The organism is Pseudomonas sp. LBUM1656 (assembly GCF_059716065.1).
Genome location: NZ_CP166800.1, coordinates 5,029,994 through 5,260,679, shown reverse-complemented (window position 1 = coordinate 5,260,679; position 230,686 = coordinate 5,029,994). Strand labels below are relative to the sequence as shown.

At 59.0% G+C, this 230,686-nt stretch carries 195 protein-coding genes, 1 tRNA gene and 3 pseudogenes (1 of these 199 only partly in view); 95 read left to right on the top strand and 104 right to left on the bottom strand.

The window, feature by feature from the left end:
- From ACA072_RS23720 to ACA072_RS23700, 5 genes are all read right to left on the bottom strand, one after another.
- Positions 1-417, bottom strand: the 5' portion of a protein-coding gene (locus ACA072_RS23720) for a P-loop NTPase family protein (RefSeq protein WP_497620968.1). 93 nt of this gene lie to the left of the window's left edge; 417 of the gene's 510 nt are visible here — the first part of the coding sequence; it begins with the start codon at positions 415-417; the stop codon falls past the left edge of the window.
- Positions 418-431: 14 nt separating this feature from the next.
- Positions 432-2,354: an alkaline phosphatase D family protein gene (locus tag ACA072_RS23715; RefSeq protein ID WP_497620967.1), complete on the bottom strand. Its 1,923-nt coding sequence runs from the start codon at positions 2,352-2,354 to the stop codon at positions 432-434.
- 124 nt (positions 2,355-2,478) lie between these two features.
- The gene (locus ACA072_RS23710) at positions 2,479-2,841 is read right to left on the bottom strand and encodes a hypothetical protein (RefSeq protein ID WP_497620965.1); all 363 of its coding nucleotides are present in this window, start codon (positions 2,839-2,841) and stop codon (positions 2,479-2,481) included.
- Between the two features lie 102 nt (positions 2,842-2,943).
- A complete protein-coding gene (locus ACA072_RS23705; protein ID WP_497620963.1) occupies positions 2,944-3,210 on the bottom strand; it encodes a hypothetical protein in 267 nt (88 codons plus the stop codon).
- Positions 3,200-3,991 carry an MlaA family lipoprotein gene (locus ACA072_RS23700; RefSeq protein ID WP_497620961.1) on the bottom strand — a complete coding sequence of 264 codons (792 nt, stop codon included), beginning with the start codon at positions 3,989-3,991 and terminating at the stop codon, positions 3,200-3,202. Before ACA072_RS23700 ends, ACA072_RS23705 begins: the two co-directional genes overlap by 11 nt.
- Positions 3,992-4,160: 169 nt before the next feature.
- Here ACA072_RS23700 and ACA072_RS23695 point away from each other — a divergent pair, with 169 nt between their 5' ends.
- From ACA072_RS23695 to ACA072_RS23685, 3 genes are read left to right on the top strand one after another with little or no spacing between them, the layout of a single operon-like run.
- The gene (locus ACA072_RS23695) at positions 4,161-4,871 is read left to right on the top strand and encodes a response regulator (protein WP_497620959.1); all 711 of its coding nucleotides are present in this window, start codon (positions 4,161-4,163) and stop codon (positions 4,869-4,871) included.
- Positions 4,868-6,208, top strand: coding sequence for an ATP-binding protein (locus tag ACA072_RS23690; RefSeq protein ID WP_497620957.1), 1,341 nt, complete (start codon positions 4,868-4,870; stop codon positions 6,206-6,208). The genes ACA072_RS23695 and ACA072_RS23690 overlap by 4 nt, the downstream gene beginning before the upstream one ends.
- A gap of 29 nt (positions 6,209-6,237) precedes the next feature.
- Positions 6,238-6,606 carry a PH domain-containing protein gene (locus ACA072_RS23685; RefSeq protein WP_131059399.1) on the top strand — a complete coding sequence of 123 codons (369 nt, stop codon included), beginning with the start codon at positions 6,238-6,240 and terminating at the stop codon, positions 6,604-6,606.
- Positions 6,607-6,738: 132 nt separating this feature from the next.
- Here ACA072_RS23685 and ACA072_RS23680 read toward each other — a convergent pair whose 3' ends face one another.
- The 5 genes from ACA072_RS23680 to ACA072_RS23660 all read right to left on the bottom strand — a co-directional run bounded on the left by ACA072_RS23680 (position 6,739) and on the right by ACA072_RS23660 (position 12,900).
- Positions 6,739-6,960, bottom strand: a complete 222-nt coding sequence (locus ACA072_RS23680) for a formate dehydrogenase subunit delta (RefSeq protein WP_497448792.1) — start codon at positions 6,958-6,960, stop codon at positions 6,739-6,741.
- Entirely contained in the window at positions 6,957-9,839 is a 2,883-nt protein-coding gene (gene fdhF / locus ACA072_RS23675) for a formate dehydrogenase subunit alpha (RefSeq protein ID WP_497620955.1), read from the bottom strand. Before fdhF ends, ACA072_RS23680 begins: the two co-directional genes overlap by 4 nt.
- Positions 9,836-11,398 carry a formate dehydrogenase beta subunit gene (locus ACA072_RS23670; protein WP_497620954.1) on the bottom strand — a complete coding sequence of 521 codons (1,563 nt, stop codon included), beginning with the start codon at positions 11,396-11,398 and terminating at the stop codon, positions 9,836-9,838. Before ACA072_RS23670 ends, fdhF begins: the two co-directional genes overlap by 4 nt.
- Positions 11,395-11,871: a formate dehydrogenase subunit gamma gene (locus ACA072_RS23665; RefSeq protein WP_497620952.1), complete on the bottom strand. Its 477-nt coding sequence runs from the start codon at positions 11,869-11,871 to the stop codon at positions 11,395-11,397. The genes ACA072_RS23670 and ACA072_RS23665 overlap by 4 nt, the downstream gene beginning before the upstream one ends.
- Positions 11,872-12,588: 717 nt before the next feature.
- Positions 12,589-12,900: a DUF3077 domain-containing protein gene (locus ACA072_RS23660; RefSeq protein ID WP_497620950.1), complete on the bottom strand. Its 312-nt coding sequence runs from the start codon at positions 12,898-12,900 to the stop codon at positions 12,589-12,591.
- Between the two features lie 1,050 nt (positions 12,901-13,950).
- Here ACA072_RS23660 and ACA072_RS23655 point away from each other — a divergent pair.
- Together ACA072_RS23655 and ACA072_RS23650 are read left to right on the top strand one after the other, a co-directional pair.
- Entirely contained in the window at positions 13,951-15,168 is a 1,218-nt protein-coding gene (locus tag ACA072_RS23655) for a DUF6932 family protein (RefSeq protein WP_497620948.1), read from the top strand.
- 481 nt (positions 15,169-15,649) lie between these two features.
- Positions 15,650-17,023 (top strand): hypothetical protein, encoded by a 1,374-nt coding sequence (locus ACA072_RS23650; protein ID WP_497620946.1) that lies wholly within the window; start codon positions 15,650-15,652, stop codon positions 17,021-17,023.
- Positions 17,024-17,150: 127 nt separating this feature from the next.
- Here ACA072_RS23650 and ACA072_RS23645 read toward each other — a convergent pair whose 3' ends face one another.
- The 4 genes from ACA072_RS23645 to ACA072_RS23630 form a co-directional block, all read right to left on the bottom strand.
- The gene (locus ACA072_RS23645) at positions 17,151-17,480 is read right to left on the bottom strand and encodes a hypothetical protein (RefSeq protein WP_497620945.1); all 330 of its coding nucleotides are present in this window, start codon (positions 17,478-17,480) and stop codon (positions 17,151-17,153) included.
- A gap of 47 nt (positions 17,481-17,527) precedes the next feature.
- Complete coding sequence (locus ACA072_RS23640) at positions 17,528-18,202, bottom strand: DUF4276 family protein (RefSeq protein WP_497620943.1); 675 nt, start codon at positions 18,200-18,202, stop codon at positions 17,528-17,530.
- Positions 18,199-19,326 carry an AAA family ATPase gene (locus ACA072_RS23635; protein WP_497620941.1) on the bottom strand — a complete coding sequence of 376 codons (1,128 nt, stop codon included), beginning with the start codon at positions 19,324-19,326 and terminating at the stop codon, positions 18,199-18,201. Before ACA072_RS23635 ends, ACA072_RS23640 begins: the two co-directional genes overlap by 4 nt.
- Positions 19,327-19,598: 272 nt before the next feature.
- A tRNA-Leu gene (locus ACA072_RS23630) sits at positions 19,599-19,683 on the bottom strand.
- 107 nt (positions 19,684-19,790) lie between these two features.
- On the opposite strand from ACA072_RS23630, the gene queA reads away from it, so the two are divergent.
- From queA to ACA072_RS23600, 6 genes are all read left to right on the top strand, one after another.
- The gene (queA, locus tag ACA072_RS23625) at positions 19,791-20,840 is read left to right on the top strand and encodes a tRNA preQ1(34) S-adenosylmethionine ribosyltransferase-isomerase QueA (protein WP_497620939.1); all 1,050 of its coding nucleotides are present in this window, start codon (positions 19,791-19,793) and stop codon (positions 20,838-20,840) included.
- Between the two features lie 14 nt (positions 20,841-20,854).
- On the top strand, positions 20,855-21,970 hold the full coding sequence (gene tgt / locus ACA072_RS23620; protein WP_162130724.1) for a tRNA guanosine(34) transglycosylase Tgt: 1,116 nt from the start codon (positions 20,855-20,857) through the stop codon (positions 21,968-21,970).
- Between the two features lie 43 nt (positions 21,971-22,013).
- Positions 22,014-22,352, top strand: a complete 339-nt coding sequence (gene yajC / locus ACA072_RS23615; RefSeq protein ID WP_003185175.1) for a preprotein translocase subunit YajC — start codon at positions 22,014-22,016, stop codon at positions 22,350-22,352.
- 63 nt (positions 22,353-22,415) lie between these two features.
- Positions 22,416-24,284 (top strand): protein translocase subunit SecD, encoded by a 1,869-nt coding sequence (secD, locus tag ACA072_RS23610; protein ID WP_497620937.1) that lies wholly within the window; start codon positions 22,416-22,418, stop codon positions 24,282-24,284.
- A 9-nt stretch (positions 24,285-24,293) separates the two neighbouring features.
- The gene (gene secF / locus ACA072_RS23605) at positions 24,294-25,208 is read left to right on the top strand and encodes a protein translocase subunit SecF (protein WP_046046025.1); all 915 of its coding nucleotides are present in this window, start codon (positions 24,294-24,296) and stop codon (positions 25,206-25,208) included.
- Positions 25,209-25,328: 120 nt separating this feature from the next.
- The gene (locus tag ACA072_RS23600; RefSeq protein WP_010457893.1) at positions 25,329-25,877 is read left to right on the top strand and encodes a glycine zipper 2TM domain-containing protein; all 549 of its coding nucleotides are present in this window, start codon (positions 25,329-25,331) and stop codon (positions 25,875-25,877) included.
- Positions 25,878-26,128: 251 nt separating this feature from the next.
- Here ACA072_RS23600 and suhB read toward each other — a convergent pair whose 3' ends face one another.
- Complete coding sequence (suhB, locus tag ACA072_RS23595; protein ID WP_497620935.1) at positions 26,129-26,947, bottom strand: type III secretion system regulator SuhB; 819 nt, start codon at positions 26,945-26,947, stop codon at positions 26,129-26,131.
- A 146-nt stretch (positions 26,948-27,093) separates the two neighbouring features.
- Here suhB and trmJ point away from each other — a divergent pair, with 146 nt between their 5' ends.
- From trmJ to ACA072_RS23490, 21 genes are all read left to right on the top strand, one after another.
- The gene (gene trmJ, locus ACA072_RS23590; RefSeq protein WP_010457884.1) at positions 27,094-27,864 is read left to right on the top strand and encodes a tRNA (cytosine(32)/uridine(32)-2'-O)-methyltransferase TrmJ; all 771 of its coding nucleotides are present in this window, start codon (positions 27,094-27,096) and stop codon (positions 27,862-27,864) included.
- Positions 27,865-27,866: 2 nt separating this feature from the next.
- Entirely contained in the window at positions 27,867-28,643 is a 777-nt protein-coding gene (cysE, locus tag ACA072_RS23585; RefSeq protein ID WP_008147732.1) for a serine O-acetyltransferase, read from the top strand.
- Positions 28,644-28,907: 264 nt separating this feature from the next.
- Positions 28,908-29,399 carry a Fe-S cluster assembly transcriptional regulator IscR gene (gene iscR, locus ACA072_RS23580; RefSeq protein WP_007903581.1) on the top strand — a complete coding sequence of 164 codons (492 nt, stop codon included), beginning with the start codon at positions 28,908-28,910 and terminating at the stop codon, positions 29,397-29,399.
- Positions 29,400-29,449: 50 nt separating this feature from the next.
- A complete protein-coding gene (locus ACA072_RS23575; RefSeq protein WP_461955568.1) occupies positions 29,450-30,664 on the top strand; it encodes an IscS subfamily cysteine desulfurase in 1,215 nt (404 codons plus the stop codon).
- A gap of 84 nt (positions 30,665-30,748) precedes the next feature.
- Positions 30,749-31,135 (top strand): Fe-S cluster assembly scaffold IscU, encoded by a 387-nt coding sequence (gene iscU / locus ACA072_RS23570; RefSeq protein ID WP_003443374.1) that lies wholly within the window; start codon positions 30,749-30,751, stop codon positions 31,133-31,135.
- A 28-nt stretch (positions 31,136-31,163) separates the two neighbouring features.
- Complete coding sequence (gene iscA / locus ACA072_RS23565) at positions 31,164-31,487, top strand: iron-sulfur cluster assembly protein IscA (protein ID WP_028620147.1); 324 nt, start codon at positions 31,164-31,166, stop codon at positions 31,485-31,487.
- 8 nt (positions 31,488-31,495) lie between these two features.
- The gene (gene hscB / locus ACA072_RS23560; RefSeq protein WP_131059383.1) at positions 31,496-32,017 is read left to right on the top strand and encodes a co-chaperone HscB; all 522 of its coding nucleotides are present in this window, start codon (positions 31,496-31,498) and stop codon (positions 32,015-32,017) included.
- Between the two features lie 51 nt (positions 32,018-32,068).
- Positions 32,069-33,931, top strand: a complete 1,863-nt coding sequence (gene hscA, locus ACA072_RS23555) for a Fe-S protein assembly chaperone HscA (RefSeq protein ID WP_497620931.1) — start codon at positions 32,069-32,071, stop codon at positions 33,929-33,931.
- Positions 33,932-33,933: 2 nt separating this feature from the next.
- Positions 33,934-34,275, top strand: a complete 342-nt coding sequence (gene fdx / locus ACA072_RS23550) for an ISC system 2Fe-2S type ferredoxin (protein WP_109634612.1) — start codon at positions 33,934-33,936, stop codon at positions 34,273-34,275.
- 14 nt (positions 34,276-34,289) lie between these two features.
- Complete coding sequence (gene iscX, locus ACA072_RS23545) at positions 34,290-34,490, top strand: Fe-S cluster assembly protein IscX (RefSeq protein WP_017340315.1); 201 nt, start codon at positions 34,290-34,292, stop codon at positions 34,488-34,490.
- 92 nt (positions 34,491-34,582) lie between these two features.
- Positions 34,583-35,008 (top strand): nucleoside-diphosphate kinase, encoded by a 426-nt coding sequence (ndk, locus tag ACA072_RS23540; protein WP_007916882.1) that lies wholly within the window; start codon positions 34,583-34,585, stop codon positions 35,006-35,008.
- A 28-nt stretch (positions 35,009-35,036) separates the two neighbouring features.
- Positions 35,037-36,179 carry a dual-specificity RNA methyltransferase RlmN gene (gene rlmN, locus ACA072_RS23535; RefSeq protein ID WP_403100082.1) on the top strand — a complete coding sequence of 381 codons (1,143 nt, stop codon included), beginning with the start codon at positions 35,037-35,039 and terminating at the stop codon, positions 36,177-36,179.
- 17 nt (positions 36,180-36,196) lie between these two features.
- Positions 36,197-36,955: a type IV pilus biogenesis/stability protein PilW gene (pilW, locus tag ACA072_RS23530; protein WP_497620928.1), complete on the top strand. Its 759-nt coding sequence runs from the start codon at positions 36,197-36,199 to the stop codon at positions 36,953-36,955.
- A complete protein-coding gene (locus tag ACA072_RS23525) occupies positions 36,955-37,986 on the top strand; it encodes a RodZ domain-containing protein (RefSeq protein WP_497620926.1) in 1,032 nt (343 codons plus the stop codon). Before pilW ends, ACA072_RS23525 begins: the two co-directional genes overlap by 1 nt.
- 3 nt (positions 37,987-37,989) lie before the next feature.
- Entirely contained in the window at positions 37,990-39,099 is a 1,110-nt protein-coding gene (ispG, locus tag ACA072_RS23520; protein WP_008147751.1) for a flavodoxin-dependent (E)-4-hydroxy-3-methylbut-2-enyl-diphosphate synthase, read from the top strand.
- A 37-nt stretch (positions 39,100-39,136) separates the two neighbouring features.
- Positions 39,137-40,426: a histidine--tRNA ligase gene (gene hisS, locus ACA072_RS23515; protein WP_497620924.1), complete on the top strand. Its 1,290-nt coding sequence runs from the start codon at positions 39,137-39,139 to the stop codon at positions 40,424-40,426.
- A 42-nt stretch (positions 40,427-40,468) separates the two neighbouring features.
- On the top strand, positions 40,469-41,110 hold the full coding sequence (locus tag ACA072_RS23510; protein ID WP_497620922.1) for a tetratricopeptide repeat protein: 642 nt from the start codon (positions 40,469-40,471) through the stop codon (positions 41,108-41,110).
- On the top strand, positions 41,103-42,254 hold the full coding sequence (gene bamB / locus ACA072_RS23505; protein WP_462028567.1) for an outer membrane protein assembly factor BamB: 1,152 nt from the start codon (positions 41,103-41,105) through the stop codon (positions 42,252-42,254). The genes ACA072_RS23510 and bamB overlap by 8 nt, the downstream gene beginning before the upstream one ends.
- Before the next feature lie 212 nt (positions 42,255-42,466).
- Positions 42,467-43,936, top strand: a complete 1,470-nt coding sequence (gene der, locus ACA072_RS23500; RefSeq protein ID WP_008147761.1) for a ribosome biogenesis GTPase Der — start codon at positions 42,467-42,469, stop codon at positions 43,934-43,936.
- Between the two features lie 248 nt (positions 43,937-44,184).
- Positions 44,185-45,333 (top strand): pyridoxal phosphate-dependent aminotransferase, encoded by a 1,149-nt coding sequence (locus tag ACA072_RS23495; RefSeq protein WP_497620919.1) that lies wholly within the window; start codon positions 44,185-44,187, stop codon positions 45,331-45,333.
- A complete protein-coding gene (locus tag ACA072_RS23490; RefSeq protein WP_497620918.1) occupies positions 45,321-46,112 on the top strand; it encodes an amidohydrolase in 792 nt (263 codons plus the stop codon). Before ACA072_RS23495 ends, ACA072_RS23490 begins: the two co-directional genes overlap by 13 nt.
- 182 nt (positions 46,113-46,294) lie before the next feature.
- Here the strand turns inward: ACA072_RS23490 and leuA are convergent, their stop codons facing one another.
- The 4 genes from leuA to ACA072_RS23470 form a co-directional block, all read right to left on the bottom strand.
- A complete protein-coding gene (gene leuA, locus ACA072_RS23485; protein WP_497620916.1) occupies positions 46,295-47,974 on the bottom strand; it encodes a 2-isopropylmalate synthase in 1,680 nt (559 codons plus the stop codon).
- Between the two features lie 502 nt (positions 47,975-48,476).
- Positions 48,477-49,298 (bottom strand): peptidoglycan DD-metalloendopeptidase family protein, encoded by an 822-nt coding sequence (locus ACA072_RS23480; RefSeq protein WP_497620914.1) that lies wholly within the window; start codon positions 49,296-49,298, stop codon positions 48,477-48,479.
- A 3-nt stretch (positions 49,299-49,301) separates the two neighbouring features.
- On the bottom strand, positions 49,302-50,681 hold the full coding sequence (gene xseA / locus ACA072_RS23475; RefSeq protein WP_497620913.1) for an exodeoxyribonuclease VII large subunit: 1,380 nt from the start codon (positions 50,679-50,681) through the stop codon (positions 49,302-49,304).
- Positions 50,682-50,783: 102 nt separating this feature from the next.
- Complete coding sequence (locus ACA072_RS23470; RefSeq protein WP_497620911.1) at positions 50,784-51,749, bottom strand: LysR family transcriptional regulator; 966 nt, start codon at positions 51,747-51,749, stop codon at positions 50,784-50,786.
- A gap of 100 nt (positions 51,750-51,849) precedes the next feature.
- Between ACA072_RS23470 and ACA072_RS23465 the strand changes: the two genes are divergently transcribed.
- The 4 genes from ACA072_RS23465 to guaA all read left to right on the top strand — a co-directional run bounded on the left by ACA072_RS23465 (position 51,850) and on the right by guaA (position 56,609).
- Positions 51,850-52,617, top strand: coding sequence for a sulfite exporter TauE/SafE family protein (locus tag ACA072_RS23465; protein WP_497620909.1), 768 nt, complete (start codon positions 51,850-51,852; stop codon positions 52,615-52,617).
- A gap of 185 nt (positions 52,618-52,802) precedes the next feature.
- A complete protein-coding gene (locus tag ACA072_RS23460) occupies positions 52,803-53,351 on the top strand; it encodes a hypothetical protein (protein WP_056743212.1) in 549 nt (182 codons plus the stop codon).
- 117 nt (positions 53,352-53,468) lie between these two features.
- Positions 53,469-54,938 carry an IMP dehydrogenase gene (gene guaB, locus ACA072_RS23455; protein WP_109634587.1) on the top strand — a complete coding sequence of 490 codons (1,470 nt, stop codon included), beginning with the start codon at positions 53,469-53,471 and terminating at the stop codon, positions 54,936-54,938.
- 93 nt (positions 54,939-55,031) lie between these two features.
- On the top strand, positions 55,032-56,609 hold the full coding sequence (guaA, locus tag ACA072_RS23450; protein ID WP_253436948.1) for a glutamine-hydrolyzing GMP synthase: 1,578 nt from the start codon (positions 55,032-55,034) through the stop codon (positions 56,607-56,609).
- 71 nt (positions 56,610-56,680) lie between these two features.
- On the opposite strand, the gene ACA072_RS23445 is transcribed toward guaA, so the two are convergent.
- Both ACA072_RS23445 and treR read right to left on the bottom strand, forming a co-directional pair.
- Positions 56,681-59,746, bottom strand: a complete 3,066-nt coding sequence (locus ACA072_RS23445) for a membrane-targeted effector domain-containing toxin (RefSeq protein ID WP_497625037.1) — start codon at positions 59,744-59,746, stop codon at positions 56,681-56,683.
- A gap of 99 nt (positions 59,747-59,845) precedes the next feature.
- Entirely contained in the window at positions 59,846-60,550 is a 705-nt protein-coding gene (gene treR, locus ACA072_RS23440) for a trehalose operon repressor (protein WP_497620907.1), read from the bottom strand.
- Between the two features lie 235 nt (positions 60,551-60,785).
- On the opposite strand from treR, the gene treP reads away from it, so the two are divergent.
- The 7 genes from treP to tadA all read left to right on the top strand — a co-directional run bounded on the left by treP (position 60,786) and on the right by tadA (position 70,227).
- A complete protein-coding gene (gene treP / locus ACA072_RS23435; protein ID WP_497620906.1) occupies positions 60,786-62,228 on the top strand; it encodes a PTS system trehalose-specific EIIBC component in 1,443 nt (480 codons plus the stop codon).
- A gap of 35 nt (positions 62,229-62,263) precedes the next feature.
- Positions 62,264-63,910, top strand: coding sequence for an alpha,alpha-phosphotrehalase (gene treC, locus ACA072_RS23430; protein WP_497620905.1), 1,647 nt, complete (start codon positions 62,264-62,266; stop codon positions 63,908-63,910).
- A 105-nt stretch (positions 63,911-64,015) separates the two neighbouring features.
- On the top strand, positions 64,016-65,239 hold the full coding sequence (locus tag ACA072_RS23425) for a maltoporin (RefSeq protein ID WP_497620903.1): 1,224 nt from the start codon (positions 64,016-64,018) through the stop codon (positions 65,237-65,239).
- 62 nt (positions 65,240-65,301) lie between these two features.
- Positions 65,302-67,836, top strand: a complete 2,535-nt coding sequence (ptsP, locus tag ACA072_RS23420) for a phosphoenolpyruvate--protein phosphotransferase (protein WP_497620901.1) — start codon at positions 65,302-65,304, stop codon at positions 67,834-67,836.
- 2 nt (positions 67,837-67,838) lie between these two features.
- Positions 67,839-68,129, top strand: a complete 291-nt coding sequence (locus ACA072_RS23415; protein ID WP_497620899.1) for a PTS sugar transporter subunit IIB — start codon at positions 67,839-67,841, stop codon at positions 68,127-68,129.
- 224 nt (positions 68,130-68,353) lie between these two features.
- Positions 68,354-69,730, top strand: coding sequence for a multicopper oxidase family protein (locus tag ACA072_RS23410; RefSeq protein WP_497620897.1), 1,377 nt, complete (start codon positions 68,354-68,356; stop codon positions 69,728-69,730).
- Positions 69,730-70,227 (top strand): tRNA adenosine(34) deaminase TadA, encoded by a 498-nt coding sequence (gene tadA, locus ACA072_RS23405; RefSeq protein WP_497620895.1) that lies wholly within the window; start codon positions 69,730-69,732, stop codon positions 70,225-70,227. Before ACA072_RS23410 ends, tadA begins: the two co-directional genes overlap by 1 nt.
- Before the next feature lie 132 nt (positions 70,228-70,359).
- Here the strand turns inward: tadA and cmoB are convergent, their stop codons facing one another.
- The 5 genes from cmoB to lon all read right to left on the bottom strand — a co-directional run bounded on the left by cmoB (position 70,360) and on the right by lon (position 75,941).
- Positions 70,360-71,316: a tRNA 5-methoxyuridine(34)/uridine 5-oxyacetic acid(34) synthase CmoB gene (cmoB, locus tag ACA072_RS23400; RefSeq protein WP_497620893.1), complete on the bottom strand. Its 957-nt coding sequence runs from the start codon at positions 71,314-71,316 to the stop codon at positions 70,360-70,362.
- Positions 71,313-72,092: a carboxy-S-adenosyl-L-methionine synthase CmoA gene (gene cmoA / locus ACA072_RS23395; RefSeq protein ID WP_178082324.1), complete on the bottom strand. Its 780-nt coding sequence runs from the start codon at positions 72,090-72,092 to the stop codon at positions 71,313-71,315. Before cmoA ends, cmoB begins: the two co-directional genes overlap by 4 nt.
- Before the next feature lie 181 nt (positions 72,093-72,273).
- Entirely contained in the window at positions 72,274-72,909 is a 636-nt protein-coding gene (locus ACA072_RS23390) for a lysoplasmalogenase (RefSeq protein WP_497620891.1), read from the bottom strand.
- Position 72,910: 1 nt separating this feature from the next.
- Positions 72,911-73,303 carry a protease inhibitor I42 family protein gene (locus ACA072_RS23385; protein ID WP_497620890.1) on the bottom strand — a complete coding sequence of 131 codons (393 nt, stop codon included), beginning with the start codon at positions 73,301-73,303 and terminating at the stop codon, positions 72,911-72,913.
- A 220-nt stretch (positions 73,304-73,523) separates the two neighbouring features.
- A complete protein-coding gene (gene lon, locus ACA072_RS23380; RefSeq protein ID WP_497620888.1) occupies positions 73,524-75,941 on the bottom strand; it encodes an endopeptidase La in 2,418 nt (805 codons plus the stop codon).
- Positions 75,942-76,207: 266 nt separating this feature from the next.
- On the opposite strand from lon, the gene ACA072_RS23375 reads away from it, so the two are divergent.
- Positions 76,208-77,386, top strand: coding sequence for an integrase core domain-containing protein (locus tag ACA072_RS23375; protein ID WP_497620887.1), 1,179 nt, complete (start codon positions 76,208-76,210; stop codon positions 77,384-77,386).
- 186 nt (positions 77,387-77,572) lie between these two features.
- On the opposite strand, the gene ACA072_RS23370 is transcribed toward ACA072_RS23375, so the two are convergent.
- From ACA072_RS23370 to ACA072_RS23360, 3 genes are all read right to left on the bottom strand, one after another.
- Entirely contained in the window at positions 77,573-77,950 is a 378-nt protein-coding gene (locus ACA072_RS23370) for a DUF6124 family protein (protein WP_497620886.1), read from the bottom strand.
- A 503-nt stretch (positions 77,951-78,453) separates the two neighbouring features.
- Positions 78,454-80,865, bottom strand: a complete 2,412-nt coding sequence (locus ACA072_RS23365) for a glucose/quinate/shikimate family membrane-bound PQQ-dependent dehydrogenase (protein ID WP_497620885.1) — start codon at positions 80,863-80,865, stop codon at positions 78,454-78,456.
- 213 nt (positions 80,866-81,078) lie between these two features.
- Positions 81,079-82,461 (bottom strand): carbohydrate porin, encoded by a 1,383-nt coding sequence (locus tag ACA072_RS23360; RefSeq protein WP_497620884.1) that lies wholly within the window; start codon positions 82,459-82,461, stop codon positions 81,079-81,081.
- A 361-nt stretch (positions 82,462-82,822) separates the two neighbouring features.
- On the opposite strand from ACA072_RS23360, the gene ACA072_RS23355 reads away from it, so the two are divergent.
- Both ACA072_RS23355 and ACA072_RS23350 read left to right on the top strand, forming a co-directional pair.
- Entirely contained in the window at positions 82,823-83,053 is a 231-nt protein-coding gene (locus ACA072_RS23355; protein WP_131060937.1) for a VF530 family protein, read from the top strand.
- A 2-nt stretch (positions 83,054-83,055) separates the two neighbouring features.
- Positions 83,056-83,706, top strand: coding sequence for a Pr6Pr family membrane protein (locus ACA072_RS23350; RefSeq protein WP_497620883.1), 651 nt, complete (start codon positions 83,056-83,058; stop codon positions 83,704-83,706).
- Positions 83,707-83,879: 173 nt separating this feature from the next.
- Here the strand turns inward: ACA072_RS23350 and ACA072_RS23345 are convergent, their stop codons facing one another.
- Positions 83,880-84,665, bottom strand: a complete 786-nt coding sequence (locus ACA072_RS23345; protein ID WP_497620881.1) for a siderophore-interacting protein — start codon at positions 84,663-84,665, stop codon at positions 83,880-83,882.
- Positions 84,662-85,240 (bottom strand): PadR family transcriptional regulator, encoded by a 579-nt coding sequence (locus tag ACA072_RS23340; RefSeq protein WP_497620879.1) that lies wholly within the window; start codon positions 85,238-85,240, stop codon positions 84,662-84,664. Before ACA072_RS23340 ends, ACA072_RS23345 begins: the two co-directional genes overlap by 4 nt.
- A gap of 522 nt (positions 85,241-85,762) precedes the next feature.
- Between ACA072_RS23340 and ACA072_RS23335 the strand changes: the two genes are divergently transcribed.
- From ACA072_RS23335 to ACA072_RS23310, 6 genes are all read left to right on the top strand, one after another.
- A complete protein-coding gene (locus ACA072_RS23335; RefSeq protein WP_497620878.1) occupies positions 85,763-86,254 on the top strand; it encodes a CS1 type fimbrial major subunit in 492 nt (163 codons plus the stop codon).
- Between the two features lie 113 nt (positions 86,255-86,367).
- Positions 86,368-88,890, top strand: a complete 2,523-nt coding sequence (locus ACA072_RS23330; RefSeq protein WP_497620875.1) for a TcfC E-set like domain-containing protein — start codon at positions 86,368-86,370, stop codon at positions 88,888-88,890.
- 39 nt (positions 88,891-88,929) lie between these two features.
- Positions 88,930-89,670 carry a molecular chaperone gene (locus tag ACA072_RS23325; RefSeq protein WP_497620873.1) on the top strand — a complete coding sequence of 247 codons (741 nt, stop codon included), beginning with the start codon at positions 88,930-88,932 and terminating at the stop codon, positions 89,668-89,670.
- 5 nt (positions 89,671-89,675) lie between these two features.
- Complete coding sequence (locus ACA072_RS23320; RefSeq protein ID WP_497620872.1) at positions 89,676-90,167, top strand: CS1 type fimbrial major subunit; 492 nt, start codon at positions 89,676-89,678, stop codon at positions 90,165-90,167.
- A 66-nt stretch (positions 90,168-90,233) separates the two neighbouring features.
- The gene (locus ACA072_RS23315; protein ID WP_497620870.1) at positions 90,234-91,451 is read left to right on the top strand and encodes a hypothetical protein; all 1,218 of its coding nucleotides are present in this window, start codon (positions 90,234-90,236) and stop codon (positions 91,449-91,451) included.
- A gap of 62 nt (positions 91,452-91,513) precedes the next feature.
- Positions 91,514-92,761 (top strand): hypothetical protein, encoded by a 1,248-nt coding sequence (locus ACA072_RS23310; RefSeq protein WP_497620868.1) that lies wholly within the window; start codon positions 91,514-91,516, stop codon positions 92,759-92,761.
- Positions 92,762-92,805: 44 nt separating this feature from the next.
- On the opposite strand, the gene ACA072_RS23305 is transcribed toward ACA072_RS23310, so the two are convergent.
- A complete protein-coding gene (locus ACA072_RS23305; RefSeq protein WP_497620867.1) occupies positions 92,806-97,626 on the bottom strand; it encodes an NEL-type E3 ubiquitin ligase domain-containing protein in 4,821 nt (1,606 codons plus the stop codon).
- Between the two features lie 405 nt (positions 97,627-98,031).
- On the bottom strand, positions 98,032-101,148 hold the full coding sequence (locus ACA072_RS23300) for a transglycosylase domain-containing protein (protein ID WP_497620866.1): 3,117 nt from the start codon (positions 101,146-101,148) through the stop codon (positions 98,032-98,034).
- A gap of 614 nt (positions 101,149-101,762) precedes the next feature.
- On the opposite strand from ACA072_RS23300, the gene ACA072_RS23295 reads away from it, so the two are divergent.
- Complete coding sequence (locus tag ACA072_RS23295) at positions 101,763-103,184, top strand: amino acid permease (RefSeq protein ID WP_497620864.1); 1,422 nt, start codon at positions 101,763-101,765, stop codon at positions 103,182-103,184.
- A 66-nt stretch (positions 103,185-103,250) separates the two neighbouring features.
- On the opposite strand, the gene ACA072_RS23290 is transcribed toward ACA072_RS23295, so the two are convergent.
- Positions 103,251-104,375, bottom strand: a complete 1,125-nt coding sequence (locus tag ACA072_RS23290; protein WP_497620862.1) for an OpgC family protein — start codon at positions 104,373-104,375, stop codon at positions 103,251-103,253.
- Between the two features lie 252 nt (positions 104,376-104,627).
- On the opposite strand from ACA072_RS23290, the gene ACA072_RS23285 reads away from it, so the two are divergent.
- Both ACA072_RS23285 and ACA072_RS23280 read left to right on the top strand, forming a co-directional pair.
- Positions 104,628-106,133, top strand: coding sequence for a glucosyltransferase domain-containing protein (locus ACA072_RS23285; protein ID WP_497620861.1), 1,506 nt, complete (start codon positions 104,628-104,630; stop codon positions 106,131-106,133).
- A gap of 118 nt (positions 106,134-106,251) precedes the next feature.
- Positions 106,252-106,626, top strand: coding sequence for a GtrA family protein (locus ACA072_RS23280; RefSeq protein WP_497620860.1), 375 nt, complete (start codon positions 106,252-106,254; stop codon positions 106,624-106,626).
- A gap of 50 nt (positions 106,627-106,676) precedes the next feature.
- Here the strand turns inward: ACA072_RS23280 and ACA072_RS23275 are convergent, their stop codons facing one another.
- Positions 106,677-108,296, bottom strand: a complete 1,620-nt coding sequence (locus tag ACA072_RS23275) for an FMN-binding glutamate synthase family protein (RefSeq protein WP_497620857.1) — start codon at positions 108,294-108,296, stop codon at positions 106,677-106,679.
- Positions 108,297-108,473: 177 nt separating this feature from the next.
- Positions 108,474-109,274: a helix-turn-helix transcriptional regulator gene (locus tag ACA072_RS23270; protein WP_438662499.1), complete on the bottom strand. Its 801-nt coding sequence runs from the start codon at positions 109,272-109,274 to the stop codon at positions 108,474-108,476.
- A gap of 125 nt (positions 109,275-109,399) precedes the next feature.
- Here ACA072_RS23270 and ACA072_RS23265 point away from each other — a divergent pair, with 125 nt between their 5' ends.
- Complete coding sequence (locus tag ACA072_RS23265) at positions 109,400-110,221, top strand: carbon-nitrogen hydrolase family protein (RefSeq protein WP_497620856.1); 822 nt, start codon at positions 109,400-109,402, stop codon at positions 110,219-110,221.
- A 182-nt stretch (positions 110,222-110,403) separates the two neighbouring features.
- Positions 110,404-111,729: an APC family permease gene (locus ACA072_RS23260; protein ID WP_497620854.1), complete on the top strand. Its 1,326-nt coding sequence runs from the start codon at positions 110,404-110,406 to the stop codon at positions 111,727-111,729.
- 125 nt (positions 111,730-111,854) lie between these two features.
- Here ACA072_RS23260 and ACA072_RS23255 read toward each other — a convergent pair whose 3' ends face one another.
- Genes ACA072_RS23255 through ACA072_RS23235 form a run of 5 tightly spaced genes read right to left on the bottom strand, consistent with a single transcriptional unit; the run spans position 111,855 to position 120,241 of the window.
- Complete coding sequence (locus ACA072_RS23255; protein ID WP_497620853.1) at positions 111,855-113,258, bottom strand: ATP-binding protein; 1,404 nt, start codon at positions 113,256-113,258, stop codon at positions 111,855-111,857.
- A complete protein-coding gene (locus tag ACA072_RS23250) occupies positions 113,255-115,066 on the bottom strand; it encodes a DAHL domain-containing sensor histidine kinase (protein ID WP_497620850.1) in 1,812 nt (603 codons plus the stop codon). Before ACA072_RS23250 ends, ACA072_RS23255 begins: the two co-directional genes overlap by 4 nt.
- Positions 115,063-116,022, bottom strand: a complete 960-nt coding sequence (locus tag ACA072_RS23245) for a cytochrome-c peroxidase (protein ID WP_497620848.1) — start codon at positions 116,020-116,022, stop codon at positions 115,063-115,065. Before ACA072_RS23245 ends, ACA072_RS23250 begins: the two co-directional genes overlap by 4 nt.
- Positions 116,023-116,066: 44 nt before the next feature.
- Complete coding sequence (locus ACA072_RS23240) at positions 116,067-117,941, bottom strand: putative bifunctional diguanylate cyclase/phosphodiesterase (protein ID WP_497620847.1); 1,875 nt, start codon at positions 117,939-117,941, stop codon at positions 116,067-116,069.
- Entirely contained in the window at positions 117,938-120,241 is a 2,304-nt protein-coding gene (locus ACA072_RS23235) for an EAL domain-containing protein (RefSeq protein ID WP_497620845.1), read from the bottom strand. The genes ACA072_RS23240 and ACA072_RS23235 overlap by 4 nt, the downstream gene beginning before the upstream one ends.
- Positions 120,242-120,498: 257 nt before the next feature.
- Between ACA072_RS23235 and nosR the strand changes: the two genes are divergently transcribed.
- The 4 genes from nosR (at position 120,499) to ACA072_RS23215 (ending at position 123,618) form a co-directional block, all read left to right on the top strand.
- A complete protein-coding gene (gene nosR, locus ACA072_RS23230; protein WP_497620843.1) occupies positions 120,499-121,857 on the top strand; it encodes a response regulator c-di-GMP phosphodiesterase, NosR family in 1,359 nt (452 codons plus the stop codon).
- 162 nt (positions 121,858-122,019) lie between these two features.
- Positions 122,020-122,454 (top strand): NUDIX hydrolase, encoded by a 435-nt coding sequence (locus ACA072_RS23225; RefSeq protein ID WP_497620841.1) that lies wholly within the window; start codon positions 122,020-122,022, stop codon positions 122,452-122,454.
- A gap of 25 nt (positions 122,455-122,479) precedes the next feature.
- The gene (locus tag ACA072_RS23220; RefSeq protein ID WP_497620839.1) at positions 122,480-123,118 is read left to right on the top strand and encodes a LysE family translocator; all 639 of its coding nucleotides are present in this window, start codon (positions 122,480-122,482) and stop codon (positions 123,116-123,118) included.
- Between the two features lie 2 nt (positions 123,119-123,120).
- Positions 123,121-123,618 (top strand): GNAT family N-acetyltransferase, encoded by a 498-nt coding sequence (locus tag ACA072_RS23215; RefSeq protein ID WP_497620838.1) that lies wholly within the window; start codon positions 123,121-123,123, stop codon positions 123,616-123,618.
- Positions 123,619-123,715: 97 nt separating this feature from the next.
- Here the strand turns inward: ACA072_RS23215 and metR are convergent, their stop codons facing one another.
- Positions 123,716-124,633 carry a transcriptional regulator MetR gene (gene metR, locus ACA072_RS23210; RefSeq protein WP_008155262.1) on the bottom strand — a complete coding sequence of 306 codons (918 nt, stop codon included), beginning with the start codon at positions 124,631-124,633 and terminating at the stop codon, positions 123,716-123,718.
- 108 nt (positions 124,634-124,741) lie between these two features.
- Here metR and metE point away from each other — a divergent pair, with 108 nt between their 5' ends.
- Positions 124,742-127,054 carry a 5-methyltetrahydropteroyltriglutamate--homocysteine S-methyltransferase gene (metE, locus tag ACA072_RS23205; protein WP_497620836.1) on the top strand — a complete coding sequence of 771 codons (2,313 nt, stop codon included), beginning with the start codon at positions 124,742-124,744 and terminating at the stop codon, positions 127,052-127,054.
- A gap of 218 nt (positions 127,055-127,272) precedes the next feature.
- Here the strand turns inward: metE and ACA072_RS23200 are convergent, their stop codons facing one another.
- A complete protein-coding gene (locus ACA072_RS23200; RefSeq protein WP_497620835.1) occupies positions 127,273-130,728 on the bottom strand; it encodes an immunoglobulin-like domain-containing protein in 3,456 nt (1,151 codons plus the stop codon).
- A 258-nt stretch (positions 130,729-130,986) separates the two neighbouring features.
- On the opposite strand from ACA072_RS23200, the gene ACA072_RS23195 reads away from it, so the two are divergent.
- Positions 130,987-132,021, top strand: a complete 1,035-nt coding sequence (locus ACA072_RS23195) for an alpha/beta fold hydrolase (protein ID WP_497620833.1) — start codon at positions 130,987-130,989, stop codon at positions 132,019-132,021.
- A gap of 138 nt (positions 132,022-132,159) precedes the next feature.
- Here ACA072_RS23195 and ACA072_RS23190 read toward each other — a convergent pair.
- Positions 132,160-132,529, bottom strand: a pseudogene (locus ACA072_RS23190) (DUF6124 family protein).
- A 568-nt stretch (positions 132,530-133,097) separates the two neighbouring features.
- Between ACA072_RS23190 and ACA072_RS23185 the strand changes: the two are divergent.
- Entirely contained in the window at positions 133,098-133,766 is a 669-nt protein-coding gene (locus ACA072_RS23185; protein WP_497625036.1) for a DsbA family oxidoreductase, read from the top strand.
- 128 nt (positions 133,767-133,894) lie between these two features.
- On the opposite strand, the gene ACA072_RS23180 is transcribed toward ACA072_RS23185, so the two are convergent.
- The 6 genes from ACA072_RS23180 to ACA072_RS23155 all read right to left on the bottom strand — a co-directional run bounded on the left by ACA072_RS23180 (position 133,895) and on the right by ACA072_RS23155 (position 141,358).
- Positions 133,895-135,283, bottom strand: coding sequence for a sigma-54-dependent transcriptional regulator (locus ACA072_RS23180; RefSeq protein ID WP_497620831.1), 1,389 nt, complete (start codon positions 135,281-135,283; stop codon positions 133,895-133,897).
- Positions 135,273-137,045, bottom strand: coding sequence for a sensor histidine kinase (locus ACA072_RS23175; protein WP_497620830.1), 1,773 nt, complete (start codon positions 137,043-137,045; stop codon positions 135,273-135,275). The genes ACA072_RS23180 and ACA072_RS23175 overlap by 11 nt, the downstream gene beginning before the upstream one ends.
- Complete coding sequence (locus ACA072_RS23170) at positions 137,042-138,169, bottom strand: GNAT family N-acetyltransferase (protein WP_497620829.1); 1,128 nt, start codon at positions 138,167-138,169, stop codon at positions 137,042-137,044. Before ACA072_RS23170 ends, ACA072_RS23175 begins: the two co-directional genes overlap by 4 nt.
- Positions 138,170-138,397: 228 nt before the next feature.
- Positions 138,398-139,276: an alpha/beta hydrolase gene (locus tag ACA072_RS23165; RefSeq protein WP_497620828.1), complete on the bottom strand. Its 879-nt coding sequence runs from the start codon at positions 139,274-139,276 to the stop codon at positions 138,398-138,400.
- Positions 139,273-140,667 (bottom strand): aspartate aminotransferase family protein, encoded by a 1,395-nt coding sequence (locus ACA072_RS23160; RefSeq protein ID WP_497620827.1) that lies wholly within the window; start codon positions 140,665-140,667, stop codon positions 139,273-139,275. The genes ACA072_RS23165 and ACA072_RS23160 overlap by 4 nt, the downstream gene beginning before the upstream one ends.
- On the bottom strand, positions 140,660-141,358 hold the full coding sequence (locus ACA072_RS23155) for an HAD-IB family phosphatase (protein WP_497620826.1): 699 nt from the start codon (positions 141,356-141,358) through the stop codon (positions 140,660-140,662). The genes ACA072_RS23160 and ACA072_RS23155 overlap by 8 nt, the downstream gene beginning before the upstream one ends.
- Positions 141,359-141,576: 218 nt before the next feature.
- Between ACA072_RS23155 and ACA072_RS23150 the strand changes: the two genes are divergently transcribed.
- Positions 141,577-142,338, top strand: a complete 762-nt coding sequence (locus ACA072_RS23150; RefSeq protein ID WP_497620825.1) for a MipA/OmpV family protein — start codon at positions 141,577-141,579, stop codon at positions 142,336-142,338.
- Positions 142,339-142,444: 106 nt separating this feature from the next.
- Here the strand turns inward: ACA072_RS23150 and ACA072_RS23145 are convergent, their stop codons facing one another.
- The 18 genes from ACA072_RS23145 to ACA072_RS23060 all read right to left on the bottom strand — a co-directional run bounded on the left by ACA072_RS23145 (position 142,445) and on the right by ACA072_RS23060 (position 160,590).
- A complete protein-coding gene (locus ACA072_RS23145) occupies positions 142,445-142,864 on the bottom strand; it encodes a DMT family transporter (RefSeq protein ID WP_497620824.1) in 420 nt (139 codons plus the stop codon).
- Positions 142,857-143,231: a DMT family transporter gene (locus tag ACA072_RS23140; RefSeq protein ID WP_497346599.1), complete on the bottom strand. Its 375-nt coding sequence runs from the start codon at positions 143,229-143,231 to the stop codon at positions 142,857-142,859. Before ACA072_RS23140 ends, ACA072_RS23145 begins: the two co-directional genes overlap by 8 nt.
- A complete protein-coding gene (locus ACA072_RS23135; RefSeq protein WP_497620822.1) occupies positions 143,228-144,148 on the bottom strand; it encodes an arginase family protein in 921 nt (306 codons plus the stop codon). The genes ACA072_RS23140 and ACA072_RS23135 overlap by 4 nt, the downstream gene beginning before the upstream one ends.
- A 215-nt stretch (positions 144,149-144,363) precedes the next feature.
- Positions 144,364-144,693, bottom strand: a complete 330-nt coding sequence (locus tag ACA072_RS23130) for a GlpM family protein (RefSeq protein ID WP_462029995.1) — start codon at positions 144,691-144,693, stop codon at positions 144,364-144,366.
- A gap of 8 nt (positions 144,694-144,701) precedes the next feature.
- Positions 144,702-146,030: a two-component response regulator AauR gene (gene aauR, locus ACA072_RS23125; protein ID WP_497620820.1), complete on the bottom strand. Its 1,329-nt coding sequence runs from the start codon at positions 146,028-146,030 to the stop codon at positions 144,702-144,704.
- A complete protein-coding gene (aauS, locus tag ACA072_RS23120) occupies positions 146,027-147,928 on the bottom strand; it encodes a two-component sensor histidine kinase AauS (RefSeq protein ID WP_497620819.1) in 1,902 nt (633 codons plus the stop codon). The genes aauR and aauS overlap by 4 nt, the downstream gene beginning before the upstream one ends.
- A gap of 159 nt (positions 147,929-148,087) precedes the next feature.
- Positions 148,088-148,822 carry an amino acid ABC transporter ATP-binding protein gene (locus ACA072_RS23115; protein ID WP_461955494.1) on the bottom strand — a complete coding sequence of 245 codons (735 nt, stop codon included), beginning with the start codon at positions 148,820-148,822 and terminating at the stop codon, positions 148,088-148,090.
- Entirely contained in the window at positions 148,819-149,490 is a 672-nt protein-coding gene (locus ACA072_RS23110; protein WP_150631210.1) for an amino acid ABC transporter permease, read from the bottom strand. Before ACA072_RS23110 ends, ACA072_RS23115 begins: the two co-directional genes overlap by 4 nt.
- Positions 149,490-150,236, bottom strand: coding sequence for an amino acid ABC transporter permease (locus ACA072_RS23105; protein WP_461955493.1), 747 nt, complete (start codon positions 150,234-150,236; stop codon positions 149,490-149,492). The genes ACA072_RS23110 and ACA072_RS23105 overlap by 1 nt, the downstream gene beginning before the upstream one ends.
- A 193-nt stretch (positions 150,237-150,429) precedes the next feature.
- Positions 150,430-151,344, bottom strand: coding sequence for a glutamate/aspartate ABC transporter substrate-binding protein (locus ACA072_RS23100; RefSeq protein WP_131060897.1), 915 nt, complete (start codon positions 151,342-151,344; stop codon positions 150,430-150,432).
- Positions 151,345-151,610: 266 nt separating this feature from the next.
- Positions 151,611-152,879 carry a tryptophan permease gene (gene mtr / locus ACA072_RS23095; protein WP_497620817.1) on the bottom strand — a complete coding sequence of 423 codons (1,269 nt, stop codon included), beginning with the start codon at positions 152,877-152,879 and terminating at the stop codon, positions 151,611-151,613.
- A gap of 109 nt (positions 152,880-152,988) precedes the next feature.
- Positions 152,989-154,326 (bottom strand): amidase family protein, encoded by a 1,338-nt coding sequence (locus ACA072_RS23090; protein WP_497620816.1) that lies wholly within the window; start codon positions 154,324-154,326, stop codon positions 152,989-152,991.
- A gap of 42 nt (positions 154,327-154,368) precedes the next feature.
- Complete coding sequence (locus tag ACA072_RS23085) at positions 154,369-156,078, bottom strand: NAD(P)/FAD-dependent oxidoreductase (RefSeq protein ID WP_497620814.1); 1,710 nt, start codon at positions 156,076-156,078, stop codon at positions 154,369-154,371.
- A gap of 17 nt (positions 156,079-156,095) precedes the next feature.
- A complete protein-coding gene (locus ACA072_RS23080) occupies positions 156,096-156,581 on the bottom strand; it encodes an aromatic-ring-hydroxylating dioxygenase subunit beta (protein WP_497620813.1) in 486 nt (161 codons plus the stop codon).
- A complete protein-coding gene (locus ACA072_RS23075) occupies positions 156,559-157,863 on the bottom strand; it encodes a Rieske 2Fe-2S domain-containing protein (RefSeq protein ID WP_497620812.1) in 1,305 nt (434 codons plus the stop codon). The genes ACA072_RS23080 and ACA072_RS23075 overlap by 23 nt, the downstream gene beginning before the upstream one ends.
- Before the next feature lie 13 nt (positions 157,864-157,876).
- Positions 157,877-158,797 carry a flavin reductase family protein gene (locus ACA072_RS23070; protein ID WP_497620811.1) on the bottom strand — a complete coding sequence of 307 codons (921 nt, stop codon included), beginning with the start codon at positions 158,795-158,797 and terminating at the stop codon, positions 157,877-157,879.
- 34 nt (positions 158,798-158,831) lie between these two features.
- On the bottom strand, positions 158,832-159,242 hold the full coding sequence (locus ACA072_RS23065; protein WP_497620809.1) for a DUF4440 domain-containing protein: 411 nt from the start codon (positions 159,240-159,242) through the stop codon (positions 158,832-158,834).
- The gene (locus tag ACA072_RS23060) at positions 159,223-160,590 is read right to left on the bottom strand and encodes an MFS transporter (protein WP_497620807.1); all 1,368 of its coding nucleotides are present in this window, start codon (positions 160,588-160,590) and stop codon (positions 159,223-159,225) included. The genes ACA072_RS23065 and ACA072_RS23060 overlap by 20 nt, the downstream gene beginning before the upstream one ends.
- A 105-nt stretch (positions 160,591-160,695) precedes the next feature.
- Here ACA072_RS23060 and ACA072_RS23055 point away from each other — a divergent pair, with 105 nt between their 5' ends.
- Complete coding sequence (locus ACA072_RS23055) at positions 160,696-161,583, top strand: LysR family transcriptional regulator (protein WP_497625035.1); 888 nt, start codon at positions 160,696-160,698, stop codon at positions 161,581-161,583.
- A gap of 62 nt (positions 161,584-161,645) precedes the next feature.
- On the opposite strand, the gene glpD is transcribed toward ACA072_RS23055, so the two are convergent.
- The 4 genes from glpD to ACA072_RS23035 form a co-directional block, all read right to left on the bottom strand.
- Positions 161,646-163,184, bottom strand: coding sequence for a glycerol-3-phosphate dehydrogenase (glpD, locus tag ACA072_RS23050; RefSeq protein WP_497330492.1), 1,539 nt, complete (start codon positions 163,182-163,184; stop codon positions 161,646-161,648).
- A 241-nt stretch (positions 163,185-163,425) separates the two neighbouring features.
- Positions 163,426-164,181 carry a DeoR/GlpR family transcriptional regulator gene (locus ACA072_RS23045; RefSeq protein WP_027922833.1) on the bottom strand — a complete coding sequence of 252 codons (756 nt, stop codon included), beginning with the start codon at positions 164,179-164,181 and terminating at the stop codon, positions 163,426-163,428.
- Positions 164,182-164,264: 83 nt separating this feature from the next.
- Positions 164,265-165,770 (bottom strand): glycerol kinase GlpK, encoded by a 1,506-nt coding sequence (glpK, locus tag ACA072_RS23040; protein ID WP_109634455.1) that lies wholly within the window; start codon positions 165,768-165,770, stop codon positions 164,265-164,267.
- 75 nt (positions 165,771-165,845) lie between these two features.
- The gene (locus tag ACA072_RS23035) at positions 165,846-166,697 is read right to left on the bottom strand and encodes an MIP/aquaporin family protein (RefSeq protein ID WP_497620804.1); all 852 of its coding nucleotides are present in this window, start codon (positions 166,695-166,697) and stop codon (positions 165,846-165,848) included.
- 371 nt (positions 166,698-167,068) lie between these two features.
- Between ACA072_RS23035 and ybaK the strand changes: the two genes are divergently transcribed.
- Both ybaK and ACA072_RS23025 read left to right on the top strand, forming a co-directional pair.
- The gene (gene ybaK / locus ACA072_RS23030) at positions 167,069-167,539 is read left to right on the top strand and encodes a Cys-tRNA(Pro) deacylase (protein WP_497620802.1); all 471 of its coding nucleotides are present in this window, start codon (positions 167,069-167,071) and stop codon (positions 167,537-167,539) included.
- Positions 167,540-167,546: 7 nt separating this feature from the next.
- Positions 167,547-167,681 (top strand): annotated as a pseudogene (locus ACA072_RS23025) (isomerase); the annotation flags it as partial.
- Between the two features lie 54 nt (positions 167,682-167,735).
- Here ACA072_RS23025 and ACA072_RS23020 read toward each other — a convergent pair.
- Together ACA072_RS23020 and argF are read right to left on the bottom strand one after the other, a co-directional pair.
- Positions 167,736-168,845, bottom strand: a complete 1,110-nt coding sequence (locus tag ACA072_RS23020; protein ID WP_497620801.1) for an ABC transporter ATP-binding protein — start codon at positions 168,843-168,845, stop codon at positions 167,736-167,738.
- On the bottom strand, positions 168,842-169,762 hold the full coding sequence (gene argF, locus ACA072_RS23015) for an ornithine carbamoyltransferase (RefSeq protein ID WP_497625034.1): 921 nt from the start codon (positions 169,760-169,762) through the stop codon (positions 168,842-168,844). Before argF ends, ACA072_RS23020 begins: the two co-directional genes overlap by 4 nt.
- A gap of 403 nt (positions 169,763-170,165) precedes the next feature.
- Between argF and plzR the strand changes: the two genes are divergently transcribed.
- The 3 genes from plzR (at position 170,166) to grxD (ending at position 173,141) form a co-directional block, all read left to right on the top strand.
- Positions 170,166-170,459 (top strand): PlzR type 4 pili assembly inhibitor, encoded by a 294-nt coding sequence (gene plzR / locus ACA072_RS23010; RefSeq protein ID WP_497620800.1) that lies wholly within the window; start codon positions 170,166-170,168, stop codon positions 170,457-170,459.
- Between the two features lie 134 nt (positions 170,460-170,593).
- Positions 170,594-172,702, top strand: coding sequence for a molybdopterin oxidoreductase family protein (locus ACA072_RS23005; protein WP_497620799.1), 2,109 nt, complete (start codon positions 170,594-170,596; stop codon positions 172,700-172,702).
- 97 nt (positions 172,703-172,799) lie between these two features.
- Entirely contained in the window at positions 172,800-173,141 is a 342-nt protein-coding gene (gene grxD, locus ACA072_RS23000) for a Grx4 family monothiol glutaredoxin (RefSeq protein WP_140668353.1), read from the top strand.
- A gap of 186 nt (positions 173,142-173,327) precedes the next feature.
- On the opposite strand, the gene bfr is transcribed toward grxD, so the two are convergent.
- Both bfr and ACA072_RS22990 read right to left on the bottom strand, forming a co-directional pair.
- A complete protein-coding gene (gene bfr / locus ACA072_RS22995; RefSeq protein ID WP_461976357.1) occupies positions 173,328-173,804 on the bottom strand; it encodes a bacterioferritin in 477 nt (158 codons plus the stop codon).
- Between the two features lie 199 nt (positions 173,805-174,003).
- On the bottom strand, positions 174,004-174,222 hold the full coding sequence (locus ACA072_RS22990; protein WP_033057470.1) for a bacterioferritin-associated ferredoxin: 219 nt from the start codon (positions 174,220-174,222) through the stop codon (positions 174,004-174,006).
- 313 nt (positions 174,223-174,535) lie between these two features.
- Between ACA072_RS22990 and ACA072_RS22985 the strand changes: the two genes are divergently transcribed.
- A complete protein-coding gene (locus ACA072_RS22985; RefSeq protein ID WP_064679479.1) occupies positions 174,536-175,138 on the top strand; it encodes a peroxiredoxin in 603 nt (200 codons plus the stop codon).
- A gap of 159 nt (positions 175,139-175,297) precedes the next feature.
- On the opposite strand, the gene rnt is transcribed toward ACA072_RS22985, so the two are convergent.
- Together rnt and pyrC are read right to left on the bottom strand one after the other, a co-directional pair.
- On the bottom strand, positions 175,298-175,975 hold the full coding sequence (gene rnt / locus ACA072_RS22980; protein ID WP_064679478.1) for a ribonuclease T: 678 nt from the start codon (positions 175,973-175,975) through the stop codon (positions 175,298-175,300).
- Positions 175,972-177,018: a dihydroorotase gene (gene pyrC, locus ACA072_RS22975; protein ID WP_497620797.1), complete on the bottom strand. Its 1,047-nt coding sequence runs from the start codon at positions 177,016-177,018 to the stop codon at positions 175,972-175,974. The genes rnt and pyrC overlap by 4 nt, the downstream gene beginning before the upstream one ends.
- Before the next feature lie 157 nt (positions 177,019-177,175).
- Between pyrC and ACA072_RS22970 the strand changes: the two genes are divergently transcribed.
- Both ACA072_RS22970 and ACA072_RS22965 read left to right on the top strand, forming a co-directional pair.
- A complete protein-coding gene (locus ACA072_RS22970) occupies positions 177,176-178,084 on the top strand; it encodes a flagellar protein MotY (RefSeq protein WP_497620795.1) in 909 nt (302 codons plus the stop codon).
- Positions 178,085-178,213: 129 nt separating this feature from the next.
- Positions 178,214-179,431 carry an argininosuccinate synthase gene (locus ACA072_RS22965; protein WP_007898502.1) on the top strand — a complete coding sequence of 406 codons (1,218 nt, stop codon included), beginning with the start codon at positions 178,214-178,216 and terminating at the stop codon, positions 179,429-179,431.
- Between the two features lie 184 nt (positions 179,432-179,615).
- On the opposite strand, the gene ACA072_RS22960 is transcribed toward ACA072_RS22965, so the two are convergent.
- On the bottom strand, positions 179,616-180,185 hold the full coding sequence (locus tag ACA072_RS22960) for a hypothetical protein (RefSeq protein WP_497620792.1): 570 nt from the start codon (positions 180,183-180,185) through the stop codon (positions 179,616-179,618).
- Between the two features lie 598 nt (positions 180,186-180,783).
- Between ACA072_RS22960 and ACA072_RS22955 the strand changes: the two genes are divergently transcribed.
- On the top strand, positions 180,784-181,410 hold the full coding sequence (locus ACA072_RS22955; RefSeq protein ID WP_007943575.1) for a response regulator transcription factor: 627 nt from the start codon (positions 180,784-180,786) through the stop codon (positions 181,408-181,410).
- A gap of 64 nt (positions 181,411-181,474) precedes the next feature.
- Here ACA072_RS22955 and ACA072_RS22950 read toward each other — a convergent pair whose 3' ends face one another.
- The 8 genes and pseudogenes from ACA072_RS22950 to metG form a co-directional block, all read right to left on the bottom strand.
- Positions 181,475-181,654 (bottom strand): PA3496 family putative envelope integrity protein, encoded by a 180-nt coding sequence (locus ACA072_RS22950; RefSeq protein WP_007898493.1) that lies wholly within the window; start codon positions 181,652-181,654, stop codon positions 181,475-181,477.
- Between the two features lie 107 nt (positions 181,655-181,761).
- Positions 181,762-182,400, bottom strand: coding sequence for an endonuclease III (nth, locus tag ACA072_RS22945; RefSeq protein WP_461976347.1), 639 nt, complete (start codon positions 182,398-182,400; stop codon positions 181,762-181,764).
- A 25-nt stretch (positions 182,401-182,425) separates the two neighbouring features.
- Complete coding sequence (locus tag ACA072_RS22940; RefSeq protein WP_497620790.1) at positions 182,426-182,935, bottom strand: Rnf-Nqr domain containing protein; 510 nt, start codon at positions 182,933-182,935, stop codon at positions 182,426-182,428.
- Complete coding sequence (locus tag ACA072_RS22935) at positions 182,928-183,539, bottom strand: RnfABCDGE type electron transport complex subunit G (protein WP_497620789.1); 612 nt, start codon at positions 183,537-183,539, stop codon at positions 182,928-182,930. Before ACA072_RS22935 ends, ACA072_RS22940 begins: the two co-directional genes overlap by 8 nt.
- Positions 183,536-184,519: an RnfABCDGE type electron transport complex subunit D gene (locus ACA072_RS22930; RefSeq protein WP_497620788.1), complete on the bottom strand. Its 984-nt coding sequence runs from the start codon at positions 184,517-184,519 to the stop codon at positions 183,536-183,538. Before ACA072_RS22930 ends, ACA072_RS22935 begins: the two co-directional genes overlap by 4 nt.
- A gap of 601 nt (positions 184,520-185,120) precedes the next feature.
- Positions 185,121-185,495 (bottom strand): annotated as a pseudogene (gene rsxB, locus ACA072_RS22925) (electron transport complex subunit RsxB); the annotation flags it as partial.
- A gap of 17 nt (positions 185,496-185,512) precedes the next feature.
- Entirely contained in the window at positions 185,513-186,082 is a 570-nt protein-coding gene (locus ACA072_RS22920; RefSeq protein WP_497620787.1) for an electron transport complex protein RnfA, read from the bottom strand.
- 143 nt (positions 186,083-186,225) lie between these two features.
- The gene (metG, locus tag ACA072_RS22915) at positions 186,226-188,277 is read right to left on the bottom strand and encodes a methionine--tRNA ligase (RefSeq protein WP_497620785.1); all 2,052 of its coding nucleotides are present in this window, start codon (positions 188,275-188,277) and stop codon (positions 186,226-186,228) included.
- 320 nt (positions 188,278-188,597) lie between these two features.
- Here metG and apbC point away from each other — a divergent pair, with 320 nt between their 5' ends.
- Complete coding sequence (gene apbC, locus ACA072_RS22910; RefSeq protein WP_497620783.1) at positions 188,598-189,692, top strand: iron-sulfur cluster carrier protein ApbC; 1,095 nt, start codon at positions 188,598-188,600, stop codon at positions 189,690-189,692.
- Positions 189,693-189,818: 126 nt separating this feature from the next.
- Here apbC and ACA072_RS22905 read toward each other — a convergent pair whose 3' ends face one another.
- Complete coding sequence (locus tag ACA072_RS22905) at positions 189,819-190,577, bottom strand: SDR family oxidoreductase (RefSeq protein WP_497620781.1); 759 nt, start codon at positions 190,575-190,577, stop codon at positions 189,819-189,821.
- A 166-nt stretch (positions 190,578-190,743) separates the two neighbouring features.
- Here ACA072_RS22905 and ACA072_RS22900 point away from each other — a divergent pair, with 166 nt between their 5' ends.
- The 4 genes from ACA072_RS22900 (at position 190,744) to groL (ending at position 194,252) form a co-directional block, all read left to right on the top strand.
- Positions 190,744-191,475, top strand: a complete 732-nt coding sequence (locus ACA072_RS22900; protein ID WP_497620780.1) for a HugZ family pyridoxamine 5'-phosphate oxidase — start codon at positions 190,744-190,746, stop codon at positions 191,473-191,475.
- 66 nt (positions 191,476-191,541) lie between these two features.
- Positions 191,542-192,018 carry an FxsA family protein gene (locus ACA072_RS22895; RefSeq protein WP_497620778.1) on the top strand — a complete coding sequence of 159 codons (477 nt, stop codon included), beginning with the start codon at positions 191,542-191,544 and terminating at the stop codon, positions 192,016-192,018.
- A 247-nt stretch (positions 192,019-192,265) separates the two neighbouring features.
- A complete protein-coding gene (locus ACA072_RS22890) occupies positions 192,266-192,559 on the top strand; it encodes a co-chaperone GroES (protein ID WP_007948593.1) in 294 nt (97 codons plus the stop codon).
- A 49-nt stretch (positions 192,560-192,608) separates the two neighbouring features.
- Positions 192,609-194,252 carry a chaperonin GroEL gene (gene groL / locus ACA072_RS22885; RefSeq protein WP_415773471.1) on the top strand — a complete coding sequence of 548 codons (1,644 nt, stop codon included), beginning with the start codon at positions 192,609-192,611 and terminating at the stop codon, positions 194,250-194,252.
- 189 nt (positions 194,253-194,441) lie between these two features.
- Here groL and ACA072_RS22880 read toward each other — a convergent pair whose 3' ends face one another.
- On the bottom strand, positions 194,442-195,185 hold the full coding sequence (locus tag ACA072_RS22880; protein ID WP_497620775.1) for a phosphatase PAP2 family protein: 744 nt from the start codon (positions 195,183-195,185) through the stop codon (positions 194,442-194,444).
- Positions 195,186-195,403: 218 nt separating this feature from the next.
- Between ACA072_RS22880 and colR the strand changes: the two genes are divergently transcribed.
- The 5 genes from colR (at position 195,404) to ACA072_RS22855 (ending at position 199,126) form a co-directional block, all read left to right on the top strand.
- A complete protein-coding gene (gene colR / locus ACA072_RS22875; RefSeq protein ID WP_008032118.1) occupies positions 195,404-196,087 on the top strand; it encodes a two-component system response regulator ColR in 684 nt (227 codons plus the stop codon).
- Positions 196,077-197,351: a sensor histidine kinase gene (locus ACA072_RS22870; RefSeq protein ID WP_497620773.1), complete on the top strand. Its 1,275-nt coding sequence runs from the start codon at positions 196,077-196,079 to the stop codon at positions 197,349-197,351. Before colR ends, ACA072_RS22870 begins: the two co-directional genes overlap by 11 nt.
- Before the next feature lie 158 nt (positions 197,352-197,509).
- The gene (locus ACA072_RS22865; protein ID WP_497625033.1) at positions 197,510-198,178 is read left to right on the top strand and encodes a class I SAM-dependent methyltransferase; all 669 of its coding nucleotides are present in this window, start codon (positions 197,510-197,512) and stop codon (positions 198,176-198,178) included.
- Positions 198,179-198,182: 4 nt separating this feature from the next.
- Positions 198,183-198,902, top strand: coding sequence for a lipopolysaccharide kinase InaA family protein (locus tag ACA072_RS22860; RefSeq protein WP_497620771.1), 720 nt, complete (start codon positions 198,183-198,185; stop codon positions 198,900-198,902).
- Complete coding sequence (locus ACA072_RS22855; protein WP_497620769.1) at positions 198,899-199,126, top strand: hypothetical protein; 228 nt, start codon at positions 198,899-198,901, stop codon at positions 199,124-199,126. The genes ACA072_RS22860 and ACA072_RS22855 overlap by 4 nt, the downstream gene beginning before the upstream one ends.
- A gap of 91 nt (positions 199,127-199,217) precedes the next feature.
- Here the strand turns inward: ACA072_RS22855 and ACA072_RS22850 are convergent, their stop codons facing one another.
- From ACA072_RS22850 to ACA072_RS22820, 7 genes are all read right to left on the bottom strand, one after another.
- Positions 199,218-202,253 carry a multidrug efflux RND transporter permease subunit gene (locus ACA072_RS22850; protein ID WP_497620767.1) on the bottom strand — a complete coding sequence of 1,012 codons (3,036 nt, stop codon included), beginning with the start codon at positions 202,251-202,253 and terminating at the stop codon, positions 199,218-199,220.
- A gap of 13 nt (positions 202,254-202,266) precedes the next feature.
- Positions 202,267-203,415, bottom strand: a complete 1,149-nt coding sequence (locus ACA072_RS22845) for an efflux RND transporter periplasmic adaptor subunit (RefSeq protein WP_497620766.1) — start codon at positions 203,413-203,415, stop codon at positions 202,267-202,269.
- A 249-nt stretch (positions 203,416-203,664) separates the two neighbouring features.
- Positions 203,665-204,762, bottom strand: coding sequence for a DUF1513 domain-containing protein (locus ACA072_RS22840; RefSeq protein ID WP_497620764.1), 1,098 nt, complete (start codon positions 204,760-204,762; stop codon positions 203,665-203,667).
- 14 nt (positions 204,763-204,776) lie between these two features.
- A complete protein-coding gene (locus tag ACA072_RS22835; RefSeq protein ID WP_497620762.1) occupies positions 204,777-205,841 on the bottom strand; it encodes an imelysin family protein in 1,065 nt (354 codons plus the stop codon).
- A gap of 26 nt (positions 205,842-205,867) precedes the next feature.
- Positions 205,868-207,295: a di-heme oxidoreductase family protein gene (locus ACA072_RS22830; protein ID WP_497620760.1), complete on the bottom strand. Its 1,428-nt coding sequence runs from the start codon at positions 207,293-207,295 to the stop codon at positions 205,868-205,870.
- 252 nt (positions 207,296-207,547) lie between these two features.
- On the bottom strand, positions 207,548-208,897 hold the full coding sequence (locus ACA072_RS22825) for an imelysin family protein (RefSeq protein WP_497620758.1): 1,350 nt from the start codon (positions 208,895-208,897) through the stop codon (positions 207,548-207,550).
- Positions 208,898-209,131: 234 nt separating this feature from the next.
- On the bottom strand, positions 209,132-211,183 hold the full coding sequence (locus tag ACA072_RS22820) for a putative bifunctional diguanylate cyclase/phosphodiesterase (protein WP_497620756.1): 2,052 nt from the start codon (positions 211,181-211,183) through the stop codon (positions 209,132-209,134).
- Positions 211,184-212,580: 1,397 nt separating this feature from the next.
- On the opposite strand from ACA072_RS22820, the gene ACA072_RS22815 reads away from it, so the two are divergent.
- The gene (locus ACA072_RS22815; protein WP_497620754.1) at positions 212,581-212,946 is read left to right on the top strand and encodes a DUF6124 family protein; all 366 of its coding nucleotides are present in this window, start codon (positions 212,581-212,583) and stop codon (positions 212,944-212,946) included.
- 226 nt (positions 212,947-213,172) lie between these two features.
- On the opposite strand, the gene ACA072_RS22810 is transcribed toward ACA072_RS22815, so the two are convergent.
- The 3 genes from ACA072_RS22810 to ACA072_RS22800 all read right to left on the bottom strand — a co-directional run bounded on the left by ACA072_RS22810 (position 213,173) and on the right by ACA072_RS22800 (position 214,955).
- The gene (locus ACA072_RS22810; RefSeq protein ID WP_461955453.1) at positions 213,173-213,769 is read right to left on the bottom strand and encodes a superoxide dismutase; all 597 of its coding nucleotides are present in this window, start codon (positions 213,767-213,769) and stop codon (positions 213,173-213,175) included.
- A 176-nt stretch (positions 213,770-213,945) separates the two neighbouring features.
- Positions 213,946-214,548, bottom strand: coding sequence for a LysE/ArgO family amino acid transporter (locus tag ACA072_RS22805; RefSeq protein ID WP_497620752.1), 603 nt, complete (start codon positions 214,546-214,548; stop codon positions 213,946-213,948).
- Positions 214,549-214,553: 5 nt separating this feature from the next.
- Positions 214,554-214,955 carry an ACT domain-containing protein gene (locus tag ACA072_RS22800; protein WP_497620751.1) on the bottom strand — a complete coding sequence of 134 codons (402 nt, stop codon included), beginning with the start codon at positions 214,953-214,955 and terminating at the stop codon, positions 214,554-214,556.
- A gap of 96 nt (positions 214,956-215,051) precedes the next feature.
- On the opposite strand from ACA072_RS22800, the gene ACA072_RS22795 reads away from it, so the two are divergent.
- From ACA072_RS22795 to ACA072_RS22780, 4 genes are all read left to right on the top strand, one after another.
- A complete protein-coding gene (locus ACA072_RS22795) occupies positions 215,052-215,945 on the top strand; it encodes a LysR family transcriptional regulator ArgP (RefSeq protein WP_497620750.1) in 894 nt (297 codons plus the stop codon).
- A gap of 54 nt (positions 215,946-215,999) precedes the next feature.
- A complete protein-coding gene (locus tag ACA072_RS22790) occupies positions 216,000-216,992 on the top strand; it encodes an NAD-dependent epimerase/dehydratase family protein (RefSeq protein ID WP_497620748.1) in 993 nt (330 codons plus the stop codon).
- A 120-nt stretch (positions 216,993-217,112) separates the two neighbouring features.
- On the top strand, positions 217,113-217,985 hold the full coding sequence (locus tag ACA072_RS22785; RefSeq protein WP_497620746.1) for an ATPase: 873 nt from the start codon (positions 217,113-217,115) through the stop codon (positions 217,983-217,985).
- Positions 217,986-218,246: 261 nt separating this feature from the next.
- Entirely contained in the window at positions 218,247-219,095 is an 849-nt protein-coding gene (locus ACA072_RS22780; RefSeq protein ID WP_497620744.1) for a cache domain-containing protein, read from the top strand.
- 136 nt (positions 219,096-219,231) lie between these two features.
- Here ACA072_RS22780 and ACA072_RS22775 read toward each other — a convergent pair whose 3' ends face one another.
- The gene (locus ACA072_RS22775) at positions 219,232-220,749 is read right to left on the bottom strand and encodes an MDR family MFS transporter (protein ID WP_497620742.1); all 1,518 of its coding nucleotides are present in this window, start codon (positions 220,747-220,749) and stop codon (positions 219,232-219,234) included.
- Between the two features lie 79 nt (positions 220,750-220,828).
- A complete protein-coding gene (pobA, locus tag ACA072_RS22770; protein ID WP_497625032.1) occupies positions 220,829-222,013 on the bottom strand; it encodes a 4-hydroxybenzoate 3-monooxygenase in 1,185 nt (394 codons plus the stop codon).
- A 188-nt stretch (positions 222,014-222,201) separates the two neighbouring features.
- Between pobA and ACA072_RS22765 the strand changes: the two genes are divergently transcribed.
- Complete coding sequence (locus tag ACA072_RS22765) at positions 222,202-223,098, top strand: helix-turn-helix domain-containing protein (protein WP_497620740.1); 897 nt, start codon at positions 222,202-222,204, stop codon at positions 223,096-223,098.
- Positions 223,099-223,107: 9 nt separating this feature from the next.
- On the opposite strand, the gene ACA072_RS22760 is transcribed toward ACA072_RS22765, so the two are convergent.
- Positions 223,108-223,284 (bottom strand): hypothetical protein, encoded by a 177-nt coding sequence (locus tag ACA072_RS22760; protein WP_497620738.1) that lies wholly within the window; start codon positions 223,282-223,284, stop codon positions 223,108-223,110.
- Positions 223,285-223,504: 220 nt separating this feature from the next.
- Complete coding sequence (locus tag ACA072_RS22755) at positions 223,505-224,410, bottom strand: LysR family transcriptional regulator (protein WP_497620736.1); 906 nt, start codon at positions 224,408-224,410, stop codon at positions 223,505-223,507.
- 115 nt (positions 224,411-224,525) lie between these two features.
- Between ACA072_RS22755 and ACA072_RS22750 the strand changes: the two genes are divergently transcribed.
- Entirely contained in the window at positions 224,526-225,407 is an 882-nt protein-coding gene (locus ACA072_RS22750; protein ID WP_497620734.1) for an MBL fold metallo-hydrolase, read from the top strand.
- A gap of 206 nt (positions 225,408-225,613) precedes the next feature.
- Positions 225,614-226,228 carry an NAD(P)-dependent oxidoreductase gene (locus ACA072_RS22745; RefSeq protein WP_497620732.1) on the top strand — a complete coding sequence of 205 codons (615 nt, stop codon included), beginning with the start codon at positions 225,614-225,616 and terminating at the stop codon, positions 226,226-226,228.
- Between the two features lie 174 nt (positions 226,229-226,402).
- Here ACA072_RS22745 and ACA072_RS22740 read toward each other — a convergent pair whose 3' ends face one another.
- Entirely contained in the window at positions 226,403-227,284 is an 882-nt protein-coding gene (locus ACA072_RS22740) for a LysR substrate-binding domain-containing protein (protein WP_497620730.1), read from the bottom strand.
- Between the two features lie 159 nt (positions 227,285-227,443).
- Here ACA072_RS22740 and ACA072_RS22735 point away from each other — a divergent pair, with 159 nt between their 5' ends.
- Positions 227,444-229,081 (top strand): 5-guanidino-2-oxopentanoate decarboxylase, encoded by a 1,638-nt coding sequence (locus ACA072_RS22735; RefSeq protein WP_497620728.1) that lies wholly within the window; start codon positions 227,444-227,446, stop codon positions 229,079-229,081.
- The gene (locus ACA072_RS22730) at positions 229,078-230,526 is read left to right on the top strand and encodes an aldehyde dehydrogenase family protein (protein ID WP_497620726.1); all 1,449 of its coding nucleotides are present in this window, start codon (positions 229,078-229,080) and stop codon (positions 230,524-230,526) included. Before ACA072_RS22735 ends, ACA072_RS22730 begins: the two co-directional genes overlap by 4 nt.
- The last annotated feature ends 160 nt before the right edge of the window (positions 230,527-230,686 follow it).

Sequence of the window (230,686 nt, the reverse complement as noted above, 5' to 3'; positions counted from 1 at the left end):
AAACAGTTGCCGATGCACAGAAAACCCACTGGAGTCCTCGCGAACACGATAACTGACAGCCCATTCCAGCAACGCTATCAGCAACTCGTCGTTGTCCTGCCGGTTTTCTCGCTGGCAAATATTGGCGACGCAGTTCTCGTCGTCAACACACAGCCAGACAAGCGCTGTTGCTCTGTGGATAACTTCGCTGACGATCCAGCCGTAAACACCCTCGATCACCCAGTACTCTTCATCGGCCAACATTCGTGCCATGCCCAACGCTTCGGAGCGAGGGCGGGCGATGCTGCATTCGTCTGACACCCAGTGAACCCGATCAAGATCGGTCAACGGCGCATGCAGTTGTTCAGCCAGTCGTTTAGCCAGCCAACTTTTGCCTGCGCCAGAGTTGCCGATGATCAGGGTTCGGGTGAGGTTCATGGTGACTCACACTTTCAGTCGTCATTCTCAGGCGCAACCATCCGCGTCTTCGGCGCGCCGTTTGAGTTGTGCTGATAGATTTCCTGCGGTTGCCCTTTCTCATTGAAGAACACTTGGCCGATTCCCGCCGAATTCCACAACCGTTCACCTGCTTCAGCATGTTCAGGGGTGTGCGGGATGATGCGCATGCGGCGGCGTTTGGTCAGCCAGTTGAGCGGCGAGCGCGGTGAGTAGAGCCAGCGGTTGAGGCGGTCGAACCACTCAAGCAGCGCGGGCGGGAATTCGTTTTTTATGCCGCTGCTGGTGATCTGCCAAATCCTCGGACCGGCCTTGCGGTGTCGGATCAGGACTTCGTAGACGAAGGAATAATGCACATCCCCCGACAGCACCACGTAGTTCCCCGGTGTACGCGAGTGTCGGAAAATGTTCAGGATCACCTGGGCCGCGCCGCGATGGGCCATCCAGTTTTCCGCATCCACCAGCAGGGGATAACCGCACCAGCTAAAGACGCGTTGCACGGTTTCGATCAGTTTGACGCCAAAGATCGGCGCCGGCGATACGATGATCGCCGACGGATGATCGAGCAATTCCTGTTGCAGCTCGCTGAGCGCTTCCCAGTCCAGCAGGCCTGAGGGTTGCTTGAGGTTCATCTCGCTGCGCCAGCGTCGGGTTCGGGTGTCGATGACGACCAGCGCCGGGGTGGTGGGCAGCACGTAATGCCAGTGTTGAAAAACCAGCAACTCATCGATCAGGGCGTCCTGGACGTCGCTGTCGAGATAGTGGTCGTGCCCGGTGGCACTCAGCAAACAGGCTTTTTCCAGTACACCGCCGAACGCATCCGGGTTATTGCCCCAGCCCTGGCACAGCATGTAGGCGAGCAGCGCGTTGCCGATGATGCGCTTGGAGAACGGATGGCCGTAGGCCGTTTCCTCCCATTGCGCGGACAGATTCCAGTCGTCGGTAATGTCATGGTCGTCGAAGATCATCAGGCATGGCAGATGCGCCATCGCTCGCGCAACGCCGCCCAGACCTGCCTTGAAGTCATCGATACGGGTTTGTTCAAGGGCATAACGCTTTTGTCTTTCGGGCGTCAGCGCCGGGGGTTGTGGCGCGATCAGCGTCCAGGGTGTCGGCGACCAGACCAGCAGGTACATGGCCATGACTTCGGCGAACGTCACCAGATGGTTATCGGCACTGCTGCTGGTGAAAATCGGCTTACGCGCGCCGCCGAAAAATCGCTCGCGCAAGGTTTTGTTGCTCTCAAGCGCCGGTAACAAATCCGCACGATGGTAGTAACTGGCAGGGTGTTCGTAGAGCTTGGCACTGTCGCTGACCACCGCGCCTTCGAGGTGCTCTTCGAACAGCCCCAGTTGCTTGATCAAGGCGTGGATCGCCCGCAACGTCGGCCCGGCGACGTCGTCGGCATACACCTGGTCACCGCTCATCATCAGCAGGGCCGGGCGCTCTGTTGCGGTATGTTCCGTCGCCAGAAAACGATCGACGCACAGCAAGCCGTCGGCTGCCGGGTGGTGAGGTTTACGGCAGGAACCGTGCATTAACTGATCGATGCGCGAACGCAAAACGAAATTCGGGCAACGGGCTTCGCCGTACAGAAGATGAGGCGCCCAGTCGGCAATACCGGTCGCCGCGTCATCAATCAGCAGGTCATAGTCGATCCGGGTGTCGCAGGGCAGGGCGGTCGCCAGCGGCACATCGATCAGATGAACGAAGGCATGCTTGCCAATCGGGATGACCGTGCATTGCCCGGCGTCGAGGCGAATGTCGCCGACACCTTGCAGGCGCAAGGTCAGCGACAAGGCCCGGGTTCCTACCAGCCAGAGCACCAGGCGCGTGGGCTCCAGACGCCGCAACAGCGGGCCGGCGAGGACCGGTGGCAGAGAGCGATGGCTGTCGGGGAATGGCGAAGACATGGGCATGCAGGTTCAAGACTCTTGGTGCACAGAGCGCGCGATGATAGCGCAGCCAGCGCCCAGAATTATCTGATGGCCACTGGCTTGCCGCTAAAGGTGTGCCGTCGAAGGGTGAAGGGCTGGGCAGTACTCATTTGCCATGAAAGATCAGTGCGCATATCACAAATGTGAGGAATGCCGTCACCAGACTGCCAGTTCCGGCGATCAAATGACGCCCGACCGGATACTCATCTCGCTTGAACCTGGCGACTATGAAGAGCCATGTCCCGATGAAGACGCCAAGGGTCGACATGATCGTATAAAAAATGACAGCGGGTCGTACTTCTGTCTCAACGGGGCTCGCGAACACCAGCACGACCGTGGCGACAATCAAGCTGGCCAGAGCACCTGCGAGGTTGGCGAACCACAGATTGAAGCTGCCACGGTTTCTCACTATCCAGAACCAGATCCCCGCTGACGCAGCCAGGAACACCAATATTGCGAAGAGGACCATTCATTCTTCCTTGTTAACAATGGCTTCCATTGTTCGTTGAGATGAGGCGATGGCGCGCACGATAGCAAATCAATGGCATGGTGTTGAAGTGAGACGGGCGATTCATCGAGGCAGCGAAAGGCTGTCCGCTGTCATGACACTGGTTTCCCCATTGGCCACGAGCCAGCGAAACAAATCGCTCACCGACACCGTATGACTGCGCTCGATCCAGCGCACCACCGCCGGACCGTAGTGTTCGGTGTAGCGGCTGAGCACCAGTTGGCGACAGTCCGGTGACAGACGCAGGGTAATTTCCCGACAGTGCAGATTGGCGGCGTCGTCCCGGGTCACCCGTTGTTGCAGCGTCAAATGATTGCTTTCAGAAACCATCGGCCGGTGCTCCTTCGCATTGAGGTTTGGTGGTTTGCGCTGAACCTTGTTTGCCATCCGCCACATAAGCGGCTCGATGCTCGGCGACCACGTTGCGCAAGGCGCTGTAATAATCAGGCAGTTTTTGCAGGCTGTCGGTCAGTGGTAACGCTTCTGCGCGACCATCGACGATGCCGCCGACGGTGTTGATGGTGGACAACGTGTCCACGGTATCGCTGTTACTGCCGAAAGGATCGACCACAAAACTCAGCACTCGCCCGGCCGCATCGCGGCTGTTCGAGGTGCCGAACAATGGCAACTCGACGATCGGACCGTTGCCAATGCCCCACACGCCAAACGTCTGGCCAAAGTCCGCATCGTGACGCGGGACGCCGGCCATGCCGGAAACGTCGATCAAGCCCACCACGCCGACCGTGGTGTTTAGCGCGAAACGCCCCAAGGTGTTGACCGAGCGCATCGGGTTGCCTTGCAGCAGGTCATTGATAAAAACCTTCGGCTCACCAAAGTTCGCCACGAAGTTATGCACACCCGTCTGGAAAAAGTCCGGCAAGTCACGATAACCGCGAGCGACCGGCGCCAGGGCGTAGTCATCGACCACCCGATTGAACGCGAAGATGCCGCGGTTGAACGGTTCCGCCGGGTCGTCCACTGAATAGCTGATTTCGGCGCAGGTCACGATGGCGGGCGAGGGCGGTTGGCTGCTGCAACCCGCCAGTCCTGCGGCGAACACGGCGATCGAAGTGTTGCGGGCCAGCCAGGGAGCACATTTGAAAGGCGACATGGACGCGAGTCTCGGGGGAGGAATTCGCCGAGATGCTGAGCCCCGAGCCTTGCGCAAAGATGTCTGGTTTGTTGCGACGCTGACGCTTTATTGCAGGATTGAAATATATGACGCGCCGCCGTGAATGGTTTTAGATGGCGGTTCCATTCGCCCCCTCAAGTGACCTTCGGTGAACAGCCTTTTAATTGTGGACGACGACCTTGAAGTCCTCGATCTGCTGAAAAAATTCTTCGTGCAGCAGGGCTACAGCGTAGAAGTCGCCACCGACGGCGCGTCGCTGTGGGCGGTCATCGAGCGACAGCCGCCAGACCTGATCATTCTCGACGTAATGTTGCCGGGGGACAGTGGACTGATCCTGTGTCAGCAACTACGGATTCGCTACGCGATGCCGGTAATCATGCTGACCGCCATGGGCGAACTCAGCGACCGGGTCGTCGGCCTCGAACTGGGCGCCGATGACTACCTGACCAAACCCTTCGACGCCCGTGAGTTGCTGGCCCGAGTGCGCGCCGTGTTGCGCCGCGTGGACGAGCGACGCCCGGTGTTGCAGGAGCGCCCACGGCCGCTGATCGACTTTGCCGACTGGCACCTCGACGTCACGCGCCGCGAATTGCGTTCGCCGGACAACGTGATGATCCCGCTGTCGGCCGGCGAGTTCGACTTGCTGCTGGTCTTCGTCGAACACCCCCAGCGCATCCTCACCCGCGAGCAGTTGCTGGACCTGGCGCGCGGGCATTGCCATGACGCGTTCGATCGCAGCATCGATGTGCAAGTCAGCCGCCTGCGACGCAAACTCGAGTCCGACAGTAAACGCCCGGCGATGATTCGCACGGTGCGCAATGGCGGCTACTTGTTCACCCCCAGCGTGACGCGGCGATGAGCTGGCTGAAGCGGATTCGCCGGGACACGGTGGCGCGCTGGATCGCCTTGACGATCATCCTGGCCATGCTCATTTCACTGGCGCTCAACGGGCTGTTTATCCAAGTGGCCGGCGTGTGGGCGCGCCCGCCACTGACCGAAACCGGGTTGCTGGAAAAAATGGCCGCCATCACCCGTATCATTCAAGCCGCCCCGGCGCCACTGCGCAGCCAACTGGCGCAATCCGTCAGCGATGAAGGTTTCACCGTCAGTTGGCACCTTGATCGGCGCGAGCTCAATCTTCCGACAGTGGAAGATCTGGATTCTGAGGTCGGCTCGACCGTTCTGCAGCCGTTGCTCAAATTCGCCGGTCGAATCCTGGTCTATGAGCCGGCCGACTGGACGGAAAACTCGGCGGACGCGCATTACGCGCTGCTGATCGAGCTGCCGGACGCCTCCTGGCTGATGTTCGCCGCCCACTCGCGCAATTGGGGCCTCGACGATACGCCACGCTACCTGATCGTCGTCTTGCTGGTGCTCATCTCCACCGCCCTCGTCACACTGATCGCCACCCGCCGCCTCGCCACACCCTTGCAACACTTCGCCGAGGGCGCCCGACGTTTCGGCGTGGATTTCCGCGCCCCGCCCATCGAACCCCTCGGCCCCCAGGAAATCCGCCAGGCGATCCTCGCCTTCAACGCCATGCAGGCCCAGTTGCAACACTTCATCCGCGACCGCACCCAAATGCTCGCGGCCATCTCCCACGACCTGCGCGCGCCCTTGACGCGGATGCGCTTGCGCGGGGAATTCATCGAAGACAGCGAGCAACAGCAGCGGCTGTTTCGCGATGTGGATGAAATGCAGGCGATGATTAATTCGGCGTTGGAGTTCTTCCGCGATGATGCCCGGCTTGAGCCGGCGACCCAGTTTGATCTGGCGGAATTGCTGCAAACGTTGCTGGATGATTATCGGGATCAGGGCGTCGACATTGCGTTCAGTGGGCCGTTGCGACTGGTGTATTTCGGGCGACCGTTGGGGCTTAAGCGGGTGATGACCAATCTGCTGGAAAACGCGATCAAGTACGCAAGTGAGCCGGCAATTGAGCTGATTCCGGACAGTGGGGAAGTGCGGATCAAAGTACTGGATCATGGGCCGGGAATTCCTGAGTCGAGTCATGAACAGGTATTCACGCCGTTCTTTCGCCTGGAAGGATCGCGTAACAAAAGTACCGGGGGCGTCGGGTTAGGGTTATCGGCGGCGCGGGCTATTGTGTTGGAGCATGGCGGCGAGCTGAAGCTGCGTAATCGGTCGAAGGGTGGGTTGGAAGCGTTGGTGGTGTTGCCCGTGCATCCGGCTTAGATGTTCATTTGATAAACAGGGAATGACAGATGATTGATTTCAACAACAAAGGCTTCTTCAAACTCAAGCAAAACGATGAATACGCCGAACGCGTTACTTCGCTGCTTCTGGATGGGGAGCAGGTAATCGACTCCTACAAATCCATGCGCGATGGGGTGGTGTTTACCAATAAGCGGATCATCGCGGTGAACGTGCAGGGCCTCACCGGCAGCAAGAAAGACTTCACCTCGTTGCCGTACAAAAACATCGTGGCGTATTCGGTGGAAACGTCCGGGACGTTTGATCTGGATTCCGAGTTGGAGATTTATTTTTCTTCGCTGGGGAAGGTGAAATTCGAGTTCACCGGCAGGACATCGATGGTGGAGATCTCGAAGCTGATCTCTCAACATCTGCTCTAAACACGCACTCCATGTGGGAGCGAGCTTGCTCGCGATGAGGGCCGTACATTCAGCATGAGTGCTGACTGAACTGACGCTATCCCGAGCAAGCTCGCTCCCACAGGTTTTTTAGCCAGCAGGCCAATCCCGGGACTAAGCCTCCCAACCCGCCCCACTGACCGCCGCCTGCGCCAGCGGATGCAAGTCCGCCCCTTGATGCTCCGTCTGCCAGGCCAGCAATTCCTTGCGCATGCCCGGCGTCCAGTACATCTTCAGATGATTACGCACTCCGAGCACGGCCGCTTGCTGGTCCGGTTCGGTGGCGAAATACAGGGCGATCTGATTGACCATCTTGATCAGGTTCTCAGTACTCATCGGCGCACCTCCGCTTTAGCGCCACGGGCCTGACGGCGTTCCTTGAGCAAACGGTCCTGTTCGTCGCTGAAGGCCTGATAGCGTTTTTGCCACTCGGAAGGGTGGTAGACGCGGCTGACTTCCACGGCGGTGACCTTGTACTCCGGACAGTTGGTGGCCCAGTCGGAGTTGTCGGTGGTGATCACGTTGGCCCCCGATTCCGGGAAGTGGAACGTGGTGTACACCACGCCGGGGGCGACCCGTTCGGTGACCCGCGCACGCAGTACGGTCTGCCCGGCGCGGCTGCCGATGCCGACCCAGTCGTCTTCGTTGATGCCACGGCTCTCGGCGTCGGTCGGATGGATTTCCAGACGGTCTTCATCGTGCCAGGCGACGTTTTCGGTACGCCGTGTCTGAGCGCCAACGTTGTACTGGCTGAGGATGCGCCCGGTGGTCAGCAGCAGCGGATAGCGATTGTTGACCTTCTCCTCGGTGGGTACATAGCCGGTGAGCATGAAGCGCCCCTTGCCGCGCACGAATTCCTCGATGTGCATGGTCGGCGTGCCGTCCGGTGCGGCGGCGTTGCACGGCCATTGCAGGCTGCCGTGGCTGTCCAGCGCGGCGTAGCTGACGTTGGTGAAGGTCGGCGTCAGGCTGGCGATTTCATCCATGATTTGCGACGGATGCGTGTAGTTCATCGGGTAGCCCAAGGCGTTGGCCAGCGCCACCGTGCCTTCCCAGTCGGCCTTGCCGCCCAGCGGTTCCATGACCTTGCGCACACGCGAAATGCGCCGCTCGGCGTTGGTGAAGGTGCCGTCCTTTTCCAGGAACGAACTGCCCGGCAGGAACACGTGGGCGAACCTGGCTGTTTCGTTGAGGAAAATGTCCTGCACCACCACGCATTCCATGGCCGACAGCGCTGCGGTGACGTGCTGGGTATTCGGATCGCTCTGGGCGATGTCTTCGCCCTGGCAATACAAACCCTTGAAGGTGCCGGCCAAGGCCGACTCAAACATATTGGGAATGCGCAGGCCCGGGTCAGGTTGCAAAGTGACGTTCCAAGCCTGTTCGAACTGCGTCCGTACCACCTCGTTGGAGATGTGCCGGTAACCGGGCAGTTCGTGGGGGAAGGAGCCCATATCGCAGGAGCCCTGCACGTTGTTCTGTCCGCGCAGCGGGTTCACCCCGACGCCCTCGCGGCCGATGTTGCCGGTGGCCATGGCGAGGTTGGCGATGCCCATGACCGCGGTGCTGCCCTGACTGTGCTCAGTGATGCCCAGGCCGTAGTAGATCGCCGCATTGCCAGCGCGCGCGTACAGACGGGCGGCGGCACGGATGTCGGCAGCGTCTACACCGCAAATGTCGCCAAGCACATCCGGCGAGTTTTCCGCACGGCTGACGAACTCGCTCCAGCGGGCGAAATCGCTGCCCTCGCAACGGGCGTCGATAAAGTCCTGGTCTTGCAGGCCTTCGGTGATGATCACATGGGCCAACGCATTGAGCATGGCGACGTTGGTGCCCGGACGCAGGGCCAGGTGCAGTTCGGCGCGGGCGTGCACCGAGTCCACCAGATCAATGCGCCGTGGATCGATGACGATCAGCCGCGCGCCTTCACGCAGACGGCGTTTGAGTTGGGAAGCGAACACCGGGTGGGCGTCGCTGGGGTTGGCGCCCATCACCAGAATCACGTCGGCCTGCATCACCGAGTCGAAACTCTGGGTGCCGGCGGACTCGCCCAGGGTTTGTTTCAGGCCATAGCCGGTCGGCGAGTGGCAGACCCGCGCACAGGTGTCGACGTTGTTATTGCCGAACGCCGCGCGCACCAGTTTTTGTACGAGATAGGTTTCCTCGTTGGTGCAGCGGCTGGAGGTGATGCCACCAATGGAATCGCGGCCATATTTTTGCTGCAACCGGCGGAATTCGCTGGCCGCGTAGGTCACCGCTTCATCCCAGCTGACTTCCTGCCACGGGTCGTTGATGTGGCTGCGGATCATCGGTTTGGTGATGCGATCCGGGTGAGTCGCGTAGCCCCAGGCAAATCGCCCTTTGACGCACGAATGGCCGTGGTTGGCCTGGCCGTTCTTGTCCGGAACCATGCGCACCAGTTGGTCGCCTTTCATCTCGGCGCGGAACGAACAGCCCACACCGCAATAGGCGCAAGTGGTGATCACGCTGCGTTCCGGCTGACCCAATTCCACCACGCTTTTTTCCATCAGCGTCGCGGTCGGGCAGGCTTGCACACACGCGCCGCAAGACACGCATTCCGATTCGAGGAAGTTCTCGCCACCGGCAGCCGCGACCCGGGATTCAAAACCGCGTCCGGTAATGGTCAGCGCAAAGGTGCCCTGGGTTTCTTCGCAGGCGCGCACGCAGCGGTTGCAGACGATGCACTTGCTCGGGTCGTAGTCGAAGTAAGGGTTGGAGGTGTCTTTCACATCCTCCAGATGGTTCTCGCCTTCATAGCCGTAACGCACTTCGCGCAGGCCGACCTGACCGGCGACGGTTTGCAACTCGCAGTTGCCGTTGGCCGAGCAGGTCAGGCAGTCCAGCGGGTGATCGGAGATGTACAACTCCATGACGTTGCGGCGCAGGGTGGCGAGCTTCGGTGTCTGGGTGTGCACGCTCATGCCTTCAGTGACCGGCGTGGTGCAGGACGCCGGGTAGCCGCGCATGCCGTCGATCTCCACCAGGCACATGCGGCAGGAGCCGAAAGCCTCCAGGCTGTCGGTGGCGCACAATTTGGGAATGGTGGTGCCCATCAGCGCAGCGGCGCGCATCACCGAGGTGCCTTCGGGCACGCTGATGCTGCGACCATCGATGTTCAGCGTGACCTGCACGTCGCTGTCGCGGGCCGGGGTGCCCAGATCGATATCGGTTTTCGGGTCGAAGAGAGTAATCATTGCTCGGCCTCCGAGGCTTGCAGACCGAAGTCGGCGGGGAAGTACTTGAGGGCGCTGGTGACCGGAAAGGGGGCCATGCCGCCCAAGGCGCACAGCGAACCGTATTGCATCGTGTCGCACAGGTCTTTGAGGATGATCGCTTGCGCATCGCGATCGCTCTGGTCCGGCGCGGCCAGCATCCGGTCTATGACCTCCACGCCCCGGGTCGAGCCAATGCGGCAGGGCGTGCATTTGCCACAGGATTCCTCGGCGCAGAATTGCATGGCGAAACGGGCCATTTGGGCCATGTCCAAGGTGTCGTCAGCCACGACCACACCGCCGTGACCGACCATCGCGCCGATGCCGGCGAAGGCCTCGTAATCCAGCGGTGTATCGAATTGCGATGGAGGTACCCAAGTGCCGAGCGGGCCGCCCACCTGCGCGGCTTTCAGCGGTCGGCCACTGGCGGTGCCGCCGCCGTAGCCTTCCACCAATTCGCGCAGGGTCAGGCCAAACGCCCGCTCCACCAGACCGCCGTGGCGAATATTGCCCGCCAGCTGAAAAGGCATGGTGCCCAGCGAACGGCCCATGCCGTAGTCGCGATAGAACTGTGCGCCCTTGGCTAGAATCAACGGCACCGAGGCCAGCGTCAGCACGTTGTGCACCAGCGTCGGCAGGCCGAACAACCCTTGTAGGGCAGGGATCGGCGGCTTGGCGCGAACGATCCCGCGTTTGCCTTCGAGTGAATCCAGCAACGCGGTTTCCTCACCGCAGATATAAGCGCCGGCACCGACCCGCACTTCCATATCGAAAGCCTGCCCGCTGCCGCCGACATTGGCGCCGAGGTAACCGGCGGCCCGAGCCAAATTCAGCGCCTGGCGCAGGGTGGCCACGGCGTCCGGATATTCCGAGCGCACATAGATGTAGCCGTAAGTGGCACCGACGGTGATGCCGGCAATGGCCATGCCTTCGATCAGCAGGAAGGGGTCGCCTTCCATCAACATGCGGTCGGCGAAAGTGCCGGAGTCGCCTTCGTCGGCGTTGCACACAATGTATTTCTGCGCAGCCTGGGTGGCGCGCACCGTGCGCCATTTGATCCCGGCCGGGAACGCCGCGCCGCCACGGCCACGCAGGCCTGAATCGAACACCTCCGTCGCGGTTTGCTCACCGCCAACGGTCACGGCCCTCGTTAACCCCTCGAAACCGCCATGGGCCCGGTAATCGTCCAGCGACAGCGGCCGGGTAATACCGGCGCGGGCAAACAGCAGGCGTTGTTGAGACTTCAGATAAGGCAATTCTTCCACTAGGCCCAAGGCCAGTGGATGTGCGGACGGCTCACCTTGCAAGGCTTCGAGCACGGACGGCACATCGGCAGCGGTCAGCGGGCCGAAGCCGATACGGCCTTGCGGGCTGTCCACTTCCAACAGCGGTTCCAGCCAATAGAGGCCGCGAGAACTGGTGCGCTGCAACTCCAGGGGCAGATTGCGTTCCTTGGCCTGAGTGATTAGCGCTGTGGAGACCTCATCGGCACCCACTGCGCGGGCCAGCGAATCAGTGGGCAGATAAAGAGTCGGCATCATGCGTCCTCCCGACAAGCGTCGAGCAACGCATCCAGCCGTTCAGCACTCAGCCGCGCATGCACCCGGCCATCCAGTTCCAGAGCGGGCGAGCAAGCACAAGCGCCGAGGCAATAAACCGGCCGCAAACTGATGCTGCCATCGGCGCTGCTGCCGTGATCATCCAGTTGCAGACGTTCACGCAACTGCGCGGCAAGCTCCTCGGCACCGCGACTCTTGCAGGACTCAGCCCGGCACAGCCGCAGGATATGCTTGGCCGGCGGCGCGGTACGGAAGTCATGGTAAAAACTGATCACCCCGCGAACCTCCGCCTGACTCTGATTGAGGGCGTGAGCAATCTCGGGGACGGCCGCATCGGGGATGTAACCGATGCGTTCCTGAATATCATGAAGAATGGGCAACAGTGCGCCCGCAGAGCCCTTGTGGCGCTCCAGCAGGGTGTTGACCACAGGCAGGTGCAAACTCTCATCAGGCATTCAGCAATCCTCACGGTCACGGACAAACCAGATGGTCGTCGGTCGTCCGAAAGTGTCGGCTGCGGCACTCACACCACGTCACGGAATCGTGGCAATTTCAGGCCGGTGGCCAGGGCACCCTGAGCGGGCATCTTGTTGTGCCCGACGCGGTCTTCGCCGCACCTCTACTGGGCATAAAGGGCAGCTTGCCACGCCGCTTTTGATTGAACTGCACCAAAGCGACGTGTTCGGTTCTGCCTACGACTATCCATTAAGTCTAGATGAGTGTGGTGTGGGGTGTTTGCTCACTGGCCTAATGCCCTGAGGGCTTGTCGATGGGGGATGTATAGCAAGCATTGCAGGTGAGAAACAGCATCAGATTCGTGGGCAAATCAGGGAGCAGATGCGTTGATCTATCCCGCTGTAAACCGAAAGCCATTCACCCCGAGCCAAACAATAAAAAGCCCCGAAAACCTCGAGGCAAATCCAAAATCCCAGCCACCCCACAAACCCCCTGTGGGAGCCAGCCTGCTGGCGATAGCGCCAGCCCAGCCACCATCAATGCTGAAGCTGCACCGCAATGACAACCCAGCCACCTAGTCGGGCGAAATAATGCCTGTTCGCTCACCACAATCCCTGTGGGAGCGGGCTTGCCCGCGATGGCGTCAGCCCAACCAAGATAAATGCTGAATTAGCCGCCACCATCGCAAGCCACCCACACCCCACAGGCCTCAAACACTAAGCTTCAGCCTTCGCCCCCGCCCGCTTAGAAGCCACCTCATTATCCCGATCCCGATTCAGCACCTTCGCCACATCATCAACCACCGCCTTACCCATCGCCGTCAAATAATGCGCAGCCCAGGCATGGCGGTCGGTGTCTGTGGCGTAGGCAGCATCTTCGTTCAGCTTCTTGGCGAGAAACAGAAAGTCAGAAGCCATGGATAACGCATCGCCGAGGGGAACGCCGCGAGTGACATGGAACAGGGCTTGATCCGCGCAGTAGATGGCGGGTGTCAGGCCGATGGTTTTCAGCTCTGATTGATCAGTCATTTGCCACCTCCGATGACGGAGAGGCGGTGGGAGAGGGTGGACAGTGGAGCGTTACGCAACTGGGAGTCGCGTTGAGGGAAAAGCCGAATTTTGTACGGATTGATGCTGCGCATTATCAGACTCCTTGATATATGGAGCTGCCATATCCGTTTCCACACGAATGGGTGACAGCTGTGCGCGGGGTGGAAAACCGGGAATCAAGGAAACCGGCACGCCCGAAGACGTCCCACGCACAGCCGCCATAACTCACGCCACAGGCATAAAAAAAGCGCCGGCAGACGTGATGGGGGCGCTGTTGCGCCTTGAATTACACGGGTTTCCACACCCGGTCGCTGAATTGGCAGCGACGGTGGGAGGGTAGCGTGCAAGCTTCTTTCCTGCAACCTTCGACGACTTCAGTCCCTTCTTTATACAAGACAATTTAGCCACCATTGAGCATGTGGCGAGCGGGGGACGTCAAACCGATGGCTCTGAAAAGCGATGTGGCAATGATGGCTACTGGCTTGTATCGAAAGAGTTAACAAGCGATGATCGCTGTAGCAGTGACAGCCTATCCATCGAAGGAATGAGCAATGACACAGGGAACGAAGTCAGTAGCACTTCCTATAGTTTTGTCGGCACTAATCGGCTGTTCAGCCGTCGGGGTGCTAACCAGCTTCAACACCAGTCATAAAGAGGCAGATGCCGACGTACTGCCTGATCAAAACGTTCGTCTTCCGCCTAAATGCCTGGCTGTCAAAATATTGTCATGGTGCAAGATACCCCAAGATCGATGCTGCTTTGGCGATGCACGTCGCACCTACATTCAATTTTTTATTTCGCGGACGTTGAAGAAATTAACAACTACCGATGACACCAATATCCTTCTGGTTGTTAAAGGATGATGGACGCATGGTCTTTATTGCACCAAGAAAAGTCCAGGTATTTTGCGTTAACTTCTCATGTTAGGAACATGGCTTTTGGGTACGAATAGAATATTTTTCGATGTAAGCTTTTTGCAGGATAATCGGGAAAATAGAAGTTTATTAATAATAAAGTAGGGTTATAATTTTGAGTGCTATTGAGTTTGATCAGTCAGGTTATCTTTCCAATAAAATTCATCAAATGGATGTAGATGCTTTTATCGAAGCTTTTTGCGCTCCATCGGATGAGGCGTCAATGTCGGGAGGTGTGAGATCCGGCTATGGTAGCGCGTTGAGATCCCTGTATCGTTGGGCTGACGAAGTTGGCGCTACCTCTCTGATTATTGGTGGCTCGTTTGTAACTAAGAAAACCACGCCTTCTGACATGGATGTGTTAGTGGCTTTTTTAAAAAAATCAGATATTCCTGTCTCTCCAAAGTTAAATCTTGTTGATGATGTTGTTTTGGATGTTCAATTTTTGGCCGAAGATGAACCGGAGTTACTGCAGGCTTACATTCAATTAGTTGGGACGGATCGGAGATCCATAGGTCGCGGAATTGTTCAAATAAAACTTCATCCGGATGTCCTGGAGCATGAGAAGGACGACACGCCGTCAAGCAAGCTAGGAGTGGCCGTGCTCTCTTACGTGCACAGACATCTCATTCAAGATTTTACCTATTCTAAGCTTGTCATTCCTATTCACGGAATTAGGTCTAATTCTGAGTGGATTCCAAAGTTTACGTTTCTCGCGTCTACCCACGGTTGGTGTGTGGCACCTTTTTTCTATGGTTTTGAAGATGGGACAATTTTAGTTGACAAGGCTGCGCAGTCTGAAGTGGTTGACCAGTTCAGGTTATGGTTGGCCGAAATTCGAAAGACCTATAAGGGATCTATATCTATTGTCGCTCATTCCTTTGGTTCCTATGTTATAGGGCGCTATTTGGAAGAGGCCGGAGATTTGGCCGAGCCGTTTGGTGGTATTGTACTGACAGGGTCTATTTTAAATTCAAATTACGACTGGAACTCTGTTTTTTCGCGTGAAAATGCCAGTATGGTACTTAACACTCGGGCTCCTAGGGATGGTGCAGTTAAGTTTATGCCTAAAATTCGAATCCCATTTATCAAGGATGAAAGAATGGGGCAGGCTGCTATAGAAGGTTTCACACAGAAAAACCCACGTCTAATTGAGCGATCAAGTGATCTGCTGAGACATTCTAATATGTTTGAGGATGATGTAATTACAGGTGTTTGGCTACCTTTTTTAAGACTTGCTGTGAGAAGGTTTGATAATGCAAATTCGCTTTTTGATGATCAGATGGATGAATTAAGATTGAGGCTAGGAGCAGATCGGATAAAGCTTGTCTGATTAAATATGGTGCAGTTATTTCTAGAGGAAAAGGGAGAGTATTTACTTTGCCAGACTCGTGGCTCAAAGGGGGCGCTTTTTTTTCGGCTAAGAGAAGTAAGTCTGTCCCCTTTGTCTATATGATAAAAGGTGTTCAATGCAATTTTGCTGATAAGTAACAATCTCACGTCGTACATTAAAGTACCACCGAATACCAGCTTGCCGGCTTTCGGGTTATCGCCATGGCGAACAAACTGAAAAGTCACTTATATTCGCTGAAATCCTGAAATTTATCGGTGTATTAGGCTGGGCAGGTTGTGAAGCGTTTCGATTTACAAGGCTTGTGCGTAGATTTTGAAGATTGAGCAAGAAACGTGCTACATATTTAATTGGTGAGTGATGGAGCTATAAAGGGGCTGATGTTACATGGGGTGAGTGAGGGCGCTGAAGCGATTAAGGTAGCGGGTTTAAAATCTAGTTTGTTTCTGTTTTTGGAGGATTAATGCAGTTTTCATATGGGTTAAAAGATGTTGGGCGAGGTCGAAGCATCGAAGGAGTGCTAGTTGATGGTGCGCTTGAAAAGATAACAAATTATCTCTCTGATCCTTTTTCCAATGGTCTCTATAAGCTGACGTTTGATTGGGTTTCAGAAGGCGGAATTTCGAAAGATGTAATGAATATGGTTTATAAGGAGACTAATGGAAAAGACTATATTGTTTTGGCCAGTGGGAAGCGCAAGAGAAAAATCAATCTTACGAAAGAGTGGAATGATAGTGTTGTTCAGTTTGTAGGAGATAAGATCTCTTTTTTGCTATCTCTTTTTGATTTTATGGTTCGCCGAGATGAAGATATAAGTGAGGATGATGGCGGTGAGTCTTCTCGCCATCATGAGATAGTAGAAATGGTTCTCGATCTCCTTGATTATGACATTCTTCGGCGTGAATATGACAAGGCATACACCTACTTTTTTGAGAATATATGGGATGAAAAATTTAGAACGCAACTGCCTCGTGGAATAATTCATCGTAATAAGTCTGGAAACTTTTTTATAGTTAGTGGGCCTCAGCACAAAACTAATTGTACGGTTGTCGCTTGGGAGGAAAAGCCACTCAAAGCTTTTATAGATTTTTTGGTGCTAGTGGGAAAGGCAGAAAGCTGTACACTTATGCCTGTCTTTTCTCCGGAAGAGGAATTGTTTGAACCATATCCGGACATATTGTCATTGGTTTATTCGAAGGTGTTCACGCAAGAACATTTGCTTCCTACAATTAGTAAAGGTTTGGAACGATATGCTGAACACAATTATCTCGATTGTGTGGGTTCGATGGGTATTGCAGGAGAAGACATCTTAACTCAAATATATGAGACGCTTTTTCGCGAGCAGTTAGATAAAGGGTTGACGACCGGGCAGCTGCTGGATGAAATACAAAGGAGAGTGAGTATGTTGTTCAAGTCTCCTGAGCCGGAGATATCGGATGTCTCAAATTTTTATCTGCAAATAAAAGATGGGTTGGCGAGCGATAGAGATAAGGGAGAGGTTGCATTGCATATAATTCGCTCGCTGATTGGGGATTTGCATAATGCAGATAAGATGTTGTTTAATAAGATTGATAAGGCAAATAAGCCTGAGAAGAAGTACTCAATATTTCCAGGTCGGATTCAAAATTTACTAAATGACCTGATTCGATATAGGAATGCGGCTGCGCATAAGTCAAGAGTTCCTATAGGTCCTTATGAGGCTCGACGTTCAACTTATTGTTTGGTGGTATTATTTATGTGGTGGAGCTCAGAAAAATCAAAGGTGAACTGGAGTAGTGATGCACAACAAGTTATTAAGGATTTCGTACTTCGAAATAATCCAAGACCTAATCAGTAATCCGTGTAAAAGGTCGAAAAACCAGAATATGGGAGGGGCGAAAAAAGGAGAAGTTTTTTCTTCGTATTACATGGCTGTCGGTGAGCCTTCGGGCGAATCTGGTTGTCGGGTAGCCCTATCCATACATTCATTGAATGTCTTTCAAGTAGTTCTTAAGAGGGAGGAGCGTGGCATCAAGCTGCTCCATCGTTCGAGCAGAGTTGAAATCTGCCGCCAATCTATGCAATTCGCGGCCCAGAACGGTATCAACTCCGCCGAGGGCGCCCAGCGCCAAACCCACACTACGCGCCACTCTAAACTGAATCCCCTCAACATCCCCCCGCCGCACCAACAACCCAAAAACCTCCCGCTCATAATCACTCATGATCGGGTCATCCCGCAGAATCGGGCTTTCCCCCTCCCGCTCGTACGCCAGCTTGAGAGCGAAAAGGGCGACTGTTTCCAGCGGAAATTCCATGGGTAGAGTCCTTAGGACGCCTTGGCGTCAAGGTTATTTCACATCTCTTATTTGATTGGCTGCAGCGCTTCAATATGCCTAAGCCATGCGTCGAAACGGGTGCACTCAGTACGTATGGCGGCCAGTCCGATTTCAATCGCCGCGAGGGAACCATGAAGCGGCTTATCGTAGCCCTCGTAAAGCTTAAGGAGTCGTTTGCTCGGTGCCGTCATTGGGCTGTTGTTAATGGTTTCCGGTGTATCAAATTCGTTTCGTATGTGCAGAAACTTGTCTTCAAGGGAGGGCTGGTTGATTCCCACTGCAAGTCGATTAGGGCAACTGAATAGCAGTCCCTCAAATTCGTACATCTGGACATACGGAATGAATCGGCGCATTGCCTCATCGCCCAATTTTTGTCTTAACTTGCCTGCCATAGCCTCTAACAGGCAGTCGGCCTTTTCGTTCATGGTGTTCCTACTGCCAGCATCGACTTTTCCAGGAAAATCTTCGGGTAGACCGTAGAAATCAAAAAACGTGGTGCAGTAGGCTTGGCGATCACCTAAAAGCCTTTTTTCAACATCAGTAAGCAGTCGCTCGAAGCGGAAATTACCGCCTTTGTGGCCAGGTTTTCCGATCAGTGCGGGTGTCAAATAGATGTCTAGGGGGTGAAAGGCCTGAGCAAGCACCTCGTTGATAAACATTTCTTCGGTCTGACCCTCGCAAATGACATGCACTCGAATCATTTACGTGGCCTCCCACCAAGAATGTTCTTTTCCCACAGTTCTCCGACTGAATAATCATCCAGCCATGACTCAAATGCTTTCTCGTCGAGACGTTTGAAAACCGTAGCGCCCTTTTCACGTTCGACAATGATCAGATCGTCGATGGAGAACTCATTAACTAGCGGCACGGACTGCGTTGAGACGATCACTTGCATCCTTGTCGATGCTGAGCGAAGCAGTGAGCCCAACAATGTGATGGCGTAGGGATGCAGGCCCAATTCAGGCTCATCAATAATGATGGTCGAAGGAGGGTCGGGTTGCAGCAGCGCCGTCACCAAGCACATAAAGCGGATCGAACCGTCCGAAAGTTGGCTAGGCCAGAACACGTAGTCACTGTCTTTTTGTCGCCACTGTAAATTGATCAGTTCTTCTTCCGTATCCAAGCGACGGGGCTTGAGCACAAAATCATCAAAGAACGGGATGGCCAGCTGGATTGTTTTGCGAATCTGCTCGTAGGTATCTGGTGTCTCTGTGGCTAATCGATAAAGGTAAGCCGCCAGATTAGAGGCATCGGGCCGCAGATAGTCGTCAATGTGTGCGGGGCCAAAACGCTTGACGCTCGCCATGTCGCTGGTGTCATGGAAGTGGAATACTTTCCAACTGGAAATCGATTCGTAGCAGTACGCCACTACGTTGTTTTTATATGGTGCGTGAAATTTTTTTGAATCGAATGCTGCTTTGAGCTTGGCTTCCTGATGTCCGGAGCCGAGCGGAATCCATTCTTGCCCATACATAGGACCATCGAAGAAAAGTCGCTCATTGGCAAATACAAAATCTCCGTCCACCGTTGGCTCTAGCTCGAAACGGTAGCCATTCAAGCCGAACTGTACGAAGGACTCTATTCTCTGCGTTTCTTTCACGCCGAAACTGACAATGCGATCAGCAGAACCTTGTTGAGTGGTCCACTTTTTCAGGCGCAGTTCCATCATTTCGCCAAGCATACGAAAGTAAGAGACGAAGCTGCTTTTGCCGGCACCATTGGCACCAAGCAGTACGTTCAAGCTGCCAAGGTTCAGGTCATCCAGACTCTTGATCGACTTGAAACCCTTGATCGTGAGCCGGCTGATGGGGTTCTTTTTGCTCATTGATGCCTGATTCCTTAAAGCAGCACTGTCTGTTGAGCCTCAGGCCGCTGTCATTGATACGTGTTCAGAGTTTGCCACTAATTCCAGGTGGGGTACGCGTCGTGACCGTTTCATCCTAACTCTAATCATTTCCTCGTAATACTGGCTCTTTCACGCAGTTCGATGTGATCATCGGTGGTGTCAGAGTGATTGCGGGTCAACGATTGGAGCACGGTTTCACTTTTCTACAGACGAAAAAAAAGGCCTTGCCAAAGCAAGACCTTTCTTAATTTTGGTGCCCCGAGGGAGACTCGAACTCCCACTTCTTGCGAAAACGGATTTTGAATCCGCCGCGTCTACCAATTCCGCCATCAGGGCTCAATGGCGGCGAAGTATAGAGATGAGATTACCGTCGGTCAATCAGGTACATAGAGAATTTTCACTATTTCGGCTAGACTTCCGGCCCCTGCTAGACGAACCCCATCATGCGCGTTGCTGACTTTACTTTCGAACTCCCTGATTCGCTGATTGCTCGCCACCCTTTGGCCGAGCGTCGCAACAGTCGCCTGTTGACCCTTGATGGGGTCAGCGGCGCCCTGGCACACCGTCAATTCACTGATTTGCTCGAGCATTTGCGCCCGGGCGATTTGATGGTGTTCAACAATACCCGGGTGATTCCGGCGCGGCTGTTTGGCCAGAAGGCTTCCGGCGGCAAGCTGGAAATCCTGGTGGAGCGGGTGCTCGACAGTCATCGCGTGCTGGCCCATGTACGGTCCAGCAAGTCGCCGAAGCCCGGTTCGAAGATCCTGATCGACGGTGGTGGCGAGGCTGAGATGCTGGCGCGGCACGATACGTTGTTCGAGTTGGGGTTCGCCGAAGAGGTGTTGCCGCTGCTCGATCGCGTTGGGCACATGCCGTTGCCTCCTTATATAGACCGCCCGGATGAAGGCTCGGACCGCGAGCGTTATCAGACGGTGTACGCCGAGCGCCTGGGCGCGGTGGCGGCGCCGACGGCGGGGCTGCATTTCGATCAGCCGCTGATGGAGGCGATTGCCGCCAAGGGCGTCGAGACGGCGTTCGTGACCTTGCACGTGGGTGCGGGTACGTTCCAGCCAGTGCGTGTCGAGAAGATCGAAGATCACCACATGCACAGCGAATGGCTGGAAGTCGGCCAGGACGTGGTCGATGCCGTCGCAGCTTGCCGCGCTCGTGGTGGTCGGGTGATCGCCGTGGGGACCACTAGCGTGCGTTCCCTGGAAAGCGCCGCGCGCGATGGCGTGCTCAAGCCGTTCAGTGGCGACACCGACATCTTTATCTACCCGGGCCGACCGTTTCATGTGGTCGATGCCCTGGTCACCAACTTTCATTTGCCCGAATCCACGCTGTTGATGCTGGTTTCGGCGTTCGCCGGTTATCCCGAAGCCATGGCCGCTTATAAAGCCGCTGTCGAGCATCAATACCGCTTTTTCAGCTACGGTGATGCGATGTTTATCACCCGTAACCCCGCACCACGTGGCCCTGAGGACAAAGAATGAGTCGCCAAAGTCGTATGTCGTTTGAGTTGCTTGCTACTGACGGCAAGGCTCGTCGCGGTCGCTTGACCTTCCCGCGCGGTACCGTCGAGACTCCGGCGTTCATGCCGGTCGGTACCTACGGCACCGTGAAGGGCATGCTGCCGCGGGACATCACCGCGACCGGCGCGGAAATCATTCTGGGCAACACCTTCCACTTGTGGCTGCGTCCTGGCACCGAAGTGATCAAGAAGCACGGCGACCTGCACGATTTCATGCAGTGGAAAGGCCCGATTCTGACCGACTCCGGCGGTTTTCAGGTGTTCAGCCTGGGCGCGATGCGCAAGATCAAGGAGGAGGGCGTGACCTTCGCCTCTCCGGTCGATGGCGCCAAAGTCTTCATGGGTCCGGAAGAGTCGATGCAGGTCCAGCGTGATCTGGGCTCGGACATCGTGATGATTTTCGACGAATGCACGCCGTACCCGGCTGATGAAGACGTCGCGCGGATTTCCATGGAGCTGTCGTTGCGTTGGGCCAAGCGTTCGAAAGAAGCCCATGGCGACAACACGGCGGCGCTGTTCGGTATCGTTCAGGGCGGCATGCACCAGGATCTGCGCATGCGTTCCCTGGAAGGCCTCGACAAGATCGGTTTTGATGGCCTGGCCATTGGCGGTCTGTCGGTGGGCGAGCCCAAGCACGAGATGATCAAGGTGCTGGATTACCTGCCGGGCCAGATGCCGGCTGACAAACCTCGTTACCTTATGGGCGTTGGCAAACCGGAAGATCTGGTTGAGGGTGTGCGCCGCGGTGTGGACATGTTCGATTGCGTGATGCCAACCCGTAATGCCCGCAATGGGCATCTGTTCATTGATACAGGCGTGCTGAAGATCCGAAACGCGTTCCATCGCCATGATGATTCGCCGCTCGATCCGACCTGCGATTGCTATACCTGCCAGAACTTCTCCCGCGCTTATCTGCATCACCTGGACAAGTGCGGCGAAATGCTGGGGAGCATGCTCAATACCATCCATAACTTGCGTCATTATCAAGTGCTTATGGCTGGTTTGCGCGAGGCTATTCAACAGGGTACATTGGCCGCCTTTGTCGATGCCTTCTACGCCAAACGCGGGTTACCTGTTCCGCCTTTGGACTGAGTTTTCTGACCCCAAGATTCAACATTTGCAACTGGAGTGCTAAATGAGCTTTTTTATCTCTAATGCCATGGCTGACGCTGCTGCACCGGCTGCTGCCGGCCCAATGGGTGGTGGTTTCGAGTGGATTTTCCTGGTCGGTTTCCTGGTCATCTTCTACCTGATGATCTGGCGTCCACAGGCCAAGCGCGCCAAAGAGCAGAAAAACCTGCTGGGTAGCCTGCAAAAAGGCGACGAAGTTGTGACCACCGGTGGTATCGCCGGCAAGATCACTAAAGTGGCTGACGATTTCGTGGTTCTGGAAGTTTCCGACACCGTCGAAATGAAGTTCCAGAAAGGCGCCATTGCCGCCACGCTGCCAAAAGGCACGCTCAAAGCGATCTAAGTTTCAACTTCTACTCAATCGACGGGGCGCGCAAGGCGCCCCGCGTCATAAGCGGGCGGCGTGATGCTGAACAAATACCCTCTGTGGAAATACATTCTGATCCTGGCGGTGCTGGCGGTCGGTCTGATTTATTCCGCTCCCAATTTATATCCTGATGACCCGGCCATTCAGGTCAGCGGTGCAAGTACTGCACTGCAAGTCAATCAGGCTGATCTGGATCGTGTGAGCACTGCGCTCAAGGAATCCGGGATCAACGTCAAGGCGGCCACGCTGGCTGCGAATGGCAAGGGCGGTCTGATTCGTCTGACCAAGGCTGAAGACCAGCTGCCGGCCAAGGACGTCGTGCGCAAGGCGTTGGGTGATGACTACGTCGTCGCGCTGAACCTGGCACAAACTACCCCGCAATGGCTGCGCAACCTCGCTGCGCATCCGATGAAGCTGGGTCTGGACTTGTCCGGTGGTGTGCACTTCCTGCTCGAAGTGGACATGGACAAAGCCCTCGACGCACGCTTGAAAGTGTACGAAGGCGATGTAAAGAGCCTGTTGCGTAAAGAGAAACTGCGCTATCGCAGCCTGCCGCAACTCGACGGCGCCATTCAGCTGGGTTTCAGTGATGAAGCTTCCCGCGAACAGGCCCGCGCACTGATCCGCAAGAACTTCAACGATTTCGACATTGTTCCGGCCGACCTCAATGGTCAGGCGGTGCTGCGTCTGGCGATGACCCCGGCCAAGCTGGCGGAAATCCGCGAATACTCCATCAAGCAGAACTTGACCACAGTACGTAACCGCGTCAACGAGCTGGGTGTTGCCGAACCGATCGTTCAGCGTCAGGGCGCCAACCGCATCGTGGTTGAGCTGCCGGGCGTGCAGGACACCGCAGAAGCCAAGCGTATCCTCGGCAAGACGGCCAACCTTGAGTTCCGTCTGGCTGCTGAGCCGGGTGCTTCGAAAGCCACTTCCGAAAGCTTCGAGTTCCGTGAAGGAAATCGTCCGCCGGCACAGATCGAACGCGGCCTGATCATCACCGGTGACCAGGTTACCGACGCCAAGGCTGGTTTCGGCGAGCACGGCACGCCAGAAGTGAACATCCGTCTGGATGGTCACGGTGGCGAGCTGATGAGTCGTGCGACGCGCAGCAACGTCGGTCGCAGCATGGCGGTGATCTTCATCGAGCAACGTCCGGTCACCACGTACACCAAGCAAATGGTGAACGGTGTCGAGAAAGACGTAGCGGTTCAAACGTTTAAAGAAGAGAAGAAGATCATCAGCCTGGCGACCATCCAGTCGCCGCTGGGTGCTCAATTCCGCATCACTGGCCTGAACGGTCAGGGCGAGTCGTCTGAACTGGCGCTGCTGCTGCGTGCTGGCGGTCTGGCTGCACCGATGTACTTCGCTGAAGAACGTACCATTGGCCCGAGCCTGGGTGCAGACAACATCATCAAGGGTGTCGATGCATCGCTGTGGGGCATGCTGTTTGTCTCGCTGTTCATCATCGCCATCTACCGCTTCTTCGGCATCATTGCCACTGTCGCTCTGGCAGTGAACATGGTGCTGCTGCTGGCGTTGATGTCGCTGCTGGGTGCAACGCTGACCCTGCCGGGTATCGCCGGTATCGTATTGACCATGGGTATGGCGGTCGACGCCAACGTACTGATCTTCTCGCGGATTCGTGAAGAGATCGCGGCGGGCATGACCGTACAGCGGGCAATCAACGAAGGCTTCGGCCGGGCATTTACTGCGATTCTCGACGCCAACCTGACAACGTTGCTGGTCGGCGGGATTCTCTTTGCGATGGGCACCGGTCCAGTCAAAGGTTTCGCAGTGACCATGTCCCTCGGGATCTTTACCTCGATGTTCACGGCCATCATGGTGACCCGCGCGATGGTCAACCTGATCTTCGGCGGTCGTGACTTCAAGAAGTTGTGGATTTAAGGGGCTGCCATGTTACGTACAATCAACTTCATGGGCGTTCGCAACTTTGCGTTCGGCGTCACATTGTTCCTTACTGCGCTGGCATTGTTCAGTGTCGCCACCAAGGGCATGAACTGGGGCCTGGACTTCACCGGCGGTACGCTCATCGAGCTGACCTACGAGCGTCCGGCCGATGTCACCAAGGTGCGTGAGCAGCTGGTCACTTCGGGTTATCACGAGGCAATCGTGCAGAGCTTCGGTGCAACCACCGATCTGCTGGTACGCATGCCGGGTGAAGATCCGCAGCTGGGCCATCAAGTGGCAGAAGCGCTGCTGAAGGTTGGCGGCGACAACCCGGCGACGGTCAAACGCGTCGAGTTCGTCGGCCCGCAGGTGGGTGAAGAGCTGCGCGACCAGGGCGGCCTCGGCATGCTGATGGCGCTGGGCGGCATCCTGATCTACCTGGCTTTCCGCTTTCAGTGGAAGTTCGCGGTCGGCGCCATCGTTTCGCTGATCCACGACGTGATCGTGACCATCGGTATCCTGTCGTTCTTCCAGATCACCTTCGACCTGACGGTGCTGGCGGCGGTACTGGCGATCATTGGTTACTCGCTCAACGACACCATCGTGGTATTCGACCGGGTTCGTGAGAACTTCCGTGTGCTGCGCAAGGCCAGCCTGATCGAGAACATCAACATCTCGACCACGCAAACCCTGCTGCGGACCATGGCGACGTCGATCTCTACCTTGCTGGCGATCGCGGCCCTGTTGTTCTTCGGTGGCGACAACCTGTTCGGCTTCTCCATCGCCCTGTTTATCGGTGTTCTGGCGGGTACCTACTCGTCGATTTACATCGCGAACGTGGTGCTGATCTGGCTGAACCTGAGCACTGAGGATCTGATTCCTACAGTGGCTACCGACAAGGAAGTCGACGACCGTCCATAACGGCCATCGCTTCTCCAGCTGTCAGCCGAAAAAGGCGCGAGTTGAACTCGCGCCTTTTTTTATGCTCCAAGGCTGGGAGAAGCGCGGACATGTTCCGCGGGTGATGGTCAGGAGGTTCATGTGAACAAGTCGTTGCTGGTTGGTGCGGTATTGGGTGCTGTCGGTGTAACTGCCGGGGGTGCTGTTGCCACCTACAGCCTGGTTAAAAGCGGCCCTGAGTATGCGCAAGTGCTAGCCGTTGAACCGGTCAAGACACAAATCAAGACGCCACGTGAAGTGTGCAAGGATGTAGCGGTGACCCGGCAGGCGCCGGTGAAAGATCAACACCAGATCGCCGGTACGGTGGTGGGTGCGCTGGCAGGCGGTCTGCTGGGTAACCAGATCGGCGGCGGCACCGGCAAGAAAATTGCCACGGTTGCGGGCGCGGTTGGCGGCGGATATGCCGGCAACAAGGTTCAGGAGGGCATGCAGGAGCGTGACACCTACACCACGACTCAAACCCGTTGTAATACGGTGAATGACATCAGTGACAAGGTCGTAGGTTACGACGTTCGTTATTCGCTGGACGGCAAGGAAGGCAAGGTGCGGATGGATCGTGATCCCGGTAACCAGATTCCGGTCGACAAGGAAGGCAAGCTGGTCCTGTCGCAGAACGAACAGGCTCACTAAGTAGCTGACATTCAGATTCAAAAAGAAGCACCCTGCGGGGTGCTTTTTTTGTGCCAGCTATTTATGCCTCACCACCATTCCACTGTGGGAGCGGGCTTGTTCGCGAAGGCGGTTTCACATTCAATACTGATGGTGACTGACACGCCGCATTCGCGAGCAAGCCCGCTCCCACATTGGATTTTGGTGTTCTTGGAGGCAAACTCCAGGCATAAAAAAAGCACCCCGAAGGGTGCTTTTTTGTGGGCGTTCGCTTAGCGTTTCAGCGAAGCCGGCAGGTGCGGCTGGATGGCCGTCAGCACTGCTTTGAAGCACTTGGTGTTGCCGGCAACGATGTGGCCTTTCTCAAGGAAATCGTGACCGCCGGTGAAGTCGCTCACCAAACCGCCGGCTTCCTGGATCAGCAGGGCGCCTGCAGCCATGTCCCACTCGGACAGGCCCGACTCCCAGAACGCGTCGAAACGGCCGGCAGCTACGTAAGCCAGGTCCAGGCTCGCCGAACCTGCGCGGCGGATACCGGCGGTCTGGCCCACCAGGGCGCGGAACATGCCCAGGTAGTTGTCGAGGTTGTCCATCTGGTCGTCACGGAACGGGAAGCCGGTACCCAGCAGGGCGCCGTCCAGGCTGGTGCGGCCGCTGACGCGCAGACGACGACCGTTCAGTTGAGCGCCGCGACCGCGGCTGGCGGTGAATTCTTCCTGGCGAACCGGGTCCAGAACAACAGCGTGTTCCAGGCGACCGCGGTATTTGCAGGCGATGCTGACAGCGAAGTGAGGGATGCCGCGCAGGAAGTTGGTGGTGCCATCCAGTGGGTCGATGATCCACAGGTATTCATCGCCTTCGATCCCGGTGCCTTTGTGCAAACCGGTTTCTTCACCGAAGATCGAGTGGTTCGGGTAAGCCTTGCGCAGCGCGTCGATGATTTTCTGTTCAGCGGCGCGATCCACCTCGGATACGTAATCCTTGGCGTCTTTTTCGTCGACCTTGATGGTATCCAGGCGCTCGATGGAGCGGAAGATCAATTCACTGGCGCTGCGGGCGGCGCGCAGCGCGATATTCAGCATGGGCTGCATGGATGTGTCACCTAAGGTTGTTAAAGAAAGCCGGGCATTCTATCAGAACTTTTCTACAGGTGAAGGATGACGTTCGCTTTCGTGGCTTAACGGTAGGATGCGCTGTAAGATTCGGCTCCCCATTTCTGTGTTCGAGAGCGCCTCCCTTGCTGCATAACATTCGTGTCGTCCTGGTCAATACCAGCCACCCCGGCAACATCGGCGGGGCTGCGCGTGCCATGAAGAACATGGGCCTGTCGCGGCTGGTGCTGGTCGAACCGCGGCTGTTCCCGCACCACGAAGCCGATGCTCGCGCTTCTGGCGCCGGGGACATCCTTGAAAACGCGCAGGTCGTCGCCACCCTGGAAGATGCCTTGGTCGGCTGCAATCTGGTACTTGGCACCAGCGCCCGTGACCGTCGCATTCCCTGGCCGCTGCTTGATCCCCGCGAATGCGGCGTGAAAGTAGTCGAGGAAGCCGCGTCGGGTGCCGAGATTGCCTTGGTCTTTGGTCGTGAAGATTCCGGCCTGACCAATGAAGAGCTGCAGCGATGTCATTATCACGTGCACATCCCATCAGACCCTGAGTTCAGTTCGCTGAACCTTGGGGCGGCGGTGCAGGTGTTGAGCTATGAAGTGCGCATGTCCTGGCTCGCGGCCCAAGGCCAGCCGAGCAAGGTCGAGAAGGATGAAGTGGCGTCCACCAAAAGTGGTGAGCTGGCGACCATGGATGAACTGGAGCGATTCTATGAACACCTGGAGCAAACCCTGGTGGCCATCGAATTCCTCGATCCGGAAAAGCCACGGCACTTGATGGCGCGCCTGCGCCGGTTGTACGGTCGCAGCTCGGTGAGCCGGGCGGAAATGAATATATTGCGTGGCATCCTCACGGAAACCCAGAAAGCGGCCCGTGGCGAGCTTCTTAAGCGGAAGGATTAAAAATGTTCGAGCGTTTGCGTGAAGATATCCAGAGTGTTTTCCATCGTGACCCGGCAGCGCGCAACGCCTTTGAAGTTCTGACCTGCTACCCGGGCATGCACGCCATCTGGATCCATCGCCTGTCGTCGGCCCTGTGGGGCATGGGCTGGAAATGGCTGGCGCGGCTGGTGTCGAACTTCGGTCGCTGGCTGACCGGGATCGAGATCCATCCGGGTGCCAAGGTTGGTCGTCGCTTCTTTATTGACCATGGCATGGGCATCGTGATCGGCGAGACCGCCGAGATCGGCAACGATGTCACGCTTTATCAGGGCGTGACCCTCGGGGGCACCAGCTGGAACAAGGGCAAGCGGCACCCGACACTGGAAGATGGTGTGGTAGTGGGCGCGGGCGCCAAGGTGCTCGGCCCGTTCACGGTGGGCGCCGGCGCGAAGGTCGGTTCCAATGCGGTGGTGACCAAGGCTGTGCCGCCGGGTGCGACCGTGGTCGGGATTCCGGGGCGGATCATCGTCAAGTCCGACGAGGAGACAGACGCCAAGCGCAAGGCGATGGCCGAGAAGATCGGCTTCGACGCCTACGGTGTTGGTGAAGATATGCCCGACCCGGTGGCGCGAGCCATTAATCAGTTGCTTGACCATCTGCAGGCGGTCGATGGTCGCCTGGAGGGGATGTGCGGGGCGTTGAAGGATCTTGGCAGTAATTACTGTGCGAAAGACCTGCCTGAGCTGCGTGAAGAAGACTTTGCGTGTGTGAAGGACAAGGATCAGAGTCAGGCCAGCTAAGCCGAGTTGGCCCCTTCGCGAGCAAGCCCGCTCCCACAGAGGTCTCGGTGTTCACACAATGTGTGTTTCAACCGAGACCTCTGTGGGAGCGGGCTTGCTCGCGAAGAACGATAACGCGCAATTGCTGGCTGTAACCGACCAGCCTTTGCTATGATGCGGCCGCTCTTTTGCGGGTAATCCTGACTAAAGTACTAGGTCTTATAGTTGACTTAAATACTCGGGAATTGCATACTCGCCCCATTCCGAACTCCGTGGTAATTGTCCATGCGACTGACTACAAAAGGCCGATACGCCGTAACCGCCATGCTCGACCTGGCGTTGCACGCGCAGCACGGGCCGGTGTCCCTGGCCGATATCTCCGAGCGCCAAGGCATCTCCCTGTCCTACCTCGAACAGCTCTTCGCCAAATTGCGCCGCAGCAATCTGGTTTCCAGCGTTCGTGGGCCGGGCGGTGGCTACCAACTGTCCCGCGACATGCAGGGCATCCAGGTCGCCCAGGTGATCGATGCGGTGAACGAATCGGTCGATGCCACCAAATGCCAGGGCCAAGGTGATTGCCATCAAGGCGACACCTGCCTGACCCACCACTTGTGGTGCGATCTGAGCCTGCAGATTCACGAATTTCTGAGCGGTATCAGCTTGGCTGATCTTGTCACTCGCCGTGAGGTACAAGAAGTAGCCCAGCGTCAGGACCAGCGCCGTTGCAACAGCAAGGCGCCACGCCTGGACAAGATTGAAGCGTCCGCCGTCGAATGACAGCCAAAGAGCTAGCGGCACGCCAGCCAGCCTGATTTAGGAGATAGTCCATGAAATTGCCGATTTACCTTGATTACTCTGCGACCACCCCGGTTGATCCGCGTGTAGCGCAAAAAATGAGTGAATGCCTGCTGGTCGACGGAAACTTCGGTAACCCGGCGTCCCGTTCCCACGTGTTCGGCTGGAAAGCTGAAGAGTCCGTCGAAAACGCTCGTCGTCAGGTCGCTGACCTGGTCAACGCCGACCCGCGTGAAATCGTCTGGACCTCCGGTGCCACCGAGTCCGACAACCTGGCAATCAAGGGTGCGGCGCATTTCTACGCGACCAAAGGCAAACACCTGATCACCACCAAGATTGAGCACAAGGCTGTCCTCGACACCATGCGCCAACTGGAGCGTGAAGGCTTCGAAGTGACCTACCTCGAGCCTCAGACCGATGGCCTGGTGACGCCAGCGATGATCGAAGCCGCCCTGCGCGACGACACCATCCTGGTCTCGGTCATGCACGTGAACAACGAAATCGGCACCATCAACGACATCGAAGCCATCGGCGAACTGACCCGCTCCAAGGGCATTCTGTTCCACGTTGACGCTGCTCAGTCCACCGGCAAGGTCGAGATCGACCTGTCGAAGCTGAAAGTCGACCTGATGTCGTTCTCTGCCCACAAAACCTACGGCCCTAAAGGCATCGGCGCGCTGTACGTCAGCCGCAAGCCGCGTGTTCGCATCGAGGCGACCATGCACGGCGGCGGTCACGAACGTGGCATGCGTTCCGGCACCCTGGCGACCCACCAGATCGTTGGCATGGGCGAAGCGTTCCGCGTAGCCAAGGAAGACATGGCGGCCGAGAACATCCGCATCAAAGCCCTGAGCGACCGTTTCTTCAAGCAGGTCGAAGACCTGGAAGAGCTGTACATCAACGGCAGCATGACCGCCCGCGTTCCGCACAACCTGAACCTGAGCTTCAACTACGTTGAAGGCGAGTCGCTGATCATGGCGCTCAAGGATCTGGCGGTTTCGTCCGGTTCGGCCTGCACCTCGGCGTCCCTTGAGCCTTCGTACGTTCTGCGCGCCCTGGGCCGCAACGACGAACTGGCACACAGCTCGATCCGCTTCACCTTCGGCCGTTTCACCACCGAAGAAGAAATCGACTACGCCGCGCAGAAAGTCTGCGAGGCCGTTACCAAGCTGCGCACTCTGTCGCCGCTGTGGGACATGTACAAAGACGGTGTCGACATTTCGAAAATCGAGTGGGCGGCACACTGATTTCAAGTCGCCGCAAACCGGCCCTGCAAAACCGCGGTTTTCGGGGCTCAAGAGCGACTCTCTGATGAGTGAGGATTAAGAACCATGGCTTACAGCGAAAAGGTCATCGACCACTACGAAAACCCGCGCAACGTCGGCAAGATGGACGCGGAAGACCCTGATGTCGGCACCGGCATGGTCGGCGCTCCGGCGTGCGGCGACGTGATGCGTCTGCAGATCAAGGTCAACGAGCAAGGCATCATCGAAGACGCCAAGTTCAAGACCTACGGTTGCGGTTCGGCAATTGCCTCCAGCTCCCTGGCGACCGAGTGGATGAAAGGCAAGACTCTGGATGAAGCAGAGACCATCAAGAACACTCAGCTGGCCGAAGAACTGGCCCTGCCGCCAGTAAAAATTCACTGCTCCGTACTCGCTGAAGACGCTATCAAAGCGGCCGTTCGCGACTACAAGCAGAAGAAAGGCTTGATCTAAGCATTAAGCGACGAGTAAGGAGTCAACGATGGCTATCAGCATGACAGAAGCGGCTGCTCGACACGTGCGACGCTCCCTTGACGGGCGCGGCAAAGGTGAGGGGATTCGCCTGGGTGTTCGCACCACGGGCTGTTCCGGCCTTGCCTACGTGCTGGAGTTTGTCGACGAGGTGGTTGCAGAGGATCAGGTGTTCGAAAGTCACGGCGAGAAAGTGATCATCGACCCGAAAAGCCTGTCCTACCTGGACGGCACCGAACTCGATTTCGTCAAGGAAGGGTTGAACGAAGGCTTCAAGTTCAACAACCCCAACGTACGCGGTGAATGTGGCTGCGGCGAAAGCTTCAACATCTGAGGCTGCTCGTGGGTACTCCTTGTCATTACGCTTTATTTGAACTGCAGCCGAGCTTCCGTCTGGATCTCGATCAGTTGGCCACGCGCTATCGTGAGTTGGCGCGAGGTGTTCATCCGGACCGTTTTGCGGACGCTTCCGAGCGCGAGCAGCGGCTGGCGCTAGAGCAATCCGCGAGCCTCAACGAGGCCTACCAGACGCTCAAAAGTCCCCCAAAGCGCGCGCGATACCTGCTCGCCATGGGCGGGCGCGAGCTGCCGCTGGAGGTCACGGTGCATGATCCGGAGTTTCTTCTGCAGCAGATGGAATTGCGTGAAGAGCTCGAAGACCTGCAAGACAGCGCCGACCTGGCGGGTGTTGCAGTGTTCAAGCGTCGCCTGAAGACGGCTCAGGATGAACTGAACGAAAGCTTCGCAGCCTGTTGGGATGATGCAGCGCAACGTGAACAGGCCGAACGCCTGATGCGGCGCATGCAGTTCCTCGACAAGCTCACCTACGAAGTGCGCCAGTTAGAAGAGCGCCTCGACGATTAACCCAGTGCCGCTCCGGTCGCACGCCTGATATACAGATAAGTCCTGATAACGATGGCCCTACTGCAGATCGCCGAACCCGGCCAAAGTCCTCAACCGCACCAGCGTCGTCTGGCTGTGGGGATCGACTTGGGCACTACCAATTCGCTGGTCGCTGCGTTGCGCAGTGGTCTTTCCGAGCCTCTGGCCGACGCTGACGGGCAGGTCATTCTGCCGTCCGCCGTGCGCTACCACGCCGATCGCGTCGAAGTCGGCGAGTCAGCCAAGCTGGCGGCCGCGACCGATCCTTTGAACACCGTGCTGTCGGTCAAGCGCTTGATGGGTCGTGGTCTGTCCGACGTCAAGCAATTGGGTGATCAACTGCCGTACCGCTTTGTCGGCGGCGAGTCGCACATGCCGTTCATCGACACCATTCAGGGCCCCAAAAGCCCGGTCGAGGTCTCTGCCGATATCCTCAAAGTGTTGCGTCAGCGCGCTGAAGAGGCATTGGGCGGTGAACTGGTGGGTGCGGTGATCACCGTTCCGGCCTATTTCGACGATGCTCAGCGTCAAGCCACCAAGGATGCGGCCAAGCTGGCCGGTCTGAACGTGCTGCGTTTGCTCAATGAGCCGACCGCTGCTGCGGTGGCTTACGGTCTGGATCAACACGCCGAAGGCCTGGTCGCGATTTACGACCTGGGCGGCGGTACCTTTGATATTTCGATCCTGCGCCTGACCGGCGGTGTGTTCGAAGTGCTTGCTACCGGTGGCGACAGCGCCCTGGGTGGCGATGACTTTGACCACGCCATCGCGGGCTGGATCATCGAGAGCGCCGGTTTGTCGGCTGACCTCGATCCGGGCGCCCAGCGCCATCTGCTGCAAACCGCTTGCGCCGCCAAAGAAGCCCTGACCACTGTCTCGTCCGTTGAAGTTGCTTATGGTGACTGGAAAGCCGAGCTGACTCGCGAAGCCTTCGATGCGCTGATCGAGCCAATGGTTGCCCGCAGCCTGAAAGCCTGCCGTCGCGCAGTGCGTGATTCCGGCATCGAGCTGGAAGAAGTGCACGCGGTGGTCATGGTCGGCGGCTCGACGCGCGTGCCTCGCGTTCGCGAAGCCGTCGCTGAAGCCTTCGGTCGTCAGCCGCTGACTGAAATCGATCCGGATCAAGTGGTGGCCATTGGTGCTGCGATCCAGGCCGATACATTGGCTGGCAACAAGCGCGATGGCGGCGAATTGCTCTTGCTCGACGTGATTCCGTTGTCCCTGGGGCTGGAAACCATGGGCGGCCTGATGGAGAAGGTGATTCCGCGCAACACCACCATCCCCGTCGCCCGCGCCCAGGACTTCACCACTTACAAAGATGGCCAGTCGGCCATGGCGATCCATGTGTTGCAGGGCGAGCGTGAGCTGATCAGCGACTGCCGTTCCCTGGCGCGCTTCGAGTTGCGTGGCATTCCGGCAATGGTCGCCGGTGCCGCGAAAATCCGCGTGACGTTCCAGGTCGATGCCGACGGTCTGCTCAGTGTCTCCGCTCGCGAGTTGGGTTCGGGTGTCGAGGCCAGCATTCAGGTCAAGCCCTCCTACGGCCTGACCGACGGCGAAATCGCCAAGATGCTCAAGGAATCGTTCCAGCACGCCAACGACGACAAAGTTGCCCGTGTACTGCGTGAGCAGCAGGTCGATGCCCAGCGCCTGATCGAAGCGGTCCAGGCCGCCCTTGATGTCGACGGTGAGCGCTTGCTCGACGCCGAAGAGCGCATGGTGATCGAGCTGCAGATGCAGGAACTGACCGAACTGATGAAAGGCACTGATGGTTACGCCATCGAGCAGCAGACCAAGCGTCTGTCGCAAGTGACCGACGCTTTTGCTGCCCGCCGCCTGGATTCGACGGTGAAAGCCGCGCTGGCGGGGCGCAACCTGAATGAGATTGAGGAATAACGATGCCGCAGGTCATTTTTCTGCCACACGAGAAGTTTTGCCCGGACGGCATGGTTGTGGAGGCTGAACCCGGCATCTCCATCCTCGAACTGGCGCATGAGCACCATATCGAGATGGAAAGCGCTTGCGGTGGCGTCTGTGCCTGCACCACTTGTCATTGCCTGATCCGCGAGGGCTTTGACTCGCTGGAAGAGGCTGACGAGCTGGAAGAAGACTATCTTGATAAGGCTTGGGGGCTGGAAGCCCAGTCGCGCCTGGCCTGTCAGGCTAAAGTCGGGACTGAAGACCTGACCGTCGAAATTCCGAAGTATTCGCTCAACCATGCGGCTGAAGCGCCGCACTGATTCAAGGAAGCGTCATGAGTCTGAAATGGGTTGATGTGCTGGAAATCGCGATCCAACTGGCTGAATCCAAGCCGGAAGTGGACCCGCGTTACGTGAACTTCGTCGATCTGCACAAATGGGTGCTGGCATTGCCGGAGTTCAGTGATGATCCGACCCGCGGTGGCGAGAAGGTGCTTGAAGCCATTCAGGCCGCCTGGATCGAAGAAGCAGACTGAGTCTGCGCCGTACGCAGTTAGGCAATACTAAAGAACCCGCGTATAATTCGCGGGTTTAATTTTTCGCAAATTACCGTTTCTGGAGTTACACCATGGCTGTTCAACGTACTTTCTCCATCATCAAGCCTGACGCTGTTGCAAAAAACGTCATCGGCGAGATCACCACTCGTTTCGAAAAAGCAGGCCTGCGCGTTGTAGCTTCGAAACTGAAGCAACTGTCCAAAGCCGAAGCTGAAGGCTTCTACGCTGAGCACAGCGCTCGTGGTTTCTTCGGCGACCTGGTTGCTTTCATGATCTCCGGTCCGGTTGTCGTTCAGGTTCTGGAAGGCGAAAACGCTATCGCTCTGAACCGTGAGCTGATGGGCGCTACCAACCCTAAAGAAGCTGCTGCCGGCACCATCCGTGCTGACTTCGCTGATTCCATCGACGCCAACGCTGTGCACGGTTCGGACTCCGAAGCCGCTGCTGCTCGCGAAATCTCGTACTTCTTCGCAGCTACTGAAGTAACCACTCGCTAAGCATTGGCTTAAGAGTGAAGGTGAATCCATGACTACATCGACTGTTAAAACTAACCTGCTGGGTCTGACTCAGCTGGAAATGGAAAAATTCTTCGACTCAATCGGGGAGAAGCGTTTCCGTGCCGGTCAGGTAATGAAATGGATTCACCACCTTGGCGTCGATGATTTCGACGCCATGACGAACGTCAGCAAGGCCTTGCGCGACAAGCTCAAGGCGATTGCTGAAGTTCGCGGTCCTGAAGTCGTCAGCGAGGACATCTCCACCGACGGCACCCGTAAGTGGGTGGTGCGCGTGGCGTCCGGCAGCTGCGTCGAGACTGTCTACATTCCCCAGGGCAAGCGCGGCACTCTGTGCGTTTCGTCCCAGGCAGGCTGTGCCCTGGATTGCAGTTTCTGCTCCACCGGCAAGCAAGGTTTCAACAGCAACCTCACCGCCGCCGAAGTCATCGGTCAGGTGTGGATTGCCAATAAATCGTTTGGCAGCATCCCGGCCACCGCCGACCGTGCCATCACCAACGTGGTGATGATGGGCATGGGCGAGCCGCTGCTGAACTTCGACAACGTCGTGGCCGCCATGCATCTGATGATGGATGACCTGGGCTACGGGATCTCCAAACGCCGCGTGACCCTGTCCACTTCGGGCGTGGTGCCGATGATCGATGAGCTGTCCAAGCACATCGACGTCTCCCTGGCGTTGTCCCTGCACGCACCAAACGACGCATTGCGTAACCAATTGGTGCCGATCAACAAGAAATATCCGCTTAAGATGCTGCTCGAGTCGTGCCAGCGCTACATGTCCTCCCTGGGCGAAAAGCGCGTGCTGACCATCGAGTACACCTTGTTGAAAGATATCAACGACAAGGTCGAGCATGCCGTCGAGATGATCGAGTTGCTCAAGAACATCCCGTGCAAGATCAACCTGATTCCGTTCAACCCGTTCCCGCATTCCGGTTATGAGCGCCCGAGCAACAACGCGATTCGCCGGTTCCAGGATCAGCTTCACCATGCAGGCTTCAATGTCACCGTACGCACCACCCGTGGTGAAGACATCGATGCCGCGTGTGGCCAATTGGTAGGGCAGGTGCTGGATCGCACCCGTCGCAGCGAACGTTATATCGCCGTGCGCGAATTGAGCGCCGAGAACGATATGGCGCAAAACGCCGCGAAATAAATCAAGAGAGGATCTCTATGTCCCTGCGCTTCGCGCTGCTTTTGCTATTGGCCAGTCTTTGCACTGGTTGCGTCCTGTCGGGCGATTTCAACCCGATGAAGACCAGCAAGGGTCGCGATGAAGCACGCACGGCCTACGTGCAGCTGGGCTTGGGATACTTGCAGCAAGGCATGACCGAGCGGGCGAAAGTGCCGTTGAAGAAGGCTTTGGATCTGGATGATTCGGATCCGGACGCCAATGCCGCGCTGGGTCTGGTGTTCCAGGCCGAGATGGAACCTGAGCTGGCCGACCAGCACTTTCGCAAGGCGCTGTCTTCCCGTCCCAACGATGCACGAATCCTGAATAACTATGGCAGCTTTCTTTTCGAAGAAAAACGCTATAAAGAGGCGTACGAGCGCTTTGAACAGGCCGCCGCCGATACCCTGTATCCTGAGCGTTCGCGGGTGTTCGAGAACCTGGGCATGACCGCTTCGAAGCTGGGCCAGCGTGATCTGGCGCAGCAGCAACTGGAAAAAGCCCTGCGTTTGAACCGCCAACAACCGCGTGCATTGCTGGAAATGGCTGAGTTGTCCTTCGAAGACAGGCATTATGTGCCCGCGCGTGACTATTACGATCGTTTTAGCCTGCTCACCGAGCAAAATGCACGTAGTCTATTGCTCGGCGTTCGGCTGGCAAAAGTGTTTGAAGATCGCGACAAGGCCGCCAGTTTTGGCCTGCAACTAAAACGACTCTATCCCGGTACGCCGGAATATCAGCAATACCTGTCGGAGCAATGATGAAAGCGGCGCATCCCGAAGTTGTAGCAGCGAATCGCGTTAACCCCGGTGAGACTTTGCGCCAGGCCCGCGAAAGCAATGGCTGGTCGCTGGCCGAAGTGGCTCTCAAGCTCAACCTCACCGTGAACTCTTTAAGCAACCTGGAAGCCGGCGCTTTCGACAAGCTGCCTGGGCACACCTTCGCCCGCGGTTACATTCGCGCGTACGCCAAGTTGCTGGGCATGGACCAGACCGTTCTGGTTCAGCAGTTCGACCAATCCACCGGCACCGACTCCCAGGGCAGCAACGTCCACAGCCTGGGTCGTATCGAAGAACCGGTTCGGGTTTCCCACACTATTTTGCGCATTGTCAGCCTGCTGTTGCTGATTGCAGTGATTGGTGGTGGTTTTGTCTGGTGGCAGGATCAGACCTCCCTGCGCACCAAGGACCTGATCAGCCCGAGTCCGGAGCACGTCGAAGTCGAAGGCGCTGATGGCACCACTCAGATCCATCCGCTGGACGAGCCTGAAGACCAGGCTGTCGCGGAAGGTCAGGCTGACGGCGCAACCGCGCTTGCGTTGCCACAGGCCCAGAATTCAACTGAAGCACCGGCCGAGACTGAAGCCACTGCACCTGCCGCCGCCCCGACTGCCCCTGCTACCCCAGCGCCTGCTGCTCCGGCGCACAGCGCTGCGCCGGTTGTCGCGACTCCAGTTGCGCCAGCGCCGACTGCGCCTGTTGTGTCGACGCCGCCTGCAAGCGCTTCGGTGACGCCGACCATTCCCGCTCCAGCCGCTGCTCCGGTGGCCGGCCAAGGCCAGGTTCAGCTGCAGTTCACCGCCGATTGCTGGACCCAAGTCACCGATGGTACCGGCAAGGTGCTGTTGAGCGGTCTCAAGCGTAAGGGCGAAAATGTTTCCGTCAGCGGCAAACCGCCGTTTTCCGTACGTCTGGGCTTCGCCCGTGGCGCGCAGGTCAGTTACAACGGGCAGGCGGTCGATGTCGCTCCGTTCACCAGTGGCGAGACTGCTCGCCTGAAGTTGGGTCAATAAGTCATGCACGGCGAATCTCCAATCAAACGTCGCGAATCCCGCAAGATCTGGGTCGGTAACGTGCCTGTTGGCGGCGATGCGCCCATCGCTGTCCAGAGCATGACCAACAGCGACACCAATGACGTGGCTGCCACCGTGGCCCAGATCAACCGTCTGGAAGCGGCTGGCGTCGATATCGTGCGCATTTCCGTACCGGACATGGACGCCGCCGAAGCCTTCGGCAAGATCAAAAAACTGGTCAAGGTACCGCTGGTTGCCGACATCCACTTCGACTACAAGATCGCGCTGCGCGTCGCCGAACTGGGCGTTGACTGCCTGCGGATCAACCCGGGTAACATCGGTCGTGAAGACCGCGTGCGTGCGGTAGTCGATGCCGCTCGTGATCGCGGGATCCCGATCCGCATCGGCGTCAACGCCGGCTCCCTGGAAAAAGACCTGCAAAAGAAATACGGCGAGCCGACCCCAGCAGCACTGGTGGAGTCGGCCTTGCGTCACGTCGAGCACCTTGAGCGTCTGAATTTCCAGGACTTCAAGGTTAGCGTGAAGGCCTCCGACGTGTTCATGGCCGTCGCCGCCTACCGCCTGCTGGCCAAGGAAATCGTCCAGCCGCTGCACCTGGGCATCACCGAAGCCGGTGGTTTGCGTTCAGGCACAGTGAAATCCGCTGTGGGCCTCGGTATGCTGCTCGCCGAAGGGATTGGCGATACTATTCGCATCTCGTTGGCGGCCGACCCGGTCGAGGAAGTGAAAGTCGGCTACGACATTCTCAAATCCCTGCACCTGCGTTCCCGTGGCATCAACTTCATCGCCTGCCCGAGCTGCTCGCGGCAGAACTTCGATGTGGTCAAGACCATGAACGAGCTGGAAGGGCGCCTCGAAGACCTGCTGGTGCCACTGGATGTCGCGGTCATCGGTTGCGTGGTCAATGGGCCGGGCGAAGCCAAGGAAGCCCATATCGGCTTGACCGGCGGCACGCCAAACCTGATTTACATCGACGGCAAGCCGTCGCAGAAACTGACGAATGATAATCTGGTGGATGAGCTTGAACGCTTGATCCGCCAGAAAGCGGCCGAAAAGGTCGAAGCCGACGCGGCAGTCATCGCCCGCGGCTGAGCCCGACTGAAGAGCCGAACGAATTTAAGGATTTAAAGTGAGCAAGTCTCTGCAAGCCATTCGTGGCATGAACGACATCCTGCCCGAACAGACGCCCCTGTGGCGTCATTTCGAGGGCACCGTCTCGCGTCTGCTGGATAACTACGGTTACAAGCAGATCCGCATGCCGATAGTCGAGTTCACCGAGCTGTTCAAGCGCTCCATCGGTGAAGTGACCGACATCGTCGAAAAAGAGATGTACACCTTCGACGACCGCAACGGCGACTCCCTGACCCTGCGCCCTGAAGGCACAGCGGCCTGCGTGCGTGCGGTGCTCGAACACGGCATCACCGGCGGTGGCCAGGTGCAGAAACTCTGGTACATCGGTCCGATGTTCCGTCACGAACGTCCGCAAAAAGGCCGTTATCGCCAGTTCCACCAGATCGGTGTCGAGGTGTTCAACCTCGACGGTCCGGACATCGACGCCGAGCTGATTATCCTGACCTGGCGCCTGTGGGGCGAGCTGGGCATCCGTGATGCGGTCAAGCTCGAGCTCAACAGTCTGGGCACCAGCGAATCCCGTGGTCGTTACCGCGAAGCGCTGGTCGAATTCCTGTCCGCTCATCTGGACAAGCTGGACGAAGACAGCCAGCGCCGTCTGAAGACCAACCCTTTGCGGGTGCTTGATACCAAGAACGCCGACACTCAAGCAGTGCTGGTCGACGCGCCAAAAATGGCCGACTACCTCGACGAAGAATCCCGCGTGCACTTCGAGGGCCTGAAGGCTCGTCTGGACGCCGCCGGTATTCCGTACGTGATCAACCCGAAGCTGGTTCGCGGGCTGGATTACTACAGCAAGACCGTTTTCGAATGGGTCACCGACAAGTTGGGCGCCCAGGGCACCGTCTGTGCCGGCGGTCGTTACGACGGTCTGGTGGAGCAGATGGGCGGCAAGCCGACCCCGGGCGTTGGTTTCGCCATGGGTATCGAGCGCCTGGTGCTGTTGCTTGAAACCCTGGAGCAGATCCCGGAAGAGATTTCCCGTCAGGTCGACGTCTACCTCTGTGCCTTCGGTGAAGCCGCGGAGCTGGCCGGTCTGACCCTGAGTGAACGTGTTCGTGATCAATTGCCCAACCTGCGCCTGCAAGTCAATGCCGGCGCCGGCAGCTTTAAAAGCCAGTTCAAGAAGGCCGACAAGAGCGGTGCGTTGTATGCGCTGATCCTCGGTGACGACGAAATGGCCCAGCAAGTGGTAGGTTTCAAACCCCTGCGTGGCCAGGGCGAACAACAAAGCATTGCCTGGGATGCGCTTGCTGCACACCTGGCCACCTGCGTCGTGCAGGGTTGAAGCTGTCATAAACAGCCGATTTAGCGATTAAGGAGTATTGGGGTGTCGAGTACCGAAGACGAAAACCTGGCGGATTTGAAGGACTGGTGGACACGCAACGGCAAGCCCCTGGTCACTGGCGGCCTGTTGGCGCTGGTCATCGTGTTCGGCTGGCAGGCCTTTCAGAAGTATCAGAGCAATCAGTCGCAAGGCGCCTCGATTCTCTATCAGCAATTGCTCGAAACCACGTTGACGCCTGACGGCAAGCCTGATGCCGCCCGTGTTTCGGACTTGGCCGGCAAGCTCAACAGCGAGTTCGGCGGTAGCGCCTATGCGCAGTACGGCAGCCTGTTCGTGGCGAAAGTCGCGGTCGACAGCGGCAAACTGGACGACGCAGCCAGCGAGCTGAAAGCCATCGTCGACAAACCGGCCAACCCGGCGCTGGGCGAAATTGCCCGTCAGCGTCTGGCGCAGGTGCTGGCCGCGCAGAACAAGGTCGATGAAGCCCTGAAGCTGCTCGAAGGTGATGCCGACAAGGCATTCCTGGCCACTCGCGAAGAACTCAAGGGCGACCTGCTGGTGCAGCTGGGTCGTACTGACGAAGCAAACGCGGCGTATCAAAAAGCCAAGGCGGCACTGTCGGATGAAGCGGCGGTCGGTGGCCTACAAATCAAGCTGGACGATCTGGCCAAAGGGGATGCGTGACGTGATCCGTTGGAAACATGCAGCATTGCTGGCTCTGGCCGTTTTGGCCGCGGGTTGCAGCAGCAACAGCAAAAAAGAATTGCCGCCGGCCGAGTTGACCGACTTCAAAGAAGAAGTGGTTCTGCAAAAGCAGTGGAGTCGTTCGATCGGTGACGGTCAGGGCGAAACCTACAACATGCTGGTGCCGGCAATCGATGGCGATACCATCTATGCCGCCGACGTCACGGGTGAAGTCGTGGCGATGGATCGCAGCAATGGCGACGTCAAATGGAAGAAAGATCTCGACCTGCCTGTTTCCGGCGCCGTTGGCGTAGGATACGGTCTGCTCACGATCGGTACTATCAAGGGCGAAATCGTTGCCCTGGACGCGATCAACGGTGAAGAGAAATGGCGCGCTCGCGTGTCCAGCGAAGTTCTCGCACCACCGGCCAACAACGGTGACGTTGTGGTGGTTCAGACTCAGGACGACCGTCTGATCGGTCTGGATGCCGCTACCGGCAACCAGCGCTGGTTGTATGACAGCACCCCTGCGGTCCTGACTTTGCGCGGCACCAGTGCGCCGATCGTCACCAACCGCCTCGCGGTGGCTGGCCTGTCGACTGGTAAAGTGGTCGCTCTCGATATTTCCAACGGTGTGCCGGTGTGGGAACAACGGGTCGCGATTCCACAAGGTCGTTCGGAACTGGAGCGTGTGGTCGATATCGACGGCGGCTTGCTGCTGTCCGGCGGTACCCTGTACGTCGCCAGCTACCAGGGTCGCGTTGCGGCACTGGACCTGGAAAGCGGTCGTCAGCTCTGGCAGCGTGATGCTTCCAGCTATGCCGGTGTCGCCCAGGGGTTTGGCAGCGTTTACGTGAGCCTGTCTTCGGGCACCGTTGAAGGCGTCGACGAACGTTCCACCACAGCGTTGTGGAGCAACGATTCGCTGGCCCGTCGTCAACTGTCGGCTCCGGAAGTGTTCTCCAGCTATGTTGCAGTCGGTGATATGGAAGGCTACCTGCACCTGCTGAGCCAGGTTGACGGTCGTTTCGTCGGCCGCGAGCGCATCGACAGTGACGGCCTGCGTGCCCGTCCGCTGGTGGTGGGTGACACGATTTATGTATATGGCAACAGCGGCAAACTGGAAGCCCTGACCATCAAGTAAGAACTATGCTTGGGGTTAACACCCCAGGCTGCTGCACTTGTGGGAGCGGGCTTGCTCGCGAAGGACGTCAACAATGACGCGTACAGCCTGAATAAACGCGGTGCTGTTACGGTTTTTCGCGAGCAAGCCCGCTCCCACAGTGTTGCCCCGAGCACCAGCCGCTGCCTCGCAGCGGCTTTTGTATTTTCTGAAATAACGAAGTGGAGAGCCGCATGGTTCCCGTAATCGCCCTGGTGGGCCGACCGAACGTCGGCAAGTCCACCTTGTTCAACCGCCTGACCAGGACTCGTGACGCCATCGTCGGCGACTTGTCCGGTCTGACCCGTGATCGCCAATACGGTGAGGCCAAGTGGCAAGGGCGTTCCTACATTCTGGTCGACACCGGCGGTATCTCCGGTGACGAGCACGGTATGGACGAAAAAATGGCCGAGCAGTCGCTGCTTGCCATTGAAGAAGCCGATGTCGTTCTGTTCCTGGTAGATGCCAAGGCCGGTTTTACCGCCGCCGACCAGATGATCGCCGAGCATTTGCGCAAACGTAACAAGCGTTCTTATGTGGTTGCCAACAAGGTCGACAACATCGACCCTGAAATGGCCCGCGCCGAGTTCGCCCCGTTGGGCATGGGCCACGCGATTCCGATCGCCGGTGCTCATGGTCGTGGCATCACCCAGATGCTGGAAATCGCCCTCAGCGACTTCCCGAAAGACGATGACGAGCTGGAAGAAGGCGAGGAAGAGATCGTTGCCGAAGGCGAGGAAGCGAAGCGCATTCCTGGCCCAAGCGAAAAAGACGGGATCAAGATCGCCATCATCGGCCGTCCGAACGTCGGCAAGTCGACCCTGGTCAATCGCATGCTCGGTGAAGACCGGGTAATCGTGTATGACGAGCCTGGCACCACCCGCGACAGTATCTACATCCCGTTCGAGCGTAACGACGAGAAGTACACGCTGATCGACACCGCCGGTGTGCGCAAGCGCGGCAAGATCCACGAAGAAGTCGAAAAATTCTCCGTGGTCAAAACCCTGCAAGCGATCAAAGACGCCAACGTGGTGATCTTTGTAATGGACGCCCGCGAAGGCGTGGTCGACCACGACCTCAACCTGCTGGGCTTCGCCATTGAGTCGGGTCGTGCGCTGGTGATCGCGATCAACAAGTGGGACGGCATGACGCCGAGCGAGCGTGACTTCGTGAAGGTCGAGCTGCAACGTCGACTGTTCTTCGTTGATTACGCCGACATCCACTTCATCTCGGCCCTGCACGGCACGGGCGTGGGCAACCTCTACGCCTCCGTCCAGAACTCGTTCAAGTCTGCGGTCACCCGCTGGCCAACCAACCGCCTGACCACGATTCTGGAAGATGCGGTGGGTGAGCACGCGCCACCGATGGTCAACAACCGTCGGATCAAGCTGCGTTATGCCCACTTGGGTGGTGCTAACCCGCCGATTATCGTGATTCACGGTAATCAGATCGAGAAAGTGCCGAAGTCCTACGTTCGTTACCTGGAAAACACTTACCGTCGTGTCTTGAAGCTGGTCGGTACGCCGATCCGCATCGAGTTCAAGGGCGGCGAGAACCCGTACGAAGGCAACAAGACCTCGCTGACCGACCGTCAGGTCAACAAGAAGCGCCGCATGATGTCGCACCACAAAAAGGCCGACAAAAAGCGCCGCGACAAGCGTTGATCCACGACTGCCGATGATCGTTCCCACGCTCTGCGTGGGAATGCCGCCATGGACGCTCCGCGTTCACCGCGTCTGTGACGCAGAGCGTCACGGGATGCATTCCCACGCAGAGCGTGGGAACGATCGAACAGGATCGGGTTTCACAAAAAAGGGCGCTTTATGCGCCCTTTTTTTATGGGCGCCGGATGGGCTATCCTCGGGCTCTCCCGCGCCGCCGTTAGAGCCGGGTGCAGAGCAGGGAATCACCGATGATCACCAGTAAGCTGCCGAATGTCGGCATCACTATCTTCACTCAGATGTCTCAGCTCGCGGCGCAAACCGGGGCGATCAATCTGTCCCAGGGTTTTCCCGATTTCGATGCCCCGCAAGCCCTGTGCGATGCGGTCGGTCGGCACATCGCCAGTGGCCACAACCAATATTCACCGATGACCGGCCTGCCGGCGCTGCGCCAACAGATTTCGGCGAAGATCGCCCTCAGCTACGGCGTCAATGTGGATGCCGACCATGAAGTGACGGTCACTCCCGGCGCCACTCAAGCGATTTTTTGTGCGATTCAGGCGGTTATCCACAGCGGCGACGAAGTGATCGTGTTCGATCCGTGCTACGACAGTTACGAGCCGTCGGTTGAGCTGGCGGGTGGCCGTTGCGTGCATGTGCAACTCGGTCTGAATGACTTCGCCATCGACTTCGAAAAGCTTGCCGAAGCGATTACGCCGCGCACGCGGATGATCGTTCTCAATTCCCCACACAACCCGAGTGGCGCACTGATCAGTCGTGCCGAACTGGATCAATTGGCGGCGTTGATTCGGGATCGCGACATCTACATCGTCAGCGACGAAGTCTACGAACACCTGGTCTTCGACGGCGTGCCTCACGTCAGCGTGCTCAATCACGAAGAGCTGTATCAACGCGCCTTCGTGGTCAGTTCCTTCGGCAAGACCTATCACGTCACCGGCTGGAAAACCGGCTACGTGGTCGCACCGCCGGCGCTCACCGCCGAGCTGCGCAAGGTGCACCAGTACGTCAGCTTCTGCGGCGTGACCCCGCTGCAATACGCCTTGGCCGATTTCATGGCCGAACACCCTGAACACGTCGAAGAGCTGCCAGGTTTCTACCAGGCCAAACGCGATCTGTTCTGCGATCTGCTGGCACCGTCGCGTTTCAGCTTCAAGCGGGTGACCGGCACGTATTTCCAGCTGGTCGATTATTCGCAGATTCGCCCGGACCTCAATGACGTCGAGATGGCGCTGTGGATGACCCGCGAACATGGCGTGGCGAGCATCCCGATTTCGGTGTTCTACCAGACGCCACCCGAGGGCCAGCGTCTGGTGCGCTTGTGCTTCGCCAAACGCGAGGAGACGCTGCGTGAAGCAGCGGCAAAACTATGCGTGATCTGAGTGCGCTGCCCAATCTGAACGTCGCGCTGATCCAGACCACCCTGGCCTGGCACGACCGTCAGGCCAACCTGGAGCATTTCGAGCAATTGCTTGAACAGGCTCGCGGGGCGGATCTGATCATTTTGCCGGAGATGTTCACCACCGGTTTTTCCATGGAATCGGAAACCCTCGCCGAAGCGGAAAATGGTCCGACCAGCAAATGGCTGCGCGTTCAAGCGGCAAAACTTGATGCGGTGATTACCGGCAGTGTCATCGTCCAGGCCGCTGACGGCAGCCATCGCAATCGTCTGCTGTGGGCGCGGCCGGACGGGGAAGTCTGGCACTACGACAAGCGTCATCTATTCCGCATGGCCGGCGAGCACAACCACTACACGCCGGGCGAGCGTCAGGTGCAGTTCGAACTCAAGGGTTGGCGAGTGCGGCCGCTGATTTGCTACGACTTGCGTTTCCCGGTATGGAGCCGCGATGCACAGGACACCGACTTGCTGCTCTACACCGCCAACTGGCCCGGCGCACGTCGTCAGCACTGGAACCGTTTACTGCCGGCGCGGGCGATCGAGAACCTGTGCTACGTGGCCGCAGTGAATCGCATCGGTACCGACGGCAAAGGCTTTGCGTATACCGGTGACAGTCAGGTGTTGGATTTCCAGGGGGAGACTTTGCTCAGTGCCGGCGAAGCTGATGGCGTGTTTCAGGTCGTGCTGGACGCGGCGGATCTGCAAGCCTATCGCACACGCTTCCCGGCCAATCTCGATGCCGATACGTTCGAGTTCACGTAACCGATCGTTCCCACGCTCTGCGTGGGAATGCCTCTACGGACGCTCTGCGTTCGGCTTCAGATGGGACGCGGAGCGTCCCGGGCTGCATTCCCACGCAGAGCGTGGGAACGATCAACACACTCCAGGCAAACAAAAAGGCCCCGAGGTTTTCACCTAGGGGCCTTTTGCATTGCAGCGAACGCTTACGCCGCTTTCGCTTCCGGCTGGCTGAGGGAGCGGTTCAGCGCGCTGAACAGGGCCTTGAAGCTCGCAGTGGTGATGTTTTCATCGATGCCGACGCCATGCACCGCGCGTTCACCGTTCACACGCAGTTCAATGTAGGCTGCGGCCTTGGCATTGGTGCCCGCGCCGATCGCGTGTTCGTTGTAGTCCATGATCTCCACGGGAATCGGCAGACCGGCCACCAGGGCTTCCAGCGCACCGTTGCCCTTGCCGCGCCAGTGCAGGTTGGTTTCGCCCTGGCCTTTGCCCGAGACTTCCACTTCCACGGCGCTGTGACCGTTTTCTTCCTGCAGGCGATGGCTGACCAGCGCGTACGGGGTGTTGGCCTGCAAGTACTCGCTGTGCAGCAACGCGTGGATCTGCTGAGCCGTCATCTCAAGGCCCAAGCGATCGGTTTCCCGCTGTACCACCTGGCTGAACTCGATCTGCATGCGACGCGGCAAGCTGATGCCGTATTCCTGTTCCAGCAGGTAGGCGATACCGCCCTTGCCCGACTGGCTGTTGACGCGAATCACTGCCTCGTAGCTGCGGCCGATGTCGGCCGGGTCGATCGGCAAGTACGGCACTTCCCACAGCGTGTCCGGTTTCTGCTGGGCGAAGCCCTTGCGGATGGCATCCTGGTGCGAGCCGGAGAATGCGGTGTGAACCAGGTCGCCTACGTACGGGTGACGCGGGTGCACCTGGATCTGGTTGCACTCTTCGACGACTTTGCGCACGCCGTCGATGTCGGAGAAGTCCAGCTCAGGGTGAATGCCCTGGGTGTAGAGGTTCAACGCCACGGTCACGAGGTCGACGTTACCGGTACGCTCGCCGTTGCCGAACAGGCAGCCTTCGACACGGTCGGCGCCGGCCATCAGGCCCAGTTCGGTAGCCGCAACGCCCGTGCCACGGTCGTTGTGGGTGTGCAGGCTGATGATCACGCTGTCACGACGGTTGATGTGACGGCCGAACCATTCGATCTGGTCGGCATAGATGTTCGGGGTCGCGCATTCGACGGTGGCCGGCAGGTTGAGGATCACCTTGTGCTCAGGCGTCGGGTTCCAGACTTCGATCACCGCGTCGCAGACTTCCTTGGCGAATTCCAGTTCGGTGGCGCTGAAGGTTTCCGGCGAGTATTCGAAGGTCCATTCGGTGTTTGGCTGCTGGGCCGCATATTTGACGAACAGCTTGGCCGCGTTCACGGCGATGGCCTTGACCCCTTCCTTGTCCTGGTTGAAGACAATGCGGCGGAAGGAAGGGGAGGTCGCGTTGTACAGGTGAACGATGGCTTTCTTCGCCCCACGCAGGGATTCGAAGGTGCGCTCGATCAAATCCTCACGACCCTGGGTCAACACCTGAATGGTGGTGTCGTCCGGGATGTGGTTGCCTTCGATCAGGGTACGCACGAAGTCGAAGTCGGTTTGCGAAGCGGCCGGGAACGAGGCTTCGATCTCTTTCACACCGACCTGCACCAGGGTTTTCCAGAAGCGCAACTTCTTGACCGCGTCCATTGGCTCGATCAGCGACTGGTTGCCGTCACGCAGGTCGGAGCTGCACCAGATCGGCGCTGCGGTGATGGTCTTCGATGGCCAGGTGCGATCCGGGATATCGATGGTCGGGAACGCGCGGTATTTCGAAGACGGGTCTTTGAGCATGCTCATCGGGAAATCCTTAATGTGTGGGCCGAAAAAAGGCGGCCTGCCGGTGGATCAACTGTTCTTGGGGAAAAGCGTGGGGCGAGGCACCGCAATTCAGCCCGGCAGTCGTGCGCTGACAAGGCACAGGCTGCGGTGCTGGCGAAGCTGAATGAGGGTATGAGAGGTTTTCATGCCTTCAACCCTAACCTCGGGGGTGGAGGATGGCAAGCAGTCGAAAAAAATTGAGAGGAATACTCGAATCGGGATAATTATCGAGATTTTATTGCGGTGAAAGAGAGTGATCTTGTGGATGTTTGCGCGAGGTTTGAGCGATGCGCAATTGAGGAAATCGAGCTGTGTCGATGCAAAGACGCAAGATGTCGGGGATGCTTCGGTGATTTTGAGGCCGTCTTCGCGGTCAAGCCACGCTCCCACAGTGGGCGGTTGTGGATCACACATTTGTAATCCAACTCGGAACCTGTGGGAGCGGCTTGCCCGCGAAGAGGCCTGTCGCCTCAAAAAAGATTCAGGGCTGGAAAGCACCAATAAAAATCGCCGGATCCACACGCGCATCATTCAAACTGACGTTCCAGTGCATATGCGGCCCGGTCGCCCGCCCGGTAGCGCCAACTTTCCCGACCACGCCACCGCGAGCCAATTGCTGTCCCACCTTCACATCAATCTTCGACATGTGGCAGAACATGCTGATAAAGCCCTGCCCATGGTCGACAAATACCGTGTTGCCATTAAAGAAGTAGTTGCCGATCAGAATCACCTTGCCCGCTGCCGGGGTCTTGATCGGTGTGCCGGCGCCCACGGCGAAATCCAGGCCCGAATGCGGATTGCGCTCTTCGCCATTAAAGAAGCGGCGCACGCCGAACTTGCTCGACAGCGGCCCGTTGACCGGTTTGTCCAGCAGCAGGTTGCTCGGTGTGTTCGGGCTGAAAGTGCGGTAGGCGGCGATTTGCTCGGCCAGCTCGCGCTCGATGCGCTTGAGGTTGTCCGGGTCTGGATTGACCTGTTGGGTGTTTTTCAAGGTGATGCGCTGTTCCGGGTATTTCTTGTTGCCGACCGTGAAACCCAGGTTACGACCGCCGCTGCTGATGGACTGCGCCCCCGGCTTGACGGTCAACGGCACGCCGACAATCGCCAGCCAATTGTTCTGTTCCTTGACCACCAATACCGGTTTGCCTTGATAACTTGCTTTTGGCGCCTGAGCAGAGGCGCCCAGATCCACCACGGCCACGCCCCCCGGCACCGGTTTGTTCAACAGGCGGGTGATGTAGCTGTCAGCGTGGGCATTGAAGGTCAGGCACAGCAGCAACAGCGGAGCTAAAAAACGCGGCATGGATCAATCCAGTAGAGAAAGGGTGACAGGCGTCAGGTGATTGTCTTCGACTCGGACTTGCAGCTCGCCGTTACCCAGTTTGGCTTTCAGCCGTTGACCGGTGTGGGTTTGCTCGGCACTGCGGATCGCGTTGCCGCGTTCGTCCAGCAGAATGCTGTAACCACGGGCGAGGGTGGCCAAAGGGCTGACCACTTGCAGCGTCTGCACCTGACTTTGCAATTGCAGGCGACGGGCCTTGAGCCCTTCGCGCATGGCGCGCGGCAGGCGCTCGGCGAAGCTGTCGAGGCGCTGACGAAGCATCGCCAGTTGCCGTCCCGGATGTTGCCCGGCGAGGCGGGTTTCCAGACGAATCAAGCGTTCGCGGCGGGTGTTGAGACTGCGCTCGAAGGCGCGGCGCATGCGCATGTCCAGGTCATCGAGACGTTGCGCTTGTTGGCGCAGACGTTCGCCAGGATGACGCAGGCGACGGGACATGCCCTCCAGGCGCAGCCGATCGCGCATCAAGCGGTCGCGGATTCGCATCACCAGGCGCCGATGCAGGCTTTCGACCCGGCGCACCAGGTCGTTGGAATCCGGTGCGAGCAGTTCAGCGGCGGCGGACGGCGTCGGGGCGCGGATGTCGGCGACGAAGTCGCTGATCGAGACGTCGGTTTCATGGCCGACGGCGCTGACAATCGGTGTTACGCAGGCATCCACGGCGCGGGCCACGGCTTCTTCGTTAAAACACCAGAGGTCTTCCAGCGAGCCGCCGCCACGGGCGAGGATCAGCGCATCGAAACCGCGAGCGTCCGCCAGTTTCAGGGCGCGGACGATCTGCGCAGTCGCTTCGCGGCCCTGCACGGCGGTCGGGATCAGCGTCAGTTGGACCTGCGGCGCGCGGCGGCGAAACACGCTGATGATGTCGCGAATCACCGCGCCAGTCGGCGAGCTGATAATACCGATGCGTTGCGGATGCGCCGGCAACGGCACTTTGCGCTCGGCGCTGAACAGGCCTTCGGCGCTGAGCTTTTCCTTCAATGCATCGAAGGCCAGGCGCAACGCACCGTCACCCGCCGGCTCGACGGTGTCGAGGATCAACTGATAATCGCCGCGCCCCTCAAACAGCGAAACCTTGCCGCGCACCTTGACCGCCAGACCGTCCTTCAGCGCCTGACGAACCCGCGCCGCGTTCTGCCGGAACAGTGCGCAACGCACTTGGGCGCCGCTGTCCTTGAGCGTGAAATACACATGGCCGGACGCCGGCCGGGCGAGGTTGGAGATTTCGCCTTCGACCCAGATGTTGCTGAACACGTCTTCGAGCAACACCCGCGCGCGGCCGTTGAGCTGGCTGACAGTCAGGACTTCACGGTCCAGGCCGAGTCTTGCAAAGGGATCTTTAATCATGGGGCGCAGTTTAAAGGCATTCGATGATCAATCTCCATGACCCAGCGAAAATCCCCTTGTGGGAGCGGCGGTGCGGCGATCCGACTTGCTCGCGAAGGCGTTTTAACATTCAGCATTTATGTCGACTGACACACCGCCTTCGCGAGCAAGTCGAATCGTCGCACCGCCGCTCCCACAGGGAGTTGTGCAGGTTTTGATGAAGTGTTCGACCAATGCGCTGGGATGCTGCCGACAAGCGAGGGCGACGGTGCTGTGGCAATCCGGATCAGCCAGGGGCAGGAATTGGATGTCGGGCGGCGCAATGTCCTGCATCGACTCCGGCAGCAGGGCGATGCCGAACCCGGCCTGAATCAATTGCAGTTGCGTGGTTTTGCGCGACACCACCCGCGCCGCTTTCGGGAAGAATCCTTGACGCATGCACAACTCGGCGGACAGATAACTCAACCCGCCACGCTGCGGATGAGGAATCGAGATAAAGGCTTCATCTTTGAGTTGCGCCAGGTCGATGCCTTGCGCGGACTTATCCACAGCCAGCTTGTGATTGGGGGGAACGGCCAGCAGCAAGCGCTCGTTATATAAAGGAACAATCTGCACGCCTTCACGTTGGCGCAACACCGGCAGGCGCAGCAGTCCGACATCCAGCCGATTTTCGGCCAGCGCTTCAAGTTGCGCTTCAGAGGACAACTTGATGATGTCCATGGACACGCCGACATGCCGGTCCAGATAGTCGCTGATGCCTCGCAGCAAACGGCCACTCATGGGCACGGTGCTGGAATGGCTGAGGCGCAAGGTGCCGAGCTCTCCGTTACCAACTTGAGTGGCCATTTCGCTGGCCTTGTTCAGTTCAATGAGCAGGTTTCTGGCACGGGGCAGGAAAGCTTCACCGGCCGCCGTCAGCCGGGGTTGGCGTGCGGTGCGTTCGAACAATGGCGTTTGCAGCCGGGTTTCCATGTCCTTTATTTGCCGGCTCAGGGCTGACTGGGCAATGAACAGTCGTTCGGCCGCGGCACTGAAACTCCCGCAGTCGGCGATTTCCACGAAGTAACGCAATTGGCGGGTAGAAAGCACCAGTCATGCCTTTTTGAGATGGGTGGGTGGCTTTGAAGATATTAGTCGCAAGACTCGGCGCTGGCTAAAGTCATCACAGGTATTCAAGGAAACCGTGCAGATGAATGTGCTTGAGTTGTTGAACCAATGGCCATTCGGCGCCACGGAATGGCTGGTGATCGCATTGGGCATCGCCCTGGCCTACATCGTCTTTGGCATCGCCGGGTTTGGCACTGCGTTGGTGGCGGGGCCTATTCTGATTCTGTTCCTGCCGCTGTCGAAGATTGTGCCGTTGCTGGTGTTGCTGGATTTTGTCGCAGCGTTCGGCAATCTGCTGCCTTCGCGGCGGGATGTGGCGAAGCCCGAGTTGCTGCGGCTGCTGCCCTGCATGGTGGTGGGCTGCACGCTGGGGGTGATCTTTCTGCTGAACCTCAAATCCGATGTGTTGTTGCTGTTGATGGGTTTGTTTATCAGCGTCTATGCGATTTACAGCTTGTGGGTCAGAACCCGACCGACGCAATTGTCCGCCGGTTGGGCCGTGCCGATGGGGGCAGTGGGCGGAATGTTCGGGGCGTTGTTTGGCAGTGGCGGCTTTTTATATGCGATCTATCTGAACAGCCGGTTGCCCAAAGAGGCGGCGCGGGCGACTCAGAGCGCGCTGATCAGTTGCAGCACCGTGGTGCGCTTGAGCCTGTTTGCCGTCGCGGGTGTCTATGCCGAGCTACCCTTGTTGGTATTGGCGTTATGTTTATTACCGGCTATGGCGCTGGGGCTGTGGATCGGCCGGCGGTTGACCATGAGATTGTCCCGCGAGGCGTTCGTGCGGCTGGTGACCTGGCTGGTGCTGGCCAGCGGGATTGCCTTGATCGGGCGATATTTGAGTACTTGACCGGATTTCGTCAGGGATTAAGCTGCCGGCCGCTCCGACGCCTTCGCGGGCAAGCCCGCTCCCACAGTGATTGGGGTGAACATGATTCGTATGTACGCCTCCAATCCTTGTGGGAGCGGGCTTGCCCGCGAAGGCGTCAGTACGACCGCCGCAGAAACATCCATTTGACGCAGCAGGCTTGCACCATGAATTCGCAAAGCATCATCGTCCCGAAAATCTCCACGCTGCCGGTGCACGAACCCCGGGCCCGGGCGGTCGTGCGCTGGCTGGTGCGCAAGAACATCATCAAGGAAGAGCTGACCACCTGTGGTCGTACCGGCAATCGCATGGCCCACGCCATCGGCGACGGTGCCCGCGCCGTAGTGTTGCACCCGGAAGCCCTGCCATTCGGCGAGCCAATCAATGGCCTGGAGATCATCACCAAGCGCTGCATCTATACGCCGGCCAAGGGATTCCTGGAGGAGGCGGGTTGCGCCGAGTGCCGCAAGGAGGTCGGCGAAGCACTGTTCGATAGCCTGGAAGACTGGATGCCGGGGCGCACCGATAACTTCACCTGCCCGGAGTGCGGGCATGAAGACGACATCAACGGCTTTCTTTTCCTGCAGGAATGCGGGTTTTCCAACCTGGGGTTCATCTTCAACAACTGGGCCGAGGCCGGGTTCAAACAGAGCTTTATCGATGAATTTGCCGATTGGCTGGATCAGCCCGTCAGCTGGGTGAAAGTCGAGTTGTAGGAAGCGACAATCCCCGTATATCAGTAATGCTGATAATAGACAGAGTTTTACATTGAACCCGAGGGGGTGTCTGACTATAATGGCGCGCTTCCATTTTCCCGCTCGGGAGCCCCCGCGATGCTGCGTATCAGCCAAGAAGCTCTGACATTCGACGACATTCTCCTAGTGCCTGGTTATTCCGAGGTGCTTCCTAACGAAGTCAGTCTCAAGACCCGCCTAACCCGTGGCATCGAGCTGAATATTCCTCTGGTTTCTGCCGCCATGGACACCGTCACTGAAGCCCGTCTGGCAATTGCCATGGCTCAGGAAGGTGGCATCGGCATCATCCACAAGAACATGACCATCGAGCAGCAAGCTGCCGAAGTCCGCAAGGTCAAGCGTTACGAAGCCGGTGTGGTCAAGGACCCGATCACGATCGAGGCCGACGCCACGGTTCGTGAACTGTTCGAACTGACCCGCCAGCACAACATCTCCGGCGTTCCGGTTTTGCACAATGGCGACCTGGTCGGCATCGTCACTTCCCGTGACGTGCGTTTCGAAAATCGTCTGGAAGCCACTGTCCGCGAAGTGATGACGCCTAAAGAGCGTCTGGTCACGGTCAAGGAAGGCGCCGACAAGAACGACGTTCGCGAGCTGTTGCACAAGCACCGCATCGAACGCGTCCTGATCGTCGACGACAAATTCGCCCTCAAAGGCATGATGACCGTCAACGACATCGAAAAAGCCAAGGCTTACCCGCTGGCCAGCAAGGACGATCAAGGTCGTCTGCGCGTTGGCGCTGCTGTCGGTACCGGTAAAGACACCGGTGACCGCGTCGCTGCCCTGGTCAATGCCGGCGTTGACGTGGTGGTGGTCGACACCGCACACGGCCACTCCAAAGGCGTGATCGACCGCGTTCGCTGGGTCAAACAGAATTTCCCTGAAGTGCAGGTCATCGGCGGCAACATCGCCACCGGCGCTGCCGCCAAGGCCCTGGCCGAAGCCGGTGCTGACGCCGTCAAGGTCGGTATCGGCCCAGGCTCGATCTGCACCACCCGTATCGTCGCCGGTGTCGGCGTCCCGCAAATCAGTGCCATCGCCAACGTCGCCGCTGCCCTTGAAGGCACCGGCGTTCCGTTGATCGCCGACGGCGGCATCCGTTTCTCCGGTGACCTGTCCAAGGCCATCGTAGCCGGTGCTTCCTGCGTGATGATGGGCTCGATGTTCGCCGGTACTGAAGAAGCGCCGGGCGAGATCGAACTGTTCCAGGGTCGTTCGTACAAGGCTTACCGCGGCATGGGTTCGCTGGGCGCCATGTCCCAGGCTCAAGGTTCCTCCGACCGTTACTTCCAGGACTCCTCCGCGGGTGCCGAGAAGCTGGTTCCGGAAGGCATCGAAGGGCGCGTTCCGTACAAGGGCAGTCTGAGCGCCATCATCCATCAACTGATGGGCGGCCTGCGTTCCTCGATGGGCTACACCGGCAGCGCCGACATCGAAGAAATGCGCACCAAGCCTGAGTTCGTGCGGATCACCGGAGCCGGCATGGCCGAGTCCCACGTCCACGACGTACAGATCACCAAAGAAGCGCCAAACTACCGCGTAGGTTGAGGCTTCAAGCAAAAAGTTAAGTAACCGGGGCTGTTTTCAGCCCCGAGTTGTTTCTGATTCTCTTCACCGAACTGCATAGACGAGACTGACCACATGGCCCTCGACATTCACGCCCACCGCATCCTGATCCTCGACTTCGGTTCCCAGTACACCCAGCTGATTGCCCGCCGCGTGCGTGAAATCGGCGTGTACTGCGAACTGCATCCGTTCGACATGGACGACGAAGCGATTCGCGAATTCGCTCCAAAAGGCGTCATTCTCGCCGGCGGCCCCGAGTCCGTGCACGTCGCCGACAGCCCGCGCTGCCCGCAAGCAGTGTTCGACCTGGGCGTACCGGTCTTCGGTATCTGCTACGGCATGCAGACCATGGCCGAGCAGTTGGGTGGCAAGGTTGAAGGTTCCGAGCTGCGTGAGTTCGGTTACGCCCGTGTCGACGTGGTCGGCAAGAGCCGCCTGCTCGACGGCATCGAAGACCACATCGACGCCGACGGCCTGTTCGGCCTCGATGTGTGGATGAGCCACGGTGATAAAGTCACCAAGATGCCGCAGGAATTCCACATCCTGGCCAGCACCCCGAGCTGCCCGATCGCCGGCATGTTCGACGATGCTCGCGGCTACTACGGCGTGCAGTTCCACCCGGAAGTGACCCACACCAAACAGGGCGGTCGCATCCTGTCGCGCTTCATCCTCGACATCTGCGGTTGTGAAGCGCTGTGGACACCGTCGAAGATCGCTGAAGACGCCATCGCCCAGGTTCGCGCCCAGGTCGGCACCGACAACGTCTTGCTCGGCCTGTCCGGCGGCGTTGACTCCTCCGTGGTTGCGGCACTGCTGCACAAAGCCATCGGCGACCAGCTGACCTGCGTCTTCGTCGACAACGGCCTGCTACGACTGCACGAAGGCGAGCAAGTGATGGCCATGTTCGCCGAGAACATGGGCGTCAAGGTGATCCGCGCCAACGCTGAAGATCAGTTCCTCGACAATCTGGCAGGCGAAAGCGACCCAGAGAAGAAGCGCAAGATCATCGGCCGTACCTTCATCGACGTCTTCGATGCCCAGTCCAACAAACTGGACAACATCAAGTACCTCGCCCAAGGCACCATCTACCCGGACGTGATCGAGTCGGCTGGCGCCAAAAGCGGCAAGGCTCACGTGATCAAGTCGCACCACAACGTGGGTGGCCTGCCGGAAGAAATGAACCTCAAGCTGGTTGAACCCCTGCGCGAGCTGTTCAAGGACGAAGTCCGTCGTCTGGGCCTGGAACTGGGTCTGCCGTACGACATGGTCTACCGTCACCCGTTCCCGGGCCCGGGCCTGGGCGTGCGGATCCTCGGTGAAGTGAAGAAGGAATACGCCGACCTGCTGCGTCGCGCCGACCACATCTTCATCGAAGAATTGCGCAAGGCCGACTGGTACCACAAAGTCAGCCAGGCCTTCGTGGTGTTCCAGCCGGTGAAATCGGTTGGCGTTGTCGGCGATGGCCGTCGTTACGCCTGGGTGGTTGCCCTGCGTGCCGTGGAAACCATCGACTTCATGACCGCGCGTTGGGCACACCTGCCTTACGAACTGCTGGAAACCGTCAGCGGCCGCATCATCAATGAAATCGAAGGCATCTCCCGCGTCACTTACGACGTGTCGAGCAAGCCGCCAGCAACGATCGAGTGGGAGTGATCCCGGTCTGACTGATCGCCGGTAACACCTCAAAGGCCCCGTGAATGTGAGTTCACGGGGCCTTTTGCGTATCAGGCAGCTACAGCGGGCAGGCGCCCTTCCAGTGACAGGCCTATGCGATAGAGGTCGTGCGCAAGGCTAAGCAGATTTGCGTAGGTCACCTGGTGAACCGCAGGCCAGGCCGGACGGTTGATCCGAAAGCCGCTATCCATGGTTCGCTCGATTGTCGTTCGCACAATCTGGTTAGTGCGGCTGCGATGAATCAGCGTGTAGGTTTCCTCCGACCTTTCAATGGTGAACATGCCTTGGCGGAACAGCAACTGATTGATCTGCTCGGGCGTTCGTTGAATGAACGGCGTCGGCATCTGCAGGCTGATGTCGGCGTACAGGGTGTTGGAATTGCCGCGCATCTGGAAAGTTAATCCCGCGACGTCATGGCCTACTTCGATGCCATGGTCGATGTCCAGGTGCAGCCTCTGGTCGGGTCGCACTTCTTCGATGCGCAAACCGATACCACCCTCCGTTTCGCTGATACCGGCCATTCCCCTGAACGTGTTGGTACTCTCCTGGTCAGTGAGTACCAACCATTTTCCACCGCCGTTGCGGGCCTGAGTGGCCTGCATGATGGTGTGGGTGAGGTAGGTCTTGACGGATTGCCGTGACATGGCGCCCAAGGTCGTTTCTGTGTAGCGATAACTGGCCAGGCAGTCAGTGGCCTGGATTCGAATGCCGTTCTGTTGGGCCGATTTGACGACCTCCAGCGGTGTGAACTGTCCCGCAGGATCGCCTGACAGCTTTTTCAGGTACTTCTCCAGCATGGCATGCATCTTCCCGGTCTCGGCGAAGTTGTTCAGGTCGACTTGATTGAAGTCGTTGAGCAGACGATGCATGTAGATCGTCTTGACGCCCTGCCTGGCCAGTGTCGGCATGTTTTCGATCAGGAACCGGATGCTGGCAATGCGATCCTGACTTTCACCGACCACCAGCCCCGGTGCTGCATCGAATATCTTCTCGATGAGGTCGGCAACCGTCGTGGATGGCGTGATCACGGGCTGGACCGGGCGGGGAGGCAGCGAAGCGAAAAAGTTCTTGGGCATCTGGAATCCGGTTGCGTCCCTGACCAGTGTCGAGTGATGTCCGGCGACAAACTCTTCGTAGTGGGAGAGTCCTCTGATTTGCCCACCAGGCATGTTGATGACTTTTATATGGGTTTCCGGTTTGCCCAACGCCAGGGAGGTCAGTGATCGGCCGTTGGGGGCATCGTATCGGGTCAAGTGCGAGAGATCATTCACTTTGGGCGGCACTGGCGCGGTGGACTGCACTGGAGCAGCGGACCGGGAGGGTCCGGGAACTGGCTTGCTGAGACCTTTGCCGCCAGCGGTCAATCGGAGTTTCGGCGCCAACTCCCATTCACCTTCGGCATTCAGGCGTACCGGAATCGACCCGGTGAAGGCATGCGGGTTTTCTGGGTCGATGATTGCCCAGGTTCCGCCGCCATTAACGTCTGCCTCATAACGCACGTAGTAAGCCTTCTCGTTTATCAGGATGGCGTTGGATGGCTGTGAATCGAGTGTGTAGACACCCTGGAATTTCCCACGGGTGGCTATGGGGTAGCTTTCAAGGATTTCATTGCTTTGCCAGTGCTCTGGCACTTCAAACGCTTGCGCGGTTTCATCGGGCGGACCTGGTAACTTTCCAGGTTGCAGGGTGACTTCCTCCAATTCGTCGGGCGCCTGCGGATCTTGCGCGCCGACAGTTTCTTCTGCATCGAGCGTCTTGTTCAAGTCCGCCATCTCGGCCGCTTCTGCCGCCTCAGCCCCGGCTTCGTCCAATACACTGGCGTCCTTGAGCAGCGGAATGTTGAACAGCACATTGATGGCATCGAGCACTGCACCGATGATGCCAGCCTTGCGTTCCGCCGCGGTTTTACCATTCACTGCCTTGTCGATGTTCAAGCCCATCGCAGCGATGCTGGCCCCGATCACCGGCAACGCAACTGGCCAGCCCAGAACCGCTAATGGACCAAAAACATGCAGCCCGGCAGACAGGTAACCCAGCCAAAGCTGTTTGCGCATTTGGCCGTGGGTTACCAGCGTCAGATCGGCCTCTTCCAGCATCGTGCTCTGGACCGCCCGGCTCTGCCAGGTGAAGGCATCGCCGTTGATGGTGATGTTTTTCTGATTGATCAAGTGGTGGTCGTATTTTCCCCAGGTGCCGACCAACTGGTTCATCAGCGGGGTGATGTTGTCGTGGACGTCTTTACGGACCGACAGCGGGAAATGGGTCATGAACTCGGTGCGGGGCTGCTCTTCATTCATTTGCAGCAAGATCCACCAGTGCATGTCCGTCAGTGTCGGATGCACGTGGAAGGGCTGTGCGGCGCCGGGGACGTAAGTGATCTGCCGATCTTTTTGGTCGACGATGCGCAGAATATCGGTGGCGACATGCCCTGCGACATCCAGGGCGCAGACACGAAGATCCGCGGGCGAAGAGGTTTGCGACTGCAGGGTCGCCAGGCTGATGGGCCAGGACGCGCCGCCGATGACGGCTCTTACGACAGTCTGGAAATCCTCCTCTTCCAGTTGACCGTTTTGTCGGGCCTCGACAGCTTTGCTGAGGTAGTTACATTTGGCCAAAGCTCGGAAGTCATCGAAATGAGTCGTCCAGAAAGCGTTCAGTTTGTTCAGATAGCGTTCGCTGAGGTTCATCTCCCACAGATCCGTGAGGACTTTGCTGGGGTACATCCGCACTTCATTGGTTTCATTGAAAATACGGGCGTTTGCATCCTCGGTGTAAAAGCCGCCATTACTGTTCAGTTCGAGGGCGTCGTCCTGATCGGTCACGCGGTACCCATGGATGACCAGTTGCGTCAGGGTCAATGATTCACAGGGTTTGGGGGCGTGCTCCCAACTCAGAAAGGCTTTGGTGCTGCTGGCCGAAACGTTGTCGAACCGATGCCACCAGACCTGATCCGGGTCAATGTCGGTGATGCCGTATTTTTTCAGGATTTCGCTGGCCACAGCTTGGGCTTCATCGTGTATGCCCGGGCAGGCTGCCACGATGACAGGCGCGATTATGTTTAGTCGCTCCTTGTCCGCAGCATTGGGTAACGCTTCAGTATTTTGATCAACACGCATGCTCTCGCTCCTTGAGAAATGGGCTGTGAGGATTACCCATTTGCTCAAGGCAAGTGCACTACATAGTTATGCCCATCTGCATTTCGCGACCGTGTAGGGTCAGCGCCGGGCCACATCCGAAAAGTAGAACTTGTCGAGGGTATGGCGGGATTCGGTGTACTCGAACTGCCGACCGTCCTGCAGGAAAGTCTGGTTGCTGACCACGATCACATGGCTCTGGCCGTCGAGGTCCAGGTGGTGCTGGTCGTCCTTGCTCCGGGGCACCGCTTCGATGGTGCGCTGGGCGTAGGCAATTTGCAGTTGCAGGGTCTGTTCGATGAAGGCGTAGATCGATTGCTCGGCGATGTCGCGGGACAGGCCGGGAATCACGTCGCTGACAAAATGGTTGATGTCGAGGATCACGCGTTTGCCGTCGATCCGCCGCACACGCTTGATCCGCGTGATCAGGCTGCCTTCTTCAGCCTTGATGTGTTCGAGCAGCGGGCCTTCGAGGGTGATTTGAGTGAACTCGACTACCTCGGTGCTGACGTCGTTGCCCAGTCGCGGGTAGGTCTCCTGGAAGCTGACGATGCCGCCCAGCTGGAACTCGATCGGGTTGGTCGACAGGACGAAGGTGCCTTTGCCGTGGACTTTCTGGGCGAAACCGCGCTCCTGCAATTGCTCGATGGCCTTGCGCACGGTGCCACGACTGGCTTGATAGCTGTCCATCAATTCGGTTTCGGAAGGCAACCGGGCGCCGCGTTCCAGACGTTCGGTCGTGATGCTGGCAAGCAGATCGCTGTAGATCTGGTTGTATTTACTCATGGGATGGCTCTGTGCCGCGATGTACTCAAGGTTTCGAACCTTAAGGGCAGGGTAGGGGTTTGTCCATGCGGGTTTAGGTTTCATCGTTTCGGTAGGTAGGAATTTTCGCCGGCTGTCGGTTTGAAATAAACAAAATCAAACTCGTCTGTACGAGTTGTTGCTTTAACTCGTACAGACGAGTACTTTTCGCTTCGGCGTGCTGCCAAAAACAAAAAACTACAGCGGAAGATCAAGCATGAGCCACGACTATCCGAATATTGCCAGCGAGCTGTTGAAAAGCCTCGGCGGCAGCGACAACCTCGAGCAGGCCGCGCATTGCGTCACACGCCTGCGCCTGGCCCTCAAGGACCCGAGCCTGGTCAATAGCGCCACGCTGAACCAGATCGACCTGGTCAAAGGCTCGTTCTTCACTGGTGGCCTGTTCCAGGTGGTCATCGGCCCCGGCGAAGTTGAAAAGGTTTACGCCGAACTGCGCCGTCAAACCGGTCTCGCCGCTTCAACCATCGCCGACGTTAAACAAAAAAGCGCCGACAAGATAAACGCCATGCAGCGTCTGGTGCGGGTGTTTTCCGACGTGTTCATGCCGATCCTGCCAGCGTTGATCATTGCGGGGCTGTTGATGGGCATCAACAACCTGATTGGCGCCAAGGGCATGTTCATCGAGGGCCAGACCCTGCTGGACGCCTACCCGAAACTCGACGGGCTCTGGAGCCTGATCAACCTGATGGCCAACACTTCGTTCGTGTTCCTTCCGGCGCTGGTCGGCTGGTCGGCGGCCAAGCGGTTTGGCGGCAGCGAAATCCTTGGCATCGTGCTCGGCCTGATGCTGGTGCATCCGGACCTGCTTAACGCCTGGAACTACGGCAAAGCGGTGGCCGGGCTGGACGGACAAAGCCTGCCGTACTTCGACATCCTCGGGTTGTTCCAGATCGAAAAAGTCGGTTATCAGGGGCAGATCCTGCCGATCCTGCTGGCGGCCTACGTGATGAGCGTCATCGAGAAATGGCTGCGGGCGCGGGTGCCGAACGCGGTGCAATTGCTGGTGGTTCCGATCACCACCATAGTGGTCACCGGCGTGTTGGCACTGGCTGTGATCGGTCCGGTGACCCGCCACCTGGGAATTCTCATTACCGAGGGCGTGGTGATGCTGTTCGACCTCGCGCCGATGGTCGGCGGGGCGATTTTCGGGCTGCTCTACGCGCCGCTGGTGATCACCGGCATGCACCACATGTTCCTTGCGGTCGACTTGCAGCTGATCTCCACCCAAGGCGGCACGTTCATCTGGCCGATGATCGTCATGTCCAACCTCGCCCAGGGCAGCGCGGCACTGGCGGTGTTCTACATGACCCGCAATGTGCGCGACAAAAGCATGGCCTCGACCTCGGCAATTTCCGCTTATTTCGGCATCACCGAACCGGCCATGTTCGGGGTCAACTTGCGCTACAAGTTTCCGTTTTATGCGGCCCTGTGCGGCTCGGCCCTGGGCTGCATCTTCCTGTCGATGAACAAGGTCCAGGCCTCGGCCATCGGTGTCGGTGGCTTGCCTGGTTTCATCTCGATCATTCCGCAGTTCATTCCGATGTTCGTGATCGGAATGGTCATTGCGATGGTCGTGCCGTTTGTTCTGACTTGCGGGTTGAGCATGAAGATTGTTCGGCCAGGGTATCGGGTTGCCTGACGGTCGCCACATCAATTTGTTGAAGGAATAGCGCCATGCAAGACTGGCAACGTTCAGTGATCTACCAGATCTACCCGAAGAGTTTTCACAGCCACGCCGGCAACCCCACGGGTGATTTGCTCGGCGTCGTGGCCAAGCTCGATTACCTGCACTGGCTGGGTGTCGATTGCCTGTGGATCACGCCGTTCCTGCGTTCGCCCCAGCGCGACAATGGTTACGACATCAGCGACTACTACGCCATCGACCCGAGCTACGGGACCATGGCCGACTGTGAGTTGCTGATCGCCGAGGCCGGCAAGCGCGGGATCAAGCTGATGCTCGACATCGTGGTCAACCACACCTCGATCGAACACACCTGGTTCCAGCAGGCCCGCAGCAGCCTCGACAACCCGTACCGCGACTTCTACATCTGGCGCGATCAGCCCAACAACTGGGAATCCAAGTTCGGCGGTTCGGCCTGGGAATACGAAGCGCAGACCGGTCAGTACTTCCTGCACCTGTTCGATCACACCCAGGCCGACCTGAATTGGGACAACCCGAAAGTACGCGGCGAAGTCTTCAAAATGATGCGTTTCTGGCGCGACAAAGGCGTGGGCGGTTTCCGCCTGGATGTGATCAACCTGATCTCCAAACCGGCGGATTTCCCCGAGGACAACACCGACGGTCGACGCTTCTACACCGACGGCCCGAACGTGCATGAGTACTTGCAGCAAATGCACCGCGAAGTCTTCGAAGGCCACGACCTGATCAACGTCGGCGAGATGTCCTCCACCAGCCTGGAGCACTGCATTCGCTACTCGAAGCCGGATTCGAAAGAACTGTCGATGACTTTCAACTTCCATCACCTGAAAGTCGATTACCCGAACCTGCAAAAGTGGATTCGTGCCGACTTCGACTTCCTCCAGCTCAAGTGCATCCTCTCGGACTGGCAGACCGGCATGCAGGCCGGCGGTGGCTGGAACGCACTGTTCTGGTGTAACCACGACCAGCCGCGGGTGGTCTCGCGTTTTGGCCATGACGGCGAGCATCGCGTGGTATCGGCGAAGATGCTTGGCACCGCGCTGCATTTTCTTCAAGGCACGCCGTTTGTGTATCAGGGCGAAGAGCTGGGCATGACCAATCCGGGGTTCAATCACATTGATCAGTACCGCGATGTCGAGACGCTGAACATCTTCCGGCTCAAACGCGAAGCCGGTGCGAGCGATGCCGACAACATGGCGGCGATCATGCAGAAATCCCGGGACAACGGTCGTACGCCGATGCACTGGAACGCCGAGCCGAACGCAGGGTTCAGTGCCGCTGAACCCTGGATTGGTGTGCCGGCCAACGCGACGCAGATAAACGTCGCCACCCAGTTCGACGACCCGGACTCCGTGCTGCATCACTACCGTCAGTTGATTGCCCTGCGCCGCAGTGAAGCGCTGATCTCCGATGGCGTCTATCGACAGTTGTTGCCCAAGCACGCGCAGATCTGGGCGTATGTGCGTGAAGGAAAAGGCGAGCGTTTGCTGGTGGTGAACAACTTCTATGGCACGCCGTGCGAAGTCGAACTGGCGGATGACGTGATCAGCGAAGGAATGGCTCAACGCTTGGTCATCAGCAACTACCCGGACTGTCCGCCGCGAAACCGGCTGATTTTTCTAAGGCCCTATGAGTCATTCGTTTTGCACCTGACCGACTGACCGGCCACTAAAAAACACCGACTTAAAAAACACGCAGAACGCTGCGCGGGGGAGTTTTGCGCGCCGAATTTGCGGAACAACACAATAAAAATAATGGGGTGGTTCTTGAAAACAACACTAAATCGCAGCCTTGCCGCCGCGAGCGTATGCCTGGCGTTGCCATTGTCGGCGCAGGCCCTGGAATTTGGCGGTTACTTGCGCAGCGGCGTCGGAACGTCGGTTAACAGTGGTAAACAGCAGTGTTTCCAACTGCCCGGCGCGCAGACCAAATACCGCTTGGGCAACGAGTGTGAGCAGTACGGTGAACTCGAACTACGCCAGGACCTGTACACCCTGGACGACGGTTCGGTGCTGAGTGTCGACGGCATGGCTTCGCTGTATAACCAGTACGACAAGGACCTGACGTTCAACGGCGATAACGGCTCGGTGCGCTTGCCACAGCTGTACGCGCAATGGTCGAACATGCCCAGTCTGAACGGCGGCTCGTTGTGGGCCGGTCGGCGTTACTACAAGCGGAACGACATCCACATTTCCGACTTCTACTACTGGAACCAGAGCGCCAGCGGCGGCGGTATCGAGGATGTGCTGATCGGTGATCTGAAGTACAGCTACGCCTTCTCGCGCAAGGACAACCTGTACCAGAAGGACTACATCAACCGTCACGATTTCAACGTCGCCGGTTTCCAGACCAACCCCGGTGGTGAACTGGAACTCGGCCTGAGCTACATCGACAAACCCGACAGCCGCAATGCACACCGCGGCTGGGCAATCACCACCCAGCATGTGCAGAAAGGCTTTCTGGGCGGCAAGAACAAACTGGCCTTCCAGTATGGCGAAGGCCCCGGCACCGGATTGGGCTATACCGGTAACGTAAAGCTGGACGACAGCAACAAAAGCTATCGGGTGGTGGAGTTCTTTGACTGGCAAGTGACGCCACGGTTTGGCGGGCAAGTCGAGGCGGTTTACCAAAAAGACATTCGCCCGGACGGTGCCGACCAGAACTGGATTTCCCTGGGGATTCGCCCGGCCTACGCGATCACCGAGCAGTTCAAGCTGGTGACCGAACTGGGTCACGATCAGGTCGAAGCCGAGGGCGGCACACGCAAGCTGAGCAAGTTCACCTTTGCCCCGACGTGGTCGCCCAAAGGCCCGGAATTCTGGGCTCGGCCCGAGGTGCGTCTGTATTACACCTATGCCAGCTGGAACGAGGCGGCCAAACGGGCGGCCAATGAACTGGCGGCGGGTTCTGCGTTATCCGATACCGGCGCCTTCGGCACGGCGCGGCATGGTTCGAATGTCGGATTGCAGGTCGAGTACTGGTGGAAATAAGCGATGCTGTCGGAGCCTCGCGCTCCATCGGCACTTCAAAGAACAAAACAGCAGGTGACGTCATGGCCACACCCCAACAACTGCAACTGCACGCCCCCCTGTCCGGCGTATTGATGCCACTGGACCTCGTGCCCGATCCGGTGTTCTCCAGCCGGGTAATCGGCGACGGCCTGTGCATCGATCCGACTTCAACGACCCTGTGCGCGCCGCTGGCCGGGGTTGTCAGCAACGTGCAGGCAAGTGGGCACGCCGTCACCATCGCCGACGAAAACGGTGTGCAGGTCTTGATGCACATCGGCCTCGACACGGTGAATCTGGCAGGGAAGGGGTTCACGCAACTGGTGGAGGAGGGCCAGCGGGTTGACGTCGGGCAGGCGCTGATCGAGTTCGATGCCGATTTTGTGGCATTGAATGCCCGCAGCCTGTTGACGTTGATGCTGGTGGTCAGCGGGGAGCCGTTCACCTGGCTGACGCCGGAAACGGGTCTGGTAGACAGTGGCCAGCCACTCCTGAGTTTGAGCCCGGTCGAGCAGACAACCGATGTGCCGCCATCGGAAGAAGCCGAAGCAGTGTTTTCCAAACCGGTGACACTGGCCAACCCGAACGGCTTGCACGCCCGTCCGGCAGCGGTGTTCGCCCAGGCGGCGAAAGGTTTTTCGGCGAGCATTTACCTGCATAAACAGCAGGAGGCCGCGAACGGGAAATCCCTGGTGGCGATCATGGCGTTGCAAACGGCTCACGGTGACCTTTTGCAAGTCAGCGCGGCCGGCCTTGATGCCGAAGCGGCGATCAAGACACTGACCGAATTGCTAATGACGGGATGCGGCGAAGCGGTAGTTGTTTCGGCTCAGATGGAGACGAATGCGATCGAGGCTTCATCGTCGACGGTGCTGCGCGGGGTTTGCGCATCGCCCGGATCGGCGTTTGGCCAAGTGGTGCAGATCGCCGAGCAAAACCTGGAAGTGAATGAGCTCGGCGCCACACCGCAGGTTGAACGCGATCATCTGTCTCGTGCCCTGGCCGAGGCGCTGGTGGCCCTGCAACAATTGCGTGACAACGCCATCGGCGACGCGCAAGCAGACATCTTCAAGGCGCATCAGGAACTGCTCGAAGACCCGGGTTTGCTGGAAGTGGCTCATGTGATGATCAACGAAGGCAAAAGTGCCGGGTTTGCCTGGCGCGCGGCCACCGAGTCGACCGCTACTTTGTTCAAAAGCCTGGGCAATGCCTTGCTCGCGGAGCGGGCGGCGGACCTGGCCGACGTGAGCCAGCGCGTGCTCAAGCTGATCCTCGGCGTGAGGGATCAGGCGATGGAGCTGCCGGAAGGAGCGATCCTGATCGCCGAACAACTGACACCGTCACAAACCGCCGGGCTCGATACCCGCAAGGTGCTGGGTTTCGCCACGGTCGGTGGCGGTGCCACCAGCCACGTCGCGATCCTCGCCCGGGCGTTCGGGCTGCCAGCGATCTGCGGGCTGCCGGTGCAAGTGCTGGCGCTGGTCAACGGCACCCAGGTGTTGCTCGATGCTGACAAGGGCGAGCTGCAGCTGGATCCGGATCTGCAGGCCATCGAACAGTTGCAAGCCAAACGGCAGTTGCACCAGCAACGCCAGCAGCATGAGTTGGCGCACGCATCGCTGGCAGCCTGTACTCGCGATGGTCATCATTTTGAAGTGACCGCCAATATCGCTTCGCTGGCTGAAGCCGAACAGGCTGTGGCGATGGGAGGCGAGGGCGTCGGATTGCTGCGCTCGGAGTTTCTTTATCTGGATCGCAATCACGCGCCGAGCCATGACGAGCAGGCGTCCATCTACATCGCCATCGCCAATGCACTTGGGCCGACGCGTAATCTGGTGGTGCGCACCCTGGACGTCGGCGGCGACAAACCGCTGGCCTACGTACCGATGGACAGCGAAACCAACCCTTTCCTGGGGATGCGCGGGATTCGTTTGTGCCTGGAGCGTCCGCAGCTGTTGCGCGATCAGTTCAAGGCCATCCTGAGCAGCGCCGGGCTGGCCCGGCTGCACATCATGTTGCCGATGGTCACGCAGCTGTCGGAGTTGCGTCTGGCCCGGCAAATGCTGGAAGAAGAGGCGCTTGCGTTGGGGCTCACGGAACTGCCCAAGCTGGGGATCATGATCGAAGTGCCGGCGGCTGCGTTGATGGCAGACGTGTTTGCGCCCGAGGTAGATTTCTTCTCGATCGGCACCAACGATCTCACGCAATACACCCTGGCGATGGACCGCGATCACCCGCGTCTGGCCAGTCAGGCCGACAGCTTTCATCCGGCGGTGCTGCGCTTGATTGCCAGCACCGTGAAGGCTGCGCACGCCCACGGCAAGTGGGTCGGTGTCTGTGGCGCCATGGCTTCCGAGACACTGGCCGTGCCGCTGTTGCTGGGGCTCGGAGTCGATGAGTTGTCAGTGAGTGTGCCGTTGATTCCGGCCATCAAAGCGGCGGTTCGCGAAGTGGATCTGGTGGACTGCCAGGCCATCGCCCAACAGGTCCTGGGTCTGGAAAGTGCTGGCCAGGTGCGCGAGGCGTTGCGGCTGTATCACGAGGCGACGGTCGATACTTCACTGGTTCTGGAGAACTGAACATGTTCGAGAAAATGCAGCGAGCGTTCTGGAAAGCGTTGACGCCTGATCTGGTGATGGATGAGCCGAAGGTGGTTGCTCAACCTGTTTGCGGGCTGACGCCGGATGTCGTAGCCGCGCTGGGCGGCGTGGAAAACCTCAAGTCGCAGCAGCCTGTGGCGCTGACCCGGGTTCGAGTGGAGTTGCGGGACGTGGCGCGGATGGATCGGCAGGCATTGAATGTAGCCGGTGTGCCGGGCGTCATGATGCTGGACGAAGGCGTGGTGCATTTGATCACCGGCCTCCAGCACTGATCGTTCCCACGCTCTGCGTGGGAATGCATCCTGTGACGCTCTGCGTCACGCCAGCGAAGGGACGCAGAGCGTCCCGGGCGGCATTCCCACGCGGAGCGTGGGAACGATCACCTCTCCTGCGGCCATCCGCCGCGCCGGCCTTACCGTTTCTCAACCGCAGGTGTATCGTATTCGCCTTTTACAGGCCCACGGGTCTGTCGCTGATACGTGAGGTAGTTGAGTTCATGTCCTTTACCCGTCGCCAAATCCTCGGTGGCCTGGCCGGTCTTGTTGTCGTTGGTGTCGGAGCGGGCGGCGCATCGCGGTACTGGCTGGGCAAGATGGCCGATGCGGACGCCGGCCATGACTACGAGCTGATCGCGGCTCCGCTGGACGTCGAACTGGTCGCTGGGCACAAGACCCCGGCCTGGGCGTTCGGCCCGTCGGCGCCGGGCACCGAACTACGGGTTCGTCAGGGCGAATGGCTGCGGGTGCGCTTCATCAACCATCTGCCGGTGGCGACCACCATTCACTGGCACGGCATTCGCCTGCCACTGGAGATGGACGGTGTGCCCTACGTATCGCAGCTTCCGGTATTGCCGGGCGAATACTTCGACTACAAATTCCGGGTGCCGGATGCCGGCAGCTACTGGTATCACCCGCACGTGAACAGCAGCGAAGAACTCGGCCGTGGCCTGGTTGGCCCGCTGATCATCGAAGAGCGTGAGCCCACCGGTTTCAAGTACGAGAAAACCCTGAGCCTCAAGAGCTGGCACGTCGATGAAGAGGGGGCTTTCGTGGCCTTCAGCATTCCTCGCGAAGCCGCCCGTGGTGGCACCGCAGGACGCCTGTCGACCATCAACGGTGTCTCGCAAGCGGTGATCGACTTGCCTGCCGGGCAAATCACCCGCGTGCGTTTGCTCAACCTCGACAACACGCTGACGTATCGCCTCAACATTCCCGGCGTCGAAGCGCAGATCTACGCGCTGGACGGCAATCCCGTGGAACCGCGGCCAATGGGTAAGGAATACTGGCTCGGCCCGGGCATGCGCATCTGCCTGGCGATCAAGGCACCGCCCGCCGGTGAAGAATTGTCCCTGCGCAACGGCCCGGTTCGCCTGGGCACGTTCCGCTCGGTGGCAAACACAGAGGCCCCCACCGAATGGCCGCCCGCGTTGCCCGCCAACCCGGTGGCAGAACCAGACCTGGCCAATGCCGAGAAACTCAACTTCAATTTCGAATGGGTGGGCTCGGTGTCGGTCAACGTCGACAACGGCAAACCGCCAAGCCTGTGGCAGATCAACGGCAAGGCCTGGGACATCACTGACAAGACCTGCGCCGACCGCCCGATTGCCAAGCTTGAGAAGGGCAAGAGTTACATTTTCGAATTGAAGAACATGACTCAGTATCAGCACCCGATTCACTTGCACGGCATGAGCTTCAAGGTGATCGCCTCGAACAGGCACAAGGTCATACCGTACTTCACCGACACCTACCTGCTGGGCAAGAACGAGCGCGCGCGAGTCGCGTTGGTGGCGGATAACCCCGGGGTGTGGATGTTCCATTGCCATGTGATTGACCACATGGAAACCGGCCTGATGGCCGCCATCGAGGTGGCCTGATGCGTCAGATTCGTCCCGCCGCGATCATCGACCGCAGCCGCGACCGCGACTTCATGCGCGAAGCCCTGGCCCTGGCCGCACAAGGCGCGGCGCTCGGTGAAGTGCCCGTGGGCGCAGTGCTGGTGCAGGACGGCGAAATTATTGGTCGCGGCTTCAACTGCCCGATCAGCGGAAACGACCCGAGCGCCCACGCCGAGATGGTCGCGATCCGTGCCGCAGCGTTGGCGGCCAGCAACTATCGCCTGCCGGGCAGCACGCTGTACGTAACCCTTGAACCGTGCAGCATGTGCGCCGGGCTGATCGTGCATTCGCGGATTGCGCGGGTGGTGTATGGCGCTCTGGAGCCGAAAGCGGGGATTGTGCAGAGTCAGGGGCAATTTTTTACCCAGGGCTTCTTGAATCACCGGGTGCTCTATGAGGGCGGGGTGTTGGCGGAAGAATGTGGGGCGGTGCTGAGCAAATTCTTCAAGGCCCGAAGAGCCAAACCAGCAGACTAAACACCGGCCTAATGTGGGAGCGGGCTTGCTCGCGAAAGCGGTGGATCAACCGATATTGATGTCGATTGACACTCCCTCTTCGCGAGCAAGCCCGCTCCCACATTTGATCTTTATTGGCAGGGAAACTGGGGACTATTTACGGGCAACAATCACAGCCCGCATCGGCGCCGGCAACCCTTCAACCGTCTTGCTGTGATCCTCGGGATCCAGAAAATCACTCAACGACTGATACTTCATCCACTCCGTCCCACGCTGTTCCTCGACCGTGGTCACGCTCACGTCGACGCAACGGACATCCGTAAACCCGGCACGTCGCAGCCACAATTCCAGCGCCGGCACTGACGGCAGGAACCACACGTTACGCATCTGCGCATAACGGTCTTCCGGCACCAGCACCTGCTGCTGATCGCCTTCGATCACCAGCGTCTCCAGCACCAGCTCACCGCCCTTGACCAGGCAATCCTTCAGTGCCAGCAAATGCTCGATCGGCGAACGACGGTGGTAGAACACGCCCATGGAAAACACGGTGTCGAAGCCTTCCATGTTCGGCGGCAGGTCTTCGAAAGGGAACGGCAGGTGCCAGGCGTTGGGCTCGGACAGATAACGCTGCACCGCCTGGAACTGGCAGAAGAACAGCCAGTTAGGGTCGACACCGATCACGCTGTCTGCGCCGGCACCGAGCATGCGCCACATGTAGTAACCATTGCCGCAACCGACATCGAGGATGCGTTTGCCCTTCAGGTCCAGGTGCGGAGCCACCCGCGACCACTTCCAGTCCGAACGCCATTCCGTGTCGACGTGCACACCAAACAGGTCGAACGGCCCTTTGCGCCACGGCGACAAACCCATCAGCGCGGTACGCATCTGCGCACGAGTCTCATCGTCGCAATCGGTGTCCAGCGTCAGACCGTTGAGCAGGTCGACTTCGGTCGGTTGAATCTTCGGCAGAGCATCAAGCGCACTTTGCCAGCGCTCAAGGTCGCCGTGACCCTTTTCCATTTTCTTGTCGAGTTGCGCTTGCAGGGTGTTGGCCCAGTCGGCCAGCGGTGTGCCAGCCAGGCGGCGGGCGAGGGGGGACAGATCAATCATGGCAAGGCAATCAACGAGGCAAAGTTAAGACACTGGAACCACGGCACGACTTTCGAGAACCCGGCGGCCAACAGGCGTTCGCGGTGTTCTTCGAGGCTGTCGGGCTTCATGACGTTTTCGATGGCGCTGCGCTTCTGGGCGATTTCCAGTTCGCTGTAGCCGTTGGCGCGTTTGAACGCGACATGCAAATCAGTGAGCAGTGCGTGTTCTTCGAGGTCGTTGAAGCGCAGCTTCTCCGACAGGATCAATGCGCCGCCGGGCAGCAGCGATTGGCGGATGCGTGAGAGCAACGCGGTGCGCTGGTCGGGGGCGATGAATTGCAGGGTGAAGTTCAGCGCCACCACCGAGGCGGGCTGGAAGTCGAGGGCGAGGATGTCGCCCTCGATCACTTCCACGGGCAGCAACTCCTGGAACATCGAGTCTTGACCGTTAAGGTATTCGCGACAGCGCTCGACCATTGCCGCAGAGTTATCCACAGCGATGACACGGCAGCCATCGGTGCGCACGTGACGGCGCAACGCCTGGGTCACGGCGCCCAGGGACGAGCCGAGGTCGTAGAGCACGCTGTTGGGCTGGGCGAATTGCGCGGCGAGCACGCCGAGGTTCTCAACGATGGTCGGATAACCCGGCACCGAGCGCTTGATCATGTCCGGGAACACCCGCACCACGTCCTCGTTAAAGGCGAAGTCAGGCACCTGGGCCAAAGGCTGGGCGAAAAGGCGATCGGGGTCTTTGCTCACGGCGGTTCCAGCGGCGTAGGTGGAAAAGGCCGGCATTTTAGCCAAATTGACGGGGGGATGCGCGGGTTGTCTGATAAACCGCCGGCAGGATCCGAGGTCTGCGTGTTCAGTCATACCGCTTTCGCGAGCAAGCCCGCTCCCACAGTGGTTCTGAGTCGGACACAAGAAATGTGTTCAGCACGGATCAAATGTGGGAGCGGGCTTGCTCGCGAAGGATTCAGCGCGGTTTTTGAGCGAACGCCGAAGCCGCAATCCCCCATTGCCCCAGCCAGTAACTGAGGATGATCACGTAAGGCGCGGCGTTAAACGGCAAGACAAAACGGTTGATGCCAATCACGCTGTCCGAAAACACAAACGCCACGGCGCCAGCCGCCGCCAAGAGCGCCGAGCGTTTGGGCACGTCAGTGCCGAGTCGAGCCAGCGCCCGCCACAGCATGGCGCTGATGGCCAGACCGTAGACGATCACGGGGATGAGCAACGGACCCAGTCCATTGGAAATCAAGATCCCCAACAATATCGCGCCGACGCCTAAAGCGATGACCAGCGGCAACAATGCCAACCGCCGGCAATCGCTCAAGTAGGCTTTCAGATACGCCAGGTGGGCGACCAGAAACGCCCCAAGGCCAAACACAAACAAATCCCCCGGCCACGCCAGCAACACATCGCCGAGCAGGGAGAAAATCAGTCCCAGGCTGATCCAGCGCCGATATTCGCTGGGCGGTGCATCGTGCAACCAGCCGAGCAAGGCCAACACCGGCAACGGCTTGACCAGCAGGCAGAGCAGCGCGGCATGCACACTAAGACCGTAGAGGAACGTCACCGCGCCCATCAGCGCCAGGATCAACCAGCCCATGTCAGTTAACCGAGATCGCGCAGTCGAACGTTTCCGCTGGCAGCACTTCCGGTGCCCAAGGCTGTTGGGATGTCAGGCGCAGGCGCCCAGTCCCGGCCGCAAACGCCTGAAAGCGCCACGTGGAGAGGCCGGCGCTGCCGACGATCCCGGCGTCTTCCGGATTACTGTAGACCTCGGGGCTAAGCGCATGCAGCACGCCACCGGCCGAATCCTGGATTGCCCAGCGGTAACCCGTAGTCGGGTTGCTTGGCAGGGTCAGGATCAGGTTTTGCCCGCTGTGCAGTTTCACCGGGCATTCGCTTTGTTTTTCCACGGTCACGTTCTGTTTCGGTTGCGTGGCGCAGGCGGCCAGCAAGGAGAGGGCGAGGGGGACAAACAGGCGGGTGGGGGACATGAGGTCAGTGGCTCCGGCATTCACGACGAACGGCGAGCATAACTGAAGATGAGACAAAGTGTGACAGCAGCGGAAGTCAGCGTTGTGAGTGCCGACGCAATCGCGGGCAAGTCGAATCGTCGCACCGCCGCTCCCACAGGTTATGTACAAACCCTGTGGGAGCGGCGGTGCGACGATTCGACTTGCCCGCGATTGCGTCAGAGCAGGCGCTATATGACTGTCAGAACAGAATCTTTGCCACATCCGCAAACCGCTTGGCAAAGTGCACGGTAATCCCTTCCTTCAGATAGTCCGGCAGTTCATCAAAGCTTCCACGGTTAGGCTCCGGGAGGATCAACTCAAAGATCTTCTGCCGCCGCGCCGCGATCACCTTCTCACGTACTCCACCAATCGGCAGTACATGCCCGGTCAGTGTCAGTTCGCCCGTCATGGCCACGCCTTTTTTCGGCGCCTGGTTGCGGGCGAGCGAGAGCAGGGCGCTGGCCATGGTCACGCCGGCGCTTGGACCGTCTTTCGGGGTGGCGCCTTCCGGGACGTGCAGGTGGACGAAGGCTTCGTCGAAGAATTTCGGATCACCGCCAAACGACTTCAGGTTGGAGCTGACGTAGCTGTAGGCGATTTCCGCCGACTCTTTCATCACATCGCCCAGTTGCCCGGTGAGTTTGAAGCCACGGTTAAGCGTGTGGATGCGCGTGGCTTCGATCGGCAAGGTCGCGCCGCCCATGCTGGTCCAGGCCAGGCCGGTGATGACGCCGGTGCCGGACAGCACTTGCTCGTTGCGGAATATCGGATGGCCGAGCGAGGCTTCGAGGTCTTTCGGGCCGATTTTGATCACCGCTTTCGGCTCGTCGATCAACTTCACGACGGCTTTGCGCACCAGTTTGCCCAGTTCTTTTTCCAGGTGGCGCACTCCGGCTTCACGAGCATAACCGTCGATCAAGGCTTTCAAAGCGCTGTCGCTGATGCTCAAGCTGCCCTTGGACACGCCGGCCTTTTCCAGTTGCTTGGGCCACAGGTGACGCTTGGCGATGGCGATTTTTTCTTCGGTGATGTAACCCGACAGGCGAATCACTTCCATCCGGTCCAGCAAGGGTCCGGGGATCGAGTCCAGGGTGTTGGCGGTGCAGACAAACAGCACTTTCGACAGATCCAGACGCAGGTCCAGGTAGTGGTCGAGGAATTCGACGTTCTGTTCCGGGTCGAGGGTTTCCAGCAGCGCCGAGGCCGGGTCGCCCTGGTAGCTTTGACCCATCTTGTCGATCTCGTCGAGCATGATCACCGGGTTCATCACTTCGACGTCTTTCAACGCCTGCACGAGTTTGCCCGGTTGTGCGCCGATGTAGGTGCGGCGGTGGCCCTTGATCTCGGCTTCATCGCGCATGCCGCCGAGGCTGAAGCGGTAGAACGGTCGGCCCAGGGATTCGGCAATGGATTTGCCGACGCTGGTTTTACCCACGCCCGGCGGGCCAACCAGCAAGACGATGGAGCCGCTGATTTCGCCTTTATAGGCCCCGACCGCAAGGAATTCGAGGATACGGTCCTTGATGTCGTCGAGGCCGGCGTGGTGTTTGTCGAGCACCTTGCGCGCGTGTTTGAGGTCGAGTTTGTCCTTGCCGAACACGCCCCACGGCACCGAGGTCGCCCAGTCGAGGTAGTTGCGGGTGACCGCGTATTCCGGCGAGCCGGTCTCGAGGATCGACAGTTTGTTCATTTCCTCTTCGATGCGTTTTTGCGCCTGGGGCGGCAGCACTTTGCCCGTGAGTCGTTGCTCGAACTGTTCGATGTCGGCGCTGCGGTCGTCCTTGGTCAGACCCAGCTCTTGCTGGATGACCTTGAGTTGTTCCTTGAGGAAGAATTCGCGCTGATGCTCGCCGATCTTGCGGTTAACTTCGGCGGAAATTTCTTTTTGCAGACGCGCGACTTCGACTTCCTTGCGCAGCATCGGCAGGACTTTTTCCATGCGCTTGAGCATGGGCACGCAGTCGAGCACTTCTTGCAGTTCGTTGCCGGTGGCCGAGGTCAGGGCGGCGGCGAAGTCGGTCAGCGGCGACGGATCGTTGGGGCTGAAGCGGTTGAGGTAGTTTTTCAGCTCTTCGCTGTACAGCGGGTTGAGCGGCAGCAGTTCCTTGATCGCGTTGATCAGCGCCATGCCGTAGGCCTTGACCTCGTCGGTCGGCTCGGTGGGCTGGTGCGGGTATTCAACTTCCACGAGGTAGGGCGGACGGTGGTGTTTGAGCCAGGTTTTGATTCGTACGCGGGTCAGGCCCTGGGCGACGAATTGCAGTTTGCCGTTTTCGCGACTGGCGTGGTGCACCTTGACCAGCGTGCCGTACAGCGGCAGGACGGAGGTGTCGAAATGGCGCGGATCTTCCTGGGGCGTGTCCATGTAGAACAGGGCCAGGGAGTGGTGATCGGATTTGCTGACAAGGTCGAGGGTTTCGGCCCACGGTTCTTCATTGACGATGACCGGCAGCACTTGGGCCGGGAAGAACGGGCGGTTGTGGATCGGGATGATGTAGACCTTGTCCGGCAGGTTCTGGCCGGGCAGAGCAAGGCCTTTGCCGGTGGAGTGGTGTTCGGCGTTCTCTGGGTCGGCGTATTCGCTCGGGTCTTCGGGGAATTCTTGCTGGTCGCTCATGGGGCACCTGCGCAATGGGGTATGGGTCTTAGATGGGGCAGGTGGGGGGTGGTTTCAATGGGGCGGGATATTTCTGGGTGTGTGTTCAGAGTTTTGACAGGTGCTTCTTTTGATCTTGGCGACCTGACAGCCGACCAATGACTTGCAGGTGTACCCCGAACCCTTGTGGGAGCTGGCCTGCCAGGGTAGAAACCGGAGACATCCTTTACGTTTTAAACCGGAGACATCGTTTACAGGTATGAAATACGGTCAGGAGGTGCCTGACCATGCCCTGGAATCGAGAGTCCCCAATGGATCAGAGAGTGAAACTCGTAGGCGACTGGATGTCCGGCGCCTACTCCAAATGTGAGCTGGCACGGCATTACGGTGTCAGCCGGCCCACTTTGGACAAGTGGTTGGCTCGCTATGCTGAATGTGGCATCGACGGGCTCAAAGAGCTGTCCAGACGTCCGCACCACAGCCCCCATCAAATCAGTGAGCATGTCCTTGAGTTGTTGATCGCTTATAAGCGCGAGCATCCGAGTTGGGGGCCTGAGAAGTTGGTTCACAATCTAAAAAAAGCGCACGCAGAGCTGTCTTGGCCGGCGCTGAGCACCGCTGGCGAATGGCTCAAGCGTGCAGGTCTGGTGCAAAAGCGACGATTCCTTAATCGCCCACCGACGGGCCCTATTCCGTTACGCGAAGCCACGGAGCACAATCAAACATGGGCGGCGGATTTCAAAGGCGACTTCGCCCTGCAATCAGGTCAGCGCTGCTTTCCCTTGACGATCTCCGATCATGTCAGCCGATTCCTGTTGCTTTGTCGGGCGCAAAGCAGTGTGGCTGGGGCGCGTGAAGGATTTGACTGGGCCTTTCGAGAGTATGGGTTGCCCAATGTCATTCGCACGGATAACGGCTCACCCTTTGCCTCGACCGGCGTGTCGCGCATCTCCAGTTTGGCGGCCTGGTTCATACGCTTGGGCATCTATCCTGAGCGTATCCAGCCCGGACGTCCTGACCAGAATGGCCGCCATGAACGAATGCACCGAACCCTCAAGGCTGCGCTGCTTAAGACACCTGAACATAACTTGGTACAGCAGCAGTTGGCGTTTGAACGGTTTCGCCACGAATACAACTACGAGCGCCCTCACAAGGCACTGGCAATGAAGGTTCCAGCGGATGTTTACGTGCCATCCAGCCGCCTCTACGACGGACATGTGCCGGAGGTGAATTACCCTTCACAGTTGCTGGTCAGGAAAGTCCGGCAAAACGGCTCAATGAAGTGGAAAGGCAGAATGGTATTTGTCAGCGAATCGCTGGTGGGTGAGGCACTGGGGCTGAAGGAGGTGGAAGATGAAGTCTGGGAAGTGTATTTGTGCGATTACCTTTTAGGTCGTTTGAAAAGCGGTGAAAACCGCCTTTCAAACTCACAAAAACGTAAAGGATGTCCCCGGTCTCGATTGTAAAGGATGTATCCGTTTCTACACAGCGAAGGCGGCCTGACAGCCGACCAATATCTTGCTGATGTACCTAATTCTATTGTGGGAGTGAGCCTGCTCGCGATTGGGTCTGGCATCCGGCATTGAAGTCGTCTGACACTCCGCCATCGCGAGCAGGCTCACTCCCACAGGGGAATGGTTCCTACAGGGGGATTAGCTGTGTGGCGAAGGTTTTGGTAGGGCGACGTTATCCAGCATCCGGTTCACCGCCAGTTCGGCCAGCATGACGATCTGTTGAATGGCCATCGCCTTGTGCCGGTGCGGGCCTTCCAGATAGTCCGCGAAATCGCTCGCCATCACACTGGCCTGGGCCAATGACTCGCAGGTGTGGGCCAACAGGTCTTCGTCTTTGATATCCGGGGCAATCAAAAACATCGTGCTGGGTTTGCGGGTGGCAGGGGATTTGAGGGCGGCGGGGTTGAGGTAGTGATCCAACGCGCGCTCGGCAGCGTCGTTGAGTTTTTTGGAATCGAGGGATTCGTAGGGGGAAACGTCGTCGGTTTGCGGGGGATTTGGTGTTTCTTTGAACATGGTGAAGCTCCATTCGGGGACAGGGAGTTCGCCACGACTGCGACCAAGCAGTTGGGTGGCGAACCGTACGCAGGTTGGTCGACCAGGGAATGGAACCCGGCAGGGCCGAAGCCCTCCCACGCACAGCTCGCCATGAAGCAAGCACGAAAAGTGCGCCATTCTAAACCTGGGCGACCAAACCCGGCCGCTGAATTTGCAGCGACCCCGAAAGCCTATCGCCCGGGCTTCCGACACGACAACCGCTAGAACCTGTCGGAATTCTCCTCCGGAACAGCCACAGCTGTAGGACGTCGGCAAAAAAATTCAGGTCCGACGCGATCCAATGTGGGAGCGAGCCTGCTCGCGATTGCTGTTTAACTTTCAACATCCAGGGTGGCTGACAGTCCGCCGTCGCGAGCAGGCTCGCTCCCACATTTGTTTAGTGGTATGGCAACCAAATCGGCACCCACAAAAAAAGGCGACCCCCTCGCAGGAGTCGCCTTTCCTTTAACCGCCGCTAAACCTTACTCGGACAGTTTGTACGCAATCACATAGTCACCTTGCTTGGTGCCCAGCGACCCATGACCGCCGGCAACAACGAGCACGTATTGCTTGCCGTCCTTGCCGGTGTAGGTCATCGGCGTGGTTTGCGCGCCGGCCGGCAGGCGGCCTTCCCACAGTTGCTTGCCGTTTTTCACATCATAGGCACGCAGGTATTGGTCGAGGGTGCCGCTGAGGAAGCCAACACCACCGGCGGTGGTGAAGGTGCCGCCCAGGCTAGGCACGCCCATGCTCAGCGGGATCGGAACCGGTGAGCTGTCGCGCACGGTGCCGTTTTTGTGTTTCCAGATGGTTTTGCTGGTAGTCAGGTCGACCGCGGCCACATAACCCCACGCGGGCGCCTGGCACGGCAGGCCCATTGGCGAGAGCAGGGCTTCGAGGACGACGCCGTACGGCGCGCCTTTGTTCGGCTGCACGCCTTCGGTTTCGCTTTTGCGCGGGCCTTGGGCAGCGATTTCGGCGGCCGGGATCATTTTCGATTTGAACGCCATGTAGCTCGGGTTCACGAACGCGATCTGACGCACCGGGTCAACCGAGATGCCGCCCCAGTCGAACACGCCGAAGTTGCCTGGATAAACGATCGAACCCTGCAGCGATGGCGGAGTGAACGGACCGTCGTAGCGCATGGATTTGAAGTCGATCCGGCAGATCAGTTGGTCGAACGGGGTCACGCCCCACATGTCGCGCTCTTGCAGCGGCGGCGGCATCAGGTTGAGGTCGGATTTCGGTTGGGTCGGCGAGGTGTGATCACCTTCGACAGCGCCTTGCGGAACCGGCACTTCGTTGATCGGCACGATCGGCTTGCCGGTGCTGCGGTCCAGCACGTAGATGCTGCCTTGCTTGGTGGACGCGAGCACCGCTGGCTTCACGCCGTCAGCGGTTTTCAGGTCCATCAGGGTTGGCTGGCCACCGACGTCCATGTCCCACAGGTCATGGTGGGTGAACTGCATGTGCCAGCGCACCTGGCCGGTTGCGATGTCGAGGGCGGTCAGGCCGGCGGCGTGCAGTTCCGATTCAGGGGTGCGATCGCCACCGAACTGGTCCGGGGTCTGGTTGCCCATCGGCAGGTAGAGCATGCCGAGTTTTTCATCGACGGCGAACATGGACCACATGTTCGGCGAGTTGCGGGTGTAGACCTTGCCTTCGGCAATCGGCGTGGTGTCGTCCGGGTTGCCGCTGTCCCAGTTCCACACCAGTTTGCCGGTGTGTACGTCGAACGCGCGGATCACGCCGCTTGGCTCGTCGGTGGAAACGTTGTCGGTGACGTGGCCGCCAATCACCACGAGGTCTTTGGTGACGGCAGGAGGCGAGGTGGAGTAGTAACCGCCGGCATTGAAGCCGCCGATGTTGGCGGAGAGGTCAACCTGGCCTTTGTTGCCGAAGTCTTCGCACATCTTGCCGGTGTCGGCATCGAGGGCGATCAGGCGTGTGTCGGCGGTCGGCAGGAAGATCCGGCGTGGGCAGACCGTGCTGACCGGCGCAGGGCTGGCGGTGCCCGTCGGGCTCTGCTCGGACGCGTAAGCGGCGTCATCGTGATACGTCACGCCACGGCAGGTCATGTGCGCCCAACCCTTGAAGTTCGCCGCGTTTTGCGTGGAGAGCTTCGGATCGAAACGCCAGATTTCCTTGCCGGTGTCCGGGTCAAGGGCTATCACCTGGCTGTGCGGCGTGCACACGTAGAGCATGCCGTTGACTTTCAGCGGGGTGTTTTCGGCCGTGGTTTCACCCGGGTCGTTCGGCCCTGGCAGGTCGCCGGTGCGGTAGGTCCAGGCGGGAACCAGTTTGTTCACGTTCTGCGGGGTGATCTGCGCCAGTGGCGAGTAACGATCGCCGTGGGCGCTGCGGCCGTAGGAGTTCCAGTCACCGTCGGGCATGGCCGGGGCGGTGTTGGTCATGCCCGGCACGCTGTCGCGGTCCAGTTCGCCTTTGATTTCACCGGGGTTGGTGAACTGGCTGGCCAGTGCAGTAACGCCAGCGAGTACCACCGCCACGCTCAGTGCGCCAGTGCCCATCGGCGCTGGGCCGGTGATCAGCAGCGGACGGCGGAACCACGGCAGCAACATGACGAGGCCCAGCGCAAACAGCATGGCCAGGCGCGGCACCAGTTGCCACCAATCGAGGCCGACTTCCCACAGGGCCCACACGGTACTGGCGAACAGCACCAGTGCGTAAAGGCCCAGCGCCGCGCGGCGGGCCAGGATCAGCAGCACGCCGGTCAGCGTCAGGCCGATACCGGCCAGCAGGTAATACAGCGAGCCGCCGAGCAGGCTCAGCTTGATCCCGCCGGCCAGCATGGCCAGGCCCATTAGCAGAAGCAGAATGCCGAGCAGGGTCGGCAACAGACGGCTTCGACTCAAAGCACCATCAGTGCTCATAGTGTGGTTCTCCGTGACGTTTCAAGTAGTCCCGCGCAAGTTCACTGTAGATGACGATGCTTTGCGGGCATGGTTCAGATAAAAAAGGTTCGGTTGATCGGGGCCTTGTAGGAGCCGGCTTGCTGGCGATTGCGGTGTGTCAGGCAACAAATGTGTTGGCTGACACTCCGCCATCGCCAGCAAGCCGGCTCCTACAGGGTCTTTCGGTGTTGGTTAGAACGATGACTGGATCTTTATCCCGCCTATCAGCGCGTCATCGACCTTGTCCACGCCACCGGGGTGACGGATGTATTGCAGGTTCGGGCGCACGGTCAGCCAATTCGTGACGTGCACGCCGTAATAGAGTTCGGCGCTGTATTCGGTGTCTTGGGGCGGCAGAAACGAGGGGTCGTCGTAGTCGAAGACGGCGCGGGCCTGATTGGTCGCTTCGGCGTTCTTGCGATAGGCCGGGTTGACGTGAACCCGGGCGAGCGCGAAGCCGATGTCGTCCTTGGTGCGAGCATCGAACAGGCCTTTATAGACGACGCCTGCCTGGACGTAGTTGTCGATGGCGTTGGTCTTCTTGTCGTGCATCGTGCCGTTGGCAAACACGCTCAAACCGCGAGAGTTGTCGCTGGCGCGGCTGGTGATTTGCTGTTGCACACCCAGCCACACGCCGTGCTTGCTCGACGCGCTGCGGTAAGCCTCACCACTCAGGGCGGCGGGCTGACCATTGTTGTCCTTGTAGGCATCCGTGGCCTTGGCGTTGCTGTAGTAATAACCGGCGCGGTATTCGCCCGGCAGGCCGTTGAGCTTCGGCGACCACACCAGCTCGACCGGCAAAATAGCGCCTTGGGTGCCGCTGCCGCTGAGCTTGAAGCCGTTATCGCGATCGAGGTTCGACGGGTTTTGCTCATACGCGCCAATTTGCGCGTACAGCTCAGGCGTCAGGTGATATTTGACGCGCATCGCCCACTGGCTGACCGGCCAGTTGTACCAGATGCCGCCGACCCAGTTGCCGACCTGCGAACCGCAAAACGCCAGGTTCTGGAAGTCGCACGGGAAGCTGTTGAAGTCCTCGCCTTCGCCAAAGCGGCCGACCTTGATGTCGAGCTTCTGGTTGAAGAATTTCTGCTGATACCACATCTGCGTCAGGCGCCAGGTTTGCCCACGGCCCCAGACCTCCTGCGCCGACGTGAAGCCGCCAACGCGCGGATCATTGATCCGGTCGTTGCTGATGTTGTTGCCACTGCGCTCGGTAATGGTCAGCTGAAATTCAGCGTCGTCCCAGCCGAGGATTTTCTGCAAGTCCAAGTGCGTGCCGAAAGCAAACTGGTCGCTGTAGCGCGCGGTGCGATTGTGGTCGTAGCCGCCGTGCAGATTGCTGCCCATTTCTCCGGTGTAATCGACTTTGAAGTCGTAGCCTTTTTCCGAAATCTCGGTGCGCGTGCCGTTCCAGTCGCCAAGCATCCAGGGCGATTCACTATCGAAAGCGGGAGCGGCCTGGGTGCAGGTGGCAAGGCCAAAAGCGCTGAACCCAGCGATGAGGTTCAGGGCTTTTCGGCTGACAATAGCGGTGAAGACAGCGCTGTCTCGCGGAACTGGGAAATCAGGCATAGAGAAGGAATTCTTGATCTTTTTCTGGGGGAGTGAAATGAAAGCGGCACTATGTCGCGGGCGGATGAAGCGTTTCAGCTTGACGGGCGCAAGGATAATGTCCTGTTACAAATAGAGAAAGCGCTTTTGCTGACATGGAGCGTTTCGGATTTGGTAACAGTCGGTGGGAAAAGATCGCAGCCTCGTTTCACTCGACAGCGCCTACAGGTGAACTCCAATGCAGGAGCTGTCGAGTGAAACGAGGCTGCGATCTTTTGCGTTTCACCTACATTTACCTGACAGCACACAGATCGCTTCCCCCCAACGAAGCCCTCGGCTAAGGTGCGCGGCTTCCCATCCTTACATCGCTCGAAGGCCCGGCATGACCGAACAGAACAACAACCCGCTGCACGGCGTGACGCTGGAGCAAATCCTCAACGCCCTGGTTGAACATTACGAATGGTCGGGGCTGGCCGAGCGCATCGATATCCGCTGTTTCAAGAGCGACCCGAGCATCAAGTCGAGCCTGACCTTCCTGCGCAAAACCCCGTGGGCCCGGGAGAAGGTCGAACACTTGTACGTGAAGCTGATGCGCACCAAGCGCCCGCTCTGAACATGATCAGCCTATCGACGCCAGGTTCTGCCGCGAGGCGTCGTTTTGTTGCGGTGGCTGCGGTGCTGGGTTGGTCGGGACTGGCCATTCAGCTGTACCTGATCCTCTACTCACGCTGGACGCTGGAAGCCAGTTTGCTGGGTGGGTTGATGAGCTTTTTCAGCTACTTCACCGTGCTGACCAATACGTTGGTGGCGGTGGTGCTGACCTGTGAGTGGACCCCTCGCGAATCGGCGGCGCGACGCTGGTTTTTGCAACCGTGGGTCAGCAGCGCGATTGCCGTGAGCATCGTTGTCGTAGGCTTGGCCTACAGCCTGTTGTTGCGCCACTTGTGGCATCCAGAAGGCTGGCAGTTTTTGGCTGACGAGCTGATGCATGACGTCATGCCGCTGCTGTTTCTGGCGTATTGGTGGTTCTGTGTGCCCAAAGGCACATTGCGCTTGCGGCATATCGGCTTGTGGGTGATTTACCCGCTGGTGTACTTCGCCTATTCGCTGCTGCGCGGGCATGAGTTGGCGGTTTATCCCTATCCGTTCATTGACGTCGGCTCGCTGGGTTATCCACAGGTGTTTTTGAATGCGGGGGGATTGTTGGTTGGGTTTGTGGTGATCGCTCTAATTATTATCGCGTTGGATCGGTGGCGTGGTCAGTGAACACTGATGGTGATGTGAAGGGCTTTTGTGGCGAGGGAGCTTGCTCCCGTTGCGCTGCGCAGCAGTGCTTAAACCTGCAACCGGGTTTTAACTGAGTCACCACGCAGGCTGATTTTACGACTGCTTCGCAGCCGAACGGGAGCAAGCTCCCTCGCCACACTATCGAGTTGCAGTTATTCCTCGTCGCTGCCATCGGCCCGCCAGTAACCCACGGCTTTGACAAACTGCTCATTCAAACCATGCACATCAAGCAGCACTCGACGAATCTGCCGTGACACCTTGGTCTCGGTCGCGATCCACGCATACAGATCGCCGCTGGGCACTTGCAGTTGCTTCACGGTGGTCAGCAAATTGTCTTTGCCACCCTCGCGCAAGACCCAGATCACATTGACCTGTGCGGCGCTTTCCAGGCGTTGCTGCTCGGCGCCGTTCTCCACTTCCACGATTACCAGCGCACGCCGATTGGCCGCCAGGCCTTCGAGCCGGCGGGCGATGGCGGGCAGGGCGGTTTCGTCGCCGATCAGCAGGTAGCTGTCGAACATGTCCGGCACGATCATCGAGCCCCGTGGCCCGCCGATGTGCAGGAACTGGCCGGGTTGGGCCTGCTCGGCCCACGTCGAAGCAGGGCCGTCGCCGTGGAGGACGAAATCGATGTCCAGTTCCAGGGCATCGAGGTCGTAACGACGGGGCGTGTAGTCGCGCATCGCTGGCATCGGCCCATTGTCTTTACCGGCGCCGAGCACCAGGGTTTCCAGTGCTGCTTGCTCCGCCGCGTTTTGCGGGAACAGCAGTTTGACGTGGTCGTCCGTGCCCAGGCTGACGAAACCGGCCAGTTCCGGGCCGCCCAGGGTAATCCGGCGCATCCGTGGGGTCAGGTCGACCACGCGCAGCACTTCCAGACGACGGCGTTTGATCTCATGGGTGACACGGTGAATGGATTGCACGATCACTTCAGTCATTCGGCTTTCTCCTGAACGGGTTGAACGGCGGGGCCATCGACGATGGCTTTGGCGGTGTTGTTAAGCAGGTCGCGCACCCGCAGGATTTCTTCAGGGCTCCAGCGGCCGTGGTGCATTTGCAAGGCGTGACGCAAGTTGTGCACAGCCTCGTGGATCTCGGCCGGACGATCCTGGCCGCGCAATGAGCGCTTGCTGACCTCGATGCGCATCCGCACGCCGTCCAGCGCAATCGCCTGATCAGTCAACGACAGCCGTCCGGCGTCGGTGATGCTGTAGCGTTTTTTTCCGCCCTCGGCATCGCCCAGGATCATTTCGCTTTCTTCAAGAAAGGTCAGGGTCGGGTAAATCACACCGGGGCTGGGGCTGTAGGCGCCGTCGAACATGCTTTCGATCTGGCGGATCAGGTCATAGCCGTGGCAGGGCTGCTCGGCGATCAACGCCAACAGCAGCAGTTTCAGGTCGCCGGGGGCGAACACCCGGGGGCCGCGTCCGCCGCGCTCACGGCCGGGGCCGGGGCGTTTTTCGAAACCGTCGCGGCTGTCGTTGTGGTCTCGATGGGAATGATGGTCTCTCATTTTTGCGTCTTCTCTCGTCGTGTTTAGATACAACTTAAGATATATCTTTAGGCTTGTGCAAGCGTTCTGGACCAACGGTCGAGAATCATGTCTGCCTCGGTCACTGCTGGGTGCCTGGCGCAATGAGCGACGAGAGATGAAGCATTGGTTGCTCTTTTAGAGTAATTGAACTAATTGTAGGGTCTCGCCGATAGATATTTATTACATTGTCATGAGATAAGTAGTCCGGGTCTTACGGAAGTTTAATTAGTTCTGGTCTGTGTGCTTTTTCAGGTAGAACTGTGTGTAGTATTTCTCTGAGAGTAAAACAATAAAATTATTGTTTTACTCTTTTTTTTCCTGCACTTCGAAAGCCATCGTTACTACATGTTCTTCGGAAGTTGCGTACTTACTTTCTCAAAGGATTGGACGATCATTCTCCGGCGTCGAAAGTTAAGCGAAATCGCCAACACAGGAGTGAATGGCGATGGCTTGTTCATACTTTCCTCGGCCCAATCCTTTGAAAAAGACAGGTACTCAATAATGTTCAAGAAGTTTGCAATCGCCGTTCCGATGACCCTCCTGGCCCTGAGCGCTTCGATGGCGTTCGCTGCGGAAGAATCGCGCACCTCCATCAACATTACCGCTGAAATCCCGAGCAAGGTTTTCCACGCTCAGCCTGTAGACAAAGACTTCGGTAAAGACGAGAAAATGCAGTACGTCGTCGGTACCGGCGTCCTGTCGGAGGTCCGTGGAACCTTTGATATTCAACACACCAATGGCTCGGTAGGCGCTTACGTCGTCGGCGGTCCTACGCCGCTGTTCAACGGCAATGCGACCTTGAACATTCCCCTGACCTACACCTTCAACGGCAAGGAATTGACCGCCGATTCTCAGGAAGTGGTCGGTGACGTAGAGTCCAATGGTGGCATGCGCGCAGACCTGGTCATTACTGCAGCTAAACCGGGCAACAATCAGGTGGGTGTATACACCGCCAACCCGGTCGTCATGTTTGATGCCATTCCGCGCATTTAAACCAAAGCGCGTTCTGTAAGTCAGTTCTGGCCTACTTGATAACGCTCACCGATCGATAGGGGTCATCCCTGTCGATCGGGTTTCAACGAATTCATCTTCAGAGTATTTCGTTCATGTTCCCGATGACTCCCATCGCGACGGCACTTGCCCTATGTTTTTGTGCAACTGTCCTGGCCGCGCCAGCGGATAACGGTACTACACCACGAAGTCTGCTGGCGCAGGCAAAGGGTTTGCCGAGCGAGTTCGAAGAGCATTTCTTCGATGTGCCGCTGGCGGTGCGCGTGGAACTTGATCAACAGTTTCTCGGTGAGGCGATGGTCGTGTTGACCCGCGACGATCGCATCACCCTCGTTGACTTCTCCGATGTCAGCGACAGCACGATCAAGCCCGGTGAACGCGACATCTGGGCCAACTATCTGAAACAGGGCGGGGTGCTGGGAGCCTGCCAGGCCAACTGCCCCGAGCAACTGTTGGCGGTGCACTACAGCCTGGAAAATTCCCTGGTATCGATCCTCACGGAAAACGCGGAGCGCGATGATCAGGTTCAGCTGTATTACAACCAGCCAGAAGGCGGCAGTACCGGGTTGATCGTGCGCAACCAGTTGAACCTCAATGGCGGCCAGAACCAGGACCTCGGTGGTCGTTACGGTCTGGAAGCCAGCAGCAGCCTGGGCAACTGGACTCAAGCGGTCAATTTGCAGTTGTCCCGCCTGGGCGGTGTGGACAACCAGACCTATCACGCCGTGCATGAGCTTTTTACCCAGCGCGAACTGGAAGGCAGCTTTCTACGTCTGGGCCTGTTCACACCCAACTCGGAAGGCCTGACCCGTCAGCCGCGCTCCTTTGGCGCCAGCCCCGACACCGCGGTGGGCGTCATGTACGGCAGCTCCGACAGCCTGGCCATCAACAACCCGAAACCGGCGGTCTACCCGATCTACGTCACGGCCAATCGCCAGGGCTCGGTGGAAATCTATCGCGACGGTTTGCTGATCAACACTCAGTCGATGCCGGCCGGTCTACAGACCCTCGATACGCGGCCCCTGCCGGGTGGCATCTATGAAGTGGAAGTGCGCCTGATCGAAGACGGTCAGATCACCTCCAGCACTCAGGAACTGGTCTACAAACCCAACAACTGGCGCAATCATGACGAGCGCTGGCGCTACAACCTGTTCGCCGGGCGTGAATCGAAAGTGCTCAGCAATTGGGATGAACAGGTGGACGGCGACATGACCGCCGGCGCCGCATTCAACTTTCTGCTGCATCCGCGGGTGATCCTCGGCCTGTCGGGTCGACAGGTGAAAGACGCCCTGCAATACGGCACGTCGGTCGACTGGGCCATCGTCAACAACGCCAGCGTCTATGCCAACGTCTACAAGACCCAGGACTACGGCACCGGCCTCGACGTGCAGGGCCTTTATTCCTACGGCAGTGGCAGCATCGTCGCCAGCCATAACCGCAGCTGGCTCGACACCACCCGGCTCTACGACACCCTGCCCGACGGCACGCGAGTGCGGCAGCGCAACGTGTTTATCGGCCAGACCAGCAACTCGTCGTTGTCGGTGAATCACCGACTCACCAGCAAAAGTTCGGTCAATGCCCGGGTGTCCCACAGTGAAGGCAACACTGAAGGCGTCGGCGTTGATCTGGGCTGGACCCAGCGCACGCAACTGTTCGGCAGCGACGCCAACTGGCGCCTGTCGCTGTTCGACCGTCCGGGCAGTTTCAGCTCGGGAGATGATCGAAATCGTGGCCTTGATTTGAGTGTGAACATCGCCCTGGGTGGCCCGGGAGAGCAGCTGTCCGGCAGCCTCGGCACACGTACCGATCGCGACGGCGGGCGCGATAACAATGCCTCGATCACCTACCGCAAAAGCTTGCAGGATCACCTGCTGCAAAGCGTTTCCGCGACGGCTATCACCGACACCTATGGCATCGGCTTGAATGCGCTGGCGACGATGCAATCGGACCGGGTCAACGGCGATGGGTTCGTCCAACGCTCGTCCTACAACAACGACCTCACCGGCGGCCTGAACCTCGATAGCACCGTCGCCGTCGGCGGGCAAAAAATGATCATGACCAGCCAATACCACCGCGACGGTGCGGGCATGATCATCGATGTCGAATCGGACATCGACGACATCACGTTGCGCGCCGACGATTTGAGTGGCGGCAGCGCGGTACTCAAACCCGGGCGCAATTTCGTGCCGATCACGGCCTACAAAAGCAGCTCCGTCAGTTTCGATTTCGAAGGCAACCACGTTCCAGCCGCGACCATCCAGCCGGCCCGTTCCAGCTATCACCTGAACAAGGGCGGCGTGGACTATCGCCAGATTCGCGTGATGCGAACCCTCACCGTACTCGGCCGCCTGATCGATCCTCAGGGCAACCCGCTCAAGGGCCACCACATCATCAACCACGCCAGTCGCGGGGTGAGTGAGGTGGACGGCTTCTTCTCCATGGAAATGAACGCCGGTTCACCGACCCTGGAAGTGCGCTACGGCAACCAGTTGCTGTGCCAGTTCCGACTCGATCCGGGCAGCGGCCGCACGGAAAACAACGTGCTGATGATCGGCGATCTGCGTTGCACGCCGGATACGTTGGCGGACCTGACGCTTGAGACGTCGACGGCAGGCTGATGCCCGGCACAACGCACTTTTTCTATGAGGTAAATGACGATGAAACGGCGGTTGGCACTGATTGGTTTTTGTTTGTTCACCCAGACGGCGCACGCCGGGCCGAGCATCAATATCGGTACGGTTTACGACTATCTGGATGGCGACAAAAGTACGTTTTTGAAACGCGTCTTCAACGGCGGCGACAGCACCGCCTTCGTCAAGGTCAACATCCTTGAAATCCTCTACGACGCCGAGGGCAAGTCGCAGGAGGTGCCGCTCAAATCCAGTGCCGACGGCACTGCCCGGGACGGCTTGATGGCCAGCCCGGCGCGGCTGATCGTGCCCGCCAGTGGCATGCAAGGCACGCGATTGCTGTACATGGGCGCCCGCGACAAAGAGCGCTATTTCCGCGTGCGTTTCGTGCCGGTGGTGCCCGAGAAAGAAGACGAATTCGCGGTCTCCGGCGAGGAGCGTGAGGAATACAAGAAAACCCTCTCCGCCGGGGTCACGGTGCTGGCCGGTTATGGCGCGGTGTTTTTCGTCCGTCCCAAGGACACGCGTTACGTCAGCGTGATCGAGAACGAGGCGGCCAGGTATCGGATCCGCAACAACGGCAACACCGTGGTGGTGATCGATGAGTTCAAGGATTGTTCGGCAAAGAACGAGCAGGACTGCCAGCCCACCACCAAGCACCACATTCTGGCCGGGCGCAGTTTCGAGTTCGAGAAACAGGCTGGTCGCGAGTACCGCTTCACGCTGGTTGAAGGCGAGAGCAGCAAGAAACTCGATGTGAAAGGCTGATGACCATGTTCAGAAAACTCACGGTTCTGATGGTGTCGGCAATGGCCTGCCATTCAGCATTTGCCGCCCGCGAAGTGCAGCACTTCGAAGTGTTCGTGACGATCCCGAGCCAGGCGTTCTACGTCATTCCCGCAGACCCCGACTGGATTCACCGTGAACAGCCATTGCCGTGGAATCTGGCGACCTCGACCCTGGGTGGCTTGCGCAAGTATTTTGATGTGAAGAATGAAGCCGGCTCCATCGAAGCCCGCCTTGAGGGCAGGCCCTACTTGTCCAACGGGACTGCCGCCCATGACATTGGTTTGCGGGTTCTGTTCAACGACAAGGTGTTGAGCGAGGGGGAAAGCCGCGAGGTGGTTTCGCTGAGCGAAGCGGCGCAGGGCAAGCGGGTTTTACTGCAAATCGTGCCGGTGCCACCTGCCGATGGGGTTTATAGGCCCGGCAATTATTTTGGCAGCGTCAACCTGGTTTTCAACGCGGTGCTGCCGGGTGAGTAATCAGGGCAATGTTCGGAAGATAGAAAACCGGGATGAAGCCACTGGCGCAAAGGGAGCAGATAGATCATGAACATACTCAGGAGGGCGAGCCGACTTTGTGTGCTGGTTTTGGCTGGGTCATGCACGATGTCGGTCGAGGCAGTAACCCTGGAGATGACGGCCGTATTCCGGCCGGATCCGGCCAAACCGATGCAAAATGCCTTCGAAAATACAACGCCTCCTGGAGGGTATTGCAAGGATCATCCTTCCTATTGCGAAAACGGTGTTTTCAGCATCGCGTTACCCATTCGTTTCAGGTCCGTTGCCCCTATTGCGGCGATGCATGATGAACGTCAGGGGCCGATGTTCCGGGTGCCTTCGTACTGGAAGGACGTGACGGTCATTCACGAAGCAACGGGTGAAGCCGAGACGGTGAAAATACGCATAAACGGCATTGGAGCGGCCTATACGATCAAAACGCCTCTTCCTGGAGGGGTCTGGTCAAGCACCTGGGTTTATGCACCTGCTCCCTGCACCTACGGCGGTGTGGGTTATGGCTCTAGCCTGTATTACGCGTTTTTCTGGAGGGTTCCGGCCAATGCGGGCGTGTGTGCCAAGCAGGCTCAAAAGGACATTACCGACGCCCACCAGTTTGCTTATCAGGACGCTGGTTTTTCCTACCAAATGATCACGCCCAACCCGCTCACCATGTCGACGGGCACGTACCGCGGAACAATGAACTACACCGTTGGACCGCATCGTGATTTCGACATGGGTGACGTCATGTTGCCTGACGATGATTTGATCACGCTCAACTTCACCCTGAACGTCCAGCACACGCTCAAGGTTGATATTCCCCCTGGTGGCAACCGAGTCGAACTGGTCCCGCAGGGCGGCTGGCAGGCCTGGCTGACCCAGGGACGCAAGCCGACGCGGCTGTTCCGGGATCAGACGTTCAATATCTCTTCGTCGAGTCGTTTCAAGATGAGCCTGGACTGCCAGTACAGCCTGGATGGCAACCGCTGTTCGGTGCGCGATCCGGTTTCAGGTCATGTCGTGCCGCTCGACGTCAGCCTGACCCTGCCCAACGGCCTGGTAGATGCCGCCGCCCAACCGGTCAGTCACCGACCGTTGCGGCGCGACGGCAGTAGCACCGAGCTTTTCCAGCCGCGCTTTTATGTCGATCGCAAACCGGGAACGTTGCACTTCGATATTGCGCAGGATGAGGTCGGTGAAATGCTCAAGCCCGGTGTCGCCAGATCTTACTCGGGCAATGTCACGGTGATCTGGGATTCGGAGGTTTAGCCAGCGCCTGGAGGACCCGTTCAGAAAGGCTGAGCATCAATATGGAACTTGAAGGAATGACAATGCGCTTTCTACGTGGGAAATCAGTTCGACTGGTGAGCAGCCTGGCGTGTGCTGTGCTTGCACTTCCCGTCCAGGCAGCCGTTATCGAGATCGAAGCGGTATTCGAGCCCGACTCATCGAAGCCGAATAAAAACGTATTCGTCAACATGACGCCGTCCGAGGGTTTTTGCCGGCAGATACCGCAAGCCTGTGCGCCCTATAACCTGTTCAGTCTTGGGGCGCCGATTTCATTCACGGCCAATGCGCCAATCCTGGCCAACCATGCGGACCCGCGGCAGGGGGGGATGGCCCGCGTACCCTCGGACTGGAGAGACGTGGTGGTCACTCATGAATCGGGTGATACACAAATCCTTTCCATACGCATCGGCGGGATTGGGCACGAAGCCGCAACTCCCCGTCCTGTCACTGAGTTGACCGGGGGAGGATGGTGGGACGACTTATGGGTAGGGGGTGGTTGGGTCAATGCGCCCGTACCCTGTTCGAGTGTTGGCTGGTATTCGGCGGGGCCCTCCGGTTACAACAGTTTTTGGAGAGTCGGCAGAGGGGCGGGGGTGTGCAGCAAGAAGGCAAAATTCGATATACCGCTTTCGTTTCGTTACTTGTACTTCGTTTTTGCTTACGAGCTGCGTACGCCTGACCCCCTGGCCATGAAGTCCGGCAAATACACCGGCACCATGCCATACACGGTCGGTCCTCATCAGGACTTCGACATGGGCGATGTCATGATTCCCAGTGACAACCAACTGACCCTCAACTTCTCTCTGGATGTTCGGCACACCCTCAAGGTCGAGATACCGCCGGGCGGCAATCGCGTCGAACTGGTCCCGCAGGGCGGTTGGCAAGCCTGGCTGACGCAGGGGCGCAAGCCGACACGGCTGTTTCGTGATCAGACATTCAATGTGTCTTCGTCGAGTCGCTTCAAGATGAGCCTGGACTGCCAGTACAGCCTGGATGGCAACCGCTGCTCGGTGCGCGATCCGGCTTCAGGTCATGTCGTGCCGCTCGACGTCAGCCTGACCCTGCCCAATGGCCTGGTGGATGCCGCGGCCCAACCGGTCAGTCGCCGGCCGTTGCGGCGCGACGGCAGTGGCACTGAGCTTTTCCAGCCGCGCTTTTATGTCGATCGCAAACCGGGAACCTTGCACTTCGAGATTGCGCAGGACGAGGTCGAGGAAATGCTCAAGCCTGGTGTCGCCAGATCTTACTCGGGCAACGTAACGGTGATCTGGGATTCGCAAGTGGGTTAAGGGTTGAACCCTGATGCATCAGCCGATGCATCAGGGGTCGTCGATTACTGCTGTGCGTCTTTTTTCAGTGCTGCGCGGGTCAGCGTTCTGCTCAGCTCTTTTTCTTCGTAGCCCATGTCGTGAAGCAATCTGCCGTAGACCTCGCCGGTCATGACTTCGTCGGTCAGCACCAGGCTGTCATTGACATTCAGTCGCCGGGCGAGGTCTAGCAGGCGTTGTTTAAGCGCTCGTCGCTGTGCGATCTGCAGGCTCTTGGAGCCGGCCCAGGCCTGTTGTACCTCGCGTAACTCATCCAGCAAGTCATTCTTGGTTTCGTACAGCCGGGCATTGCGCCTGAACTCGTTCGGGTAAGTGTCCTGCAAGTATTTCTGCCAGAACGGCAGATCGATCATGTCGTTGACCAACCCGTCGCCGGCTTCCATCGATTTCACCGTGTCGAAGGCCGTGTCGAGGGTTTTGGCGCTCACGTTGGCCAGGGGGCGAAACAGCATCGATTCCGATTGCCACGGCAAGCCGAGGCGTTGAGCCAGGCCGGTTTCGTAAGCGAGATAGACTTCCACCTCATCGGGATTGCCCGCACGGCTGCCGAAGTCGGTACGGGCAATGTCATCTACGCGCGAGAGGCGCGCGGCACCTTTTGCCAGATTCACCAACTTGCTTTCAAGCACTGCATTGGACGTCGACAAGGCATAGGCTTCGGATGCGAGCACCTTGATGCCCATGTGGTTGAACACCTGAGCCCCGGCATCGGCGCAAGTGGTGGGCGCCCTGGCCATTTCGAACAATTCCTTGCGCAACTCGGTGTCCAGGTCGATGGCTTCGACCATGCGCCATACCCGGCTGCTGAGCTGTTGACGCAAATCACTACCGGCTTGGTAATCGGCCGAGCGTGTCTGTTTCTGGATCAAGGCAAAGAAATCTTCGGAGCCAGGCTCGGTCATCAGATCGTGCCAGGCTTCCTCCCGGAAAGTACCCAGCCCTGAGACCTCGGCACTCCACCAGACAGAGTCGTCGTTCATTGGCCACAGGTTCATCGCGTCTCTTGCAGCGTCGGCGTAGACCTGCCTGGTAGCGATGCCGACTGACCGACGATAGGCTTTGAAAATGACCAGGTTTTTGTCCGAGAGCTGTTTTTCGTACAAGCGGGTCCGCGCCAGGAGGAAGGCATCCTCCGAGCCGGGTGCGACCGTCGGAATGACGCTGATCGGGTTCTCCTGCAAATCCAGAAAAAAGCCACGCGGTCTACGCTTGTTGAAGGGCCCGAACAGGCCATCGGGCCAAGTGGTGGCTCCGGTGTTGCTCAAGCTCAGGATTCTCAGTTTGGGCATGCGGCCGACGTCCGGGAGCCTGCCCAGTTGCCTGTTGTCATCGAGCCTGAGGGTTTCCATGTGGGTCAGGTTGCGCAGTTGCTCGACCGCCGAGGGGGTCAACGTGATTTCGTTGTTCGTCAGCCGCAAGGTTCGCAGGTAGTGCATCTTGCCGATGGTTTCGGGGAGTCGCGTCAACCCGCAGCTTCGGGCGCTCATTTGCCGAAGATGAGGGAAGTCGCTCAACAGGCCGGAGGAGGTTTCGGAAAAGTTCGTGCGGTCCAGATTCAAGGTGTTGATCTGATCCAGGTAGTGCTTCATATCTGGCAGCTCCTTCCACCAGCGTTCGAGATCGAGCACGTCGTACTCGGTGGAAAGGTCCAGCGCATAACCGCCGTCGACAGTGATATTGCGCTCACCGAAAACGTCGGGTGTTCTTGAGAAACACTCGATAAGCCGTATGGCAATGTGCTGCCCGCCACCGTTTACGAACCCTTGTCGATCAGGCCCCCACGTATCGATTCGCTGGTTTTGCCAGCGACCGATCAGCTTGTGAAGGTCATGTAGTTCTCGATCCAGCCTCGTCAGTGTCTGATGCCCTTGTTCTTGCGAACCCAGGGATCGAACGAAGGTATTGACCTCTCGTTCATTGAAGTGGGGGTACAAATCCTCCACCCGTTCGGTGAGCGTGGCGGCGGTGGTCGAGAAACCGGGACCGCGCAACAGCGTCATGTCTTCATGGTCCGCCATCGGACGGACTGGCGGTGCGGCGAGGGCGGTGCGGCGCTGCGCAGGTGTCGCGGTCTTTGCCATCACCCATTGCTTGAAAAACTCACCCTGGCCCGGCCGATAACCCAGCTGCGCGCGTTTGTTTTTCGGCATGGCGTTGAGGACGGCTTCGTAAAAATCATCGGCTTCGTACAGCTTGTGGTTGTCGGCGTCCCAGACTTCGAACCGGTTCCCCTCAGCCTTGACCAGAATCCGAACCGTCGAGGCATCCTGCGCGCCCACGCTGCTGCGCACGGGGCCGGCATCGCTGCCTTCGCGAACCTCGATACGCAACTCAGCGAACGCGTCGGTATGAATCCTCAATGCGTTCAGCACCAGGCTCTCAGTTTGCGCTGTCCACTGCGCACCGTCGTGAAAACCTTCATAGGCATGGTTCGTCCGGGCCTCGAAGACGGCTTCACGCGCACGGCTTTTCAGGCTCAATGGTAGACGCTGCTCCTGATTCATGCGCTGGAGGTCGGCCGCGTCGGCACTGTTGAGCAGCGTCTCTGCCGCACGGGTGGGCAGCTCGGGAAATGTCTGGCGGATGAGGCGGATCTGCGGATCGTCGGACGCTTCTGCACCGTGGTAAAGCTGGTTGAAGATGTCAGCGCTCATTCGATTCGCTTCGTCTGCCAGTCGATTACGCAGCACTTGCACCCGTTCACTTTTGGCAATTGACCGGCCGAACAGGGCTTGCAGCTCTTCTTCGCTGAGAAACTCGGCAAGGTCTGGCGCAAATCGGTCGCTCATGAGGTTCGAAAAACTGGTGGACAGTGTCTGCTCGTCGGTCGCATCGGGATTGCCATACTGGCGGAACCGTCCACTCAAGTCGGCTTTTTCATAGACCTTCAGGGCTTTATCCGCAGGCCAGCCATCCAGGTAAGTCGCCAGCGGTTCAAACCAATAGGAGGAAGGATCGAGGGGCTGACCCGATCGAATCCTTTCGATGGTCTGGCGAGACTGGCGCTGGAGTTTCAGGCGGGTGAGGCTGTCGTCCAGCAGCGGTGGTGGCGCGGTATTGTCGACGTACATCCGGCGCAACGCACCGTCGTCGGTGCCGCTGATGATGCGAACGTCTTCGAGTTCGACGTCGCTGAAGCCGTCCACGGAGTGGCCGAGACGGCGCATCAATGTCGGGCGATCCCAGGCTCGAGGGTTCTCGGCTTCATGAGTCCAGGCACCGCGGCCGTTGTGTTTCAACTCGGGTAAATAAGCATTCTCGCGATGCGGGTGCTTGACGCGATAGTTGCCGGTTTGCGGGTCCTTTTGCACGGCGTAGTGCTTGTCATCCAGTGGCAGAGTGTCCTGGCCTTCGTGGGCATGCAGTCCCAGCGCGTCGGGGCTGGAGTCAGTCGGTAACTGCACATCGGGCAGCTCATAAGGTTTCAGGTCGGGATTCCACAGCCGGGGTTCGCCGTTGGGCAGGGTGACCGGTTTCATGCCTTCGATCAGCGGCGACAGTTTCAAGCGCGCCAACTCGCCAATCTTCGCGCCGGCGGCAAACGCCACCAGGGAAAGAAAGTCCGAAACCGCACCGGCGATATGCTCGCCGGCTTCGGTCCACATTCCCATGGTCATGTCGACAATGCCTTCGATGACGTCGCTGGCCATCTGATACACCGAGTAGACCATCATCATTTCACCCAACCCTGGAACGAACGGCGTGACGACCATCAGGGCGATGTTGAAGATGTCGGAGACTATTTTCTTGAAGTTTTCCCACCAGGCCCATCGGGCATTGGTATCGGCATCGGCGGTGGACACGGCGATGTGTCGGGCGTCGTTGAGGACCTTGTTGAGCTTTTGCTGAAAGAGGTACTCCCAGAGTTCGCCGGGGATCGGTGCGGCTTTGAAATGCAGGCTGGGATGGGTGACGGCCACTTCCCGCCAGCTCGGCCCTTGCTCCAATAGCTCTTTCTGATGCCATTTCACTTTGAACAGACGTTGTTGCAGTCCGCCGAAAAAATGCCCTCGGTCTGATTGATCGACGAACCGGCTGAAGTATTGCTGGTAGGTCATGCCGGTGGACGACACGATTTCGTTGTCGCGCAACTGGCGCGTCAGTTCGTCCATGAAGGCGACGGTCGAGGGGTACTCTTTCAGTGGGTGCTCAGGGTCTTGCGGGACGTAAACGATCACCGGTGTCACGTCACGAATGCGTTGTTCCGGCCTCGGTGTGATCAATACGATTCCGGTCAGCAGGCTGTCGAGGATGGACAGTTCGGCGAATTGCATCACCCGGCCTTTACGGGTGAGGTTGCGCTGGCCATCGAGCATTTTCAGAATCATGTCACTGGCATCGGCGTCGATGTCGCCCGTCAGAACAGCCAGTTGAGCCGCCGCTTTAAACGCGGCTTTTTCGCTCTCGACGATTTTGAGTTTCAAATACCCTTGGGCAAGGCCGTCTTTAGGCAACAATTGTTCTTCAAGGTATTTCGTGTAGCGCGCGCCAATATCCAGATTGCGACACAGGGTCTGGAACTGGGCGATGGACATGTTGCGTTTGATCGGCAGGATATCGAAATGCCCGAGCGCGTCGGGCTGGCTGATGAAGTTAGAGTCTGCCTCGCAGGTTTCTGTGCTCGCGAAGTTGTGCAGGGCCGCATCCAGCAGTGAAACGGTTCGCGTAACCACACCGCCCAGGTCGCTGGCATACCAGGGCAGCTTTTTCGGTAGATAGAGATACAAGTAAGTTGTCGTGACATCGACGTTGACCCCGAACTGTTCCAGCAACGCGTCGGTCAGTAACGGTTCGGCAAACTCATAAACGCCTTGTACCTTATCCAATACACGGTCGACTGTATTTTGAGCGGACCAGAGTTCAAGGTTGGCTTCTTGTAACGGCGTGTGATCGAAATCTTTGGTGGTCTGTACCCAATGCCCTGAAGCCGTTTGTGTGAGGCTCAGCTCCCGAATCCGTCGCAGTGAGGCGCGCTTGAAAGTAGGGTGGATGCGGCTCTTGATGAAATCGTAGTGACGACTTTTATAGTCGTCCCCAGGTGTTGGTAGCGCTGATATACGTCCGTGTAAGTCAGTCATGCGTTGAATAAACCTTGAGCGTTAAGTGGAGTCACCAGCCTAACGCCCGAGGCTCAAAGTAAAAGTCGCAATTACCGCTGCTTAACAAGTGTTCGTCCGCGCAACGCATTGGAATTACCAATGCCGAAAATAATTAATTACCGCCCTCGTTTATCAGCGTCGCGCTACCTCCACCGGCAGGCATTGCGTATGCGTACCTGGTTGCAGATACGGCGTGAGAATCGGCGCCATGCCCTTGAGTACTTGCACCGGCAGCGCCGAGGTGAACTTGAACGCTTCAGCCGTACGCCCGGGTACAAACGCGGTCAACGTGCCAAAGTGGTTATCACCGATGAAGAACACGAAGGTCGCCGTGCGGTTGATCGATTTCGAACTCAGGATACGCCCGCCGGAACCAATGGCTTCGATGCGGTTATCCCCGGTCCCGGTCTTGCCGCCCATGGCCAGGGGTTTGCCATCGGGGGTGATGAAACTGCCGGAAACACGTTTGGCGGTACCGGCGTCCACCACCTGCGACAAAGCCTCGCGCATGGCAGTGGCCACTTCGGACGGCATCACCCGTTTGCCGGCAACCGGGTCATTGATCAGCTTGGTTTCGTACGGGGTATTCGCCGCGAAATGCAGGGTGTCGATGCGCAATGTCGGCATGCGCACACCGTCGTTGAGGATGGTGCCGATCAGCTCGCCCAATGCCGCCGGACGGTCGCCGGAGCTGCCGATGGCGGTGGCCAGCGACGGCACCAGGTGATCGAACGGGTAACCGACTTTCTGCCAGCGTTGATGAATGTCGAGGAAGGCTTCGATCTCCAGCATCGTGCGTATACGGCTGTCACGGGCGCCCTTGTGACGACTCTTGAACAGCCAGCTGTAGACTTCCTGACGCTCGAACTGGCTGGCTTTGACGATCTGGCTCCACTTGGCATCCGGGTTGTTCAGCAGGTAACCCATCAGCCACAGGTCCAGCGGGTGAACCTTGGCGATGAAGCCCTGGTCCGGCAGATCGTAGGCGCCGGGGCTGTAATTCTCGTAGAGCCGCTGCAAGCGTTCGTCGGTGAGTTTTTCGGTGAGCTTCGCGCCTTTGAGGTGCGAGCGTACGAAGGTGTTGAAGCTTTCCTGACTGGCCTGCGGCAGCAGATAACGATGCACTGCTGCCATGCGAATCGGGGTCGGGCGCATGCTGTCGAGGAAGGTGTCGAGCCGCGCCTGGGTATCCTTGTTTTTGTACTTTTTCCAGAATTTGAGGAGGAATGAAGTGCCTTCGCGGTCGGCGAAACTGGCCAGGTATTCCTGACGCCGTGGGTCGCGATCGTCCTTGAGCAATTCGGCGCTGTTGTTGGGGCCGGAATACGTGGTGTAGCGCACCAGGTCACGCATCAGCCGAATGAACGGCAGGTTGATCGATTCTCGCAAGGCATCGCGCAGGGTTGGAATGCGGCCGTTGTCTTCCTTGCGGAAGTTGACGAAGGTGTGCAGCCCGCCGCCGGTGAAAAAGGCTTCGCCAGGGCTGGCGGAATATTTGCGGTCCAGCGCGGCGCCCAGCATGGTCGACAGATTGCGGTCCTTGTTTTGAATCAGGTAATCAACGGCCCAGCGGCTCAGGCGATCCTGATCCGGGATCTCGACTTTCTTCAATTCAGGGATGGTCATTTCGGCATATTTATCGTGCAGCTCGGCCATGATCTGCAGGTAGGTGGTGAGCACGCGCATCTTCGCGGTTGAACCCAGCTCCAGCTTGCTGCCTTCGTTGATGTCGAACGGCTGATCGGTGCTGTCGGTCTGCACCCTTACGCGGGCGCCGTCCGGTGTCTGTTCAAACAGCGTGAAGCTGTAGCGCACCTGGGTGGTACTGGTGGGGGTGAGCAAGCGTTCGCCCATCAGACCGATTTGCGTGGCAAACACCGGGTCGGCCAGGTGTTTGAGGTATTCGGTGGCTTGGGTTTGCAGATCGCCTTGCAGGGTGCTGGTGGCCGACAGGTCGAGACGGTCGAGGTCGTACAGCGGACGGTTGAGCAACCCGCCCAGACGGCTGCGCGCCACACTGATGCCTTTGTTGGTTTCGATCGGCTGGATGGTTGGCTGGGTCTGCCAGTCGCGGTAGGTCACCTTGCTGGCCAGGGCGGCGGCGGCGAAGGGCGCGTCGATCACGCCATTCGCCGCCAGCAGGCGAATGTGGCTGTCAGTGAGGTCGGCCAGTTCATCATGACCCTTGGTCAGGTAATGAGAAGGGCGGCGCTGGGCGATCATCAGCGAGAGCATTTCCCGCAGGGCCAGGCCTTTTTCAGCCATGCTCTTGGGATCCGTGTCGGTGCTGGCCAGCCGTTCGTTGGCCTTGTTGAAATCGGCGCCGTACCAGACCCGCAAGCCCTCGGCCATGCCATGCACTTCACCGTGACCCGGTACTGCCGACAGCGGCACGCTGTTGAGGTAGTCGCGCACCACGTTTTGCCGGGCCTGCAAGGTTTCCGGGCCCGCCTGATATGCCCGCACCGTGGCGGAGATCATCTGCCGGATCTTTTCCGCGCCAGACACCGTCAGGCCATCGGGCGAGTGCCGATACTTTTCAAGTTGCGTCGCCAGCGTACTGCCGCCCGCCGACTGGCCCGGCACGTGAATCAGCTTGGCAACCTGGGACCAGATCGCCATGCCGAACCGCGGCCAGTCCACGGCGGGGTTGGCCAAGGGTTGCTTGGGATCGAGCAAAAAGCGGTTTTCGATAAACAGCAGGCTGTTGACCACCACCGGCGGGATCGCGTCGAAGCTTGAATACAGCTGTTGCGGGTATTTGTACTGATAAAGCGGTGCGGCACGGCAATCGGTGATCGACAACCCCGCCTGGATTTTTTCCGCGTAGGGCACGAAAAAGCCGTTGTCGGTGTAGTCCATCAGCTTTTGCGAGAAGCGGGTCTGTGACGCAATGACGTAGTCACGCTTGAGCAACCGCGGCAAAAACTCGCCCATCGAGCTGTAGCCCAGACGAAGGTCGAAAGGGCCTGCGCCCGGATAGCGAATGGCGTCGCTGGGGCCGGGTTTCATTTCGTAACTCAGGGAGGCGGCGAATTTGCTCGCCTCGCGGGATTGAAACTTCGAGGTGCGCATTTCCTTGGCAGCGGCAAGCCCCAGGACAATCAGAATAATCACCAGCAACAGCCAAAACGCCCCCCAACCGTGCGTCGTACGACTGCCAGGAGGTTTTTCAGGTATAGGCGCTTCATCCACACGTTCAGTCGGAACCACAGTTTTACTCGTATCGGTTTGCCATAACGCGCCCATAGTCGACTGATCCATTCACGCAGATTGATCGGACTTGTCTGAAGCTTAGTCGGTGGTTGGCGATGGTGAAAAAATTGTGGCAGCAAGAATCTCGAATATTTCCCATAACCTGTGGCGAGGGAGCTTGCTCCCGCTCGGCTGCGAAGCAGGCCCAAATTTGCCATCTCGGTCTTTCAGTAGAACCGCGATTACAGGTTTTGCGACTGCTGCGCAGCCGAGCGGGAGCAAGCTCCCTCGCCACAGGGGCGTGCCTGCCTGAAATACCTTTGCTAGACACGTCGAGCGGTAAATAAGGCCAAGGCAGGGGCATGACGATGCACCAATGCTGTGCAATACTCGGCGCCGTTTCAGCTGTGAAAAATCCTACAAAAGCCAGGTAATGCCCCTCCGCAAACCGGGCTTTTCCCGAGAGTTCTGGCTGAATGTTGGGGTTTATAGAGTGAAAAACCCTGTACGAAGCTTTTTATACTGCACGCCCCGCTGATCTTGCAGGTGTTGTCCTGCAAGACGGGTTTGCTCACGAAGCAGGCCCGGTTTCTCAGAAGCAATGGCTTACCGGTCAGCGCTTTGTTACTCGGTGGTCATACCCAATAACAAGACGAGGTTGTACCCCTATGCCAGTCGGCAATCACCTGCCCCACGGCGAGACCGCTCAGGGCGGCCCGCTTAAACGCGAACTCGGCGAACGGCATATTCGCTTGATGGCGCTCGGAGCCTGTATCGGCGTCGGTCTGTTCCTCGGCTCGGCCAAGGCCATCGAGATGGCCGGTCCTGCCATTATGCTGTCCTACATCATCGGTGGTCTGGCGATCCTGGTGATCATGCGCGCCCTCGGCGAGATGGCCGTGCACAACCCGGTCGCCGGCTCCTTCAGCCGTTACGCCCAAGATTACCTCGGCCCGTTGGCGGGCTTCCTGACTGGCTGGAACTACTGGTTCCTGTGGCTGGTGACGTGCGTTGCGGAAATCACCGCAGTGGCGGTGTACATGGGCGTCTGGTTCCCCGATGTGCCGCGCTGGATCTGGGCGCTCGCCGCGTTGATCAGCATGGGTTCGATCAACCTGATTGCAGTAAAGGCCTTCGGTGAATTCGAGTTCTGGTTCGCCCTGATCAAGATCGTCACCATCATCGCGATGGTGATCGGCGGCATTGGCGTGATCGCGTTCGGCTTTGGCAACGACGGCGTAGCGCTGGGGATTTCCAATCTCTGGGCCCACGGCGGCTTCATGCCCAACGGCGTGCAAGGCGTGTTGATGTCGCTGCAAATGGTGATGTTCGCCTACCTCGGCGTCGAGATGATCGGCCTGACCGCCGGTGAAGCGAAGAACCCGCAGAAGACCATTCCCAATGCGATCGGCTCGGTGTTCTGGCGGATTCTGTTGTTCTACGTCGGCGCGTTGTTCGTGATCCTGTCGATTTACCCGTGGAACGAAATCGGCACCCAGGGCAGTCCGTTCGTGATGACCTTCGAGCGTCTGGGCATCAAGACTGCGGCCGGCATCATCAACTTCGTGGTGATCACCGCGGCGTTGTCGTCCTGCAACGGCGGCATCTTCAGCACCGGGCGCATGCTCTACAGCCTGGCGCAGAATGGCCAGGCCCCGGCCGGTTTCGCCAAGACCTCGAGCAATGGCGTGCCACGTCGCGCGCTGCTGCTGTCGATCGGTGCGTTGCTGTTGGGCGTGCTGCTCAACTACCTGGTGCCTGAGAAAGTCTTTGTCTGGGTGACGGCGATTGCCACCTTCGGTGCGATCTGGACCTGGGTGATGATCCTGCTGGCCCAGCTCAAGTTCCGCCAAGGCCTGAGTGCCAGCGAACGTGCCGGTCTGAAGTACAAGATGTGGCTATACCCGGTCAGCTCGTACCTGGCGCTGGCGTTTTTGGTGCTGGTGGTCGGCTTGATGGCGTACTTCCCGGAGACTCGCGTGGCGTTGTATGTCGGCCCCGCGTTTCTGGTGCTGCTGACGGTGTTGTTCTACGTGTTCAAGCTGCAACCGACCAATGTGTCGCAAGGTGCGGTGCGTTCGGCTTCATAAGCCGTAACGCCTGAAACGCAAAAGCCCCGCGCTCTTTAAAGAGGCGGGGCTTTTTACGTTTTGACTTTAAGCGGCCACCACCGAAATTTGCCTATTCAACCGCTTGTTGAAATCCAGCCAAACCCCCAACAACGCCATCAATCCCGCCCCCACCAACGCCGTAAAGATTTGCATGGCAAACGCATCATCGGTCAGGGCATTGACCATATCCGCCAACGGCGCCAACAACACCCCGAGGCAGAACACTTCCAGCGAATAACGCCCCATGCGACTGCATTGCTGCGCCAGCCAGTTCTGCGTCCAGCCAGTGTCCGGCAACAGTTTTGCCGTGACATACGCCAGCGCCAGAAAGTGCAGCAGGCGCACCGGTGACAGGTCGGTCTTGCTGATCGGGTACAACAGATTGCTCAGGCTGGTCGGCACCACCGCATCATGCAGTTGCGGCCACCGCCACAATACGGTCAGTACACCGGCAACGCCTGCGTATAACGCCGCACTCACAAACACTGGCTGGCGCAGCAACGAACGCCTGTCGGGCAACCGCGGGCGTTGCCCATGAATTGCAGCGGCACCGCCGAGTACAAACAACAGTTGCCAGGCGACGGGGTTGAAGTACCACACGCCGTCCTTGATGGCGGCCAGGTTCCAGCCGAACAACGGCACCGTCAGGTACACCGCAAACGACATCGCCACCACCACCCAGGGTTTGCGCACAAATATCGGCAGCACCAGCGGCAAACCTGCCAGCAGCACGATGTAGAGCGGCAACGGATCCATCAGGTTCGGTTTGAAGCGCAACAGCAACTCATCGATCAAGGCTTGCTGCGGGTTGCTGATGAAGTGGTGCATGCCCATTTCCTCTACCAGATCGCGGGTCTCCACGTGGCTGTTGGCGAAGAACACGATGCCCATCAGCATCGCCAGCAGGAAGATATGCACCACATACAGCACCCAGGCCCGGCGCAGGATTTTCACGCAGGCAATCAGGTAACCGTCGCGCGCAAGGATTTTGCCGTAGGCCAGGACCGCCGCGTAGCCGGCGAGAAACACGAAGACTTCGGCTGCATCACTGAAACCGAAATTGCGCAGGGTGATTTGACCCAAAGGGTTGTGGGGCACGTGATCCCAGAAAATGAAGATCAGTGCCAGGCCCCGGAAAAAGTCGATCCGGTGATCGCGTTCAGTCGTCATGGCGGCGGGCTCTTGAACGGGTTTTGAAGTAGGCGCGGCCGGCGACACAAAAGGTTGCGCGCCGCACATCGGCGGCGCGCAGGGTGCAGGGATTCGCCGGCAATTGCAAAGTGTGGATATTACGGAATGTCTCTGCGCATCGCCGAGGGACGCAACCGCCTGTCTAAAAGCCGCGCAGGTCCACGATCTCTAACTACCGTCGGGGTTCAAAGCTTTATCGATTGAAGGCGGAAGTCCCCCAGAGGCGCCGGAATGAAGATCAGCGAATGGCTCGACAAAGAGCTCACAGGCCGCCAGGTCGGGTTGATGTTTCTCTTTGCGACGCTGCTTTACATCCTGCCGTTGATCCTCGCAGATTTCCCTTACATCGATGACAACTGGCGCGCCTTGGCCGCCGGCACAGGCTGGGCGCAGGAGGGCCGGTTGTTCGCGCAGTGGTTCTACAACCTGCTGACCTTCAGCGGTGCCGCGCCGAATATCTTCCCGCTGCCGCTGTTGATTGCCACGCTGGCGATGAGTTGGGCCCTGACCCGGCTGACGTTTCACTACTTCCCCGAACCGACATTCACCCATTGCCTGGTGGTGCTGCCGCTTTGGTACAGCCCGTTTTTCCTGCAAAACCTGTCGTACCAATACGACGGACCGACCATGGCGCTGAGCCTGGTGGCGGTGATCTACGCGATCACCTTCCAAAGCCCCTCACGCATCCAGCAACTGCTGATACCCGCCGCGCTGATTGCATTGGCCATCGGGCTGTATCAGGTCAGCTTCAATGTGTTTCTCGGGCTCTGTTGCCTGGAGTGGCTGCGGGGAGCGAGCGACAAACTGGCATGGCCCGCGTGGTGGCGATTGATCGGCTGCAAAGTGGTTCAGATAGGCTTGGCCGGCTTGATCTATTACGCCACTGCCTATGCCTTCATGACTCAGAGCCGAACCTCGTTGTTGAATTGGGCGGCGGCGCCGCTGCTGCAAGTTGAAACCAACGCGAGCCGGGTGCTGGAAAAAATCGTGCTGCTGTTCCATGGCGGCTTTGCCTGGGTGTTCGCCGCGCTGTTGCTGTGCGCTGTCGCCGGTGCCGTACGGGTGGGACGGCGCGTGGTGGAGCGTGCGGGCACAGGCCTGGAAAAAACCATCATCGGCCTGCTGTGTCTTTTGCTCTTGCCCGTCCTGATAGTGCTGGTGCCGGGGGCCTCATTGTTTTTCCGCGACTTCAATGAAGGCGCCCGCACCTTGATGGGTTTTGCTGTGGTGCTGGTGCTGCTGTTCTACCTGAGCCATCGGGCGCTGGCGCGAGTACATGGAAAGCTGCCATTGCTGTTGCTGGTTCCGCTGTTGGCGATGCTCTCGCTGTCCTTCGCCTATGGACGGGTGCTGACATTACAAAAAACCTTCGCGACGAATGCACTGTCTGCCTTGAGCGCAGACATTGCTTCGCGCCCGGCATTGCGCGAGGCCAAGCGGATTTATATGTCGGTGACTTATTCGGATCATTGGCTGGTGAGCGCTGCCGGGTCGTTCAAGCAGATGCCGGTTTTGCATTACCTGCTGAACATCGACTTTTACATGCTTGCTGAAAACCTGCCCAAGGCAGGCATTACCAATGTGGTCAGGGAAAAGGAGCGGCGCAACGCCACGCTGGTGGGATACCAGGGTTATCCACCGCTGGTAGACAGCCTGTTCTATCGCATTTATCTGCTGGGGGATTACGGCTTTATCGTCATGAAAGAACCCGTCCGGAAATCCACTTTGCAGTGGTGAACCCATGACCGTTGATCTGGCGTGCCACGCTACCTGTTAGTTCTTACAGTAGACGCGCACCTGCCCATGACTTTAGGTTTGACCCGCACCTGAAACGGAAACAGTTCAAGGATCGGACATGAAAGCCTTATGGAAAGCATTCTCCACTTACGCGATCGTTGGCGTGGCCAATACGCTGATTCATTGGCAGATATTTTACGTACTGACTACAGCGGCCGAGATTAGCCAGGCGGCCAGTAATTTTTCGGCGTTTTGTGTGGCCGCGACGTTCTCATTTTATGTGCATGCGCTCTACACGTTTGAGGCCGGAGCGTCGGTTCTTCGTTATCTGATGTTTGTGTTGTTTATGGGGGGCATGAGTTTCGTGGTCGGACATTATGCCGATGTCTGGAAAATCCACGGGCTGGTAACCGTCGCTTCGTTCTCGCTGTTGAGTCTGGTCTGCGGGTTCTTCTTTTCCAGATTTGTCCTGTATGGCGAGCGCGAAGCGTGAAGGTGTCGCTGATGCCAGCCTCTCCATAAGGCTGGCATACAGAGCAATCCTTACGCAGCAATCACCTCATTTGGCTCAAAACTATCCGCCCGCGCCATCTGCCACATCCGCGAGTAAAACTCGCCATTCACCTCACCGGTGAGCAATTCCCCCGGTTTCAAGAACACATGCAGCTGCGAGAACAGCTTGATCTCGGTCGCCGACATGCGCCGCACCAGATGCTTGGCCGACAGTTGTGAAGGGTGATCGAGGCCGGCGGCCGCGAGCATTTCCGCGAGGGCCTTGAGCGTGTTGCGGTGAAAGTTGAAGACGCGCTGGGCCTTGTCCGGAACCACCAGCGCACGCTGGCGCAGGGTGTCTTGAGTGGCGACGCCGGTTGGGCATTTGTTGGTGTGGCAGCTTTGCGACTGGATGCAGCCAATGGCAAACATGAAGCCGCGCGCCGAGTTGGCCCAGTCGGCGCCGATGGCCAGGACGCTGGCGATGTCGAAGGCACTGACGATCTTGCCGCTGGCGCCGAGTTTGATTTTGTCGCGCAGGTTCAGTCCCACCAGCGTGTTGTGGACGAACAGCAGGCCTTCACGCATCGGCACGCCGATGTGGTCGGTGAATTCCACGGGGGCGGCACCGGTCCCGCCTTCCTTGCCGTCGACCACGATGAAGTCCGGGAGAATGCCGGTTTCCAGCATGGCCTTGGCGATGCCCATGAATTCCCACGGGTGACCGAGGCAGAACTTGAAGCCCACCGGTTTTCCGCCGGACAGCTCGCGCAATTGCTGGATGAAGTGCATCAGTTCGATCGGCGTGGAAAACGCACTGTGTCGCGACGGCGAGATGCAATCTTCGCCCATCAGGATGCCGCGGGTTTCGGCGATTTCCTTGGTGACTTTGTGCTTGGGCAAAATGCCGCCGTGGCCGGGTTTGGCGCCTTGCGACATCTTGATTTCGATCATCCGTACCTGCGGCGTCTGCGCCTGGGCGGCAAAGCGCTCCGGGTCGAAGCGTCCGTCCGGGGTACGGCAACCGAAGTAGCCGCTGCCGAGTTCCCAGGTCAGGTCGCCGCCGTTTTCCCGGTGATACGCGCTGATGCTGCCTTCGCCCGTGTCATGGGCGAAGTTGCCGAGTTTGGCGCCCTGGTTCAACGCGCGAATGGCGTTGGCGCTGAGCGAGCCGAAGCTCATGGCCGAGATGTTGAACACCGAGGCCGAGTACGGCTGGGTGCACTGTGGACCGCCAACTATTACGCGGAAAGCACTTGGATCGCTCAACGGCGCCGGGCGCATCGAGTGGCCGATGAATTCGAAACCTGACTGGTACACATCGATCAGCGTGCCGAAGGGTTTGTCGGCGCTTTCATTCTTGGCCCGGGAATAGACCAGCGAGCGCTGGGCCCGGGAGAAGGGCAGGGCGTCGCTGTCGGATTCGAGCAGGTACTGGCGGATTTCCGGGCGAATGCCCTCCACCAGATAACGGATATTGCCCAGGATCGGGTAGTTGCGCCGCACCGCGTGAGGACTTTGCAGCAGATCGAACAGGCCCACGAGGCTCAAGACGCCGGTCACGGCGGTGATCGGCCAGAGCCATTCGTGTTCCAGGAAGGGCAGGCTGGCGAAGGTGAAGATCACGCAAGCGGCAAAGAAGGCGTAGCGGCTCAGGAGTGACAGGCTCATACGGGTTCCTTGGGTTCGGACTCGGTTGTGTTCAGCACAGTGCATTGCCTGGATACACCGATCCCTGTGGGAGCGGGCTTGCTCGCGAAAGCGGTTTGTCAGCCAGCATCAATGTTGAATGTGATGGCCTCTTCGCGAGCAAGCTCGCTCCCACAGAAAAGCAGTTCACTGCGCAAATCAGGCATTCTGCGCCTGGAGGAATATCGAAAACAGCTCGGACTGGGATTTGATCCCCAGCTTGCTGTACATGTGTTTCTTATGGACTTTCACGGTTTCAGCAGAGATTTCCAGCTTACGGGCGATTTCTTTACTGGAGCAACCGCTGAGCATCAATCGGCCGACATCCAGCTCCCGGGCGGTCAATTGCGCGCCCTTGAGTTGTTGCACCGAAGCTTCCAGCTGAACGCGCCAGTCGCCCTGGACCGGCGCCGGCGCGAGGGCCACGGCTTCGTTGATTTCGTAGGGCAGGCGCTGGCGCAACAGGCCGAGCACCCAAGGCTGGATCAGCGACAGCAAGGCAATCTGCTGGCCGCTGAAACGCTGCTTGCTGCCCAACGACAGGCACAGCGTGCGGTCGCCTTCGAGCTGGCAATTGAACTGGATTTCATCGGCCACCACATTCAGACGAAAGTAGCGTTGGTAATACTCGGTCAGCTCGAAATGCTCCGGCGCCACTTCCGACAGGCGATACAGGCCGGTACGCGATTGCTCGCGGCAGGCGATGTAGAACGGATCGAGCAAGTACAAACCACGCAGGTAATCCTGGAACAACTGATCAGGGCTGCCGTCCTCGCCCGGGCATTCGGCGAACACTTGCGGGTGCTGGTCAGCGCTGAAAAGCAACGCCACCCAGCTGTCGAAGGTCACGTACTGGTCCAGCAGGCGCACCAGCTGCGTCCAGAAGTTGGGCTTGTCCAGGGCGTCGATCAGTTGCCCGACCGAGCGGTGCCAAGCGATATCGTCTAATGAAAGTGTCATGCCTCTACCCCTATCGGGTTACCCCAGCGGCGTGATTCCCCGGCCGGTGGCTTGCTGCGCATACTGGCGCACAGACACAGACCGGGCAATCTTTCTGCCGTCCGGCCCAATAACAAGGACTCCCCATGAAAGTCGAACTCGCCCAGTTGGCGGGCCGTGACAACGGCACCGCGTACAACCTCGAACGGGCCTTGGCGGCCATCGATGCCTGCAAGGCTGACACGCAGCTGATCGTCTTCCCGGAAACCCATCTGATGGGCTTTCCATCTGCCGACACCGTGGCCCGGACCGCCGAACCGCTGGACGGACCGACGGTCAGCGCCATCGTGGTGGCTGCCCGTGAGCGCAACATCGCCGTGGTGATCGGCATGGCCGAGAACGACAACGGTCGCTTCTACAACACCACACTGCTGATTACCCCTGAAGGCATCGCCCTGAAATACCGCAAGACGCACCTGTGGGCGTCGGATCGCGGCGTGTTCGAGGCCGGCGACCGTTACGCCACCTGCGAGTGGAACGGCGTGCGGGTCGGCCTGCTGATTTGCTACGACATCGAATTCCCGGAAACCGCCCGCGCCCTGGCACAACTGGGCGCCGAATTGCTGATTGTCACCAACGGCAACATGGACCCTTACGGCCCGACTCACCGCACCGCAATCATGGCTCGCGCCCAGGAAAACCAGGCGTTTGCGCTGATGGTCAACCGGGTGGAAGAGAGCGATGACGGGTTGGTGTTTGCCGGTGGCAGTGCGCTGGTGGATCCGCTGGGTACTTTGTTGTTCGAGGCCGGGCGGGAGGAAGGGCAGTTTGCGGTTGAGCTGGATTTCAGCCGGTTGGAGGCGGCACGCAAGGACTATCGGTATCTGGATGATCAGCGGCTGAAGTTGCCGGGTGAGATTGTCGAGCGGGCTTCTGGCGTGCGGGAGTTGCTGATTCCTTCGCGCTGACCACCGATCGTTCCCACGCTCTGCGTGGGAATGCATCAACGGACGCTCTGCGTCCGCTTTTGGGACGCGGAGCGTCCCCGGCTGCATTCCCACGCGGAGCATGGGAACGATCACGCAACACCCGAAATTTTTGCGCCGAACTCGGCTCTGCCATAAATCTAATAAATTCGGAGTAGTCGCTCATGGCTCGTTTGCAACGCACCCTGTCATTGGGTTCGGTGGTGCTGTTCGGCATCGCCTACATGACGCCGATCATTGTGCTCGGCACGTTTGGCATCCTCGCTCAATCCACCGCCGGCATGGTCCCGGCCGCGTATCTGGCGGCGCTGGTGGCGATGTTTTTCACCGCCATGAGCTACGGCCGAATGGCCTCGGCGTTCCCCGTCGCAGGCTCCGCCTACAGCTATGTACGCAAAGCGATCAGCCCGAAACTCGGGTTCATCGCCGGTTGGGCGGTGCTGCTCGATTACCTGTTCCTGCCCATGGCGATCTGGCTGATCGGCGCCGCCTACCTCAACTCCGCGTTCCCGGCCGTGCCGCAGTGGATCTGGGTGCTGGTGTTTATCGGTATCACCAGCGCGATCAACATCGTCGGCTTGAAACTGGCCAACGGCATCAACGCCTTGCTGATGCTGGTGCAGTTCCTGGTACTGATTGCCTTCGTCGCGCTGTGCGTTCACTACGTCGGCGGCGACGCGAGCACGCCGTTGTGGTCGATCAAACCGTTCTTCAACGGTGACATGCAGATGCCGCTGATCATGAGCGGCGCGGCCATCGCCTGTTACTCGTTCCTTGGTTTCGACGCGGTCAGCACCCTGACCGAAGCAACCCGCGACCCACGTCGCACCATCCCGCGGGCGATCATGCTGATCACCCTGATCGGCGGGCTGATCTTCGTCAGCGTCTCGTATTTCGTGCAGATCGCACATCCCTCGTTCCAGTTCGACAGCGTCGACTCGGCAGCCTATGAAATCGCCCGCAACATCGGTGGCGACCTGTTCGTGTCGATCTTCCTGATCGGCCTGATCGTCGGCCAGTTTGCGTCGGGCCTGTCGGCTCAGGCCAGTGGTTCGCGCCTGTTGTTTGCGATGGGGCGCGACGGTGTGCTGCCCAAATCGTTTTTCGGCAGCTTGCATGAGCGCTTTGGCACCCCGGTCAACAGCATCCTGTTGTGCGCAGTGGTGGCGTTGCTGGCACTGAAACTGGACGTCACCACCTCGACCTCGTTCATCAACTTCGGCGCCTTCCTGGCGTTCAGCCTGGTGAATTTGTCGGTGATCTTTCATTACTGGATCGGCGGTGAGAAAAAAGGCCTGCGTGAGTTCGTGTTGTTCCTGCTGTTCCCGTTCATTGGCCTGGCGGCGGATCTATGGCTGATGGTCAGCCTCGATCACCTGGCGATCTATCTGGGCCTGAGTTGGCTGGCGATTGGCGTGGTGTACCTGGCGGTGTTGACCGGTGGTTTCCGCCGCCAGCCACCGGAGATGGATTTCCAGGAAGCTACATAATCCCCGAACACTGAAGAACCCTGTGGGAGCGGGCTTGCTCGCGAAGGGGTCGTGTCAGTCACCATCACTAAGGACTGATACACCGCATTCGCGAGCAAGACCGCTCCCACATTTTTGAAGGGTGTTCAGGCTGGTTTTGTCTGGTGCACGGGCAACTCGACCCGGAACGTGCTGCCCACGCCCAACTCACTGCACACCGAAATATCCCCCCGATGCTTCTTCACAATCCCATAAGACAGGGACAACCCAAGCCCTGTCCCCTGGCCCACCGGTTTGGTGGTGAAGAACGGGTCGAAGATCTTCTGCAAGCTGTCCGGGGCAATACCGGACCCGGTGTCTGCCACCTCGATCCACACCCGTTCACCCTCAACCCCGGTACGCAGGGTGATGGTGCCCCGTTGCGGGCCCATCGCCTGGGATGCGTTGACGATCAGGTTCATGATCACCTGGTTGATTTGTGACGGCAGGCATTCGATGTCGGGCAGCGGTTGATACGCCTTCACCACATCGGCCTTGTACTTGAGCTCATTGGCAACGATGTTCAGGGTCGATTCGATGCCCTGTTGCAGATTGGTCCACTGCCATTCCAGGTTGGAGTCCACCCGGGAGAAGTCCTTCAGGTCCTTGACGATCTGGCCGACCCGGTTGATGCCCTCCTTGGATTCCTTGATCAGCAACGGAATGTCCTCGCGCAGAAACTCCAGTTCGATCCTTTCCCGTAGCTGCCCAAGCCGTTCGATCACCTCGCTCGAAGCAATCGCCTCTTCGGCCTCGCGATAGGCGTCGAGCATTTCCTGCAGTTGCTTGAAGTAGCCATCCAGGCTGCCGAGGTTGGAGGAAATGAAGCCGATGGGGTTGTTGATTTCATGGGCGACACCGGCGGCCAATTGCCCAAGGGAGGCGAGTTTTTCCGATTGCACCAGTTGCGATTCAAGCTGTTTGCGCTCGTCTATTTCCCGCTGCAATGCCTCGCTGGCCTGTTTGAACTCGGTGGTGCGCTGGTCCACCAGATGCTCCAGGTGACTCATCTGCACAAAAGCGCGTTCGGTCATTTCCCATTTGGTCAGCAGGGTGTTGGCCATCTGCTGGACTTCGATGTTGTCGAACGGTTTTTTCAGGATCAGCAAGCGATCATGGGCCTGTAGCCGGTCCAGCAGCTCATCCCATGAATAGTCCGAGTACGCGGTACACACCACCACTTGAAGGCGCGGATCTTCCTGCCACAGGTGTTCGATGGTCTGCGCGCCGTCCCAACCCTCAGGCATGCGCATGTCCACGAACGCGAGGGCGTAGGGACGACTTTCTTGCAACGCCTGAGTGAGTTTGCCCAGGCCTTCCTGGCCGCCATACGCCGAATCCAGTTCGAACAGGGCCGTGGTGGCTTTGACTTCACTGCCAAACAACGTGGCTTCCATTTCTTCCAGTTCGACGTGCTGCACCGAAACCGGGGTGAGGATCTTGCGAAAGTCATCGTGAATGGACGGCGTGTCGTCGATCAGCAGAATGCGCCGGTTTGAATGCGCACTCATGCCTCCTCCGGGACGGTTTTCAGCGGGATTTGCAGGGTGAATTGCGCACCCTTGCCTGGCCCGTCGCTGTGGGCGCTGAGATGGCCGTTCATTTCGATAGCCGCCAGTGCGCAGCTGTGCAGACCAAAGCCGTGGCCTTCCTTGCGGGTGGTAAAACCGTGGGCAAAGATGCGTGTCATGTTCTCCGGCGCGATACCCTCACCATCATCCTTGACGCTGATTTGCAGGGTGGAATCCTCGACGATTTTCACCCCCAGGGTCATTTGTCGCGGCCGGTTGCTGAGGTCGGACATGGCGTATTTGGCATTGCTGATGAGGTTGATCAGGATCAGCAGCAAGCGATGCTTGTCACCCATGACCCGCGGTACTTCGTTGTACTCCTTGACCACCGTGACGTGATGCCGGGTCAGGGCGCCGGAGTTCATGCGCAGGGCGTCCTCCAGCAGTTCACTGATGTGCAGCGGTTCCATCAGGTTGTTGGCGCCGGCGTAGGACTGCTGGGTGGCGACGATGTCCTTGATGTGGTCGACGCTTTTGGTCAGCTGGGCCAGTTCATCGGTCATGCTCTGTTGTTCGAGCGCAATGGCGTCGACCAGTTGATTCAGGTAGCCGGGCAGCAACTTGCCTTTCTCGTCCAGGGTAAGAAAAGTGCCCAGGTCGCCCGGGTGTTCGTTGATCAGCTGCATCGCCTTGCCCAGCCCCTGGGCCTTGCTGGTGCGCAGTTTGCGGCTGACCAGGTCGGCAGAGATGTTCACGCTGTTGAGCACGTTGCCGACGTTGTGCAACACATTGGTGGCGATTTCCGCCATGCCGGCCTGGCGCGCGGTGTCCAGCAGTTCGCTCTGGGTGTCCTTGAGCTCGCGGGTGCGTTCTTCGACCCGTTTTTCGAGGTCATCATTGGCGGTTTTCAGGGCTTTGTTGACGCGATTGATCACCGTGAAACTGCGCATCAGGTGAATCGCCAGGTACACCAGCAACAGCACCAGCAATACCGAAAACACCAGCATGTAAAAGTGATAACGCTGATCGACCGCATCGGTGCGCTGCTGATCGTTGTTCAGCAGATCGGTGATACCGTCCAGTCGTTCGGCCACGGGAATGGCCTCGATGTTTTCCAGCAAGCGGTTGACCACCGGCTGTTCACGCAGAATCAGCTCAATGTGGTTGTTGAGAACATCCAGCGGACTGTGAAACTCCTCCGGCAGTCGCACTTTGTTCACTTTCAGTTTGCTCAACCCCACCAGGATTTCGGCGGCCTTGTCGTCAGAGGTGACCATGGCGAACTCCATGGTGCTGAGGACCAGGTCATAGGTGTCGTTGGCGATGTTTTGCAGCTGCAGTTTGTCGACGTCCTGCAACTGGGCGAGGGGCTCCTGGATGTCGTCTTCGGCGGTCGGCAGAAACGCCAGTGAGTTGCGCAGCACGGCATTGTGGGATTTGAACTGCTCCACCAAACGGATCTTTTCCTCGAAGGCGCTCAGGTACGCATCATGGCTGGTCAGCCAGACAGGCGAGGCGTTGCGGCCGTGATTCGACTCCATCGTATCGAACCGTTCCCACAGCTGCGTCATCTCGGTCAGCGGCGTGACCAGCGGATCGTAGTTGTGGTTGATGGCAATCCTGGCCTTGAGAATTTCCGTCTCCCATTGCGCGTTCAACTGTTTCATCCGGGAAATCAGATCCCGGGATTCGGTGTAGGTCGATGTCTGGTCCGAACTGGATTTGAGGTACAGAAACAGCAGTATCGAGGCCAGCATCAGGGCGACGATACCAAGGAGTGTCAGGCTGCGTCGGCGGGACATTTTCATAACGGCTTGCCCTCCCATTCACCGGTCAGGGTCTTGAGGAATTTGATGATCAGCACCTTGTCCTCGTCGGAGGGAATGCGCCCCAGCTGGAACTTGAACATCACGTCGACCGCCTCTTCGAGGGTTTTGGCCGAACCGTCGTGAAAGTACGGCGCGGTCACGGCGACGTTACGCAGGCTCGGGACCTTGAACACGTTGCGGTCTTCTTCGGCCTTGGTCACCAGGTATCGGCCCAGGTCGGTTTCGGTACGGTTGCCTCGAGTTTCGAAGTAATCGCCCATCACCCCGAACTTCTGGAACATGTTGCCGCCGATGTTGATCCCCTGATGGCAGGTGATGCAGCCGTAGTCCTTGAAACGTTGGTAACCGTACTTCTCCTCGCGGGTGAGGATGTCGGTGTCGCCCAGCAGGTACTGGTCGAAACGCGAGTTAGCGCTGATCAACGTTCGCTCATAGGTGGCCAGGGCGTTTTGCACATTGATCATGGTCACACCGTCCGGGTAGGCATTGCCAAACGCGGTTTGATAAGCCGTATCGGCGGACAGCGTTTGCACCACGTGTTCCCAGTTGCTGCCCATTTCACTGGGGCTTTGCACCACGGCGTGGATCTGGGTTTCCAGCGTGTTTGCGCGGCCGTTCCAGAATTGCCGGAAGTTCAGGCTGGCGTTGAACACGCTCGGGGTGTTCACCACCACTGGCTGGCCGTTGAAACCGATGGAAAACGCCTTGTTATCGGCGCCACCGCTTTCAAGGCGATGGCAACTGGCACAGGACAGGCTGCCGTTGACCGATAAACGTGGCTCATTGAACAACTGGCGACCGAGTTCAACGCGCAGAGGGTTTTGCTGTGGCACGGCCGGCAGCGGTTTGAGTGGTTCGTCCAGTGGCGCACCGCTGGCCGTCAGGCACAGCCCGAGCAAAGGCATCACGAGCAAGCGGTAGAGAAATGGCGACATCTTTTAATTCCTTGGCTGATAGCCCGTGTGTCGCTGCATATCGATCATGTGGCTGCAGGGGGAGGGGATTTCACCGACGTCAGGTATTGCACAAACGCATCCGGCGCCACGGCTTTGCTGAAGTAGTAGCCCTGGCCTTCCTCGCACTGATGGGCCTTGAGGAAATTCAACTGTTCGAGGGTCTCCACCCCTTCGGCGATGATGGTCAGCTTGAGGCTCTTGCCCAGGCTGATGATGGCGCTGACCAGGGCCGCGTCGTTGATGTCACGGCTCAGGCCGCGAATGAACGACTGATCGATTTTCAGCACATCGATGGGAAAACGTCGCAGGTAACTCAGGCTGGAATACCCGGTGCCAAAGTCATCGATGGCCAGCCGCACGCCCATTGCCTTGATGCGGTTCAGGGCGCTGACGGTGGCATCGACGTTCTGCATCAGCACGCCTTCGGTGATTTCCAGCTCAAGCAATGACGGGTCCAGACCGGTTTGTGCGAGGACCTGTTCAATGCCCTCCACAAAACCGCGCTGGCGAAAGTCGATGGCCGACACATTCACCGACATGCACAGCCTCGGCAATCCCGCCGCTTGCCACGCGCAGGCTTGTCGACAGGCCTGGGCCAGCACCCATTTGCTCAACGGTACGATCAGGCCACTGTCTTCGGCCACACCAATGAAATCCGACGGGTAAACCCAGCCATGCCCCGGTTTCAGCCAGCGAATCAAGGCCTCTGCCCCCACCACTTCACCGGTGCCCAGGTCGAGCTTGGGTTGGTAATGCAGGACAAATTCGTCACGCTCCAGGGCCAGGCGAATACCCGACTCGATGGTCTGCTGGTCCCGGGCGCGCTGGTTCATTTCTTCAATGAAAAAGCGGAAGTCGTTAGGGCCGCTTTCCTTGACGTTACGCATCGCGGTCTCGGCTTTCTTGATCAGGGCGATGGCATCGAAGCCGTCATCGGGATAGATGCTGATACCCAGGCTGGCGGTCACGCTCAGGTCATGGCCGGCGATGTGCTGGGTCGCGCCGATGGCGTTCAGGAGTTTTTCGGCGATGCCTTTGGTCTGCAACGGATGTCGGATATCGGCGAGGATCACCACGAATTCGTCAGAGCCGTAGCGAAACACCGAGTCGGACTCGCGTACCGCGGACACCAGGTTTTGCCCGACCCGTTTGAGCATCTCGTCGCCGGCCGGATGGCCCAAGGCATTGTTGATGCGCTTGAAGCGATCAAGGCCCAGAAACATCACCGCCAGCTGCTTGTCATGGCGGCGGGACAACGCCAGGGACTGGTTCAGCCGATCACCGAGCAACGTGCTGTTGGGCAGCTCGGTCAGGACATCGTATTGCAACAGGTGAGACACCTTGAGCAGTTCATGGACCCGCGCCTCGATGGTTTGCTCCAGGCTCTGTACTTTGGTCTCCGCGTCCTGGGTCATCTGCCATTTCCAGGTCAGGGCACTGGCCATCTGGCGGATCTCCAGACTGTCGAAGGGTTTTTTCAACACCAGCAACTGGTCGCCAAACTCCAGCCGTTCAGCCATGTCTTCCCAGCTGTAATCCGAATAAGCGGTGCACAGCGCGATTTGCAGGTGCGGGTCGATCTTCCAGAGCTGTTCGATGGTTTCCAGACCGTCCCAACCCGGCGGCATGCGCATGTCGGTGAACGCCACGGCGTAAGGACGCCCTTCGGCCTGGGCCCGCTTGACCATTTCCAGCGCTTCCTGGCCCTGGTAGGCGGAATCGAGCTGGAAGGTCAGCCGAGTCGGCTGTTGCGTGCCGAACAGTGCCTCTTCAGCACCGGCAAGGCTCTGCTCACCTTCGGTATCGGGGCCGAGGATTTTGTGGAAGTCCTGATGGATCGAGGGCGTGTCGTCGATGATCAGGATGCGCCGGTTGGTCTGGACGGACGGAGTTTTCATTCCTTGTCCTCCGTGGCGTGCGGGTTGTCCAGGATCGGCCCGGTGTGGTGTTGTAGGGGCACAATGCTGCCGGCCTTGAGCAACTGGGCGGCCTGTTGGCTGCTGACGGCTTTACTGAAAAAGTAACCCTGTGCGTTCATTGGCGAGCCTGTGGCCATCAGCGAACTACGTTGTTCCTGAGTTTCGACACCTTCAGCGATGATTCCGATCCCTACCTCACGAGCGAAGTTGATAATTGCGCGCAAGGTGTTGGCGCTCTCCGGGTCCCGAGCCGCGGTGTCGATGAAGGCCTGGGCGAGTTTCAGGTGATTGACCTGGTACGTCTTGAGGTAATCGAACGAGGAATATTCGGTGCCGAAGTCGTCGATGGCGATCTTTACTCCCAGCTCCCGCAGGCGCGGCAGCACGTCGTTGTGGGTCCATTTGGTCTGGGCCAGGGTCGCTTCGGTCACATCGAAACGCAGGTCCCAGGCGCACAGTTCCCAGCGTGCGGTGGTGCGCAGCACGTCGTAGATCAGCTCGGGCCCGCTTTTCAGCTGGGCCAGGGACAGCTTGATGGCAATCACCGGCGGCGCCATGCCGTCGTCGCGCCACTGGCGCATTTGCTGGCAGGCGCGATCCAGCACCCAGTGACCCAAGGCGATGATGGCGCCGGTTTTTTCCGCGGCCGGCAGGAACGCCGGCGCTTCCAGCAAGCCGCGCTCGGGGTGGTTCCAGCTGACCTGGGCTTCCATGCCGAGGATCTTGCCGCTGCTCAGGTCAACTTCGGGCCAGTAATTGAGTTCGAGCTCTCCGTGTTCAATGGCGGTTTTCAGATCGTTGGCGATGGTCATGCGCTCGACCACCTCCTGATTGATCTCCTCGGAGTGGAAGTGATACTGGTTGCGGCCCTTTTCCTTGGAGCGATAGAGCGCCATGTCGGCCTGGTTCAGCAGGCCGTCGGCGCTGGTGATGAGCGGCGAATAGCTGCTGATGCCGATGCTGACCGAAACGCGCACGTCATTGCCGGCCAGGGAGTAGGGCAGCACCAGCGCATCGCGGACCTTGCCGGCCAATGACGCGGACTGGGTCGGGTCGCTGACGTCCAGTTGCAGGATGGCGAACTCGTCGCCGCCGAGGCGGGCGACCACATCGTTTTCGCGCACGCAGGCCTTGATGCGCCGGGCCACTTCCTGCAGCAACAGATCGCCCACCGGATGGCCGAGGGTATCGTTGATGCGTTTGAAGTGATCGAGGTCCAGGTAGAACATCGCGAACGGGGTCGCACCCCGACGCGCGGCGGCGAACGCCTGGTGCAGGCGTTCGATCAAGGTGGCACGGTTGGCCAGCCCCGTCAGCCCGTCGGTGCGGGCCAGCAGGGCGATTTTCTCCTCGGCGACCTTGCGTTCCGTGACATCGATGATGATGCCTTCGACTTCCAGCAGGCGTCCTTCCTCGTCACGCACCGGAATGTAGCGGTTTTCGACCCAGCGCCAGGCACCGTCGCCGGTGCGCATCCGGAACTCGATGGACGCGCCCGCCGCATGGCGGTCCAGCACCCGGGCCATGGCCGTGTCGACTTTCGATTGGTCGTCGGGATGAATCAATTCCCGGGCCCAGTTGGCCGAGGCGACCAGATTCGCCGCAACGTGACCGTACTTGGTGATGTTGTGGGAGATGTACATCAGCGGGAACGACGGTTCGCCCCGCAGGCGATACAAGATGGTCGGGCTGTTCTGCACGATGATGTTGGCGTCGGACAGCTCCCGGGTGCGTTCTTCGACGGCCTGCTCCAGCAGCGACATCTTCAGTTCGGCGTCTTCGGTCATCTGCCATTTGGCGGTCAGTGCGCTGGCCATCTGCCGGATTTCGATGGCATCGAAGGGTTTTTTGAGGATCAGCAGGCGATCGCCCAGTTCGAGGCGTTCGTCGATGTCTTCCCAGGAATAGTCGGAATAAGCGGTACACAGCGCCACTTGCAGCTTGGGATCGACCTGCCACAGCCGTTCGATGGTTTCCAGGCCATCCCAGCCTGGCGGCATGCGCATGTCGATGAAGGCCATCGCGTAGGGCAAGTCGTTAGCCAACGCTCGCTCGACCTTGTTCAGTGCTTCAATACCCTGAAAGGCCGAATCGAGCAGAAAACTTTGCAGTGTTGCCGTCGCTTGCATCCCGAACAGGGCTTTTTCGGCGCTGATCAGCTCGTCGTCTTCGGTCGAGGGCGGGCTGAGGATCTTGATGAAATCCGCATGAATCGAAGCGGTGTCGTCGACGATAAGAATCCGACGGTTGGTACGCGCCAGCAGCGTATTCATAGGCATACGCCGGGAGCGGTGGCAGTGTGGAGCGGTGTGCTCATAGGGGCATCCTTTCCCTGATCACGTGGCAACGGTACAAAAAGTGGATCCGAGTGAACGGAGCATAGTCGCCTGTGCAGCACTTCGCCCGATCGACTGAGACGAATCATTTCCAGGGGCCCGGCTGGAAATCATCTAGCCTGTAGCTCAGGCAAGGCCAGAAACGGAATGTTTTGGCTGATGCCTGACGCAACGACGCCCGTTTTGCTTGAGGTAATGCCATGGAAGAGCAACTCCCCACGACTGTCACCTGGAAACCCAAGATTCTGCTGGTCGACGATGAGGAATCGATCCTCAATAGCCTGCGCCGGCTCTTGCGCGGCCAGCCCTACGACGTGCTGCTCGCCACCAGCGGGGCCCAGGCGCTTGAGATCATGGCGAAACAACCCGTCGACCTGGTGATGAGCGATGCGCGCATGCCCAACATGGACGGCGCCACGCTGCTGGCGCACATCCACCAGCGCCATCCCGAGACGCTGCGTATTCTGCTGACCGGTTATGCCGACCTGACGATGATCGTCAAAGCGATCAACGAGGGGCAGATAGACCGTTACATCAGCAAACCCTGGCACGACGAGGAATTGCTGCTGACCTTGCGCCAATCCCTGGCCTACCAGCATTCCGAGCGCGAACGCTTGCGTCTGGTGCAGGAGACGTGGGATCGCAACGAGGAATTGAAGCTACTCAACGCGACCCTGGAAAAACACGTCGCGTCCCGCACCGCCGAGCTGCAGCAGACCGCCGACATGCTTGACCTGGCCTACGAAGAGCTCAAACACAGTTATGTCACCGGCACCGAGGTGTTTTCGCTGCTGGCCAACCTGCGTTTGCCGCCGGCCAAGCAGACCAACCGGCAAATCATCGAACTGGTGCGGGTGTACTGCAAACTCCATGACCTGGACGAAGGCAGCACCCGCGACCTGACCATGGCCGCAGCGCTCTACAACATCGGCAAGCTGAGCTGGACCGACAGCATGATGACCGCGCCTGCCGATCTGCTGCACCACAGCGATCAGGAGCGCTATCGCGGGTATCCGAAGCAGAGTGAATCACTGTTGATGACCCTCGACCCGATGAAAGATGCCGCTCGCCTGATACTTCACCATCAGGAGCGCTGGGATGGCAGCGGTTTCCCCGACCGGCTCAAGGGCGAGGCGATTCCGCTCGGTTCGCGGTGGCTGAAACTGGCGGTGGACTTCATCGAGTTGCAGCGCGGGCTGATCCTTGAGCGCCAGATGAACAGCGATGAAGCCCTGGTCTATATCCGCCAGTACGCCGGTCGTCTCTATGATCCTGACCTGGTCGAGGACTTCATTCAGGTCTGCGCCGCGTACTTGAGCGACGTGTCGCTGGCCGATCCAACGGTCAAGGTACTGACCACCCGGGATCTGGCGGCCGGGATGATTCTGGCGCACAACCTCAATGCCGATAACGGCATGCTGCTGCTCAATGCGGGCAAGGTGCTGAGCGGGCCGCTGGTGGAGAAGCTGATCGCGTTCGAGGCGATGGAAGGGGCGAAGTACGCCGTTTTTGTGAAAGTGCCGGAGGAAGAGGGGGGGCTTGAGCTGGCGGCGAGTTAGGGGCCAGGATCAAAAGATCGCAGCCTCGTTTCACTCGACAGCTCCTACAGGGGATCGCGATTTCCTGTAGGAGCTGTCGAGTGAAACGAGGCTGCGATCTTTTGATCTTATCCCACGCCCATGTGATCCTCTGCGCCCGTCACCCAATTCCATTGCAGACCCATGACCCTTTCCACCACCAATTCCCCCCGCATCATCCGCATCGCCGCCGCCCTGCTGATCGGCCCCGACGGCCGCACGCTGCTGGTCCGCAAGCGCGGCACCGAAGCCTTCATGCAGCCCGGCGGCAAGATCGAGGCCCACGAACAACCGGTTCACGCCCTGGCCCGTGAATTGGAAGAAGAGCTTGGGCTGGTCATCGACCCCGCGCACGCCACCTACCTGGGACCTTTCTCGGCACCGGCCGCCAACGAGCCGGGTTTTGTCGTACAGGCCGAACTCTTCCAGCTGGCCATCGATTCAGACGTATCGCCTGCCGCAGAGATAGAAGAGGTGCGCTGGATCGATCCGGCCACCGACGGCGATCTCACGCTGGCGCCATTGACACGAGACCTGATCCTGCCGTTTTATCGAGCTTCGCTGACCGCGACCGACTGATCATCCACGGACCAGGACTGCCCCCATGATCCCGCTTCAAGATTTGTTGATATTCGCCGCTGCCGCGTTGCTGATGGTGCTGACGCCAGGGCCGAACATGATCTACCTGATCTCCCGTTCGATCTGCCAGGGGCGCAAGGCCGGCGTAACATCGTTGCTTGGCGTGGTCGCGGGGTTTTTCGTGCATTTGTTCGCCGCTGCGGCCGGATTGACCGCGGTGTTCCTGGCCGTGCCGATGGCCTACGAAGTGCTGAAATGGGCCGGCGCGCTGTACCTGCTGTGGCTGGCCTGGCAAGCGGTCAAGCCCGGCGCGCGTTCACCGTTTGAAGCGCAGCAGTTGCCGCCGGACTCGTCGCGCAAACTGATCACCATGGGCTTTCTCACCAGTGCCCTGAACCCGAAGATTGCGGTGTTTTACCTGTCGGTGTTTCCGCAATTCATCACCCCTGAGCATGGCTCGGTGTTCACCCAAAGCATCGTGCTGGGCCTGACCCAGATCAGCGTCAGTTTCTGCGTCAACCTGCTGATCTCGATATTCGCGGCGGGTATCGCGTCCTGGTTCGTCAACAATCCGACCTGGCTGGCGCTGCAGCGTTATTTCATGGGGTTTGTCCTGTCAGCGCTGGCGGTGCGGCTGATGCTTGAGCAACGACGGACGGCTTGATCATGTGGATTGAACGACTGGATGCCAGCCATGCCCTGGACTATCGGGCACTGATGCTCGAAGCCTACGACCTGCATCCTCAGGCCTTCACCTCAAGTGTGCGCGAACGCGCCGCGATGCCGCTGAGTTGGTGGGAATCGCGCCTGACCAGCAAACTGGATGTGGTGCTCGGGGCGTTTGATGAGGGCAAGTTGGTGGGCATCGTCGGCTTGGCCTTCGAACCCCGGGAAAAGGCCCGGCACAAGGCGACGCTGTTTGGCATGTACGTGTCCGGCAAGGTCCGGCAGCGCGGGTTGGGTCAGCAACTGGTGCAGGCCGTCCTGGCCGAAGCGCAGAACCATCAAGGCCTGCGCTTGATCCAGCTGACCGTCACCGCTGGCAACGAGGCGGCGTTCAACCTGTACAAACGTTGCGGCTTTGTACAGTACGGCCTCGAACCCATGGCGGTACGCGTCGGCGAAGACTATTTCGACAAAATCCACATGTGGCGAGAACTCTAAAGATCGCAGCCTCGTTTCACTCGACAGCTCCTACAGGTGTACACAAAACCCTGTAGGAGCTGTCGAGTGAAACGAGGCTGCGATCTTTTGATTTTTGTCAGCGAACGGCGCTAACCCCATCCAGTGTCGAGAACGATGTGTCCTTGGCCGTCAGCAAGAAATCGCGCATGTACGGCGCATCCAGCATGTCCGCGCGAATCCCCGCATACAGCGTCGCAAACAATCCCTTCTCGCCCAGCCGCTTGGCCTTCACGTAACCCCGTGAGCTGTATTCATGCAGCGCCCAATGGGGCATACCGCACACGCCGCGTCCGCTGGCCACCAACTGCATCATCATCACCGTCAGTTCCGAGGTGCGGACCTGCGCCGGTTCGATGTCGGCCGGTTCCAGGAAACGGGTGAAGATGTCCAGCCGATCGCGTTCCACCGGGTAGGTGATCAGGGTTTCCGTGAGCAGATCTTCCGGAACGATGTAAGCCTTGCTCGCCAGACGGTGCTGGTTGGCCACCGCGAGCATCGCTTCATAGGTGAACAACGGCACGTAAGTGATCCCCGCCAGTTCCAGCGGATCCGAGGTCACCACCAGATCCAGATCGCCACGGGCCAGGGCCGGCAGCGGGGCGAAGGAGAACCCTGAGGCCAGGTCCAGTTCGACTTCCGGCCAGGCATCGCGGAACTGGTCGATGGTCGGCATCAGCCACTGGAAGCAACTGTGGCACTCGATCGCCATGTGCAAACGCCCGGCCGTGCCACCGGCCAGCCGCGCGATATCGCGCTCGGCGCCACGCAGCAGCGGCAAGGTCGCGTCGGCCAGTTGCAGCAGGCGCAAACCGGCGCTAGTGAACCGCACCGGTTTGGTCTTGCGCACGAACAGCGGCATGCCCATGCGTTCCTCCAGTTCCTTGAACTGGTGGGACAGGGCGGACTGGGTCAGGTGCAGTCGGTCGGCGGCATCGACCAGGCTGTCCGCTTCGCGCAAGGCGTGCAGGGTCTTCAGGTGACGGATTTCAAGCATCGGATGGCTCCATGAGGAAAACTTGTGATCAACACGAAAAGGTTGAGTTTGTCTCATGTTGGGTTGGCTGTCGACAATAGCGCCATCTTTTACAGGGAGAAACTCACCATGGCTCTGGCCCACACACTTGGTTTTCCGCGCATCGGCGCTGACCGCGAACTGAAAAAAGCCCTCGAATCCTACTGGAAGGGCGACCTCGATCAGGACTCGCTGAAAAGCGTCGGCCGCCAATTGCGCGCCACCCATTGGCAATTGCAGAAAGACGCCGGCATCGATCTGCTGCCCGTGGGCGACTTCGCCTGGTACGACCAGGTGCTGACCCATTCCCTGACCTTCGGTGTGATCCCCGAGCGTTTCGACAGCGCCAAGGACTCCCGCGGCCTGCCAACCCTCGACACCCTGTTCGCCATGGCCCGAGGCGCCACGGCTGCCTGCTGCGGCGGTGAACACAGTAAAGCGCAATACGCCCAGGAACTGACCAAGTGGTTCGACACCAACTACCACTACCTGGTCCCGGAATTCAGCGCTGACCAACAATTCAAACTGAGCTGGGAACAGCTGTTCGACGAAGTCGACGAGGCAAAAGCCCTCGGCCACAACGTCAAACCCGTCATCATCGGCCCACTGACTTACCTGTGGCTCGGCAAAGCGAAAGGCAACGACTTCGACAAGCTCGACCTGCTCGAACGCCTGCTGCCGATCTACGGCGAAATCCTCGGCCGCCTCGCCGCTCAGGGCGTGGAATGGGTGCAGATCGACGAACCGATCCTGACCCTCGACTTGCCGCAAGAATGGAAAAACGCTTTCGAACGCGCCTACCACATCCTCCAGTATTCGCCGCTGAAAAAGCTGGTGGCGACCTACTTCAGCGGCCTGCAAGACAACCTCGGCCTAGCCGTCGGTTTGCCAGTGCAAGGCCTGCACATCGATGCGGTGCGCGCGCCCGACCAACTGCTGCACGTGCTCGATCGTCTGCCGACCTACAAGATCCTTTCGGTGGGTCTGGTCAATGGCCGTAACGTCTGGCGCTGCGAACTGGAGCCGGTACTCGCACAACTGCAATTCGCTCAGGAACGTTTCGGCGACAACCTGTGGGTCAGCAGTTCCTGCTCGTTGCTGCACAGCCCGGTGGACCTGGAACGCGAAGACAAACTCGATCCGGAACTGAAAAGCTGGCTGGCCTTTGCTGTACAGAAGTGTGGAGAAATCGCCGTGCTGCGCGATGCCCTCAACGACCCGCAATCGCCCAAGGTGCAAACCGCCCTCGCCGAGAGCCGAGCGATTCAGGCCAGCCGCGTCGAGTCACCGCGTATCCACAAAGCCGAAGTGCAGGCACGGATAAACGCTATCAGTGACAAGGACAGCCAACGCCATTCGCCGTTTACCAAACGCATTGCGCAGCAACAGGCCCGCTTGAAACTGCCGCCATTCCCGACCACCACCATCGGCTCGTTCCCGCAAACCGGGTCGATCCGTCTGGCACGCCAGGCCTTCAAGCAAGGCAAGCTGTCGGCCAATGATTACACCGACGCCATGCACAGCGAAATCCGCTACGCGGTGCAAGTCCAGGAACGCCTGGGCCTGGACGTGCTGGTACACGGTGAAGCCGAGCGCAACGACATGGTCGAATACTTCGCCGAGCAACTGGACGGCTACCTGTTCACCCGTTTCGGCTGGGTGCAGAGCTACGGTTCGCGCTGCGTCAAACCGGCGATCATCTACGGCGACCTGAGCCGCCCGAAAGCCATGACCGTCGACTGGATCACGTATGCACAGAGCCTGACCGACAAGGTCATGAAAGGCATGCTCACCGGTCCCGTGACCATGCTGATGTGGTCGTTTCCGCGTGAAGACGTCTCGCGCAAAATCCAGGCGCAGCAGTTGGCGTTGGCCTTGCGTGATGAAGTGGTCGACCTGGAAAACGCCGGCATCAAAATCGTGCAGATCGACGAAGCCGCCTTCCGCGAAGGCTTGCCGCTGCGCCGGGCACAATGGCAGGAGTATCTGGACTGGGCGGTGGAAGCCTTCCGCCTCAGCGCCTCCGGCGTGCGCGACGAAACCCAGATCCACACCCACATGTGCTACAGCGAATTCAACGACGTGATCGAGTCCATCGCGGCGATGGATGCCGACGTGATTACCATCGAGACCTCGCGTTCGGACATGGAATTGCTCGAGGCTTTCAAAGCGTTCGACTACCCGAACGACATCGGCCCGGGTGTTTATGACATCCACTCGCCACGGGTGCCGGACACGGCCGAGATGGTCAAGTTGATGAGCAAAGCTGTGCAGCGCATTCCGGCGGAGCGTTTGTGGGTGAACCCCGATTGCGGGTTGAAGACCCGGGCGTGGCCGGAGACTGAGGCGGCGTTGGTGAATATGGTGGCGGCGGCGCGGCAGTTGCGCAGTCAGTTGGCCTAAAGTTCTGCGGCGCCTGTTCTGGCGCCTTCGTCTGAACGCCGCCCGGAGCAAGCTCGCTCCCACATTGATTGGTGTCGTATACAAATTCTGTAGTCGACAAAAATTCAATGCGGGAGATTCGTTGTGGCTCGGCAACCCGGAATTCTCAGGTCGAGGGATCGAGGTTGTCGGGAGCCCGCTGGGCCAATGGCGCCCAGGCTCCCCCGATCGAGAATCGGCTAGTAAATTCGGAGGGTGGGAAGGTTCTCTCTACCGGGTGAGTGCTGAAAGCCGTTGCCATTGGTAAAGTTGAATGCCCATGCCACATCTTGGACGTAGTCGTTATTGGTGGATGTCCAGTAGGCCGACTGGGGCCAACCGAAATATGCAGGAATGTTGCCAACCGATGCATACGTTTGCCAAAACGTCTGGAACTGCTGCACCGTCATGCAAAATGGGCGCCATTGCGCTTGTAAATCGGGGATCCAGTTTACATACCCCCAAAGTGCCACATTTCTGATACCGGATATGGTCAAGTTATAGGAGGCCTTCTGCCCGGACTGATCATTCACGGTAATGGTCGCAGTGCCATTGCCTAAAGCGGCGACCCTGCCGTTGCCATCGAGTATCTTCGCGATACCGGGGTTGGAAGAACTGTAGGTGTAAGGACCGCTGCCACCCGACGCCGGCTGCGTGTGGATGCTGCCCGCTGGGTGGGTGATTGGCGGTTTCCCTAGCACCAGAAACAAGGGCAGAAACAGCGAAGCGTTGTTGCCGATACTCAGGTCGTTGGCAACGTTCACGATCCATACGTTAGACGTGAGTTGGCCATTCGGTGTTTTCGCGACAAGTCTGTGTCGGCCGAATCCGATATTGACGTTGGCCCTCCAGATTCCATTGTCGTCTGCCGTTGCTTGAGCAATTTTCTTATCGTTAGCGAACAGTTCGACAATGGTTTTTTTGGTTGCAGTACCCACAAGCTGAGGCGCGGGATCATCGCATGTACCGCCATTGGCAATTGAGCCAGTTTTGGGCGGCTGATTATCAATCAATTGGGTGATGACCGGTTTAGCCAGCATTTCCGATTTGATCGTCAGGTCCCGCATCGGGAAGACCGTATCAACGCCGCCCTTGTCGCTGAAATTGGCGATCGACAATCCATAAGCCTGCGTGCCGTCCTTGAACAGTTTGAGCTGTTCCCTGGAGATGACGCCGCTCAATCCAGTGCTCACATGGTTGGCGGTGATCACCCCATCAAAAAGCATGATGACGTATTCGCTGCCATCGGATTTTTGCCCACTCAGGGCCACCCGCATCCGGGTGCCGATGGCAATGAACAGCCAGGCAATCAGCGTCCAGTGGGCATCGCCCGTGAAGTTGTTGAGGTTCAGGACCTTGTGATCCTTCGCCTCCTTGATGGTCATGCGCGGGTAGTTGATGTCTTCATTGGCAATGGAGGTGACTTCATATTTGGTGGGCGCAGAGCTTTGATCCTGTATGCCTTCCTGCGTCACGACATACCAGAAGGACATGAATGTACCCATGTTGGCGGGGACGGCGGTCAGTGGCAGAGTGAAGGTCAGTGTTCCGCTGGCGCTTCCTTGAAGTGTCGCAAGCACCGGGCTGCCAAAGCCATCACGTCCTTTGACGAAGAGGGTGACACGATGGGAGGGGGCCATCCCGGTGTAGGTGACTTTGACCGTGGCAAGTTTCTGAGTGTTTAGCGGATTGATAATGTTGCCAAGTGACGCCTGCTCAAGCTTGGGCGGCGGCAGCATCAAGGCTTTGGCGCCGATTCGCAGCACCAGTTCGGGGGCGGTCAGAGGCAGGTCCCGGTTGCGTTTGATGTACCAGTCCACCGTGATCACTCGATTGATCAGTGAGTTGATGAGCTCGTAGGCCAGTCTGAATTCAATGTCTTTGTCGAGGTGGGCCGCGGTAATGGGCAGCGAGTCTGCAAAAACAAGATTGCCGTCTGGCCCCCGTACTTCCAGGTGAACCGTGTCGCCGATGCGCGTGTGGCCTTTGGCCGGGCAAATGGCGGGTGTGCCGAAAGGTATATCCTTTGGGTCGAGTACGCCGTTTTCGTCTTTACCGACATCGACGACGTTCAGGGTATTGGTCACTTGCCCGATACGCAGCCGACTGACGCAGGACTCCAGAGGCGCGGCATGCCCGATGCCGGTGACGATATAGGACAGCTGGACCGAACCGTCCTGATAGGTACCAAAGTGTTTGCTTTCCCAGATGAATGGTACGACGTAGCCTACCGTAGGAATCAGCATGCCCGGGGTGACAAAGCGTTCGTAGGTTTGCAGGCGGGTAGTGCCGCCGGCGCTTGTACTCAGGCAGGTCAGTGTCACCTTGTCTCCGACCGCCAGGCCTTCGATTCCTGGTCCGGCATAGACCACCGTCTCTGCCTGATCTGGCAACAGGACCGCCCCGTGGGCTTGCGGCGCAGTAGGCGCTGGAGCCCGGTATTTTTCGCCGATCAGTTCCAGGAAACAGGAGTAGGACGGGGTGCGTTTCTCTGTGCCCGCCACGATTCTTATGCGCTCGTAATAGATCTCGATGGTCGCCCGGGCCAGATTCTTCACTGTTTCGTAAGGCACCTCGACCGTGACGATGCCTCTTTTGTAATCAATCGGACCATAGGACTGAGTGAGTCCGGTCTCTGGGTTATAGATAAAGCATTCCACTTTATCTCCAGAGATGGCATCGGCACGCTCCACGAAGATTTCAATTTCCATGGGCTTGCCATTGAGATCGTCGATTTTCAGAACATTGCCGTTCGAGCCAACCACTGAAGGCGCTTCAAGATAGGTGAGATTCGGATCCAGTTTTCCTTCACCTGTTTTGGAGGTGAGACTGCTGTTGTGTACTTGGTCACGGATCTTGTAACTCGCCAATAACGGGTCTGCGGGACCGATCAACTTGAGGGCGGCAGACGACACAAATACCACGATGTTCTGACCGATCTCTTCATGCTTGAGGATGTACTCGACGATTTGATTGCCGAACATAAGGGTAATAACGTCACCGGCGGTCATGATTGGCCAGGCAGGAATAGTGACGTCCACACCCACCTCAACCATCGCCTCATCAATAATGGCCGGGAAACGAGGGGCTTCCAGAGGCACACGCTCGCGGGTGTTGCCGGTGGGGTCGCGGCTGTCTGGAAAGGTTGGCTTGAACCATACGGTTATCTCTTCTGCACGTTCGGGTCCACTGCCACTGGTGCGTTCGACGGTGTACCACATCCGATGGATACCGGGTTTTTCGACAGCGATTCTGGAAATGACGCTGACGATGTTCTCGTTTTTGGGATCCTGGGGGACGATTTCAGTCTTGATCAGTGTGCCTCGATCCGTCGGGTCCGGGACCTCACCGGGCTCAAGGCGTTTGCCCATGTACAGGCGCAAGGTGTCAAACGCCGCCATCAGGGTATAGGAGGGGAAAAGAACCCACCATCCCAGTCCGGGACCTGCGGTCTCATCCGCGTTGACCCCATGTGAGGCGGGGGAGTTGTCGACCAAGTGCCAGCCGAGGATCAGGATGGGGTATATCCGAAGTACACCATTTTCTGTGAACAGACCCTGCGACTTGACTTCGGCACACTGGTCGATCAGTTGTTGCGGGCTTTCTTTATCCAGCGAGTCAAGTAGCTCTCGTGGGAAAATAGATAAAGCAGTCATAGATGTTCTCCGACTCGCACGAAAAGCGCACGAACCGGGGCGGCAAGGCGCGTCAGAGACTGATTGAAAGCTCAAACTTGCGGGCTGGCTACTGTCAGAAATAACAGGTTCAGACTGTTTTCTGACCAGCGGTAGTCGTCGATGCTTCACACGACCGTTCAGCACTCTTCATCAAACTGTCACGTAACTGTGGCAGCGCGCTTGATCAAACTTCATCAGACTCGCGCTCTACTGGGGTTCTGCGTTTCGGTGTTTTTCATGCGTGCACGATTTTTATCAACAGCGGCCTTCCTGGCCGCGTTGTTGTTTGGATTACCGTCTTTCGCGGCGTCTCGTTGCGACGTAAACGTTCCAACCGAACATGCCGATCTGGCGCAGGTGAGCCTGGCGTACCAGAGCATCGGCCGTGCGTCCGACCCGGCGTTGTTGTTGGTGATGGGCCTGGGCGGGCAATTGATTCACTGGCCGGATGAGGTGGTGGTCGCGCTGTGTCAGCAAGGTTTTCGGGTGATTCGTTATGACAATCGCGACGTCGGCCTGTCGACCTGGCGACAAGCGCCGGTCGACGCCAACCTGACCTTTGAGGTGTTGCGCTACAAGCTCGGTCTGCCGGTTGCGGCGCCGTACACCCTGACCGACATGGCGGACGATGCCTTTGGCCTGATGGATGCGTTGAAGGTCGAGCAATTCCACGTCTTGGGCGCGAGCATGGGCGGGATGATTGCCCAGCACATGGCGGCGATGGCGCCGCAGCGGGTCGAGAGCCTGACCCTGATCATGACCACCTCCGGGGCCGAAGGCCTGCCGGCGCCGAGTTCGGCGTTGGTGCAGTTGTTGTCCCGTCGTGGCGCACCGAATCGCGAAGTGGCGCTGGAGCAACAGGCTGATTTGCTGGCGGCGTTGGGCAGCCCGACCGTGAGCGATGATCGGCAAGCGTTGCTGCATCAGGCGGCGCTGTCCTATGACCGGGCGTTCAATCCTGAGGGCGTGAAGCGCCAGATCATGGCGATCCTCGCTGAGCGCAGTCGTGTGGCGTTGCTTAACCAATTGCGCGTCCCGACGCTGGTGGTTCACGGCACGGCCGATCCGCTGTTGCCGGTGATGCATGGCGTGCACTTGGCGGCGCACATTCGCGGTAGCCAGTTGAAGCTGATTCCAGGACTGGCGCATCGGTTCCAGGAAGCGTTCAAGGCGCCGTTGCTGGCGGCGGTGTTGCCGTACTTGCAGGCCCATCGCGAAGACACTTCGCATTGGGCGCAGATTGATCCGGTGCCGGTCCCCAATCTCCTATAACCCCCAATCCCAATGTGGGAGCGGGCTTGCTCGCGAAGGCGTCGTGTCAGTCGACATCTACTTGACTGATACACCGCTTTCGCGAGCAAGCCCGCTCCCACATTCGATCTTCGGTGTTTGTGGAACCTCGTCAGCCAATCAGGTCGCGGCGCTTGGTGGAACAAAGTTATCCAGCATCCGGTTCACCGCCAGTTCACCCAACATCACGGACTGCTGAATGCCCAGCACGGTGTTGCGCTGCGGGCCTTCCATCAATGCGGCGAAATCACTGAGCATCACGCTGGCTGAGGCCAGGGATTCACAGGCGTTGGCCAGCAGGGTTTCGTGATCGATGTCGGGGGCGATGGTGTAAATGGTACTGGGCCGGCGGGGGAGTGTCTTTGGGGATGACCGGTTTGAGGTAGTAATCGAGGGCGCGGTCGGCGGCTTCGTTGAGTTTTTTGGAGTCCGGGGCTTCGTAGGGGGAAACGTCGTCGGTATCCGGTGGGTTCGGAGTAAGTTTGAACATAAGTAAATCCTCAGGTTGAGCCGCATTCATCTCGCTACTAAACGAAGAGGGAGGCAGCTGTGCGCAAGTTAGTAGACCGGGAGGATTCAAAACCGGCGCGCCCGAGGGCGCCAAGCGCACAGCCGCCATCGAATGCAGGCACAAACCTGACTGAATGACACTTGTGCAGCCGTCAAAACCTACCCGGGCTACTAAACCCGATCACTGGGAATCAGTGACACGAACCAAGTTACCGACGGCCCCCCAGGCGCACAAGCCGGCGGATTCTGACGTGGTTGTAGGCGACGGCGCAAGGCGCTGTAGCTTTCAGGAAGTAACCTTAAACAGAACTAAACACACTCTCCAAAACACCCTAAATCCCTGTGGGAGCGGGCTTGCTCGCGAAGGCGGAGTATCAGACAAGCAGATGGCGACTGACACGTCGCCTTCGCGAGCAAGCCCGCTCCCACAGGATATGTGGAATGGCTGGCACCTCTGTTCTACAGGGATTAGTGGAATGGCTGCCGCCTTGGTCTTTCAGGTGTATCGTTCAAACTTTCCGGCGCGATCCAGCCCTGCGAGGTGAATGATGAGTACCCCTTTGAAAATCGATTTCGTCAGCGACGTGTCCTGCCCGTGGTGCGTGGTCGGCCTGTATGGCCTGACCCGGGCGTTGGAAGTGCTGCGTGATGAAGTCCAGGCCGAGATCCGTTTTCAGCCGTTCGAACTGAACCCGAAAATGGGGCCGGAAGGGCAGAACATCACCGAACACATCACCGAAAAGTACGGCTCGACCCCTGAGCAATCGCAAAAGAACCGCGAGATGATTCGCGCCCGTGGCGCCGAGGTCGGGTTTGCGTTTCGCACCGATGGCAACAGCCGCATCTACAACACCTTTGATGCGCATCGGTTGCTGTTCTGGGCGGGGCTGGAAGGGTTGCAGTTCAATTTGAAGGAAGCGCTGTTCAAGGCGTATTTCACTGATGGCGGTAATCCGTCCGATCATCAGCAATTGGCGCAGATTGCGGAAAGCGTCGGGCTGGACCGGCAGCGGGCTGCGGCGATTCTGGCGTCTGATGAGTTTGCCAAAGAGGTGCTCGAAGAAGAGCAGCTGTGGCTGTCACGCGGGGTGAGTTCGGTGCCGACGGTGGTGTTTAACGGGCAGTATGCGGTGAGTGGCGGGCAGCCGGTTGAGACCTTTGTCGGGGCGATCCGGCAGATCATGAGTGAGTCAAAAGGCGGCACCGTTAATAACTGAACCCTCTGTAGGAGCTGTCGAGTGAAACGAGGCTGCGATCTTTAGATCTTAAAAAATCAAGATCAAAAGATCGCAGCCTCGTTTCACTCGACAGCTCCTACAGTAAGGGTGAGGAAGAGGGGCGGGGATTAGCGGACGATTTTGTCGACGTGGATGCCCAGTTTCTTCAAGCGATACCAGAAGCTGCGCTCGGAGATCCCGATCAACTGCGCCGCCGCGGCCTGCACGCCATTGCTCTGCGCCAGTGCCGCCAGAATGTAAGCCTTTTCGACCTCAGCCAACGCCGCTTCCAGATCCGCCGGCACATTGCCTTCAGTGATCACAGCACCACTGGCGTCGGAACTTGAAGCAAACAAATAAGCCGGCAAATCCTCCTCTTCAATTACCGCCCCCGACGCCACAATCGTCGCCCGCTCCACGCAATTCTGCAGTTCACGAATATTCCCCGGCCAAGAATAATTGGCCATCGCCTGCAAGGCTTCCGGGCTGAACCCGGTAAAACGCTTGCCCGCTGCGCCGCCCAGAGTGTGGGCAAAATGCCGGGCCAGCGGCGCGATGTCTTCCACCCGTTCACGCAGGGCCGGCAGCGGAATCGGGAACACGTTGAGGCGGTAGTAAAGGTCCTCGCGAAACTCCTTGTTGGCCACCGCGTCCAGCAGGTTCTTGTTGGTCGCGGCAATCACCCGCACATCGACCTTGCGCTCGCGCGGATCGCCCACCGGCTCGATCACCCGTTCCTGCAAGGCCCGGAGGATTTTCGCCTGCAAGGCCAGCGGCATTTCGCCGATCTCATCGAGAAACAGCGTGCCCTTGTCGGCCTGCATGAACCGTCCGACGCGATCCGCCACGGCGCCAGTGAACGCGCCTTTGCGGTGGCCGAACATTTCACTTTCCAGCAGCCCTTCGGGGATCGCCGCACAGTTCACCGCCACAAACGGTTTGTCGGCGCGGTTGCCATGTTTATGGATCGCCCGGGCGACCATTTCCTTGCCGGTGCCGCTTTCGCCGGTCAGCAGAATAGTCGCGTTACTTTCGCGCACCGAATCGATGGCGTGCAGCACCCGACGGAAGCTCGGGCTGTCGCCGATCAGGCTGTCGATCTGCTGATGCTCATCGAGCTCAGCGCGCATGCGCTGGTTGTCTTTGAGGATGTCGCGAAATTGCAGGGCCTTGCTGACGGTAATATCCAGTTCGTCAATGTCGAACGGCTTGGCGATGTAGTCGAAGGCGCCGTTGCGCATCGACTGCACCGCGTTTTTCACCGTGCTGTAGGCGGTCATGACAATCACCGGCAGCTGCGGAAAACGGTTTTTGATTTCCGCCAGCAGTTGCGGGCCGTCCATGCCGGGCATGCGCCAGTCGCTGATCACCAGGTCGATGTCCTCGCACTCCAGCACCTTGAGCGCGTGCAGGCCATTGCCGGCGGTGAACACCTGAATGCCGTTCTGACTCAGGGCCGATGCCAGCAAGTCGCAGAGCTTGGGCTCGTCGTCGACCACCAGTACGTTATGCGTCATCGCTGCCCTCGTCGAAATCTTCACCGTTGGCCGGAATGTACAGCGTGAAGGTGGTGCCGGCATCTTTTTCACTGACGCATTCGATGCGCCCGTCATGACTTTCCATGATCGAGAACACCTTCGCCAGCCCCAGCCCAGTGCCCGAGGCCTTGGTGGTGACGAACGGTGTGAAGATCCGTTCGAGCATGTCCGGTTCGATGCCCTGGCCGGTGTCGCAGACGCTGATCACGGTGTAGTGCTCGTCGCTGCTGATCCCGACCGTCAGCCGCCCGCCGTCGGGCATGGCGTCGATGGCGTTGACGATCAGGTTCAGGCCGGCCTGCTTGAGTTGTCGGGCGTCGGCGTGAAGGGTCGCGCCGGGTGCCTGATCGTCGATCCGCACATCGATGTTGTGGCTGGCCAGTTCCGGGGCGCAGAAGCCGATCAGTTCATCCACCAGCGGTCGCGCTGCCTGGGTCGAACGCAGCGGTGCGCTGGGCTTGGCGAAGTCGAGGAAGTCGGTGATCAGGTCATTGATGCGGCTGACTTCGCTGACCACGTATTCCAGGTGACGTTTGTCGGTCTCGGGCAAATCGGCGCGCCGGTGCAGCAATTGCGTGGCGGTCTTGATGATGCCCAGCGGGTTGCGGATTTCATGGGCCAGGCCCATGGCGACTTCGCCCAGCGCATGCAGTCGGTCGCGGCGGCGCAGTTGCGATTCCAGGTGCTGCAATTCGGCGAGGCGTTCGCTCATGTGGTTGAACGTGCTGCTCAGTTCCGCCAGTTCATCGCCGCCAGTGACCACCAGGCGCTGGCGATAATCCCCGGCAATCACCGCTTGCACGCCTTTGGACAACCCGCGCAGGGGCTTGGTCAGGCGTTGCGAGACAATCCAGCCGACCGCCAGGGACGCCGCCGAGCTGAGCAGGAAAATCAGGATGAACAGGTTGCTCTGGTTCACCAGCCCGACCAGGCTGGTGTGGCGCAGCAGTCCGCTGAAGATCACGCCTTGCAGCTCACCGTTTTCGTTGAGTATCGGCCGGTAAATACCGCTGTAGCGATTGGTGAATTGCTCGATCGGCTGCTTGGTGTTGCGCAGGATCTGTTCGATTTTCTCCGGCACGGCGGCCGGGTGATCTTCGAAGCGCTGGGTGGAGAAGATCTCTGAAAAATCATCGGCCTTGGCCAGGTACAGGCGCAGGTCGAGGGAATGCACATCGGCGACGCTGGTGAGGAAACTGCTGTCCAGGTACGTGGCGATCACCAGTTTGTAATCGACGCCGTCCTGATCGGTCTCGAAGGTCGAGACAACGGTGCCGGTAGGGACGCCGCCGACTTGCAGGGTCTGCAACACGGCTTTGGGCTCGGTGCTGATCTGCCGGACGACGTCATCGGCGGCGGTGCTGAACACCACTTTATGATCGCTGTTGCGCACCAGCGCCACGACGTCGATGCCCATTGAGTCGGCGATGTCGCTGGTCAGTTTGTCGTGCTTGCTCGACAGGCGATCCGTGGGCGGGCGGGTGTAGCGCAGGAACAACTGCGCCGCCCGGGCGTTGTCCCGCAGGATTTCGGTGATCTCGTCCTCGACGATCTGGGTCGATTCCTGCAGCCAGATCCGCACGTTGCTATCGAAAATCTGCGACAGGGTGGTGGCCGCCAGTTCAGCCGCGATCATGGTCGGGATCACGCTGACCAGCCAGAACGCCAGCACCAGTTTGCGCTGCAGGCTCCAGCCGGAGAGGGCGAAAGGTCGGGCGGTGGCGGGGCGGTCTTTTATCATTGGGTTTCGCTTATAGCAGCAGCCATGGCGGAATCGGAACGGTCCGGTCGAATGAACATTTTCACCAATCGCAACAGACCGTCGAGCACCCGGTTGCGATGGCGGAAAAACACGGTGTTGCCGGTAAACGAGCAACCCAGGCGCAGCTTACTGGCATAGCCGGCCTGACCGCACGCGTAGATCGCGATGCCGTGTTCAATACAGTAGTCGACATTGGCCAGCCAGCTGCGCACGTACAGGTTGTGATCGCGGGTTTTCGCGAGGTCGTGGGCGAAGAATTTATCGACCAGGCGTTGCTCGTCCAGCAGCACCAGGTTGAACGCCACCAGTTCTTCGCCGACCCAGTAGAGCACGCACGCGGCGCGTTCATCGAGGTGTTCGAGGACCTGGTGAAAGTAGTCCGGTGGCAGGCGTTCGAAGGTCAGGTCGCTGCGTGAAAGGGTGGCTTCGTACAGCGCCATCATTCGCGGGAGCAGGTCTTCGACAGAACGCCGCCATTCGATGCGCGGACCTTGCCCGCGCAAGGTACGGCGCAGGTCTTTGCGGGTGGATTTGCCGAGGGTGCCAAGGTACGCGTCCACCGAGCCAAAACGGATCGGCAGTTCGGCGCTGGGCAGGCCGGGCATGCTTTGCAGGCCGGCCTCCTGGCACACCTTCAACCATTGCGGATCGCGGTGCGACGCGTCCTTGACCGCCAGCAGACCGATGCCCGCCTGATCGGCGTCGTTTCGCGCAAGGGTCAATAATTGCTCAAGCAAGGCCGGACGGCGGACGGGGTCGATCTGGCGTGCGGTTCCGACATGGCATTGCTCGGCCACCGGCGAACCGAGGGCGTACAGGCGCACCTCGAACAGTCCCGGCCACCAGCGGCGCAATTGTTCGGTGACGCGTTTGCCGGGACCCTGAACCGTGGTGTCCAGCGAATACGCGGTGGTGAACGCCACCGCCGCCGCGACCAATACCTCGTCTTCGTACAGCGCCAGATAACGCCACTGAAAATCCGCAATACCCGCCTGTTCAACGGCCCGGTAATAATCCCAGCCCTCCAGTTCAGCAGGGAAACAGTCATTCCAGGCAGCGCGGTCGATGGCTTCGATCGTCGAAAAGGCAAGGGCAGTGATCACATTGGTTCCTTAAAATTTCTCTTGCTTGCGGGCCATTTCCGATCCGTACATCTTTGCGCCATCGCACAATCCCTGTAGCAGCTGGCGAAGCCTGCGTCCGGCTGCGCAGCAGTCGTGAAATCAGGCACTGCGGTGTTTCAGGCAAACCGCGTGAGCAGGGTTTACGACTGCTGCGCAGCCGGACGCAGGCTTCGCCAGCTGCTACAGGGATCGTGTGAGGTTCGCCTGTCAGGCCAGTTGCCGGTAATCCTGGCGCACGGGTTGCGGGGCGCGGACTTGTTGCATGAACCGGTGCTGGATGAAGTCCGCGCTCAGCTCCACGACCCGACGGTATTGCAAGTCGACGGTGATCATGTGGTAGCAGTCGTCGAGGAGGATTTTCACCACCGGGCCGCCGAGTTTGCGTTCCACGTAGTCGGCGTTCCAGCGGCTGGTGATGTCGTCTTCCCGTGAGTGCAAAACCAGCGCCTGGGTGGTGATCTGCGGCATGCGTTTTTTCACTGCAGCCACCAGTCGATGCAATTCCCGGACACTTACGCCGGACATGGTCAGCAGTCCGGCATTGCTGCTTTCACCTGCCTTCATCTGCCGCTCGACGATGGCGCGCAAGCGTTCGTCCTTGATGCCGAACGGTGATTTTTCGTTGAAGCGGCACAGGTGCACGCCATACGGAATCGCCATCAGCAACGGCGTGAGCACCGCGACTTTGGGCATGTTCCAGCCGTCGTAGCGCAGGGTGGTCGAATACAGCAGCAAGCCTTCGATCTGGCCCGGATGCTCGGCGGCCAGGTACATCGCCAGCACTGCGCCCATCGACAAACCGCCGACGAACACGTGCTGGTGTTTGCGCCGAACACCGATGAAGGTGTTGCGCGCGCTCTCGTACCAGTCGCGCCAACCGGTGGCTTGCAGGTCGGCGTTGTCCCCGCAATGGCCGGCCAGGGTCGGCACGTAGACCGTGCACCCGGCCTTCGCCAGGCCCATGGCGACCCGGCGCAACTCGGTCGGCGTGCCGGTGAGGCCGTGGATCAACAACACCGCGACCTCCCCGTTGCCGAGAACGAAACCGGCGCTGCCTTCGCCCATATCGATCTCAGGCTGGCTCATCTTTTCATCGCCCGATGCAGCAGACGGTCGAGCAACGCGATGCCCAGGTCGATCTCCGGATAACTGATCTCCAGCGACGGCGCGAGGGTGATCACGTTCTTGTAGTAACCGCCCACGTCGAGGATCAGGCCCAGGCGTTTGCCGTCGATTTCGATGTCGCCCTTCATGCCTTCTTCGACCATGAAATCGAGGGTGGCCTTGTCCGGCGTGAAACCGTCCGGTCCGCAGATTTCACAGCGCAGGGCCAGGCCCAGACCGTCGACGTCGCCGATGATCGGGTAGCGTTTCTGCAAGTCCTTCAGGCCTTCGAGGAAGTACTTGCCCTTGTTCATGACCATCGAGCCGTAGTCGACTTCGCTGGTCATCTTGAACATCTCCAGGCCCACCGCCGTCCCCAACGGGTTGGAGGCGAAGGTCGAGTGGGTCGAACCTGGCGGGAAGATTTTCGGGTTGATCAACTCTTCCTTGGCCCAGATGCCGCCCAGCGGATTGAGGCCGTTGGTCAGTGCTTTACCGAAGACGATAACGTCCGGTTTGACGTCGAAGTGTTCGATCGACCACAGCTTGCCGGTGCGATAGAAGCCCATCTGGATTTCATCGACCACCATCAGGATGCCGTGCTGGTCCAGCACATGCTTGAGCTCGCTGTAGAAGTTCATCGGCGGAATCACGTAACCGCCGGTGCCCTGGATCGGCTCGACGTAAAACGCGGCGTATTCGCTCTGGCCGACTTTCGGGTCCCAGACGCCGTTGTATTCGGTCTCGAACAGGCGGGCGAATTGCTGCACGCAATGGCTGCCGTACTCTTCCTTGGTCATGCCTTTCGGGCCACGGAAGTGGTACGGGAACGGGATAAAGTTGGCGCGTTCGCCGAAGTGGCCGTAGCGGCGGCGATAGCGGTAGCTGGAAGTGATCGACGAGGCGCCGAGGGTGCGACCGTGGTAACCGCCCTCGAAAGCGAACATCAGGCTTTTGCCGTTGGTGGCGTTGCGCACGACTTTCAGCGAGTCCTCGATGGACTGCGAACCGCCGACGTTGAAGTGCACACGACCGTCGAGGCCGAATTTCTTCTTGGCGTCCACGGCGATCATTTCCGAGAGCTCGATCTTGCCTTTGTGCAGGTACTGGCTGGCGATCTGCGGCAGGGTGTCGATCTGTTGTTTCAATGCATTGTTCAGGCGCGGGTTGGCGTAACCGAAGTTGACCGCCGAGTACCACATTTGCAGGTCGAGGTAGGCCTGGTCTTCGGTGTCCCAGACATAGGAGCCTTCGCAGCGGCTGAAGATGCGCGGCGGATCGATGTAGTGAACGGTGTCGCCGTAGGAGCAGTATTTGGCTTCCTTATCCAGAAGGATTTGGTCTTCAGGCGTAGCGATTCGAATATCAGACATGGTGGAAGCGTTCCTGTGTTTCTACGTTGAAAGAGGTGGCGTTGGCGGCGCTGGCGCTTGGCAGCAGGGCGAGCAACGCAGGCAGTTCGGCGAAGCTGTCAAAGCGTGCGTAGGCGATGCCGTTACGCTCGCAGTGCTCGGCCAGGCGATCCTTGGCGAACACGAAATCGGCGGTGGCGGCCACGCACATGTCGGACTGGCCGTCGCCGATCACCAAGACCCGTTTGGTGCTGGGGGTGGACTTGCATTTGCAGTTGCCAGAGGCGGCGCGGCAGGCGTCGCTGGCATGGGGGAAGTCGATGCGCCAGCTCTGGTGGTCGAGCTGGCGCAAACGGTTGGCGAGGATCGGCAAGAGGCTGACGTAGTTGCGCGCCAGGATCCTTGCAATGCCTTGCTCGATGCCATCGCTGACCACTTCAAGGGAGGCGCCGAGGCCGATCACGTGGTCGACGAAGTCGGGGAAGTCCGGGTCGATCTCGATGGTGTCGAAGAACCCGAGCAGTTCGGTGGACGTCGCCTTGACCAGCGCGAGCTGGCGGCTGAGGCATTCACGCGAACCGATGTCGCCCGCCAGCCACTCGTTTTCGATTGCTTCCCAGCTTGGGTCAGCGAACCGGTGGAGGATGCTGTCGATCACGTCGGTGCGGGTGATGGTCCCGTCGAAATCACACACGATATGCCAGTCAATCATCTCAATACCTATTGGGCAGGTTGCGCTGTTTGCGCTTGCCATGGGGGTAGAGCAGGGACTGTGCCAACCGGGTCTGGCCCAGCGGGGCTGGGGTTCAGGCGTGTGTGTGGGTCGGCGAAGCTACAATTTTTGTAGGTCGCTACAAACAACATGAGTGCTTGCGTGGGAGGTGTGATTCGGGGATTGATGCGCGCACATCCAGTTCAAGGAATTGCCTCATGTCGAGGATTACGGTTGCTCTCTTCGCCGCGCTGACGTGCCTTTCGGGCAGTGTTTTAGCGGATGGCATCACCGGTGAAGCGGGGGGTGGCCTCAGCTATCAGCCACACGATCCGACTGGCAGCCGCTACGAAACCCGGCCGGTGCCGTACCTCGATCTCGACTGGGGCGATGTCAGCCTCGGTACGGACGACGGGCTGACCTGGGACGCATTGAACGCCAAGGGTTTCAGCGCCGGACCGTTCGTGAATTACCTGCCGGGGCGCACGTCCAACGGCGAACTGCAGGGGTTGCGCGACGTGCCGGATATGGGCGAGGTGGGCGGCTACGTGCAGTACGCGCCGGCTGATTTCTGGCGAGTGTTTGCATCGGTCGGGCAAGCGGTTGGCGGGCGCGGCGGGCAGGGCGGGGTGTTGGGGCGTGTTGGTGCGGAGGTGGGTTATCCGCTGGGTGGCGGGGTGATTGGCAGCTCCAATCTGACTGCGCATTTTGCGGATGCGCGGCAGAGTCAGACGTTCTTCGGTGTCAGTGCCAATGAGTCACAAGCCTCAGGGATTCGGCCGTACAACGCTGGTGGTGGTTTGCAGAATGTGGCGTTGACCCAGAGTTTTGAGTTCCCGTTGGCGCCGCAGTGGTCGTTGTTGACCAGTGCCAGTTGGATTCACCTGACAGGCTCTGCGGCGAACAGCAGCATTGTCAAAGAGGTGGGGGATACCAACCAAGGGGAAGTGCAGGCTGCACTGGCCTATAAATTTGAATAGTCCGCCGATCGTTCCCACGCTCTGCGTGGGAATGCCTCTAGGGACGCTCCGCGTCCAGTGACGCGGAGCGTCACGGGCTGCATTCCCACGCAGAGCGTGGGAACGATCAGTGTGCGCTGTCGCCATCGGCCAGCAACGCAATCCCACCCATGATCACCGCCACACCTACCCAGTGCAGCACGCTGATCTGCTCGCCCAGCCCCAGCCACGACCCGAGCAAAACCCCGACAAATACCAGCGAGCTCAGCGGAAACGCCAGGGACAAACTGCTGCGCCGCAAGATCAGCATCCACACGAAAAACGCGCCGATGTAGCAGGCAATCGCAAACCACACCCCCGGATTCACCGCCACGGCCAGCAGCCATTGCAGGTTGAAATCCATCTGCCCCAGCTGATCGCCACCGACCTTGGTGGCGATCTGGCCGGCGCTTTCAAAGCAGATCAACAACGCCCACAGCACCACCGTGCCGAGGCGTTCATGCAGCCAGTCGGTCTTGCCTCTGATTATCGATTGAGCCTCATGCATGGGCGACACACACGAGCATCACGCCCGCCGTAATCACTAACGTTCCAAGCCAACGCCGACGGCTGACGGTCTCGCCGAGGATCAGTTTGCCGGCCAGCACCACGCCGCAATACGCCAGCGCCGCCGCCGGGAATAACAGGCTCAGGGGCGCCCGGGACAGGGCTTCCAGCCAGACGAAAAATTCGATCACGTAGGCGCCGATCCCGCACCACAACAACGGCGCGTTGAACACCTGGCCCCAGAACGCATTCAGCCGAAACCCGCCTTCGAGTTCCGGCAAACGGTCCAGGCCGAGCTTGAAACAGAGCTGGCCGATGACGTCCAGCACGATGGAAAACGCCACCAGCACAATCACGGTGAAGGTCATGGAAACAGCTCCTCGAACAGATCGATCAACGCCTGATTGGTCGCCGAGTTGCGCAGCAGATCCGCTTCGCTCCAGCGTTCGGCCGGAGGCTGGTCAGACTTGGCTTCCCAGCGTTTGAGGGCGTTGCTGAAGGCCGGGCGGGCGTACTCGCCGCAGATGTCGATGCCAATGATTCGCTTGCTGGCCGCCAATGCTCGAATGGCTTGCAGCAAGTGGCTCAGGCGCATGCCGCCCTGGTCCCAATTGGTCGCCGCGTCTTCACTGGCCAACACGTCCTTGTCGACGGTGATCCACACCGCGCGGGTCGGCAGGCTGGCGATCATCTGTTCGAGAAATACCGGCCAGTCGAGCTCCGCCAGATTGCGCCAGTGCAGCAGGTTTTCCTGCTGTTGATGGCCGGCGCCGTCACCGACCCGGCCCCACACTTTCGAGGGCGCGTGCTGCCACGGAAACAGCTGCAATACGCCGCGTTTGAGCGCCCGCACATTGCCGCCCTTGAGCTGCGGATTTTGCAGGTCATCGCTGCACGGGCCGAGGGTGACAATGCGCTGGATGTTCGGCAGCTTCAGCGCCTGATTGACCCACGAACCGCAATGCCGGCGCGGGGCGAAGCGGACCCAGTCGGGGTGGTTGTCGAAGTGGATCAGGCTCACCGGCTCCGGCAAATCGGTCAGGAAGGCCGGGGTCAGATGATGGTAATCACCGGAGCCGACGAAGAAGATTTCCGGTTGCGGGCCGCTGTGTCGGGGCCGTTGCTGCAAGCGTTCGGCGAAGCGGCGCCAGGTCCGTTCGCTGGACCACAGGCGCAATTTCGGGCCGAGGTCGAGCAGGTCGAGGCGTTTGGCACGGCCGCTTTCCAGCAGCCGCGAGATGGGCGCCTGCGCCGTCAGGCTGTGGTCGAGATCTAAAATGTTCAAGGTTGCAATTCACCCCTTGGCAGACCCTCCCAGACACCGGCTTCATCGATCATGAAGGCCGGCCGAGGGGGCTTTTGGGGGTAAATGCAAGGGACGGGCCAGCACCTTCCCTGTGGGAGCGGGCTTGCTCGCGAAGAGGTCGGCACATTCAATATTGATGTCGACTGACACGACGCCTTCGCGAGCAAGCCCGCTCCCACAGGGATTGGGGATGGTCAGGCGTGGAGGCGGACCCAGACGGTGACGAGGAGGGTGGCCGCCATCAACCACGCCACCGCCGCCACGGCGAGCGAAGCCTCCAATCGCATCCGGTCGACCATTACATACAACGTCGCCAGATAAACGAAGTACGGAATGATCGACCACATCCCGAACACGATGGTGGTCTTCAAATCGTCCAGCGAGCGCCCCTTGCCGACGATGTAATGCGCAATCAGCGCAAAGGTCGGAAACAGCGGCACCAGGCCTGCGATGTAATAATTTTTGGTCTTCGCCAGCGCCGCAAGAATGACGACCACTGCCGCACCGAGCGCCGCTTTCAACAACAGATCCATCAGTGGCTCAACCCGTATTTTTTGACTTTGTCGAACAGCGTGGTCTTGGCCATCCCCAGTTCCAGGCTGGCCTGGGTCAGGTTGCCACCGCTACGTTGCAAGGCGTCGCTGAGCAAATTGCGTTCAAACGCTTCAACCGCTTCGGCGAAGGCCAGGCCCTGATTGCTGCCGCTGGCGCCGGACTTCTTGAACGCGGGCAGGCCGAGGGCATACCGCTCGGCGACGTTGCGCAGTTCGCGCACGTTGCCGGGCCAGTCGTGGCTCATCAGGTTCGACAACGTCTGGTTGTCCAGCTCCGGCACAGCGCGGTCGAAGCGCAGGGATGACTGCTGCAGGAAGTGTTCGAACAGTTGCAGGATGTCTTCGCGACGTTCGCGCAGGGGCGGCAGTTCCAGGGTCACCACGTTCAGGCGGTAATACAGGTCGCTGCGAAACTCGCCGGCCTTGCTTGACTCATCGAGGTCGGACTTGGTCGCCGCAATCACCCGGCAATCCACGGCCACGCTTTGGTTCGAACCCAAACGTTCGAGGGTGCGCTCCTGCAACACCCGTAGCAGTTTGATCTGCAAGGGCAGGGGCATGCTTTCGACTTCGTCGAGAAACAACGTGCCGCCATCGGCGTGTTCGATCTTGCCGATCCGCCGTTTGCCGGCGCCGGTGAAGGCGTTGGCCTCGTGGCCGAAGATCTCGCTTTCGAACAGGTTCTCCGGCAGGCCGCCGCAGTTCAACGCGACGAACTGCTTGGTGTGCCGGCGACTGAAGTCGTGCAGGCAACGCGCGACCAGTTCCTTGCCGGTGCCGGTTTCGCCTTCGATCAGCACATTGGCCGACGTATCGGCGACGTTGGCGATCAATTCCCGCAGGTTCTGCATGGCCGGCGAGCGACCGATGATCCGACCTTCCAGGGAATCACGCTCCGCCAGTTGCCGGCGTAACGAAGAGACTTCCCGGGCCAGGCTGCGTTGCTCCAGGGCGCGGCGTGCCACATCCACCAGACGTTCCGGGGAGAAGGGTTTCTCCATGAAGTCATAGGCGCCTTTTTGCATCGCGCCGACGGCCATGGAGATGTCGCCGTGACCGGTGATCAACACCACCGGCAAGCTGCGATCCCGGGCCTTGAGCCGGGTCAGCAGTTCCAGGCCATCGATGCCCGGCAGGCGAATGTCGCTGATGACGATGCCGGCAAAGTTGTCGCCAACCCGTTCCAGCGCTTCTTCGGCACTGCCCACACCCACGCAGGGAATGTCTTCCAGGGTCAGCGCCTGCTGGCAACCGAGCAGCACATGGGGGTCGTCTTCGACGATCAGCACACTAAGGTCGTTGTTCATATTGGCTCGGCGTGAGTGGGGCTTACCAACGGTAAACTGAGGACGAAGGTGGTGCCACCGCTGGCCGGGTGCTCGACACCCAAATGCCCGCCGGTGGCGGCGGCCAGACTGGCGGAAAGGGTCAGGCCGAGGCCCAGGCCTTGTTCGCCGGGTTTGGTGGTGAAGAACGGTTCGAACAAATGCTTGCGCGCTTCGGCATCGATACCGTGGCCGTTGTCGCGCACGCGCAGGCGATATTTGCCATCGAACTCCTCGCCTTCCAGCCACAACTCGGGCAACGGTTGCGCCTGCATGGCGTCGAGCGCGTTGCCGATCAGGTTGACCAGGATCTGCTCGAGGCGGGTCTGGTCGATCTGCACCTGCCTGTCTTCGAATTCGCGGTGCACTTGCAGATGGACGCCTTCGACTCGCCCACCCAGCAGCTGCATCGCGGCGTCCACGGCTTTACCGAGGCAGGCCTGGCCCTTGTCGTCACCGCGACGGGCGAAGGAACGCAGGCTGGCGGTGATCCGGCCCATGCGGTCGATCAGTTCGTTGATGGTCTTGAGGTTGGTGCTGGCCACGTCCAGCTGACCGCGCTCGAGAAAGCGCACGGTGTTGCCGGACAGCGTACGCAGCGCCGCCAGCGGCTGGTTCAGTTCGTGGGCGATGCTGGTCGACATCTGGCCGATGGCCGCGAGTTTGCCGGCCTGCACCAGTTCATCCTGGGCACGACGCAACGTCTCCTCGGCCTGGCGCCGTTCGCGGATCTGGCCCTTGAGCCGTTCGTTGCTGGCGCGCAGGTCGGTGGTGCGTTCGGTAATCCGACGCTCCAGTTGATTGTTGGCTTCCTGCAAGGCTTCTCGGGCAGCGAGGCGGGTGGCGATTACCTTGCGACGCTCGTTCCAGGCAATCAGCAGGAAGGCTACGAGCGCAAACGCCACCGCCACCAGAATCCCCTGATTGATCGCCTCGCGACGCAAATCCTGCAAAGGCGTGAGCAGGGTGAAGTTCCATGGGGTGTCGCTTAGCGGGCGGGTTTGCGAGAGGTAACTGATGTCCTCTTCGTCGGACTCCACTTCGCTGTTGGCGGGGAAGGTCAGTTTTTCCTCGCCTTCGGCCAGCTGTTCCCGGGCCAGCGGTTGCAGTTCGTTCAGCGGGAACCAGTAGTACTGCAGGCTGCGGGCCAGTTTCTCTTTGGTTTCGTCGCTCAACGGAACGACTGACTTCAGGCGTCGTGCCGGATCGCTGGAGAGAATGATGATGCCGTTCTCGTCGCTGACGAAGGCTTCGAGGCGTGCGCGCTGCCAGCGTTCTTCCATGGCTTCGAGGCGCACTTTGACCACGGCGACGCCGATGATCTTGCCGTGTTCTTCCAGGCCGTGGGCCAGGTAATAACCGGGTTCGCCGCTGGTGCTGCCGACGCCGTAGAAGCGTCCCGGCTGACCGCGCACGGCGTTCTGGAAATAGGCACGAAAGGACAGGTCTTCACCCAGGTAACTGTCGACATCGCGCCAGTTGCTGGTGGCCATGACGCGACCGGTGGTGTCCATCACGTAGATGGCCCGACTGCGGCTGCGCCGGTTCAGGCCTTCGAGGTAGTCGTTGACGGTCTGCCGGTGTTCCGGTGACGGGTCGGCCAGCAGTTTTGAAACACTGGATTCGAGTTCCAGCAGGCTGGGCAGGTAGGTGTACTTGCTGATCTCGCTCTCGACGGCGCGGGCATGCAGTTCGAGCTGACGCTGACCGTTCTCGCTGAGGCTGCGAATCCCGTAGTGTTCACTGACCCAGAAGCCGAGGAAACCCAATCCGATCATCAGGGCGATGACCAGCGGCGGCAGGAACAGATGGCGAATCAGACGGGGTTTCACGGCGAGTGATGGCGGCGCAGCGCGATAGAGAGTGGGGTCGCATTTCATCACAGATGCCTTGGGTCAACCACAACACAAATCTCAAGCCACCACCGACCCTCTGTAGGAGCCGGCTTGCTGGCGATCGCATCACCGCGGTTAACCTGAAACACCGCGTTATCGTTGATCGCCAGCAAGCCGGCTCCTACAAGGGGAGCGGTGTTTTTCTTAGTGCTGCAGAATCTTGTTAAGGAAATGCTGTGTACGCTCGGCGCGGTGGCTGATGTCGCCGAAGAACTCTTCTTTCTTGCAGTCTTCGATGATCTTGCCCTGGTCCATGAAGATCACGCGGTCGGCCACTTTGCGGGCGAAGCCCATTTCGTGGGTCACGCACATCATGGTCATGCCTTCGTGGGCCAGTTGCACCATGACGTCGAGTACTTCGTTGACCATTTCAGGGTCCAGCGCGGAGGTCGGTTCGTCGAACAGCATGACGATCGGGTCCATCGCCAGCGCACGGGCAATTGCCACACGCTGTTGCTGACCACCGGAGAGTTGGCCCGGGTGCTTGTGGGCGTGAGCCGAGAGGCCGACGCGCTCAAGCAGTTGCAGGCCTTTCTGGGTGGCTTCTTCCTTGCTGCGGCCCAACACCTTGATCTGCGCGATGGTCAGGTTTTCGGTGATGGTCAGGTGCGGGAACAGTTCGAAATGCTGGAACACCATGCCGACGCGCGAACGCAGTTTCGGCAGGTTGGTCTTCGGGTCGGCGATGGACGTGCCATCGACCACCACGTCGCCCTTCTGGAACGGTTCCAGGGCGTTGACGCATTTGATCAGGGTGGATTTTCCGGAGCCGGACGGCCCGCACACCACGATCACTTCGCCTTTTTTGACCTCGGTGCTGCAGTCAGTCAGTACCTGGAAGTCGCCATACCACTTGTTGACATTCTTGATAGAGATCATACGGCAAACCTTTTTTGCAGACGCTTGACCAGCAGCGAGGCGGCAAAGCTGATTGTGAAGTACACGAGACCTGCGAAGATCAGGAACTCATTGGAGCGACCGATGATGTCGCCACTGGCACGCGAAGCATTGAGGAAGTCCACCAGGCCGACCGCATAGACCAGCGAGGTGTCCTGGAACAGGATGATGCTCTGTTGCAGCAACAGCGGGGTCATCTTGCGGAACGCTTGCGGCAGGATGATCAAACGCATCATCTGGCCGTACGTCATGCCCAGGGCCTGGGCAGCACCCATCTGGCCCTTGGGAATCGACTGCACACCGGCCCGGACGATTTCGCAGAAGTACGCCGCTTCGAACATCATGAAGGCCACGATGCAGGAGGCGAACGCGCCGATCGGGGTGTCTTCGCCGGTGATCCAGCGCAGCACGAACGGCACCGCCAGGTAGAACCAGGTGATGACCAGCAGCAATGGAATCGAACGGAAGTAGTTGACGTAGGCACCGGCGATGTTCGACAGCAGCTTGCTGTGGGACAGGCGCATCAGGGCCAGGATGGTGCCGAGGATGATCCCGCCGACAACGCCCAGCGCCATCAATTGCAGGGTCATGACCATGCCGTTCCACAAACCTGGCAGGGACGGGATGATGCCCGAGAAGTCGAATTCCATCATTTACCTCCTACGGAGATCAGGCCCGGTACGGCGACTTTCTTCTCGACCATGCGCATCAGCAGCATCAGGCTCATGTTCAGGGTGAAGTAGATCAGTGTCGCCAGGGTGAAAGCTTCGAACAGGTTCGCGGAAAACTCGGCGGTCTGTTTGGTCTGTGCGAGCAATTCCATCAGGCCGATCAGCGAGGCGACGGAGGTGTTCTTGAACACGTTCAAGAATTCCGAGGTGAGCGGCGGAATGATGATGCGGTAGGCCTGGGGCAGCAGCACGTTCCAGTAGATCTGTGGCAGCTTGAAGCCCATGGCGCGAGCGGCGGCTTCCTGGCCTTTGGGCAGCGCCTGGATGCCGGTACGCACTTGTTCGCAAACGCGGGCGGTGGTGAACAGGCCCAGGCAGACAACAACGCTGAGGAACGCCGAGGTAGTCGGGTTCAGGTCCTGCTTGTACCAGTCCTGCAGGTTTTGCGGCAGCAGATCGGGCACCAGGAAGTACCAGATAAACAGCTGAACCAGCAGCGGCACATTACGGAAGAGTTCGACGTAGCAGGTCGCGATGCCCGATACAATGCGATTCGGCACGGTGCGCATGACGCCCAGGATCGAGCCCAGCGTCAGCGCGATGATCCAGGCCACGATGGCGATGGCGATGGTCCAGCCCAAACCGGTGAGGTACCAGTCGAGATAAATCTCGCTGCCCACGCCGGTGGACTTGAAGAACACGCCCCAGTCCCAGTTGTAATTCATTAGGGTCTCCCCTCAGATCGATCGATGTACAAGTGCCCGCCTGGGGAAGCTCCGTTCCCGCCCAACCATAGTAGTCAGGCACACACGAGCGGCTCGACAGCCACCGGTTCGAGTGTTTCCAAAAAATGCCAGCAGGGAGTGACTATCTCCTGAAAGGGCAGCGGCCCTCTCAGGAGATAAGGTTAGTCAGAAATCAGGATTTCTTGTCGTCAGCCGCTTTATCGGTCGGATTGGCGATCAGGGCCTTGAGTTCGTCGCTCATCGGGAAGTTCAGGTTCAGGTTTTTTGGCGGGATTGGCGACATGAACCATTTTTTGTAGATTTCGTTGATCTCGCCCGACTTGTAGGTCGCAACAATTGCGTCGTCCACGGCTTTCTTGAACGGCGCGTCGCCCTTGCGAACCATGCAGCCGTAGATTTCGTAAGACTGCGGATCACCGGTCACTTCCCAGTCACTCGCCTTCTTGGCTTTGGCCGCTTCACCGGCCAGCAGCGCGTCGTCCATCATGAACGCTACGGCGCGGCCCGATTCCAGCATCTGGAAGGATTCGCCGTGGTCTTTGGCGGAGATGACGTTCATGCCCATTTGCTTGTCGGCGTTCATCGACTTGAGGATGCGCTCGGACGTGGTGCCCGCGGTGGTCACGACGTTCTTGCCTTTCAGGTCGTCGAAATTCTTGTACGTGGAGTCTTTCTTGGAGAGAAGACGCGTACCGATTTCGAAGATACCGACAGAGAAGTCAACTTGCTGCTGACGTTCAACGTTGTTGGTGGTGGAGCCGCACTCGACGTCCACGGTGCCGTTCTGCACCAGCGGGATACGGGTTTGCGAGGTCACGAGGTTGTATTTGACCTGGAGGTTGGGCATGTCCAGGTCTTTCTTGATGGCTTCTACGATTTTCAGCTGGATATCGTGGGAGTAGCCGACCGGTTTGCCGGAAGCGTCCGCGATATAGGAAAACGGGATGGAAGCGTCACGATGCCCGAGGGTGATGGTGCCGGACTCTTTGATCTTCTTCAGTGTGCCGGTGAGTTCGGCAGCGAAAACTGGAGTGCTAATCAGAGCGGCAGCAATGGCTGCGCCCAGGATATGGGGAACGATGCGCATCAAATTTTCCTCGACATTGTTTTTATATGGAGCCAGTTCATCGGCCCTTTTTGTGCTTCGAATACCTGACGGCTCCTGAAGTGGGGTGCATCAGGCATTCGTCCAAGAGTGTAGAGCATGACTCGTGCCAGGCCAGGCGATATAGATCAAGTTATTGATTTATAAGGGTATTAAATATTTATGGCGCTGATTTTCGTGAAAGATAATCCGGTTAACCGAATCGACCGACAGGTCGCGTTCGGGAAACCGAATGGTGTTCGAGGCCGCTAACGCCACACCGGCAACAAGTCCAGTGAGAACAGCACATGTGAAATCGCACTGATCAGCCCGAAAAACAACACCAGGGCAATCATGGGCTGGCCTCCCCAGACGCGATACCGCGGGCTGCCAAAGCGTTTGCGTGATGCGCTGGCCAGCAATGCCGGGGTAATGACGGCCCAGAGGGTCGCCGCCAGTCCGGCGAAACCGATGGCATGGATAAACCCTTCGGGCCACAACAGCCCGCAGAGCATAGGTGGTAAGAAGGTGGTGGTCGCGGTTTTCAGGCGACCTCGCGGGCTGTCGTCAAACCCCAGCACATCGGCCAGATAATCGAAGAGTCCCAGGGTCACGCCGAGAAATGAGCAGGCAACGGCGAAGTTGGAAAAAAGGCTGAGGAATACATCGATTTTCGCGCTGTTGAGCATCGCCCCCAACGCGCTGATCAGCACGTCGATATTGCCGCCACGCTGAGCGATGTCCTTGAACCCGTCCCGGGGAATGTTGCCCATGCTGCAAACCATCCAGACAACGTACAGCCCAAGCGCGATGAGGGTGCCGCTGACCAGGCAGGCACGGATACGCTGCGGGTCTTTGCCGAAGTGTTTCATCAGGCTGGGAACGTTGCCGTGAAAACCGAAGGACGTCAGGCAGAAGGGCAAGGTCATCAGCAGGTAAGGAAGGTAGTGGCTATCCGTGGCGTTTCGATTGAGCAGCGTCGCCGGTTGCACATGTTCGAGCAGTCCGCCGAAGGTCAGGAAGAACGCGATGATTTTTGCGCCGAAAATCACCGTGGTCACCCGGCTCACCGCTGCCGTGCTCAGCCACACGATGAGCGCGACCGTCAGGGTGAAATACAAGCCCCCGGCGCGTGCCGACAGATTCAAGCCCAATGATTGGGCGCTGTGAAGAATCACCGAACCGCTGGCCGAGATGTAGGCGTAGGTCAGCGTGTACAGGACAAAGACGATGCTCAAGCCGTTCAACACGTTCCAGCGACGACCCAACAGGTCTTTGGTGATCGTTGAAAAACTGGCACCGGGGCGATAATTAAGGTTGGCCTCAAGGATCATCAGGCCGGAATGCAAGGTGCAGAACCAGGCAAACAACAGGACCGCGACGGAGCCATAAAACCACAGGCCGGACATGACGACCGGCAGCGAAAACATGCCGGCGCCGACGATGGTGCCACCGATCATCATGGCGCCACCGAGTACCGAGGGCGATCGTTCAAGTGCGACGGGGGTCGCGGAAGTGGGCGTAGAAGTGCTGCGCATGGCAAGGCCTGCATCTGAATTATTAGAGGGCTGTTCTTTCGGCGGGCCAGGTTGCAGGCGCGCGCGAGAAAGGATCAGCGCCATTCAGTGAATGGCGCCGACGGCGCGTTTAGCGCATGGCCAGCAAGCGTGATAGCTGACGGGCTCTCTCTAGCAGCAGGCTGTCCTGCCCGGGCAACGCGTCGAACGAGAGACCCACCGGCAGTGAGTGTTTTTCCGCTACCGGAACGGTGACACTGGGGGCCGCCAGGTTGCTCGCCGGGTCGGTGTTGCGCACAAACGTCTCGAAGTTGCTTTCTGCCTCGCACTCCGTGAGCAACGGAGCCGTGCAGCTGACGGTGGGGTAGGCAATCACATCCAGTTGATGTGCGTTGAACAGACGGCTGTATTCACGACCCAGCTGCAGTTTGCTCATCAATGCCTGTACATAGTCGGTGTAGGAAATCGCCGGGCTCTCGAGTTGCGCCGTCAGTATTTTCTTGATGCCCGGGTCCTGGATCTGCGCCAGGATGCTCAGGAATTGGTCGCCCCAGCCTTCTTTCATCAAGAAGCGCGGGAAGTCGATAAAGAACTCATAAATCGGCAATGGGAACTGAATGCTCTCATTGATTTCCCCGATCAACAGGTCATCGACCGGAACCAGCTCGACGCCCCGATCTGCCAACAACTTGATAGCCGCGAAGCAATCGCGTCGGACTTTTTCGTCGAGGTCGGCCCAGAGGAATTTTTCCGGTATGCCCACCCGTAGCGGTCTGTTGTCGCCCGGGGCCGCGGGACCGGCCCCGGTCAGGTGACGGTGGATGTACTGACAGTCTTGCAGTGTGCGGGTCAGTAGCCCCGGCGTGTCCTTGGTCTGGGAGACGGGCACGATGCCGTCCACCGGGTAACATCCCGTGGTGGGGCGAAATCCGACGATCCCGCAGAACGCTGCGGGTATGCGCACCGACCCGCCGGTGTCGGTACCCACGGCGCAGGGCACAAGACCGGCGGCCACCGAGGCGGCACATCCGCCGCTGCTGCCGCCTGCGCTGTAGCGTTCGTCAGCCGGATTGACCACGGCGCCATGAGTTCGGTTGGCCGACGTCACCCCGAACGACAGCTCATGCATGTTGTTCTTGCCAACGACCCTTGCGCCCAGCGTCTTGAAGCGCTCGACAATCCCGGCATCGGACAGCGGGTAGTAAGCGGCCAGCCCCGGCGTTCCTGCGGTGGTCGGCATGCCGCTGACATTGATGTTGTCCTTGAAGGAAACGGGAATGCCAAACAGGCCCGCCTCCCGGTCGGCCCCGAGGGCGCCCTCGAACGCCGCCGGGTCGAATGTGATGAAGCTGTTCAGGTGTTGATGATCAAACTGTTTATCGCGCAGGGATTGGTGCCAGGTGTCCAGGCAGTGGCGACCACTGCGAAATCCGCTGACGAGTTCTTCAATTGAAAGCTGGCTGTACATAAAACGGTCTCGGCGATAAAGAGGAGGCTTGCGATGAAGGCATCAGCAATAGCGGTATTGAGCGTGCAGTCCGTCCAGCGGATTGTCGGCAATCAAGTCGCCACCCAGACTGCTGATCACCGCACAGGCACCGTTGAGCGCTGTTTGAATGGCGCCTTCGGCCCAGCCACCGGTGAAAGAGCAGCCGCACCCGGCGAGGTACAACCCTGTGTCCTGTTGTGGATCGAGGGCCGTTTTGAATTGATAGAACAAGCGCTCCGAGTAGATATCGTCACCCGGAAAGTTGAGTTTGAAGGCGCCCAGCGAATGCTTGTCGGTCAGCCAGTCATACTCCAGGACATAGCGCTGGTAGTTGCCATTGAGCGGTAGAAGGTGACTGGCAAACTCGGGTGCGCTCATGGCGAGTTCATCGACAAGGCGCAGGCAGCGTTGAACTTTGTCGGTCATTGAAACCATCTTGTGGGAGTCGTCTTCCCAGGTGTAACTGATCAATACCACGCCCCAGGACTCAGGGTCCTGCGGTGCGTAATCGAGGCAATACACGCCCTTCACCAAGGTGTCTGTCTGGATGTTTTGTGGCAGCCCGTGTTTCAACCAGAACTTGTCTTTGGTCAGGATGAACAGCTTGGACGAACCGACCATGTGGGTTTCGTTGATCGCCCGGGCCACGTCACGATTCACGAAGGCCTGGTTCTGCGTGAGCTTCATGTTCACTTGCAGCGCCCGGGTGGTGGTCGTGGTAATCACCCGGTCGCAGGCATAGGTTTCACCATTGCTGCCGGCCAGCAGGATTTCGCCGTTCTTGCCCTTGTTGATGGACTCGATGCGGGTGCGGCAGATTCGGTCGCGCAGGGGCATGCCGTTGAATGACGTATCGGCAATCAACTCCGACAGCGATGAGATACCCATGGGCACCAGCCGTTGATTGACTTCGAGGCCATTGACCACGAGCCGCAGAATTTCGGTAAAGGAGGCGCGGTATACCGATTGGAAACCGCCCGAACCGATCCCCAGCGAACCGAACAGATGAAAGTCTTCGGGTTTGCGCCACGGTTGTCCGCCGGGCGGTTTGCTGCCGGTGAAAATCTGCACCATGGCCGAATAGAACGAGCTGTCACCGAAGTAATCCAGATAGCGTTGCCATTCCGGCTGCACTTCTGCGTAGTTGTGTTGCTTGAGTAACTCGGTCAGTAACAACGGTGGCGCCAGGCAGGTGCCGTCATCGAAGGTCACGCCCTCTTTCAAAAACGCACTCCAGCCCCGATGGACCGTGCTGAAAATGGCCGGTGGCGGCTGCATGGCCGCCCAGTGATGAGTCTCACCGCGGTAGTGGATTTCGGTGTCGACGACACCGGGGTCAGGAAACGCTTCGGTGGTTTCGATGCCGAAGCGGTTCAGGTAGTGAAACAACCCGACCTCGCTGGGAGGAAAGCGCATCGCGCCCATTTCGGCGATGAATTGCGGGTGGTCATCGTCAAAGCGCTGGGTCAGCAAGCGACCGCCCAAGTGTTCTTCGGCGGCCTCGAACAGCGTAACCCGACGGGCGCCGGCACGGAGCAGTTCGTAGGCGGCGACCAGCCCGGTCAGCCCGGCGCCGACAATGCCAATGTGTTTGTTGGCCGCTTCGGGTGGCAAGTCACCGATCGCATCGATGGCATTGCGCAAAAACTGGCCGTAGTCGTACAACAGGTCGACATACGGAAAGGAACCGGGAAATGTGGCTTCGTCGAAGCCGGTACTCATAACGTTCACGTGTGATTCTCGATAAATCAGATGATTAACTGCAGGCTTTCAATCGCTCGGGAGGGATTGAGCAGAAGTACTTTTTTGCCTTTGATTTTCCAGATGCCTTCGACGTTAATCAGTTGGTGCTCGACGGTGACCGGGTAATGCCATTCGCTGTCTCCTCGGGCTTCGCAATAGAGCATGTTGGTGCTGCTCGATGCGCTCAGTTCGTCGTCTTCCATGCGGATCAACGAACACTGGGCAATATGCAAACTGCGACTCTTGGGCTGTTGCGAGTAGTTACGCGCGTTGGCCAATCGGTTGACGCGCAACGTGGTCAGAAACCGGTCTTCATACAGCAGCGAGGACTCATGAAGGGGGCTGGTCTGTTCTCGTCGCAACGGTATCCAGTAGGTGTATTCGGGGGTCAGCAGTTCTTGCCAGGCACTGAAATCCTGTTGGTCCAATAGCTGGATTTCGCTGGCGATCAACTGTTCGATGGCGTGTTTATTGTTCTGATCGAGTTGCATGGTTATCCCGCATCAAGTGCTGCCAGCTGTTGTAAAAGTTGCGCATCGCCATTTCGCTGGTGCCCGAAACCACCTGGGTCCGCTCATAGGATTCGTTCGGTTCGAAGAGTCGCGCCACGTTGACCCACTCGTTGGAATCACTGCGTAGCCCTTGTGTTGCCCGCTCGTACATTTCCACATCGTCGTGGGCGACCATCGAGCAGGGGGAATTGATCAGGTTGTTGTACTGGACGGTTCTTTCCAGCAACTGGATGGGGGCGCCCACCAATTCAAAGATCCACGACTCGACCACCGTCTCCTGAGCGCTGATCGGCTTGATCACCCGCAACGTCTGGATCGGGCCCTTGACCATCAGGTTCGGGAAATAGACGGTGTTGTGTCGGGTGTCTTCGAGAATCTCGGTGGCCTGGCGTTCGCCATAGCTCTGGACCATCAAGTCCCAATAACCCGGAATATCGGCATAGGCTTTATGGATTGAGTTGCTGACGCCGGTATGCCCGTGGCCGTTGGGCCAGATGCGAATACCCATGTTGGCGAAGAACTCGTAGGACGCCATGAACGGTGAAAACAGCTCGACCGCCATGGGCGAAGGGCTGGTCTGGTCGCTGGTTTCCTTCCACAAGCGAATCGCTTCGCCCGCCGAGGACTCATGGGCAATCATCGGGTGACAGGTGTCGGTCTGGTTATCGACGACCATTTTCCAGTTGCAGCGATGGCGGTGCAGGAGTGGCTGGCCAACGACGCGCAGCTGGCCCAGGGGCGAGCGCAGCACCATGTTGTCCAGTGTCGACAATGACTCACCGAAAAAGGTGTTGAAGTCGATACCTTTCGCCTGGAGGCGGACAAACACAAAACCGCGATAATTCTCAACCGCCGCGACGGCTTGCATGCCTTTGTGGGCGGAACAGGCGCTGAGGTCGCAATCGTCGTATTCCTTTTTCACCGGAATGCTCAGCAGTTCTCCATCAGTCTTGAATGTCCACGCATGGTAGGGGCAGCGGATAAACCGGCCGACATTGCCGCGAGGCTCGGCCAGCACTTTCACGCCTTTGTGCGGGCAGCGGTTGTGCAGGACAACGATGTCGCCATTTTTTTGCCGGACCATCGCCAAGGGTTGCTGTGCAATGTCGGTGGTGAAAAAGTCGCCGGGCTGCGGGATCAGGCTGTCGTGCCCCACGTAACACCAGCTGGCGGCGAAGACGCTGTGTTGTTCCTGGTCGAAGAGCTGTTGATCAAGGAAGAGCGATTTATGCACTTCTCTGCCGTTGAAGTAATTGTCCAAACGGTGTTCCTCGTTAGATCGCCAGCTTCAGGCGTTGGCTTTTGGCCCGGGAAACGCAGGGATAAATCCTTGCGCTACAGGCAGCTTCTTTTTCGCTCATGATGAAATCGCGATGGTCGACTTCGCCCTCAACGACCTCCAGCGCGCAGACACCGCACTCACCGCGTCGGCAGTCGAAGAGCGGGTCCAGGCCGGCCGCCTCCAGCGCCTCCAGCAAGGTTTGGTCTTGATTGACGTTGACGCTGATACCCGACTCGACGGCGTCAATCACAAAGGCCGACGCATCGTCTTCCCGGACCACATTGAAGATTTCAAAATGGATGCGCTCGCGCGCCAGGCCGTTGGCCTCGGCATGGCAAAACACGTCGTTGAGCATCGACTGCGGACCGCAGACGTAGAGCCGGTCGTGTGGTGCCAGATCTGCCAGCACCTGACTGACAGAAGGGCGGCCATCGGGCTGGCCGGAGAAGTGCAAGTGCAGGCGTTCTTGCAGCAGTGCCTGCATGGGCAAGGCATAGGCCGCGTCGTCGTCGCTTCTGGCGAAGTAGTGCAGGTGTGCGCTTCGATTCAATGACGTCAGGTGATGAAGGATCCCGGTCAGCGGCGTAATGCCGATGCCGCCGGCAATCGCAATGTCCCTGCCGACGCCTTCAGTGAGCGGGTAGGTGAACGTATTGAACGGGCCATCGAGCTGCACCGTGTCGTTGATTGCCAGCGAACGAATGTAGCGACTGCTGGCCGAGTCGGCCGTGAGCCGGATGGCAAAGACGACGCTGCCTTGCGGCGTCATGCGGTCCGCCAGTTGTACCGCCGAGTAGTGCCGCCATTCATTCAGTTCGGGGATGAACCATTTGAAATGCGCGCCCGCGTCCAGCGCCGCACACCCGGGTATTTGCGGGCTGACGGTGATTTCTTTGATAGAGGCCGAGAGCATTCGGCAATCAGTGATTGTGTAATTCATACGAAAATCAGCTTTCCTGGCTTAACGGCGTTTCATGCAGGTAGATCCATTGGGCGTTGTGGTGATGCAGGCCAATGATCGCCACCGAAATCCGTGAGCTTTCGCGCTGGTCGAGGCGATGGGTTTCCTTGTAGCGGATCGCCACGCTGGCGCCTTCTTGCCACACCGTCTGCAGGTCGCTGATGACGATTTCCAGGCCTGGTTTGGCGCCGATCGCACCCTTGAACATCTGTTCGACCGTCGCCCGGTTGACGATGGCGGCCGAGGTGGTGACCATGGTGAAGTGCTCGGCGAATGCCGACATCAGCGGTTCGAGCGCAGCCTGCCCCTTGCCGTTGGCGTCGGTGAACAGGGTGTGGATCAGCTCGTGCACGTGATGAATGCTGTGGTGCGCCTGTTCAACTATTTTGTTGTGCATGACAGTCCTTTTGAGTGTTCAACTGACTCAGTTGAAAGAGTGGGAACAGGCCCACCAGCGCGGCGATGGCGAACGTCACGTGGTAGGCCTGGGTGGTATCGAAATGCTTCAAGAGCAGGTTGAAAACCATCAGGAAGAGGGCGGCGCCGATGCTGAATGACATCTGTCGGTTGATGTTCCAGATGACGCTGGCCTTGTGAGTGTCACTGCCCTCGAAGTCCATCAACGACGTGGTTTGTGCTGTGTTGGCACCAATGCCGCCGCCAATCCCCATCAAGCTGTAGGCGATGACAATCACTAAAAGGTCTGAGGGATTGTTCACCAGTAACAGGGTGGCGATGCCGGCGCTGTGCAACAGCATGCCGAGGGCAAACAGGCGCTTTGCACCCATCCGGTTGTAGACCCGGCCACAGATCAGCATCGCGATGAACGCGCCGATGGCGTAGAGGATCATGAACATCCCTGTCAGGCGGGCGCTGAAGTGCAGGGTGTTTTGCAGGAAGAAGATGCTCATCAAGTTGACCCCCGTGAACACACCGGGGATCGCGTAATAGATAAAGATGGAGGTGCTGAGTTTTTTGCTTTTGAGCAGGCTCAGTTCAATGATCGGGTTTTTGCAGATGCGGTAATGCAGCCCGTACAGCACGACGAAAGCAACGCCGGCCATGACGAAGAGGGCGGCCACCCATGCCGGAGCATCGCCGCCGTACAACGACATGCCCATCAGCAGACTGCCGAGTGCCGCGCTGACCAGCAGCAAGCCCTTGATGTCGGGCCGGGGCAAACTCGTTGGCCGCGCTTCGTTGATCCAGAACCAGGACAGCAATGCCGCGATCAGCGAGAACGGGATGTTGCTGTAGAACACCCAGCGCCAGGAGCTGCTGTCGACGATGACTCCGCCGATGGTTGGTGAAATGGCGGGCGCTATCAGGGCAACGGCCATGACCAAGGTGGATATTTTCGCCCGCTGCTCACCCTTGAACAGGTTGAACGTCAGCGCCTGGCCGACTGGAATCAACAGGCCACCGCCAATCCCCTGGACGAAGCGCCAGATCACCAGCTCGTTGAAACTGTCGGCCAGCCCGCACATCCACACGGAAGCTGTGAACACGAGCATCGAGGCGGTGAGGATTTCCCGGCTGCCAAAACGACCGGCCAGCCAGGTGCTGACCGGAATGATCAGCGTCAGCCCCAGAATATAAGCATTGGCCACCCAGGCAACGTCTGAAGTACTAACGTGCAACGCCGCCGATATACTCGGTAATGCGACCGCCGACATAAAGATGTTAATACAGTCTATAAAAAAGCCGATCAGAAATATCAGTGCAACTTTGTAGCGATAGGTCATGGTGTTTCCCCTTTGCCGCAAAGCATAGGGGCGGTGGACTTAAACTGTCGATACGACTATCCTTGAAACAATGTTTGACAGGATTTAACAGTGAGCCATATTGCTATGCACACTCATCTTAATCGGGTCCAGACATTTCTGGCCGTGGTCGATTTTGGTTCTTACACCAAGGCGGCCAATTACCTGAGCATCAGCAAAGCCATGGCCAGCCTGCATGTCAAGGCGCTGGAAGACGTACTGTCAGCGACTTTGTTGATTCGAAATACCCGAAATATATCCCTCACCGAAATCGGTCAGGACTTTTATGAAGAGTTCAAAGGTATTGTCGCGGATATCGATAATGCCTTTGATAATGTATTAAAAGGGCATGATCGAGTCTCCGGAAAGTTGCGCTTCAGTTCCACCAGTGAATACGGTGAGGCGTATATTCTGCCGTTGATTCCGCAGTTCATAGAGCGCTACCCGGAGATAAAAATTTGTTATAATTTTAACTCGTCACTCAATGATCTGGTGGCGGAAAAGTTAGACCTGGTTATCCGTTTAGGCAACCTGGCGGACTCGGCATTCAAGAGTCGTAAACTGGCGGATTATGAAATTGTCCTGGTGGCTACCGAGGCGTTTCTTGCGCGTCACCCGGTGCAGAATCCTCAGGACCTGAATTCGCTGCCGTGGATTGCCAACAGCAACTTGCAGGCACCCACCCAGTGGACGTTGCGCCATCCACACTTGGGGACTGTCGAGATCAACGGGATCAATCAGTTTGAATCCAACTCGTCCACGGCCATCCGCTCCATGACGTTGTCGTCCCTGGGCGTGTCCGTGCTGCCCGCGTGGGTGGTCAAGGATGACATCACCAGCGAGCGGCTGATCCGCCTGTTGCCCGACTATTCGCTGCCCTCGCAGTCCGTCAACGTGGTGTTCCCCAACAGCCCGCATCTGCCCCATAAATCGAGGGCGTTCATTGATTTCCTGCTGTTGCATCTGGCGCAATGAGCCCCTGCAAAAAAGCCCCTGAATCGTGAGATTCAGGGGCTTTCGTTCAAGCGGATCGGTGATCAGGCCGCTTCGATCTTGCTTCGGTTCTGCTCGACCTTGCTCAGGTAATCCGCGAGCTTCTGTTGTTCCGCCGGGGTGGTGAACAAGCCCAGTTTGCTGCGACGCCACAGAATGTCATGCGCGGTGGTCGCCCACTCTTCGCTGCACAGGTAATCGACTTCGCGGGTGTAAAGACCGCCGCCGATGTGTTCGCCCAGGTCGCTGAGGTTCTGCACGCCTTCCAGCATGCGCCAGGTACGGCTGCCGTAAGTGGTGGCCCAGCGGCGTGAAATTTCCGTCGGGACCCAGTCGAACTTGTCGCGAATCAGCGAGCTCAACGCTTGCGGGGTGGTCATGTCTTCGCCGCCCGGCAGAGTGGCGCTGACGGTCCAGGTTGGCTTGATGTGCGTGAAATACGGTGCCAGTTGTGCCAGCGCCGACTCGGCCAGTTTGCGGTAGGTGGTCAGCTTGCCGCCGAACACCGACAGCAACGGCGCTTCTTCGCCAGTGCCCGAGAGCGCCAGGGTGTAGTCGCGGGTAACGGCCGACGGGTTGTCGGATTCGTCGTTGCACAGCGGACGAACGCCGGAATAGCTGTGCAGGATATCGTCGCGGCTGATCCGTTTCTTGAAGTGGGCGTTGACCACTTTCAACAGATAATCGGTTTCGCCTTCGGTGATCGCCACTTTGGCTGGATCGCCGGTGTACTCGCGATCGGTGGTGCCGATCAGGGTGAAGTGGTTCAGGTACGGAATCGTGAAGACGATGCGCTGATCTTCGTTTTGCAGAATGTGCGCGTGTTCGCCTTCGTACAGTTTCGGCACGATCAGGTGGCTGCCCTGGATCAGGCGAATGCCGTATGGCGATTCCATCTTCAGGTCGTCACGAATGAACTTGGCGACCCATGGGCCAGCGGCGTTCACCAGCGCTTTGGCGCGGATCGAAAACAGGCTGCCATCGGCGCGCTCCAGGTGCAGATGCCACAAACCCTTGGTGCGGCGGGCGCTGACGCAACGGGTCTGGGTGTGAACGTGGGCGCCTTTTTCGCGGGCAGCCATGGCGTTCAGCACCACCAGGCGCGCATCGTCGACCCAGCAATCGGAGTATTCGAAGCCTTTGGTGATTTCGCTTTTCAGCGGGCTGTCCGGGCCGAACTTCAGGCTTTTCGAGCCTTCGAGTTTTTCCCGCTTGCCGAGGTGGTCATACAGGAACAGGCCGGCGCGAATCATCCAGGCTGGACGCAGGTGCGGACGGTGCGGCAACACGAAGCGCATTTGCTTGACGATGTGCGGCGCCTTGGCCAGCAGCACTTCGCGTTCGGCGAGGGCTTCTCGCACCAGGCGGAATTCGTAATGTTCGAGGTAGCGCAGGCCACCGTGGATCAGCTTGCTGCTGGCCGACGACGTGTGGCTGGCCAGGTCATCCTTTTCGCAAAGGAACACCGAGAGGCCGCGACCGGCGGCATCCGCTGCGATCCCCACGCCATTGATCCCACCACCGATGACGGCGATGTCGTAGACCTCAGCGAGAGGGGGCGTAGGCAAGGTAGAAGTGGGCATCGGCTGGCCTCGGGCTCTTTTGATTTTCTGTATTGGAATACGAACATTAATGTTCATTTGCGAAAATAGTAGCCCATTAAACCGCCCACAGCCAGTCAACTTCGATTGAAAATACTGATCGAAGGGCCATTAAAGGAAAATTTACGAACATTCGCGGGGAAGAAGAGCGAATTGCGGGGGCACATTCTGTAGGAGCCGGCAAGCCGGCTCCTACAAGGAGGGTGTTTAGCGGTTAGGGGGGTTAAACGACTTCGAGCCGAATCTTGTGCTGACTCAACAACTGCGCCAACGCCGGCACAGGCTGCTGATCGGTTACCAGGCAATCAATCAGGCTGATCGGCCCCAGGCGAATCATGGCGTTGCGCCCGAATTTGCTGGAGTCAGCCGCGAGAATCACCTTCCGGGCATTGGCGATGATCGCCTGCGACACCCGCACTTCCTGGTAATCGAAGTCCAGCAGGCTGCCGTCTTCATCGATACCGCTGATGCCGACCAAGGCGAAATCGACCTTGAACTGGTTAATGAAGTCGACACTCGCCTGACCGACCACACCGCCGTCGCGCCGCACATTGCCACCGGTCAGCAGTACGTCGAAGTCGTCCTTGGCGCTGAGCATCGAGGCCACGTGCAGGTTGTTGGTGATGATCTTCAGGTGATTGTGATTGAGCAGCGCCCGGGCAATCGATTCGGTGGTGGTGCCGATATTGATGAACAGCGAGGCGTGATCCGGGATCTGAGCCGCAATGGCTTCACCGATACGCTGCTTTTCATCGCGCATCTGGTCGGCGCGCATGGCGTAGGCGGTGTTTTCGACACTGGAGTCGTAGGCTGCGCCGCCATGGTAGCGACGCAACAAATTGGCTTCCGCGAGCTGATTGATATCGCGGCGGATGGTCTGCGGTGTAACGACGAACAGCGTAGCCATTTCCTCGATGCTGACATAGCCGCGTTCGCGGACCAGTTCGAGGATTTGCTGCTGACGGGGAGGCAGATTCATGGGGCTTCCTTTGGCTGCCGTGCAAAATTTGCCCATGATGCCGCAGGAATCCGCTCCCTACCAGTTACAACCCTGCTGTTGGTTTATTCAGCGCCTTCATGCGGTTCCCAGTCGCGGGTGCGGCTGACGGCTTTTTTCCAGCCAGCGTAGAGTTTTTCCTTGGCGGTTTCGTCCAGGGTCGGCTCGAATTCGCGTTCGATCACCGCCTTGCCACGCAACTCATCCAGGCTGCCCCAGAAGCCGCACGCCAGGCCGGCCAGATACGCGGCGCCCAGTGCAGTGGTTTCGCGCATTTGCGGGCGTTCGACCTGAGTGCCGAGGATGTCGGCCTGGAACTGCATCAGGAAATTGTTCGCGACCGCACCACCGTCCACGCGCAGGGATTTCAGGCGTTCGCCGGAATCCTGTTGCATGGCGTCCAGAACGTCGCGGGTCTGGTAGGCAATCGACTCCAGGGCTGCACGAATGATGTGATCCACGCGCACGCCGCGGGTCAGACCGAACAGGGCACCACGGGCATACGGGTCCCAGTACGGCGCGCCCAGACCGGTAAAGGCGGGCACCAGGTACACGCCATTGCTGTCCTTGACCTTGTTGGCGAAGTATTCGGTGTCGTGGGCGTCGTTGATGATCTTCAGTTCGTCACGCAGCCACTGAACAGTGGAGCCACCGTTGAACACAGCACCTTCGAGCGCGTAAGCCACTTCGCCACGCGGGCCGCAGGCGATGGTGGTGAGCATGCCGTGCTTGGACTTCACGGCTTTGTCGCCGGTGTTCATCAGCAGGAAGCAGCCGGTGCCGTAGGTGTTTTTCGCCTGGCCTGGCTCGACGCACATCTGGCCGAAGAGGGCCGCTTGCTGGTCGCCGGCAATACCACCGATGGCGATGCCGCTTTTGGTGTGGCCGTAGATTTCCGATGAGGATTTAACTTCCGGCAGCATCTCGCGCGGAATATCCAGCACCTCCAGCATCTTCGCGTCCCACTCAAGCGTGTGGATGTTGAAGAGCATGGTGCGCGAGGCGTTGGTGTAGTCGGTAACGTGGACCTTGCCGCCGGTAAATTTCCAGATCAGCCAGCTGTCGACGGTGCCGAACAGCAGTTCACCTTTACGCGCACGCTCGCGGCTGCCTTCGACGTTGTCGAGGATCCACTTGAGTTTGGTGCCGGAGAAGTACGGGTCGGTCACCAGGCCAGTGGTTTCGCTGATGTATTGCTCGTGGCCATCGCGCTTGAGCTGCTGGCAGATCTCGGTGCTGCGGCGGCACTGCCAGACGATCGCGTTGTAGATCGGTCGGCCGGTGGTCTTGTCCCAGACCACGGTGGTTTCGCGCTGGTTGGTGATGCCGATGGCCGCGACCTGGTCGTGATGCAGGCCGGCTTGCGCCAGGGCCTCGACCATCACGGCACTTTGGGTGGCAAAGATTTCCATCGGGTCGTGTTCGACCCAACCGGCTTGCGGGTAATGCTGGACGAATTCACGCTGGGCGGTGCAGACCACGTTCGCGTCACGATCGAAAATGATCGCGCGGGAGCTGGTCGTACCCTGATCGAGGGCAATGATGTAGTTCTTATTCTGAATGTCGGTCATGTCGATTGCCTTGGACGAAAAAAGGGAGAAAGGTCCGGCGCGAGATCAAATGGGCAGGATCACGCGCCTACGGTATCAAGAAGTTCTTGGTTTGCCGTCAATGGCCGGTGTTACGTCCTTTGTAGCAGGTAAGGCGCTGGGCAGATGACGGGCAATCAGCCCGCGATACGCGGCAGCGCCGAGGCAGGCACCGACAATCGGTGCAAAAATCGGAATCAGGAAATACGGGATATCGCGGCCGCCGGTGAGGGAAATTTCACCCCAGCCGGTGAAGAAAGTCATCAGCTTGGGACCGAAATCGCGCGCCGGGTTCATCGCAAAACCGGTCAGCGGACCCATCGAACTGCCAATCACTGCGATCAGCAAACCGATCAGCAGCGGTGCCAAGGGGCCTTTTGGCAGACCGTTGTTGTCGTCGGTCAGGGACATGATCACGCCCATCAGGATGGCGGTGATGATCACTTCAACCAGGAAAGCCTGGGCGGTGGACAGGGCCGGGTTGGGGAAGGTGGAGAACACCGACGCCAATTCAAGACTGGCCTGGGTGCCACGAACCATATGGTGAGTTTGTTCGAAATCGAAGAATAGATTGCTGTACAGCGTGTAGACCAAAAATGCGCCGCAGAACGCGCCAGCAATTTGAGCGAGGATATAAAACGGCAGCTTGCGCTTTTCGAAGTCAGCGAAAATGCTCAGGGCGATGCTGACGGCAGGATTGAGGTGAGCCCCGGAAACGCCGGCGGTCAGGTAGATCGCCATGCTTACGCCGACGCCCCAGATGATGCTGATTTCCCACAGGCCAAAGCTGGCACCCGCGACCTTGAGCGCAGCAACGCAACCGGTGCCGAAAAAGATAAGCAGTGCAGTGCCCAGAAATTCGGCCATGCATTGGCTTGAGAGCGACGGTTGTTGTAAAGCAGTTGTCATTGGAGACCTCGTTTTTGTTGTTGTCTGGCGCTTCTTTCGTCATGGCCAAAGCGCGTTTTCCACCGAGGCAGAATCCCCATCCTGTTCTCGGCCTGCTGCTGGGGTACTGCGATGACACATTCGTACAGTATTCAGATTCGAAAAAATATAGACAAGAAACGCTGCTGTCAAAGGTCGAAAGTGAACCATCAGTCACAATTCAACTATTAGTCACGTGAATGATCATATCGTTCATGCCTCGGAACGGGCGCGGACGAGCGGCAGGTGGCGCTGCCGAACCTTTGAAACAGTGGCGCAATAGAGCCTTTTGCCGATCAATGTCCTAGAATCCAGCGCAGGATTTTTCTACTGCCGCCCAGTCTGGAGCTGCCATGACCCCCGCATTGGATTTGTTGAAAAAAGTTCGAGCCGAACATCGTGTGCACAGTTATGAACATGATCCGAAGGCTGCGTCCTATGGGCTGGAGGCCGCAGAGAAACTGGGACTGGACCCCGTGCAAGTGTTCAAAACCCTGCTGGCAGCCAGTGAAAAAGGTGAATTGCTGGTGGCGGTGGTGCCGGTCGTCGGAAGTCTGGACTTGAAGCATCTGGCGCACGCGGCGGGCGTGAAAAAAGTCGAAATGGCCGACCCTGCCGCGGCGCAACGTGCGACGGGTTATCTGTTGGGCGGGATCAGTCCGCTGGGGCAAAAGAAGCGTTTACGCACGTTTATCGATAACTCCGCTCAGCCCTTTGCGACCATTTTCGTCAGCGCCGGTCGACGTGGTCTGGAAGTAGAATTGGCGCCGGCTGTGCTGGCCGAACACACTCAGGCAAAGTTTGCTGACATAGGTCGCAGTTGAATCAGGGATGGGTAAGTCGAGCCTAAGCGCTTATCAGTGCTCGAAACGAGGCGGGGAGTTGTTCTGCCGGCTGGAAGGCGATCGGGTGAAGATTGGCGGGAATGCGACGTTGGTTGCGAGCGGAACGTTGATGTTGGGGTGACGAAAATCCAATGTGGGAGCGAGCAAGCCCGCTCCCACATTTAGTTTTTATGCATCAGCTAGCAGTGCTGTAACGACGGACGCCGGACTCTAAAACCGGAATCTGCGCCGCCGTGCTGCCTGACGCCTGGAACAGCACCAAGTGTTCAGCCGCGACGCGAATACCCACTTCGGCACCCACCTGATGATCGACATGGCTCGGGAAAATCGACTCCAGTTGCGCACCGGTCGGGAGCTGCAAACGGTACAACGTCGACGCACCCTGGAAGGACTTGCCGACAATCCGCGCCTTCAAACTACTGTCGGGCGCATAAACGATATCGTCCGGGCGCAGCAACACGTCCACCGCGCCGCCCACTGGCCAGGTGTAGGCGCGATTACCGCGTAACTCTCCCAACTCAGTCTGCACCGACTCCGGGCTGCTCAACTGGCCGCGGATGAAATAACCCTGGCCAATGAAGCTGGCGACATAAGGCGTCAGCGGTTCGTGATACAGGTTGTAGGGCGTATCCCACTGTTCCAGCCGGCCTTCCTTGAACACCCCGACGTGATCGCTCACCGCGAAGGCTTCTTCCTGGTCGTGGGTCACCAGAATTGCGCTGGTGCCGCGGGCCTTGAGAATGTCACGCACCTCATGGCTGAGCTTGCGCCGCAGTTCGCCATCGAGGTTGGAGAAGGGTTCGTCGAGCAGCAGCAGTTGCGGTTCCGGTGCCAGTGCGCGGGCCAGTGCGACACGCTGTTGCTGGCCACCGGACAGCTCGTGCGGGAAGCGCTTGCCAAGGTTTTTCAGGTTGACCAGTTCCAGCAGTTCTTCGGTAACGCGATCCTTTTGCGGATGCTTGCGGATCCCGAAAGCGATGTTTTCGGCCACGCTCAAATGCGGGAACAGTGCGTAGTCCTGGAACACCATGCCGATCCGGCGTTTCTCCGGGGCGAGGGTGAAGCCGGCGCGGGAAATGGTCTCGCCCGCCAGCGTGATTTCACCTTCGTGCACCGGTTCGAAACCGGCAATCGCCCGCAGCGTGGTGGTCTTGCCGCAGCCCGAAGAACCCAGAAGGCAACCGATATCGCCGGCATTCAAATGCAGGTTGAGGTTCTGCACCACTCGCTGGTCTTGATAGCCACAGGCGAGGTTGCGCAAGTTAAGCAGTAATGGATTGCTCATGCGTGATGGTACGAAGGCGGGACGAGAAACTCGAGCAGGGCCTTTTGTGCGTGAAGACGGTTTTCCGCTTGATCCCAGGCGACGGAGCGCTTGTCATCGAGCACGTCGAGGCTGATTTCCTCGCCACGGTGGGCCGGCAGGCAGTGCATGAACAGCACATCCTCGGCCGCCAGGTCGAGCAGGGCGCGAGTTACCTGGAACGGCGCGAACAGCTTCAGGCGCTTGGCGGTTTCTTCTTCCTGGCCCATGGAGGTCCAGACGTCGGTGCTCACCAGGTGGGCGCCGCGCACGGCGTCCTTCGGATCGCGGACGATGGTCACGCGATCACCGGCCATGGCCAGAAATTGCGGGTTGGGTTCAAAACCTTCAGGGCAGGCGATACGCAACTGGAAGTCGAACTGGATCGCCGCTTCTATATAGCTGTTGCACATGTTGTTGCCGTCGCCGATCCAGGCCACGGTCTTGCCCTGGATCGAGCCGCGATGTTCGAGGAACGTCTGCATGTCGGCCAGCAACTGGCACGGGTGCAGGTCATCGGACAGGCCGTTGATCAGCGGCACGCGCGAATTGGCGGCGAATTCGGTCAGGGTGCTGTGGGAAAACGTGCGGATCATTACCGCATCGAGCATGCTCGACATGACAATGGCGGCGTCACCGATCGGTTCGCCACGGCCCAGCTGGGTGTCGCGCGGTGACAGGAAAATGGCCTGGCCGCCGAGCTGGATCATGCCGGCTTCGAACGAAATTCGGGTGCGGGTCGAGGACTTCTCGAAAATCATCCCGAGCACGCGGTTTTTCAGAGGCTCGAACAGTACGCCGCGGTTACGCAGGTCCTTGAGCTCAACGCCTCGACGGATCACGCTGACCAGCTCTTCGGGCGTGCAATCCATCAGGGAGAGAAAGTGCCTTGCGCTCATCATTGACTACCTTTTGCAACAGACCGCAGATACTCAAAGCCTTGTTTAACTGAAAAACGGGCGAGACCTGCGGCGTAAGCCGCACGGGGCGACGAAATAGGGGAAGGCGCGATATTGACATTAAATGTCGCGTTTTTCCAATAGGCTACGGTGTTGGGGATTTCAGAGGGGCTACGGGGTGACCGCAGTAGCGCTTTTGAAGCCGGTTTCCTGACAGCAGCCCGTCATTTGTACACTGGGCTCCTTGGGGTTGGCAATCAAACCGGGCGGGGATCGCATGGCCACGAGTCGGTTTCTGACCTGGTATTCGCGACGGTGGCTGGCGATGTGCCGGGATGAAACATTTGCTAATGCAAAGTGCTGGGTTATAACTAACTCACGAGTGATGCAGGAAGCCTTCGGAATGGAATCGAAAGAACAGCTGTTAATGGATTTACTCGGCCTCACGGCCCGTTCCTTGACCCACCTCACTGCTTCCATGACGTCAATGTCCTTCGAATTGATGCGCAGTGAAGACGAAGTGACCAAAGCGGCCGGTCGACGCATGATCGACCGCATGGCAACCATCAGCACCGGGCTCGACGAACACTGGCGACTGATCGGCGAGCTCACCGGCGTACATGTCGCCCAGGAACAGATCGAAACCGTTCAGGAGATCCAGTTGCAGGCGCCGCCGCCCAGGTTGCCGCCGAACTGATCGTGCGCGGCCATCGGCTGGCCTGATGGTCGCCGATTCACAAGACGAACGTCGCTGGCGCAGTCGCGGGTCAGGCGCCATAGTTTTGTTCCCGCGGCCGATATTGCCCGCCCAGAACAAAACAGAGACTGGCCATGACCAAGACTCTCCATCACCGTGCCTGCCACCTGTGTGAAGCCATCTGCGGCCTGACCATCGAGACCTCTGAGGTCGAAGGCAATGGCGTGCAGATCACCTCAATCAAAGGCGACTCGCTGGATACGTTTAGCCGTGGGCACATCTGCCCCAAAGCGGTTGCCCTGCAAGACATTCAGAATGATCCGGATCGCCTGCGTCAGCCGATGTTGCGAGTGGGCAGCGAATGGCAGCCTATCGAATGGGAAGACGCGTTCAGCCTTGTCGCTGAACGCCTGGCCGCGATTCAGGAGCATCACGGGCAGAATGCAGTGGCGGTTTATCAAGGCAACCCCAGCGTGCACAACTATGGGTTGATGACCCACAGCAATTATTTCCTGGGCCTGCTGAAAACCCGCAACCGGTTTTCCGCGACCTCGGTCGATCAGCTGCCTCATCACCTCACCAGCCATTTGATGTACGGCCACGGCTTGCTGTTGCCGATTCCGGACATCGACCATACCGATTTCATGCTGATCCTCGGCGGTAATCCGCTGGCCTCAAACGGCAGCATCATGACCGTGCCGGATGTGGAAAAACGCCTCAAGGCGATTCAGGTTCGGGGCGGTAAAGTGGTGGTGGTCGATCCGCGTCGCAGCGAAACGGCGGCGATCGCCGATCAGCATCTGTTCGTGCGTCCCGGTGGCGATGCGGCGCTGTTGTTCGGGTTGCTCAACACCTTGTTTTCCGAAGGCCTGACCTGTGACAGCCATTTACCGGTGGACGGTCTGGATGAGGTGCGTCAGGCGATCGCAACATTCACCGCCGAAACCATGAGCCCCTTGTGCGCGGTGCCGGCAGAACAGATTCGCCAACTGGCCCGGGATTTTGCGGCGGCGCCGACAGCTGTCTGCTATGGCCGGATGGGCGTCTCGACCCAGGCCTTCGGTACGCTGTGTCATTGGCTGGTGCAACTGATCAACCTGGTCACCGGCAACCTCGACCGCGTCGGCGGTGCGTTGTGCACCGAACCTGCGGTGGATCTGGTGGCGTCGACGTCGGGCGGGCATTTCAATCTGTGGCAGAGTCGCGTGTCCGGGCGTCCCGAGTACGGCGGCGAGTTGCCGGTGTCGGCCCTGGCGGAAGAGATGCTGACGGGCGGGGAAGGCCAGGTCCGTGCGCTGATCACCGTGGCCGGCAATCCGGTGCTGTCCACACCCAATGGCCGGCAACTGGAACAGGCGCTGGACGGGCTGGAGTTCATGGTCAGCATCGACCTGTACATCAATGAAACCACGCGCTATGCCGATCTGATCCTGCCGTCGACTTCGGCGTTGGAAAACGATCACTACGACACCACCTTCAACATGTTTGCGGTGCGTAACGTGACCCGTTTCAACCGGGCGATCCTGGGCAAACCTGAAGGCGCGTTGCATGACTGGGAGATTTTTGTCGGCCTGGCCCAGGCTTTTGCCGCGAAGACCGGCAAGGAGCTGAAGCCGACCATTCCACCTGCGCAGATGATCGATCGTGGTCTGCGGATGGGGTTTTATGGCGACGCTTCGTCACACAAGCTTTCTTTGGCGACTTTGTTCGATCACCCGCACGGCGTCGATCTGGGCTCGCTCAAATCCAACCTGGCCCCGCGCCTGAAAACCGCCAACCAGCGAGTCCAGGCCGCGCCGGCGGCGATCCTCGCCGACCTGGCCCGGTTCTCCGCACTGCAAGCACCGGCCGCCGATGAATTGTTGATGATTGGCCGCCGTCATGTGCGCAGCAACAACTCGTGGATGCACAACTATCACCGTCTGGTGAAGGGCAAGCCGCGTCATCAATTGTTGATGCACCCGGACGACCTGGGCAGTCGTGGACTCAGCGATGGGCAGCGTGTGCGGGTCACTTCGCGGGTCGGCATGATCGAAGTTGAAGTGGTCGCCAGCCTGGATATGATGAAAGGCGTGGTCAGCCTTCCTCATGGTTGGGGCCATGCGCGCCCGGGCGTGCAGATGACGATCGCCAGTGGTCAACCCGGCTCCAGCGCCAATGACCTGACCGATGAATGTCAGCTCGACGAGTTGTCGGGGAATGCGGCGCTTAACGGTGTGCCGGTGACTGTGGCGGCGGCTTGATTGTGTCTGTCGGGGAGACCGAGCATGGCGCTCGGGTTTCCGTTACAATGCGCCACCGTGCCGACCCTTGAGTCGGAAAGTTCAGCCGAGGTGCTCCATGGATATCATCGAAACGATTAAAGAGCAGATTGCTAACAACACCATTCTGCTTTACATGAAAGGTTCGCCGAATGCCCCGCAGTGTGGCTTCTCCGCGAAAGCTGCGCAGGCCGTGATGGCATGTGGTGAAAAGTTTGCGTACGTGGACATCCTGCAGAACCCGGAAATCCGCGCCAACCTGCCAAAATACGCCAACTGGCCAACCTTCCCGCAATTGTGGGTCGGTGGTGAGCTGGTCGGCGGTAGCGACATCATGACCGAGATGGCTGCTGACGGTTCGTTGCAGACCACGATCAAGACGGCTGTTGAAGCGGCTGCTGCCAACAAGACCGAAGCCTGATCCACCCTGTAGGAGCTGGCTTGCTGGCGATGAACGAACACGCGGTTAATCAGATAAACCGCGTGTTGTTGTTCGCCAGCAAGCCGGCTCCTACAGGATTGCCCTGCGAATCTCGGGCATAAAAAAGCCCTGCCTCTATAAAAGAGAGCGGGGCTTTTTATTGTCTCGAATTTAGCGGGTGCTAACTTACTCGTCTTCGCCCATCTGCGATTGCAGATAGTTCTCAAGACCGATTTTATCGATCAGGCCCAGTTGGGTTTCCAGCCAGTCGATATGTTCTTCTTCGGATTCAAGAATGTCTTCGAGCAATTCACGGCTACCGAAGTCGCCAACGGTTTCGCAATGAGCGATGGCAACCTTGAGGTCGGCATGACCGGTTTTTTCGATACGCAGGTCACACTCAAGCATTTCCTGGGTGTGTTCGCCGATCTGCAGCTTGCCCAGGTCCTGGACGTTCGGCAGGCCTTCGAGGAACAGGATGCGCTTGATCAGCTTGTCCGCGTGTTTCATCTCGTCGATGGATTCGTGGTATTCGTGCTTGCCGAGCTTGTTCAGACCCCAATCTTCGTACATGCGCGCATGCAGGAAATATTGATTGATCGCGACCAGCTCATTGGCAAGGATCTTGTTGAGATGCTGGATGACTGTAATGTCGCCTTTCATGATGGGGTCCTGCCCTGTATTAGCTGTCTATAAGGCTGAGTTTGAGCCGCACAACTAAGAGTGTCAAACCTAAGTTATTGAAACTTAAGTGAAAATTAATCGGAATAAGAATGTTTGTGTTCCGCGTCTAGAGCGTAAGCAGTTGATTTTCAGACATAAAAAAACCGGACATCAAGTCCGGTTCTTTGAAATACGGTATTTACGCTGCTGTAAATTCTACAGGATAAGGAATCGCGGCCTGTGCCGATTGCAATTTGGTCAGGGTTTCACGCACCACTTCCTTGGCAAGGCAGGCGCATTTACCGCATTGGCTGGCTACGCCAGTCGCCTGACGGACTTCTTTGTAGCTGCAGCAACCTTCATAGATTGCATCGCGGATTTGACCGTCGGTGACGCCAGTGCAGAGGCAGACATACATAAGTGAAAACCGTCGCTGGTTGTGACTCAATTGCGATGGATCTTAATGTTAACGAGAATGATTGTCAAAGTGGTTTCTGAAAGCTTTGCGTTATAAGCGCCTGTGACTGACGAACGGTTTTCATCTAGCGATCTGCCATTACCTGCCGCGACGGCCTATTTGGTGCATCGGTGAAAAACCGTTGAGGACAGCTCAAAAACGCCGTGTATGATGGTCGGTCCTTGCGAAGGGGGTCGTGTCACAGGGCTGTCGCCTGAGGGTGGCAGGCTGACGCGAACCCAGTTCTTCACGTTAATAGACCAGGAGATATTCAATGAGCGTACTCGTAGGCAAACAAGCCCCTGACTTCACCGTACCGGCCGTACTCGGCAATGGCGAAATCGTAGACAGCTTCACCCTGTCGTCGGCCATCAAAGGCAAATACGGCCTGGTGTTCTTCTACCCACTGGACTTCACCTTCGTTTGCCCGTCCGAGCTGATCGCTCTGGACAACCGCATGTCTGACTTCAAGGCACGCAACGTTGAAGTGATCGCTGTTTCGATCGACTCGCACTTCACCCACAACGCCTGGCGCAACACTCCGGTCAACAATGGTGGCATCGGCGAAGTTCGCTACACCATGGCTGCCGACCTGAAGCACGAAATCGCCAAGGCCTACGACGTTGAGTCCGAAGGCGGTGTGGCTTTCCGTGGCGCGTTCCTGATCGACGACAAAGGTGTTGTCCGCTCGCAGATCATCAACGACCTGCCGCTGGGCCGTAACATTGAAGAGCTGATCCGTCTGGTCGACGCGCTGCAATTCCACGAAGAGCACGGCGAAGTCTGCCCTGCCAACTGGAAAAAAGGCGACAAAGGCATGACCGCTTCCACCGAAGGTGTCGCGGCTTACCTGACCGAGAACGCTGCTGCGCTGTAAGGCACGTTCGAGGCATAAAAAAACCGGCCGTTGAGGCCGGTTTTTTTATGGGCGGGATAAACGCAGGTTCCTGTAGGAGCCGGCTTGCTGGCGATGAACGATGACGCGATCTTCATGTTAAACCGCGTCGCCTGCATCGCGAGCAGGCTCGCTCCCACATCAGTCGTTGAAGTCTTCCCAGCCGCCCATTTGTTTCCAGCGATTGACAATGCCGCAGAACAGCTCGGCCGTCTTCTCGGTGTCGTAGCGAGCCGAGTGCGCCTCACGACCGTCAAAGTCGATGTCCGCTGCCTGGCAAGCCTTGGCCAGTACGGTTTGACCGTAAGCCAGACCGGCGAGGGTTGCGGTATCGAAGCTGGAGAACGGATGAAACGGATTACGTTTCATGTCCAGACGCGCGACAGCGGCGTTAAGGAAGCCCAGGTCGAAGCTGCTGTTGTGCCCGACCAGAATGGCCCGTTTGCAGCCGTTGGCTTTCAGGGCCTTGCGGATGCCACGGAAGATGTCGGTCAATGCTGCTTCTTCGCTCACCGCCATCCGCAGCGGGTGATCGAGTTTGATCCCGGTGAATTCCAGCGCAGCCGCTTCAATGTTCGCACCTTCAAAAGGCTCGACACGGAAGAAATAGGTGTGATCGGGATACACAAACCCTTTTTCATCCATGGCGATAGTGGTCGCGGCGATTTCCAGCAAGGCGTCAGTGGCAGAGTTGAAACCACCGGTTTCAACGTCGACAACAACTGGCAGGTATCCACGGAAGCGCTCAGCCATCGGGTGGCGCGAACCACCTCCGCCGCCTTGACCGTCCTGTTCGTCGTCGAAATGGTCTTCACTCACGCGTGTTCCTCCAGCAGGCGCCAGCGCAGTTTTTCACCGGCGCGCAGCGGGATTACGGTCAGCTCGCCAAATGGCAGGCTGGTCGGGGCGGTCCACTCATCGCGGACCAGGGTGATGCGATCGGTGTTTACCGGCAGGCCATAGAAACGCGGGCCGTTGAGGCTGGCGAAGGCTTCGAGCTTGTCCAGCGCGTTGCGTTGTTCAAAGGCTTCAGCGTACATCTCGATCGCTGCATAGGCGGTGTAGCAACCGGCGCAGCCGCAGGCCGCTTCTTTGGCGTGCTGGGCGTGGGGCGCTGAGTCGGTGCCGAGGAAGAACTTGTCGCTGCCGCTGGTGGCGGCGTCGAGCAGGGCTTCCTGGTGGGTATTGCGCTTGAGGATCGGCAGGCAATAGAAGTGCGGCCGAATCCCGCCCACCAGCATGTGATTGCGGTTGTACAGCAGGTGATGCGCGGTGATGGTCGCGCCAACGTTGGCCGAAGCCTCGTTGACGAACTGCACGGCGTCGGCGGTGGTGATGTGTTCGAACACCACTTTGAGCGTCGGGAAACGCTCGACCACACGACGCATGTGCTCATCGATGAAGAGTTTTTCGCGGTCGAACACATCGACATCGCCACGGGTGACTTCACCGTGAATCAGCAAGGGCATCCCGACGTCGGCCATGGCCTCAAGTGCAGGGAAAATCTTGTCGATACTGGTGACACCCGAATCCGAGTTGGTGGTCGCACCAGCCGGGTAAAGCTTGGCGGCGTAGACGAAACCGCTGGCCTTGGCCTCGCGAATTTCCTCGGGCTGGGTACGGTCGGTCAGGTACAGCACCATCAACGGTTCGAAACGACTGCCGGCCGGGCGCGCAGCGAGAATCCGCTGGCGATAGCCGTCGGCTTCAGCGGCGTTACGCACCGGAGGTACCAGGTTGGGCATGATGATGGCGCGACCAAAGGTGCGCGCGACATCCGCAACGGTATTGGTCAACACAGCACCATCGCGAAGATGAATATGCCAGTCGTCGGGACGCAGCAGGGTCAGGCGGTCGGACATGAGGGGATTCCAGGCGGGTCAAACTCTGGGGAATGCTACCGGAAAAGACTCTCTCAGGCACTCGCTATCAAGTTTTGGAGGAAGCTTCCGATATCCAACAGGTATGCCGTAAATATGTGTATCGGTCTTTTTGTTGTAGAAGCCAGTGGAGCCTCCCGTGCGCCAGCGTTATTTAGCCTTGCTCAGTGTGTTTGCCAGCCTCCCTGCGATGGCGCTCACTTTCCAGACGCGTCTGGAGAGCATCGAGTGGACGGTCGAAGGTGACAAATTCGAATGCCGCCTGACTCAACCGATCACCGATTTCGGTTCGGGTGAGTTCGTGCGCCGTGCGGGCGAGCAGGCGACGTTCCGTCTCAAAGCCTACAACGCAATGATCGGCGGCGGTTCCGCGACCCTGCTGGCGGCCGCTGCGCCGTGGCAGCCGGGACGTGGCGACATCAACCTGGGCTCGGTGAGAATCGGCAGTGGCAACGTATTGTTCAACAGTTCGCAAGTTCAGGCCGGGCGCCTGATCAGCGGGCTGATGGACGGCCGCAGCCCAGTCATACGGCACTCCTCTGGTGACGGTCGCGTGTCGGAAGTGCGTCTGTTGCCGGTCAAGTTCAACAAGGCTTTCAACGATTATCAGAGTTGCGTCGCGAAACTGCTGCCGAAGAATTTCGAGCAGGTCAAACAGTCCGAGATCGGCTTCCCGGGTGAAGGTGTGGATCTCGATCCACAAGCCAAGGCGCAGTTGCAGGTGATGCTGGAGTTCATGAAGGCGGATCCGACGGTCAATCACATCGAACTCGACGGGCACTCCGACAACAGCGGCAATCGCCTGACCAACCGCGAACTGTCACGCCGCCGGGCCTTGGCGGTGATGGACTATTTCAAGGCCGCCGGCATCCAGGAATCGCAGATCACTATGCGCTTCCACGGTGAGCGCTATCCTGTGGCGCCGAACACCAATGCCAGCAACCGCGCGAAGAATCGCCGGGTCGCCGTGCGCCTGGAGCGGGTGGCACCGACCGAGAAAGTCGCGCCTCAAACCACCACACAGGGAAGCGCTCCGGCGACTTCCTGAACCCGCTGAAATCGTCGCGCGTTCGACAGAATCTGTCGCTTCGTCGTCATAAGCTGTCGCGCCTCTGTAAATTATTGCGTATGACCGGTAGACTTCACGGCTTTCCGTAGAACCCCGTGGAGTGATGGCATGGCGGACGTAAACAAGGTCGTTCTGGCGTATTCCGGCGGCCTGGACACTTCGGTGATCCTCAAGTGGCTGCAGGATACTTATAACTGTGAAGTGGTGACCTTTACCGCTGACCTGGGTCAGGGCGAAGAGGTCGAACCTGCACGCGCCAAGGCTCAGGCCATGGGCGTGAAAGAGATCTACATCGACGATCTGCGCGAAGAATTCGTGCGAGATTTCGTTTTCCCGATGTTCCGCGCCAACACCGTTTACGAAGGCGAGTACCTGCTGGGTACTTCCATCGCTCGTCCGTTGATCGCCAAACGCCTGATCGAAATCGCCAACGAAACCGGCGCTGACGCCATTTCCCACGGCGCCACCGGTAAAGGCAACGACCAGGTTCGTTTCGAACTGGGCGCCTACGCACTCAAGCCAGGCGTGAAAGTGATCGCCCCTTGGCGCGAGTGGGACCTGCTCTCCCGTGAAAAGCTGATGGATTATGCTGAAAAGCACAACATCCCGATCGAGCGCCACGGCAAGAAAAAATCCCCGTACTCGATGGATGCCAACCTGCTGCACATCTCCTATGAAGGCGGCGTGCTGGAAGACACCTGGACCGAGCACGAAGAAGACATGTGGAAATGGACCGTCTCCCCGGAGAAGGCTCCAGACAAGGCGCAGTACCTGGAACTGACCTACCGCAACGGCGACATCGTGGCACTGGACGGCGTCGAAATGACCCCGGCCACCGTGCTGGCTACACTGAACCGTATCGGTGGCGAACACGGTATCGGCCGTCTCGACATCGTCGAGAACCGTTACGTGGGCATGAAGTCCCGTGGCTGCTACGAAACCCCTGGCGGCACCATCATGCTGCGCGCTCACCGTGCGATCGAATCGATCACCCTGGACCGTGAAGTGGCTCACCTCAAAGACGAGCTGATGCCTAAATACGCCAGCCTGATCTACACCGGTTACTGGTGGAGCCCTGAGCGTCTGATGCTGCAACAGATGATCGATGCGTCCCAGGCCCACGTGAACGGCGTTGTGCGCCTGAAGTTGTACAAGGGCAACGTAATCGTCACCGGTCGCAAGTCCGACGAATCGTTGTTCGATGCCAACATCGCGACCTTCGAAGAAGATGGCGGCGCCTACAACCAGGCCGACGCGGCGGGCTTTATCAAGCTCAACGCCTTGCGCATGCGCATTGCTGCAAACAAAGGCCGGAAGCTCTTCTGAGACCTGTGATGCCGCAACGACGGTAATGGAAATGTGGCCTTGTCGGTGACAAGGCCACACATCTGAAAGAGGGAATATTCCTGCGAGGCATTCTGTTTCAGCTTTCTTGTTGTTGTTACCAATACGATGTCGTTTGCTTTTGCTCTCCGATCGTCCCTCGAGTGCTGTCTTCTGCTATCGCTTCTCAAGCCATAGTCGTCATGCCGTGTGAGCTCAAATTGTAAGCAACCCAGAACGCAGCGCCGTGGCGTTTCTTTGTCTGTTTCGAATGCTTGTGCGCGCCTTCCTTCAGCCATGCCTCTGAGTCGGTACACGTGAGAAACACGATCACGCGTGCAGGGTTTTCCTGTGGGTGCTGGACCTTCTCCATCAAGGTGTTGAAATCCATTTTGCTGCTCATCCATCGTGCATCGACGATGTGCAGATCCTTCAGCGACACCGTTGAGCGTACGTGATGCTCAATCAAATGCTCTGGTGTGTTGCCTTGCGAGTGTTCTGCATCGGTCATGACCTTTATAAAATGCTTTCCTTTCTCAAAATCAGAGGGCGCGTAAAGCGATCGATAGTTGAAGTTGAGTGTGGCGAAGAACAGGAAGAGCAAATAAAAGGGAAAACTTATAAGGAACCAGATATAGATCTCTCGTTCCTCATTGTCGAGAAAGGGAAGAGAAATAGCAGCCGAAGTTTCAGACAGCGTCGCAAATATCGCAATGATTGTCATGGGGTTGGAGATTCTTGTTTTGAATTTTATCATGTTGTTTGCTCATGAAAGATTGTCTTTTCTCGATTGGTTCATGGAGAGATTCCGGGGGTTGGTAAGTTAGGGTGTTACAGAGAACGGTGTCTAAGTTTGGTAGTATCCTTTTAGTGTGTTTGTTGGTGATTTCATAGTAGCTGTATTGTTCGCAAATTGGGCGATTTTGTGGGTGTTGTTTTAATAGGTATGAGGTTGATTTCTGTTTCTGAAGTATTGCTTTGTGTGAAATTTGTTGTGATTGGTTTGGGTGGTAATTCAGGGTTCTAACATGTCTCATGTCAAAGGTGGGTTGAAAATATCGGTTACTTTTTAAGCGTAGCTCAATCGTCAGCGCTTGACGGATCCCTCGGTCAGCCTCTGGTTTCTTTGATTTCATGATGTAAATCGATACAAAACCAGTTTTAAAAGCATTGCGGTAACTGGACGGTAAAATTTAAGACACACAGTAATCGTCTGATTTTTGTAAGACATATCCTGCTTGTTTGTAGGGAATGTCTCTCGCTGCGGGTGGCCGAGGGGGGCGGCATGCCATGGATGAAACGACTAGGCTATTGTGCGGGCTCTAAAAATTCGAACAGCGAAATTGGACTTGCCCATGAATAAAGTGCTGATCGTGGATGATCACCCCGTCATTCGTCTTGCGGTACGTATGCTGATGGAGCGTCATGGCTACGAAGTCATTGCAGAAACAGATAACGGTGTGGATGCGTTACAACTTGCCCGCGAACTTATGCCGGATATTGTCATTCTGGATATAGGAATACCGAAGCTGGACGGGCTGGAAGTTATCGCGCGCCTGACCTCGACGGCAATGCCTCTTAAAGTGCTGATACTGACGTCTCAGGCGCCCGGGCATTTTTCCATGCGTTGCATGCAGTCGGGTGCCGCCGGATATGTTTGCAAACAGCAGGATCTCACTGAATTGCTCAGTGCGATAAAAGCCGTGCTGTCTGGCTACAGCTACTTTCCCAATCAGGCGCTGCATACCGTTCGCTCCAGTCTCGGGAATGCCAGTGAAGCGGACATGGTGGATCGTTTGTCCGGGCGCGAAATGATGGTGTTACAACAATTGGCCCGAGGAAAGACAAACAAGGAGATCGCCGATGGAATGTTCCTCAGCAATAAAACGGTAAGTACTTACAAGACTCGCCTGTTGTTGAAGCTCAATGCCCGGTCCCTGGTCGACCTGATTGAGCTGGCTCAGCGCAATGGACTGGTATGAGTGCACTGGCGATTGAGGGATTGGCACTTAGTAAAAAGCCTCCGTTTCGGGAGGCTTTTAGGTGTCACAGGTCAAAATCGTAATCGGCCAATTGCTTTTGCAGTCGGCGCTCCTCCAGCAGATTGTCGATGGTGCGGCGTTTGCTCAGGTTGGTCTTCGCCACTTCAACCACCGGTTCAGCGTCATCGGCCTCAACGGGTGTGAAGTCGTCTTCTACGTCCAATTGCTCTTTGCCAGTGCTCATAAGGTTAACTCCAGGCTAAGACTGCCTTTGGCGCTCCTTATATCGACAAACTCCCGGCGGGTAAAAAAGATTTTTTCAATCGATGGATCAATAAATCTAATAGCGCCTCAATCGTCCGAGGTCTTTTGCTTGTATTCGCACAGGTCTTCGATCCGGCAGCTCCCGCAACGAGGCTTGCGCGCCAGACAAACGTAGCGCCCATGCAGGATCAGCCAATGGTGGGAATCGAGCAGGTATTGCCTGGGGACAAACTTCATCAGCTTCATCTCCACCTCGACCACGTTCTTGCCTGGAGCAATGCCCGTGCGGTTGCTGACCCGGAAAATGTGAGTGTCCACGGCCATGGTCAGTTGGCGAAAAGCGGTGTTGAGCACTACGTTGGCGGTCTTGCGGCCGACGCCGGGCAGCGCTTCCAGTTCTTCTCGGGTTTGTGGTACTTCGCCGCCATGGCGCTCTACCAGTAAGCGGCACGTTTCGATCACGTTTTTCGCTTTGCTGTTAAACAGGCCGATGGTCTTGATGTACTCCGACAACCCTTCAACGCCCAGGGCATGAATCGCCGCCGGCGTATTGGCCACCGGGTAGAGTTTGGCGGTGGCCTTGTTCACGCCGACATCCGTCGACTGGGCGGAAAGAATGACGGCAATCAGCAATTCGAACGGCGAGGAATAGGCCAGTTCGGTCTTCGGTTCCGGGTTGTCTTCGTGAAACCTGCGGAAAATTTCCAGGCGTTTTGCGGCATTCATGAACAGTGCGTTTCCTCGAAATAGGTCAGTGTGAGGGAGTCGGGCGGTGCCAGGCCTGCCAGATGGCGATCAGCAGTCCCAGGAGAATAAATCCGCCCGGGACCAGCGTGGCCAGGTGCAGGCCGCCGTTGCCGACGAACTCGCGCAGCAGGCCAAGGCCCACCATCAGCACGCCAAACAGGCCACACAGGCGCAGGCGATCAAGTCGTGGCGCCTGGAAAAAGCCGTTGTGTTCCAGCACCAGGCATTGCACGGCGATCAATCCTGCATAGATCCCCATGTGTTGATGCCATTGAAGCGACAAGACCTGCGCGGCAAGTTCTGCGCAACTGGTCAACGTGGCCGCCAGCAGGATACTGGCAAGCAATCGGGTGGACGGGATCAGCCGTGATCGCAAGGCCGCCATGCTGACGTCATAAGCATTGATCACCACGAAGAACATCAGCCACAGGCCCAGGGCCGTCAGCCAGGCGTCCGTAGCGCCGATCAGAGGCGCAAGCATCAGTGAGTTGCGCAGCGTTGCTGACTTATTCATGAGCGCTGCTCCCGATCAGCTGTTGCGGATGCTCATCGAAGTAGCGCAACGCGTCATGGACGGCGCTGATCACCGCTCTTGAAGTAATGGTCGCGCCCGCTATCTGATCGAATTGCCCCTGGTCTTTTTTCAAGGCCCAGCCCATGTCACCCGGGTCGGCTCGGGACTTGCCGGTAAATGCCTGAAGCCAGGCATTGGGCCAGTCCGCGATCTTGCCACCCAGCGCCGGGGTTTCCGACTGCTTGAGGGTTTTGACCCCCAGCAACTTGCCGTTTGCGCCGATGGCAATCAGCAGCTCGATGGAGCCCTCGTAACCTATGGCCAGGCTGCGCAGCAACACCGCGCGAGGTTGGCCGGTCTGGGTTGCCAGATAACCACCCAGCAGCGTGCTATTGGGCAGCCGGATATTTTCGAGGGCGAGCGGCTGGTCCAGTGGTTGATTGTCGTAGCTGTCCGGCGGTAGCACATCCAGCAGGTTGCGGCTGTCGATCAAGCGCTGTTGTGCGCTGATGCGCGGTTCGCTGGCGTGTTGCACGAAGTACGTCGCACTAATCCCCAGCGCGGCCAGGAGCACCAGCATTACAACACTCGTCGCCCGGTTCATGGTGCAACCTGCTCCTGCCTGGACGCGACAAACCGCTCCAGCGCCGGGACACAAAGGTTCATCAGCAGCACGGCAAACGCCACGCCGTCCGGATAACCACCCCAGGTTCGAATCAGGTAGGTCAGCAATCCCACGCCAGCACCGAACAGCAGTCGGGCGCCGGGGCTTTTCGCGCCGGACACCGGCTCGGTGGCAATAAAGAATGCCCCTATCATGGTCGCGCCGGTGAGCAGATGAAACAGCGGCGAGCCATGGGAGTCGGAGCCCGAACCGTTCCAGCACAGCAGGCTGATAACGAACAGGCTGGCGAGCATGCCGACCGGGGCGTGCCAGGTGAACACCCGCCGTTGCAGAAGGAACGCGCCACCGGCGAGAAAGGCCAGGTTGACCCATTCCACGCCGCGTCCGCCGAAATGGCCGAACGCCGGGTTACCGGCGAAGAGTTCGTCCATGGTCAGGCTTTTGTTGATCCGCAGGCTGTCCAGCGCCGTGGCCTGGACCCAGGCATCTGGCACCTGGCCGAAGCCGAAGACCTGTTGCAAGCCACCGAGCAGGTTCATGCCATGCGATGACGGCCAGAGGGTCATCTGTTGGGGAAAGGCCACCAGCACGAAGGCAAAACCGAGCATCGCCGGGTTGAACGGATTTTTGCCGACGCCGCCGTAGAGGTGTTTGCCGAGTAACGCGAATGCCGTCGCACTGACGGTCAGCCACCATGGGCAATAAGGTGGCAAGGCCAGTGCCAGTAGTGTCGCGCTGACCAAGGCGCTGCCGTCGCTCAAGGTCGGTTTGATGGCTCGCTTGCGCAGTCGCAACACCGCGGCTTCAACGGCCAATGCGCTAACGGCTGCCAGAATCAGGTTGATCAACACGCCCCAGCCATACAGCCAGAACAACACCAGCATCCCCGGCACGGTGGCCAGCAATACCAGCTTCATGGCCTGCTGAAGGCGTTCGTCCACCGACTCAAGGGGCAGCATGGGCATCCACCTGGCGCTCGGCGTCCTTCACCGCGAGTTCCAGCGCTGCCACTTGTTCAGCCGCTGCTTCGCTGGTTCGCGCTTTGTTGAGTTCGGCGCGTCGCATGGCCAGCTGGATCTTCGCCCGTTTCAGCTCGGCGTCCTTCGGTGGCGCGACCGGCGCCGGGGTGGGCGGCGCGCTGCTTTCCAGTTTCGCCAAGGCTTGCTCCGCCACTTCGAACTGCTGTTGCAGCACGATCAATTGCGATTGCTGCTCGAAGGTTGGCGGATGCCCGAAGGCCTTGAGCGACTTGTTCAGTTGCGCGCGACTCATCGCCACATCGATCTTGGCTTTTTTCAGCGCTGCATCGGCGTTGGCCGCTTTCTGCGCACGCACGCGCTCAAGCGCAGCCTGAACCGGGTCGAGTGTCGGCACTTCGTTGTGCGGCACGGCACGTTGAGCGCGTGCCTGGCGTTCGGCGAGTTTCTGCTCTTCTTCCCGACGCAAGCGGGCGTTGCGCTGTTCGAAACGACGCCGCGCATGGTTGCGTTTGGCGGTGCGCGCCCGTTGTTCCTCAAAGCTGAACGCCAAGCCACCGACAATCGGCAGCACCGTGGCCAAGGGCAGTGGCCGCATCTCGATGCAGTCCACCGGGCAGGGCGCGACACACAGGTCGCAACCGGTGCATTCGTCGACGATCACCGTGTGCATCAATTTCGCCGCGCCGACGATCGCATCCACTGGGCACGCCTGGATGCATTTGGTGCAGCCAATACACTCCGCTTCCCGAATATAGGCGATCTGCGCCGGGGCCGAACCGCGACTGACGTCCAGTTCCAGCACTGGCACTTTCAGCAAATCAGCCAGTGCGGCGATGGTTTCGCTGCCACCCGGCGGGCACTTGTTAATCGGCTCGCCGCTGGCAATGCCTTCGGCGTACGGCTTGCACCCGGGGTGGCCGCACTTGCCGCATTGGGTCTGCGGCAAGAGGGCATCGATGCGTTGAATCAGACTCATGTTTTGATCAGCCCGCTGAATCCGAGAAAAGCCACTGCGGTCAATCCGGCACCGATCAGCTTGATCGGCAGGCCACGAAAGGGCAGGGGGATATCATTTTCGATGGTGCGCTGGCGCAAGTCGCTGAACAGGCTCAGCACCAGCCAGAAACCCAGCCCGGAGCCGAGACTCAGGGCAGTGGCGTGAAAGAATCCTTTGTCGTTCTGGGCGTTGAGCAATGTCAGCCCAAGCACGCCCGCGTTGCCCAGCAGCAACGGCCAGAGGCCATCGAACGCAAGCCTGGGCAGTGACCGGGAAAGCACCTTCAGCAGCGGGCCGATCAGCAAAACGCTCAAAGGCAGGAACACGAAGAGGCGCAGTGACGTCACTTCCAGCGGCACCAGCAGCCAGTGCCAGGCCGAGTAGCTCAACGTTCCGACCATCAGCATCAGGCACGTCGTCGCAATGCCCAGGGCATGAACCTGATCGCGCTCGCTGCCCAGCAGCGGATCGGCGCCCAGCGGCCAGTGCAACACGAGGTTGTTGATCAGGGCAGCGCTGATAAGCGTAAGCAGAATCTCGGTCATGATCGTGCCGGTTGAAATAGGGCTTTTTAACGCAGCGGTCTAAAAAGCTTAGGCATTATCCGGCAAGGACGGAGGGTGGGGCCAGATATGAAAATCCCACAGCCGCGACAGGCACGACTGTGGGATCGATTTACCGCACACCCTTACTTGATGCGCTGACCCGGCTTGGCGCCGCTGTCGGGGCTGAGCAGGTAGATTTCTTCACCGCCAGGGCCGGCGGCCATCACCATGCCTTCGGAGATGCCGAACTTCATTTTCCGCGGCTTGAGGTTGGCGATCATCATGGTCAGACGGCCATCGAGCTTGGACGGATCCGGATAAGCGCTCTTGATCCCGGAGAACACGTTGCGTTGCTCGTCACCGATGTCCAGGGTCAGGCGCAGCAGTTTGTCGGCCCCTTCCACGTGTTCGGCCTTGAGGATCAAGGCCACGCGCAGGTCGACAGCGGCAAAGGCGTCGAACTCGATTTCCGGCGACAGCGGATCCTTGGCCAGTTCGCCGTTACCGGCAGGCGCAGCGTCACCGGTATCGGTTGCACTGGCGGTCAGGTCTTCTTTCGAGGCGTCGCTCATGGCTTGCACTTTCACCGGGTCGATACGGGTCATCAACGGCTTGAACTCGTTCAGCTGATGATTGCTGAGCAAAGTGGCGTGGTCGTCCCAGGTCAGCGGCGCGACGTTCAAGAACGCCTCGGCATCGGCGGCCAGCAACGGCAGGACCGGCTTGAGGAATATCACCAGTTGGCGGAACAGGTTGACGCCCAGGGCGCAGATGGCCTGGACTTCGTCCTGCTTGCCTTCCTGTTTGTTCAGCGACCACGGCGCCTTGTCGGCGATCCAGGCGTTGGCACGGTCGGCCAGGCCCATGATCTCGCGCATGGCACGGGCGAAGTCGCGAGCCTCGTAGGCCTCGGCGATGCTTGGCGCTGCGGCGAGGAACGCTTCGGTCAGTTCCGGCGCGGCGTTGCCGGCCACCAGCAAACCGCCGTTACCCTTTTGGATGAAGCCTGCGCAACGGCTGGCGATGTTGACGACTTTACCGACCAGGTCGGAGTTGACCTTCTGCACGAAGTCTTCGAGGTTGAGGTCAAGATCGTCGACGCCACGGCTCAGCTTGGCCGCGTAGTAGTAGCGCAGGTATTCCGGCGACAGGTGATCCAGGTACGTCCGGGCCTTGATGAAGGTGCCGCGGGACTTGGACATTTTCTGGCCGTTGACGGTCAGGTAGCCGTGCACGTTGATGCCGGTCGGCTTGCGGAAACCGGCGCCTTCGAGCATCGCCGGCCAGAACAGGGCGTGGAAGTTGACGATGTCCTTGCCGATGAAATGGTACAGCTCGGCGGTGGAGTCCTTGCCCCAGAACGCGTCGAAGTCCAGCTCCGGCGTGCGATCGCAGAGGTTCTTGAAGCTGGCCATGTAGCCGATCGGCGCATCCAGCCAGACGTAGAAGTACTTGCCTGGCTCGTCGGGGATCTCGAAACCGAAGTACGGCGCATCACGGGAGATGTCCCACTGTTGCAGGCCGGCATCCAGCCATTCGGCGATCTTGTTCGCGACGGCTTCTTGCAACGTGCCGCTGCGGGTCCAGGTTTGCAGCATTTCCTGGAAATCCGGCAGCTTGAAGAAGAAGTGCTGGGAATCCTTGAGCACCGGAGTGGCGCCCGAGATGGCCGACTTCGGATCCTTCAGGTCGGTGGGTGCGTAGGTCGCACCGCATTTTTCGCAGTTGTCGCCGTACTGGTCTTCAGTGCCGCATTTCGGGCAGGTGCCCTTGATGAAGCGGTCGGCCAGGAACATTTTCTTTTCCGGGTCGAAATACTGGGTGATCGAGCGCTGGGCGATGTGCCCGGCGTCGCGCAGCTTCAGGTAGATCTGGCTCGACAGCTCACGGTTTTCTTCGGCGTGAGTGGAGTGGAAGTTGTCGAAGTCCACCAGGAACTCGGCAAAGTCGGCGCTGTGTTCAGCCTGGACGTTGGCGATCAGTTGTTCCGGGGTGATGCCTTCCTTTTCCGCGCGCAGCATGATGGCCGAACCGTGGGCGTCGTCGGCGCAGACATAAATGCATTGATTGCCGCGGTGCTTCTGGAAGCGCACCCACATATCGGTCTGGATGTATTCCAGCATGTGGCCAAGATGGATCGAACCATTGGCATAGGGCAGGGCGCTGGTGACGAGGATCTTGCGTGGCTCGGACATGGGGCTCGGCTACTTGATGAAACGGAGGTCGGCCACTATAAAGCGCCGGCGCATATTTTTCACCCCCGCGACTGGCCATCACGGTCCCATGTAGCAGCTGGCGAAGCCTGCGTTCGGCGGCGAAGCCGTCGTGAATCCGGGCAACAGGGACTACCTGAAACACTGCGGTGTCTGGTTTTACGACGGCTGCGCCGCCGAACGCAGGCTGCGCCAGCTGCTACAGGTCTGGGTTATTTGTCACATCCTGAAAGCATGCCGTCCGTGCGTGAGAACAGGTACGATACCCGCCTGATTTTCCAGTCTTGCTATCGGAGTTGCCCATGAGCGTCGTCAATCGCGCAGCGGTGGAAGCCGTCCTTCGCCAATACACCGACCCTTACCTGAACCAGGACCCGGTCAGCGCCGGGTGCGTGCGCGGCATCGACATCCAGGGTGATCGCGTCAGCGTCCAGCTGGAGCTGGGTTACGCCGCCGGTCTGTTCAAAAGTGGCTGGTCGCAGATGCTGCAAATGGCGATCGAAGGCCTCGACGGCGTGACGAGCGCTCGCGTTGACATCAGCAGCGTGATCGCCGCGCACAAGGCTCAGGCGCAGATTCCGGGGCTGGCCAACGTCAAGAACGTGGTGGCCGTGGCGTCCGGCAAGGGCGGCGTGGGCAAATCCACCACCGCTGCCAACCTCGCACTGGCCCTGGCCCGTGAAGGCGCCAAGGTCGGGATTCTCGACGCGGACATCTACGGTCCGAGCCAAGGCATCATGTTCGGCATCCCGGAAGGCACCCGACCAAAGGTCAAGGATCAGAAGTGGTTCGTGCCGATCAAGTCCCATGGCGTCGAAGTGATGTCCATGGCCTTCCTGACCGACGACAACACCCCGATGGTCTGGCGCGGGCCGATGGTCTCCGGCGCGTTGTTGCAACTGGTCACGCAAACCGCCTGGGGCGATCTGGATTACCTGGTCATCGACATGCCGCCAGGCACCGGTGACATCCAGTTGACCCTGGCGCAGAAAGTCCCGGTGGCCGGGGCCGTCATCGTCACCACCCCGCAAGACCTGGCGCTGCTGGACGCGCGCAAAGGCGTGGAGATGTTCCGCAAGGTCAACATCCCGGTGCTGGGCGTGGTGGAAAACATGGCCGTGCACATCTGCTCCAACTGCGGGCATGCCGAGCATCTGTTCGGTGAAGGTGGCGGGGTGAAGCTGGCCAATCAATATGGCGTCGAACTGCTGGCGTCGTTGCCGCTGGCAATGGCTATCCGCGAGCAGGCCGATGGCGGCAAGCCAACGGTGATCGCCGAGCCGGACAGCCCGATTGCGCTGGTGTACCAGGAACTCGCCCGTCATGTTGGCGCGCGGATTGTGCTGCAGGAAGCGGTGTCGCCGGCGATGCCGAACATCACCGTCAGCGACGATTGATGGCCTGAAACTCAATCAACTGTGGGAGCTAGCCTGCTAGCGATAGCGGATTCACATTCAGCAAATATGTTGGCTGAACCACCGCAATCGCTAGCAGGCTAGCTCCCACATTGATCTATGGGGGCCTTAGATCCGCAACCCGCCATCCATTTCCAGAATCCGGCCGGTGTAGTAGTCGTTCTCGAAGATGTACGCCGCCGAATGGGCGATCTCTTCCGGTTTGCCCATGCGCTTGAGCGGAATCCCGGCCGTCATCTTCTCCAGGGCTTCAGGCTTCATGCCCAGCGTCATCTCGGTTTCGATAAAGCCCGGCGCAATGCCCGCCACGCGAATGCCGTAACGCGCCAGTTCCTTGGCCCAGGTCACGGTCGCCGCAGCCACGCCAGCCTTGGCGGCGGAGTAGTTGGTCTGGCCGACGTTGCCGGCACGGGAGATCGAGGAGATATTGATGATGGCGCCGCTGTTGTTCAGCTCGACCATTTTTGCCGCGACTTCACGGGTGCACAGGAACACGCCGGTCAGGTTGACGTCGATGACCGCCTGCCATTGGGCCAGGCTCATCTTGGTCATTTCACCATCCTTGACCTTCAGCAGCAGCCCGTCGCGCAGGATCCCGGCGTTGTTGATCAGGCCATGAATCGCGCCAAAATCCCCGGCCACCTGAGCGACCATGTGCGTCACTTGCTCTTCATTGGCGACGTTGCACAGATAAGCCCGCGCCTCGACGCCCTTGGCTTTGCAGGCCGCGACGGTGTCGTCGAGCTTTTCCTGGTTCAGGTCGACCAGCGCCAGCTTCGCGCCTTTACCGGCGAAATACTCGGCCATGGAGCGGCCTAAACCCTGGCAACCGCCAGTGATAATGATTACTTTGTCAGTGAGTTGCATTCGCATGCCCCAATAGCAGGTTCAGAGTGGTTTCCTTCCTAGAGGGCCTCTCGATCTGCACCTGATGTGGCCTGGTTGCACATGAGAACTGCCCCGATGGCGTACTGGAACTTATCCCCAGGCGCCTGTCCGTTTTTTCGACGGATTCTATATAAGGAGTCATAAATTGAGCGTTGAAGCGGCCAAGAATGCCCGAGAATTGCTTCTCAAGGAATACCGTGGAGTGCTGTCAACGCACTCCAAGGCGATGCCCGGTTTCCCGTTTGGCTCCGTCGTTCCTTACTGCCTGGACGAGCAAGGACGGCCGCTGATCCTTATCAGCCGTATCGCCCAGCACACCCATAACCTGCAGAAAGATCCGAAATGCTCGCTGTTTGTGGGCGAGCGTGAGGCTGACGACGTGCAAGCCGTTGGTCGCCTGACTTACCTAGCCGATGCCGCCAAGCTCGAAGACGAAGCCGCGATCGAAGCGGCGGCCGAGCGTTACTACCGTTATTTCCCTGATTCACAGAGCTACCACAAGGCCCACGATTTCGATTTCTGGGTGCTCAAGCCTGTGCGTCACCGCTACATCGGCGGTTTCGGCGCGATTCACTGGGTCGATCATCTGACCCTGGCCAACCCGTTCGCCGGCAAAGCCGAATTGAGCATGGTCGAGCATATGAATGCCGATCACGCCAAGGCCATCGCCCATTACGTCGAACTGGCAGGCCTGCCGAAAACCGAACCGGCGCAACTGGCCGGCATCGACAGCGAAGGCATGCACCTGCGCATTGGTCAGGCCCTGTACTGGCTGCCGTTCCAGGCAACTTGTAATACGCCGACACAAGTGCGCGAAGCCTTGGTTTTCCTGGCTCACGCCGAGCATTGGCCAAAAAATGAAGTGGCCGACGCTTGAATTCACGAAACGGCGACGTCATCTAGGGAAGACTGGCAAGGCATTCTTGCGTTGAGGAACCATTTGATGCGCCCTTTTTTATTGCTCTTTGTACTGTTTCCGGTGTTGGAGCTGTTCGTATTCGTCAAGGTCAGCGGGGCCATCGGGTTTTTCCCGGCCCTGCTGCTGATCATTCTCGGCTCGATGCTCGGCGTGTTCGTGCTGCGTATCGCCGGTCTGGCCACTGCGTTGCGTGCTCGTGAAAGCCTGAACCGTGGCGAGCTGCCGGCCCAGACCATGCTGGAAGGATTGATGCTGGCCCTGGCGGGTGGTCTGTTGATCCTGCCGGGCTTCGTCACCGACGTGCTGGGTCTGATCATGCTGCTGCCGATCTCCCGCCGATTGCTGGCCAATAAAATGCGCCAGCGTGCTGAAGAGGCGGCGATCCGTCAGCGTGCGTTCGCCGACGATCTTCAACCACGTGGCGGTCCTGCTCCGCAGCCGCCGCTGGGCCGCGAGCCCAATGTGATCGAAGGCGAGTACGAACACCGCGATACCAAGTAAAGCGTTTCAGCTGCACGGCACCTTCGGGTGCCGTGTTCGTTTTCGGGGCATTGATGCAAAAAATTTCGATCCCCACCCTTGTAATAAGCTTATGCGCCCTTATGTAACGGTCACCGCAAGGTTTCTGGCGATCACGCCAGACAGACTTCCGCGGTTCGCTTGACGAACCGCACCCGGCACCGCCGGATTTGTTAAACCCGCCGGGAATACACCGGCCGATGAAAACCACAATTAGGAGAGATCGACAATGAAGCTTCGTCCTCTGCATGACCGCGTCGTCGTCCGTCGCAGCGAAGAAGAAAAGAAAACCGCTGGCGGTATCGTCCTGCCAGGTTCGGCTGCTGAAAAGCCAAACCAGGGCGAAGTCCTCGCTGTAGGCCCGGGCAAAGTCCTGGACAACGGTGAAGTGCGTGCGCTGTCCGTGAAAGTGGGTGACAAGGTTGTGTTCGGCCCTTACTCCGGCAGCAACACTGTGAAAGTTGACGGCGAAGACCTGCTGGTCATCGGCGAGAGCGAAATCCTCGCTGTTGTCGAAGGCTGATTCCCCGCTCATTTTCCCGCTACTACAAAGTATTTAAGGAATATCGATCATGGCTGCTAAAGAAGTTAAATTCGGCGATTCCGCCCGCAAGAAAATGCTCGCCGGTGTCAACGTCCTGGCTGACGCAGTAAAAGCGACCCTGGGCCCTAAAGGCCGTAACGTGATCATCGAGAAGAGCTTCGGCGCTCCGACCATCACCAAGGACGGCGTGTCCGTTGCCAAAGAAATCGAGCTGAAAGATCGCTTCGAAAACATGGGCGCGCAGCTGGTCAAAGACGTTGCCTCCCGTGCCAACGATGACGCAGGCGACGGCACCACCACCGCTACCGTTCTGGCTCAATCGATCGTCAACGAAGGCCTCAAAGCCGTCGCTGCCGGCATGAACCCGATGGACCTGAAACGCGGTATCGACAAAGCGACCATCGCTATCGTCAAAGAGCTCAAAGCCCTGTCCAAGCCTTGCGCTGACACCAAGGCCATCGCTCAGGTCGGCACCATCTCGGCCAACTCCGACAGCTCCATCGGCGACATCATTGCCGAAGCCATGGAAAAAGTCGGTAAAGAAGGCGTGATCACCGTTGAAGAAGGCTCGGGCCTGGAAAACGAACTGTCGGTTGTTGAAGGCATGCAGTTCGACCGTGGCTACCTGTCCCCGTACTTCGTCAACAAGCCAGAGACCATGACTGCCGAGCTGGACGGTCCGCTGATCCTGCTGGTCGACAAAAAGATCTCGAACATCCGCGAACTGCTGCCAGTGCTGGAAGCTGTTGCCAAAGCCGGCCGCCCACTGCTGATCGTGAGCGAAGACGTTGAAGGCGAAGCCCTGGCGACTCTGGTTGTGAACAACATGCGCGGTATCGTTAAAGTGGTTGCCGTCAAGGCTCCAGGTTTCGGCGATCGTCGCAAGGCCATGCTGCAAGATATCGCCGTTCTGACCGGCGGTACCGTTATCTCCGAAGAGATCGGTCTGAGCCTGGAAAGCGCTACCCTGGAACACCTGGGTAATGCCAAGCGCGTCACCGTGACCAAGGAAAACACCACCGTGATCGACGGTGCCGGCGTTGAAGCTGATATCCAGTCTCGCGTTCTGCAAATCCGTCAGCAAGTGGCCGACACTTCGTCCGACTACGACCGTGAAAAACTGCAAGAGCGTCTGGCCAAACTGTCCGGCGGCGTTGCAGTGATCAAGGTTGGCGCTGGCTCCGAAGTTGAAATGAAAGAGAAGAAAGCCCGCGTTGAAGACGCCCTGCACGCAACCCGTGCAGCCGTTGAAGAAGGCGTGGTACCTGGCGGCGGCGTGGCACTGGTTCGCGCTCTGCAGGCAATCTCCGAGCTGAAAGGCGACAACGATGACCAGAACGTTGGCATCCAGTTGCTGCGTCGCGCTGTTGAAGCGCCACTGCGCCAGATCGTTGCCAACTCCGGCGACGAGCCAAGCGTAGTGGTCGACAAGGTCAAGCAGGGTTCGGGTAACTACGGTTACAACGCTGCGACCGGCGAATACGGCGACATGATCGAAATGGGTATCCTGGACCCGGCTAAAGTGACTCGTTCGGCTCTGCAAGCGGCTTCGTCGATTGCCAGCCTGATGATCACCACCGAAGCCATGATCGCCGAGATCAAGGAAGACGGCCCAGCTGGCGGCGGCATGCCAGACATGGGCGGTATGGGCGGCATGGGCGGCATGATGTAAGCCAGCCTTACCCCGTACATAAAAACCCCGCAGGCGATGAGCCGGCGGGGTTTTTTATTGCCTTCAGGTTCACCCCGATTAAATGTGGGAGCGGGCTTGCTCGCGAATGCGGTGTGTCAGACAGCATTGATGTTGACTGACACCCCCTCGTCGCGAGCAAGCCCGCTCCCACATTTGGATCTGTGTGTATCAGGCGTTGATCGGTTGTGCTTTCGTCACCTGCTCAACTTTGGAAGCCGGTCGGTAAAGGATGTAGTAATACGACCCCAGGCAAATCAGCCAGCAAAAAATCGCCGTCCACACGTTGTGCGAGAAGAAGTGCGCCCCCTGCATCATCCTGCTCACCGAAAATACCGTCCCCAATGCGAACGCAAACACAAACGCCTGGCGCGCCAGTCGCGGACGCCGGTCACGCAGTACAAAGAACAACGCAAACAGCGTAAACCCGGTCGCCGCATGACCCCCGGGCCAGCAGCGGCCAGGCTTGTCGGTGGGCGGGCGTGGGCTGAGCAGTTCGCTGTAGGTTTCGTGGCCGCCGAACTGCTCAAGACTCCACGGGCATTGCACTGCTGTCACTGCTTTGACCGGCGTCACGAACGAGGTCGCCAGCGCCAGCGACAGCACCAGACAGCCCAGTTCCCGTTTGAACGGTTTGAGCCTGTCCACGAAAAAGGCGCCAATGAGCCCGATAATCGCAAACACCGAAAATGCGATCACCACTTGCTTGGCACGGTCATGCAGTATGTTTTCAAGGAAGTAACTGTGGCGCCCGATGAAATCCCCGGCGACCGGGTCGTAGAACAGTTTGGCCAGGTCCATGTCCAGGGACGTCAGTTCAAGCAGCACCAAAATGATCGCCGTGATAGCGGGAACCCCCAGGCACACCCAAAAGTTGAGGGGCCTGGAAGCGGGGCGGGCAGCGGTCGAAGCCATGGCAATTCCTTGGTCGGTGAAGGGTTCTGGAGAGCGCATCCGCGCGGAGTCTGTCCCTTGCACTGTCGTCGGCGTGTGAATCGAGAGTGAAAAACTTGTCAATCCGTCATCGGTTTTTCTATCGGATTGACAACTGCACGCAGTCCTAGCCGTGAGCCACACTTGGCCTTAAGCTGCGCGGGCCATGACGGCCGTTACTGTGTGCGGAGGAGGTGCCCATGCGAATTCTATTGGTTGAAGACAACCGCGATATCCTGGCCAATCTGGCCGATTACCTGGGGCTCAAAGGCTACACCGTGGATTGCGCGCAGGACGGTTTGTCAGGCCTGCACCTGGCGGCCACCGAGCACTATGACCTGATCGTGCTCGACATCATGTTGCCCGGCATCGACGGCTACACGCTGTGCAAACGTCTTCGCGAAGACGCCCGTCGCGATACGCCGGTGATCATGCTCACCGCGCGCGATCAGCTGGACGACCGGCTGCAAGGCTTCAAGTCCGGCGCCGATGACTACCTGATCAAACCGTTCGCCCTGTCCGAGCTGGCGGCGCGTATCGAGGCGGTCATGCGGCGTGCCCAGGGTGGCGGTCGTCGAACCTTGCAGGTCGGCGATCTGAGCTACGACCTCGACACCCTGGAAGTGACCCGCGAAGGTCGCCTGCTCAAACTCAACCCGGTCGGCCTGAAGTTGCTGGCCGTGCTGATGCAGAAAAGCCCGCATGTACTGCGCCGCGAAATTCTCGAAGAAGCCCTGTGGGGCGATGACTGCCCGGACAGCGACAGCTTGCGCAGCCACGTCCATCAACTGCGTCAGGTGATCGACAAGCCCTTCGCCAAGCCCTTGCTGCAAACCGTGCACGGTGTGGGTTATCGCTTGGCCGAGGGCCGTGATGGAGTTTAAGCAGAGCCTTGCCCAGCGGATCATCATCGCCTTTGCGCTGATGAGCGCGCTGGTGGCGGGTGCCTTCGCCATGGGCATTGTGGCGACCGTGCACCTGGTGGAAGAAAAGCTGATTTCGGCGGGGCTGGGCGGCGACTTGCAACGGCTGTTGCTGATGGACAGCGTCTCGGACTGGAGCCATCGCCCCGAGCCGGACCAGTTGTTCTATTTCAGTGGCGGGCCGGGGGACTTCGAGTTGCCCAAGGATTTGCGGCACCTGGATTCCGGTTTCCACGAGGTCTTTCGCGAGCAGCTGTCGTATCACGCGATGGTCGAAATCGTCGATGGCCGGCGTTACGTGTTGCTTCAGGACCAAAGCGATTTCGAAGAGCGTGAGCGGGTGCTGTTTGCCGTGGTGCTGGTGGGCTTCGTGCTGAGCCTGGCGTTGGCGGTCTTTCTGGGTTGGGTCCTGGCGCGCAAAGTGATGGCGCCGGTGGTGCGACTGGCTCGTCAGGTGCGTCATCGTGATCAATTACTGGGTCTGGCGCCTCCTTTGGCGCCGGATTATGCCGCTGACGAGGTGGGTGAGTTGGCCGTTGCCTTCGACGCCACCCTTGGGCGTTTGCGTCAGGCGTTGACCCGTGAGCGACTGTTTACCAGCGACGTCAGCCACGAACTGCGCACGCCGTTGATGGTGTTGGCCAGTTCCTGTGAGTTGCTGTTGGAAAACCCCGGTATCGACCAGCGTGGCCGGGCTCAGGTCGAGCGAATTGCCCGCGCCTGCGCCGAGATGCGCGAGCTGGTGCAAACGTTCCTGATGTTGGCCAGGACCCAGCGAGAGGACGTCAGCATGGCGCCCCAGCAGACGCTGGGGCAGGTCGCCGACGGGTTGCTCAACCAGTGGCGCGAACCGATTGAAGCCAAGGGCCTGAATTTGATCTTCGAGCCAGGCAATCCACTTGGCACCTGCTACAACGCAACGCTCTTGCACGCCGTCATGGGCAACCTGTTGCGTAACGCACTGCATTACACCGAACACGGGTTCATCCGCTTGACCCTCACGGCGACGGGTTTTACGGTAGAGGACAGCGGCGTGGGCATTCCCGAGGAAAAACGCGAGGCCATGTTCGAGCCCTTTGTGCGCGGCAGCGAAAAGCGCGGCGAAGGCCTGGGGCTGGGGTTGTCTCTGGTGCAGCGGATCTGCGAGAACCAGGGCTGGAACGTCAGCCTGACCAATATGGAACCTAATGGCTGTCGTTTTCAGGTGGCATTGAGCCACGGATAGCGCAGCTCAATGATCGAATCCGCGAATCATGACTGTCACGCTGAAAAACCTTGAAATGATTGGGTATTTACATAACAATTTTTTCACAAAGGTATGACCTGACGCTGACACTACGCTACCTAAGGTAGGTGTCATCAGAAGTTCAGGAGACCTTAATGATGGACGGCCCGATCAAACTAGATTTTTCCGAAAAGTACGACGACCAACACGCGCAACGTTACTTGCGCAAGCATCAGGACGGCCTCGGCCGTCGACTGTCCCACTGGCGTGACGAGCAGATGGCGCGAAAGGCGCTGGCGCTGGTCGGTGAGCCCGGGCTGGTCCTTGATTTGCCTTGCGGTGCGGGGCGTTTCTGGCCATTGCTGGCGGAAAAAGCCAATCGCGCGATCATCGGGGCCGACAACTCCGAGTCAATGTTGAAGATTGCCACCCAGGCGCAACCGGCCGACGTGGTGAAACGGGTACAACCCTTGCACACTTCCGCATTCGACATTGCCTTGCCCGACAATGCCGTCGACAGCATTTTCTGCATGCGTTTGCTCCATCACATCGGCGAAGCCGAGCATCGACTGGCCATCCTGCGCGAATTTGAACGAGTCACGCGTGACAGCGTGATCCTTTCATTGTGGGTGGACGGCAACTTCAAAGCCTGGAAACGCAAACGCTCAGAGCAACGGCGTGGGCAGGAAGGTTACCAGAACCGATTTGTGTTACCGGCTGCCACGGTAGAAAAGGAGTTCGAACAGGCGGGGTTCCGTATTCAGGAACAACTGGACTTTTTACCGCTCTATGCCATGTGGCGAGTTTACGTATTACGCAAGAGGTAACAGGATGGCAGTGCAATGTGCAGCAGAAACGGACGTCGCTTCTCAGGACCGCTTCGACTACTTCTGGAATCAGCGCGGTGAATGGGTAGAAGAACCCAACGTCCGTCGCGGTGGAGAAAGTGGCGTGGAGCGTGTCATGGGCAGCGATGGACAACTGCTCTACGCCAAGCGGCAGACCGGGCATATCTATCGCAGCTGGCAGCACCCGTTCGGCCGCCCTACCGTGTTGCGCGAGCGTGATGCGCTCATAGGCCTTCGCGCGCTTGATGTGCGCGTGCCGGAAATCGTTTTCTGCGGCGCACAGCGCGACCCTGTGCACAAATGGCGCGCCTTGCTGGTGACCAAGTCGCTGGACGGCTTCGAGGAGATCGAACACTGGTACGCCGGCGGCGGTCGCGAGCGCCACGGCGAAGTGGTGCATGATCGCGTCTTGAAGGAACTGGCCGCCAATCTGGCTCGCATGCACAAGGGCCGTTGGCAGCACAGTTGCATCTACATCAAGCACGTCTTTGTACGGGTCACCGGCGAAGACGACTCGGCCAAGGTCGAGATCGCCTTGATCGATCTGGAGAAATGCCGGCAGCGCTTGACCGCCTATCGCGCGGCTGCTCATGACCTGAAGCAACTGCGCCGCCACTCGTCGTTCAACAAGGCAGACTGGCGCAAACTCGTCTATTTTTATGAGACGGCGTTTGGCAGCGCTATCAAAGGTTTAAAGCAATGAAACTAGAAATTGCACGAGGTGTGTTCTTGATAGGAGCCTTGGCAGTTGCTTCATTGGCGGTGGCGGCGTGGGAGCAGCCCCGCACGCAAGTCCTCAGTTCAGTGAGCGCTGAAGCTCACTGTCCGTTGCCCCGGGTAGCCAAGGCGTCCGTGGCATCTCAACCCGATCATGATTTATTGCTGTTCATGTTCGGACTTTCTCAAGGAATGAGGCCGCAGAGTTGAACAGATTGAAGCCAAAATAAAAGGCCTCGCCAAAATGCGAGGCCTTTTTTTGTGCCCGAACTTCAGCCTGGCACCGCCGCTCCCACAGGGGTTATGGGTGTTCTTTAGCATCAGGTTTGGCCAGCAGGGTGTAGATGCATGGCAGCACAAACAGCGTGAACAACGTCCCGATCGACATCCCCGTTGCGATCACCATGCCGATATCGAACCGGCTGACCGCGCCCGCGCCGGTGGCGATGATCAACGGCACCATGCCGAACACCATCGCCGCCGTGGTCATCAACACCGGACGCAGTCGGATCGCCGCCGCTTCTTCCACGGCCTCGCGCGGTGTCAGGCCTTTCTCTTTGCGAAGCTGGTTGGCGAACTCGACGATCAGGATTCCGTGCTTGCTGATCAGTCCGATCAGCGTCACCAACCCGACCTGGGTATAGATGTTCATGCTCGACCACCCCAGGAACAGCGGAATCAAGGCGCCGCAGATCGACAGCGGCACGGTCACCAGAATCACCAGCGGATCACGGAAGCTTTCGAACTGGGCCGCCAGCACCAGGAAAATGATCGCCAGCGCCAGGGCGAAGGTCACCCACAGCGCGCTGCCTTCCTGCACGTATTGCCGCGACGCGCCGGCGTAATCCATGGCAAACCCGGCCGGCGCTTCTTCCAGCGTGATCTGGCGCACGGTGTCGATGGCTTCGCCCATGCTCACCAGCGGAACCCCGGACAGGATGGCCGAGTTGAGTTGCTGGAACTGGTTCAGCTGCCGAGGACGGGCCCGGTCGGAAACGGTGATCAGGGTCGACAGGGCCAGCAATTCGCCTTGGGTGTTTTTCACGTAATAGTTGTTCAACCAGTCCGGGTTGTCCCGGAAAGCTCGCTCGACCTGAGCGATGACTTTATAGCTGCGACCTTCAATGGTGAATCGGTTGATCTCCGCCTGACCCAGCAACGTCGCCAGTGTCCCGCCCAGGTCCTGCATGGACACGCCCATCTGCGCGGCCTTGGCTCGATCGATGTCCACGACCACTTCGGGTTTATCGAAAGCCAGGTCGACGTCGACGAAGGCGAACTTGCCGGACTCCATTGCCCGTTTTTTCACCCGGTCCATCACTTGCAACAGCGCTTCGTAATCGTTGGCGGTATTGATGACAAACTGAAACGGCAACCCTTCACCCGTGCCGGGCAGGGAGGGCAGGTTGAAACCGAAGATCTGCAAACCCGAGATGCTCTCCAGTTTGCGCTGGACCTCGGGCAGGATTGCCATCTGCGTGCGGTCGCGTTCGTTCCACGGTTTGAGCAGGAAACCACCGATCCCCGATTGCACGCCGCTGAATCCATTGATCTGGAATGAGGAGTAGTACTCGGGAAACTCCTTGAAGATCGTGATGAATTCGTCGGTGTAGGTGTTCAGGTAGTCGAGGTTGGCCGGTTGCGGGGCATTGGCCAGCATGAAGATGATGCCCTGATCCTCGTCGGGCGCCAGTTCCGACTTGGTGAACTTGAGCAGCACCGGAATCAGGCACAGCACGATCACCGCAAACACCAGCACCACCGGCCGGGTGTTGAGGGTGCCGTGGAGCATGCTTTGGTAGCGGCGCTTGAGGCCTTCGAAAATCAGGTCCAGGCGATGGGCCAGGCCGCTGGGGTTTTCATCGTGGCGCAGGAGCAGGGCGCACATCATCGGCGACAGGGTCAGCGCGACCACGCCAGATATCACCACCGCCCCGGCCAGGGTCAGGGCGAACTCCTTGAACAGCGCCCCCGTGAGCCCGGTCAGGAAGCCGATAGGTGCATAGACCGCCGCCAGGGTGATGGTCATCGAGACCACCGGCATGGCGATCTCCCGGGCGCCTTCGAGGGCTGCATCCAGTGGCGTCTTGCCTTCCTCGATGTGCCGGTGGATGTTTTCCACCACCACGATGGCATCGTCCACCACCAAACCGATCGCCAGCACCATCGCCAGCAAGGTCAGCAGGTTGATCGAGTAGCCCATCATCTGCATGAAGAACATCACGCCGATCATCGACAGCGGAATGGTCACCACCGGGATCACCACCGAACGCAGCGCCCCGAGAAACAGGAACACCACCACGATGACGATCAGCACCGCCTCGAAGAGAGTTTTCACCACTTCGTCGATCGAGGCCTGAATGAACAACGTGGCGTCGTAGGCGATTTCACCCTTGAGGTTCGGCGGCAGCTGGGCTTCCAGCTCCGGCATGATCTTGCGCACTTCCTTGATCACGTCCAGCGGGTTGGCGCCTGGCGTGGCCTTGATGCCGATGTACACCGACGGCGTACCACCGAAGGAACTGATCGAGTCGTAGTTTTCCGCGCCCATCTCGACCCGCGCCACATCGCTGAGCAGCACGCGACTGTCGCCATCGACCTTGAGTGGAATCGCGGCGAACGCTTCGGCGGATTTGAGTTCGGTGTTGGCGTTAATGCTGGTGACAACGTACTCGCCTTTCACCTCACCGGCGGCGGAGAGGAAGTTGTACTGGCGCACCGCGTTGGTCACGTCGCTGGCGCTCAGGCCGAAACCGGCCAGCTTCACCGGATCCAGCCACAGGCGCATGGCGAACACCTGGTTGCCGAGAATCTCGGCTTCCGCCATGCCCGGCAGGGTCGCCAGTTTCGGCTGGATGACCCGCGACAGGTAATCGGTAATCTGCGGGTTACTCAACTCCTTGCTGAAGAAGCTGATGTACATGAGCGCCGAGGCGTCGGCGGCTTCCTTGCTCAGCACCGGATCTTCGGCGTCCTGCGGCAGCTGGTTTTTCACCTCGTTGGCCTTGGCCAGCAGCTCGGTGAACAAGCGGTCGCTGTTGGAACCGATGCGCGCGTAGATCGAGATCACCGAGAAGTTCTGGCGACTGACCGAGGTCATGTAGTCGATGCCCTCGGCGCTCGCCAGGCTTTGCTGCATCGGTTGGGTGATGTAACCCTGAATGGTTTCGGCGTTGGCCCCGGGGTACGCCGTGGTCACCGTGATCAGGGCGTTTTCCATTTGTGGATATTGGCGCAGCGGCAGCTTGCTCCAGGCCTGGAAGCCCAGCAGTACAATCAACAGGCTGACCACGGTGGCGAGCACCGGGCGGCGGATGAACGGGTCAGTAAAAGCCATGTGGATTCCTTGATCAGTCAACGCGAGGCTGACTGCTCTTCTCGGCTAGGGTCTTGTCGTCGCTGATGGCAATGTGTGCGCCGTTGTCCAGTTTGATCTGACCGGCCGTGACCACTTTTTCGCCGTTCTGCACGCCTTTGGTAATCATCACCAGCCCGTCGCGGCGCTCGCCGGTTTCGATGAAACGCCGTTCGGCGATCAGGATCGGTTGGCCCTTGTCGTCTTTTTCGAGGCTGCCGTCTTCGGCTTTTTTCTGCGCGACGACGTAGAGCGAGTTGCCGTACAGCGTGTAGGTAATCGCGCTTTCCGGCACGACGATGCGCAGCTGCGGGTCGGGCAGCATTACTTGCAGGCTGGCGAACATGCCCGGCAGCAGTTTGCCGTCAGGGTTGGCCAGGGTCGCGCGGACCTGCACGTTGCGGGTGCTGTTTTCGACTTTCGGGTTTATTGCGCTGATGGTGCCGGCGAAGGTCTGTGCCGGATAGGCCGAGACAATGATCTGCACCGACTGACCGATGCCGATCTTCGGCACCGACTGCTCGGGCACAAAGAAGTCGACGTAGAGGCTGCTGAGGTCTTGCAGGGTGGCAATCATGGTGCCGCTGGCCACGTAGTCGCCGACGTCCACCTGACGAATACCGATGGTGCCGCTGAACGGGGCGAGAATGCGCTTTTTCGCCAGCGACGCCTTGAGCTGGTTAACCGTGGCCTGGTCCTTTTTCCTGATCGCCGAGAGTCGGTCGAACTCACCTTTGGAGATCGCCTGGCTGCCCACCAGTTGGCTGCCGCGGTTGTAATTCACGGTCGACAGCCCGAGGTCCGCCATCGCGGTTTCCAGCAACGCCTTTTCCACGTCGCTGTCGAGCTGCACGATCGGCTGACCGGCCTTGACCTGCTGCCCGGACTCGAACTGCACATCCATGACGGTGCCGGCGATTTCCAGGCTCAGGTCGACCCCTTGCAGCGCCTTGAGCGTTCCAACGGACGGCAGACGGGCCTGCCACGGGCGTTCGGCGGCCGTGGTCGCGGCGACATTGATCGGCGGTTTCGGCGCGGAAAAGCCTTGAATCATCGTGTAGATGGAGAAGGCTTTGTAACCGGCCAGGACCAGCACGATCAGCAGAACAACACCCAACATGATCAGCATGCGGCGACGCAGCATATTTCCACTTCCTTGGAGAAAATCAGGTGAGACAGTGGGGCACATTACTCTGAGTCGGAGGGTGATTCCAACTGGTAGAAATTACAGGCAGACGGCGCCACGACCTGTAGCAGCTGGCGCAGCCTGCGTTCGGCGGCGAAGCCGTCGCAAATCCTGACACCATGGTTAGCCTGACACACCGTGGTGCATGATTTCACGACGGCTTCGCCGCCGAACGCAGCCTTCGGCAGCTGCTACAAGGGACCGTGTTTAGATGAGGTGAAGGTGGTTGTCCCAGAGCCCTGCGGGAAGCTCCAGCGGTTTTGCAACCAGATCTGTCTGGCGGCAATCGTAGTAACGGCAGCGGCCCTGACCCGAGGTCACGACAAACCCGTCGGCCACCGCGCCAACCCCGGCGCAATCGGGAAGCGGCGCATCCAGGCGTACTTCGCCACTGTCCATGTCCCAGATAAAAAAGCGGTTGCCCCGTGGTGCGGTCAACGCGATCAGCCGCAAGTCACTGTGGACCGCCACGCTGGCGGTGTAATGCCCCATCGCCTGCAACTGATGTTCAGGCACCGGAAAGGCCACGAACGGTTGGCCGGGACGCTTGATCGCCAGCAGCTCCGAAGACTCATGGGACGGCCCCATGAACTGCTGACCGGCGACGATGGTGCCGTCGCTGGCGATCCCCAGATGCCGCACGCTGTTCATCTGCTGGGCGAGGGTTTCCTTGCTGAGCAGGGTGCCGTCCCGTTGCATCAATACCAGGCTCGGCTCCATGGCGTTGAGGTTCATCTCGACCCGGCTTTCCGCCTCGGTGCGAATACCGCCGTTGGCCACCACCAGCGTTTCGCCATCCGGCATCCACGACACCTGGTGCGGGCCGATACCATGGGTGGAAATCTCGCCGCTGTGCACCAGCCGCTCACCTTCGAACTTGTACACACCCAACAGTCCGCGACCCGGATCGGAGGTGTCGTTCTCGGTGGCGTACAGCCAGTCGCCGCTCTTGTGAATCACCGCGTGACCGTAGAAGTGCCGGTGCGGCAGCGAGGCCACGGTTTGCAGCAGCGTGCCGTCGCGCAGGTCGATCAGGTAACTCTCGGTGCCCGGACGCCGGGCGACGAACAGCGCAATCGGTAGCGTCGGGTGGTTGATGATGTCGTGGCAACGCTGGCCGACCTGGGTGGCGAACCCCCGGGTGCCGTCCAGCCGATAACCGACGGCGTAGTGCTTGCCGTCGCCATCGTCCCGCGCCGAAAGCAGCAGCGGGCTTTTGTCCTTTTGCTTGAACAGCGTCCAGCCGCCCAGTGTCACTGCTCCCAGCAGCAAACTACCTAAAGTCAGAGCCTGACGTCGCAGCATGGCACTCGCCCTCATCAGTCACCGTCGTTGGCGTTGAAGCCCAGTTGGATGCCCAGCGCCTTGGCCAGTTCGCCTTCGTGCAGGCGATGGACGACGTTGAGGCTGTCGTAGATGTCGTTGAGTTGCTGGCGACCGGCGTCGTCGTTGAGCATCTCGGTCAGCGGACGCTGATTGCTGGCGAACAATTTCAGGGACGCGGCGTAAGCGGCATCGATCTTGTCGGCCAACGGTTTCTGCTCGCTTGGCAACAGGCCGCGCAGGCCTTTGTTGTCGACGCCTTCCCACACGGTTTTGGCGGCGGCGAGACTGGCTTCAAGGCCGGTCAGGGACGACTGGCTGCGCCAGGCATCGGCCTGGAACGGTTGCGGCACGCCCTTGCTCTGGCGGCCCATCGGCGTGCCGAGTTTTTTCTTCAGGGTGTCGAGGGCGGTGACCTGTACTCGCAGAAGATCGGCGATGGCTTCGTGGGAGTCGGCGTAACGCTGGTTCGGGAATTTACTCATTTGCGCGAGCATGCCGTCGGTGTTGTTCCAGCTTTGCAGAATCTCTTCGGCCAGCAGTTTCTGACGCTCGCCAATCGCCTTCAGCAGTGGGCAGTACTTGGCTTTCTGCGCGTCGTTGGTCACGTCCGGCTTGCTGTCGAACAGGATGTATTCATAGGCCGAGAGGCCTTGCACAACGACGCTGGACTTGGCCAGGGCGGCGGCATCGATTTGCGGCTGCGCGGTGACCAGTTGCTCGACCTGACGGCCGACCAGGTTTTTCTTGTCCGGCCAGAACTGCACCTGCCAGGCGCGATTGCCTTCGGCCAGCGGCCCGATCAGCAGCGGTTGCAGCTCGGCCCAGGCTTTCTGCGCGTGCAGGAAGTCAGCGCGGGCGGTCTCGAGGTTTTCCTTGCCTTCGCAGTAGGCGAGGGCGCTGATGGCCAATTGGCGGTCGGCTTCAACCCAGCGGGTGTACGTCGGCAGGATCACCGATTTGGCGATGGCGGCCGAGGTGACGGCTTGCGGGTCCTGTGGCGAGCAAGCGCCGAGGGCGAGTGCTGCAAGGCTGGTGAACAACAATTTGGGACGGAACATGTCGGGCTCCCGCTATGGAATACGGTTTAAAGGGAATTCAAAAACGCCAGCAACGCAGCGCGCTGCTCGGCATTGAAAGACAAAACCTGTTGCTGGGCCGCTTTCGCTTCGCCGCCATGCCAGAGCACGGCCTCAAGCAGATTGCGCGCGCGGCCGTCATGCAAAAACTGGGTGTGGCCACTGACCGCCTGCGTCAGGCCGATGCCCCACAACGGCGGGGTGCGCCAGTCGCGGCCACTGGCCTGGAATTCGCTGCGGTTGTCGGCCAGGCCGTCGCCCATGTCGTGCAGCAGCAGATCGCTGTAAGGGCGAATCACTTGATTGGCCAATTCAGGTTCGGCGGCGTTGGCGGCGGTGGTGTATTTCGGTGTGTGACAGGACTGGCAGCCAGCCTGGAAAAACAGGTTTTTGCCGGCCAGCACTTCGGGTGCGTTGACGTCACGGCGGGCCGGTACAGCCAGGTTGCGGCTGTAGAACAGCACCAGGCGCAGGATGTTATCGCTGACTTCCGGCTCGCCATTCGGGCCGTTGCCATTCGGTGCCTGTTTGCAGGCGGTTTGCGCATCGGTGCAGTCGTCGAAGGGGCGCAGGCTGGTGGTCAGGCCCATGTCACCGGAAAACGCGTGAACGTTCTGCTGATTGAGGTTCGGTTGCCCGGCTTTCCAGCCGAATCGACCAAGCACGGTCTTCTGCTGCACGTCGTCCCAGACCCGGTTCGGGCGTCCGGCGATGCCGTTTTTGTCCTTGGCCTGCGCTTCGGCATTGGCGAGGATCGCTTCGTCGGGGATGGCTTCGAGCAAGCCCAGGCCAATCATCGGCGGGGCAACGCGGGCCGAGAATCGGGTGTCGGGGTGCATAGGGCCGTAACCCAGTTGGGTGATGTTCAGGCTGGGCTTGCGCAGCTCGATTTCGGTGCCGTCCTTGAAACGGACCGGAACGGGGGTGTAATCGACGCGCACTTTGCCTTCCGGGGTAACGCCGGGCACGGCCATGTCCTGGAACTGGCCGCCGTAGACCGGCTCAGGGACCACGCCGAGCTGCTCGATGACCTTGGCATACGCCGGCGCATTCGGGATCGACAGGCGCACCAGCATCGATACTGCGTTCGCCGCATCAGGCGTTGGCGGATGACCGCGACCGTCCTTGATGTGGCAGCCCTGACAGGCGTTGGTGTTGAACAGCGGGCCGAGGCCGTCCCGGGCAGTGGTGGTCGAGGGAGCGATCACCCAAGGGTTGCGGAAGAAACTGTTGCCGACGCTGAAATCCACACGCCGTGAAGGCGACAGGTTGGCGGAGGGCAGGGAGAAAGCGTTCTGATCGGTCTTGCGCACGGTCGCTGCGCCACCGGACCGGGCTTCACCGGGTTCGGCCTTGGTAAAACGCGGGGCGTCATCGCAGGCACTCAGGCCCAGGGCCAGAAACAGTGCGGACAAGCGAAGAAGCAGCGAGGGCATCAGACATCCTGCAAGACGAGCAAAACAAGGGCGCAAAGTCTAACAGGGCAGGGGGGATTGAATAAGAGGAATTATCGTTTGGTTGATGTGCATCAGTTGATCGTTCCCACGCTCTGCGTGGGAATGCAGCCCGTGACGCTCTGCGTCACATCAAACGCCGAACGCGGAGCGTCCGTTGAGGCATTCCCACGCAGAGCGTGGGAACGATCGGCGACCCGAAGGTCGCCTCTTTTGTCACTCAGCCAGCGTTGATCAGAACTCGTGATCAGCGTTGTCCGGGTTCAGGTCGCTGATGCCCAGTTTGCCAGCGGCGGCTTCGATCGAACCGGTCTGCTTGACCAGGGATGCGATGGCGTCACGGACGATCTGGTTGCCAGCGGTGTTGCCGGCGGCGATCAGCTGGTCGTAGTGCTCACCCTTGTTGGCGTGATCGACGATGACCTGCATCTTGGCTTCGGTGGCAGCCAGGTCGGCTTTCAGCGCGGTGTCGGCCGCCGGGTCGGCCTTGGCCACCAGGGACGACAGGCTGGCGCCGGTCATTTTGGTGCCGTCGACACGGGTGTATTCGCCCAGGTAGACGTTACGAACACCCTTGGCATCGTAGAACTGCGAGTTATGGGTGTTGTCGCTGAAGCAATCGTGTTCGTCTTCAGGAGAGTTGGCTTCCAGGGAAACCTTCATGCGCTCGCCCGCCAGTTCGCCCAGGGACAGGCTGCCCATGCCGAACAGCATTTTGCGCAGGCCGGTATCAACCGGTTCGGCTTCCAGAGTGGCGCGGTAGTTGTCGGCCACGTTCGGCTTCCAGTTACCGACCATTTCTTCCAGGTCGCTGACCAGCAGCTGGGTCACGGACTTCAGGTAAGCGCGACGACGATCATTGTGACCGCCGGTGGCGCCTTTGCCTTCCAGGTAATCGGAGGCTGGGCGGTTGCCGGCGCCAGGGCCGGTGCCGTTCAGGTCCTGGCCCCAGAGCAGGAATTCGATGGCGTGGTAGCCGGTGGCGACGTTGGCCTCGGAACCGCCCAGCTCGTTCAGGCTGGCGAGTTTTTCCGGGGTGATGTCTTTCACATCGATTTTGTCTTCGCCGACCTGAACCTGGGTGTTGGCGATGATGTTGGCCGTGGCGCCCGGGTTACCCAGTGCGTGTTCGTAGGATTTGTCGACGTAGTCGATCAGGCCTTCGTCCAGTGGCCAGGCGTTCACCTGACCTTCCCAGTCGTCGATGATGGTGTTGCCGAATCGGAACACTTCGCTCTGCAGGTAAGGAACGCGGGCAGCAACCCAGGCAGCCTTGGCGGCTTTCAGGGTGTCGGCGTTCGGCTTGGCGAGGAAGGCGTCGACGGCGGTTTGCAGGGTCTTCGCGGTAGATTCGGCATCGCTGTAAACGGCGTAGACGATGTCAGCGTAATGCGCGACAACGGCTTTGGCGGCGGCTTCGTCGACTTTGCTGGTGGCGGCCGGTGCGGTGGCTGGAGCCGGCGCGGTCGTGCTGGCGGCCGGCGTAGGCGCTGGAGCTGCAGCTTTGTCTTTGCCTTCGCCACAACCGGCGAGGGAAATAGCGATGGCCAACAGACTGGCGGTAGCCAGAGGCATACGAATCATGGCGAACATCCTGCTTCGAGAGGGGGTGGTATGGCGCAGCAAGTGCGCAAAACTGCGACATAATGCAAATCTTTCGCATTATGTGTAAAGGGTTGTAGCTGGAAATATTTCTTATTCACACGAGTTGTGTCGTGGATCAAAAAGATCGCAGCCTCGTTTCACTCGACAGCTGCTACAGAAGCACACGGACCCGTAGCAGCTGTCGAGTGAAACGAGGCTGCGATCTTTTGATATCTACAAAATAGCCGCGTTGGTGCGTTGCGCCTGTTTCAGGTAGGCACTCAATTCCCGCGCCGGCAGCGGTTTGCTGTAGTGGTAGCCCTGACCTTCGTGGCAACCTTCGGAGATGATGTAGGCCTCTTGCTCGGCGGTTTCCACGCCTTCGGCAATCACCTGCATGCCCAGGCTCTTGCCCAGCTGGATGATCGCCCGAACGATGGTGGCATCGTCGTCGTCATCAAGCAGGTCCTGCACGAAGCTCTTGTCGATCTTGATCTTGTCCAGCGGCAGGCTTTTCAGGTAGCTCAAGGACGAATAGCCGGTGCCGAAATCGTCGATCGCAATCAATGCGCCGGAGCGACGCAGGCTCAACAGATGCTGGGCGGCGGTGCTGATGTCTTCCATCAGGCCGGTTTCGGTGACTTCCAGTTCCAGGCTGCGCGGCGGTAGGCGATACATCTGCAGCAGGTTGTTGACCACTCGCGGCAGCTCGGCATGGTGCAGTTGCACCGTCGACAGGTTCACCGCCATGCGCAGGTCGATGAAACCCTGGTCATGCCATTCGCGCAGTTGTTTGCAGGCCTGATCCAGCACCCATTCGCCGATGGCGATGATGGTGCCGTTCTGCTCGGCCAATGGGATGAACAGGTCGGGCGGCACCAGGCCATGTTCGGGGTGCTGCCAGCGTATCAGCGCCTCGACGCCCACCACCCGGTGATCGCGGTAGCTGATCTGCGGTTGGTAGACGAGGTAGAACTGGTCCCGCCGCAGGGCGTCACGCAGGTCTTTTTCCAGCTCCCGGCGGCGGCGCATCTCGGTGTCGACGCTGGCGATGTAGAACTGATAACGGTTGCGCGAGCGGGTTTTCGCCAGCGTCATGGTCTGTTCGGCTTTTTGCAGCAGTTTCTCGGTGCTGTCGCCGTCCTCGGGAAACAGGGTGATGCCGATGGTTGCGCGCAGGCGGATTTCCTGATGATCGAGGGCAAACGCCGCTTCCAGGTCATCGAGAATGCTTTGCGCCAGTTCGGCGGCTTCATAAGGTTGTTCGATATCGGCCTGGACCAGGGCGAATTGATCGCCACCGAGACGGGCGAGGGCGCCAAGGCGACCACTGTGAGCGCGCAGGCGATCGGCCAGGGCCAGCAGCAACTGGTCGCCGGTCTGATAGCTGAACTGTTCGTTGATGCCTTTGAAGTCGTCCAGACCTACCACCAACACCGCAACCCGACGTTGCAATTTACCGGCGTCGACGAGGATCTTGTCCAGTTGCTGCTGCAATTGCTGACGGTTTGGCAGGCCGGTGAGGAAGTCGTACTGGGCCATGCGCAGCAGGCTGTTTTCTGCTTCGTGACGCAGGTGAGTGTTGCGTTCGATGGATTCGAGCAACTGGTTGGCGGTGTTGATCCAGATACCCAGTTCGTTCTTTTCGTGGCCCCTGATCTGCGGAATCTTGTGTTCGCTGGGGCGGTCCGGATTGATTTCGGTCAGGTGTTCGATGATTCGCGACAGCGGTTTGGTCAGCAGCCAGTGGTAGACCAGGTACAAAACCAGGCCCATGGCCAGGGCGCGTAACACGCCGGAGATGAAGATGATTACCGAGCTGACGATGAAACCCTGCCCGTAGGTGGCGGTGTCGAGGGTGATGCTCAGGTCGCCGTAATATTCGCTGTAGGGGCCGCGGCCTACCAGTTGGGTAGTAAAGGTGCGCTCTTTGCCGAGGATCAGGTCGGTCAGCCAGCGGCTGTTTGAATGCTGCAATTCACGGGATTTTTGCGCGAGCATGGCTTCGTTGGGGTGGCCGATGGAGGCCTGGCGCACGGCGTCGTCCTGGAACAGGCCTTCAATCACCTGCATGCCCATTTCCCGGTCCAGGCTGTAGACGGCCTGTGTGGAGGGGTCGCGGAACATGTCGAGGATGCGCTCGGCATCGCTGGCCACGGCCTGGCGTGTTTTATAGGCATCGAAGACGATCTGCGCGCAGCTCAAGACTACGCCGACGATCAATGCCGACAGGAGCACGACCCGGAGCAACTTCACCGACAAGCTGTTCTTGAGTTCCAGCTTCAAAGGGTTATTCCTTGTTCCGTGCGGGTAGCATCAAGTTGCCATGAGTATTGGCAATCCCGTGATGGCAGTCAAAGGGACAATCAATCTCAGGGTTTTTTGCCGGTAGCTTGGCAGAAATGCTGTTGTTTTGAGTATTTGCCCTATTAGTACTGTGTCGGTTGTTGGGTCCTTCAACTTGAGCGGGATTGGGACTATTTTTCCATTTGATGATGGTAGCCTGCTGTGGCGTGGGGGCAAGGGGCTGAACGCTGGTTTCATTGTCGGAGATTGGCTTGGTTGCTTGGCGGCCTTATAGCCGACCATGTTCTTGTGGGGTGTGTACATATCCATTGCTGCGGTAACGGCCGCTTATGGTTTCGCCCTTACGGCGACTCCCTTTGGCAAACGCCCCAAAGGAAGCAAAGGTCTTCGCCCCAACGTCCGGCCCCTCGCCTAGGCTCGGCGTTCCTTCGCTCCGGTATCCATCCGGGGACACTGCCCTCCGGTTGGCTTCGCTGCACCTACATGCAGCGTGTTCGACTGCGTCGAACGGCGCTACGCGCCACTCCCCGGATGAACACCTCCACTCAGCCTCCCGACGGGGCGGGTGGATCAAGATCAAAAGCAGGCGAGCTAACGCTCGGCCTATTGAGTGGTGAGAAGCGAGTGCACGCCTAATCCTTGTGGGAGCTGGCTTGCCTGCGATGGCGGCCTGACAGCCGACCAATTTCTTGCAGAGGTACACCAACCCCCCTGTGGGAGCTGGCCTGCCAGCGATGGCGGCCTGACAGCCGACCAATTTCTTGCAGGTGTACACCGAACCCTGTGGGAGCTGGCTTGCCTGCGAAGGCGGCCTGACAGCCGACCAATTTCTTGCAGGTGTACACCGCACCCCTGTGGGAGCTGGCTTGCCTGCGAAGGCGGCCTGACAGCCGACCAATTTCTTGCAGGTGTACACCGAACCCTGTGGGAGCTGGCTTGCCTGCGATGGCGGCCTGAGAGCCGACCAATTTCTTCCTGCTTCCCCCCGATTGATCGTTCCCTACGCTCCGCGTGGGAATGCAGCCAGGGACGCTCCGCGTTCCATTTTCGTGTGTTGAAAGATGTGTAAAAAACACAGCGATTTCCCACGCATTTTTCAGGTTGCCGGGTAGGAAGCAGTCTCTCTAACCTCTGGCTGTCGCTGAAAACTCAGCGACCGGGTGTGAGAACCCGGTAAGCCTGTTAATACAACACCAGTACCACCATAATTGCCGCCAGCTTATTCGCTGTCGACAATGCTCTATGGCGGCTGTGTGCGGGCGGACTTCGGTCCGGCCGGGTTTGGGCTCTGACCGGTTTCTCACTCCGCACATAGCTGCCACCCCTTCGTCGCGTGAGAAACGGCAAGTGATGGCTCCAACTGAGAAGAGCATCCAATGAATAAGCTGATTCCCGATCCACCCGTCAACACCACCCCCACCTCCGAAGCCCCCGAAGCCGAAACGCTCCTCAGAGACCGCGAAGCCATAAAACGCGCCCTCGATTACTACCTCGACCCGCCAGACCAATACACCGAAAAACCCCGTCGCCCCAGCACGATGTTCATGATCGCCCCAGACATGGACAGCGAAAGTCTCCTGGCCCAAGCCTGCGAGTCCCTGGCCTCGGCCAGCGTCATGGCCAGTGATTTCGCCGCGAACCTGATCGGTCCGCAGCGGCACACGGTGCTGGCGCTCCAGCAGATCATCATGCTGGCGGAGTTGGCGGTGAACCGAGCCTTGGATAACGTTGATCCGGCGTAGTAGTTCAAAGACCGCGTTATCGTTCATCGCGAGCAGGCTCGCTCCCACAGGAGATCGAGTGGGTTTCATAAAGGGTGTGTCCACCCGTACCCACTATAGGAGCGAGCCTGCTCGCGAGGCGGCCGGACAGCCGACCCATTTTTCAAGGCCGCTCAGGGCTCTCTGACTTTTCTCCAGCGCATAAAAAACCCGGCATAAAAGCCGGGTTTTTTGTCTGGCATCGATCTTAAGCCTTGAAGGTTTTGCCTTCAAATTGCTCAGCCACGAATTTCCAGTTGACCAGGTTCCAGAACGCTTCGACGTATTTCGGACGAACGTTGCGGTAGTCGATGTAGTAAGCGTGTTCCCAGACGTCGCAGGTCAGCAGCGGGGTGTCGCCGTTGGTCAACGGGTTGCCGGCGCCGATGGTGCTGGCCAGGGCCAGGGAACCGTCAGCCTTTTTCACCAGCCAGCCCCAACCGGAACCGAAGGTGCCGATGGAGGTTTTGCTGAATTCTTCTTTGAACTTGTCGAACGAACCGAAGGAAGCGTTGATGGCTTCAGCCAGCGCGCCGGTTGGTTGACCGCCGGCGTTTGGCGCCAGGCAGTTCCAGTAGAAAGTGTGGTTCCAGACCTGAGCGGCGTTGTTGAAGATACCGCCCGAGGAAGATTTGACGATTTCTTCCAGAGTCTTGCCTTCGAACTCGGTGCCTGGCACCAGGTTGTTCAGGTTCACGACGTAGGTGTTGTGGTGCTTGTCGTGGTGGTATTCCAGAGTTTCCTTGGAAATGTGCGGCTGCAGGGCATCGTGTGCGTAAGGCAGCGGCGGCAATTCGAAAGCCATGATGATTCTCCTAATCAGGTCAGTTGCGGTGAGCGCAAGGCCGATCACGGGCGGCCAGACAAGCGCCGGGGAGTTTGTACTCTTTGCGGCGCATCGGATCGGATCATAGCACCGGGGGTGCGGCATAACCACGCAACAACTGTGTGGAATAGAGGTTCCAGAGCCTTTTGGAATAATCAGGGCGCGACGATTAATTGAAACGCCACTGCAAACATCATCACGGCAACCAACAGATCGAGAATCCGCCAAGTGCTCGGCCGCGCCAGCCACGGTGCCAACCATGCGGCGCCCAGTGCCAAGGTGAAAAACCACAGCAACGACGCACTCGCGGCCCCGACCACATAAGCGCCGGGCTCGGTTTGTTGCGCGCCGAGTGAGCCGATCAACAGCACCGTATCCAGATAAACGTGCGGGTTGAGCAGGGTCACGGCCAAGGCGCTGAGCATCACCGCGCGCAGCGAGCGCACCGTCTGGTTTTCACCTTGTTGCAGACTTTGTTTAGAGCACGCCCGACGCAGCGCCTGGCTGCCATACCAAATCAGAAATACAACGCCACCCCAGCGGGCGATCGCCAGCAGCGTCGGGTTTTGCGCCAGCACCGTCGCCAGCCCGAACACCCCGGCGGCAACCAATAAGGCATCGCAGGTTACGCACAACGCCGCCACCGGTAGGTGATGTTCACGCCGAAGGCTCTGCGCCAGCACAAACGCATTCTGCGTGCCGATCGCCATGATCAGCCCCGCGGCCACCAGCAGGCCGTTCACATAGCTTTGCCACATAAGGTTTACTCCGCGTTGGCTGCCAGATCTCGCAGCACTTGAAGGGCGTGTTGGGCATCGGCTTGACCGACGAATAAGTGGTCGTGGTAGTAACCGGCGATCACGTTGCAACTGATGCCGGCCTGGCCCAATGCCGTGGCGAAGGCGGCGGTCAGGCCGACGGCTTCGAGGGCCGAATGCACGTTCAAGGTGATCCAGGCCGCGACGTAGTCGAAGCTGAAACCGGCCTGTTCGGCGTGGGAACGTTCCAGAATCACTGTCAGGCCTTCCTGCTCGCGAAAGCTGCCGACGATCTCGAGACCGGCAGGCAACTGGCCGTCGCGCAGCGTGCAGAACACGTATTCGCCGTCGTTGAGCTGCGGGCTCATGCTGCGCAGCAGCGTTGCCAATGAAGTTTCGCCAGCCATGTCGGTGATCCTTGTTCAAGAGTTCATGCTGGCCATTCTCCGGTGCAACGCTGTATAAGAAAAACCAATCATGCTGATCGCTCATTAGGAAAACTGATGTTCGACTATAAATTGCTTTCTGCCCTGGCCGCCGTGGTCGAGCAGGCCGGATTTGAACGTGCCGCGCAGGTGCTGGGTTTGTCGCAATCGGCGATCTCCCAGCGCATCAAGCTGCTGGAGGCGCGGATCGGCCAGCCGGTGTTGGTGCGGGTCACGCCGCCAGCCCCGACTGAAATCGGTCGACGGTTGCTTAACCATGTCCAGCAGGTCCGTTTGCTGGAGCGGGATCTGCAGACGCTGGTGCCGGCGCTGGATGAAGAAGGTCTGCCGGAGCGTCTGCGCATAGCCCTGAACGCCGACAGTCTGGCGACGTGGTGGGCCGCTGCCGTCAGTGATTTCTGCGCCGAGCAACACCTGCTGCTGGATCTGGTCGTCGAAGACCAGACGGTCAGCCTCAAACGCATGCGCGCCGGCGAAGTGGCTGCGTGCATTTGCGCCAGCGAGCGTCCGGTAGCGGGTGCCCGCAGCGTGTTACTGGGCGCCATGCGTTATCGAGCGCTGGCCAGTCCGGCGTTCATCGCCCGGCATTTTCCTGAAGGCGTGCGAGCTGATCTGCTGGCGAAAACCCCGGCGCTGGTGTTTGGCCCGGACGATTTCCTACAGCATCGCTACCTCGCGTCCCTCGGTGTCGATGGCGGTTTCGAACACCATTTATGCCCATCGTCTGAAGGCTTCATTCGCTTGACCGAGGCCGGACTTGGCTGGGGCCTGGTGCCGGAATTGCAGGTGCGCGAGCAACTGGAACGCGGTGTTTTACTGGAGCTTTTGCCAGATAAGCCCATCGATGTGCCGCTGTACTGGCATCATTGGCGCAACGGCGGTCAGCTGCTGGGGTTGTTGACCGATCAATTGGTACGCTCATCCAGGCAATGGCTGGTGCCGTTGGACTGACGGGCAGCGTCAAGACTCACGCATTACGCAAAACGAAACACATCGGAGCTCTACATGAAAATTCTGGTCACCGGCGCAAGCGGCTTCATTGGCGGACGCTTTGCGCGTTTCGCCCTGGAGCAAGGCCTGGACGTGCGGGTCAACGGTCGCCGGGCCGAAAGCGTCGAACATCTGGTGCGCCGTGGCGCCGAGTTTATCCCGGGCGACTTGAGCGACCCGGAACTGGCTCGCGAGCTGTGTTCCGATGTCGAAGCGGTGGTGCATTGCGCCGGCGCGGTCGGTGTGTGGGGGCGGTATCAGGACTTTCATCAAGGCAACGTGCAGGTCACCGAAAACGTGGTCGAGGCCTGCCTGAAGCAGCGCGTTCGGCGCCTGGTGCATTTATCGTCGCCGTCGATCTACTTCGATGGCCGTGATCACCTGGGGCTGACCGAAGAACAGGTGCCTAAACGTTTCAAACATCCCTACGCCGCCACCAAATTCCTCGCCGAGCAAAAAGTCTTTGGCGCACAGGAATTCGGTCTCGAAACCCTGGCCCTGCGTCCGCGTTTCGTGACCGGGGCGGGTGACATGAGCATCTTCCCGCGCCTGCTGAAGATGCAGCGCAAGGGACGCCTTGCGATCATCGGCAACGGCCTGAACAAGGTCGATTTCACCAGCATGCAAAACCTCAATGAAGCGTTGCTGAGCAGCTTGCTGGCCAGCGGTTCGGCACTGGGCAAGGCCTACAACATCAGTAACGGTACGCCGGTGCCGTTGTGGGATGTGGTCAATTACGTCATGCGCAAGATGGAAGTCCCACAAGTGACGCGCTACCGTTCCTACGGTCTGGCCTACAGCGTTGCGGCGCTTAACGAAGGGGTGTGCAAACTCTGGCCGGGGCGTCCCGAGCCGACGCTGTCGCGACTGGGCATGCAGGTGATGAACAAAAATTTCACCCTGGACATCAGTCGCGCCCGGCATTATCTGGACTACGATCCGAAAGTCAGTCTCTGGACGGCCCTTGATGAATTTTGCGGCTGGTGGAAGGCCCAGGACATTCGCTGACTTTCCAGTCCCCGTCTGCCATCACTGAACCGAGTTTGGCGTTGAGGGTCAATCGGTGCGGCAGTAGGGGTTTATACTCGCCGCATAAAGCCATCACCGCGTTCCACAAAGGTTGACTCAATGTCCATGCGTAACGATGCCAACGACGACTTCGATTTACCGAGCCTGCGCGCAGACGTCCCCGATGACGATGATTTTCCGGCCACGACTCGCACCTCCGTGCATTCGCGGACGGCGCCGGTGGTCAAAGTCAAAAGCGCCAGCACCGGTCCTTTGTGGGCCTTGGTCGGCGCCTTGTTCTTTGCCTTCGCCGGCCTTGCCTGGTGGAGCTTTCAGCAGATTTCGCTGATGGAACAGCAACTGGTGGCCACCCAGGAAAGTTTCGCGCGTATCAGTGAGGACGCGGCGGGGCGCTTGCAGGATATTTCCGGCAAGGTGGTCGCTAGTCAGACCAACGTCACCAGCGACAGCGAAGCCTTGAAGCTGCAAATCAAGCAGCTGGAAACCCAACTGTTGGATCAAAGCAAGCAGCAGCAGGGTGTTGTCGGTCAGACCAGTGATCTGGACAAGCGTCTGGCACAGATGACCGCGCAAACCACCGATCTGGACAAACGCCTGGCGCAAATCACCACTCAGAGCAGCGAACACCAGACCGCCAACACGCAATTGGAGGCGCAGGTCAAAGCCTTGAGTACCGAATTGGCCGCGCTGAAAAATGCCCCGGAAGACACCAGCAAATTTGACGCCCAGCTCAAAAGCCTCGGCGCCGACATCGTGGCGCTGAAGAAACAAGGCAACCCGAGCGCCGCCATCGAGCGCCTGGAACAAGACATGATCGTGCTCAAAAGCCAGCAGGACAACCGCCCGTCTCCTGCGCAAGGCGCCACCAATACGGCGGAGTTCGACGCCTTCCGCGGTCAAACCACCCGCAACATCAACACCCTCCAGGCGCAGATCCAGAATCTGCAGCAACAACTCCGCGCAAGGCAGTAAACCTTAAACAGGCCGATGTAGCAGCTGTCGAGCCCCAGCGAGGCTGCGTTCGGCGGCGAAGCCGTCGTAAAATCAGCCAACTCGGTATTTCAGGTAAACCGAGTTGATTGGATTGACGACTGCTTCGCAGCCGGACGCAGCCTCGCTGGGGCTCGACAGCTGCTACAGAGCCCAATGCAGGCCTGTGCTTTCCTGAATATTCGTACATATCCCCAACCCGTCTACGCTCTTGAAACACCGACAAGAACGAGGGGATGCGCTATGGGGGTTCTGCACAAGTTGGCCGTGCTGGGCGGGATGCTGTTGCTGTGCGTGGGGCAGGTTCAGGCTGCCACGGCGGAAAAGGACGACAGCCAAGCGGCCAAAGCCTTGCTGGAAAAAGCCCTGGCGTACTACCACGACAACGGCGACAAGGCCTTCGCAGCCTTCAGCCGTCAGGGCGAGTTTGTAGACAAGGATCGTTACGTCTTCGTGGTCGACACCAAGGGCGTGATGCTCGCCAGCGGCGGGCCGTCTTCGGCGTTGATCGGGCGTGATGTGTCTGAAACCCTCGGGCCGGATTTGCAGAAAGCCTTCAAGGACGCCTTGAACGTGCCGGAGGGCAATGGCATTCAACAGGCGGAATACCGCTGGCAGAACTGGTCCGACGGCAAGGTCGAGCGCAAGCACGTGTTCTATCAGCGCGTTGGCCAGCGAATCCTGGCCGTGGGTTACTACCTGCCACGGGCGTCGGCGGAGCAGGCGATGGCCTTGCTGAACAAAGCGTCAACGGATCTGGCCAAGGACGAGAAGGGTACGCTGAACGCGATCAACTCCCTCAAGGGCGGCTACTTGCAGGATGACCTGTATGTGTTCGTGGTCGACCTGAACACCCAGCGTTACGTGGCCCACGGCACCAACCTGCGGCTGATCAATACCGACTTCGGCAAGATCAAGGACCCTGAAGGCAAACCGGTGGGCGAGCCGATCCTGGCGCTGATTGCCAAACAGGATTACGGCGAATACGAATACCGCTGGAAAAACCCGGTGACCGGCAAGGTTGAAGACAAGCATGCCTACCTGAAAAAGGTCGGGCATTTTCTGGTGGCTGTGGGGTATTACAGCCCTTGATTATTAGGGATCTGACAAACCGCCTTCGCGAGCAAGCCCGCTCCCACATTTGATCTCGGTCGTACACAAAATCTGTGAACACTGGAGATCTACTGTGGGAGCGGGCTTGCTCGCGAATGCAGGCGACTCGGTCTATCTATTGAACCTTGTCTTCCCGCCCCCGCAGCAACATATTCGGCATCGCAACCGCCGCCGCCAACCCCAGCAGCGAAACCGCCGCACTGACCATCAACAAATGCTGGAAGGTCAGTAGCAACTCGGCGCGCAAGGCGTTCTGCGCCTCCCCCGGCGCAGCGTTCAAACCATCCAGCAACACGTTCCCCGAACTGCCCTCGGCAATCATCGACGAGCCGGCCAGGTGGGCGAAGCTCGAATCCTGCAGCAACGCCAGCAGCAGCGCCGACATCAACGCCACCCCCACCGCGCCGCCCAGCGAGCGGAACAGGTTGGTGGTGCTAGTGGCGACGCCGATATCCCGTTGCTCCACCGAGTTCTGCGTCCCGACCAGAGACGTCGGGAATTGCATGCCGCCGGCGATCCCACTGAGCAACATAAACAGGCTGCTGAGGACGAAAGCCTGGGGCGGACTGAACGCCATGCCGAGAATCGAGATCGGCATGAGGATAGCGCCGGCCAGGATCATCGGTTTGTAGCGTCCCGTCACCGACGTGCGGCGTCCGGCGAAATAAGCCCCGATCGGCAAGCCCATGGCCAGTGGCAACAGGTGCAGCGCGGCGCTGTCGGCCCCGGCGCCGGTGACGCTCTGGAAGCGCAGCGGCATCAGCACGATCAGCGAGATGGCCTGGAAACTGGTGAAGAAAATCGTGCACCAGCACAGGATCGCGTTGCGGTTGGCGAACAGGTGCATCGGCAGCAATGGCTCCCGCGCCCGGCGTTCATGCCAGACAAACAGCGCCAACACCAGCACCGCACACCCGAGCAGGCCCAGCACTTCGGCGCTGCGCCACGAGTGGCCCTGACCGACTTGGGTGATGCCCAGCAGCAATGCGGTCAAACCGATGATCATCAGCAATGTGCCGAGGTAATCGATGATCGGTTTGCGTTGTGGCACGGGCAAACCCACCAACGTGCGATTGGCCACCAGCCAGGCACCGAGGCCCAGCGGCAGGTTGATCAGGAACACCCAGCGCCAGGACAGGTATTCGGTCATGTAGCCGCCGAGTACCGGGCCGGCGACACTGGCCACGGCGTACATGCTGCTGAAATAACCTTGATAGCGACCGCGCTCCCGGGGCGGGACGATGTCGCCGATGATCGCCTGGCTGACCGAAATCATCCCGCCTGCGCCGATGCCTTGAATGATCCGCGCCAGCACCAGTTGCTCCATGCTCTGGGCCATGCCGCAGAACAAAGAGGCGAGGGTGAACAGCCCCATGCCGAACAGCATCAACTTGCGTCGGCCGTACAGATCGCCGAGTTTGCCGTAGATCGGCACGGCCACGGTCATCGCCACCATGTAGCCGAAAATCACCCAGGCCAGCAGGCTGACGTCCTTGAATTGCGCGGAGATGGCCGGCATTGAAACGGCGACGATGGTCTGGTCCAGTGCGCCAAGAAAGATCGCCAGCATCAGGGCGATCAACACGCTGCGAATGGCCGGTTTAGGCGTTTCAGGCTGGTTGAGATTGGTCACGGGTAAAACCTGCGGACAGTGATTGACCCGCAAGGAGCAAGGCGAGCGGGGATGCTCGCCAGTGTAAGTCGGTAGCAGGCTATTCGATAGCCTCATAAGGAAGCCCGACGTAATTTTCTGCAATGGTTTTTCGACCCGCTTCGGAGTGTACGAAGTAATCCAGTTCCGACTCGCAGATGCGCTGACTGAAGGCGTCGTGATCGTCGAAACGGTGCAGCATCGAGGTCATCCACCAGGAAAACCGCTCGGCTTTCCAGACCCGGCGCAGGCAGATTTCGGAGTACTTTTCCAGCAGATCCAGACGCTCTTCACGGTAAATCTTCAGCAAAATCGTGAACAAGGTGCTGACGTCGCTGGCCGCCAGGTTCAGGCCTTTGGCGCCGGTGGGCGGGACGATGTGCGCGGCGTCACCGACCAGAAACATGCGCCCGTACTGCATCGGCTCGACGACAAAACTGCGCAGCGGCGCGATGCTCTTTTCGATGGACGGCCCGGTCACCAAGGCGTTGGCCAGCGCAGAAGGCAGACGCGATTTGAGCTCTTCCCAGAAGCGCTGATCCGACCAGTCCTCGACCTTCTCGTCCGCCGGCACCTGGAGGTAATAACGGGTGCGGGTCGCCGAGCGCATGCTGCACAAGGCAAAACCGCGTTCGTGGCGGGCGTAGACCAGCTCTTCGTGCACCGGCGGCGTATCAGCGAGAATCCCCAGCCAGCCAAACGGATAGACCCGCTCGAAGACCTTCAAACACTCGGCAGGAATCGACTGCCGCGCCACACCATGGAATCCGTCGCACCCGGCGATGTAGTCGCAATCGAGGCGATACGTCTCGCCATCCTTCTCAAACGTCACAAACGGTTCTGCGGTTTTCATCCCGTGCGGTACGACGTTGGCGGCCTGGTAAATCGTCTGCGCGCCAGCCACCCGACGAGCGGCCATCAGGTCCCGGGTGACCTCGGTCTGGCCATAGATCATCACGGTTTTGCCACCGGTCAGGGCGTGCAGATCAATGTGGACCCGGCGCCCGTCGAGGGCCAGTTCGAAACCGCCATGGACCAGCCCTTCGGCGTCCATGCGCTGACCCACTCCTGCCTGGCGCAACAGCTCTACCATGCCTTGTTCGAGGACACCGGCGCGGATTCGACCGAGCACATAGTCCGGGGTCTGGCGTTCGAGAATCAGGGTGTCGATTCCGGCGTTATGCAGCAACTGACCGAGCAGTAAACCGGCGGGACCGGCGCCAATGATGGCGATTTGGGTTTTCAGCGTTTTCATTGTTTTTATGACTCGCAAGCTTCACGCGACCACGGCCGGTGAATGATTTTTATGGATCGAGTGCTTGCATTTTTCCCTTGCGGGTCTGTCAATTGAAGGTGAAAACTGAGCCGATACCTGTACATTCTGCCAATCGGTGCGATTATCGCCCGAAACCCTTTGAGGCCTGGATTGAAGTGATGAACAAGCCTGACCTGCCTTCGATTCCAGTGTTCAAGCTCTACGGTGAAAGCCTGGACTGGCCGACCCCCGACTTGCTGCACTGTGAAACCATTTCCAAACGCAGCCGCGAACACCAATGGGAAATCAAACCCCACCGTCACGCCGATTTGTGCCAGTTGCTCTTCGTATTCAAAGGTCAGGCAGAGCTTGAAATCGAAGGCAAACACACGCAACTGACAGAACCGGCCATCCTGATCCTGCCGCCGTTATCGGTGCATGGTTACCGGTTTTCCGAGGACGTCGAAGGGTTCGTTGTGACCCTCGCCGCGCCGCTGATTACCCATCTTCAGGCGCAACTGGGCAACTCGGTGAACGCGCTGGCCCAGGCCGAAAGCTACCCGGCGGGCAAGGAAAGCGAGTACCTCAACAGCCTGTTCTCGGCGCTGCAAGACGAATACACCGGCCACCAGCCCGCGCGCGAGATGCTCATGCATTCGCTGGTCAGCGTGATCATGGTCTGGGTCAGCCGTCAGGTGATTACACGCCGCGCCGCCAGTCAGCGTCCACAGCGGGCCCGGGAATACCTCAATGGTTTTATCCAACTGGTGGAAGAGACGTACCGCCAGCACGTCAAGGTCGAAGATCTGGCGCATCGGCTGGGGATTTCCGTGTCGCACCTCAACGGCACCTGCCGAGAACTGGCGGGGCAACCGGCGTTGCAGATCATGCACGAGCGTCAGTTGCTGGAGGCCAAGCGCTTGCTGACCTACACCAGCATGACCATTTACGAAATGTCCGACGTGTTGGGGTTCTCCGATCCGACCAACTTCACACGCCTGTTCCGACGTCGGGTGGGGATCTCGCCCAAGGCGTTTCGCGACCGCTTGAAGGCCGATCAGGACAACGAGGCCTGACCGCCTTCGTTACCGAAGGGCGTTGAGGGTCGCGTTGTGGGGAATGCAGCGCTCGAAGTGACAACTCGCGTAGTCGCGGGGCAGTTGCCGCAACTGCTCGACACGCCAGGCAGCAGTGCCGTACAGCGCCAGCGTCGCCGCGCAGGTGATGAAAATGGCGAGGTATCTTCTTGTTTTGGTGTTCATGGCGTTGACCTCTGAACGAATACCCTTCGGTATTCCTTTCAGCATAGGTCAGCGCGGGTGAGTTGCCAGTCACGCATCCTGCGTATGTAACCCGCCATTCAGAACACTGATATCCCCCTGTGGGAGCGGGCTTGCTCGCGAAGGCGGTGGGTCAGTCGACATCTTTGTTGAATGACCCACCGCCTTCGCGAGCAAGCCCGCTCCCACAGTTTTGATTCGGTTACAGGCCGATATCCCACTGCGGTTCTTCGGGGAATCTGAGTACCAGAAAATCCAGCATGCTGCGCAGCGCCGACGGCATGTGTTTGCGTGAGGCATACACCGCGTACACGCTCATCTGCCGCGGCTCGGCGTGGGGCAGCAGGCGGATCAGCTCGCCACTGTGGATATGCACACCCGCCTGATAACTGGGCAGCATCGCCACTCCCGCCCCGGCGAGGGTCGCGCGCAGCAGCGTGCTGGCCTCGTTGGCGCTGATGTTGCCCTGCACCGGCACCGACACCGGCTCGCCGTCCTCCTCGAAATGCCACAGGCTTTTGCCGAAGTAGGAATGGGTCAGGCAGTTGTGCTGGCTCAAATCCTCGACCCGTAGCGGCGTCGGGTGTTCGCGCAGGTAAGCGGGGGAGGCGCAGATCACCGAGCGGCAGACCGTCAGCCGCCGGGCGATCAGGTTCGGGTCCAGGTCGTTGCTGGTGCGGATCGCCAGGTCGATGCGTTCATCCACCAGATTCACCGTGCGGTCGAGCATCTGCATGTCGATGCTCACGCCGGGATAGCGTTTGACGTAAGCCGCCATGGCGTCCGCCAGTTGCGCCTGGCCGAACGAGGTGCTGACGCTGATGCGCAGCAGGCCGCGGGGTGCCTCGTCCGGTTCGCTGACAGCCGCTTGCATGTCCGTGGACAGGTCGAGCATCTGCCGACAACGGGGCAGGATTTCGCTGCCAGCGGCGGTCAGGCTCAATTTGCGCGTGGTGCGGTGCATCAGGCGCGCGCCGACCCAGTCTTCCAGTTCCGCCAGGTAACGCGAAACCACCGGCCGTGACAGGTCCAGATGATCGGCGGCGGCCGACTGGCTGCCGAGGTCGACCACTGTGACGAACACCCGCATTGCTTGTAGACGATCCATGATTTGCCCGCTTTCAGAAACAAACTATGTTCAAGCATCGCATTTTTTGTACTGAGTCAGGCAACTAAGCTCTGTCCCCATCGCCAGACACGGCATTCGGACCACGGAGCAACAGATGATCGGCCTCACCTCTCTCAAACGCATTTTGCTGGCCACCGCCACCCTTGGCTTCGCGGCCCACGCCGCGGCGGCATCGACCCTGACCCTGGACGTGTACAACCCGGGTGACAAGGCGATCTTCCCGGTGACCTCGGTCTTGGTCAGCGGCGAAAAAGAAGCGATTCTGGTGGACGCGCAATTCGGCAAATCCCAGGCCGAACAAGTGGTCGAGAAGATCCGCGCCAGCGGCAAGCAACTGACCACCATCTACATCAGCCACGGTGACCCGGATTACTACTTCGGCCTCGACACCCTGACCGCCGCGTTCCCGAACGCCAAGGTGCTGGCCTCGCAGCCCACCGTGGATCACATCAAGCACACCGTCGACGGCAAACTGGCGTTCTGGGGCCCGAAAATGGGCGCCGACGTGCCAGCCAAAACCATCGTGCCAGGCGTACTCAAGGGCGACAGCCTGATGCTTGAAGGGCAGAAGTTGCAGGTGGTGGGCCTGGACGGCAAGCAGCCGGACCGGACCTTTGTGTGGATCCCGTCGATCAAGGCTGTCGTCGGTGGTGTGGTCGTCGCAGAAAACATCCACGTGTGGATGGCCGACACCCAAACCGCGCAATCCCACGCCGATTGGTTGACTACGCTGCACGCCATCGAAACCCTGAAGCCGAAAACCATTGTGCCGGGGCATTACCTCGGTGAGAGCGCCCGTTCGCTGGCTGCTGTGCAGTTCACCGCCGATTACATCAAGGCCTTCGACGAAGAAACCGCCAAGGCCAAAGACTCCGCCGCGCTGATCGCCGCGATGAAAAAACGCTTCCCGGCAGTGGGCGAAGTGAGCTCGCTGGAGCTCAGCGCCAAAGTCGCCAAGGGCGAGATGAAGTGGTAACCGGATTGAGTGACTGAAGGGCCTTTGTGGCGAGGGAGCTTGCTCCCGCTGGAGTGCGAAGCGCTCCCCTGCAGTGTGTCAGCCACAGAGCATTCTCAGGTTTACGACTGCTGCGCAGCCGAACGGGAGCAAGCTCCCTCGCCACAGGATTGCGTTATCGCACTCGCTGCAAACGTCAGATATACCCAAGCCAACTGGAGAACGTCATGAGCAAAATCGCAATCATCGGTGCCACCGGCCGTGCCGGCAGCCAACTGCTGGAAGAAGCCCTGCGTCGTGGTCACAGCGTCACGGCCATCGCCCGTGACACCTCGAAGATCAGCCAGCGTGCCGGGGTGGAGGCCAGGAACGTCGATGCCCTTGATGCCGAAGCGTTGCAAGCGGCTGTCGCGGTTCATGACGTGGTGATCAGCGCGGCGCACTTCGCGACCCTTCCGGCCAGCGCCGTTATTGGGCCGGTGAAAAAGGCCGGGGTGAAACGCTTGCTGGTGGTGGGCGGTGCGGGTTCGTTGTTGCTGTCGGATGGCTCTCGCGTCATCGACAGCACGGGCTTTCCGGAGGCGTACAAGGCAGAGGCCAGTGCCGGGGCTTTGTTTCTGGAGAACCTGCGGCAGGAACAGGATCTGGACTGGACCTTTCTGTCACCGTCGGCGGAGTTTGTCGAAGGTGAGCGCACGGGGGCATTTCGGGTGGGCAAGGATGATTTGCTGGTGAGCGGTGCAGGGCGGAGCTGGATCACCTTTGCCGATTATGCGATTGCGATGATCGATGAAGTGGAAGCGCCGAAGCACTCTCGGCAGCGGTTCACAGTCGGATACTGATCCCCGCAACACCACAAACCTGTAGCAGCTGGCGAAGCCTGCGTTCGGCTGCGCAGCAGTCGTAAACCCTGTATCCACGGTTTTCCTGGCACACCGCGGTGTATGGTTTTACGACTGCTGCGCAGCCGAACGCAGGCTTCGCCAGCTGCTACAGGGTGCAGTTCAGCGCAAGGCTCAGCGCGATTGAGCCTGCTCCACCAACCACCCCATCAATTCGCGCAACTTCGGCGAAGGCCCGGGTTTTTCCGGGAACACCAGGTAATACGCCAACCCCGTTTTCACCTTCAATTCAAACGGCATGACCAGCCGCCCGGCGCTCAGGTCGTCGCCAATCAACGACCAATCTCCAATCGCCACACCGGTCCCTTGGGACGCCATCGACATCGCCAGGTCCAGGGTTTCGAAATGCTGACCCTTGCCGACATTGCTCAAGCGAATATCGGCGCTGGCCAGCCAGGCTTTCCAGTCGCGTTCGTCGCGGGTCGGGTGCAACAGCATGTGTTGTTCCAGATCCTCCGGCGCCTGCAACGGCACCGGCCCTTCGAGGTAAGGCCGGGAGCAGACCGGCGTCAGTTGCTCATCGAACAGCCGATGGGACGTCAGTGACGTCTCCGGCGGGACGCCATAGATCACCGCCGCATCGAACTGCTCGCGATGAAAATCCACGCCGTGTTTCACCGTGGTGGTCAATTCCACCGGCACATCCGGGCGCTCCCGTTGCCACTGCACCAGGCGCGGCAACAACCAGCGCATCACGCACGTGGGCGCCTTGAGTTGCAGGGTTTTGCGCTTCTCGCCGATCTGCTCGACCGCCTCGTCGATCAAGCCGAAAATCTGCTGGACCCGTGGCAGCCATTCCCGTCCTTCGGCCGTCAGGTCGAGGCCGCGGGCCTGGCGGATAAACAGTTCATAACCCAGATGTTCTTCCAGCCCGGCGATCTGCCGACTCACCGCGCCCTGGGTGATGTACAGCTGTTCGGCGGCCCGGGTGAAGTTGCAGCACTGCGCGGTGATCAGAAAAGTGTGCAGCGCCGGCAGGGGAGGCAATCGTTTCATTGGGATCCAAGGTATGACGTGAGGACATGGCTAGTATGACTTTTTATCCATTGTTGCGGCTACGTGTCGCCCGTTCCAATGAGGCCATCCCTGGACCTGCCCACGCATCATAAACACTGCGCAGGCCCGGCGTCTCAAACGAACAAAAAGGGCAAAGACATGGCGACGTGCGGCGAAGTATTGGTCAAGTTACTCGAAGATTACGGGGTCGAGCAGGTGTTCGGCATTCCCGGGGTTCACACCGTGGAGCTGTATCGCGGGCTGGCCCGTTCGAGCATCAACCACGTCACGCCGCGTCACGAACAGGGCGCCGGGTTCATGGCCGACGGTTATGCGCGCACCAGTGGCAAACCGGGTGTGTGCTTCATCATCACCGGCCCCGGCATGACCAACATCACCACCGCGATGGGCCAGGCCTACGCCGATTCGATCCCGATGCTGGTGATCTCCAGCGTGCAATCGCGCAGCCAATTGGGCGGCGGTCGCGGCAAGCTCCACGAGCTGCCGAACCAGAGCGCTTTGGTCGGCGGTGTGGCAGCGTTCTCCCACACCCTGATGTCGGCGGCTGAATTGCCAGTCGTACTGGCCCGTGCTTTCGCACTGTTCCAGGCCGGTCGTCCGCGTCCTGTTCACATCGAAATTCCGTTGGACGTTTTGGTCGAAGAAGCCGACGACTTGCTCACCAGTCTTCCAGTGAACATCGACCGCGCCGGTGCTTCGCCGAGCGCCATCAGCCGCATGACCGCGCTGCTGGCCGGTGCCAAACGCCCACTGATTCTGGCCGGTGGCGGTGCCATCGATGCGGCCGCCGAGCTGACAGAACTGGCCGAACTGCTGGACGCGCCAGTGGCCCTGACCATCAATGCCAAAGGCATGCTCGAATCCAATCACCCGCTGCTGATCGGTTCGACCCAAAGCCTGGTCGCGACCCGTGCCTTGGTGGCCGAGGCCGACGTGGTATTGGCCATCGGCACCGAACTGGCCGAGACCGATTACGACGTCACCTTTGCCGGCGGTTTCGAAATTCCCGGCGTGCTGCTGCGGGTGGACATCGACCCCGACCAGACCGTGCGCAACTACCCGCCGAAAATCGCCCTGGTGGCCGATTCGCGCAACGCCACGCAAGCCTTGCTCGGCGAGCTGTCCAAACACTCGCTGGCCGAGCGCCGCAACGATTGGGGCCAGGTCCGTGCCGCACGACTGCGCGAAGACCTCGCCGCCACCTGGGATGCGCCGACCCTGGCCCAGACCCGCTTCCTCGAAACCGTTCTGCACGAGTTGCCGGACGCAGTTTTCGTCGGCGATTCGACCCAACCGGTGTACACCGGCAACCTGACCTTCAACCCGGAACGCCCGCGTCGCTGGTTCAACTCGTCCACCGGTTACGGCACCCTCGGTTACGCCTTGCCGGCGGCGATTGGCGCCTGGCTCGGCGGCAGCGCCGAAGGTGGCGCACGTCCTCCGGTGGTGTGCCTGATCGGTGACGGCGGCCTGCAATTCACCCTGCCGGAACTGGCCAGCGCCGTTGAAGCGCGCACCCCGGTGATCGTCCTGCTGTGGAATAACCAGGGCTACGAAGAGATCAAGAAATACATGGTCAACCGCGCCATCGAGCCGGTGGGCGTGGACATCTACACCCCGGACTTCATCGGCGTGGCCAAGGCGCTGGGTTGTGCCGCCGAAGCAGTCAACGGTGTCGAGCAACTGCGCAGCGCTCTGCGCGTCGCCGCTGATCGCCAGGGCCCAACGCTGATTGAAATCGATCAGACCCAGTGGATGAAGGCGGTGTCGAAATGACTTTCCCTACAACCCTGGACGGTCTCTACATCAATGGCCAATGGTCGGCCGGCAACGAACATCTGCGCGTGATCAACCCGGCCACCGAAGCCCTGTTGACCACCGTGAATGGCGGCGATGAAAACGCCGTCGATCAAGCCGTCACTGCTGCCACAAAAGCGTTCGGCGAATGGTCGAAAACCACCGGCACCGAGCGCGGCGCGATCCTGCGCAGAATCGCCGCAGGCGTTCAGGCCGGGCGTGAACACCTGATGAAGTTGCAATCGAGCAACAACGGCAAACCGCTGTTCGAAGCCGCCATCGACGTCGATGACGTGATCGCCACCTTCGAGTATTACGCCGGTCTGGCCGAAGGCCTCGATGCCAGACAAGACAGCAACGTCGAGCTGCCCACCGACGATTTCAGCGCTCGCCTGCGTCGTGAACCGTGCGGAGTGGTCGGCCTGATCGTGCCGTGGAATTTCCCGATGGTCACCACCGCCTGGAAACTCGCCCCGGCGCTGGCGGCAGGTTGCTGCGTGGTACTCAAGCCGTCGGAAGTCACGCCGCTGCCGGAGCTGGAACTGGCGGCGATCATCGCTGAAGCCGGTTTGCCCGACGGTGTGTTCAACCTGGTCTGCGGCACCGGCCTGGCCGTGGGTGCGCCGCTGTCCGCCGACCCGCGCATTGCCAAAATCTCCTTCACCGGCAGCAACGCGGTCGGTGTGCAGGTGATGCAACGCGCAGCGGAAACCGTGAAAGGCGTGAGCCTGGAACTGGGCGGCAAATCCTCGCTGCTGGTGTTGGCCGATGCCGACATCGGACTGGCCGTGGAAGTGGCCTGCGGTGGCGGTTTCTTCAACGCCGGGCAAATGTGTTCGGCCACCAGCCGCGTGCTGGTCGCTGACGAACTGGCGGATGAATTCCTCATTCGTTTGAAGGCCCGCGCCGAAGCCATTCGCGTCGCCGACCCGTTCGACCCTGATGTGGAAATGGGCGCCCTGGTCAATCAGGCGCAATACCAGCGAGTGCTGGGCCACATCGATCGTGGTTTGAGCGCTGGCGCCAAACTGATTTGCGGTGGCAATCGTCCGGCAGACCTGTCGCGCGGGTATTTTTTGCAGCCGACGATTTTCACCGAAGTGCCCCTCGACAGTGCGTTGTGGTGTGAAGAGATTTTCGGGCCAGTGATCTGCGTGAGCAGTTTTGCCTCTGAGGCCGAGGCGATTGCCCTGGCCAACGACAGCCAGTTCGGTCTGGTGGCCAGCGTGGTGACGCGCGACGCCGAGGCGGCTGATCGGGTCGCCAACGCCTTGCAGGCGGGGCTGGTGTGGATCAACGCGCCGCAGGTGATCTTCCCGCAGACCGCCTGGGGTGGCTACAAACAGAGCAGCATCGGCCGCGAATTGGGGCCGTGGGGCTTGCAGGCTTTCCAGGAAATAAAACACGTGATTCGAGCGGTCTGATGGCTCGAAAAGGGTCAGCGCATGCCTCGTCCTGAGGCATGCGCTGGTGTCATGGCTTCGATGAGTTTTTATCGATAGTCAGGTGTTTTGCACGACCTCAGGATGAACTCACTGGTTCAGCCAAACCCCCGAAAATACGAGGGATAACGCTGATCCGGGC

Coding starts and splice junctions, on each gene's coding strand:
- ACA072_RS23145 (WP_497620824.1), bottom strand. CDS start 142,864: ATGCATGAGGCTCAATCGATAATCAGAGGCAAGACCGACTGGCTGCAT.
- ACA072_RS23670 (WP_497620954.1), bottom strand. CDS start 11,398: ATGATGCCGACTCTTTATCTGCCCACTGATTCGCTGGCCCGCGCAGTG.
- ACA072_RS23065 (WP_497620809.1), bottom strand. CDS start 159,242: ATGCACAACAAAATAGTTGAACAGGCGCACCACAGCATTCATCACGTG.
- ACA072_RS23020 (WP_497620801.1), bottom strand. CDS start 168,845: ATGAGCAATCCATTACTGCTTAACTTGCGCAACCTCGCCTGTGGCTAT.
- ispG (WP_008147751.1), top strand. CDS start 37,990: ATGCACGGCGAATCTCCAATCAAACGTCGCGAATCCCGCAAGATCTGG.
- ACA072_RS22940 (WP_497620790.1), bottom strand. CDS start 182,935: ATGAATAAGTCAGCAACGCTGCGCAACTCACTGATGCTTGCGCCTCTG.
- ACA072_RS22920 (WP_497620787.1), bottom strand. CDS start 186,082: ATGACCGAGATTCTGCTTACGCTTATCAGCGCTGCCCTGATCAACAAC.
- lon (WP_497620888.1), bottom strand. CDS start 75,941: ATGAGCGACCAGCAAGAATTCCCCGAAGACCCGAGCGAATACGCCGAC.
- ACA072_RS23285 (WP_497620861.1), top strand. CDS start 104,628: ATGAAGATCAGCGAATGGCTCGACAAAGAGCTCACAGGCCGCCAGGTC.
- ACA072_RS23185 (WP_497625036.1), top strand. CDS start 133,098: ATGAGTACCCCTTTGAAAATCGATTTCGTCAGCGACGTGTCCTGCCCG.
- ACA072_RS23245 (WP_497620848.1), bottom strand. CDS start 116,022: ATGTCGCCATTTCTCTACCGCTTGCTCGTGATGCCTTTGCTCGGGCTG.
- ACA072_RS22805 (WP_497620752.1), bottom strand. CDS start 214,548: ATGTGGCAAAGCTATGTGAACGGCCTGCTGGTGGCCGCGGGGCTGATC.
- ACA072_RS23385 (WP_497620890.1), bottom strand. CDS start 73,303: ATGTCCCCCACCCGCCTGTTTGTCCCCCTCGCCCTCTCCTTGCTGGCC.
- ACA072_RS22860 (WP_497620771.1), top strand. CDS start 198,183: ATGGCAGTGCAATGTGCAGCAGAAACGGACGTCGCTTCTCAGGACCGC.
- ACA072_RS22815 (WP_497620754.1), top strand. CDS start 212,581: ATGAATAAGCTGATTCCCGATCCACCCGTCAACACCACCCCCACCTCC.
- ACA072_RS23710 (WP_497620965.1), bottom strand. CDS start 2,841: ATGGTCCTCTTCGCAATATTGGTGTTCCTGGCTGCGTCAGCGGGGATC.
- mtr (WP_497620817.1), bottom strand. CDS start 152,879: ATGCGCAGCACTTCTACGCCCACTTCCGCGACCCCCGTCGCACTTGAA.
- ACA072_RS23235 (WP_497620845.1), bottom strand. CDS start 120,241: ATGCCTATGAATACGCTGCTGGCGCGTACCAACCGTCGGATTCTTATC.
- ACA072_RS22950 (WP_007898493.1), bottom strand. CDS start 181,654: ATGAGCACTGGCAAAGAGCAATTGGACGTAGAAGACGACTTCACACCC.
- ACA072_RS22790 (WP_497620748.1), top strand. CDS start 216,000: ATGAAAATTCTGGTCACCGGCGCAAGCGGCTTCATTGGCGGACGCTTT.
- ACA072_RS23055 (WP_497625035.1), top strand. CDS start 160,696: ATGCACACTCATCTTAATCGGGTCCAGACATTTCTGGCCGTGGTCGAT.
- ACA072_RS22960 (WP_497620792.1), bottom strand. CDS start 180,185: ATGATAAAATTCAAAACAAGAATCTCCAACCCCATGACAATCATTGCG.
- ACA072_RS23090 (WP_497620816.1), bottom strand. CDS start 154,326: ATGTACAGCCAGCTTTCAATTGAAGAACTCGTCAGCGGATTTCGCAGT.
- ACA072_RS23195 (WP_497620833.1), top strand. CDS start 130,987: ATGCGTGCACGATTTTTATCAACAGCGGCCTTCCTGGCCGCGTTGTTG.
- ACA072_RS23280 (WP_497620860.1), top strand. CDS start 106,252: ATGAAAGCCTTATGGAAAGCATTCTCCACTTACGCGATCGTTGGCGTG.
- ACA072_RS23490 (WP_497620918.1), top strand. CDS start 45,321: ATGCGTGATCTGAGTGCGCTGCCCAATCTGAACGTCGCGCTGATCCAG.
- ACA072_RS23355 (WP_131060937.1), top strand. CDS start 82,823: ATGACCGAACAGAACAACAACCCGCTGCACGGCGTGACGCTGGAGCAA.
- colR (WP_008032118.1), top strand. CDS start 195,404: ATGCGAATTCTATTGGTTGAAGACAACCGCGATATCCTGGCCAATCTG.
- ACA072_RS23635 (WP_497620941.1), bottom strand. CDS start 19,326: ATGAGCAAAAAGAACCCCATCAGCCGGCTCACGATCAAGGGTTTCAAG.
- ACA072_RS23290 (WP_497620862.1), bottom strand. CDS start 104,375: ATGACGACTGAACGCGATCACCGGATCGACTTTTTCCGGGGCCTGGCA.
- ACA072_RS23705 (WP_497620963.1), bottom strand. CDS start 3,210: ATGGTTTCTGAAAGCAATCATTTGACGCTGCAACAACGGGTGACCCGG.
- ACA072_RS22850 (WP_497620767.1), bottom strand. CDS start 202,253: ATGGCTTTTACTGACCCGTTCATCCGCCGCCCGGTGCTCGCCACCGTG.
- ACA072_RS23200 (WP_497620835.1), bottom strand. CDS start 130,728: ATGACTGCTTTATCTATTTTCCCACGAGAGCTACTTGACTCGCTGGAT.
- bamB (WP_462028567.1), top strand. CDS start 41,103: ATGCGTGACGTGATCCGTTGGAAACATGCAGCATTGCTGGCTCTGGCC.
- ACA072_RS23390 (WP_497620891.1), bottom strand. CDS start 72,909: ATGGGCTGGTTGATCCTGGCGCTGATGGGCGCGGTGACGTTCCTCTAC.
- iscU (WP_003443374.1), top strand. CDS start 30,749: ATGGCTTACAGCGAAAAGGTCATCGACCACTACGAAAACCCGCGCAAC.
- ACA072_RS23045 (WP_027922833.1), bottom strand. CDS start 164,181: ATGAATCTGCCTCCCCGTCAGCAGCAAATCCTCGAACTGGTCCGCGAA.
- iscR (WP_007903581.1), top strand. CDS start 28,908: ATGCGACTGACTACAAAAGGCCGATACGCCGTAACCGCCATGCTCGAC.
- grxD (WP_140668353.1), top strand. CDS start 172,800: ATGGATATCATCGAAACGATTAAAGAGCAGATTGCTAACAACACCATT.
- ACA072_RS23360 (WP_497620884.1), bottom strand. CDS start 82,461: ATGCCTGATTTCCCAGTTCCGCGAGACAGCGCTGTCTTCACCGCTATT.
- groL (WP_415773471.1), top strand. CDS start 192,609: ATGGCTGCTAAAGAAGTTAAATTCGGCGATTCCGCCCGCAAGAAAATG.
- ACA072_RS22985 (WP_064679479.1), top strand. CDS start 174,536: ATGAGCGTACTCGTAGGCAAACAAGCCCCTGACTTCACCGTACCGGCC.
- ACA072_RS23525 (WP_497620926.1), top strand. CDS start 36,955: ATGAAAGCGGCGCATCCCGAAGTTGTAGCAGCGAATCGCGTTAACCCC.
- ACA072_RS22965 (WP_007898502.1), top strand. CDS start 178,214: ATGGCGGACGTAAACAAGGTCGTTCTGGCGTATTCCGGCGGCCTGGAC.
- metR (WP_008155262.1), bottom strand. CDS start 124,633: ATGCTTGAAATCCGTCACCTGAAGACCCTGCACGCCTTGCGCGAAGCG.
- ACA072_RS23495 (WP_497620919.1), top strand. CDS start 44,185: ATGATCACCAGTAAGCTGCCGAATGTCGGCATCACTATCTTCACTCAG.
- ACA072_RS23680 (WP_497448792.1), bottom strand. CDS start 6,960: ATGAGTACTGAGAACCTGATCAAGATGGTCAATCAGATCGCCCTGTAT.
- nth (WP_461976347.1), bottom strand. CDS start 182,400: ATGAATGCCGCAAAACGCCTGGAAATTTTCCGCAGGTTTCACGAAGAC.
- ACA072_RS22780 (WP_497620744.1), top strand. CDS start 218,247: ATGGGGGTTCTGCACAAGTTGGCCGTGCTGGGCGGGATGCTGTTGCTG.
- ACA072_RS23035 (WP_497620804.1), bottom strand. CDS start 166,697: ATGACAACTGCTTTACAACAACCGTCGCTCTCAAGCCAATGCATGGCC.
- ACA072_RS23270 (WP_438662499.1), bottom strand. CDS start 109,274: ATGACACTTTCATTAGACGATATCGCTTGGCACCGCTCGGTCGGGCAA.
- argF (WP_497625034.1), bottom strand. CDS start 169,762: ATGAGCGCAAGGCACTTTCTCTCCCTGATGGATTGCACGCCCGAAGAG.
- ACA072_RS23220 (WP_497620839.1), top strand. CDS start 122,480: ATGATCCCGCTTCAAGATTTGTTGATATTCGCCGCTGCCGCGTTGCTG.
- ACA072_RS22765 (WP_497620740.1), top strand. CDS start 222,202: ATGAACAAGCCTGACCTGCCTTCGATTCCAGTGTTCAAGCTCTACGGT.
- guaB (WP_109634587.1), top strand. CDS start 53,469: ATGCTGCGTATCAGCCAAGAAGCTCTGACATTCGACGACATTCTCCTA.
- ACA072_RS22755 (WP_497620736.1), bottom strand. CDS start 224,410: ATGGATCGTCTACAAGCAATGCGGGTGTTCGTCACAGTGGTCGACCTC.
- ACA072_RS23460 (WP_056743212.1), top strand. CDS start 52,803: ATGAATTCGCAAAGCATCATCGTCCCGAAAATCTCCACGCTGCCGGTG.
- yajC (WP_003185175.1), top strand. CDS start 22,014: ATGAGCTTTTTTATCTCTAATGCCATGGCTGACGCTGCTGCACCGGCT.
- ACA072_RS23415 (WP_497620899.1), top strand. CDS start 67,839: ATGTTCGAGAAAATGCAGCGAGCGTTCTGGAAAGCGTTGACGCCTGAT.
- ACA072_RS23250 (WP_497620850.1), bottom strand. CDS start 115,066: ATGAAAATGTCCCGCCGACGCAGCCTGACACTCCTTGGTATCGTCGCC.
- ACA072_RS23275 (WP_497620857.1), bottom strand. CDS start 108,296: ATGAGCCTGTCACTCCTGAGCCGCTACGCCTTCTTTGCCGCTTGCGTG.
- fdhF (WP_497620955.1), bottom strand. CDS start 9,839: ATGATTACTCTCTTCGACCCGAAAACCGATATCGATCTGGGCACCCCG.
- bfr (WP_461976357.1), bottom strand. CDS start 173,804: ATGAAAGGCGACATTACAGTCATCCAGCATCTCAACAAGATCCTTGCC.
- ACA072_RS23375 (WP_497620887.1), top strand. CDS start 76,208: ATGCCCTGGAATCGAGAGTCCCCAATGGATCAGAGAGTGAAACTCGTA.
- ACA072_RS22830 (WP_497620760.1), bottom strand. CDS start 207,295: ATGCCCTCGCTGCTTCTTCGCTTGTCCGCACTGTTTCTGGCCCTGGGC.
- ACA072_RS23350 (WP_497620883.1), top strand. CDS start 83,056: ATGATCAGCCTATCGACGCCAGGTTCTGCCGCGAGGCGTCGTTTTGTT.
- ACA072_RS22840 (WP_497620764.1), bottom strand. CDS start 204,762: ATGCTGCGACGTCAGGCTCTGACTTTAGGTAGTTTGCTGCTGGGAGCA.
- ACA072_RS23410 (WP_497620897.1), top strand. CDS start 68,354: ATGTCCTTTACCCGTCGCCAAATCCTCGGTGGCCTGGCCGGTCTTGTT.
- apbC (WP_497620783.1), top strand. CDS start 188,598: ATGAGCGTCGTCAATCGCGCAGCGGTGGAAGCCGTCCTTCGCCAATAC.
- cmoB (WP_497620893.1), bottom strand. CDS start 71,316: ATGATTGATCTGTCCCCCCTCGCCCGCCGCCTGGCTGGCACACCGCTG.
- ybaK (WP_497620802.1), top strand. CDS start 167,069: ATGACCCCCGCATTGGATTTGTTGAAAAAAGTTCGAGCCGAACATCGT.
- ACA072_RS23650 (WP_497620946.1), top strand. CDS start 15,650: ATGCAGTTTTCATATGGGTTAAAAGATGTTGGGCGAGGTCGAAGCATC.
- ACA072_RS22730 (WP_497620726.1), top strand. CDS start 229,078: ATGACTTTCCCTACAACCCTGGACGGTCTCTACATCAATGGCCAATGG.
- ptsP (WP_497620901.1), top strand. CDS start 65,302: ATGGCCACACCCCAACAACTGCAACTGCACGCCCCCCTGTCCGGCGTA.
- ACA072_RS23645 (WP_497620945.1), bottom strand. CDS start 17,480: ATGGAATTTCCGCTGGAAACAGTCGCCCTTTTCGCTCTCAAGCTGGCG.
- cmoA (WP_178082324.1), bottom strand. CDS start 72,092: ATGCCGGCCTTTTCCACCTACGCCGCTGGAACCGCCGTGAGCAAAGAC.
- hscA (WP_497620931.1), top strand. CDS start 32,069: ATGGCCCTACTGCAGATCGCCGAACCCGGCCAAAGTCCTCAACCGCAC.
- ACA072_RS23160 (WP_497620827.1), bottom strand. CDS start 140,667: ATGTCTGATATTCGAATCGCTACGCCTGAAGACCAAATCCTTCTGGAT.
- ACA072_RS23005 (WP_497620799.1), top strand. CDS start 170,594: ATGACCAAGACTCTCCATCACCGTGCCTGCCACCTGTGTGAAGCCATC.
- xseA (WP_497620913.1), bottom strand. CDS start 50,681: ATGATTAAAGATCCCTTTGCAAGACTCGGCCTGGACCGTGAAGTCCTG.
- ACA072_RS22735 (WP_497620728.1), top strand. CDS start 227,444: ATGGCGACGTGCGGCGAAGTATTGGTCAAGTTACTCGAAGATTACGGG.
- ACA072_RS23335 (WP_497620878.1), top strand. CDS start 85,763: ATGTTCAAGAAGTTTGCAATCGCCGTTCCGATGACCCTCCTGGCCCTG.
- aauR (WP_497620820.1), bottom strand. CDS start 146,030: ATGAACAACGACCTTAGTGTGCTGATCGTCGAAGACGACCCCCATGTG.
- ACA072_RS23060 (WP_497620807.1), bottom strand. CDS start 160,590: ATGACCTATCGCTACAAAGTTGCACTGATATTTCTGATCGGCTTTTTT.
- ACA072_RS23690 (WP_497620957.1), top strand. CDS start 4,868: ATGAGCTGGCTGAAGCGGATTCGCCGGGACACGGTGGCGCGCTGGATC.
- ACA072_RS22955 (WP_007943575.1), top strand. CDS start 180,784: ATGAATAAAGTGCTGATCGTGGATGATCACCCCGTCATTCGTCTTGCG.
- ACA072_RS23465 (WP_497620909.1), top strand. CDS start 51,850: ATGAATGTGCTTGAGTTGTTGAACCAATGGCCATTCGGCGCCACGGAA.
- ACA072_RS23700 (WP_497620961.1), bottom strand. CDS start 3,991: ATGTCGCCTTTCAAATGTGCTCCCTGGCTGGCCCGCAACACTTCGATC.
- ACA072_RS22810 (WP_461955453.1), bottom strand. CDS start 213,769: ATGGCTTTCGAATTGCCGCCGCTGCCTTACGCACACGATGCCCTGCAG.
- ACA072_RS22880 (WP_497620775.1), bottom strand. CDS start 195,185: ATGGCTTCGACCGCTGCCCGCCCCGCTTCCAGGCCCCTCAACTTTTGG.
- ACA072_RS22795 (WP_497620750.1), top strand. CDS start 215,052: ATGTTCGACTATAAATTGCTTTCTGCCCTGGCCGCCGTGGTCGAGCAG.
- glpK (WP_109634455.1), bottom strand. CDS start 165,770: ATGACCGACATTCAGAATAAGAACTACATCATTGCCCTCGATCAGGGT.
- suhB (WP_497620935.1), bottom strand. CDS start 26,947: ATGCAGCCCATGCTGAATATCGCGCTGCGCGCCGCCCGCAGCGCCAGT.
- metE (WP_497620836.1), top strand. CDS start 124,742: ATGGCTCTGGCCCACACACTTGGTTTTCCGCGCATCGGCGCTGACCGC.
- ACA072_RS22990 (WP_033057470.1), bottom strand. CDS start 174,222: ATGTATGTCTGCCTCTGCACTGGCGTCACCGACGGTCAAATCCGCGAT.
- aauS (WP_497620819.1), bottom strand. CDS start 147,928: ATGAAATGCGACCCCACTCTCTATCGCGCTGCGCCGCCATCACTCGCC.
- ACA072_RS23660 (WP_497620950.1), bottom strand. CDS start 12,900: ATGACTGATCAATCAGAGCTGAAAACCATCGGCCTGACACCCGCCATC.
- ACA072_RS23255 (WP_497620853.1), bottom strand. CDS start 113,258: ATGAGTGCGCATTCAAACCGGCGCATTCTGCTGATCGACGACACGCCG.
- ACA072_RS22825 (WP_497620758.1), bottom strand. CDS start 208,897: ATGATTCGTATGCCTCTGGCTACCGCCAGTCTGTTGGCCATCGCTATT.
- ACA072_RS23715 (WP_497620967.1), bottom strand. CDS start 2,354: ATGCCCATGTCTTCGCCATTCCCCGACAGCCATCGCTCTCTGCCACCG.
- ACA072_RS23260 (WP_497620854.1), top strand. CDS start 110,404: ATGGCTCGTTTGCAACGCACCCTGTCATTGGGTTCGGTGGTGCTGTTC.
- secD (WP_497620937.1), top strand. CDS start 22,416: ATGCTGAACAAATACCCTCTGTGGAAATACATTCTGATCCTGGCGGTG.
- ACA072_RS22930 (WP_497620788.1), bottom strand. CDS start 184,519: ATGCTGCCCCTTGAGTCGGTGGACGAACGCCTTCAGCAGGCCATGAAG.
- ACA072_RS23265 (WP_497620856.1), top strand. CDS start 109,400: ATGAAAGTCGAACTCGCCCAGTTGGCGGGCCGTGACAACGGCACCGCG.
- ACA072_RS23140 (WP_497346599.1), bottom strand. CDS start 143,231: ATGACCTTCACCGTGATTGTGCTGGTGGCGTTTTCCATCGTGCTGGAC.
- ACA072_RS23345 (WP_497620881.1), bottom strand. CDS start 84,665: ATGACTGAAGTGATCGTGCAATCCATTCACCGTGTCACCCATGAGATC.
- ACA072_RS23370 (WP_497620886.1), bottom strand. CDS start 77,950: ATGTTCAAAGAAACACCAAATCCCCCGCAAACCGACGACGTTTCCCCC.
- ACA072_RS23100 (WP_131060897.1), bottom strand. CDS start 151,344: ATGCGCATCGTTCCCCATATCCTGGGCGCAGCCATTGCTGCCGCTCTG.
- treP (WP_497620906.1), top strand. CDS start 60,786: ATGAGCCACGACTATCCGAATATTGCCAGCGAGCTGTTGAAAAGCCTC.
- cysE (WP_008147732.1), top strand. CDS start 27,867: ATGTTCGAGCGTTTGCGTGAAGATATCCAGAGTGTTTTCCATCGTGAC.
- ACA072_RS22785 (WP_497620746.1), top strand. CDS start 217,113: ATGTCCATGCGTAACGATGCCAACGACGACTTCGATTTACCGAGCCTG.
- ACA072_RS23320 (WP_497620872.1), top strand. CDS start 89,676: ATGTTCAGAAAACTCACGGTTCTGATGGTGTCGGCAATGGCCTGCCAT.
- ACA072_RS23080 (WP_497620813.1), bottom strand. CDS start 156,581: ATGCAACTCGATCAGAACAATAAACACGCCATCGAACAGTTGATCGCC.
- ACA072_RS22745 (WP_497620732.1), top strand. CDS start 225,614: ATGAGCAAAATCGCAATCATCGGTGCCACCGGCCGTGCCGGCAGCCAA.
- ACA072_RS23295 (WP_497620864.1), top strand. CDS start 101,763: ATGCCAGTCGGCAATCACCTGCCCCACGGCGAGACCGCTCAGGGCGGC.
- ACA072_RS22845 (WP_497620766.1), bottom strand. CDS start 203,415: ATGCTGCGTCGCCGCATGCTGATCATGTTGGGTGTTGTTCTGCTGATC.
- ACA072_RS22905 (WP_497620781.1), bottom strand. CDS start 190,577: ATGCAACTCACTGACAAAGTAATCATTATCACTGGCGGTTGCCAGGGT.
- ACA072_RS23340 (WP_497620879.1), bottom strand. CDS start 85,240: ATGAGAGACCATCATTCCCATCGAGACCACAACGACAGCCGCGACGGT.
- ACA072_RS23110 (WP_150631210.1), bottom strand. CDS start 149,490: ATGGAATTCGACTTCTCGGGCATCATCCCGTCCCTGCCAGGTTTGTGG.
- ACA072_RS22935 (WP_497620789.1), bottom strand. CDS start 183,539: ATGAACCGGGCGACGAGTGTTGTAATGCTGGTGCTCCTGGCCGCGCTG.
- ACA072_RS23180 (WP_497620831.1), bottom strand. CDS start 135,283: ATGACGCATAACGTACTGGTGGTCGACGACGAGCCCAAGCTCTGCGAC.
- ACA072_RS23575 (WP_461955568.1), top strand. CDS start 29,450: ATGAAATTGCCGATTTACCTTGATTACTCTGCGACCACCCCGGTTGAT.
- ndk (WP_007916882.1), top strand. CDS start 34,583: ATGGCTGTTCAACGTACTTTCTCCATCATCAAGCCTGACGCTGTTGCA.
- ACA072_RS23665 (WP_497620952.1), bottom strand. CDS start 11,871: ATGCCTGATGAGAGTTTGCACCTGCCTGTGGTCAACACCCTGCTGGAG.
- metG (WP_497620785.1), bottom strand. CDS start 188,277: ATGTCCGAGCCACGCAAGATCCTCGTCACCAGCGCCCTGCCCTATGCC.
- leuA (WP_497620916.1), bottom strand. CDS start 47,974: ATGAGCATGCTCAAAGACCCGTCTTCGAAATACCGCGCGTTCCCGACC.
- ACA072_RS22865 (WP_497625033.1), top strand. CDS start 197,510: ATGGACGGCCCGATCAAACTAGATTTTTCCGAAAAGTACGACGACCAA.
- ACA072_RS22895 (WP_497620778.1), top strand. CDS start 191,542: ATGCGCCCTTTTTTATTGCTCTTTGTACTGTTTCCGGTGTTGGAGCTG.
- nosR (WP_497620843.1), top strand. CDS start 120,499: ATGGAAGAGCAACTCCCCACGACTGTCACCTGGAAACCCAAGATTCTG.
- ACA072_RS23310 (WP_497620868.1), top strand. CDS start 91,514: ATGCGCTTTCTACGTGGGAAATCAGTTCGACTGGTGAGCAGCCTGGCG.
- ACA072_RS23685 (WP_131059399.1), top strand. CDS start 6,238: ATGATTGATTTCAACAACAAAGGCTTCTTCAAACTCAAGCAAAACGAT.
- glpD (WP_497330492.1), bottom strand. CDS start 163,184: ATGCCCACTTCTACCTTGCCTACGCCCCCTCTCGCTGAGGTCTACGAC.
- fdx (WP_109634612.1), top strand. CDS start 33,934: ATGCCGCAGGTCATTTTTCTGCCACACGAGAAGTTTTGCCCGGACGGC.
- secF (WP_046046025.1), top strand. CDS start 24,294: ATGTTACGTACAATCAACTTCATGGGCGTTCGCAACTTTGCGTTCGGC.
- ACA072_RS23300 (WP_497620866.1), bottom strand. CDS start 101,148: ATGGGCGCGTTATGGCAAACCGATACGAGTAAAACTGTGGTTCCGACT.
- ACA072_RS22760 (WP_497620738.1), bottom strand. CDS start 223,284: ATGAACACCAAAACAAGAAGATACCTCGCCATTTTCATCACCTGCGCG.
- ACA072_RS23215 (WP_497620838.1), top strand. CDS start 123,121: ATGTGGATTGAACGACTGGATGCCAGCCATGCCCTGGACTATCGGGCA.
- ACA072_RS22870 (WP_497620773.1), top strand. CDS start 196,077: ATGGAGTTTAAGCAGAGCCTTGCCCAGCGGATCATCATCGCCTTTGCG.
- ACA072_RS22835 (WP_497620762.1), bottom strand. CDS start 205,841: ATGTTCCGTCCCAAATTGTTGTTCACCAGCCTTGCAGCACTCGCCCTC.
- treC (WP_497620905.1), top strand. CDS start 62,264: ATGCAAGACTGGCAACGTTCAGTGATCTACCAGATCTACCCGAAGAGT.
- ACA072_RS23155 (WP_497620826.1), bottom strand. CDS start 141,358: ATGATTGACTGGCATATCGTGTGTGATTTCGACGGGACCATCACCCGC.
- guaA (WP_253436948.1), top strand. CDS start 55,032: ATGGCCCTCGACATTCACGCCCACCGCATCCTGATCCTCGACTTCGGT.
- ACA072_RS23365 (WP_497620885.1), bottom strand. CDS start 80,865: ATGAGCACTGATGGTGCTTTGAGTCGAAGCCGTCTGTTGCCGACCCTG.
- pilW (WP_497620928.1), top strand. CDS start 36,197: ATGTCCCTGCGCTTCGCGCTGCTTTTGCTATTGGCCAGTCTTTGCACT.
- der (WP_008147761.1), top strand. CDS start 42,467: ATGGTTCCCGTAATCGCCCTGGTGGGCCGACCGAACGTCGGCAAGTCC.
- pyrC (WP_497620797.1), bottom strand. CDS start 177,018: ATGTCCGACCGCCTGACCCTGCTGCGTCCCGACGACTGGCATATTCAT.
- ACA072_RS23070 (WP_497620811.1), bottom strand. CDS start 158,797: ATGCTCTCGGCCTCTATCAAAGAAATCACCGTCAGCCCGCAAATACCC.
- ACA072_RS22800 (WP_497620751.1), bottom strand. CDS start 214,955: ATGGCTGGCGAAACTTCATTGGCAACGCTGCTGCGCAGCATGAGCCCG.
- ACA072_RS23105 (WP_461955493.1), bottom strand. CDS start 150,236: ATGAATTACAACTGGGACTGGGGCGTGTTCTTCAAGTCCACCGGCGTG.
- queA (WP_497620939.1), top strand. CDS start 19,791: ATGCGCGTTGCTGACTTTACTTTCGAACTCCCTGATTCGCTGATTGCT.
- ACA072_RS23315 (WP_497620870.1), top strand. CDS start 90,234: ATGAACATACTCAGGAGGGCGAGCCGACTTTGTGTGCTGGTTTTGGCT.
- ACA072_RS23325 (WP_497620873.1), top strand. CDS start 88,930: ATGAAACGGCGGTTGGCACTGATTGGTTTTTGTTTGTTCACCCAGACG.
- ACA072_RS23240 (WP_497620847.1), bottom strand. CDS start 117,941: ATGAAAACTCCGTCCGTCCAGACCAACCGGCGCATCCTGATCATCGAC.
- ACA072_RS23150 (WP_497620825.1), top strand. CDS start 141,577: ATGTCGAGGATTACGGTTGCTCTCTTCGCCGCGCTGACGTGCCTTTCG.
- ACA072_RS23480 (WP_497620914.1), bottom strand. CDS start 49,298: ATGCCGCGTTTTTTAGCTCCGCTGTTGCTGCTGTGCCTGACCTTCAAT.
- ACA072_RS22750 (WP_497620734.1), top strand. CDS start 224,526: ATGATCGGCCTCACCTCTCTCAAACGCATTTTGCTGGCCACCGCCACC.
- plzR (WP_497620800.1), top strand. CDS start 170,166: ATGGAATCGAAAGAACAGCTGTTAATGGATTTACTCGGCCTCACGGCC.
- ACA072_RS23640 (WP_497620943.1), bottom strand. CDS start 18,202: ATGATTCGAGTGCATGTCATTTGCGAGGGTCAGACCGAAGAAATGTTT.
- ACA072_RS23165 (WP_497620828.1), bottom strand. CDS start 139,276: ATGAGCCAGCCTGAGATCGATATGGGCGAAGGCAGCGCCGGTTTCGTT.
- ACA072_RS23330 (WP_497620875.1), top strand. CDS start 86,368: ATGTTCCCGATGACTCCCATCGCGACGGCACTTGCCCTATGTTTTTGT.
- rlmN (WP_403100082.1), top strand. CDS start 35,037: ATGACTACATCGACTGTTAAAACTAACCTGCTGGGTCTGACTCAGCTG.
- treR (WP_497620907.1), bottom strand. CDS start 60,550: ATGAGTAAATACAACCAGATCTACAGCGATCTGCTTGCCAGCATCACG.
- ACA072_RS22890 (WP_007948593.1), top strand. CDS start 192,266: ATGAAGCTTCGTCCTCTGCATGACCGCGTCGTCGTCCGTCGCAGCGAA.
- tgt (WP_162130724.1), top strand. CDS start 20,855: ATGTCGTTTGAGTTGCTTGCTACTGACGGCAAGGCTCGTCGCGGTCGC.
- tadA (WP_497620895.1), top strand. CDS start 69,730: ATGCGTCAGATTCGTCCCGCCGCGATCATCGACCGCAGCCGCGACCGC.
- iscX (WP_017340315.1), top strand. CDS start 34,290: ATGAGTCTGAAATGGGTTGATGTGCTGGAAATCGCGATCCAACTGGCT.
- ACA072_RS22855 (WP_497620769.1), top strand. CDS start 198,899: ATGAAACTAGAAATTGCACGAGGTGTGTTCTTGATAGGAGCCTTGGCA.
- ACA072_RS23175 (WP_497620830.1), bottom strand. CDS start 137,045: ATGATAAAAGACCGCCCCGCCACCGCCCGACCTTTCGCCCTCTCCGGC.
- ACA072_RS23445 (WP_497625037.1), bottom strand. CDS start 59,746: ATGCGTGTTGATCAAAATACTGAAGCGTTACCCAATGCTGCGGACAAG.
- iscA (WP_028620147.1), top strand. CDS start 31,164: ATGGCTATCAGCATGACAGAAGCGGCTGCTCGACACGTGCGACGCTCC.
- ACA072_RS23225 (WP_497620841.1), top strand. CDS start 122,020: ATGACCCTTTCCACCACCAATTCCCCCCGCATCATCCGCATCGCCGCC.
- ACA072_RS23115 (WP_461955494.1), bottom strand. CDS start 148,822: ATGATCTCTATCAAGAATGTCAACAAGTGGTATGGCGACTTCCAGGTA.
- ACA072_RS22740 (WP_497620730.1), bottom strand. CDS start 227,284: ATGAAACGATTGCCTCCCCTGCCGGCGCTGCACACTTTTCTGATCACC.